Raw genomic sequence first — 230,686 nt, 5'->3', positions numbered from 1 at the left:
TATGCTGAAGAATGAATCCAGTTTCTCAGCCAACTTCGCTCTGCCGCCATACAGATTTGCCAATCCTTGGCCATCCTGCGGAGCATGGAAAGCCATGTTCCACGCATTCGTTTCCGTGTAATCGTTGCCCCAATTTCTAGGATCGAAATTCGCCGTCGAGGATCTCCAAGCACCGCTAGCCGTTCTACCATTGAAAAATCCTAAATTAGGATTAAACATGTTGACATAATTTTGTGCCCGGTTGATGTAGTATTGCTGGTCATCTTTGTAATGAGCGTTATACGCATCGTTAGTATCATTTTTCTTAGAGAGCGCATCAGCAAGGTTGGCAATACCGAAATCATTGATATAGCCATCCACAGCCCATGCCAAGCCTTCACCTGTATCCGTATTTGTATAGCCGTCGAAAACGGAGGTCGCCATCCCTTTTCTGCCTACATTGGCATTTGGCGGAGTGACAGCAGCGTCTTTCAACGCGGATTGATAGAAGCTTTGAACATCGAAGTTCGCAACACCTTTCAAATAAGCATCCGCAAAAGCAACATTCGCGCTTGTTCCTACCATCAAGTTGGCGTAACCAGGAGAGGACCATCTGGAAATCCAACCGCCATCCCGATAGTGCTGAACGAAGCCATCAATAAACTCGCCAGCCTTAGACGGCGTTAACAAGGAATAAGCCGGCCATGCCGTACGGTACGTATCCCAGAAACCGTTGTTAACATAAATTTTGCCGTCATTAATTTTGGCGCAGGATGTCGTTGCCGTACTTGTCGAACAGGACGTAATCGGCGTTTGATCCGCATGCTTGTAGACCGGCGCTTCATTCGTGCCCACATTCTCAAAAGCGGAGTTCGGATACAAGAATAAACGGTACATGTTGGAGTATAACGTAATCAGTTGATCTTCTGAGGCACCTTCAACCTGAATGATGCCCATTTGTTGATCCCACTGTGTTTGAGCTTTCTCTTTAATCGTTTCAAAAGTGTCCGCAGGGCTGATTTCCAACTCCAGGTTTTTCTTGGCCTGATCTAAACTGATCAAGGAAGTTGCGATCTTCATGGTGACCACTTTATTCGTCGTGGTGTCGAATTTGTAGTAGGCCTGCACATTGGTTCCACCGCCGCCACTGCCCGTCAACTTGCCGCTTGCAGTAACCGGCTTATCGAAGGTCGCATAGATGAAAATGCGCGTTGCGCCTGTGGAAAGGCCGCTTTTTTGATCGGAGTAACCTGAGATAGCATTGTTAGCTGCATCCAGCGTAATACCGCCACTATTGCTTTGGTTGTCAAAAAGCAGATTGGACGAATCGCCGGCAAATGTGAATCGGAACATCGCTGCATGATCGGTTGGCGTAAACTCCGTTTTGAGACCGTTTTCAAAGGTAACGCCATAATAATACGGTTTCGCGATTTCGTTCTCGTGCTTGAAAGGTAACTCCCTTGTCGTACGGCTAATATTTGGCGTTCCCACCGTATCGGAAGGCATCACATGGAAGGTTTGCCGATCCCCCATCCAAGGGCTTGGCTCATGGCTTAAAGCGAACGCTTGAATTGTTGGTAAGTTGTTCGCGTTATTGCTTTGATTGTAATAATAAGCCCAGTCGGAGCTTGCATTTGTTTTCGGAATCCAGAAGTTAAATCCGTGAGGAACAGCAACAGCTGGAATATTATTTCCTCTGGAGAAAGTCCCATTGGACTGCGTGCCTCTGAGAATGTTGGCATAATCGGAGAGCCGGCTGTAACTTACAGGCGCGGGGTTCCCCACAATTTTGATATCATCGATCGTGCCTTTGAATCCCGTACCGGTCTTCGCTGCTGGATTGTCGTAAGCAACCAGAATGCGTTTAATTGTTTTTCCGGCCGCAACAGCCCCGATGTTGGATTTTTTGAAGTTCCATTGATTGTTGTAAAGTGTTTTGGAGTTGCCTTGATCTTGAGGATTCAGTTTAACGCCGTGTTGATCGAGCGCACCAAGATTATGCAGATAAGTGCCGTCTGAGAATGCCAGATCTACCGCTGCGTAAGTGCTGGAGTAATCCATCTGTGCTTTATCCGTGAATTCAGGAGCAATATAATAGGAAAGTTCAGTATTTGGCGTCACGGCGATATCGGCATTATACACTTTGTTATAGGAATAAGCTCTGCCGTCAACCAGGTGAGTTCCGGAATAGGTAAACCCTTTCAAACCGGTCCACCCTGCATTTGATTTGGCATTATATAGACCCGATGGACCGTTCGAGACGTAAGACTTCATATCTGCTGGAGGAGGAGGAGGAAGAACAATGCCATTGGAAAGTTGGAACTCGGATAACTGAATGTAAGAATCTCCACTGTTTGCCGTAATGTTTAACCGATAGTAGAGATATGGTGTTTCATTCGCGAAGTCGTAGACTTTCGTTTGAAAACGTTCGCTAAAGGTCTGGTTGGTTCTCGTATCCAGCGTCGTCCAGGTGCTGCCGTCATTGGAGCCTTCAAACTGCCAATTTTTAGGGTCTCTTCCGGCTGAATCATTCGCAGAAGTCAAAGCATATCTCATGACTGCCGATGCTTCACTAAGCTTGAATCTTACCCAGCTAGTTGAGCTCGTATCCAGCCATTTCGAATTCGTGTTTGAATCGATCAGATTGACGGCTACTTCACCTGAAGATGTGTACTCTCCTCTTGCGGTTACTTCAACAACCTTATTCGTGATACTACCCGGAATGCCTGCAAACGGCGTATTGCCGTCGATCCCCGAAGTTAGGGCATTCCCGTCGATGTCTGACTCGACTTTATTTTCCCATGTCACTATCGGGTCACTTGCCTCGAATGACGAGTAGAAGTCAGCACCTTCTGCTGCTGCAGCGGATGCCCGCTGATTCGTAGGCAGATAAAATGATCCTGCCAGAAGTGTAAAGCTCGTTGCCATAGCCAGAAATTTCCTAGCTTTCCGGTTACCCATTCCAGAAAACCTCCCATTATTGTTTTCAACGCATCCTAAACTTGAAAATTCAAGCAGCCTCCTTTCGAAGCACACCTGTAAGCGCTTCCCCATACATATCTTACTGAAAGAGCCTGGCTTTAACTATGCGGTAAATCTATCTTTTCTTCCGATAAAATAATCACATTTGCATGCGATCATCATTCAGGAATACAAAAAGTGAGGTCGCTTACCGCCTATCCCCTCACTTTGTGCCTTTACCGATAAATCCATTTGGCTACCATCGCCAGATCGTCGATATCCACCTTGCCATTATGATTGAGATCAGCTCGTTCATACTTCGCCCAATCCTCATCGGCTGACGTACGTCCATAAGCCGCCGCAACCACAGCCAGGTCACCCACAGAAATTTTGTTATCACTATTTAGATCAACCAAAGTAATGCGAACGTTATGAGATACACCGTTAATGGTTGTTTCCACACCGTTCGTATCCGTTAGTACAATGTCTTGGATCGTCATTGTTGTTGTTACTGGCTGAGATATGGCTTTGGCCTTCCAGCGCAGCGCTAATAAATCAGCGACCTCTTGTCTTGGATATTCCCCTCCATGGAGCACGACATGTACTTGTCCGTTCGCTGCGGAATCAATGACGGCGGACATGTCTTCAGGGAGTGCTTCCACTCCGAGGAATTCCAAGTGCTCTGCCTCATAAGTCAGTGTGAAATCCTGAGCATAGATGCTCTCAGTTACACTTTTAAGTCCATAAGTAAGCGTAAATAGACCTTCGGAATAAACAGTTTCCTGACCGGTTAATTGAGCCGATGGTGGCTGATCTGCCTGTGTGGTGACAGTAACGCTTGGACCATTGGTGCTCCAAAGCCCGGAGGCGTTACCCGCTTCCACTTTAAAGGTATACGCCGTATTCGGCATCAATGACGTAATAGCATACTGATAGACATTACCCGTCACAGTGGCTAAAGCCTGCCCATCTTGGTAAACCTTATAGCCGGTTACACCCTCTGGATCGGTCGCACCGGACCATGATAAGGTCACGCCTGATCTCGATACGCCGGATACGTCAAGCCTCTTTGCCGCCGTCCATTCCGGTGGTTTTGGTACATCCGGCAAACCACTCATGATCGCTTTGGCTATGATCGCCAAATCCGCAATATCAATCCTGCCATCGGGATGGACATCCGCCTTCTCATGTTTGGCCCAATCGGAGTCAGCCGATGTTTTACCATAAGATGCTGCCGCAATCGCCAAATCCCCGATCGTGTATTTGTTGTCTCCGTTCAAGTCCCCAGGCAGCGAGTTATCTACAGAAAGTTGGACGGTATGAGTCGTGCCGCTTACGTTGGTTTCCACACCATCACCGTTTGAAACAACGAGATTGCTAATTGTTACATCGGATGAGGCAGAATGAGTAAGCTTCTTAGAGCTCCAGTGAAGCGTTAACAATTCGCTATCTTCGTGAATGGCATACTGTGCTCCATGGCTCACCGCAATGATTCGGACACGTCCGGGTGTGTCAGAAAGTCCGACAATCGAGAACTGATCCTTTAATTCCTTTACCGTGTCCGCACCGTTAAAATTCAACTGCTCAGCATCATAAGTGACTGTGAGATCCTGAGCGTAGACCGCTTGTGTTACCCCCTTCAATCCATAGGTCAAATCAAATGCTTCACCAACCAGCACCTTGTCCTGACCGGACAAGGTGGCATGGATGGTTTCCTCGGCTTTGGCAAGTGAGAGATCTGCAAACCAGTTCGCCGATAGAAGCATGAGAAGCGCATATACAAGGTATGTCCTATACCTATACCTTTTTCTTTTTCTCATCGTCTAATATCCTCTCTGGCTTTATGTAGGGACCAATGGCGGTCTGTCATTTCTTATAATCAAGCAAAGATAAAAGGAGTGTGACTGCCTCTGCCCTAGTTGCGTTGTCATTCGGCATGAACAGCTGATCTCCCTTGCCTTGAACCAGTCCCGCTTCTGCTGCAGCTGCTACGAAAGCGTACGCCCAGGCAGGAATTTGGTCTTTATCGGCAAAAGTCGATATTGGTTGCTCGGCTGTCTGGATACCCGATGCCCGCACAATCATCGTGGTGATTTCGGCTCGGGATATCATTTGAACTGGACGGAACGTGTTGTCTTCATACCCTGATACGATGCCGGCGTTTAGGGCTGACGCGATGCTTGATTTCGCCCATTCCGGTATCGTAAACTCGTCTGCAAAGACAAGCTGATCTTGGCCGTTCAACGGCAAATGAATGGCACGAGCTAACATAGTAGCAAACTCTGCACGTGTGATAAGTCCTTGCGGCCTAAAAGTGCCATCCTCATAACCGTTGACAAAGCCCAGTTTCGCCGCTCTTTCAATCGCCTCTTTCGCCCAGTGCCCTGTAATATCACGAAACATAGCTGCATTGTCGTTCGTAATATCCATTGCAATTTGCGTGTCTGCATTTTGTTTGCTAGAAACCATTTTGCTGGTGACCAGCTTCACGTCCGTAAGTTCTACCGCTGCTTGGCCTTTGCCAATCGGTTCAAAAGTAAGCGTGCATAAGGGAACCTTCCCGCTTTCCCCGGCCTTATTGCCAATTTTGGTACTCGCAAATTGAATCTGATTATCTTTCACGATAGCAGGAATGGAGAAGCCATCTATTGCGCTTTTCGCCCCCTTAAATCGTAATTGGTTGGGGTCATAAACAAAATTCACTTCATATGCGTAGACATCCTGAAGGTTATCCCCTGTCACTGTCACGTTAATTTCCTTGTCTTTCCCAACTTCAGGTTTATCGTTACTGATTGTTAGCGTGTAAGTGAAGGAGTCTGCAGCCCAAGTGGAGATTGGAACCAGCAGCATACACATCATGAGAGTCAGGTACATACCAAAAATTTTACGTTTCATGCAGATCGTTCCTTTCTGAGCGTCCTTTTAGCCTTTAATCGAACCTGCCAGGAGACCCCGAATAAAATACTTGCTCAAGAAAATATAAACGAGCAGCGTAGGTAAAGCAGCCAAAATCGCTCCGGCCATCTGTACGTTCCACTGTACGATTTGACTGCCTGACAGGTTTTGCAGAGCCACCATGATCGGTTGCTGCTTCTGGGTGGTCAGCGTAACGGCAAACAGAAACTCGTTCCATACACTCGTGAATTGCCAGATGCCTACTACAACAAAACCCGTTAATGAAAGTGGAATCATGATATACCGATAAATGCCGAAAAATCCGGTTCCGTCAATTTTGGCCGACTCCAACACTTCCGTTGGAATTCCTACGTAAAAGTTGCGAAACATTAAGGTACAAATGGGCAGACCATACACGACATGAACAAGAATCAATCCAGGGATTGAGTTGTAAAGCTTAATGGATTGCAGAAATTGAATTAAAGGGATGAGAATGCTTTGGTAGGGAATGAACATCCCGAATAACATCAGGGAGAACAAAAAATTCGACCCTCTGAACTTCCATTTGGATAAAATGTAGCCGTTTAAAGATCCTAGCAAGGAAGATAACAACGTAGCCGGAATGGCAAGCAAAAAGCTGTTCGTCAAATTGGGAATCAGCTTCTTAAACGCTTCTTGATAACCTTTCAAGTTAAAATACTGAGGCAGCGCCCACATTTTATCGAGTGTAATTTCGTTCAGTCCCTTGACGCTCGTGATGAGCATGACATACACCGGAACCAGATAAACAATCGCCAAAACGATTAGCGCCACATACAACAGCGTACGATTCACGCGCTCCAGCGACATATTATTCCTCTCCTTTGCGCAAGTTGGAAATTAAGTAAGGAATGATGAGCAATGAAACCAAGAGCAGCATAATCATCGCGATTCCTGCGCCTTGGGCATAGTGATTTCCGCGAAATGTCGTTTCAAACATGTACACGCCCGGCACATCCGTAACAAACATCGCACCAGGTCCTGTCATGGCATAAACCAAGTCAAAAATCTTTAGGGAGATATGCGCCAAAATAATGATCAAGCTCATCGTGATGGGCTTCAGCTGCGGTAAAATCACCTTTCGAAGCACCTGCCATTCCGTTGCGCCGTCCACACGTGCCGCTTCCCGGAGTTCTTCGGAAATGTTCCTTAATCCGGCCAAATACATCGCCATGGCGAATCCCGACATTTGCCAGATGGCCGCAATCGCAACGGCAATAATGGCGACTGGAAGGCCTGCATCAATCTGGCCTACTGGAATTTTGGGAATAATTTGCGTGCTTACAAACCAGCTGGGTACATTCGTAACCCCAAGCGACTTCAGCAATAAGTTAACACCAGTCGTTGGATTCAAAATCCATTGCCACACAACCCCGGTTACAACAAAAGAAAGCGCCATCGGAAATACGAATATGTTTCGAAAAAATGCTTCCCCCCGGATCTTCCGATCGACCATCACCGCCAGAAATAAGCCAACAAACATCCCGCCGGCGATGAATAAAGCCGTAAACACCACCGTATTTCTTAAATCCGCTTGAAACCGGAAATCATTAAATAAAAAAGCATAATTGCTGAATCCTGCGAAGGTCAGGTTTTTAACAAGTGTATTCCACTCTGATAGCGATACGTAGCCGGTCCAGGCTATAAAACCATACACGAATATGGCGATTGCCACTAAAGACGGCATCAGCATGGCGATAGGCACCAGCTTCTCCGACTTCCAACGAAAAGCGTTCATCGATTCACACTCCAGAAAAACAGGGCCAGATGCCTAAATCCAACATCTGGCCCTGACGATTTTTCAAACCTATTTCTTCATGCCATTGGCAGTTTGTGCTTGTTTAAGCGCTTTTGCCGCTTGCTCTACATCACCTTGCGTTACAAAGATATTAATCGCTTGGTTCGCTTGTGTCGTAAAGCCTTCAGGCGCTGCGGAGCCGTGCGCCATACTTGGCGTCAACTTGCTCTTTTTAAAATCTTCGATTGTCGTTTTGCCATAGATATCGTATTTGGAAACGTCCGCATCCACCCTTGCCGGAATGGACCCCTTCAACGGGTTAAACACGTCCTGACCTTCTACGGAGCCAAGAACCTTCAGGAACTCTTTAGCTGTCGCTTGGTCTTTGGAATCCTTCGGCAAAGCAAACGTATCCGTTACGACCATGAAGGTGCCGTCCGTATTCGGGGAAGCTACCCAACCAAAATCCTCATTTACTTTCAGTTTCAAATCCGTTGTGAAATATCCTTTTGCCCAATCTCCCATGTTGTTCATTGCAGCTTCACCTTTGGCCACCAGCTGGGCGGCATCCTGCCAGTTACGTGCAGCATGATCTTTATTTGTATAAGAAAGCATCTTTTTAAAAGTTTCGAGTGATTTTTTCACTTTTGCATCGTCGAACGGAATTTCACCGGTCCATAATTTTTTGTAATCGTCAGCGCCAAATTCTCCGAGCAAGATATTTTCGAACAACATGGTCGCTGTCCATGGTTCTTTATCACCCAGTGCCAAAGGTGTAATACCTTTCGCTTTCAATGCATCCGCTACCTTAACGAATTCATCGAAAGTCGTAGGCGCTTTCAAACCATTCTGGTCAAAAATTTTCTTATTATAGAAAATGACGTTCCCCCGGTGAATATTAACCGGTACCGAGTAGATATTGCCGTCCTTGCTAACCATTTCAATCAAGTCTTTCGGAAACTTATCCTTCCAACCTTCCTTGTCGTACAGGTCGTTCAATGGGCTGACTTTACCAGCTGCCACCCAGCCTGTATTCAGTTCTGCTCCTCCATGAACTTGAAAGGCTGAAGGCGGGTCTCCGCCTTGCATGCGGCTGGCGAGAACAGCTTTGGCATTGGTTCCGGCACCGCCGGCAACAGCCGCATTAATGACTTCAATGTCCGGATATTTATTTTTGAACAGTTTAATAAGTCCTTGAAGGCCTGCTTCTTCACCGGCACCCGTCCACCAGCTGAAGATTTCCACTTGTTTCTTGCCAGCAGCCGGAGCCAGCGTAGCTGGCGCTGCCGATGCGGCAGGTGTGTTTGCCGCCGCAGCCGGAGTTGGAGCCGGACTGTTCGTCGCCTCGTTGGTGGTGGTGCCGCATGCCGTAAGAAGCGAACCCGTTAATGTTACAGTCGAAAGAATCAAAGATAATTTACGTTTCACAGTACTTCCCCTTTCAGATCGCTTTTGTATGAAACCGCTTTACAAAATTATCTTACTCAATTGGGGAAATTCTTTTAATGAGGTAAATCTATCTTTTATTCCGTTATTTTGCACAAAACGCAATCCCTGTTAGTTACGCATGCTTTGACCTATAATCCCCGGGCGACATGCCCTTTTGCTTTTGAAACCATTCGCTGAAATAACGGGGATTGGGGTAACCGACAGACTCTCCAATCTGATAAATCTTCAGGTTGCTGCTGCCAAGAAGCTCACAGGCTTTTTCAATGCGCAGCATCGATAAATAATCGCTGAACGATTTGCCCGTTTCTTGGCGGAACAACCTGCTTAAATAGTTCGAGGTCACAAACAATTCGTCCGCAATCTGATTCAGATGCAGATCCTCTGTGAACCTGGCGCTCATCATTTGAAGCGCTTTCTTAATCAAGTAGGAGCTGGGCTCCTCAGCGACCTTCTGCTCCTGTTTATCAGGCGCTGCATCCTCGTTGGCGCACAGCATCTTTGCTTTCTGCAAAGCCACCTCGATCTCTTCCACATCCGAAGGTTTCAGCAGATAATCTACAGCTCCTAAGCGAAGCGCTTCTTGGGCATATTTAAAATCACCATACCCGCTCAGGAAAATCACCTTGGTGCTCGACAGCAAGCGACTTTCTTTTTCCATTTCGCGCAGTCTGGCAACTAATTCAAGCCCCGTCATATTGGGCATGCGAATATCCGACAGCAGAATGTCGACGGGATGCTCCTCCATATAGCGGATAGCTTCAAGCCCGTCTTGAAAGACTTGAACCAGTTCGATGCCGAGCACTTCCCAATTGATATGTTCGCTTAAGCCTTCCCGAATCCAGGTTTCGTCATCAATAATGACGGCACGGCAACCGGTCGTCGTAGTCATCGAGTCATCCTCCGTCCTATTTCAAATTTCCGCTCATTTTCATTGAGAGCTGGCGTAATTCATTCGCTGCATCTTTAAAAGATATTTCCGGCTTCGCAAAAGATGTAATGATTTTGGCCAATGCCCTTTCTTCAATTTCCACCATCGCCGGGTAATAACTAATTGAAGGTTCAATTTTGGCCATATCCATACTTTTCAAAATTAAGGCAAAATCCGGTCTCGTCTCTTCAAAAGACGGGTCACCTAGAATGGAGCGTCTTGCCGGTATCCCCCCCTGCTGCGCATAAATCATTCCACCGCGTTTCCCGGTTGCATATTCAAGAAATTTCCAGGCGTCCACAGCGTTTCTGGAACTTGCATTAATGGCAAGCGTCCAACCATGCTGAAAAGGGACACGTTTAATATGGCCAAATTGATCTTTGGTGCCTGGAATTAGCGCGATTTTGATAGCATCTTTATTGGGGTCGCTGTTTTGCTTGATCATTGGATACGCTGAATTCCAGTATGGTGCGGCCATAGCGATCTCGCCTGCGATTAAAGCATCACGGGTTCTGGTGAAATCCCAGCTTAACAAATCCTGCGGGACCACTTTCTCCTGAACCAGTTTCTCCAAATATTTGCCGGCATGAACCGATTCCTCCCGATCCAGCAAGACGTTCCCGTCTTCCTCATTCAGCACGTCGCCTCCATACGACCACAACAGGGATGCGAAGATCTTGGATCTTTCTTCCGGCACAACAGCGGGCATGGCAAGCCCCCATCTCGTAGGTGAAGTGGCGTTTTTACTTCTGGTATACGTTTGGGCTAACTCGAATAATTCGTCCCAGGTTTCCGGTGGATGAGGAATTAAGTCGCTTCGATAATACAAAAAATGCGTGCTAATATCTGTAGGCAATGCATAAGTCGTATCTTGATATTTGTAAGTGGCCAAAAAATCACTCACATCAAACGACTGGATATCCGTCAAATTTTTATCATTCATAAACGAATCTAACGGGAGAATGGCATGAACAGCCGCAAATTGCGCGATGGATGTATTCGGAATCGAGACAATATCGAACGACTCTGTTCCAGCCAGCAGCTGCGTGCCGACAGAAGTGAAATAGACATCTCTTCCCAATTCAATATACTCCACCTGGATCCCCGTATCCGCTTCAAACGTCTGGGAGATTTGACGCATCGCCGTCGATTCCGTACCGGTACGAATCAACACTTTTATCTTTTTGGGGCTCGCTAAGGCTTTAGGAGAATCCACGGTCACCCGATCCAATAAGAGCAAGCTGCTTAATGCCCAGACGAGAAGCAAAACGAACGAAACCAACATCAATCGATTGAAATGCAGCATTTTCAAATGTTATGCCCCCTCTTGATCCTCTTGCAACGCAGCCAATCGATAAGGGATTGTAACCGTTACCAACGCGCCTTGATCTTCACCTGCCGCTACCTCAATGCCATACTCTGTCCCGAAGGCCGTCTGAATTCTCTGCTGCACATTTCTCAGTCCAACATGGTTGTTTGAATTTGCATTTTGCAGCAAAAGACGGACATGTTCCAGATCAACCTGCCTCCCCGTATTCGAAATGACGATCAGCACGTTATCTTCGCTTCGAAACGCTTTGATCATCACTTTTCCGCCATCCTGACTCTTGGATATCCCATGTTCTAAAGCGTTTTCAATTAACGGCTGCAAAATAAGCGGCATCACATTGACATAAGCAACTTCGGGTTCCAGCTCAATTTCATAGTACAGCTTGTCTCTATATCGGAAGGATTGAATTTGCAAATAGTTCTCCACATGCTCGAGTTCTTTCCCCAGTGTTGTCCATTCCTGACCGGCATTAAGGGTGAACCGAAAGAACCTCCCCAAAGCCGTTACCAGCTTGCTGATGGATTCCGCTTTATGTTTCTTGGCCATCCAATAAATCATATCCAGCGTATTATATAAAAAATGAGGATGGATCTGCATTTGCAGCGCTTGAAGAAGCGCCTCGCGTTTTTCCTTCTGCTGCTTTTCATTTTCATGAATCAGCCTTTGAATGCGGTCCATCAACCGATTAAAGCTGAATTGCAAGATGCTGATCTCTTGAATAGCGCCTTGCGTATCCCGTACATGAAGATTATCTTTCGCCGCAAATGCCATTAACCTGGCAAGATTAATAACTGGCTTCGAAATAGCCGTAGCCAAAAGAAACGAGACAATTACCGCGACAAGCGCACCAATGGCCGACATCATTAACAAATACCGCAATATTTTTTGATTGGGGCCGATTAATTCATTGATGGGGACGACCGCCGTCATCTTCCATCCGCTAATTTGGGAGGTATCGAAGGCGAGCAGCCATTTGCCATCAACAATCTGCAGCCCTTGGCCTTGAGAAGGCAAATCTTGTATGGCTTGGCTTATTTTATTATTTTGAGACAGCTGAGGGTCCTGCTGATAGATCACATCGCCGGAAGCATCCGTGACTAACAGCGAACCCGTTGAACCAATTTGAACGTTCCTCAAATGCTCGCTTATAAAACGATCGTTAAATTGCACAAATAAATAACCCCTAAGCTTAGCCGTGTTACTGTCAATGAGACGTCGAGCAGCCGTAACGGATGCGCGAACCGGTGTTTCGAAACCGTCTTTTAGACGGTAAATCGACCTTTTATCGCTGAACCAGTTCATCTTTAAGGGCTGCCGCTCGATCTGATCCATAACAAACTGAATATTAACGCGATCAACTTGCTCATACGTGTAAAATAAATTTTCTGTCGAAAGAACCTCATGTCCGGCCGTTATAAAATAGATAGCACGAATATGTTCAAGCCTGCCACGAAACAGGTTGGAATAAACCATATTTTTAAATTTCTGATTGGCTTCGAACAGTGGATAGGAGGAGTCTAAGGGGCCGTTTAAAAAATCAAGCGACTGTTCATACAACAAAGTCCAAGTGAGCCGATCAATCTCGGAAAGATTGGCATCCAAAGCACGCTGCGTTTGTCCAACGGTCTGCAGCAGATATTGACTAACCTGCTTTTGAAACAATTCATTTTCCTTTTTATAGGTAATATACGTGATAACGACTAGTGGAAGAATCATGAGCAGTAGAAAAACGGACAGCAAGATCGTGCGAATAGAGATTAGTTTGCTGACATTATTGAAAGCGCTCACCCTTTCCACCGATTAAATACACGAATAATCTATCACGTTCCATTTGAAATGTTTGTCGAAATAAGTGAAAGTTCACATAAAAAATAATAAATTGTTGCAAAAAAAAGAGAGGATGCCTCGGAAGTACCATCTCAACATGATTGTTTATGAAGTTTCACTTATTTTTTCGAAACAGGAATCCAGATTTCACTTCGAAAGTTAGGGGATGTTACCTCTTTGCTTTCATTCCATAAGATCTCAGGACCATCCACTTGTTCATAACTCGACGATGGAAACCACTCGGCATAGATGCGGCCCCATACTTGTTGCAGCGTTTCCGGGAAAGGACCCACAGCCTCAAATACGGCCCATGAGGAGGCGGGAACTTCAAGTGCAGTCAGATGATCCGGGCACTCTTTCGTGGTAGCCGCTCCTATATAATGATCGAGCTCCCCTTCCTCTTCCATCCTTCCTTCTGAAAAGTTGGCTGACCCGCTAATGAGCCCGCTTGGCGTCACATTCGAAAGCGATTTAAGCTCTTGAATGAGCTCTGCGTTTAAGCTTCCCCACATCGCGGCGATCTCTGGATTTACTCCCTCAAAAATAATGGGTACCCTTTTCTTGAGTCCCACGATACGGAATGCTTCTTTCTCCTCAATTCGGTAGTTCATGACATCTCCTCCTTTGATGGTGAGCTGGAAGGTCAGTCTTGGGTAAGCTTTTAACGTTTGTCCCGTCTCCCTTGCCTCTGTCGGCGTTATCCCATGCATGGTTTGAAAAGCTCTGGTGAAAGAATCCGGCGAATTATAGCCGTATTTGACCGCCAAATCAATAATCTTGATTGCGCTATGGTTCAGCTCAAATGCAGCAAGCGTAAGCCTTCTGCGACGGATATATTCCGACAGAGAGACTCCGGCCAGGAACGAAAACATTCTTTTAAAATGAAACTCCGAACACATCGCTAATCTGGCTGCTTCTTTGAAATCAATCTCTTCCGTCAAATTTTGTTCGATATAAGCTAAAGCCCCATTCATGTTTTCAAGCATCTTCAAGCTCACCTCCCTCGCTTATCTATACATTAGCAATTATACAAAGACAGCATCCGACTTTTCGTGCACAATCTTGCAGGGTTGCACGCAAACGGCTGATAAAAGTCGCTCCAAACCTTCGTTCGCTTTGGTTTCCTGCTGTCCTCGAACGTCCTTCCGAAAATTGCTTAGCTCATCATCTTCGCTACGCGCAAACAGCAACGATCATCGCATCTCCTTGCAGACCTACATGGTCAATAACCGGTATTCCTCTTCAACGAAATACAGCATGCTTCTTGTTTCATGAATGGCAAGATCAAGGATGCGGTGCAGCGGCAGTTTTTCCGATTACCTGGACCACTTCTTGTCCGTGTATTTCCAGACCTTGGCCGACCTTTCCTCTGTCGTTCCATTGAGCCAATCCTAAAGAACAAGCCCGATTCTATCTTGATGTTCCAGATAAGTCAATACAGTTGACCCTTGGCCATTTTACAAGTCGACAACTTCTAAGAGATGTGCCGCCGCGAGCAGCCCGGCAAGTCGGCGGCAAAGCCGAGCCGAGGCTATGACTCGGCTGTGGAGAACTACAGGGCACTATTTCTGCGAAATAGGCCCTTTTTGCGCCGAAGGGGAACTGGGGGACCTTATTTCGATGGATCGGGCGGATACTCCGCCAAATTCTTAGAAATAAAGCCCTGGAGTTCCCCAAGAGCTCTACAACAGCCCTGAGGGTACAAATAGCACCCTCAGGGTCCTCTATTCGCCGCCGCACACAGCCCGGCGAGTCGGCGGCAAGACCTGGCAAACCAAAAAACCTGATCTGCAAACAGATCAGGTTCATCACTTCCAGCATCGTTACTCTCAAGCGCCCTCAAGTCTCTTTTCGTTCAAATGACTCGCCAACTGACTCGTCCGCCGTTTATTCAGCGGGTATAAGAACATAATGATCAGAAAAATGACCAGATAGACGATGCCGGGGACTAACGTGGCTAACGTATATATGCCATCTAACGCTTCTTTGGTCTGAACGGATCGAGCCGCATCATAGCCAACTGAACCGATAGCCACGCCGCCGATCCCGCCTGCAAGCGCTTGCCCGACCTTGCGGGCAAAGGAATACACGGAATACACCGTACCGTCCTCCCGCACGCCGGTCACATACTCCTGATAGTCAATAACATCGGTGACAAAAGCCCATACGACTAGGTTGAAAAACGCAAAGCCGAACATGCCAACAGCGGAAATAAGGACGAATTGCCAAGCTGTCAAATGCGGCAGAAAATAGAGCGTAAGGTAGACAACGGAGGAAAGCAGCATACCTGCTGCGGCTATTTCCTTTTTGCCAAACTTCTGTACCAATGATTTCACGAAAGGAATCGCGATAAATACTGCAGCTGTCTGAATTAATCCAGCCATACTCAACATCGAAGCGCTTCCAAAATAATTTTTAAACAAATACACATTCACTGCACCAACCAGCATCGAAAGCATCATAAACGTGAGCGATGCGATCAAAATAGAGATCAGCGGTCTATTTTTTAACATACCTTTTAAAGTTGTACCTAGATGGACCTTATTCTTCTGCGTTTCCGGTATTGTAATCCGTTCCGTTGATAGTTTGTAACAAGCCATGTAGCAGGCAATCGACAAAATGCCAAAAATAATTGCGGCCAGCATGAACCTATTGGAATCTGCTTTATTGTTAACAAACAGGATCAACGGCCCGATCACATTGATAATTAGGCTCGCGAGCATAGCCCCCATCGTTCTGAATGTCGATAATGTCGTGCGCTCCACCGAATCGCTTGTAATCAAAGACGCCATGGACCCATATGGAATATTAACCGTGCTGTACAGCGTTCCCCAAATCAGATAAGTGACAAAGGCATAGGCCATGTAGAACCCGTCGGACATCCCCGGGATTTTCACGAACATCAGAATACCGGATATGACGAGCGGAAAAGACATTCGGAAGATCCAAGGCCGAAATTTGCCTTGAACCCCCGCTTTTCTCGTGTCGATGAAACGCCTCCACACGACATCTGCAACAGCATCCCAAAGTCTAGCAATGACAAAGACAAGGCCGATCGTCGCCGCATGAATTTTGAAAATATCCGTATAGTAAACCATCAGGAACGAGCTCACGAGGATAAAAAAGAAATCATTCCCGAAGTCGCCGAACAAGTACCCCAGCTTATCTCGCATCCCAAATGGACGGCTTGCTTTGATATTAACCGTTGTTTCAGACACATTGTGAATAACCAAATTACTCATCGTATCCCCCCGCTGCATGTGTAACTCAGATCACATCCTTTTTCTAAGGTTTCTTATACCCGAAGTCAGGAATAGCCAGCCATCTTTTGCGCAGCTCATGTGCCGCATATTTCGGCTTCCGGTCCCGTGTGAAGATGCCCTTTTTGTTTCCTTGAACCCGAATAACGCCTTGGGATGTGTTAAAATCGGCAAAATTCCAAACCTGCTCGCCAACAAAGGTGCTGAATTCATCAAATACTTCGTGATTGGCTCTCAGGTACTCAACCTGGAACTCTTCAGTAAACATCACTGGGTCTACATCATGCAAGCCGGCAATCGTGTCCGCCCCATACTCGGTCATGATGATTGGTTTGCCCGGACAGCGTTTGCCCCAGCCATCCAGTTCCTCGCGCAGCTTGATCTTGGCTGCTTCCATATCGCCGCTTTGCACGTACCAGCCGTAATATCTATTCAGCGCAAGCACATCAACAAGCTCCGCTACTTTGCACGTTTCAGGCGTTGACATCAGGTGGGTGACAATGGTCACAGGTCTTTTTTGCGGATCAAGTTCCTTGGCAAGCTCGACAAGCGGCTTGAAGTAAGCATCCGCTCCTTCTTCTTCTGAAGCCGGCTCGTTGGCAATAGACCATATCACGACACAAGCGTGATTTTTGTCACGCGCAATGAGTTCCCGAATGACATCCTGATGATGCTCTTGCGTTCGAAGCTCCTCCCAAGTTTTCCGCTTCACCCCACCTCCGAACATCGCCATGAAATTCAAGTGCAGCCCGACGGCAGGCGTCTCGTCAATGACAACAAGACCTTCAAGATCGGCCAGCCTCATTAACTCCTCTGAATAAGGATAGTGAGCTGTACGGAACGAGTTGGCACCGATCCATTTCATCAAGCGGAAATCGAGAACATTCGCCGCTTCGTTAAATCCTCTTCCATGAATCGCCGAATCCTCATGTTTCCCGAACCCTTTAAAATAAAAAGGTTTATCATTAATCAGGAATTTCCCGTCTTTAACTTCAACGGTTCGTACACCAAATGGCTGTTCGTAAGCGTCTACAAGCTGTCCATTATCGCTAATCTCAACTTTCAGCGTATACAAATAAGCTTTCAAAGGTTCCCACAGCTTCACCTCTTCGATCTCGATCAACCCCTGAAGTCCGCTGTTTTCTCCCACGACAAGGCCCGACTGATCAACAACCGTTGCCTTGACTTGTCCTTTTCCCGCTATCTCGACCTCATACTGAACAAGCCCTTTTTGCTGGTTAAAGTTGGTTAAAATAGTCACATCTTTCACATACACGTGTGGTGTCGTATAAATTTTCACCGGTCGATGGATGCCGGCATAATTGAAAAAGTCAAAATTCGGGCTGTTTTTAGCAACAAGGCCACGACCAGGAACTTCCTGCTCACTGTAGATTCCTACCGGCAGCGTTGTCTCATCCACGATATTGTTCACGGCAACCGTCAACCGATTATGGCCTGTAGTTAAAAAGGAATTAATTTCCGCTTCGAACGGTGTAAATCCCCCCTTATGCTCCATAACCGCTTCCCCATTCACATAAACGACGGCGCGATGAGTAGCCGAACCAAATCGCAAGACAATACGCTCCGACATTAGCAAATTTAAAACCGTGAAATCCCGCTCATACCAGACCCAGCCAACGTGGTTTCGAATATCCGCGGTAACGCCTACATCGTTGAAGGACGACGGCACTGACATCGGGATGGTCTCAGTAAGCGCTGAAGCGAACCATTTCTCTTGAAAGCCCTTTCCAAAATCCAACTTAAAATTCCAAATCCCGCTAAGATCTATGATTCCCCGTGACTCTGATACGATTGGATATAACATAACACCCGCTCCTTTTTATTCTCATTTGCAAACTCAACAATTAAGATTATACTAAGTTAACCGACATCCTAAGTAGGACGTAAAATGCATTTAAGGGATTATTTTAACATTTTGATTTGGAAAATGGAGATTTTTATGAGCGAGCAGCAGCTTCATCTCTCAACAATCAGCACGACATTGTTTCACTTAACGGACATCAACACCATCGTCTTGACCAGCAGCGGAACTGTTTTGTTAAATCATGAGCATGATAATATCCCTGAATTTCTAAACAGCTGGCAGAAGGAAGATATCGCGTTCCTTGCCGCGGAAGCTCAAATCTCTCCTGACCAATGCTGCAAATACACGAATATATGGGGATTTACATACTTGGCCAAAGCTTTTCGATTACAAGAGGAACGCACTAAAATCATAGTCACAGGGCCTTTCTTACTGCAGGTTCCAGACGCCAATAACCTGTACACGAAGTTCAAATTGGATCAAGGAAAGAGAATTGAATTAGAAGGATTTTACCGTGGAATGAAATTAATCAGCGCCGCGAGGGTCCATAGCATGGCCAATGTGTTCGAGCAAATCGAAGGCATTTCGCAAACGGATATTCGGGAGTTGGAACTCCAAACGGAGCCTGTCCGGTCACCCCGTCAAAGCAAAATCGAACTTATGCTGCAGCAGCGCGATGAGGCCTTTATCGACCTGATTGAATTGCGTTATCAAATTGAGCAGGAAATGATGCAAGCCGTCCAGCATGGGGATCATGAAACTTTGCAGAAAGTGCGCTCCAAAATGAAAAACCTGTATGACTTCTCCGAAAGGTTTCCAAACCAACCCGTAAGAGCTTTAAGAAATGCGCTTATTATTTTAAATACTTTGCTACGTATCGCTGCCAAAAATGCCAATGTTCAGCCCTTTTTCCTGCATCAAATTTCAGAGAAATTTGCAAAGCAAATCGAAAGAACTGAAACTATTGATTATCTGCATAAATTAATGACGCTCATGTTCGACGAATATTGCCGACTCGTGCGCCAGCATGCTGTAAAGGGCTATTCCCCTCTCGTTCAAAAGGTCGTTCAATTTATTTCCTTGCATTATAATAAGCCATTAAGCTTAGATGAGCTTTCACAGGAGTGCCACGCACATCCCGCCCATATTTCAAGACAATTCAAGAAAGAAACAGGAATGACCTTGACCGACTTCCAGCAGAATCAGCGGATTGAAGAAGCAAAACCGTTACTGCGAAATGGCGATCTAGCGATCAAATGGATTGCCGAATCCATTGGTTTCGATGATGCCGGCTACTTCACACGTATCTTCAAGAAAATCGTGGGCATGACGCCAACGCAATTTCAAAAGAGCTAAATGAAGCGTCCTTCGTCTGCTTTAGATTGGAATATGGACAAGTTAAATGATACAATATGGGAATAATATGAAAAAAAACAAATCTGAGGAGTGACACAAATGGCATTAGATTTCTACTTGAATTTTAATGGAAATTGTCGTGAAGCGGTGGAGTATTATGCAGAAGTATTCGGCGTTGAACAACCGAAAATCATGACCTTTGGCGATACGCCGTCAGACCCGGCTTACCCGCTCCCGGAAGAGGCGAAATCCATGGTTATGCACGCCAGACTGACGATTAGCGGCAGCACGGTGATGTTCTCCGATGTCTTTCCGGGTATGCCTTTTGTAGCTGGAAATAATATTTCCTTATCCATGGTCAGCAAGGATATCGAAGAAATCAAATCCGCTTTCCATAAGCTGAAAGAAGGCGGCAAAGTAGGCATGGAACTCCAGGAAACTTTCTGGAGCAAATGCTACGGTAGCTTGGAAGACAAGTTCGGCATCCAATGGCAGTTTAACTACGATAACGGCGAAGTCGTCTACTAATTTCACGGATGAACAAAAAAACACGTCCTCTCTTTCCAGGGAGAAGGCGTGTTTTTTTATAGAATGGGAGAGATCAGCTTCGAGATGGACTCCAGGAATCGTATGCGAAGAGAGCGCTTCTCATATTCCTCCAATGTTAGTTCCATACAGCCTTCCATGTCCTTCCAAAATGTGGCTTCCAGCTTTTTTGCAGTTTCCTCGTGATACATCAGCGCATTCGTCTCAAAATTAAGCCGCAGACTTCGAATATCAAAGTTAGCCGTCCCAACCGATGCCATTTTCCCATCGATAATGATCGTCTTTGCGTGCAAAAACCCATAATCGTAGAGGTAACATTTCACGCCGGCGCGAAGCAGTTCCCCCACATAATAAAGGGACGCCCAGTGCACAAACAAGTGATCCGCTTTCTCCGGAATCATGATACGAACGTCAATGCCGGACAAGGCTGCTATGCGCAGTGCATTCAGCATGCTCTCTTCTGGGATAAAATACGGCGTCTGCAGCAGGATCCGTTTTTTGGCCATGTGAATCATTTTGAGGAATGTGTACACAAAATGAGGCCATTCTTCGTTGGGTCCACTCGCCACGATCTGTATCGGTACCTGCTGCGAAGTGCCTCCTTCTTCACGTTCTGGAAAATAACACTGATTCACTTCGACTGCTGTCGAAGAAGCTAAATTCCAGTCCAAGATGAAACGGGACTGAAGTGCTCGAACCACACTTCCGGTTAAACGGAGATGTGTATCCCGCCAAAATCCGAAACGAGGATTCATGCCGAGATATTCATTCCCCACATTGAACCCTCCCATATAGCCAATTTTGCCATCAATAATGACTAACTTCCGGTGATTGCGATAGTTCACTCGATAGTTCAAATAAGGGATTCGCGAAGGGAAAAAAGCTGCTTTCTGCCCGCCTGCTTTCAGAAAATCACGAAAGAAAGAATCTTTTAACGAACGTGAACCAATATCATCATACAAAAATCGAACGATGACCCCCTGCTCCGCCTTTTTCGTTAACGCTTGAATAATCCGTTTCCCCAGCGCATCATTTTTTACGATGTAATACTGCATATGAATATGCGATTTAGCGGCTTCAATTTTCAACATCAAATCACTGAATTTGCTTATCCCATCCGTGAAAATATCGACGCTGTTATCCTGAGTTAGAAATGCGTCATTCGAGGACACGTTCAAATAAATCAAATCACGGTATTCGCTGACCATCGGATTCAGATAGGTCATCGTCCCGTTCATCAGCTGCTCCCGCTGTTCAGAAATGACCGTTTGCATTCTTTCCTGCATGCGCTGATTCCATTTGTACAGCTTTCTGCGGCTTAAATTTTGCCCTAACATCACATAGAGCAGAAAACCGAGAATCGGAATAAATAGCAGCACCATTAACCATGACCAAGTAGCCGCCACGTTCCGGCGTTCCAAGAATACGACCGTAAGAGCAAGTAAAATATTAACAATAAAAAGTACAGTAAGTGCGTGCGATATCCAATCCATGTTGCCACTCCTAACCGTTGTTGTCAGTGGATCAGGAATATTATACCTTATTTTCGGCAATTTCGAAAAAAAACTCGTATTCTGGCTTCAGAACACGAGGCTGATCTTGTATTAGGCTATTTTTTTGATTAGGCATAGCTTACGTAAATAGTAAACGCCACCTACTTTAATAACATCATCCGAATATGCTTCTATGAGTGTTCCAGAGTCTTCTAATTCACCGTCAAACCACACCTCAACAGGTGTTTGAAATAGCATGCAAAGATACATATCCGCATCGGTTAAACAATCTGTCGTCCTGCTCATCTGAACAACTGCCTCCCTCACCATTTTTCACCTGACAACATACATATCGTCATTTGTAAATGATAAATGAAGAGGAAGTAGGTAAAAAAGACTGGAAGCTATGAGCCTCCAGTCCTGCTTTTTCCCTTTATTTGACCATTTCCTTATAAAGCCCGATATACTGCTGCGCGGACTTCTTCCAGCTAAAGTCGCCTTTTTTCATGTTCATCTGAATTTTTAACCAGGCGTCTCGATCATTCTTGTAGAAAAAGACCGCACGACGGATCGTATGCAGCATATCGTGCGCATTGTAATCTCTAAAGGAGAAACCGGTTCCCTCGCCCGTAAACTCATTATATGGCAGAACCGTATCCTTCAGTCCACCGGTTTCACGAACGATCGGCACAGAACGATATCGGAGTGCGATCAGCTGACCAATCCCACATGGCTCAAATTGTGAGGGCATTAGGAATAAATCCGAAGCCGCATAGATTTGATGCGCCAATGCCTCGTCAAAGCAAATTTGGGCGGATACTTTGCCAGGATGCTTCAATGCCGCTTGCTTAAACATCTCCTCATAGTCGTATTCGCCTGTCCCTAGCACAACGAGCTGGATGTCTAGCGACAAAATTTCTGGAAGGACATGCTGAATAAGATCTAGCCCTTTTTGCTGCACCAAACGCGTTACGAGGGCAATCATCGGGACATCTTCTCTCACTTCCAATCCTAGCCGCTCCTGGAGTGCTGTCTTGTTCAACTGCTTTTTAGGCAGTGAATCCCGGTATGTAGACACCAGATGCGGATCATTCATGGGATCAAATACTTCATAATCAATCCCATTCACGATTCCTGTCAGCTGATCCCTGCGGTGGCGCAGCAGGCTATCCAAATGTTCGCCAAAGTACGGAGTTTGAATCTCTTCGGCATAGGTCTGGCTCACCGTTGTAATACGGTCCGCATACAGAAGCCCTCCTTTTAGGAAGCTCGCACCACCATGCAGTTCAAGCGCTGTTCCGGTAAAATGATCGTCGGATAAGCCAAACAGCTCCTTAAACAACGCTTGGCTAAACACACCTTGATATTTCAAGTTATGAACGGTCGTTAACGTTTTAATCTCGCTATAGAATGGCAGATGTTGATAATGAGCCTTCAACAGCACGGGAATCATGCTGGCTTGCCAATCGTGACAGTGAATAACATCCGGCTGAAAGTCCAGCAGCGGCAGCGTTTCGATAACGCCTTTGCAGAAGAAAGCAAAACGTTCTGCCTCATCGCCATAACCATAAACGCCGGAGCGATTGAAATAAAATTCATTGTCCACGAAATAAAAAGTAACCCCATCCTGCTGGAGAACTTGAATGCCGATATATTGCTTTCTCCAACCGACATAGATATCATGCGTCACAGAAGTAGTCATTGCTTCCCGGTACTTGGCAGGAATCCCGCCATATTTAGGCAAGATAACCCGTACATCCAGCCCTTGCTGGATAAGTTCTTTCGGCAATGAACCGATCACATCGGCAAGACCTCCCGTTTTAATAAAAGGAACTGCCTCTGAAGCTGCAAAGAGTACTTTCATCTTTCCACTCCTCCTGATAGTCGAAAAGCCGCCTATGGGAAGGCAGGCTTTTCGGATTATATCTAGTTATGCGCTTAAGAACGATACCGATTAGATCACTTTCGTTTTTGCCGCGATGAATGGCGCTTTGTTATCGCCTGTCAGGACGCGGCCACGGGAGATGAAGACGTCCTTATCGAGAATCGCATTCTCAATAATCACATTTTCCTCGATTTCGCAGTTTTGGAGGATAATACTGTTTTTCACGTAAGCTCCCTTACGGATTTTCACTCCGCGGAACAAGATGCTGTTTTCTACCTTACCCTCAATGGTGCAGCCGTTTGCGATCAACGCGTTTTTGGCTGCGGCCGATTCCAGGTATTTCGCCGGCGGTTCATCCTTGACCTTTGTATAGATCAGGTTCTTCTGGAAGAACAATTCTCTCCAGATCACTGGATTTAATAGCTGCATGCTGTGCTTGTAGTAACCTTGAATCGAATTCACGATGCCTACATGCCCTTCAAATTTATAGCCATACACACTAAGCTTATCAATATTTTTCATGATACCGTCGCGAACCAGGTGATCATACCCTTGAGCCAGGCAGGATTCTACCATGTCCAGCAGCAGCGCTTTGCTCATAACATACATTTCCATGGATATGTTATTAGTCCGCAGTCTGCCCGTATGATCCTCCATAAGCGTTACTTGTCCATTATCTTTGACGGCCAAGCGGCGGAATTTCCCTTGAATATCCTCATCCGTTTGCTTATAAATGACAGTAATGTCCGCTTGCGTATCCTCGTGATGGCGGATAACATCGCGCAAATCAAGATTGCACACCATATGGCTGCGGGAAATAATAACCAGCTCTTCTTTACCACGATAGAAATAATCCCGATGGCTGTAGAATTGGTATAGGTCCCCACGTGAAATGCCCGTCGGCTCGTCCAAGACGGATGGAAGAACGAACAGTCCGCCGCGCTTTCTGTCCAAATCCCACTCTTTCCCAGACCCCAGGTGATCCATCAAGGAACGGTACTTGTGCTGTGTGAATACAGCCACATTATCAATGCCAGAATTCACCATGTTCGACAATGTAAAATCAATTAACCGATAACGTCCGCCGAATGGTACCGATGCAGGGCAGCGGAAATACGTCAGTTCTTCCAAATCGTCCGGTTCATTCACTAAATTAATGACACCCATTACATGTTTCATCTGAGATCATCCCTTCTGTTTGGCAGTCGCTAATACTCGTTCATTGCCGCCTATGAGTGTAATTTCACCGTGACCGTCTACAACAGCGCCATCTTCCACGATTGTGTTTTCACCAATAATCGCTTTGTTAATCGTTACATTATTACCGATTTTTGCATTCGGCATAATAACAGAGTCTTTAATTTGGCTGCCTTCCCCCACTTGTACACCAAAGAACAAGACAGAATGATCGACATCTCCGAAAATCGCACAACCCTCATTCACGAGTGAACGCTTAATATTCGCCGTAGGCGCCACATATTGAGCCGGTTGGTATGGATTTTGGGAGTATACACGCCAATCTTTATCATTCAGATTCAGCTCGTTATTATCATCGAGCAAATCCATATTTGCTTCCCATAAGCTATCAATGGTACCGACGTCTTTCCAGTATCCCTCGAACGGATAGGCATACATTCTTGCTTCATTTCGGAGCATCATCGGGATAATATCTTTCCCGAAATCCTTACTGGAATCCGGATTCTCTTCATCAGCAATCAAATACGATTTCAGAACGCTCCAGTTAAAAATATAAATACCCATGGAAGCCAAGTTGCTGTTCGCTTCTTTTGGTTTTTCGGCAAATTCAGTTATTTCCTGATTCTCATTTACGCTCATAATTCCGAAACGGCTGGTTTCTTCCCATTTCACTTCGATAACGGCGATACTTGCATCAGCTTTCTTCTCTTTGTGGTAGGAAAGCATCTTATCGTAATCCATTTTGTAAATGTGATCACCCGAGATGATCAAGACATACTCCGGATCATACTGCTCAATAAATCCAATGTTGCGGTAGATGGCATTGGCTGTACCTTTATACCAGTCTCCGCCTTTTTGTTCCATGAACGGAGGCAACACAGTCACACCGCCATTTTTGCGATCCAAATCCCACGAACTTCCGATTCCAATATACGTGTTGAGCACAAGTGGCTGATATTGCGTCAAGACACCAACGGTATCTATGCCTGAATTCGTGCAATTGCTAAGGGTGAAATCAATGATACGGTACTTCCCGCCAAAATGAACAGCAGGTTTGGCCAAATTATTCGTTAGTACGCCTAGTCTTCGTCCTTCTCCACCAGCGAGGAGCATGGCAACACATTCTTTACTGCGCATCTCTGATTTCCCCCTTCAACTTCGTTTTCTCTAGTTGGAATTCTTTTACACATTTTATATAAACAGCCGCAAGCGGCGGAATACACAGAGACAAGCTATAAGGCAGTTCGTGATATTTTCTTTTTTCACTTGTGATCGGCAGCTTGTTCCCTTGGCCGGAACCTCCGAACTCTGGAGCATCGCTGTTGAAAACAACCTCGTACATGCCATTGCGCGGAACGCCGATTCGATAATCGGGATGTACCACCGGTGTGAAATTACAGATGAGAATCAGATCATCCTCAGCCTTGTTTCCTTTGCGCATGAAAGTGACGACACTTTGGCTTTCATCATGCGGATTAATCCATTTGAAGCCGTCCGGACTATGATCCTTTTGCCATAAAGCCGGCTGGTCCAAATAAAATTGATTGAGCGCCTTCACGTAAACGTGCATTTGCTCGTGCTTCTCATAACCGTCCAGCAGGAACCAATCCACTTCCTCCTGGTCCTTCCATTCGTCGAATTGACCGAATTCGCTGCCCATGAACAGCAGCTTTTTGCCAGGATGACCTGACATATATCCATATAAAACGCGCAGATTGGCAAATTTCTGCCAATAATCGCCTGGCATCTTATGCAGGAGTGAACGTTTCCCATGAACAACCTCATCGTGAGAAAAAGGCAAGACATAATTTTCACTAAAGGCGTACATGAAGGAGAACGTGATTAATTTATGGTGATATTTGCGGTGAACGGGATCCAGCTTCATATAACGCAGCATATCGTTCATCCAGCCCATGTTCCATTTATAGTTAAATCCAAGCCCGCCATCATGCACAGGTGCTGTCACCAACGGCCAATCCGTAGAATCCTCGGCCATCATAAGCGCATCCGGATAATAAGAGAACACCACTTGATTCAATTTTCGCAAGAATGCGACAGCTTCGGGATTATCATCCCCGCCCCATTGATTCTTGAGGGGCTTCTCATTCCATCTGCCGAAATTCAAGTGCAGCATGGAAGCTACAGCATCAACCCGGATACCATCGATATGGTACATATCCATCCAGAAAATTGCGTTTGAAATGAGAAAGCTTTGCACTTCCGGCCTGCCAAAATCAAATGTAAGTGTCCCCCATTCCAACTTCTCGGCTTTGCGAGGGTCTTGGTATTCATAAAGCGGCTTTCCGTCAAACTGCCTTAAGCCATGAGCATCCTTGCAGAAATGCCCAGGAACCCAGTCCATAATGACACCAATCCCTTTTTGATGACAACGATCGACGAAATGCATGAACTCTTTCGGTGAACCATGTCTGCTCGTAACAGAGAAATAACCTGTCGCCTGATAGCCCCATGAACGGTCAAACGGATGCTCGGCAAGCGGCATGACTTCAATATGTGTATAACCCATCTCTACGGCATAATCGACTAACTCATCCGCAAGCTGGTCATAGGTATATAATTCTTCGCTATGTCTGTCTTTTTTGCGCCACGTACCTAGGTGCACTTCATAAATCGACAAAGGCTTATTATAGGCGGGAGCCAACTTCTTCTGCTCTAACCAAGCCTCATCCTGCCATTCGTAACCTTCCAGATCGACAACACGAGAGGCTGTGCCTGGACGCACTTCCGAATAAAAGGCGTATGGGTCAGCTTTCAACAAAGTTTGACCTGTCTCGCTTAGGATTTCGTACTTGTAATGATCACCTTCACTAGCTTCAGGAACAAAAAGCATCCAAACACCGAGTGTACTGAACTTCTCCATACGGTGTTTACCCGATTGCCACTGGTTGAAATCGCCTAATATGTTGACTTGTTTGGCATTAGGCGCCCATACAGCGAAACGAACTCCCTCATAACCTTTCCTTTTGCTAACATGCGCCCCTAGGATGCGATAGCTGTGATACAGGGATCCTTCATGAAGTAGAAACAAATCTTCTGAGCTGGGTGTACCAACGTTTGCCCCCATGTTATCCCTCCCATAATCGACCTTTTTCTTCAAAATATGGATGTAATAATTAATCACATACAGTACAAATACAACAAGCAGGTGGAGAATTCCTTCAATCCCTCATATTAAAAAAAGGAAAAACCTTTATTCTGGGTGAATTACTAAAGTGACAGTCATTTGAAAGGTGGAAACCAGATTATGAAAGACAAGGTGAAAGGACTTATCGTAGGTTTAACGATCGGTTCGTTAATTAGCGGTACAGCTGCTTTTGCGGCTAGCAGTCAAATTGAAGTGGCGTTCCGCAGCATCAAATATATGTTTGATGGTGTCGAAAAAGTGCCTGCAGATGGAAAAGGTTTTGTTTACGAAGGTTCTACTTACGTCCCTCTTCGCTTCGTGAGTGAAGCTCTAGGAAAAAAAGTCGAATGGGATGAAGCCAATGAAACCATTTGGATCGGAATCAACCCGAATAAAATCGTTGCTACCTATCAAGGCGGTACGGTGACAAGAGGTGAGTTCGATACTTTCTTTGCGATGCAGGGCATTTTCAATAATGGCCATGCAGCTTCAAAAGATAACCCTGAGTATCAAAAAAGCGTTTTGAACCAATTAATTCAATATAGAATTCTGTACGGTAAATCTTCGGAGGCTGATCAAAAAGCGGCGAAAGATACAGCGTCTGCACAAATGGCAACTTGGAAATCCCAAAATGGCGAAGCCAAGTTTCTGGAAGAATTGAAGAACTTCAAAGTTACTGAAACGGAGCTTCAATATTACCTCGTCGGACGATTAACAGCAGAAAATTATATCAAGTCCAGCGTTACTGATGCACAAGTTAAAGCCAAATATGACGACAACCTCAAACAAGATAAAGATTTTTACGCGATTGCTTCCGTCCGCCATATTTTGATTGGTTTAACAAATGCGGACAAGAGTGTGACCCGTACGAAAGAAGAAGCGCTTAAGCTTGCTAAGGATGTCGAGCAAAAACTTAAGAATGGTGAAGACTTCGCGAAGCTGGCTAAAGAACTCACAGACGATCCTGGCTCCAAAGAAACCGGCGGTCTTTATGAAGATGCCGAAGTTAGCGGTTGGGTACCTGAATTCAAGAAAGCTGCGATTGAGCAACCTGTCGGCGTTGTTGGCGACCCCGTTGAAACACAATTTGGTTACCATGTGATCAAAGTCGAATCCAGATCCGTGAAATCTTTCGATTCCGTCAAGGATTCAATAAGACAATCACTGGAGCAAGCTCACTACCAACAATTTGTAGAAAAAGAATTGCCCGGTTTGATTGAAAAGATCGATTTAAGTGAATAAATGGTGTACAATGAATGTTTGTTAAAGTATACAAGTTGAAGGATGGAATGCAACATGTTTTATGCAAAAGACTGGGTAGATTATGAACTTCTCGACACCGGCGGCGGCGAAAAGCTGGAACGCTGGGGTACGATCGTATTGAGAAGACCTGACCCGCAAATCATTTGGCCTTTGGAAAAAGAAACACCCGCATGGCGTCAAGCCGATGCTCATTATCACCGCAGCTCCAGCGGCGGCGGACAATGGCAGCAGCATGCTGAACTGCCGGAACGCTGGACCATTACCTACGACCAGAAGCTGAGCTTTTATATTAAACCAACCAGCTTCAAGCACACGGGCCTCTTCCCTGAGCAAGCCGTCAACTGGAAATGGATGATTGATAAAATCCAAAACGCCGGAAGACCGATCAAGGTATTGAACCTATTCGCTTATACAGGTGGAGCTTCTCTGGCCTGCGCTTATGCAGGAGCAGAAGTTTGCCACGTTGATGCCTCCAAAGGTGTTGTACAATGGGCGAAGGAGAACCTGCATCTCAGCGGCATGGGCAGCCGTCCTGTACGTTTCATTACGGATGACGTATTCAAATTCGTGCAAAGAGAACAGCGCCGCGGCAGCAAATATGATGCGATCATCATGGATCCTCCCTCTTACGGGCGTGGACCTAATGGCGAGACTTGGAAACTGGAAGATGACCTCTTCCCTTTCATTCAAACCTGCCAGACGATCTTGACCGACAATCCTTTGTTCCTGTTAATTAACTCTTATACAACAGGTATTTCGGCTACGGTCCTGCAAAACATCTTAACGATGGCGATGAAAAGCAAGCATGGCGGTACGATCTCAAGTGGAGAAATCGGCTTGCCGATCACGCACTCCGGCTTAATGCTCCCTTGCGGTATTCTGGGACGCTGGGAGTCCTAATATGACTGGAACTAAAGATGTTTCGGGAGCATCGCAAATTCCGATCCTTTTCGAAGACAACCACATTCTCGTGGTAGAGAAGCCCGTGAACATGCCAACACAAGAGGACGACTCGCGTGATCCTGATCTGCTGAACGTCCTGAAGGCGGATATCAAGCATCGGCACAACAAGCCCGGCAATGTCTACCTCGGGCTTGTCCACCGGCTTGACAGGCCTGTAGGCGGCGTGATGGTCTTCGCCAAAACGTCAAAGGCCGCGTCACGGCTGTCGGACGCGGTAAGAACTAGGCATCTCGACAAAACGTATGTCGCTATTGTGCATGGCAAACCGCCACAGCCGACGGCAACGCTGCGTCACTGGCTCTGGAAGGACACGCGGACGAATACCGTCAGCGTTGTCAAACCAGGCCAGCACGATGCCAAGGAGGCTGTGCTGGATTATAAGCTGCTCGGCAGCCAAGACAGTCTCAGCTTGATTCAGATCAAGCTGCATACCGGGCGGCCGCATCAAATCCGGGTGCAGATGGCCGCCATCGGCTGCACGCTGTACGGCGACCAGCGCTACGGCAGCGCGGTCAACAAGCCCGGCCAGCAGCTAGCGCTCTGGGCGACGGCTCTGTCCTTTGAGCATCCAACTCTCAAAGAAACGATGCGCTTTCGGTCGCTGCCGCCTGTGCAGCGGCCATGGAGTGAATTTACAATCCCAGAATTGTAAATTCAACCCGAACCGGAGTGTCGCTACTGCAACTAATTAGCGACTTTCCCCAACAAATAAATAAGCAGTTTCTGATTATGGGCGGAAACGCGGCTCAGGTAAGTGTCCAGCAGTTGTTCACGGACTAACGTACCTCGCTCGCATTCCGCTTTTCCTTTGTCTGTTACGTGCACCCACACGATACGGCGGTCTTTCTCATCGCGCACCCGTACGATTAATTCACTTTTCTCCATACGATCTAATAGCGTTGTAACCGCTGCAGGTGTTGTAGATAGATATTCGATTAGATCTGAAGGCTTCATACGCTCGTTCGTCATAAGCAATTCTAATACGTTAAGCTGCCCTTCTGTAATCGTAGGCGCTAATCCTACTTCCATCTGGCTCTTCAATTCCTTAGACAATTTCAGCCACAGCTTTCCAAACTCATCGGAATACAACCTCACATCAACTCGCTTCCAACATCTACTATAACGCAAGTATAGCACGCATTTTCACTGGTTAAAAGGTTAATGCCGTTAATACTTTCCTACAAAAGCTGCACATTTCCGGTACATGCTGTGGCATGTTGTCGAGCCATCCACAACTTTGTCCGAACTTGAAGAATGTCTCGACTTCTTTTTAACATTCCGCCCACTTCTAACATATACTGTGAAGCAGTCAGATTTGCAGATTATGCTAAGGAGTGGTTCAACGTGGACGATTGGAAAATGGAGCTTGGCAAAAAGGCACTAGAGGCCGGCATGCTGAAAGACCCACAGTGGCTGGATCGATTAGACGAACCGATGCCCCTGTGGGTCTTATTAGAGTTAGCTTTTATGCTGATGGAGAAGCTGGATCCGCCTACGGTCAGTTATGACTGAGGGAAACGCAGGACATCTATAATGGATTCTGTTTTGGTAACAGGGATAAGCTGCTTGCCTTGCGCTTTACGATCTTCCAGTGGCGCTGTCTCCGTCGAGAAGCGAAGTTTCTCTCCATTACTCATCACAGCTGTAATCTGATAATCCATTTTCACAATGAATGTTCGGATTAAACCTGTTCCATTCGGTCTCACACGCTTGCCTTCTTTAAATTCAAAGGTGAGAATTCCTTTTCCTCCACGCCCTTGAATCGGATAATCTACGACAAGGGACCGTTTGGCATACCCGAGGTCTGAGATAACGAGCACTTCCCCCTCATCCCCATAAATCCACTCAGCTGAGACGACATCATCGTCATCTTTGAGCTGGATGCCGCGCACACCAGCGGCTGCACGGCCCATCGGGTTTACTTCTTCCTCGCGGAAGCGGATGCTCATGCCCAGTTTCGTGACAAGCAGGATTTCCTTCGTGTTATCGCTGAGATGCACATGAAGTACTTCATCTTGCTCAGCCAGCTTACAAGCGACAAGTCCATTGGAGCGATTCGTCATGTACTCTTTGAGCTCCGTACGCTTCACTTGGCCCTTGCGAGTGACGAACACAAGCGATTTCGTTGGATCTTCAAAGCCTTTGACCGGAATCACATTAACGATACGGTCTTCTTTGGCGATTGGAATGACATTGACGATGGCGGTACCATTTTCTTTCCATTTGTACTCTGGCACTTGATGGACGGGCAATAAGTAGTATTGGCCTTTTTTCGTGAAGATCAGCAAGCTCTCAATCGTATTCACGTCTAGCAAGAAGCGCAAGTAGTCGCCTTCCTTGAGACCTGTATTTTCCAGTTCACCGCCGGATCGTGTAAACGAAAGCTTGCTAGTGCGTTTCAAGTAGCCTTCGTTAGAAAGCGTGACGAATACGTCTTCCGGATTGACGAGCACTTCCAGATTAACTTTCAGCTCCTCAACCTCGCCCTGAATCGCTGAACGGCGCTCAATGCCGTATTTCTTCCGGATTTCGCCCATTTCATCTTTAATGACACCTAAGAGCTTTTTCAAGCTGCCCAAAATGCCACGTAAATAAGCAATTGTTTTTTCAACATCTTTCAACTCTTTTTCAAGAGTTGTAATTTCTAAATTCGTTAACCGGTATAATTGCAAGACGAGAATGGCGTCCGCTTGACGCTCGGAAAAGCCGAATTTCTCCATCAGATTGTTTTGAGCATCCTGCCGATTTTTGGACGCTTTGATCGTTGCGATCACTTCGTCCAATATGTTAAGCGCTTTGACTAGCCCTTCCAGCACGTGAGCGCGGTCTTCCGCTTTCTCAAGCTCATATTGCGAACGGAACGTGACAACTTCCTTTTGATGCTCAATGTAAGCTTCCAGAATTTCGCGAATGCCCAATTGGCGCGGCGCTTTATTAACAATCGCCACCATATTGAAATTGTACGTGACTTGCAAGTCCGTCTTCTTCAGCAAATAAGCTAAAATCCCTTGCGCATCCGCATCCTTTTTCAGTTCAATGACGATTCGTAATCCGTTACGTCCGCTTTCGTCCCGAACCTCCGCGATACCCTCGACTTTCTTCTCAAGACGGATGTTTTCCATTGCCGTTACAAGGCGCGCTTTCACGACTTGATACGGAATTTCCGTGATCACAATTTGTTGTCTTCCGCCGCGCATATCTTCGATCGCTGTTTTGGACCTTATGTAGATACGGCCTTTGCCAGTGCGATAAGCTTCACGAATCCCCTCTTCACCCATAATGATCCCGGAGGTAGGGAAGTCAGGACCTTTAACGATGGTCATTAACTCTTCAACTGTCATCTCAGGCTTATCGATCATCGCTGTACAAGCATCAATAATTTCACGCAAGTTATGCGGCGGAATTTCAGTCGCAAAACCTGCCGAAATGCCGCTTACGCCGTTCACAAGCAGATTCGGATAACGCGCTGGGAGCACAACTGGCTCCTTCGTGGAGTTATCAAAATTATCTTTGAACATGACGGTACGTTTCTCAATATCACGAAGCAGTTCCATCGCAATTTCTGAGAGCCTTGCTTCTGTGTACCGCATCGCTGCCGGCGGATCATCATCCAGTGATCCCCAGTTTCCATGGCCATCTACAAGTGTATGACCCATCTTCCAAGGCTGTGCCATACGAACCATACCATCGTAAATAGAGGCATCTCCATGGGGATGATAGTTCCCCATCACATCGCCGACCGTTTTTGCGGACTTGCGATATGGTTTATCAGGGGTATTCCCTGAGTCGTACATCGCATACAATACGCGTCGTTGTACAGGCTTTAAGCCGTCCCTGACATCCGGGATCGCGCGATCCTGGATAATGTATTTGGAATAACGCCCGAATCGATCGCCAACGATCTCTTCCAGATAGGCCGGTAAAAATTCTTCTAAAATACCCAACTTTCAGTCACCACTCTTTTTGGTCTACTCTACATATTCGGTAAAATCGACGTTCTCGATAATCCAGCGTTTACGCGGATCCACTTTATCGCCCATTAAGGTTGTTACTCGGCGCTCCGCTTTCGCAGCGTCTTCAATCTGAACCTGCAGCAGTTGCCGACTCTCCGGATTCATGGTTGTTTCCCATAACTGCTCCGGATTCATCTCGCCAAGTCCTTTGTACCGCTGTAACTCGGTATTCTTGCCAAGCTCTTTCACAACTTGCTGCAATTGGTCATCGGTCCATGCATATTTATAGCCGCCATTTTTGCCTTTTCTCGTTACTTTGTAAAGCGGCGGCTGCGCAATGTACACCTTGCCTGCATCAATCATAGGCTTCATGTAGCGATAGAAGAACGTCAGAAGCAGCACTTGAATATGTGCGCCGTCAGTATCCGCATCCGTCATAATAATAATTTTACCGTAGTTCATTTCTTCAACTTCGAACTCAGAGCCGACTCCTGCTCCGATTGCCGCAATGATCGCTTTATACTCGTCGTTTTTCATAATATCGAGAAGCTTTGCCTTTTCAGGGTTCATTGGCTTCCCTTTTAGCGGCAAAATCGCTTGATGCTTGGAGTCGCGTCCTTGTTTCGCGGAACCTCCCGCAGAATCTCCCTCAACGACGAACAATTCATTGCGCTGCAAATCCTTGGATTGCGCAGGGGTTAGCTTGCCGCCAAGGTTAGAGCTCTCGCTTTTCCCTTTTTTCCCGCTGCGAATTTCTTCTCTAGCTTTACGAGCTGCTTCACGGGCTTTAGAAGCTTGAACAGCCTTCTTCAGCATCATCTGCGCGATTTGCGGATTTTCTTCCAGGAACACCGTCATCTTGTCCGAAACAACCGCATCCACCGCACTTCTTGCAATAGCGCTTCCAAGCTGATCCTTGGTTTGACCGACGAATTCGACATCGCCCATCTTAATATTGATTACGACCATCATACCTTCTCTTAGGTCGGTACCGTCAAGGTTTTTCTCTTTCTCTTTGAGAATGCCCGCTTTACGTGCATATTCATTCATGACCCTTGTATAAGCCGTTTTAAAACCCGTTTCATGCGTACCGCCGCCGCGGGTCGGGATTGCGTTCACGAATGAGGCGATTGTTTCTGTGTAGCCATCATTGTACTGAAGAGCCACTTCCACTTCAATTTCGTCCTTCTCAGAGGCAAAATGAATAACGGGATGAAGCACCGTCTTCTCTTCATTCAAGAATTCAACAAATTGGCTGGCGCCGCCTTCATACTGGAATGAATCCTGTTTATCCGTGCGCTCATCTTTTAAATTAACCTGTAACCCCGAATTCAAGAAGGCAATCTCTTGCAACCGCTCGGATAAGGTGTCGTAGGAAATGGTGGTGCCGCCTTGGAATACGCGTTTGTCCGGCTTGAACGTAACTTTAGTCCCTGTCCGGTTCGTATTGCCTATAACTTCAAGCTTCGTAACCTGTTCACCCACATGCTCAATACCAGCATCATCGACCCAGTATTCAAAGCGCATTTTGTGCACTTTGCCTTCGCGATAAATTTCAACTTCCAGCCACTCTGAGAGAGCATTCGTAACCGAAGCACCAACGCCATGCAGACCTCCGGATTTCTTGTATCCAGCACCTCCGAACTTGCCTCCGGCATGAAGAATCGTAAACACGACCTGCGGCGTAGGAACTCCTGTCTTATGCATACCTGTCGGAATCCCCCGACCGTTATCCTGCACCGTGATGGACTGATCTTTATGTATGGTCACACTGATTTTGGAGCAGTATTTGGCAAGATGTTCATCTACCGCATTATCGACAATTTCCCAAATCAAATGGTGCAAACCGGAAGAACTCGTGCTGCCGATATACATCCCTGGTCGTTTACGAACAGCAACAAGCCCTTCCAGTACTTGAATATCATCGACATCGTAATCCGATGTTGGGGCTTTTCCATTAGCAAATTCTAGTTGCTCAGTCATTGAAGCCCTCCTTTTTCTAATATAGGGTTCTTTGATAGGAGTTTCGCGACTCCAAATATCTTGTTAATTCAATATATCCTTGCGGGAGAAAACAGTAAAGGAAACAATCAGCGAAATCGCGGCCCATACACTTAATACACTTAGCGAGAAGGCCAAATCCATACCTTTTATCGGCGGCAGACCTCCTGTAAGATATTTGGTTAAGTCCAAGTTGACCATAAACAAATACTTAGCTGTTTCCCAAGATGACACCATGTTCGAAAGAATCGTCCCCGAAATTAAGACTGCGAGCATGACCCCCATACCGGCAGCTGTTGATCGAATGAGAACAGAGATCATTAACGACATCAGTGCGACGACTAATGCCGAAAACCAAACTAATCCAAACTCCATCAAGAGGAAGAACCACTGATCAACCGCTCTTACCAGACTGAAGTCTACATCCGTGCCACTGATCTGAATGCCTGTAAAAATGGGCATCGTCCATCCGTTATAGCCGAAAACAAGGCCGGAAATCAAGTAACACAGCACACCGGTCGAAAGAACCGTAAGCGAAGTAAAGAAAATAACAGTAATTAATTTGCTCAATAGGATTTTCCATCGCCGGACCGGTCTTGTCAACAATAATTTAATAGTCCCCGTAGAATGCTCGGATGATACGATATCTGCCGAAATGACCATGATGATCAGCGGAATGAATAAAGAGACAGCATTTTTGACAAATTCACGCGTGAAAGTAACGGCATTCGGCGAGCTCGGATCGACATCTTGTTCCAGATAATAATTAGCAATTTGTATCTGCACTTTAAGCTGCTGCTTCCATTCGTCTGGCGTACGTGCAGAGGTTAAACGCTTCTCCCAATCAATAATTTTCTGGCGCTGATCCGCCTTCCAGTCTGTCGTACCAAATTGCTTTTGTGTATTTTGAGCCACTCTCATTTGTGCATAAGTAAACATAGGAATAAGGGCAAGCAGGATCAGGATGATCAAATAAAATCGTTTTTTCTTGATCATTTTGATACATTCATTTTTGACGAGTTCATACAGAATACGCATTTCTTTCACCGTCCCCTATTGTATGGTTTCACCCTCGGTTAGGCTCAAGAACAAATCTTCCAGCGTTGGGTTCTTGATTTCTACAGCGTAGAGGCTAATTCCTGCTTCCATCAATTGCCTACTTATTTGCGGGACATGCTCTTTATCCATCTGGGTAACAATTTGTCTCACAGAATCATGTGTATGCATGGGATCATCTTGCCCAATTTCCTCAATCGCGTTCACAAGTGGAGACGCATCGAGAAGCCCCTCAGCCTTATCGGCCGGAGACACGGACCAAACCACTTTGCCGCCTTGCGCAATCAACTCATTTACCGCTCCTACTTGAATGACTTGGCCATGGCTAATAATCGCTACACGGTCACACATTTGCTGAATCTCGCTCAATAGATGGCTGGAAACAAACAAGCTCAATCCATCAGCCGCCAAACGCTGAATAAATTCCCTCATTTCCTTGATTCCTTGCGGATCAAGTCCATTGGTAGGCTCGTCCAAAATTAACAAGCTCGGCCGCCCAAGAAGCGCTTGCGCGATACCAAGCCGCTGCCTCATGCCGAGGGAATAGGTACGAACTTTATCATGAATTCGCCCATCCATCGAAACAATTTCGACAACCTCATGGATTCTCTGCTCGTCAACATCCGGCAGCATTCTTGCGAAATGCTCGAGATTTTCCCAGCCCGTTAAGTACGAATACAACTCCGGATTCTCTACAATGCAGCCAACATGACGCATGGCTTGATTGTGCTCCTTGCGGACGTCAAATCCACAAATGTGAATCGTCCCTTCCGTTGGCCGAATTAGATCAACAAGCATTCGAATGGTTGTTGTTTTACCGGATCCGTTAGGCCCTAAAAAACCGAAAATTTCACCGGCATAGACATCAAAGGAAATCCCCTTGATAATCTCTTTATTTTTAATTTGTTTTCTCAAATTTTTCACGGATAATACGGTATCAGGAACGATTACTGCTTCTGTCACTTTGCCTGCCCCCCATTACTTCAGAATTTGTAAAATTCGATCTGCAATTCGCTCATATCCATCCGCATTAGGATGAAAATGATCAGCCGAAGACAAATATTTAATCAAATTTTGTTTAAACAAATCATAAGTCGGGACAATTACCATTTGTGGATAACGATTGATCATTTCGAAAACGCCATTATTCCAGCGCTGCACAATAAGTGAACCTTCCTGTTTCGGATCCATATCTAAAAATGGATGATATAAGCCTACGTACATCACGGTTGCCTTCGGGTTGGCCTTATTAATCGCTTCGAGAATTTTCTGCACTTTATCGAGCGCCGGAGCCACACGACTTACCGCTGCCTCAGGGTTAAACTCTGTCTGATTATCCCCTTGAAAAAGTCCGTCTCCACCTGCAAAAATATCATTTCCGCCGATAGTAAGCAAGATAATATCTGCCTGCGCAAGCGCATCCTGTGTCTTCTTTAGCGCCAGATCAGCCAGCAGCTGGTCGCTCTTATAGCCTGGAATTGCTAAATTATTAAGCACAAATACCGGTTTGCCCGTTTCCTTCTCCAGCTTTTCACGGAAGCGGCCCACATAACCTTTACCTGTATTGTCACCCGTTCCTGCCGTTAATGAATCGCCGAGCGCTACAATTTGCAGCTTTGCTTTGCTTTCAATCATCGATTCCTTCTTCGGAGCCTCTGTCGCTAATTGAAGCGATCCGGAAGCCTTCGGAAACCATATCTGATTCGCCGCGTAAGCAAATCCTACAGCGAAAACAATCGTCGTAATAGATGCGGTTAAGCCAATTGTTCCCCATATGAAGCGAGATGATCTCAAAAATGTCCCCTCCTGCGAATAAATGGCATAATTCATACTAAGAGTATAGCTTCTAGAATAAATTTGCAAACGCTGCAAAAAGGCAGTGCCAAAAAAACGATCATATGTTCGTTTGGATAGTATAACATATTTAGCCAGAAATCAAACAGTCTCAATTATTTTTTGGTTTGTGTAATTGATTGATATCCTCGAAATTGAGGACACCAGTTCCGCTATGATTTGGCTTAGCGGAATGTTCCGCTAGTCTTTGTGTGTTTAGTGAGGTGGAGGGTTGCGAATTAGTGAGTACATCGGTTGGATCGTGGAAGGTAGGTAAAGTAGCTTGATTTTCTTGGGCTTTTTTTATGAAAGAGTCTCTGCACAGGTTAGAGGGGATTAGTGACTGTTAGAATCACAAAATGTGCTGGTATTGCGGAATAGCGACATTTGGATGCGTTACAGCAGCAGATGTATGGCGTGGGATGAAGATAATTGAAGGTATCGTGGTGCTGCTTCGATTACAGTTTCAACTGTTGGTAGTGTTGCGATATTACTGAAGGTGGTGCAACTTATGGTGATGCTTCTGATATGATGGTAGGTGTGCGGTGTTCTACTGTTGTTGCTACTGTTGGTGGGTGTGTTGTGTTACTGAGGGTAGTGTTACTATTGTGGGAGTCGTGATTTTCAGCTTACAGGTGGCACAGTTCAACTTGTTACGTTTACAATATTCTAACGGACTCAGTCGCCACTATTGGTTACTTTTGGAGCTAATTTTGAATTTAACGGACACAGGTGACCTTAATCGTCTTGAAACTAGCTGAAACCACTGTAAAGCCGATAAATAACAGCTCCTCGGTCCGTTAGATTCTCAAAAATGGTTAATTTGGCCGAATAGCGACATGTGGGTCCGTTAGCAGGAGAAATAGCGTGCTAATAGGTTTCAGTAGGAAAACTTTGCATACACCTCCCCCCACTTTTAGCAAAAAAATAAACCTAGCGGCATGAACTACACCGCCAGGTTTATGACTAAACAGCATCCTGCAAAAACTTATACTGCGCTTGAATCAAACCGTAATAAATCTTCTGCTCCTTCATCAATTCATCATGATTGCCGATTTCCATCATGCGGCCATGATCCAGCACGACGATTTTATCCGCGTTGCGAATCGTAGAAAGCCTATGCGCCACGATGAAGGAAGTCCGCCCGGCAAGAAGCGTTTTGAGGGCTTCTTGAATTTTCAGCTCCGTATCCGTATCGATACTTGCCGTCGCTTCGTCCAGAATGAGCACTCGTGGATTCGCAAGCAGTGCCCTCGCAAAGGAAATCAACTGACGTTGCCCCATCGATAACACATTTCCGCGTTCCTGTACCTCCGTGTCATAGCCATTCGGCAAGCCGACGATAAAGTCATGCGCATGAACGGCTTTAGCAGCCTGTTCAATCTCTTCATTCGTTGCATCCAACCGACCAAAACGGATGTTATCTCGAATCGTGCCCGAGAAAATAAACGTATCCTGCAGCACGACGCCAATTTGGGAACGCACGCTTTGAATCGTAACATCGCGAATGTTAGTGCCGTCAATCAGAATACGTCCTTCTGTAGGATCATAGAATCGACAAAGCAGATTCATAATGGTACTTTTACCTGATCCCGTGTGCCCAACTAACGCAATAGATTGCCCTGCATGCACCTCCAGATTAAAACCTTTTAATGCCGGACGACCAGCCTCGTACTCGAATACGAGATTTTCAAATTTCACATTACCTTTGATGTTAGGCAGGTCTTTCGCGTCTTCAAGCTCAGCGACAGAAGGCTTTTCGTCGATAAATTCGAAGATCCGCTCAGCAGAAGCCATTGCAATTAGCAGTTGCGAATACATTTGACCCAGGCGCGTAATCGGCTCCCAGAAATAACCTATGTAAGTAGCGAAAGCAACCAATAAACCGACTGAGATTTCCTCCGTTTGGATCAAATAAGCACCCATCCAGAAGAGAATGCAGTATCCGATTGCTCCTGTTATCTCGATGAGAGGACCGAACGTCTGATTGAGCATCGAAGCGCGATTCCAGGATAGACGGTTAACCATGTTCATTTTAGTGAAAAACTGAATATTTTCTTTTTCCTGCGAATAAGCTTGGGTGACCCGTATCCCTTGAATACACTCATTCAAATGGGCATTCAGCCGCGATTGTTTCATCGTTACATCTTGCCAGGCATGGCGAATTTTCTTGCGCAGCTTGGTAGAAATCAAGAACATGATAGGAACCGTTACAATAATGGCAGCCCCTAATTTAAAATTAAAAGTCAACAAAATAATAATGATCCCAACAAGCTGCACGACGTCAATCAACAGGTTAACGACCCCGTTTGTAAACAAATCTTGCAGTGAGTTTACATAATTCGTTACACGAACAAGGACAGATCCTGCTGGTCGTGTATCGAAGAATCGGAACGACAGCTTTTGAATGTGGCTGAACAAATCGTGCCGCAAATCGTAAATGACGCGTTGTCCAATCATATTCGTGTACTTAATTCGGAACGTATTTGCCAGCCATTGGATGATATATACGCCAAGCATGACACCGACGATGATTAGCAGCAGGTTCGTATTTTTAGGTACAATAGCATTATCAATCGCTTCTCTAATCAGTAGCGGTACTGTCAATTTGGTGATAGCTCCAACTAACATCATAATAATGATAATCGGGAGCATTTGTTTCTTATAGGGCTTCATATAACTAAATAAACGTTTCAATTGACCCCAATCGAAGGGCTTATCAATCAACTCATCATCCTGGTAAACAAATCGTTGCCCGACTTGAGAATCTTCGTTCTTGGCAGCCGCCTCGGCTTGATTTGATTTCGTACTCAATGTGCTAACCTTCTTTCTTGCAAAGAGGAATGGTTTCGCGTTGTCGCATCTAATTCACTATCTTTGGCTGCAGCAACTTGATCATCTTCAGTCGCTTGCTTAGGTTGATCCGCGTATTGAATATCGTAAGTTTGACGATAGAGGCCTTCCTGCTGCAGAAGCTCGTGATGTTTGCCTCTTTGAACGATTCGTCCTTTATCCAAGACGATAATTTCATCAGCATGCTTCAAGGAAGAAATCCGATGCGCAATAATAAATGTCGTTCTTCCCTTCATGACTTCACTAAAGCCTGCTTGGATCTCGTGTTCTGTTTCCATATCAACAGCGCTCGTTGCATCATCAAGCACCAGGATTTTGGGATCTTTGATCAGTGCTCGAGCAATGGCAATACGCTGCTTTTGACCGCCTGATAAGCCTAATCCGCGCTCGCCGACAACAGTATCATAACCTTCCGGCAGCTCAGAAATGAATTCATGTGCTTTAGCCAATTTCGCTGCTCGAATAATTTCATCCATCGTAACATCTTTGCGACCATAAGCGATATTGTTAAGAATAGTGGAAGAGAATAAGAACGTTTCTTGGAAAACGGTTGCAATCTGGCTGCGATAGCTTTCAATCTCAAGCGAACGAACGTCTTTGCCATCGAGCATTACTCGGCCGTCTTTCACATTGTACGCTCTCATTAGCAGAGAGATCACCGTCGTTTTACCTGAACCTGTGCTGCCTAGAAGCCCAATAACTGAGCCTGCTGGAGCATCCAAATTGAAGTCGTATAAAGCTGGCTGCTTCTCTGGATAAGCAAATGTCACATTGTCGAAACGCACATGACCTTTCACTTGGCTGCTTGTTACAACCGCTGCATCCGCTTGATCTTTCACGTGTAAATATTGATGCAAAATATCGAGAATTTTCTCGCCAGAAGCTTTCGTATTCGTGAAGTTGTTGATATGGAAACCAAGTCCCCACATCGGTCCGATGATGTACCAGATTAAGCTGAAGCAAGCAACCAGCTCACCTAGGGAAATCGTATCCTGGATGACCATGTAACCTCCAACGCCAAGCAGCATAACGACGCTCAGATTCGCCAGAATTTCCATGATCGGAAAGTATTTCGCCCAAATCCCGGAACTTTCAATATTCATCGCCTTGTAGTCCTCATTACGGGCTGAAAACTTAGTCACCTCATGAGCTTCACGCGCGAACGATTTGACGGTCCGAACCCCTGTGATGTTCTCTTGTACCGCGGTTGTCATCGAACTAAGCGATTGGCGTACCATCCGGAATGCGGGATGAATTTTGCCTTCAAAACGAATGGCCGTAAACGCCAGAAATGGCATCGAAATCATGGTCAGTAAAGCTAACTTCCAATTGATGGAGAACATCATGCTCATACCGAAAATCAACATTAGTAGAACGTTTAATAGTTGAGCAAAACCAAATCCGATGAATTGCCGAATTGCTTCCAAATCAGCCGTCAATCTGGACATTAAGTCCCCTGTTCTTGCTTGATCGTAGTACTGAAAGGATAAATACTGCAGCTTGTTATAAAGCGCATTCCGCAAATGATACGCAACCCGGTTGCCCAATCGGCCCCCTAGCAAGCCATGCAGGAATTGAAACATCCCTTTCATAGAAACGACAATCACAACAATAATTGCTAATTTTGGAACGAGTTCAAATTGCTTTTTTGCGATCACGTTATCGATGAGATACCGGAGTAAATTCGGATAAACGAGACCTAATGCAGTTGCTAGGGCTAAACATAGAATGGCTCCAAAAAACAGTTTTTTCTCTGGCCAAAAATAGGGCTTCAGTTGCCTGAATACATCCACTTTGGTGACCCCTCCTCAAGAAGGTGAATTTGGAAAAGCTAGGTAAGCGTTTTAATACTTAATGAATCTTAACACCATCCCTATATGCGGGCAATCAGAAGAATGCGTGATATATTCGCTTAAAAGCCCATAACTTCACAAAAACGTGCAGGAATCCACCCTATTCTTTAAAATCATCCCAATAACCATCAATGTAAGCCTTTACATAGCGGTACGTGAAAAAGGGCTGATCACGTTCAATTGAACATGACCAACCCTATTGTTTAAATGTTAAACAAACGACTTTAATTGATGCTGTTTGGATATTAGTTCGTTCAAATCAATCTTCATTTCAAGGGCATCGCGCATCCCTTCGGCATGCTCATTCAGCTGCCCAAGCAGCTGATTTTTCTGTTTCAGCAACCAGTTTTCGAGCTGATTGGCATATGCCTCTTCAAGCTCTGCAGTTTGAAGCTCAACAAACTGAGCGACCGGAGCCGTCATCCGATTTTCCAAATCTGCTCGCAGCTTGCTTTTGCCATCCCCTTCAAAAAATTGCTTCGGGTTCTTGAAATGACTTTGCAACAATTTAAGTGAGATCTCGGGCGCTTCCATTTTGGAGCTGATTTCAGGCGTAACAAATGTGTTGGATTCGTATGAACCGCTCTCGAAGCCATCCATAACTTGGCGAAGCTGCTCTTCCCAACGTTTAACACGATTTCCGGATATCAGATTCATTCGATTCTCAACCCGCAGCGTCGTTGCAAGTACTTCTTGCGAAAGATCATAACCGATCATGCGCAACAGCTCACCCCAGGCCGACTGGAGCGCCTGCTTCGGATCTCTGGCTTCCTCACGGAACGTGGAAGGATTAAAGGCGTAATTGTACAATTCACCAAACCGGTACATCGTACGCTGCTTCACATAATACAGAAGCTCCTGAATCTCTTTCTTCAATTCTTTGAGTTCCGCTTCGAAAAGCGTACGCTCAAGCAGCTCAGCACACTCCCGCTCAGACTGCTCCAGCTTCCTAAGCTGCTGCTTCCGTTGTTCTTCCCCTGTTTGCGCACTCTCGAGCCATTGCTGCATTGTGGCAATCGCGCGGTGCAGCTCCAGATTCGCTGAGTGTATCGCAACATCGCTCAGTTCATTAAAGGTAAACTGCACAAACTCGCCTTCAAACGGACGGATGCCCGACTGCGCGACAAGCGCTTCGTTGCCGGTAATTTTCCCTTCTGCCGCTAAATAACTGGATATCGGATAAATCCGCGGATTGCGGATACCGTGCTGCAGAAGATTTGTTTCCACATGGGTCATTACCCCCTGCAATTCTTCCGGGCTTGCTGCAAGATCGGCGGCATTCACGATGAAGAACATTTTATCCATTTCAAAGCTGTCTTTGACACGTCCAAGCTGTAAAAGGAACTCGCGGTCCGCCTGCGAGAACGCGTGATTATAATAAGTCACGAAAAGAATGGCATCGGCATTTTTAATATAATTAAAAGCAACGCCGGTATGGCGAGCATTAATGGAATCTGCACCAGGTGTATCAACGAAAATAATGCCTTGTTCCGTCAAGGGATTCGAATAATATAATTCTATAAATTCAACAAAACAAGACTTTGACTCGTCGGCGACGTAGCTTGGAAACTCCTCTTTGGTGATTTTCAGTTCCGTGCCCAAATGATTCTGCGCCAGCTGCCAGCCTTTCTCGACGGCTTTAAGGAAGGAATAATGCGGTTTTCCTTTGGCGGTTACGTCAGCTGGGGAAAGAGCGCCTATACGTTTCAATGAGGACGCCATATCGCTCGCTTGCACGCCTAAAATTTCAAGTGAATATAGGACGTCCTGAAGAATCGCGTCCGCTTTCTTCATCTTCACCTTGGCCGTACCATGCGGCCAGCCCTCTTGCGGCGGCATGATCTTATTAATGGCCGCCGTCGTTGGGTTCGGCGAGACCGGCAGCACTCTTTCACCAATCAAAGCATTGGCGAAAGACGACTTGCCGGCGCTGAATGCGCCGAACAACGCAATCGTGAACGTCCGCTGACGCAGACGTTCCGATTTCTCGCGCATGGCACGCGCGATCGACCGCATCGACGGCAGTCCGTCGATGATGTCCGAAGCCGCCAGCAAGTCGGCGGCTTTGCGCTCCATGCGCCGACCGTGTTCACCTGAGGTGAACGCGGTCGGCGCGGATGCCGCTGCCTCCACAGGGGCAGCGGCTGAAGGTCCTGCGGCCGCCGATGCTGTCGCAGCGGCCTGCAGGATCTTATCCATGGAGGTGACATGCAGCCCCCCGCTCAGCGGGGCGGCTGCTTGCTCCTCCATGGGCGTGTACTGCTGCGCGTCCGGCAGCGCCGGCGCAGCTGGCCTTGCCCAGCTCGCCATGCGCAGCAGCTGGGCCGTTGCGGCCGCCTCGGCTTCCTCGAGGCGGCGCAGTTCGCGGGCAGCGCCGAGGCGGCTGCCCAGCGCTTCCAGCTCGGCCGCAAGCGCAGCGGCGGCCACAGCACCGTGCTCGCGAACCGCAGCCGCGATCAGGTCGATCACCGCAAACGACTGTTTGCGGTACTGCTGTTTAATATCCGACGCAACTTGCTTCATGAAGTTGAGCGTGTATTCGCCGCCGAATGTGGCGCCAGCATTCACTTGCGCTGCAAGCCACTCTGGCGTGACTTCCACGCGCAAAGCCTCAATCTGAGCCAAGAGACCCGCGTCATGCTGCCCTTGATTTTGCGCAGCTTTCTTCAAAGCGTCCCGCAGATGCCAATCCAGCTGTGCTTCCACCTGCTCCGATAAATCCGCTTGAAACGCGTTGAGCCGTTTCTCCGTTTCCAGAGCCGTCTGTGCAGCTCTGGAGAAGAACCCTACCTTGAACCCGGGCTTGCGGCTCTCTAAATACGCATGAGCCTGATCGCGGGTCAAGGCCGGTGTAATGTTGGCATTTTCAATGATTGTGCCAACTTCCTTACGCAGCTGTGCCGTCAATGCTTCCGGCAGTCCTTTCAAGACCGTCAGCTCCTGCTGCTTGGCAGTCGCCAGCGCCTCGACCTCCTGCACATCACCTTCCAGGCTGATTTGCTCCATAAGCTCAGCCTTCTGCGGCTCATGCTGCTCAGCCAGCCATTTGCCATGTTCGTCGGCAAGATAGCGTGCAGAGGCGTCAATGCTGAAGCTGCGCAGCTCGTCGCCACGCTCAATCAAGCGGCTTAATAACCATTGCAGCTTCCCATACTCATTATGAGGATGGTTCGGCTCTTTCATGGTAACAAAGAGTAGATCATCCGGCACGATACCCCAATTCAAAAAGGCTTGTTTCGTCCCCTCTTGATACTGCGAAAATGGCAGTTCCCATTCTTTGTGCTTATCGATCATATTGACAATGAGATAGAGCGGTTTGCCCCACTCCTTCATTTTCTTCGTAAACGCAAGATTCACTTCGGATTGTACATGATTGTAATCCATCACATAAAACACGACATCCGCCAAGTGCAGCGCAGACTCCGTAGATTTATGGTGGGCATCGTCCGTCGAATCAATCCCTGGCGTGTCTAACAGCGCTGTATGTTCACCCAGAAAAGCAATGGGATAAGATATTTCTACTGTTTCAATATCTGTACCATTCACACAATAAGCTTCAAGCTCATCGAGCGGAATCGTATTCGTCTTCCCTTGGAGGCTTCCATGTCGATGTGTAACATGAGCGCCAGGTGCCCCATTGCGGATACTCACGATATTAGCACTCGTTGGTATCGGGGAGGACGGCAGCAGCGGATGCCCGCATAACTGGTTAATTAAGGTTGATTTCCCCGCTGAAAAATGGCCGCAGAAAGCGATGTTCATTCTGCCTGAATCAATCTTCGCCAGCAGTTGCCCCAGCTTGCCAGCATTATCCAGATCTCCTGTTGTTTGCAGACTTACCTGCATCTTCTTGATTGCATCCGGCATGACCGAGATGTTTGTATCGATTGCTTGCGTCATTCGTCCGTTCCGCTCCTTATTTACCGGTCTTCTATCCAATCTTATATCTATGAGGATACAGAAAAAAATCTCCCAGAGGGAGATTTAATTTTTTAGGACATAACCACTTTTTCTTTTTCAGGCAAGAAAATTTCAAAAACATCGCGATGCTGCAAAATCGTAATATCCGATTCTTTAACTTTCATCACAACAACCTCAGTTTTTGTTTTCATCTTGTCTATGTAATTCTGAGGAACTTCACCTGATTCACTGACTGTAATGCCTTCAATGACTTTTTCCTCATTATCGGCTAATGGAGTATTAATCACTTGTTCGAAAATATCAGAGAATTGTTCAAAGCTATTGGTATATACGGCGATGCATTTCATTTAAATCCCATCCTTTGTCTGCATATCATTTGTTTGTAATAGTTTTCCTAGTTGAGCTTGGTTTCATACGTTTCTTACCCTCGCGACAGTTATCCAAGAGAGGACATACCTCGCATTTCGGGTTCTGCGCTTTACAATGATAACGGCCAAAAAAGATCAGGCGATGATGGGTTTGTGTCCACTCTTCTCGTGGAACCTTCTTCATCAGCTTCTTTTCTACCTCAAGCACCGAATCATCGATGCCCGCCAATCCCAGTCGCTTGGATACGCGCTCTACGTGAGTGTCAACGGCAATGGCAGGTACTCCAAAAGCATTGGAGACAACGACGTTTGCCGTCTTTCGGCCTACACCAGGCAGCTCGACTAAGTGTTCGTGCTTCTCTGGGATCTCACCATCAAACTTGTCCAGTAATAACCGGCACAGTTTTTGAATATTGCTCGCTTTATTTCGAAATAATCCAATCCGTCTGATGTCTTGCTCCAGTTCCTCCAATGAAACGGCCAAGTAATCTTCGGGGCGCTTATATTTCTGAAATAAATCCAATGTCACCTTATTTACGGTTTCATCAGTGCATTGCGCGGATAGCAAAACAGCAATCGTTAATTCAAAAGGATTACTGTGACGCAGCTCGCAATGTGCATCCGGAAATAGTTCACCAATCGTATCCAAAATATGCCTTACTAACTTCTGCGTCATGTCTTTGCTTCCTTAGGGTCGTAATATTCTTCAGTTTAGCGAATTGTGACGTTAGAATCAATGCTTGTGAGCGTCAAAATGCGAACATTTTCTAAAAAATTGCCATATTTATTTTAAAAATCATAAAAAAACCGCCTGCAGCAGGAGACTAGCTCCTACAATACAGACGGATGTGACGATTATTTTGTTCAATTCTTACTTCTCAATCTCAACAATTTTATTATCCAGCACATAGATCGTGATAATATCACCGGATACGAATGAAGATGGACCCACTATGTCTGTTCCTTTATGATAATAAGCTCTTGGGTAAAGGCTGTAAGAAGTCTTATCTCCAGCAGATGTTGATTTCAAATACATCTGATTAACAACTGAGCTGTAGTTATCAACTTCTCGTTTTGCAGTAGCAGCCACTTGAATGATGAGCTTATCGCTTGCATCTTTCATGACTTGAACACGATCGCCCACTTTAATGGAAGCGAAATTATAATCCGATCCGCCGTTCAGCTTCACTCCGAAATTGGTACCTGCATTGATGACTTGGCTTTTCCCGGTAAAGTCTTGAACCGTCAACGAGGAGCTTGCCGCATTCACAGCTGTTACTTTGCCGATTACAGGAGTTGAAATCTCAGCTCTGACAACTTTTGAACCATTGAATGAAAGCTTCACATAATCATCTAATACAAAGTCATTGATCGAACCTGTGCTTTGATCCGGTTTCACAATCGGTACACCGTCGAGCGAGATGACATACTGCGAATTCGATTCATCCGACACGGTAATTTGCTTGGAATTTACATTTGTAATCACCGTTTTGTACATAGCTGTTTTACTGGTTGTAATTTTAGTCACGATACTTTGGTCGAAGCTAATTTGTAGGGAGATTGTGTCTCCTACTTTTAGATCCGAAAGCGTACTATTTGGCTTATTCGCCAGTTCAACAACAGGTGCATACTGCAGCTTAAATGACAAGCTTTGACCGCTGTCTGTTTTTAGCGTAATATCATTCGTTTGCAGGTTTAATTGCGTGATTTGTCCGTTTAGCTGTGTAGACATCTGAACTTGTGTAACCTTTTTCTGTGCAACCAGCAAATCTACATATTTTCCTACTGTAAATGTACCGCTAAAGTTAGATAAAGGAAGCTTCATACCTGCATATGAAATCGACACGCTATCCGTCAAAATATACGCATGCGGCTCACCTTTGTTATCGATAACCGAAAGTAGCTTCAAATTTTGATCATAGCCAACTATTTTAGCAAAATATAAATTTTCAATAGAGCGATTTGCGACTGTAATCAACGTTACTTTATTATTGAGAACTTCCAGCTTCAACTGATCGCCAGCAGCAAGATCGTAAATACTTGCGTTCGTTAATCCATTGATCACGACTTTCACATTCTCAGACAATTCATACGCATCAACAGGTTTACCCGTCGTTTTATTAATCAATAAAGTCGATTTATCTTCAGAAAACTCCTTAAAAGTCCCCTCAATACTTACACCGACATCCGCTTGCTTTTTAACAGAAATTTTCACTACTTCACTGTTCTTAATCGTATATTCGACGACATCGCCAATGTGCAGAGAATTCAGATCCGCCAAGCTGTTATCCGTAGAAGTAATAATTAAAGCAGAAGAGAAACTGTATGATTCAGGTTGACCTGACTCCGTATCCAGCAGCGTAATTTGTGCCGCGTCCTTGTTCAGGTTTTGGATCGCCCCATTTGCCGTTTTGTTAACTGGCACTTGTTTGACGATGATAGACGTGTATTTGTCCGTGTTGACAATTTTGCTTTTGCGCAATTGAATGGTACTGCCGGTTACAATGTCCCCAAGACTGAGTCCGCGACCTTCCGTATCCGTTACGGCCACATCCGACGCCAAATCATAGCTTTCAAAATCATCCAATGTAGCTTTCATCGTGCTCATGTTTAATTTGAGCAATTTGCCCTCTTTGATGTCCATCTGCAATTCGTCTTTAATGATTTCAACATAGTAAGCAACGCCGTTTACTTCAACGATTGAAACTTCATAAGTTTCTTGAAGTTCTTTCGGGTCAATTGCCGTATCGTTTTTGTTTCCGTAGAAAACAGTGTTTGGTGAGATCTTATATGTACTTGTATTGCCCTCTTTGTCCATTAGACCAATTGTGCCGCTTGTGAGGGTGGTCAAATATCCTTTTTTCGCATGCGCAGGCAAAGATGTCAATTCTTTCTGCGAGCGGCTTAAGAAGGCAGCCATCTGAGCGCGGGTTACTGCGCCTTTCGGCTGGAAGGTCCCGTCTTCAAAACCATCAACAACTTTCAACGCAACCGCAGCATTTACATATCCAAGTGATGTAGCGCTGATGGAGCTGTTATCGTTAAATGTCGTTTGCGTTTCGGATAAGCTTTGGGCGAAAGCGCCTTTGCCGATCGCACGAATAACGATTTCTGCTACCCATTCTCTTGTTGCCTTACGTTGTCCCCAATTTTCTTTGGACTTATCGCTCGAGCTTCGCTCTTTCTCTTCTTCGTTCGTAATTAAACCTTTTTGAAGCGCGACAGCTACATAGTTCCTCGCATAACTATCAACAAGCATAAAATCAGGGAATACAGTTGTAGATGTCATGTTATTGACTTCATCCTGCAACCCCATCATGCGGACTGCCATAATCAGTACGTCCTGTTGGGAAACCGAGTTTTCAGCGCGGTAGGCACCATCTTCATAACCTTCGATGATTCCTTCGAGAGCCAATTTCGAAATATGGCGAATTCCCCAATAATCAGATTTTACATCCGGGAACGAAAGTTTCACGCTATTTTTGGACGTTCCACTCGTGGAGTCAGCGGCAAGAACCGGTGTTCCAGCTAAACTTGTTACAATTAATGAACTTAAGATTGCGCTTGCCAACTTCTTATTTCTCATCTCTAAATTAACTCCTCTGCTCTTCCATTTAATTAGGTCGTTTGATTGGGTAGGGAAGCTCCAGATGCCCCATTAAGCTGTCTACTTGTTTGCCATCCTTCAGGACGTATAAAGCTTTCACTTCCGGAAATTGAAAAACCGTTTTCTTCAGGGCTTGCAAAAACATTTCTTCCCCAGGGGCGCCCAATTGCGTTTTGGGACCAAACGTGAGGTCCACTTTCAATTCCCCTTTGGTTTTATCAAAGGCTGAACTTGTAAACTTTAAGTCGTCAAATAAAGGAATGGCTTTAGGATCATCGCTCTTCTTAAGTGCGTTCAAGGCTGCGCCATACACATCTGCATCCTTTTTGTAAGTGATCGTAACTTCTTTCTCTATAAGCTTCATTTCATCTTGATCGCTATAGTAAGCCTTGATCTTTTTGTGGAGCTCAGGTTCCGGTGTCGGAGTCGCCGCAACTGTTGGCGCAGGACTTTGAACCGTTGACGTTGAGATTGGGTTTGTTGATGTCTGCGGTGCAGAACCGCTAACCAACTGATTTTTTTGACCGCAGGCAGTTATAGACAATGTAATGGCACTCACAAGAAGTGCCCCTTGAATAAAGCGTCTTGTTTGGGTCATTTCACACACTCCTTCGCGTTTTGCATAGCAAAACTAGCATCGTAGCCTAAAATTAGAGTTTTTACCTCCTATTTGAGGTTCAAGTATTCTTTGATAGCAGCAACGAGAGCAGAGGCTAATTTGTCTTGGAACGCATCCTTGTACATCGCACTTTCATCGTTCTTATTAGACAAATACCCCACTTCCAGCAGAACAGCCGGCATGGTCGTTTTCGTGATGACTCTAAAATCAGCTTCGCGTACTTTGCGATCAGGAAACCCTGTTGCCGGAATCGCATATTTGTGAATGACATTCGCAAAAGCTGCGCTTTCCGGTCGGTTGTAATACGTTTCTGTACCGGATACCGTAGCCTTGGCACTGTTACCGTGAATAGATAAGAAAAGGTCCGACTGAATGTTATTGGCAAAGGATACCCGGTCATCCAGCGGTATGAACGTATCGTCAGAACGAGTCATCAAAACATTAAGACGCTTGTCCTGAAGGAGAAGCTGCTCTACTTTCTTCGCCATAGACAGTGTAAAATCCTTCTCATGTCTGCCAGTTATGGATAATGCGCCAGGATCATTGTCGCCGTGCCCCGCATCAATTACGACAGTTAACTGATGTTCGGCAATTGTCGCTTTCCACTGATTAGGCAGTTTGGTAGGCTGAACCTTATAATCAGCAGTACTTTTCAAATCCAGAATGACTCTTACTGTAGCCGGATTATCGTTAAAATTGGAAAAACGAACTTTCTCGACCAGCGGATGCTTCGAACTCAGCTCTCCCGCATTTTTGACCAGCAGTTTCTTGAGAGGCTCATCTAACACTGTGTTAGGGAAATCCAATACAATCCGATTGGGATTGGCTAATTTCATGGATGTCGGTACAAGCGTGCCGTCTTTGGCCGTTACCGTTAGCTCCTTATCGGTCAACACGATAGATTGCACCAGATGGACATTCGGATCCGGTATGTTGGACCCAGTGCCAGTGCCAGTGCCAGTACCACTCCCAGTCTCTGTACCGTCTCCTGGTTTGACTGGATTTGTTGGTGTTGTTGGATTGGTAGGTGTTGTTGGCGGCGGCGTTGTTGGCGTGTTGCCATCTACGACATCAACCGGACCTGTTACTGGCTTGGAATCGCTATCGTCTTTTTTGAACATATGTACGGAAGAAGTGGATGCGTCCCATGTAAATTCAATACCCATTTGCTGTCCAATGAAACGGAGCGGCAGCATCGTATTGCCTTTATCAATGATCGGAGCAACCTCCATGACTTCCTTTTTGCCTTTAATCAGCGCTGTTTTGCTGTTGATCGTCAATTGAATGTTCACATCGTCTTTGACGATGGTTACTTTGCTCGTGGCTTCATCCCAAGTTACCTTCGCGCCAATTTCTTCAACAATAATGCGCACGGGTACAATTGTATTTCCACTAACAATGCGAGGTTGAACTTCACTCGAAACCAATCTTTTCTCATTCATAAAAAGCTTAATCGCATTAGACGCTTCCGCCCCCAATGCCGTAGTAGGCAGCAGCATCACAGAAATCAGCAACATGAAACAAAATGCAGGAATTTTCATCATTCACCTCTATATATTGTCGGAATTATAGTCGTAATCACAAAAATGAGAACTCTGTCTCTCAAAACCTAGCAGCAATTGTCCTTTATCTCAAATTAGTCACTTAGCCCGACAGCAAAACCCCCGTCCGTTCGACAATCTAGTAATCTATTAGACGTATCAAACTACCAAAAGTTGCATAAAAAATAAACAAAAAAAAGACACATCCCATGGGGTCCCCATAGAGATGCGTCTTCGACCCGAACTTATTTATAAGCCAAACGCTTTGCGTGAGCTTGCTCGTAAGCCGTAATTTTGTCTTCATGCTGGAGTGTTAAACCGATATCGTCCAAACCTTGCAGCAAAAACTGACGACGGTGCTCGTCGATGTTAAAGCTAATTTCCAGTCCATAATCGTCTGTAAGCTTGTTGTTCTCCAGATCAACATTTAGCTTGTAACCTTCATGCTGTGCTGTGCGGTTAAACAAATCATCCACTTGTTCTTCCGAAAGTTTAATTGGCAAAATGCTGTTTTTGAAGCAGTTGTTATAGAAAATATCCGCATAAGAAGGTGCAATGATGACGCGGAAGCCAAAATCTTGAATCGCCCATGGCGCGTGCTCACGGGAAGATCCGCAGCCGAAGTTCGCTCTGGAGAGCAAAACGGAAGCGCCCTGATAGCGATCCTGATTCAGAGGAAAGCTCTCGATCACGTTACCCGCTTCATCCCATCTCCATTCGAAGAACAGGAATTGGCCGAAGCCGGAACGCTCAATTCTTTTAAGAAATTGCTTAGGAATAATTGCATCTGTATCTACATTGACACGATCCACAGGACCGACGAGGCCTGTATGTTGTTTGAAAGCTTCCATGTTTTCATTCTCCTTAATCAGCCAAAATTAAGCTTGTTGGTATTCTTTAATTTCCCAATCACGAACATCATAGAAATGACCTTTGATCGCTGCAGCAACAGCCATCGCTGGGGACACGAGATGCGTACGTCCACCGCGGCCTTGACGGCCTTCGAAGTTACGGTTGGAAGTCGATGCACAACGTTGGCCAGGTTGCAGAACGTCCGGGTTCATCGCCAAGCACATACTGCAGCCAGCGTCACGCCATTCGAAGCCCGCAGCTGTAAAAATTTTGTCCAAGCCTTCTTTTTCAGCTTGAATTTTGACGCGGCCGGATCCTGGAACCACGATAGCCGTCACGCTAGGATCAACAGAGTATCCTTGAGCGATTTTTGCAGCTGCGCGAAGATCTTCAATACGTCCGTTCGTACAGGAACCGATGAAAACATAGTCGACTTTCAGATCTGTCATTGGTGTACCTGGTGTTAAATCCATATATTCAAGCGCTTTTTCAGCTGCTTTACGTTCATTTTCGGTTTCAAAACTTTGTGGATCCGGAACAAGTGCTGTTACGCTTGTACCCATGCCCGGGCTAGTTCCCCAAGTTACTTGCGGAATCAAGGAATCAGCGTCAAACTCAACGACCCAGTCATACGTCGCGCCTTCGTCCGTTACATACTTGGACCATTCCCCAACAGCTGCATCGAAATCAGCGCCTTGAGGCACGTACTCACGACCACGCAGGTAGTTGAAAGTCGTTTCGTCTGGAGCAATCAATCCTGCTCTAGCTCCGCCTTCGATGGACATGTTACATACCGTCATACGCTCTTCCATGGAAAGACCGCGAATGGCTTCGCCTGTATACTCGATAACGTAACCAGTAGCAAAATCCGTGCCGTATTTCGCAATAACGCCAAGGATTAAGTCCTTCGCTGTTACGCCTGGTTTCAAGCTTCCCGTAATGCGAACTTCAAGTGTTTTGGCTTTGGATTGCTGCAGCGTTTGCGTAGCAAGAACGTGCTCAACTTCACTTGTACCAATACCGAATGCAAGCGCTCCGAAAGCACCGTGTGTCGATGTGTGGCTATCGCCGCAAACGATCGTTTTACCTGGGTGCGTTAGACCAAGCTCAGGTCCCATAACGTGCACGACACCTTGATCGATACTGTCAAGATCGAATAGTGTAACGCCGAAGTCACGGCAGTTTTGTGAAAGTGTGTCAATTTGTTGCTTGGAAATAGGATCTGTAATATTGTAACGATCTTTCGTTGGAACGTTATGATCCATCGTTGCGAAAGTCAGATCAGGTCTGCGTACTTTACGGCCTGACATGCGAAGCCCTTCGAATGCTTGCGGCGATGTTACTTCATGGACCAGCTGCAAGTCGATATAAATTACGCTAGGTTTGCCTTCTTCCTGGTTAATTACGTGATTATCCCAGATTTTTTCGAACATCGTCTTTTTACTCATACCCAGTCACCTCTTGTCATTATCCGCTCAATTTGTTAATGTCTTACCCTCATAACGTAGTTTAGCACGATTACTATCATTGCTCCAAGATATAATAACTATAAGCTTGATAGATTAATCCTATAATTTAATAAAATATTGACATAATTAGTGATAATGATTATCATTCTCTCAGTGGGATTGAAACACCCATCATTTTTATCCATTTATAGATACATATTATAGGAGGGTTTATTTGTGCTTAAAATTGTAAAACCATTAACGGTTACTGCTTCACTGGTCATGCTTTTCCTTACTGCTGCTTGCGGTAATGCGGCTAATACCACCAGTTCAACAGCTTCGCCAGCTGCGTCTGCTGCCGCTACGGCTGCTGCTGACACTGTCAAAACCATCACACATGATCTAGGGACGACCGAAATTAAAGGTACTCCTAAACGGATCGTCACTTTAGAGTGGACCTATGCGGAAGACTTGCTCGCCGTTGGTATTCAACCAGTAGGGTCTGCTGATAAAAAAGGTTATGCAAATTGGGTAAACGTAACACCTGCTTTGGATGCTTCTGTCGTTGATGTAGGAACCCGTCAAGAACCTAACCTGGAAACTATTACAGGTCTCAAGCCTGATCTCATTATTACCAGCACACTGCGTTCAAGCAAAAACTATGAGGCACTCAAAAAAATCGCACCTACTATCGTTTTTAACTCCTACCCTGCTGAAGGAAAAGGCGATCAATATGCGGAGATGGAAAACACCTTCAAAACGATTGCTGATGTTGTTGGTAAAAAAGCGGAAGGCGACAAAGTGCTTGCCGACCTTCAAAAAGCATACGCAGATACGAAAGATAAACTTGCCGCTGCTAAAAAAGATGGCGCTGAAGTCGCACTTACACAAGCTTTCAGCAATCAAAACAATGCAGATCTTCGCATGTTCCTGGACAACTCCATGGCTGTACAAGTTCTTCAGCGCATCGGATTGAAAAACGTATTTAAAGCTACTAAATTTGAAATGTACGGCTACTCGACCGCTTCCGTGGAAGCACTGCCAGCTGTGCAAAATGCCAACTTTATTTACATCGTGCAAGACAACGACAATGTGTTTGAGAAGCAACTCAAAGATAATGCCGTTTGGAAAGGTCTTTCCTTTGTAAAAGAGAACAAAACCTACAAGCTGCCTGGCAACACTTGGCCGTTCGGCGGTCCATTGTCCGCAAAACTATTTGCCGAGTTGACAGCTAACGCGTTAACCAAATGAGCCAGATTAAGTTAAAAACAGACCTTTTTATAAATCGGCAAACGACATGGAAAGCCTTTTTCGTTTTTGGAGGAGGCCTTCTGGCTCTGCTTCTTGTTCTGTTCCTGAACATCACGCAGGGAGAAGCCAACCTTACTGTTCATACCATCGTGAACGCATTGCTGCATCCGCAAGATACCCCCGACCATCATATGGTTCGGGGGCTTCGCTTGCCGCGGGCGGTCATCGGCCTCCTGGCCGGAGCTTCGCTTGCGGTTGCAGGAGCGCTGCTCCAAACCGTTACCCGCAATCCATTGGCATCCGCTTCAACACTAGGCTTGAATGCAGGTTCTTATTTTATCATCGTGCTTGCAGCCGTTTACTTTCCTGGCTTAAAGTCGGATCATTCACTGCTTTTGGCACTCATTGGCGCATGCGGCGCAGCCGTCATGGCTTACTTCATGTCAGGGGGTCGCAAAAGTACTCCACTGCGCATGGCTTTGGCAGGTATGATCGTTTCCCTCGTATTGTCTGCCTTTACAAGCGGTCTGCAAATTATGTATGAGAATGAGACCAACGGTCTGTTTATGTGGGGCTCAGGCGCATTAGGGCAAAATGATTGGCTTGGAGTACGCTACGCACTTCCTTGGATATTGATCGGGCTGGTTGCTGCCCTTTTGTTCAGTCAGAAGCTGGATATGCTGGAGCTGAATGAGGAAACGGCTGTTTCACTAGGTGAGAATGTCAATTTAATTCGTTTCATGGCGCTTGCTGCTGCCATTTTACTGGCCGGAGTGACGGTAAGTGTCGTAGGTCCGATTGGCTTTGTCGGGCTCATCGCCCCACATTTGATCCGATTGATTGGCCTCAGACGTCATAGGTTTTTGATCCCGGGCAGCGCATTATGGGGAGCGGTTGTGCTGATTTCGGCGGATACGATTGCGAAAATGTTTCGCAGCACGCTTGGCGAACTGCCTGCCGGCTCCGTCACCGCCGTTCTTGGAGCTCCCTGGCTCATTTGGCTTGCTGTTCGCGGTTCCAAGATGCAAGCTTCGTCGGATAGCGGATCCTCGATGGGCGTCGGCTTCATCGGCAGCAAAATTCCGTATCCCTTGCTAATTTTGCTGGCATCCGCCTCTCTGCTTGCGCTTATTCTGACCGGATTATCCGCTGGCGCTTTAAAAATTCCTTTTGCAGATGTCCTTGCCGTTCTATCCGGCGGCGGACCCGAGATGTCGAGCAACGTCATCTTTAACTTACGTTTGCCTCGCGTGCTCGTAGCCGCACTTGCCGGAGCCTCGCTAGCGATTGCAGGCTCCATGATGCAAGGCGCCGTTCGCAATCCGCTTGCCGACCCTTCCGTTGTCGGTGTAACGACAGGTGCTGGCATGGGAGCACTTCTTGTCCTCACCATCTGGCCAACGGCTTCGGGCATGTGGGTACCGATCGGCGCGATGGCCGGCGCTCTCCTCTCGGCCGGCAGTGTGTATGTGCTGGCATGGAAAAAAGGGCTGAATCCCGTCGTATTAATTCTTGTCGGGATTGCGATATCTGCGCTTGGATCAGCTGTCATCCAGTTCCTGATCATTAAATCCAAACTCGGCGCTGCTCCAGCTCTAACTTGGTTAGCTGGGAGCACATATGCCAGAGGTTGGCTGGAATTCTGGCAATTGAGCGTGGCCATGATTATCCTCTTGCCCATCGCTTGGCTGCTTGGCCGTCGTGTGGATTTACTTGCTTTTGGAGATCTTGTCTCGCTTGGTTTAGGCCTTAAGCTGCAGAAAACCCGCCTGATTACGGCAAGCATCGGAGTTATAATAGCGGCGATCGCAGTAGCTTGCGTTGGCACCATATCTTTCATCGGGCTGCTCGCTCCTCATGCCGTTCGGATTTTCATGGGCCAGCGTCACCAGAAATCGGTTGTCCTATCCGCTTTGATTGGCGCCATTTTGCTAGTCATTGCGGATATTATCGGGAAAGTGATCGCCATTCCCAAAGAAATCCCTTCCGGCATCGTTGTTGCTGTCATTGGCGCACCGTATTTACTGTTCCTGATGTACCGGAGTACCGTGAAGAGGTAACATAGCGAGGTATGAAGAGACTGTCCGCAAGTAGATTTATTCTGCTTGTGTGACAGTCTCTTTTTATTTATGGATTATGCTAAAATACGATCATGAGCTATGATAAATAAACATGTTTAACCTCATCATTTATTTTAGGAGTTGTAAAATCATTGGAACTACGCCAACTACAATATGCCATTCAGATTGCCATTGAACGAAACTTCTCGCGAGCCGCAGAAAAACTTCATATCGCCCAGCCCTCACTCAGTCAGCAATTGTCCAAGCTAGAGAAAGAGATTGGCGTTCTTCTGTTCCAACGCAGTACAAACTCCGTTGAACTTACGCATGCCGGCTCTTTATTCGTCGAGAAATCACAAAAAATTCTTGATATGGTGGAGCAGCTCAAAAAAGAAATGGAAGACATTTCACAGATGAAAAAAGGGCGCCTCGTCGTCGGCAGTATGCCTATCACGGGATCGACAATCCTTCCTTTTGTAGTCCCTGCTTTCCAAACCGCTTATCCCGATATTGAAATTTCACTCGTTGAAGAAACTTCAGCGAACCTGGAGACATTGACCATGAACGGGCAAACTGATATTTCTCTCCTGTCCTTGCCGCTGAGGGAAGAATCGCTTATATATGAAACGCTGCTGGAAGAAGAAATTGTCCTTGCCGTGCCCCCGCGCCATCCGTTAACGCAGGCCCAGGAACCGATCAGTATCTCGCAGTTGGAAAAAGAAGCCTTCATCGCCTTAAAAAAAGGCCAAGGTTTTCGAAAGCTTACGCTTGATCTCTGCCAAAATGCCGGGATTGTCCCTAATATCGTGTTCGAATCCAGCAACATGGAAACAGTCCAATCGCTTGTGGCAGCCGGAATGGGCATCGCATTCGTGCCCTATTTGATCTCAAAACGCAGCTTCAGCGAGTTGTCTCCCGTTCACCTTACCTTGGAAGGCCGACCGACCCGAACACTTGTCATCGCTTACCGCAAGGGCAGATACCTCTCCAAAGCAGCCGAAGCTTTCGTCAGCACGATGAAAGAGGTTATGCGAACAATTGGATAGCTTTACACGTACAGGAGGAAACGTACTGTCATGAACAAAACACAGCGTTTGATCCAGCTTATGATGGTCGTTAATGAACGCATGGCGTTCACGACCAAAGAGCTCGCCCAGGAATTCGGCGTCTCGGAACGCACCATGCATCGCGATTTACAGGAGCTAAGCGAGCTCGGAATGCCGCTCTATACGGAGTTCGGCCCGCATGGCGGCTATCGCTTGCTGAAAAAGCGGATGCTCCCTCCTATTTTGTTCACGGAACAAGAGGCGGTCGCGATGTTCTTCGCCTTTCAGTCGCTCCAGTATTATGGAGCGCTGCCTTTTGCTGCAGAATCGACGTCAGCGCTAGGCAAGTTTTATCACTATCTTCCGACGGATACGAAGAAGCGAATTGATGCACTCAAGAATCGTGTGTCATTTTGGACACCTACCCGCACACAAAGTTCTCCTTACTTGGAGCAGCTTCTGGAGGCTTCGATCGATGGTCTCCCCCTTCACATCACCTACGCTTCCAAAGATGGTGCAACGGAACGTACCATACAGCCCATCGGCATTTACGCATCGAATGGTTATTGGTATTTTCCATCTTATTGTTTTCAAAAAGATCGCATCCTGCTATTTCGCACAGATCGCTTGCAAAGCTTGGCACCTGCCGAGCCAGATCACCCTAGCAAAAACCTTATGAACTACACCATTCTTGATTGGTTATCAGGTGGAGTAAGCCAGAATATGGATTCGTCCGAACACATGAGACTTCGCGTCAAACTTACACCTGCCGGTGTCCGAGCATACGAGCGGAGCAATGGCAGCAATGAAGATGTCACGATTCATGCCGACGGAAGCGGAGAATTAGTTTGTGAGATGCACCGGAGTAATCTGCTCTATTTCTCAAAATATTTCCTGAGCATGGGCGCAGATGCCGTCGTTGAAGAACCACCCGAAATGGTGCAATGGATTCGCGAACAACTTCAGCGTATGCTTCACGCATACAGCACCATGGAAGATTCACAAACATGAACATTTTTGCGCCTTTTCAATCCATGACAAGAATTGTCATCGTATAGAGTTAAACTATAAGTGCAAAGTAACTTGGTGAATGACTAATGGAGGTATAAAAGGATGACGAAAAGTAAACAGCTTCAAGGTCAGGTAGCACTTGTGACAGGGTCTAGTCGGGGTGCCGGCCGTGGAATTGCCTTAGTGCTTGGTGAAGCAGGTGCCACCGTTTATGTGACTGGCCGCAGTACAAGGGCACAATCCTCTCAGACAGATCTTACAGGTACGATCGAGGATACAGCGGATGAAGTGACTGCACGTGGCGGCGTAGGAATTGCGGTTCGATGTGATCATACGATTGAAGCCGATGTTCAAAAGCTGTACGAGCAAATCAAACAGGAGCAAGGCACACTTGATCTTGTAGTTAATAACGCATGGGGCGGTTACGAGGACATTGAAAAAGATGATTTTTTAGCGCCTTTCTGGAAGCAGCCTTTGAGACGTTGGGACAGCATGTTTGATGCCGGTTTACGGGCACAAATGGTGTCCAGCCGGTATGCCATGTCCACCTTCTTCCTTGAGCAGAAGCGCGGCTTAATTATTAACACGGGGGTCTACTCCGACATCGGAGGCGATTACCCGGTGAATGTATTTTATGACACAGTGAAACGTGCAGTTGTAAATATGACCCGTGCTATGTCTCTAAATCTCAAAGCAAACCAGTTGGACGTAACCGCATTGGCATTAGCTCCCGGTTGGATGCGAACAGAAGCTGTGTATAAACATTATGGCCTCGAAACTGGCGATCCCGACTTCATGCGAATTGAAGAGTTACACCCGACGGAATCCGTTGAATATATTGGGCGCGCCGTTGTGGCGTTGGCCTCCGATCCGCAGGTTCACCTTAAGGCAGGACTGCTTCACGAGGTTGGTTCCCTAGCTGCCGAATATGGTTTTACGGATATCGATGGTAGACGAATGCCGCCGTTTCGCGTCTAATTCTTTTGTTATTTCATGACCTATTTCTTTTTAAAATTATGCCAATTCCCCTAACCCTTCCTCCTCCTAAAGCATACAATATAATTAAATCTTATCGTTTCTCTAATTAATTTTGATAAAGAGATACCAAGTGCCCAGGAGGCGGAAACCATGATGTTAATAGAAGCAATTGAGCAGTCATTCTGTAAATTGCAAGAACCCTCATTAGAACAACTAAAATCTGCGCTTCAGTCCGTAAACAGCTTATTTCACGAGGTGCCTGATCATAAGACTGAACCCCTGAATCTAGCTTATGGCCGCAATGTCATTTATAGCAACAAAGAGCTTGAAGTCATTATCATTCACATTCCCGCCTCAGCTGCAACAGCCATTCATAATCACGGAGCTTCGATAGGAGCTGCCTGCTTGGTTCAAGGCCATATTGTCAATTCCAAATTCCATCTGGACACGGAAGGTTATCCGGTTGTTCATAGCGATGATTTGATTCGAACAGGCGACTATTTTACAGCTCCGAAGGATCAAATCCATCAGCTTAGCAATCCGTTCCATGAGCCCGCCGTATCCATTCATGTCTATAGTCCACCGCTTACTGACGTTCATCGTTATTTGCCATACAGTGAAGTTCTCGATTACGTCATTTAAATAAAGGAAGTACAGGGTACTGTTCTGCATAAAAGTTATAATTCTTGCGTGAAGAGGAACTACAGGGCCTTATTTCGCCCCGACCGCCTAAATATCCACCATATCCATCAAAATAAGGGACCGTAGTTCCCCTCCTACCGTTCAAAGAGCTATTTTGAGCAAAATAGCACCCTGTAGTTCCCCCTGGCACACTAAAAGCGAACTCACAGCAGAAAAAATAGGCTGACCACAAGGTTTATCTACCTTAATGGCCAGCCTTTTTATATTAAAACTGTAGGGAATTCTCGATGAATGCTTTTAACTCTGCAATTGGCATCCGCGTTTGTTCCATCGTGTCACGATCACGTACTGTTACTTGACCATCTGTCTCGGACTCGAAATCGTACGTGATACAGAACGGCGTACCGATTTCATCGTGACGGCGATATCTTTTACCGATTGATCCCGTATCATCATAGTCAACCATGAAATGTTTCGCCAGATCAGCAAAAACAGCTTGTGCGCCATCATTCAACTTCTTGGAAAGCGGGAAAATAGCCGCCTTGATTGGTGCAAGCGCAGGGTGGAAGTGAAGAACTGTACGGCTGTCGTCACCTTCCAGCTTTTGCTCTTCGAACGCGTCAATCAACAGCGCCAACGTTACACGGTCCGCGCCAAGGGACGGCTCGATGCAATAAGGAACATAACGCTCATTCGTTTCTTGATCGATATAGTTGAAATCTTCACCGGAATGCTCCATGTGCTGTTTCAAATCAAAATCCGTCCGATCCGCAATCCCCCAAAGCTCGCCCCAACCAAACGGGAATTTGTACTCAATATCTGTCGTAGCGTTGCTGTAATGGGACAACTCATCTTCATTGTGGTCACGCAGGCGAAGGTTTTCACCTTTCGCGCCCAATGACAGCAGCCAGTTGTGGCAGAAGCTTCTCCAGTACTCGAACCACTTCATATCCTCGCCCGGTTTGCAGAAGAACTCAAGCTCCATTTGTTCAAATTCACGTGTACGGAACGTAAAGTTACCCGGCGTGATCTCATTACGGAAGCTTTTACCGATTTGACCGATACCGAATGGCAGCTTTTTACGCATCGTACGTTGTACATTTTTAAAGTTAACAAAAATACCTTGAGCTGTTTCAGGACGCAGATAAACAACGTTGGAGCTTGCTTCTGTTACGCCTTGGAACGTTTTGAACATCAGATTGAACTGGCGGATATCCGTGAAATCTTTGCTGCCGCAATCCGGACAAACGATGTTATGCTCGACAATCAGCTTCATCATATCATCGAACGTCATACCGTCTACGACGATTTCGATGTTTTTTTCAGCTAATTTGTTCTCAATCAGCTTATCCGCACGGTGGCGCGCTTTACAGTTTTTGCAATCAATCATCGGATCGTTGAAGTTTCCTACGTGACCGGAAGCTACCCAAGCCTGTGGATTCATCAGAATGGCAGCGTCAAGACCTACATTGTAAGGGGATTCCTGAACGAATTTTTTCCACCAAGCGCGTTTGATATTATTTTTCAACTCAACACCTAACGGACCGTAATCCCATGTGTTGGCCAAACCGCCATAAATTTCAGAACCCGGGAATACAAAACCTCTGTGCTTTGCTAATGCGACAACTTGATCCATGGTAACACTCATTGTTCATTCGCTCCTTCAATTTATCATAATGGGGCCGAGAGCCCTAAGACGTCCGTTTGGATATGAGCACGCAAAAAAAGCTCCACATCCAAAGGCATCAAATCATGCCTAGGGACGAGAGCCTTACGCACCCGCGGTTCCACCCTAGTTGATACACCTGTAAAAGCCTGTATCCCCTTTATCGTATCGGCTCCGGATAGCCTTTTCCTTGAGCTCCTGTCTGGGCTCTCACCGTCCCCAGCTCGCTGAACAAGAAGTTGTTCAAGTACTATTCATCCTTCACTGCCGCAATTGATCATTCAATTGGCTTTAGTTTACAGAAAAACCGACAAAAAATCAAATGCTTACCGCCTAATTCAAAAAAATTAATATAAATGTGGACGGCGGTCCTCGAAGACCGGAATTTTAGCCCTTACACGCACTACTTCCTCCAGATCAATCGTTGCATGTAAAATCGCTTCGCTCTCGTCGCCTTCCACAAGCACTTCGCCCCAAGGGTCAATAACCATGGAGTGTCCGAAGAAGCTCGTTGTACCGCTCGTTCCGACACGATTGCAAGAAACGACGTACATTTGATTCTCAATCGCTCTAGCCATGAGCAGCGTGCGCCAGTGATGCAATCGCGGATGAGGCCACTCGGCAGGAACGAATAAAATTCTAGCGCCATCCAGCGCTAATTTGCGTGCCAGCTCCGGGAATCGGATATCGTAGCAAATCATGGCGCCAGCCCGTACGCCTTCAAGCTCAAATCGGCCTAGCTGGTCGCCGCTGTGCAGAAATTTCTCTTCGTCCATCAAGCGGAACAAATGAATTTTGGAATACTCCGCAATTTCCGCCCCTTCGCGATCAAACGCATAAATCGTGTTCAGCACACGCTCTTCTTTTTTATCGGCAATCGAACCGCCAATAATATTCACATGGTTCGCTTTGGCAAAATTGCTCAATAGCGCTTTTGTCCGCTCCCCGTTCACATCAGCAAGCTGCTGAATCTCCGTTAAGGCATAGCCGGTGTTCCACATCTCAGGAAAAACGATGACATCCGGTTTCGGATCGTTTTGCACAGCCTCTTGGAGCAGCATCTCCAATCGGGCAAAGTTCCTATCTGGTTCACCGATCGTGATATCCATTTGAATGAGTGCCAAATGAAGCTGTTTGGATTCTGACATACTGTAAATACTCCTTCCAGTGGGCGAAAATAGCCATTTCTGTTCTCCATCATAATCGAAAATCGCTTTGAACCCAAGTGCTGGCTTAAGACGGCCGGAAAGCTTTCGATTGACCTCTTGCTATGCTAAGCGTTTTCCAGCCTTGTTGGCTGGCCAAGTGTTTGCTCAAGAAAACAATTTGTCCCACATGATAACCATAATGAGAAACCTGGCGCTGAATGGCTTGAATGACCGTATGCTCTTGTCCGCGAATGCGAATGATGCGCAAAACATCCTCAGATGTTAGGGAATGCAGGGCATCAAATAGCACTTTCCATCCTTCCTCCCACAAAGAAAGAAGCTCCTCCCGCGAGTAACGGCTGCTTTCGAATTCCATGTCGCGCTCCCGCGTCTCCTTCTCCCCATCCGATGTTAGAAAATCGACCCAACGGGATAACATATTCCCATGCATGTGTTTGATCAACACTTCCAAAGAGTTCGACTCTTCATCCAAGGTTTGATAAAAATGCTCATCCGCCGCCTGCGCAAATGCTTGATCCGCCAGTTTTTTCATACTCTCAAAAGCACGAATCGACTCCTGCAAAAAAACTTGAGCAACTTGTGATTGGTCTGACATGCCTCTCATCACCTTTCCACAGCTTTTGAATTAACTGTATGATAAGACTAGTCTATTGTAAAATCGATTTTTTTCATCACTATGAAAAATAGACTAATCATGTTACATTTAGGTTATTAATTAAAATCCCGACCTCCGGAGTGTGAATTAAAACCGTGACTACGCTATCTACACAAACAAGTGCTTTCCCCATACAGCCAGCTGAACGTATGAAAGGTTTGCCTACCCAATTTTTCGCTACGCTCGTAGGCAAAGCGAATGAACAAATTGCATTAGGGCATGATGTGATCAATCTGGGACAAGGCAACCCGGATCGCCCAACGCCGCCTCATATCGTAGCTTCGATGCAGGAAGCAGCCGCTAATCCTTTGTATCATAAATATCCGCCTTTCAGCGGTTTTCCGTTTCTGAAACAAGCGATTGCACAACGTTATAAAGAAGATCATCAGGTTGATCTGGATCCGGATACGGAGGTCGCCATTCTTTTTGGTGGCAAAACAGGACTCATCGAGATCGCTCAGTGTTTATTGAACCCTGGCGATGTTTGCCTTGTGCCCGACCCGGGTTATCCCGATTATTGGTCAGGTGTCGCATTAGCCGGAGCGGAGATGGCATTCATGCCTTTGCGAGAAGAAAATAACTTTCTTCCGGATTACTCGGCATTGAAGCAATCCGATCTGGACCGCGCGAAACTCATGTTTATCAACTATCCGAACAATCCGACTGGCGCTACAGCACCCGCTTCCTTCTATGAAGAAACGGTCCAATTCGCGCAGAAGAGCGGCGTGGTCGTAGCCAGTGATTTTGCTTACGGCGCTATTGGATTTGACGGCGAGAAACCAATCAGCTTCTTACAGACGCCTGGCGCCAAAGAAGTTGGCATCGAGTTTTATACACTTTCCAAAACGTATAACATGGCAGGCTGGCGCGTAGGTTTTGCGCTGGGTAACAAGGAAGTCATCCGCCTCATCAACTTAATGCAGGATCATTACTATTGCTCCTTGTTCGGCGGCATTCAAGCCGCTGCGGCAACGGCCCTCACTGCTTCCCAAGATTGCGTCAGCGAGCTTCGGGATGTCTATGAAAGCCGCCGTAATGCTTTGTACACCGCTCTAGCGAACATTGGCTGGAATGCCCGTCCTTCCCAAGGCTCCTTCTTCTCTTGGCTGCCGGTGCCGAAGGGACACACGTCGCAAAGCCTTGCTGATCTGCTTCTTCAGGAGGCAAAAGTGGTCGTCGCACCAGGCATTGGCTTTGGTACACATGGTGAGGGTTATGTACGTCTGGGTCTCTTATCTTCGGAAGAAAGATTAGCAGAAGCTGTACAGCGCATTGGAAAGCTGAACCTGTTCGGCTAGTAAAACTAGTGGCATCTGCTTCTTTACAAACACTTGTACCCCGTGCTATTCTATATAGAACCAAAAAAGGAAGTCTTCCAAAACTTCTATATCGCAATGTTATGATGGGAATAGTAGGAACGAACAGCACGTAAACAGAGAGTAAGCTCCACCGACTGAGAGAGCTTGCCGTGAACCGATTCCGAACCCGCCCCTGAACCGTCAACGATGAGTTGAACAGTCCCCTGCTGTTATCCAGGGAATCCAGAGTTGGGTGCAGCCTTTTTGGCGTGCGCCAATCTAAGGTGGTACCGCGGAAGCTACAGACTTTCGTCCTTATGTTATGAGGACGGGAGTCTTTTTTTATATCCATTATTTACATATTGTTCAAACAAAGGATGGGATCGTAATGACACAGCGCATCGTCGTGAAAATCGGCAGTTCTTCTTTAACTTCAGATACGGGTGGTTTAAATCCCGATAAAATCCGGTTTTTCGCATCGGAACTTGCGCAATTACAGAAGGACGGTAACCAAGTCCTGCTCGTGACATCCGGCGCAGTAGCCGCAGGTTTCACCTCCCTTGGGTACCGCACGCGTCCCAAGGTGCTGCACGAGAAGCAAGCTGCCGCTGCCGTGGGGCAAGCGCTGCTCATGCAGGCGTACCATGAAGCCTTTGCGTCCCACGGTATTAGCGTGGCGCAAATTTTGCTGACCCGGTACGACTTCTCCAACCGCAAGCGCGTCCAGAACGCGTTGATGACGATCGACGAGCTGCTGCAGCGCGATGTCGTCCCGATTATCAACGAGAATGACACTGTCTCGGTGGATGAGCTTAAGTTCGGCGACAACGATACCTTGTCAGCCTTGGTGGGCAATTTGGTGAAGGCCAGCAAATTGATCATCATTACAGATATGGACGGTCTGTACACGGACGATCCCCGCAAGAACGCGAACGCTCAGCGTATCGATCGCGTAGCCGCCATCAGCGACGAGCTGTTCAGCTTCGCTGGAGGTTCAGGGAGCGCGGTCGGCACCGGCGGCATGCGCTCGAAGGTCGAAGCCGCCCGCATCGCGATGCGCGGGGGCGTGCCGGTCTTTATCGGGCGCGTGCTGGAGCCCGGCGATCTGCCCATTGCCGTCGGCGGCAGCGGCAAAGGCACGTACTTCGACACGGCGCTGAACAATCTGCCGGTGAAGAAACAATGGGTCGGCTTCCACTCGCTGCCCCAAGGCCAAATCCTCGTCGATCCTGGCGCGAGATCGGCCCTGATGAGCGGCGGCAAAAGCTTGCTCCCCGCCGGAATCATTGGAGCTACCGGGGACTTCCACCCCGGCGACGTGGTCGAAGTGCTCAGCAACGAAGGTTCGCTGCTCGGACGCGGTGTTGTCAACTACGCTGCTTGGCAAATACAAGCAGCAGCAGGATTATCAACCGAAGAAGTCCAGAAGCGCGTCGAAGTGGCAAGAATTGAAGTCATTCACCGAGATGAATGGGTTCCGCTTGCTTAAATTGACTAATGAAAGTGAGGCACACCAACCATGAGACAACAACGCTTGCTGATCCCAACTTTACGAGATGTCCCGGGTGATGCCGAAGTCGCTAGCCACAAGCTGATGCTGCGTGCGGGACTGATCCGCCAGTTATCCAGCGGTATTTACACCTATCTGCCATTGGGGCTTAAAGCCCTTCAACATATCCAAACCATCGTTCGGGAAGAGATGGACGCCGCCGGTGCGCAAGAGATGCTCATGCCAGCGCTTCATCCCTCCGAATTATGGAAAGCTTCCGGCCGTTGGGACGTTTATGGGCCCGAATTAATGCGTCTGGAAGACCGGCATGGGCGTGAGTTTGCTCTAGGAGCAACCCATGAAGAAGTGATTACAACGATTGTTAAGGATGAAATTCAGTCCTATAAAAAACTTCCTGTCACGCTTTATCAAATCCAAACGAAGTACCGTGATGAACGAAGACCTAGATTCGGCCTGCTGCGCGGACGTGAGTTCCTTATGAAGGACGCCTATTCCTTCGATCGTTCGCAGAGCGGTCTCGATGAGAGTTATGAGAGCATGTACAAGGCTTATCATCGGATTTTCACGCGTTGCGGGTTAAATTTCCGGGCGGTTGAAGCGGATTCCGGGGCGATTGGCGGTACGGATACCCATGAGTTCATGGCGCTAGCGGACATTGGGGAAGATACCATCGTTCATTGTCCTTCCTGTCAGTATGCAGCCAATTTGGAGAAAGCGGTTGGTCAATTGCCGGCTTTTACTGATACAGCGAGCAAGCGATCAGACCTGCCTAACGAACCCCAAAAAGTGCACACGCCACAGGTAACCAGCATTAAACAACTTAGCGAGTTCCTTCAAGTTTCGCCAAAGCAAATCATTAAATCCATCGCAATTGAAGCGAATGGCGAACCGGTGATTGTCCTTCTTCGCGGTGATTGTGAAGTCAATGAAATTAAGTTGAAAAATGCCTTGAACGGTACAGAATTCACGATGTTATCCGAAGCCGGCATCCAACAAATAGGTTCCAAAGCTGGATTCATCGGACCTATTGGACTTCAGAACGCTAAAATTATCGCAGATTCCTCTGTAATCGGCATGCAGGACGCTGTCATCGGTGCCAACGAAGCTGATTATCACCTCACGCATGTCCAGGTTGAGCGGGATCTTGCCGGCCTGGCCTATTATGATTTGCGAAATGTTACAGAAGGCGAGCACTGTCTAACTTGCGGACATGAACTCTCTTTTGCCAAAGGCATTGAGGTCGGTCATGTTTTCAAACTGGGAACCAAATACAGCCGTTCGCTAGGCGCATCGTTCAGCGACGAGAATGGCGCTTCCGAGCCCATCATTATGGGCTGCTACGGAATTGGCGTTTCCCGTGTGCTGGCCGCCATTATCGAACAAAATCATGATGAACGAGGCATCATTTGGCCGGCGTCTGTTGCTCCCTTCGCTGTTCATCTCCTCACCGTTCATGTGCAGGACGAAATTCAGATGAAGTTATCCACAGAGATTTATAAATCATTAACCGATGCCGGCTATTCCGTCCTCTGGGATGATCGTGAAGATCGTCCTGGCGTGAAATTCAACGATGCCGACCTGATTGGCTTCCCGCTTCGAATTACGGTAGGCAAGAAAGCTGCCGAACATATCGTGGAATGTAAAGAACGCCGCAGCGGAGATCAGTATGAACTTACGGCTGAACAAATCATTGCGCATTGCCAAACTTTTTTCCAAACAGGAGGTCGATCTTCCCATGAGTGAAGTCGTTCAAAAGTCCAAATTAGCGAAACAAGCAGCCCAAACAATGGGTAATCTCACAACGGAACAGAAAAACGCAGCGTTGCTGCTTATGGCAGATGCCCTTGTTACTGAGCAACAAGCTATTATTGAAGCAAATGCCAAGGATTTGGAGCGCGGCAAGCAGCTTGGCACCAGCGCTTCCCTGCTTGACCGTCTTGCTCTTAACGAGTCCCGGATTGCCGCCATCGCTGAAGGATTGCGTCAAATCGCTGAACTACCCGATCCAATCGGGGATACGCTTGAAGATTTTGACCGTCCGAATGGTCTTCGCATTCGCAAAATTCGTGTTCCGCTTGGCGTGATCGGCATCATCTATGAAGCTAGACCCAATGTTACCGTGGATGCCGCAGGATTGTGCCTCAAAACAGGCAACGCCGTTGTGCTGCGTGGCGGCTCTTCCGCTCTATTTTCCAATGAGAAAATCGTCGAGGTTCTGCATGGCGCGCTAAACCGGTCCGCTATCCCGGCTGACGCCCTTCAATTGATCTTAAGTGCGGATCGCAGTTCTGTAGATGAAATGCTGAAACTGAACGGCCTTATTGACGTTCTCATCCCAAGAGGCGGACACTCACTTATTCAAAATGTTGTCAATAACGCCTCCGTCCCTGTCATTGAAACAGGAGCAGGTGTATGTCATACTTTTATAGACGAAAGCGCACAGCTTGAAATGGCTATCTCTATTGGGCTTAACGCCAAAGCTCAACGTCCTTCCGTTTGCAATTCGATGGAAACTCTGCTCGTACATGAAGCTGTGGCAGCCAAACATTTGAACGCCATTGCGGAAGCTTTCACAGGCGCCAATGTCGAGCTTAGAGGAGACGATCGTGCCAGAGACTTGGTCTCTAGCATGCAGACAGCAGCGTCGGCAGATTGGGGAACGGAATATGGAGATTACATTCTTAATGTCAAAGTAGTCAAAGATCTGGATGAAGCGCTTGACCACATTCGCCAATTCGGCACGATGCATTCCGAGTGTATTGTGACGGAAGATGCCGCCAATGCGGAGAGATTCCTGCAGGAAGTCGATGCGGCAGCGGTTTACCACAATGCCTCGACGCGTTTCACAGATGGCTTTGAATTCGGATTCGGTGCGGAAATCGGCATTTCGACTCAAAAACTGCACGCTCGCGGACCGATGGGTCTGCCAGCCTTAACTTCAACCAAATACCGTATTTACGGAAACGGTCAAATACGTCAATAGTTCATACAATTTGAGGAGGAATGTACGATGTCCACAACTTTATCCCAAGCCAAAATTGCTTTTGTCGGTGCAGGCTCCATGTCGGAAGCCATTATCCGAGGTCTGATTCAAACCAAAGTAGCCAATCCACAGCATATTTATGTGATGAACCGTTCTGATCAAGACCGATTAGCCTTTCTTCGCTCTGAGTATGGCCTGCAAGCTACTTCCGATCCTGCTACCAAAGAAGCTTACCTGCGCCAAGCAGATGTCGTCGTACTTTGTATGAAACCCAAAGATGTTGTGACCGCATTTGAGGATCTGAAGCCGCTTTTGAATGAAAATCAGCTGCTCGTATCCGTCATCGCCGGCCTATCCATCGCCAAAATGGAAGTTTTGCTGGAATCGAAAATGCCGATTACTCGCACAATGCCGAACACTTCCTCAACGATTGGATTGGGCGCTACAGGGATGAGCTTCTCCGCAAACGTGAATGATACATTCAAGCAGCTCGCAACCCAAATGTTCGAAGCGGTGGGCATAGTATCCATTGTTGAAGAAGAAAAGCTGGAAATTCTTACAGGCGTATCCGGCAGCGGCCCTGCCTACGTCTACTATTTCATGGAAGCCATGATCAAAGCCGGCATCGAAGGCGGTCTAACCGAAGAAGATTCCCGCCAGTTAACACTGCAAACCGTGCTTGGCGCCGCTCATATGGTCCAGCATACCCAGGAAGATCCAGCTGAGCTTCGCCGTAAGGTGACATCACCAAATGGTGCTACGCAGGCTTCCATCGAAGCATTGGATCATTACCAATTTACGGAAGCTATTACCAAGGCCGTATTCCGCTCGGCTGAACGGGCCAAAGAAATGGGCGAGCAAATCGCAGCCCCAAGCCCAGTGAGCAAAACGTCCTGAATGAACAAGGTTTTATTCTAGCAAAGCAGGTGAACATTTACGATGAGTGCATATTGTTTAGCCACATATCGGAGTTTCGAAGAGAAAGCCGATTTTCATAAAAAAGCAACGGGCATCGCGGTCGGCCTGACCGTCGGCTCATGGACGGAACTGCCTGAGGCTCAGAAGGCACAAATGGAAAAACATTTGGGCAAAGTGATTGCCGTAGAGGTTCACGAGCCCGCTCCTGGAGAGTCTATCAGTGCGCGCTATGCGGACATTACGATCGCTTATCCTGACGTCAATTTCAGCCGCGATATCCCTGCGCTGTTAGTCACCGTTTTCGGCAAACTATCCATGGACGGCAAAATTAAACTGATTGACTTGAAATTCTCCACTGACTTCCTTGCCGGCTTCGCTGGACCGAAGTTCGGGATGCAAGGCGTGCGCGACCTTCTAGGCGTTCATGACCGTCCGCTGCTGATGAGCATCTTTAAATCCGTTGTCGGCTATGAGCTGCCGGCTCTGCGCGAACAATTTTATTTGCAAGCGGCAGGCGGCGTGGATTTAATCAAAGACGATGAGATTTTATTTGAAAATCCGTTGACTCCGCTGGAGAAGCGGATTGAGATTTGTATGGAGGCAGCAGCCCAAGCTTCCAAAGAAACCGGCCAGAAGCTGCTGTACGCCGTGAATTTGACCGGCCCTACTTCGAAACTGGCCGCGCAAGCCAAGAAAGCGATCCGGGCAGGAGCTAACGCCCTTTTATTCAATGTATTAGCCTACGGCTTCGACGTTCTGCATGAGCTAAGCGCCGACCCGGAGATTACGATTCCGATTATGGCACATCCGGCCATGGCCGGTGCAACGTATCCTTCGCCGCACTACGGAATCTCCCCTTCTGTGCTGCTTGGTAAATTGATGCGTCTTGCAGGAGCAGATCTGGTGTTGTTCCCTTCTCCCTACGGTTCTGTGGTTATGCCGAGAGAAGAAAACCTGGCCATTAAACAAGTCCTGTTAACAAATGATCTACATACCGATTACAGCTACAACGCTCCGGCAGACGCTCATTTGAAACTGGCTGCTTCGTTCCCTGTACCATCTGCGGGCATACACCCTGGCTTGGTCCCTCTCATACTGAGAGACTTCGGTCACGACGTGATTGTAAATGCAGGCGGGGGCATTCATGGCCATCCGCTTGGTACAATCGCCGGAGGGCGAGCATTCCGCCAAGCTATAGACGCAACACTGCAAGGGATACACCTTCGCGATTACGCCCAAACACATCCAGAATTATTATCAGCTATTGACACTTGGGGGATAAGAGAATGAGTAAGGAACGCATCATTTTTTGCGATTTTGACGGAACCATTACCGTAAATGATAACATTGTGGCGATTATGAAACATTTTAACCCGCCGGGTTGGGACGCGATTGTAGAACGCATTTTGAATAAAAGTACGTCCATTCGCCAAGGCGTCGGCGACATGTTCGCCCTGCTGCCCACTTCACGCAAAGATGAAATTGTTGAGTATGCCATCAGCAATGCAGTCATTCGGGACGGCTTCAAGGAATTCGTCGACTATTGCAAAGAGCAAAATATCAAGCTATTAATTACAAGCGGAGGCATCGATTTCTTTATTTACCCGCTGCTGAAGCCTTTTCCGATTCCACATGAGAACATTTATTGCAATGCCTCCTCCTTCGAGGGCAGCGTCATTGAAATCTTGTGGCCTAATAAATGTGATGAGCATTGTCAAACGGATTGTGGCATGTGCAAAACAAGTATCATTCGTTCCTATGATGCCAATCGGTATGAACGAATCATCATCGGAGATAGCGTGACCGATTTCGAAGGAGCTAAGCTGGTCGATACGATTTTTGCACGCTCCCATCTTATCGATATGTGTGAGAAGCTGGGATACGCTTATTACCCATTCGATAACTTCTTCGATATTATGAAGCAATTGGAGGCTGAACCTGTAGCATGAGTATTTTACTGGAAGAGAAACAACGCGCATTCGCTGAACTGCGCGAGATTAAAGCCAATTTAGCTGCAAGAGGCTGGTTTCCGGCGACAAGCGGCAATTTATCCGTTCGTGTAGGCGGCTTCGAGCCAGAACAATTCACTTTCGCCATTACGTCAAGCGGCAAAGATAAATCCGTGCAGACGCCGGAAGATTTCCTCCTTGTTAATGAAAAAGGTGTCGCTACGGAAGCAACAAGCCTCAAGCCTTCGGCTGAAACGCTGATCCATAGCGAGATTTATCGCTTAACAGGCGCTGGCGCTATTTTTCATGTGCATACTATTTTCAACAACTTGGTATCAGAGCTTTATTGGGAGCGTAAAAGCATTCCTGTCGACGGCGTTGAGCTGATCAAAGCCTTTAATATTTGGGATGAAGAAGCTCAAATTGAGATTCCAATTTTACCGAACTATGCAGAAATTCCACGTATTGCAGCGCTTGTTGAAGATGCCATCGTTCCACGGATCCCTGGAATCGTCCTGCGCAAGCACGGGATTTATGCATGGGGTGCGAATGCGTTCGAAGCCAAACGTCACTTGGAAGCATTTGAATTCCTGTTTGAGTACGTATATCGCTCTCATCTGCTGAATAAATAATTGGCTGATCTGAAGTAAAACCAAAGAGGCTGTCTCCAAGGTCCGAAATGACCCAAGAGACAGCCTCTTCTATTATCTTGATTGCCTGAAACGTTGTGAATATTCCTTTGCTTGATCCACGGTGCCCACTCGATTGCGGCTCCATTCCAGCAGAATGCGGTCAATATATCGGAAATGGACCTTGCCGGCAAAAACAGCTTCCTTCAATGCCGTCATAATGAGCTCTTCCTTATATTGATCTTTGTCTAACCATCCGCTGATCGTTTCCAGCTCCATCGGTGTTAATGGACGTGCAAATTCTTTTTCGAACGTGGTGAAAATATTTCTGGCTCCCTCATCGGTCGGCAATGGCGCGCGCACAGCCGATAGTTTAGCCAGTTCTTGCTCAGCTACCTGTTTGGCTAACTTTCGGTAAAGCGGAGTCAGATTGTATCTCTCACTCCGAATCCCCGTCGATACTTCCATGTCTTCATCAATAGTAATGAATTGCTCATGAATCAACTTCTGCAAGCTGGCAATGACCAGATCTGGAGAAGCCGACATGCGGGATTGAATCTCATCCGGGGTTGGAAAATCGTACTTTTCTTTATCCAAAAAGGAAATGAGATGGATTAGCGTCATGACCTCGATTTCGCTTAACTGGAGGGCACGATAGTTCTTCAGCAGAAGAAGCGGTACCGCGACGCTGCCCTCCTGGAAGCTGGCCAATAGGACGGCCTCGATCTGCTGCTGTGTATGGAACGATTTACTCATCCGGTCTCCTTTCTACCTTTGGTTGATAACGGATTACGGATATAGACGGTATAACAAACGTGGGAATGGAATCGTTTCGCGAACGTGATCCAAACCGCAAATCCAAGCAACGGTACGTTCAAGACCCAGGCCGAAACCGGAATGCGGCACAGTTCCGTATTTCCGCAGGTCGAGATACCATTGGTAGGCTTCTTTCGGCAAATCATGCTCTTGGAAGCGTTGTTCCATCAATTCCGGATCATCAATCCGCTGGCTGCCTCCGATAATTTCTCCATACCCTTCAGGAGCAATCATATCCGCACATAACACGACTTCCGGACGGCTAGGATCTGGTTTCATGTAGAAAGCTTTAATTTCCGTTGGCCAATGTGTAATGAACACGGGTGTTTCATACTCTGCAGCAATAGCTGTCTCATGCGGCGCTCCGAAATCTTCGCCCCACTCGAATTCATGGCCATTCTTTTGCAGGAATTCAACGGCTTGATCGTACGTAATACGCGGGAAGGAGCCTTTGATTTTCTCCAATTTGGACGTGTCGCGCTCTAAGGTTTCCAGCTCTTGCGCACAATTTTTGAGCACCGTTTGTACAATATGAGATACGAATTGCTCTTGGACTTCAAGATTTTCAGCATGGTCTACGAAGGCCATCTCCGGCTCGATCATCCAGAACTCAATCAGATGTCTTCTTGTTTTAGATTTTTCAGCACGGAATGTTGGGCCGAATGAATACACGCGACCAAGCGCCATCGCAGCCGCTTCCATATACAGCTGTCCGCTTTGCGTCAGGAAGGCATCTTCATCAAAGTATTTGGTGTGGAACAAATTTGTCGTTCCTTCACACGAGGATGGCGTCAGAATCGGCGGATCTACCAGATGGAAGCCGCGATCATTAAAAAATTGCTGAACGGCTTGAATAATCTGCGCGCGAATAACGAGAACCGCACGTTGGCGCGGGCTACGAATCCACAGATGGCGGTTATCCATCAAGAAATCGACGCCATGCTCCTTCGGTGTGATCGGATATTCTTCCGTTACCTGAATGATCTCTACGCCAGTAACATCAAGCTCAAAGCCGCCTTTGCTGCGCGTATCCTCTTTCACTTTGCCTGTTATGTACAGCGAGCTTTCTTGTGTCAGCTTGGACGCCGCTTCCCATACGTCTTCTCCGACTTCACTTTTCACTACAACACCCTGTATATATCCTGAACCGTCTCTAAGTTGTAAAAATTGAATTTTACCGCTAGACCGTTTCTTGTTTAGCCAACAGCCAATTGTAACTGACTCGCCGACATGATGTTTTACTTCACCAATCGTACATTTCATACTGATTCAGTACCTCCTTGAGTTTTCGTGCAAACCTACTCTTGCCGGGTTGCCCCTGTCGCTAATTTCGGCGCTTTTCTATTGTACACTATTTCAAGCAAAGATTCAGTGTGTCGTTGATTGAACCAAATGATAGGTGTCTCTGGCGATAACCCATTCTTCATTCGTTGGTATGACCAGCACTTGGACTTTGGCATTTACCGTTGAAATACGACGTTCCAGCCCTCTTCCTGTGCGGTTAGCGGCATCATCGAATTCCACGCCGAGATAAGTCAGATGCTCGCAAACCCGTTTGCGTAGCACTTCCGAATTTTCGCCGACACCTGCTGTAAATACAATGGCATCCACACCATTCATGGCCGCGGCGTAAGCACCTATATACTTGCGCAAGCGATACTCGTACATGTCAAAAGCCAGCTTGGCGTTTTTGTCTCCAGCTTCCATCGATTCCGTGATCTCCCGCATATCGCTGGATAACCCTGAGATCGCCTGGAGTCCGCTGTGCTTGTTCAGCATGGATGAGATCTCGCCCAGCGTCAGATCCTCCTTGCCCATCGCATAGGGCACGATGGCAGGATCCAGATCGCCGCTGCGCGTGCCCATCATCAATCCTTCGAGCGGGGTCATTCCCATGCTCGTATCCACGGATTTGCCGCCCTCTATGGCGGCGCAGGAAGCTCCGTTACCGATGTGACAGGTAATGAGCTTCAACTGCTCCAGCGGGCGGCCAAGAAAGGCTGCGGCGCGTTCGCTGACGTAGTTGTGCGAAGTGCCGTGAAACCCGTAGCGGCGCACTTTGTGCTTGCGGTACAGAGCCATCGGTACCGGGTACAGGTAGGCCTGCGCCGGCATGGTCTGATGGAAGGCCGTGTCGAATACGACAGCCTGAGGAACATCCGGCATGTTCGCCTCTACGGCGGATATGCCGAGCATATGCGCCGGATTGTGCAGCGGCGCCAAATCAAAGAGCCGCTTGATCTCCTGCTTCACCTCGTGGTCCACGAGGACGGAGCTCTTGAAGCTTTCACCGCCGTGAACGACGCGGTGGCCGACGGCGTGAATCTCTGCGGTTGACGCGATTACGCCGTGCTCAGGATGAACGAGCAGCGCAAGCACCTTGCGGATCGCAGTGGTATGCTCCAAAATTTCACTGACCTCATGAACTTCGGGTTTGTCCTTCGGTTCATGCAGCAGGATGGCGGTTTCCATCCCAATCCGCTCCACGCGGCCTTTGGCCAGCACCGTATCATCTTCCATATGAAATAGCTGGTATTTGAGCGAAGAGCTGCCTGCATTAATAACAAGAATATTCATAGCCTGTCACCATCCTTGTCATAAAGGAAAAATCCTTCTCCCGTTTTGACGCCTAAATGGCCGGCACGAACCATTTTCTTGAGTAGAAACGATGGCCGATATTTGATGTCCCCATAATCGCGGAACATCCCTTCAAGCGCATCATGCACGGCATCCAAGCCGAATCGATCGCACATTTCTAGTGGCCCGTATTTGAAATCATATCCAATCCGCATCGCGGTATCGATATCTTCCGCGGTTGCTACGCCTTCAGATAGTGTATGCAACGCCTCATTGATGAGCGTGCAGATCAATCTCGACGTAATAAAGCCCGGTGATTCATTGACTTTAATGCCTTTTTTATGAATGAACTCATCAACAAATTTTCTCGTTTGTTCAAAGATTTCGTCGGAGGTTTTCATCGCCCGGATGATCTCGACGAGATTGACTTTCGCCACCGGATGCAAGAAATGCAGGCCAATAACCCTCTGTGGATGGGTTGTGATGGCAGCAATTTCGGTTACGCTGAGTGTGGATGTATTCGTTGCTAAAATAATAGAAGAATCGCAGATTTGATTCAATTGGAAGAAAACATGCTTCTTGGCATTCAAGTCCTCTGTAATTGTTTCTATGACCATGTCGCACGCGGCCATGTCCTGCAGGGAATCCGCTTTCTTTATTTTCGCTAAAATGAGCTTCTTCTCCGCTTCCGTCAAAGCCCAGCGTTCGATTTGTTTATCTAAACTAACCTGGATTTGCTCGAGCGCGCGATCCAGCTTCTCTACTGTTTTCTCAACAAGCAATACTTCCAGGCCGCTGGCTGCAAGCATTTCAGAAATGCCTTGCCCCATTGTGCCACCGCCGACTACACCTATCGTTTTAAACACCATGCCAGATTTCTCCTTCTTTACTGCTCATTCTTATCATTCACAACTGCAGGGCAATACAACCTAAGGAACCCACTCATATCATACAATTTTTACTTCCAGATTTCATTATCCGTCACAAAAACTTGCGGAACCTTTACGACCTTTGACACAATTCCCCATAGAAAAAAGGCTGCCCCGCTAGCAGCTTATTTCTCGCTACTTTTGGTGACAACCTCAAATCTTGTACGCTATGCACTTTGTATAACTGAAGCATCAAATAACTTACGGAACGTATCGCCTGAGATGACTTCTTCCCCCATTAGTATAGCGAAGGAATGATCAAATACATTTCTCTGCTGCTCCAGCAGCGACTTGGTACGTATCATTAACGCATCAAGAATGGCTGTGTTCTCTTTCATCAGTTGATCTTTGGTGACCATTTCACGGTCTATGATACCTAGCGACGTCAGGCCGGAATCCATCATATTGCGCACCATAGAAAGTGCTTGCTCAAAGTCATTCCGCGACCCTGTGCTGCGTCCGCCATAGAAAATTTCTTCCGCCGCGGCCCCGCCTAAGGCGATCATGATTTGCTGCTCGATATAATCCTTCGTGTATAAATAATGATCCTTCGGAGGATTATGACGCACATAACCGAGTGCTTTCCCGCGCGGACTGACGGTTACTTGCGAAACCGAGCCAGGACGCACGAGCTCAGCGATAATAGCGTGGCCCAGCTCATGGTACGCAACGCGTTCTTTTTCATCCTGCGCGGTTTCCTTGTCGGTCCGCTCACCCATCATGACTTTATCAATCGCAGATGCCAAATGGTGCTGCTCAATTTCCTTTTTATCCTCACGCATCGCATAAATGGCCCCTTCGTTCAGAACGCCTTCCAGCTGAGCACCCGAGAACCCAAACGTTTGTTCGGCAACTGTATCTAAAGAAACGCCAACAGCTAACGGCTTATTTTTCACATGAATATTCAAAATAGAAAGACGGCCTTTTTTATCCGGTAAATCAACCTCAATATGACGGTCAAAACGCCCTGGACGAAGCAGCGCACTATCGAGCATTTCTTTACGGTTCGTTGCCGCCATAATCAAAATACGTGGAGCGTCATTCGTATGGATACCGTCCATTTCGGTTAACAGTTGGTTCAGCGTTTGGTCGTACTCGCGCTGTTGCCCCCCGTCACGTTTACCGCCGATAACATCAATCTCATCGATAAAAATAATCGCGTTATCCTTGCCTTCCTTCACGGCGCGGCTTCTTGCTTCCTTAAACAAATCACGAACACGGCTTGCACCCACACCAACGTACATCTCCACAAACTCACTGCCTGAAGCTGCTAAATAAACGGAATTCGTATAATGAGCTGCTGCTTTTGCCATCAGTGTTTTACCTGTCCCTGGAGGACCTGTCAGCAGAATCCCTTTGAGGGGGCGAATGCCCAACTGCTTAATTTCTTCGTGTTTAATCAAAAAATCAAGAGCCTCTGTTAATTCTTTCTTCGCCCGATCTTGTCCGCCAATCTCGTCAAAGGTGAGAAACGCCGGTGTCCGCGTTTTGCTTTTACGATCGCCGCCACCGCCACCGGAAATACCGATGCCGCCGCGGCCTCTGATCATATAAAACAATGAAACACCTAATACGCCGACAAATAAAATAGGGATAATGTTAACCCCTAAGAAAATTAAGAAAACTAGCAATACCGGAATAGCGCCTATGCCAATCTCTTTATAAATTTTACTCATTCGGCCACACTCCCATCTGCGTGGATCTAGGAAGCATAATGAATTTTGTGGCATCGCCATCTGTCAGACGAATATAAACATAAGTTTGATCCATTTCACTTTCAACTTTCATGTTAGGTATGTCAGACGCATACTTTTGAAGGGTCGTCGGAATATCTGCATAATGCTTGGTTTCCATGGCTTGAGCGACTTCAAATAAAGCTTTGGACCACCATTCATTAAGCTTTTCGGACGGATTATCTTTAATTTGAATATTTACTGTACGTTTGCCAATAATCGATGCGCCATCTTTGTTAATCCGCTCAACAACCGTTCTTAAATTCGCATCCGCTTGTAAACTAACTTCTATATCAACACGATCTTTGTCCAATTTCATCGTTGAACTTGTCACACCGGGAACTTTACTGATGATATCTGATAATGGGTTTTCCATAGCGAAACTTGTATACGCGAACCAGCCTCCGAATAATACGCCGGCAGAAATAATTACACTCAGTACAACAGGTAAGAGACGTAGCTTCATCAGTCAACGTCCCCCTTTCTCGATATATTAGGTTGCGTTCAATTCCATACGAGTAGTATATCATGCGATATATACTGTGACCTTATGAAATGAGTGGAAACAAAAAAACTCAGCCTATTGCAGGCTGAGTCTGTACGTATCTAAATAAAGTCCATCTTTGAATTTATAATAATCATAATAATATCTTGTACCGCTATCGTCTGTCTTTTTATAAAAAACTTCCCAAACGTACTCCTGGCCAAGCATCCCCGGCATGATACGCTCAATCTCCACACCCGGATTTTTCTTCATAACCGTATCTCGAATTTGGGCTTCCGTGAAGCCTTCAGAAGCCATCTCTGTATGAACGTCCTTATCAGAGACCCATACAATGACACCTTGGCCGAGCTTATCTTCGCCATAAACGATCCGAAAAGGCTCATCTCCATAAAAGAAATCCACTTTGGCCGCTTTCGTCATGATGCTTTTCTCAAAAGCAGTCTCTACCGCCATGCGTTTGTTATCCCAATGATCCTTCTGCACATTTAAGTAGAAGCGGCTGAGTACGACGCCAAGCGTCAATACAATAAACACGCCAAAAGTAATAATTCTCGTTCGCTTTGCACCCATCAGCGCCGCTCACCTCCCCAACCAAATTGCCGGCACCTTTTTAACCAATTAATCGGTCAAAACACAATTCAAATTCTCGCTTGATTTTTTCTTCATCCATCGTTAAACATTCCCCTTTGCGGACAAGCCAATTGCCGTCCACACAGACATCGACGACATCTTTGGCACAAGCGGAATAGACAACATGAGAAACAAAATCTGTTTTTGGCAGGAAATGAGGCTGATCGATGTCCAGCGCGATAAAGTCCGCTTTCATGCCTGGCTGCAGTAGTCCTACGTTATCCAACCAAATGGATTCGGCCCCCATCTTCGTACCTAGCATCAATGCTTCAGCAGCGGGGACAGCCAACGGGTCACCAGAAACGCCTTTGTGAATCAGCGCGGCGAGTCTCATTTCTTCAAACATATCCAAATTGTTATTTGAAGCTGCGCCGTCCGTACCAAGTGAAACCTTCACCCCGGCACGAAGCAATTCAGGCACGCGTGCTACGCCGGAAGCAAGCTTCAGATTGCTTCCCGGATTATGAGAAACACGGACATCATATTGTTTGAGAACATTGATTTCTTCATCCGTTAAATGGACGCCATGGGCTACAAGCGTTGGTCGGCTGAATACGCCGATCTTCTCCAGATGGGCAACAGGACGCAGTCCGTATTGATCTACATTTCCTTGCACTTCACGGCTTGTTTCCGACATATGAGTATGGATCGGCAAATTCAAATCGTGAGCAGCCTGAACGATTCGTTCAATATAATCCGGAGGACATGTGTAAGGCGCATGAGGAGACATCATCGTCGTGATACGTCCATTTGCAGCACCATGCCATGTTTTTGCAAACTCAGTGGCTTCTTGCAGCTTAGCCGTCTGTACATCAACCGGGCACAGTCCGATCACACCGCGAGCAAGAACGCCGCGCATGCCTGATGTCTCGACAGCCTTCGCCACTTCATTCATATGGTCGTACATATCGACAAAAGTCGTAGTCCCGCCCTTCATCATTTCCAAAATGGACAGACTCGTCCCCCATTTCACATCTTGGGCGGTAAATTTCGCTTCCATCGGCCACATTTTCTCTTCCAGCCAAATTTGCAGGGCTAGATCGTCACCGTAACCTCTCAGCAATGACATCGCGGCATGACCATGCGTATTGACTAAGCCGGGCATGTACAATTTATTCGTACCGTCGATGATTTCGTCGTAGTTTTCCTTGGGTTCAGGAATTTGTTCACCGATATATGTAATCAGATCGCCTTCTATGACCATGCAGCCTTTGATTGATGATTTTCCTTCAATCGTAGAAATAAAATGACCGTTCATAATTAATGTTTTTTTCATACTAAAAAACCCTCTCTATGCTCATTCTAAGTTAAACACCGCTTTATAAACTTTACATCTTAAGGCTTGTAAAATCAAGGAAGTGTACAATGTTAAGAAATTGTAAAATGTCACGGAATTTTCGTTGCTTTAGGTCCAATTGTTATGATATTTTTAATTTTGTGAGTTTTTTCAACAAGTTGGTCTGTTTATCTTATAAATTCGATCAAAATCTTGTACATATAGTAAATACTAGGAGGCATTTATGACCACGTTATTCACAAAAAAGAACGAAGTCGATTTCTTGCAATTGCTCATCCGCGCTGCAGAAAACGCACTGCAAACTGCACAGCTGTTCCGCACAGCCATGATGGGTGACAAATCCCCTATAGACTACGTTCAGTCCATTCACGATCTTGAACATGCTGGAGACTCCATCACTCACGAAATTTTCAAAGGACTCAATAAAGTGTTCATTACACCGATCGATCGTGAGGACATCATGGTTCTTGCCTCCAAAGTGGATGATGTCACGGATGGTATTGAAGCTACAATCGCTCGTTTCGACTATTTGAACGTCTCGCATACGGATACATATATGAAAGACTTCTCGGCTGTCATCGTGGATTCCTGCCAACATATGCTTGATGCATTCAAATTGCTTGCGAAGAAAAAATATATGCAAATTCCTGAACATACAGTTGCCATTAACTCGCTTGAGAATGACGGCGATCGCTTGATGCGTGAAGGAATCCGTCAAATTTTCATCACGCGCAAAGATGTATACGAAGACTTTAAGCTAAAAGAGATCTATGAGCGCTTGGAAGAAACAACGGACGCTTGTGAAGACGTAGCCAATATCCTAGATAGCGTAGTACTTCGTTATTCATAAGACTCAACCGGTCTATGTGTACGAAGATAGTTTTCCGAATGGAAAGCTCTTAGGAGGAAATCATGTTAACTTATTTGATCGTAATTGTTGTACTAGCCTTACTTTTTGATTTCATCAATGGATTTCACGATACAGCCAATGCGATTGCCACATCCATTTCTACGCGCGCCCTCAGTCCGCGGGTAGCTATCGCCATGGCAGCGACGTTAAACTTTGTTGGTGCGATGGTATCCTCCAAAGTTGCCAAAACGGTAGGAGGCAGCATCGCAAACCCTGCCCAAATTGCCAATGGCGTTGAAATCGTAATCGCAGCCCTGCTCGCGGCGATTATATGGAACCTACTGACATGGTATCTTGCGATTCCCTCCTCTTCTTCCCACACCCTGCTCGGAGCCCTTGCCGGTGCAGTGATCGCCGGTGCCGGTGTGAACGCGGTTAATTGGAGCGGTTTTACGCAAATCATTATCATATTGATTCTTTCGCCGATCATTGCCTTTGCCCTTGGTTACCTCATTATGCTTTTAATCAAGTACATCGTCATTTGGTCCGGCAATACGTCCAGATCCAAGCTTAATCGCGTTTTCAGGACTTTGCAGATTATTTCTGCCGGGTTGCTCTCCTACTCGCATGGCGGTAACGACGCACAGAAAGCGATGGGCATTATCGTATTCGGTCTGGTCGCAGCCGATGTTCAAACGACGCTGGACGTTCCGCTTTGGGTTAAAATTTCAGCGGCACTAGCAATGGGTCTGGGAACTTCGATCGGTGGCTGGAAAATCATCAAGACCGTATCCGGGAAAATTGTCAAAATCGAGCCGATTAACGGATTCGCATCCGATCTCACATCGTCACTTGTCATTCAATTCTCCACCCATATCGGAAAACCATTATCCACAACACATGTTATTTCCTCCGCGATTATTGGGACAGGCAGTGTCATGCGTTTCCATGAAGTTCAATGGGGAACCGTCAGCCGCATGTTGATTACTTGGGTCATTACCATACCGATCAGCATTGCGCTCGCATACTCCATATACTTCCTTATTTTCAGATTGATCTTCTAAATACAGAAAAACCGTCAGGGAATACTGACGGTTTTTTTTATTTCTTAGTCTAAATAGTACGCCAAACTTTGCAGCTCCGTTGTAAAATCCGCATAATGCACGCGAACTTCCGGAGGAACCTTAATAATGACCGGCGCAAAGTTCAGAATAGCTTCAATGCCGCAAGCAACAAATTGATTGGCCACATTTTGAGCTTCGCTCGCAGGTACCGTTATAATCCCGATACGTACGCCTAACTCCGATAGAACAGCCTTCATTTCCCCCATCGGTTGAACCGTCAAATTATTAATCGTCTCTCCGGCTTTGGAGGGCATCGCATCAAAAACAGCGACAATTTTCATATCGTTTCGCAGATAAGTATTATAATTGCATAATGCGCGGCCAAGATTCCCCGCTCCGACAAGAGCCACCTGGATATGGCGGTCCAGCTTGAGGATCTGTCTTATTTTTTCGATCAAATAAGCAATATCGTATCCGATGCCTTTTTTACCGAACTCGCCGAAATAGGCCAAATCTTTACGAATCTGGGCCGGATTCAGATCAAGTTTTTGACCCAAATCCTGCGAAGATACCGTTGCGACATTTTTCATGGCAAGCTCGTTCAGGAACCGTAGATAGATGGGCAGCCTGCGAACAACTGCTTCCGATATTTTTTGTGATTTCATTTCTACGCCTCCCCCATCCACTGCTCAATCCTTGGTAACATTTGTTCCGTTGTCATATGCTCGATTTTGGGTCCTGGCAGGGAGTAGAGGAAGTGCTTGCCATAGAAGGTTTCGATGACACGCGTATCGTAGATGATCACAATCCCTTTGTCAGATGCACGTCTAACTAACCGGCCGAAGCCTTGTTTAAATCGAATGACCGCCTGCGGCACAGAAAATTTCATAAACGGGTTCTCGTTCCGTTTCTTAATATTTTCGCATTTGGCCTCAACGAGCGGATGATTCGGAGGTTGGAACGGCAGCCGGATAATGGCCAAGCAGCTTAGCGCATCTCCAGGAATGTCTACACCTTCCCAAAATGAACTCGTGCCAAGCAGCACGCACATCTTGTTATCCTGGAACATTCGGGTTAATTTACTGCGATTGCCGCTGTCTACCCCTTGGCCAAGCACAGTAATCCCATAAGCTTTCAAGTAGTCTTTCATCCCGGCATAAATTTGTTTGAGCATCCGATTGGATGTGAACAAGATCAGCATTCGACCTTTGGTCACGATAGCGACTTCACTTAAGGATTCAATGAGGGATGCAATGAAAACGGGATCCCCAGCTCCCTTAATCGTAGGAAAATCTCTTGGAATAACAACCAAAGCTTGCTCACGATAGTTAAAAGGAGAAGGCAATTGAACCGTTTTGAGCTTACCGCTCTCTTCATCCTGCGGAATCACTAGGCCCAATTGATCAGCGGAGTATTGAAAGGATTTATTCACGGACAATGTTGCCGAGGTCATGATGATGCTTTCTTTTGTCTCAAAGAAATGCTGCTGAAGCAAGCCGCTGACGTCCGTCGGTACTGAGATCAGCTGAAGCGACTTCGCCCTGGCGTACGTCCCTGCTTCCATCCAGTAGACATAACCTTCATCCGCCATTTTCATAAAGAAATGCAGGGCATCTCGATGCTCATAGAGCTCTTTCACGGTGCCGTTAAGATCCGTCACTAAGCCTTGAACCCCGAACACGTCCTGATGCTCCTTCACATCGCTTAACAATTTATCAAGCGTGCGAAGCAAATCATTCGCGTTCAGATAAATGTTGTCCTCCATTGTCAGCAGCTCGTGCCAATTAGCAGGCAATGTCTCCGGCTTCATGCGCAGGACATACGAGGAATTCTCCGTTTGCGACGGATCGCTTTTGGACGACAGCAGCTCATAAAGCGATTCGCTCAGCCGGTCCCAATCCTCTTTGATTTGCACGATTTTTGGGAAAAGGCCGTCAATCGTATGACTCCATCCCGCTGCGCGTTCTTGCTGCTCATCCGATTTCCGCAGTCGGAACCGCAGCATCGGCAGCTGCCCGCTCCGATTATCTTTGTAAAGCCAGGTCAAGGAATGATACATCGCTGAGGAATGCAGCTCGATTCCAAGATGTTTACTCGCCACTTCTTCGAAATGATGTGCCTCATCAATCACAAGGTGCTTGTAAGCCGGCAGGAGGCGGTTCTCCGCCTTCATATCGGTAAATAGAAGGGAATGATTCGTGATGATCACATCAGCCGTATTGGCGTCATTACGCGCGCGATGATAGAAGCACTTTTTGTACCATGGGCACATCCGGTTTAGACACGAGTCTGTATCGCTGGCTACCGAATACCAGAATTGAGCGCCTTTATTCCCAAAATGGATTTCCTCTTCATCCCCATGTTCCGTTTCGCTCAGCCAAACGACCATTTGTGCCGCTGTGATCGGGTCCTCTTTGCCATTCTCGTAATCCCGCGTTGTCAATTTCGTCTCAAATTTGCGCAAGCACAAATAGTGACTTCTTCCTTTGAGCACTGCCGCCTTAAAAGGAACTGGAAATATCTCTTTCAGCAGCGGAATATCCCGCTCTCTGAGCTGCTCTTGCAGGTTAATCGTGTGCGTGGAGACAACTACTTTCTTCTCATATTTGATGCCATAATAAAGAGCTGGTATCAAATACCCAAGCGATTTCCCTGTGCCCGTTCCGGCCTCAATCATCAAGTGTTGATCGTTCTCCAGCGATTTCTCCACTTCGTAGATCATCTGCTCTTGCGATTCCCGCTCTTCGAAAATCTCAAACTTCTGCTGAAGCGCCAGCTTCAAGCCTTGATGAAATTGTTGGAAAGAGGCGCCTAATCCATCTTCATCCGAAGGTCCGCGGATGTCATCCTCTTCGCCCCAATCGGTGACATTCAGCGTAAATTGGCGGAAATAACGATTCGTATCCGTATCAATGCTCGTAATCGATTCTTTATATAAACATATTTCGTCCAAAAACCAACCCAAATCGCTGGAGCTATTCTCAAAAATATGCTGCAACCGCTGGACCGTAAGGAGAGGCAGTCCAATCAGCCTTTCCAGACATCTGATCCAGATTTCAGCAGTAACCTCTGCGTCGCTGTCAGCCTGATGAGGCCGTTCATGGTCAATGCCAAACAAACCGGCTACCATGCTCAATTGAAGACTGGAAATCGATGGGAATAATATGCGGAGCATATCCATCGTATCCAGTACTCGGCCTGAGAATGGCGGGTACCCGGTTTTGGTCAGTCCCCTTTGCAAAAAAGAAACGTCAAATGCCGCATGGTGCGCCACAAGCACGCAATCAAACAAGAGTGGGAACATATCCGACATCACTTGATCAAGCGTGGGAGCATCTGCAACCATCTCATCCGTAATGCCAGTAAGTGTCGTAATGGAAGAAGGTATACCCATCCCTGGATGAACCAGAGAAGTATACCTGTCGATAATTTGAAATTGATCTATAATGACCAGTCCAACTTGGATGATCTCATCCGTAGGCTGACTTCCTGTCGTTTCAAAATCCAAAACTGCAAATTTCATGACGTGTATCTTCAATCCCTTCGTCCTGCACTTCTCCTAGCATACCAAATCTTATTAGGAAAAGGGAATACCTGATCGCCATATTGGTTTCAGGACTCGTCCAGATTGATGAGAGGCTCCATACATGAGGGGTCGGTATGGTACGCTTTTTGAAAATACTCGAAAGCTTTTTCTATATTCTGATTCTGCACCTGTATGACTCCCATGGCGTTGTAGGAAATAGCTTTCATCTTGGAATTATCCGTTAGAGGCAGGAGGAATTTGAAGTGCCTGTACGCCTCTCCAAACTCCCCTTTACGCAGATGCCCCATCGCCAAATAGACCCTCGCCAACAAAAAATCAGGCTGCCTGCGAATCAAGACCTCAAACTCTTTGATCGCTTGATCATACATATAAAGCTTGTAGTACCCTTGCCCCCGGACAAATTCATCCGTTTGTTTCCCGGACAGATCAAGATCCATCAGTTCTTTATGAAGGGTTTGGGTACTGATCGGCACGGCCCCATAGAACTTTCCCAGTTTCTCCTCAAAAAGCAGCCACGCCTCAATGAACTCATCACTCATTGTTTTCAACACTTGCAACTGTTCGTCAAGCTCCGCTCTTTTCTCCACATCACTATTCGGATATTCTTTTTGGATTTCTTCCAAAACCTCGTTCATTGTGGAAAATAAATGCTTAAACATTTGGCATCCCACCTTTGCTTCGAAAGCTTACCCTCATTCTTTGTAAACAGAGCCGATTTCATGCATGGAAAGGACCATCTTAAAGGATGGTGGAATGCTCCTCTTCTTTTAACAATTGGGCAACTTTATTATTTGCTCCCATGATTGCAACCGTTGGTTGATGCTTCTTGGCTTCTTCGTCCGTCATCATGGCATACGTCATAATAATGACCGTATCTCCTTCTTGCACTAAACGTGCCGCGGCACCGTTCAAACAGACGACTCCTGTCCCGCGTGGGCCTGCAATGATATACGTTTCAAGGCGTGCCCCGTTATTGTTATTCACGATTTGCACTTTCTCATTGGGCAGCATGTCAACAAGATCAAGCAAATCCTCATCAATCGTGATGCTTCCAATATAGTTCAAATTCGCTTCTGTTACGGTAGCGCGGTGGATCTTAGCTTTCATCATTGTGCGAAACATAAACTTCACTTCCTCAATTGTATAATGACATTATCGATTAGACGTGTTTTGCCGAATTTAACGGCAAGGGCAAGAATGATTGAATGGGTATGAGTGCTGTTCTCAAAAGGTTCCAACGTCGGAAATGCAAGTACTTCCGCATAATCAATTACGGCCAACGGCGCTGTCGCGATATGCTTCCTAACCAGGCTTTCAAGCTCGGCGGTATTGAAGTTAGGGCGAGACAGTACGAATTCCTTTGCTTTATCCAAAGCTTGCGACAAGACTAACGCTTGCTTCCGTTCTTCGTCTGAAAGGTACACATTGCGTGAACTCATGGCGAGACCATCTTGTTCGCGCAGGGTTGGGCAAGGGACGATTTCGACCGGCAAATTCAGATCCTGCACCATCTGCTGAATGACGGCAACTTGCTGGGCATCCTTCAGCCCAAAAAAGGCTTGATCCGGCTGTACGATATGAAAGAGCTTGCTAACCACAGTCGCAACGCCGTCGAAGTGCCCCGGCCTCGAAGCCCCGCAGAGCCTCGAGGTAAGCCCTGACACGGCAACCGTCGTCCGTGTCGGGGTCGGATACATTTCACTCACAGAGGGCATAAAAACAAGATCAGCGCCGGCTGCCTCCGCCACCTCGAGGTCCCGCTCCGTATTGCGCGGATATCGCTCAAAATCCTCCCCAGGTCCAAATTGCAGCGGATTGACGAAAATGCTTAGAACAACAAGCCCGCTCTGTGACCGCGCTTTGCGCAGCAAGCTGGCGTGGCCCTCGTGTAAATACCCCATCGTAGGCACAAAACCTACAGATCCATCATTCTTACGTCGGTATTCCCGAATACGGGAACGCAAATCGGCAATCGAATGAATCACTTCCATCGTCTGGATCGCTTTCATGGCCGCTCACTACTCCTTATCGCCGTACAAATATTGAACTACATCATTATCCATGTGGAACGTATTTTCCTGTGAGGGGAACGTCCGCTCTTTCACTTCTTTTACATACTCACGAATGCCCTCACGGATAGTTTCCCCGATATTCGCATAAGCTTTTACAAACTTTCTGGGCGCACTGTCAGAACCATACTGCAAAAGATCATGGTAGACCAGAACTTGCCCATCGCAGTGAACCCCTGACCCAATGCCTATTGTCGGGATCGACAACTGTTTGGAAATCCATTCGGCCAGCTCATCGGTAACCAGTTCCAGCACAATCGCGAAAGCTCCCGCTTCCTCGATGGCTTTCGCATCGCTAAGCAGCTTCTCTGCTTGCTCGGAGCTGCGGCCTTGTACGCGGAAACCGCCGAGTTGATGAACCGACTGCGGGGTTAAGCCAAGATGGCCGACAACAGGCACCCCAGCCTCTGTGATCGCTTTGACCGTTGCCGCGATCTCAGCTCCGCCTTCCAGCTTCACCGCTTTCGCGCCACCTTCTTGCATTAGGCGGGCGACACCTTTGAGGGTAGTATCCAAGCTTCCGTGGTACGTAAAGAATGGCATATCCGCTACGATAAACGTGTTCGAAGCCCCGCGTACGGCAGCACGTGTATGATATACCATGTCATCGAGCGTCACAGGCAGTGTCGAATCATACCCCAACACAACATTTCCCAGTGAATCTCCAACGAGGATCACGTCAACGCCGGCTTCTTCCGACAAGCGAGCTGACGGGTAATCATAAGCGGTTACCATCGTAATCGGTATACCGTCTTGCTTCATTTTTCTCATTCTGGCTGTTGTTAGCGGCTTTCGCTTTTCCATTTGTATCCCAGCTTCCTCATATAAAATAAAAAAACCTTTTAGCTAAGAGCTAAAAGGATCGCATGCAGAAAGAATCCAATGATTCTTCTGTCTCGGTCCCGTAGGCTCAGAGCAGAATCCAACCTCTTGTTTACTCATTATTTGGCTGAGTTGAACATGTTACTACGCTTGAATAGCAGCAAGTGCAGTTCCTTTAAGGATACCGCCTCGTTACTCAATTATACCAAATATAGCTTCCAATTGATACCTTAACTTTTCTAACGCAGTTCAATATCGCCGGAATAAACTTTGATTCTTTCTCCGTCCCCTTTAATCACCGTTAACGCGCCAGTGTCATCCAAAGAGTCTGCAATACCCTCAATTACACCCATAGGTGTGTGCGTGCGGATAGGACGCTTGAGCGTGACACTCAAAGCTTCCCAAAGCAATCGGATCGGGGAGAAACCTTCTTGCAAATACAAAGCATACAGATCTTCGAATTCTAGAAGAAAGGCTTGCACCAACGTTTCTCTTTTGATTTCCGTTCCAGATTCTATCGCCAAGGAAGTTGCAATTGAACGCAATTCCTCCGGATAGTCTTCGACTTTCAAATTCACGGAGATCCCAATCCCGGCAATGACATATTTCAGCCGCTCATCCTCGCCGCTGCTTTCCAGCAAAATACCGCTGACTTTCTTCCCCTTGATCAGCAAATCATTCGGCCATTTGATCCCAATGTCCACGCGGCATACTTTCTGAATCGCCCGACAGAGGGCGACCGCGCTCAGCAAGGTTAGCTGCGGCATGAAATAAACTGGCACCTTTGGCGTCAGCACCAGACTCATCCAGATCCCTTTGCCTGCCGGAGAATGCCACGCACGCCCCATTCGGCCGCGCCCGGCTGTTTGTGCCTCGGCAAGCACAAGCGTGCCTTCAGAAGCTCCTGAAGCTACCAGGGCGTGCGCAATTGTCTGAGTGGAGTCTACTTCTCCGTACACATGCACTTTTTGCCCGAGCACTTTCGTCTTCAATCCTTGCAGCAGCTCGGTTATCTGCCATTTATCCGGTTTGCTCACCAACCGATATCCTTTGCGAGGTGCTGCCTCAAATTCATAACCGGCAGCCCGCAGCTCTTCGATATGCTTCCAAATCGCCGTACGGCTCACATTTAATCTTCGGCTGATCTCCTCTCCAGACACATAAGCTTCCGGAGTCTCTTGAAACAGTTCTAAAATCCGCTCATTCATCTTTTTCACTCCATTTAAAGACTAGTTGGAAAAACAAAAGTAAAAAACCACGCGCACTGCTACTTTGCAGCACGCGCGGCTTGTAAAAGCATTTCTCGCTCGTTCGGCAATTCCCCGAGCGCGGTTCGTTCCAGCAGGTCCTGCAGCAGCTTGCCCATCCAAGGGCCCGGCTGCATGCCCAGCTCCGACGCCAAATCCTTGCCGGATATGGCGAGTTCCTTCAGGCTGAAGCAAGGTACCTCGCTCAGCCACTCCTCCCCGCGGCTTACCAGCTCCGGCGCGGTGGTTTCAAGAAACAGCGCGAGCTCGCCGCGCTGATCGGCTATGGGCTGCAGCGCACGCAGCAGCCGCAGCAGCGCGCGGGCGGCGGCTACGCCGCGGCGCACCGCGCCAAGCTTCCAGACCCGCTCCAGCGGAGCAGGGTCTGCAGGTGAGACGGCCACTGCTTCGCGCAGGGCCAGCACAGCCTCTACCGCGTCGCCGTCGGCGCGGGAGAAGGTCAGCTCCTGGAGGGCCGTGCGGACTACGTCCGCCGGCACCTCCAAGAGCATCAGCAGCATGGACCAGCGGTCATGCTGCTCTTCCAGCGCGCTGACCGCGTCCAGCGCGTCATCCCAGGCGAGCCAGCGCTCAAAAGGCAGCGGAAGCTGCTTTTTGAGATGCGCCGTCAGGCGGCTCGCCAGGAGCAGCCGGACCGCCCGCGCAGGGGCTGGGCCGTCAATCATGCGCTGGAGCTCGCTGCGCACGCGCTCCATGGCGATGTGGCGCAGCAGCGGAGCTTGCGCAAGCAGCGCCTGCCACGTGCTCTCCTCGACCCGCAGGTCATAGGTCGAGGCAAAACGAATGCAGCGAAGCATGCGCAGCGCATCTTCGCCGAAACGTTCCTCCGCTTTGCCTACGCAGCGGAGCACGCCTAAAGCGAGATCTTTTTGCCCTGCAAACGGATCGATCACTAGGCCCCCGCGGTCCATCGCCATCGCGTTCATGGTGAAATCGCGCCGCTTCAGATCCTCCGTCAAGTCGGAGATATAGGCGACGGAAGCCGGGCGGCGAAAGCCCTCATACTCCGCCTCCTGGCGGAACGTCGTCACTTCATACGTCCCCTGCTGCAGGATGACAGTGACCGTTCCGTGCTGAAGCCCTGTCGGCGCCGTCCGCGGGAAGCAGGCAATCACCTGCTCCGGCAAGGCTGACGTTGCGATATCAATATCTTTAATCGGTCGATCAAGCACGGCATCCCGTACGCAGCCGCCTACGAGGTAAGCTTCATAACCTGCCTCCGTAAGCTTAGCCAGCACATAGGACGCACCACGATCTTCCTCCAAAATTTTTCCAGCATCCAACATGTTACTCCTAACCAGCTTGCATCCTCTTATTGACAGGACGAGGCTGTAATCCGGTGAGATTCCGGAAGTTCTCTTCCCAATACGCGATAATAAATTTCTTCATACTGCTGTGTGGTGATATCATTACAAAACGTGTATCTGGCACGGTCCAAACAATTTTGCACTACTTGCTCATACAGTACTTGGTTGCTAAGCAGGTTCACGACATGATCCGCCATCGCATTCGTATCGCCGACCTCGGCTAGATAACCGGTTTCCCCATGAGTAATCAGCTCTGGAATACCTCCTGCATTCGAACCTATGGTTGGTACACCGCAAGCCATAGCTTCCAGGGCGACCAATCCGAAGCTTTCTTTCTCGGAAGGCAGGAGCATGACATCAGCCAAAGAAATGACCTGTGATACGTCATCCTGCTTGCCACAGAACGTGACCTTATCGCTAAGACCCATTTCCTTCACCTTGGCAATCATTTTAGACAAATCAGGACCTTCTCCGACAAACAGAAGCCTTGAAGGAATTCTCTTGCTTACATTCGCAAAGATATCCACGACATCCTGAACGCGTTTGACCGGTCTGAAATTGGAAATATGAATGAGGATCTTCTCTTCCGGTCTGGCAAACTCACCACGAAGTTTCGTAACGTCTCTTGGGTAATACACCCTTTTATCAACAAAGTTATAGGTCAAATCGATATCACGTTCAATATCCAGTAATTCCCTAGTTTCCTTAATTAAATCCTTCGATACTGCCGTAACCGCATCGCTCTCATTAATCGCATATTGAATTAAATCTGAAATGGATTGATCTTGGCCAAGCACAGTGATATCCGTTCCGTGAAGGGTAGTGACGACCTTCAGCTTGCTGCCAACCATTTGTTTGGCAAGCAGTGCACATACCGCATGAGGAATGGCGTAGTGAACATGAAGCAGGTCAAGCTCTTCCATCTTGGCCACTTGGGCAAGTTTGCTTGCAAGGGAAAGATCATAAGGCGGGTAGCGGAATACATAATACTGACTGACTTCCACTTCATGATAAAATATATTTTTATGGAATTTACCCAGGCGAAACGGCATGCTGTGCGTAATAAAATGAACCTCATGCCCTTTTTCGGCAAGCAGCTTGCCGAGTTCTGTTGCTACAACGCCTGAACCGCCTAACGTCGGATAACACGTAATTCCAATTTTAAGTTTATCGCTTTTAAGTTTATCGCTCATTTTGCACCTCTTTTCCAGATCAATCGAATCGATCTACCACCATAGGCAGTTTAGAAACAAAACCCTCTGCATACTGCAGCATCCGTTTTTGTCCCAATAAATGGTCACGGGCCACGACACGTTCTACATAACCTTGATTCAGCGGTGTCGCTACGGTACCTTGCCCCGTTGTAAACTGCGAACGATAAGCGCTCAGCGCAGCTTTTTTGGTCTCATAATAGTCGGTTACATTGACAATAAAATCAGCTTCATACACATCATTTATAAAATAAAAATACATGTTCTCCACATGGACTGGATCAGACTCCGGCAAATATTTGCGCAGTTTGGCATTAAAGACAGCTTCTTGAACAAGCGCCGAGCAAGCAATATGATCGGGATGGCGATCCTGCCAATAAGGAGCGAAGACGATTCTAGGTTTGTATTTTCGAATTTCCGCCGTAATACGTTCGATATGATCGGGAGTCACGAACAAGCCACGATCCGGTAATCCCAGATTCGTTCGCACGGTCAATCCTAGCTGTTGTGCCGCTTGCTCCGCTTCTTCTTTCCTCGTCTCGACCGTCCCATTGGAGGACATCTCTGCGTAGGTTAGATCACAAATACCCACCCGGTAGCCGAGTGAGGTATGCTTCGCAATCGTCCCGGCCATTCCAATCTCGGCATCGTCTGCATGTGCGCCAAAAATAAGAATATCTAATTGTTCACTCATCTTATTCAAGACCCGGTTTATATTTATGTACGAGTTCTCTCCAGGCAAAATCCCCGCGATCCAGCGCTTTAACGAGAATTTCCGCCGTGGCAATATTGGTGGCGCATGGGATTCCTTGAACATCGCATAAACGCAATAAAGCAATGATATCCGGCTCATGCGGCTGCGCCATTAACGGATCACGTAAAAAGATGATTAAATCCATTTCATTTTGAGCAACCAAAGCACCGATTTGTTGGTCACCGCCAAGTGGACCCGACATAAAGCGATGGACATTGAGTTTAGTATTATCCATGATTCTCTGTCCTGTCGTGCCTGTTCCATATAAGTTATGACCTACAAAGACATGTTCATACGCCGTAACGAAATTGACCATCTCATCTTTTTTACGGTCGTGAGCGATTAGCGCGATATTTAACATTCTGACTTCCACTCCCCTAGGTCTTTCTTAATCTATAAAATGTTCGAATCCATAAATCATACCGCTATATGTCATTACTTTGCGAACAGCAATCGCTACTCCCGGCATGTAGGCAGCACGGTCATAAGAGTCATGTCTAATCTTAAGTGCCTGCCCTTGTTCAGCCATAATGACTTCCTGTTGAGCAAAAATACCCGGCAGACGTACGCTATGTATTCTAAACCCATTGTAATACCCGCCGCGCGAACCTTCAATCGTTTCTTCTTCTTTCGGATTCCCCTGTCGGATCTCTTCTCTTACTTCAGAGATCAGTTCAGCGGTTTTCACGGAAGTTCCTGAAGGCGCGTCCAGCTTCTGGTCACCGTGATACTCGATAATTTCCAAGTGAGGAAAGTATTTCGACGCTTGCGCAGCAAATTTCATCATCAGAATCGCTCCAATGGAAAAGTTAGGAGCAATAATTCCACCGATTCCTTTATCCTGACACTGCTTGTCCAACTCAGCAATATCCTGCGGAGTAAAACCGGTAGTCCCCATTACGGGACGAATCCCCAACTGAATCGCTAAACTGGTATGCGAAAAGGCCGTGTGCGGACCCGTAAAATCAACTAATACATCCGGTTTGGATTCGGTTAGCGCAAGCTCCAAATCGTTGCTCATTTTGACGCCGCATTCTTCAAATCCTACCATTCTTCCAAGATCAATTGGGCCTGAGGAGCGGTCTACCCCCGCCACTAATTCCATATCGGACTCCGTGAGCACGGTCTTAACGACCTCTCTCCCCATTCTTCCACTTGCCCCAATGACAGCTACTCGAATTTTACGATCCATGACGATGTTTCTCCTTTGTGTATGTTTCAGACTCTATTTTTCATCTTTTGCTGGTAGCGAGCAGCCTGCTGCTTAGCTAGTTCGTGATTCGGCTCCAGTCGAACGGCTTCCATGACCGTTTGATAAGCTCTCCCGTAATCATTTCGGAAAGCGAAGGCTTCCCCAAGTATTAGATAAGCTTCAATCGTCAAGGGATCGAGCACAATCGCTTCCTTCAGCAAGAAAATCGCTCGTTCCGCATGTTCAGATTCTGTGCTTAACTGCCTGCGAGCTTTATCGACTAATTCTCTGGCATGCAGCACTTGCAAATGATAACGGTACACTTGATTATCTTGTTCCAACTGAGTAGCTATTGACGCGTGTTCAATGGCATTGCTCAGCTTATTGCTTCTTCCATAAGTTATCGATAGTTTGTAGTGATAGGCAGCATTGTCGGGTTCTGCGATTATCGCTTTTTCAAACCATTCGATGGCTTTTTCGAAGTCTTGTGAAAGTATAGATTCGTACGCTTTCTGTATTTGATCTTCTCCATTCATCTGCCCATCCTCCTTATCGAAAGAGAGTCTCCCTTCAGAGGGGATGGTATAGTTTATGAAGCTTATGTAATTTCGGTGTTAATTTTAGTCCATCTACCCGCATCTCTCGTATTGAACTTATGCATGATTTTATCATGCGCTTCCGTCAAATCAATCCCCAGTGAGTTCGCGAAACAGATCGTAATAAACATAATATCGCCGAGTTCCAACTCAATGGAGTTGTCCGCTTCCGTGCTTTTTTTCGGTTTCTCACCGTAAGTATGGTTCACTTCGCGGGCTAACTCTCCCACTTCTTCGGACATTCTTGCGAGCATAGCTAGAGGACTGAAATATCCTTCCTTGAACTGGGAAATATAAGTATCGACTTCTTTCTGTATATCTTTCAGCGTGCGTTCCGACATGTTCACCCTTCTTTCCTTCTTCTTCACCAAGATATCATTACTATGTTAAACTAAACAAGAAAAGTTGACAAATTTTTTTGACAGAACCGAAGTATGAGGTTTGGAGGAAACGAAATGATTTTCAAGGAAAGATTATCCGATCAGTTTACAAATGTACTTGCCATTACGATTGGCACCGCAATTTATGCATTTGGTTTACATTACTTTGTTATTTCAAATGAGCTCATGGAAGGCGGCGTTACGGGTGTAGCTCTGCTGCTGAAATATGTGTTTAACGTTCCTCCATCCATATCAACCTTATTATGTAATATCCCCTTATTTTATCTCGGGTGGCGTGTTTTCGGAAAAGGCCCGATGCTGTACACGATTTATGGCGTAGTATCCTTATCGTTTTTCCTCTGGGTGATGGAACAGCTCATACATAACAATTGGATAATCCCATTTCATACCACCCAGGATTACTTTCTGGCTACATTATATGCCGGGCTTACACTAGGCACCGGACTTGGCTTAGTCTTCCGGTTCGGCGGCACGACAGGCGGCTCAGACATCCTGGCACGTATCGGAAATAAGAAGAGGGGTTGGAGCGTCGGGCAAGTCATTTTAATTATTGACGTTATCGTCATTGGATCTTCCTTTCTCTATTTGCCGAAGGAAAAAGTCCTCTACTCACTCGTAGCCGTCTTTGTTACATCTCGCCTCATTGATTACATTTCCGAAGGCGCTCATGCTGCCAAGGCTTTTACGATCATAAGCGATCAAGCCGTGCCGTTATCTGAAGCAATTACGAAGGAATTAGACAGAGGCGTAACTTTGTTCCCTGCCAGGGGCGCATATTCGGGTAACAACAAAGAAGTATTGTATTGCGTCGTATATCGCCATGAAACAAGACGTCTTCGCGAGCTCATCCAATCCATCGATGCTCGCGCTTTTATCATCATTGGGGAAGTCCATGACGTAATAGGCGAGGGCTTTAAAGCACAATAAAAAGGTTGAGCAGATTTGGCTATCTGCTCAACCTTTTATGTTAATCGCCAAATTCCTGTTCCCGCTCTCTCGAATGTTTGATTGGAACGATGTGCCGACCGGATTGGTACATTCGCCACCCCACGAAAGATAAAACGCTGATGATGATCAGTCCAATCCCAGCAGACCAGATGATCGGATGTTTAGGATCCGTGATAGGGACAAAAGCTATGGCATCTTTGTTTTTCAAAAATAATTCGTCCAGCACTTGGCCCAAATGGTCCAGTCCTGTTTCCACTTGACGGCCAATCATCGGTTGGCTGTTAATGTTTTTCCTTAAAAACACAATGACAGAGTCAAGCTTCTCGACAGAGGAAGCATCTCTGCTAATCAGTAATGATGGATGAATAATGGCAATATGCTGAGAAAGCTTACCGAAATCCGCAATGCTCTCTTGCTGTTTGCCAGCTTTGACAGCTTGTGTTAATGCAGCCGTGTCATTTTGCAGTACTTTATAATATTGCAGCCACATAGGCTGATTTTTATGGGTTAGGGCATCCGTTGCAAGCCGAATTTTGGCTACAGCCATTTGAGCTTCTTCCGGTGAGTAACTCGCGGCGCTATAGACTCTCTTGGCCTGTGTAATTGTTTCGGTAAGCGCATTAAGCCCTTCTACGGAGGTTATTCCTTCAAATTGTATCTTTGGAATTTGATCTGACATTTGCATCAGCTTATTCCGGGCCTCAAGCACTTGGCCGTCCATCGTTTGCTTGTACATTTCATCAGCAATTTGATTCAAGAACTCAACCCGCTTCAATTGTTCCGGATCTACGGGTTTAGCAGCTTGTCCTATCGTGCTGGTGCTGGCTGCGCATGCAGAGCTTATACTTACGACTGCTGCCATCAAAAGCGTGGCCGTCAGCCGTTTAATTCCCCCGGTAAACATAAACATGGGACATCCCCTCCTTCACCATCATCATATGGAGGTTCGTCCCAATTTAGACCATCGGTTATGTAATTATCGTTGTTTCTTCTGACGTAAACCCAAACAGATGAATGCTATCGAAATACCTATAATACTTAAGGAGATTGTAAATCCTTCTATCGTTCTATAGTAGTTGTTTACAAGCACTTCAGGCAATCTGGGGAATACCCCTCGTTCATAATCCATGAAGTCGTTCCACAGTGTCCAGCAGGCAACAAGCAGGATAGCCGGTATTCGGTAAGTATACCATCGAACAAACAATAACGCTTCCACTGCCATTGCCAAATGCGAACACGTAAGCATCCAGCCATCCCAGCCAACAGGAACATCCAGCCAAGCGCCTGCCCAAATCATGGTAACGGCCCATACGCCATATTTAAATGAAGTAATAAGAGCAAAGGCTTCCACAAAGCCTCTAATGGCTTTATACACTTTCCCCGCCTGGCTGCCCCGTGAGCGGTCTATTAGTAAGTAGCCAACCGACAAAGTAAAGAATAAACTGGCCGTTGGGCTATCTGGTACAAAATAGACGTACCAGAGCGGTTTTTCGGCTATGGTGTCCACCATTTGAAGCCAATACCACTCATAACCATACACAGTTCCAAGCAGATTAGTAATGAAAAACAGCCACAGCATCGTTTTGCTTAACAAAAAATCCTTACTCCAAAAATATGAAATGGACATGCCTTGATGCAAGTAAGCTCCTCCTCCGGTGATTTAAAAAAACCTGACCGCTTTCGCGATCAGGTTTCCCTATTTTATTGGGCTTTTTGTTTGGATAACCACTCAGCAAGTTTCGTGATATCGGCATCTGTTAAACCTTTATCAATGTTCGCTTGGTATTGTTTACCCATGTTACCCTTACCGTTTTTGATAATGTTCAAAATCTCATCTTGCGGATGTTTGTCACCTACGCCAAGGAGCGCAGGTACGCCAGAAGCCGGCATCCCTTTAAGTCCAGCACCATGACAGGACAAGCAAGTTGCTTTTTTGTAGATTTCAGCACCCGGATCATCTGCTGCTACGATAGCAGGAGCTTTCTTCGTATCCTTCGCCGCGCCGCCGCCAGCAGCTGCGCCTTTGTTAGCGTGCAATTCTTCTTCACGCTTGATGTGCTCAGGAATGATGTTTTTCTCTTTCAACTCAAATTGGTAGTGATCCCAAGATGTGTACGTCAGGTATGTACAAGCGATTAGAGATAAAATCATCAAGCTTGAAGCAATTGGTCTTCTGTAGAAGCGACGCTCTTTGCCTGTATCCAAGAAAGGAGCCAGCATCAAGCCACCGAACAGCAAACCAGGAACAACAACCGCTCCAAGTACTACGTAATCCCCGGATGTATACGGGTATTTCAACAATTGATACATGAACAAGAAGTACCAGTCAGGCATCGGAATAAACGCTGTATTCTTAGGATCCGCAGGATAACCTAGCGGAGCCGGATCGGACATGACTAACACTAGCATACCGACTAGTACAACGACCCCTACCATCCACTCTTTTAACAAGAAGTTTGGAATGAAGGCTTCCGATTTTCCCGGATACGCAGAGTAATCGCGAGGGATTAATCTTTGTTCTTGTGTTTTCTTAATTACGCGGGAATCCCCAACGTAAACGATTTTCTCGTCTGACTTATGACCATGCGCCACGCTATTCGCCCCTCCCTAATTTATAGCGGTCCGGAAATACCTTGTTTGCGAATCATGAAGAAGTGTCCAGCAAGCAAAGCGAGCAGAACGCCAGGCAGGAAGAACACGTGAATGGCAAAGAAACGAGTTAGTGTTTGCGCACCAACGATGCTTCCGCCTTGCAGCAACGTTTCAATGTACGGACCCGCTAAAGGTACGGACGCTGCAATTTTCATACCTACTTGTGTAGCAAAGTATGCTTTGTTATCCCATGGAAGCAGGTATCCCGTAAAACCTAGACCTAACATAACGAAGAAAATGAGCATGCCTACTACCCAGTTCATTTCACGTGGTGCTTTGTAAGAACCTGTGAAGAACACGCGCAGGGTATGTAAGAACATCATTACGATAACTAAACTAGCTCCCCAGTGGTGCATACCTCTGACGATAACACCGAAAGCTACTTTATGTTGTAAGTAGTCAACGCTTGCATAAGCATTGATGATATCAGGTGTGTAATACATCGTTAAGAACATACCTGATAAGATTTGAATGACTGTAATGAAAAACGTCAATCCGCCGAAGCAATACACGAAAGCGGAAAAATGATGAGCAGGGTTTACGTGTTCTGGAACCTCATGATCTGCTACATCCCTCCACATAGGCGTAATATCAAGACGTTCGTCAATCCAGTTGTATACGTTTTTAAACATCTGATTGTGACGCCTCCTTATACTCTTGTGTTAGCATGCAGTTGTCCCACATAAACGAACCCGTTCTCAACTTTGGTTGTGTATTCATCCAATGGTTTAGGTGCGACAGCAAGGTTTTTACCATCTTGCGTGTAGTGAGCACCATGACAAGGACAGAAATACTGATCTTTGTAAGCCGGGTTATCATTCCAGTTGACCGTACATCCAAGGTGCTTACAAGTAGGATTCAATGCAAAGAGCTTGCCGCTGCTGTCTTTGGAAATCCACGCAACCAATTCAGCGTCACTTTCGTACCAGCCATCCACTTGATGAACTTGGAACGTAAACGATTGTGGAACATTTGTAATTTTACTTTCTTCGACAACTTTAACCCAATCTGATTCTGACTTCTTCTGAAGCACAGGATCTACCGCAAACCGAATCATCGGAATAATGATGCCGGCCCCCATGAATCCTCCAGCGCCACCCAGGGTGTAGGATAGAAATTGTCGACGAGACATTTCGCGTTTAGTCCCGGGTTTCTTCCCATGCTGTTCTTCATTGTGATTGTTATGATCACTCATTCTCAGGTCTACCCTCCTACATTGGCCGATGTCCAACCCTCTCGGACGTCAGTTACCTCTATCACGTGTCGTTCGACATTACACTACATAACTAGGACATTACTAATAATATCCTACGACTACTAGGTCGTCAAGAATCCAGAACTCCTTTTGAGCCATTGAAAACTTGGCGTTTGGACAAATTTTAACGAAATTGTCACAACTTTTTGGCAGCCAATGTACGCCATTACTTCCCTTATCCTGTGCATTTTTTTTTCCAATAATACACTTACCAGCTAAAGTTAATCACTATGCTGCCATAAGTGCTGAACTTGCTTAGAAATACTTGCTTTGATCTGTTCGGCTTTGCTCTCCCACTGCTCCATGTCGACAGCGATCAACAAATCGGTTTGATCTGCCTTCCAGCTTGCAGCTTCCGTATGTATGGTCAGTACGATGACGTAGCGGAATCCCATCCTTTTTAAATGAAGAGAAAGGGCTTCTAGCTGGTCCCTCATGCTCACCGCCGTCATATAATGAAGCGCCGGGTACGTTACTACCCTACCTTTGTATGGAATTTCGATGGTTTCCAGTGCATCTCGGAGCTGTTCCAACGCCAAAGTTACTTGTGCGGGGTCTTCGAATCCGGTCAACCCCGTTACTGGCAGCAAACATGTGTCCAAGTATGGTTTTAAATCGTACCATTCTTGCGCAGAAATCTCATTAAACTTCAACCGTGCTTCCCCCTCTATCTTTTACCAAAAATGCGTTTGCTATGTAGCAATAGCCATCGCTTCTTGTACACTTTAATCTGTCTGCAAATGGCTGTCAATTGAACTGTCGATCGAGCTGTCGAATGAACTATTATTTAAACTGTCCGTTTGTCCGCGCAACGCTTCCAGCGCTTCCTCCAAATCCTGCTGTTTCACGACCAAGTAAGGACTCTCCCATGTCCCGTCCAGGTGAATGTACTGGACATTAGCCGGCTTATACTCACGGTACGATTTGGTTAATGTGCGAAGTTCGTCCGCCGGGATGTCTGTTTTAATGGAACTTCCCATAATATCAAGCACTTTCCCCCACGCGGTTACTCCATTAATTGAAGTTAATTTATCAAGTAATTCATTAAGCACAAATTGCTCTCTCTGGTTTCGCTCCAAATCCGACGATTCCGCTGTACCCATATTCGATTTGCGGTAGCGAATATAATCAAGCACTTGTTTGCCATTTAAGCGCTGCGTGCCTTTTTTCAAGTTAATATTTGTTCCGTCACTCTCATCTTGGTATTTCATATCCATATCGACATCAACCGTCATACCGCCTAACTGATCGATAAGCTTGCGAAACCCATCAAAATTAATAACAGCCATGTGATCGATCGGAACTTGATAAATCTTGCTGAACAACTGCTTTGTCTCATCAAGAGCTGTTTCTTTGTTTTTATTATAGTTATAAGCATAGAAATAATTAGCTTTATGCGAGGTTTCTAAACCGGACTTTTCTGCTGATACCTCAAGGTCTCTAGGAATCGATACTACTGTACCTTGATGCGTTACCGGATCTATACGAAAAAGCATCATGACATCCGTATTTAACGATCCTTCGCTACCTGACCGCTCGTCAACTGCCGTTAATAGCAGAGTAAGCGATTTCTCTTCCTTCTCTGTCGCACCGGATGTTTGGGACGTCTGCGATGCAGGATAACCGCTTGTGTCGATTTCATTTGAAGCAGGCGCGATAGGAGCGGCTATTTGATCCAAGGCATGGTTCCATTTATTCATCAGAAAAGCGGCGTAGCCGGATGCTGCCCCGACAACGAGTAAAGTAAATAGAAGAAACGATGATAAAACTTTCCGTTTCCGCATGGTTTTCAAGAGCTTTCTCATTTGTATTCTCCTTTTGCGTCGCAATATAGTCTAACTAATCGACGTATGGAGTAACAAAATAGTTCTTTTTTATCACCTTTCCTGCAAAAAAAGACATGTGAAAAGGTTTCACATGTCTTTTGTCCCTATTGTGGCTGGCCACCACGATCATTATCCTGAAGATTGCAGCATTTTAAGCTCAGATGTAAGAGCAAGGAATGTCGGTTGATCCCCTTTTGCTAATGCAAGATCAATCTCTTTGTAGAGATTTTGTTCTTTATATTTGCGAATGGCGTCATCCCAAACCATTTCCGCGAAAAGTGCCAGCAGCGCGTTGTTAGATACATTCATTTTTCCCATGAGACCTACCTCCAAATGTGTACGCGGTTTGTCAGGAGCTTCTTTTTCGCAAAAACATGAAAATCCGTTCCTAGGTGTCTGCCAACCCCTGTGTGCTCCTACTTTTATCATATTCAGTCCATACATTCGCGCTTCGTTCAAAAGCCCGATTGATTAGGAATGTGTCTTTACCTACTACTTAATATCCCCTTTGAACCTTGCGCTCTCTTGGTCCAGAAAAAGGACAACCTTGTCTTCTTCCGCAACAAAAGTACCTTGAATCACTTTCGAGCCCATCTTCGTCGCTTGCACGACTATGCCGTTCTCCAGATCTTCTCCTATACGTATAAGCCCAAGATGCATCATCATTTGTAAAATACGCTGTTCTACGATGGATTCCGAACTGTCATAATAAAAGGGCTTGACCAATTTACATAACACTTCGCTTAAAGAGGCTAAAGTGACCCACTGGCCGCTTAGGCGGTCAACCCATCCCGCGAGACTTTGTACATTGGGAATAGGGTTCTTATAGAGCCTGAGCCAGAACTTATACACATCCGCCAGATTCTCTTTTTTCCCTTCCAGCAAACGTGATTTTCCTTCCTCCGTCAAACTGAGCACTTGGCCTTGCTCATTGATTAGCTGCCGATAATAGCAGTAATCATAGATGAATGAGAATCGGTTCGGATAGTCTTTAAACATGCGTCCGTATCCGAAGCGCCAAGCTCCTTTGGACACCATTTCCTCCTGTACAGACATGCGATCCAATATTTGCTGAAGCTGCCTCTTGTACATGGATCCTTCAACTGTCAAAGGCAATTCCTGCACCTGAGAAAGGAACGTCAAAAAATGAAAGATATCCTCAATAATGAGTAACTGCTCGTCTCGATAAACATTAGGCTCAGGAGTTTGTTTCAAGCTCTGTTTGAACTGTCCCGTAAGCACATCGCTAAATTTCCGTTTCAAATCATTTGGCACATGAAACAAAAATTTGGTTTGTTGGGAATACCCATTAAACAACCAGCCGAGTTTCTTAAATTTAATGACCATGTCGCGGGGATTCCATTCAACGGATTCATCTTTCTGAAACCGTGACTGTTGAACTCTAGCGATCAGTTCTTCAATACTGAATGCGTTGCGAGGATCGAAAAGGAGAGAATTCAAAAATCGGATGTCCTCCAAATTCAAGCTTTGAATATGCTTCTCGAAAATCTCTCTGCGCAGGGCTGTACTCAAAATCGACTGAATCAACTCGTTTTTTGAATGGCCATTGCACTCGCACTCATAGGTGTTAGCGATTCGGCCTAGCTCGTGGATATCGGCGTAGCTGAGCATGTCCGCTAGGTTCATTTCCATCTACATCCCCCATTTGGCGAAGCTTTCAGCTCCGTGGTTTCTAGTAACCATTATGGGGATTTTTCCCGAAAATATTCCAAGCCACACAAAAAAAAGCATGACTCTATAGCAGAGTCATGCTTCTTATCTCCTAATTATTCGTGTACGATTTCGAGATGAGATAAACAATTGTACAGTTGTAACTCCCATCCTTTTTCCTGGCGCAGCAGGATGGTTAGAGACGTATTTTGCAAGAATTGCTCGCTATCCATGCGTAATACTCTGAGCACCTGCACAATGAATCCGCCGTGAGAAACCAATAATATCTTCTGCTTCGGATAGGCTGCAAGCAGTTCGTTTTCGAGTTCGGACCAACGTTTCCAGAGGTCATCATCCGACTCCTGCCCTAAGTCCTGCAGCTTCCATTCTGGCCCCCAACGTTCTTCTCTTTCCGCTGCAGTAGTTCCTTCGACCTGACCATATCTCCGCTCCCGGAGCCGGCTATCCGTTCCGATAATCGGAATTCCCGATAGCTGAGACACGATTTGGGCCGTTTCCTTAGCTCGTTTTAGATCACTGGAGATGATCCCGTCCCAAGATTCGCTGGCTAATCGGATTCCAAGCAGCCTGGCCTGCTCTCTTCCTTCATCGGTTAAATCCGTGTCCAGTTGCCCTTGCAGCTTTCCTAAGCGATTCCATTCTGTACTTCCGTGCCGGATAAATCCAATCGTTGTCATTACCAATTCCTCCATCAGTCAATAAAATGAAAAATGCCCCTTCCGGAGCACTAGGCTTTTGTTCGCGATAACCAGTTCATGATGATGATTGTTGCAATTAGACCCAAAATGGATACAACAAGCAAATAATGCGGATATGAATGAATCGGCCCTACATGGAATCGCAACGGCTCCATAAAGCTAGGGTTAAGGCTTGCTACGGCATCTACCATCTTATGGCCATTCATCGTCTCTGAGCCCGTCGACTTCATAGCTTGCGGCGCTTGCAAATCAAATAGCGTATTGTCGGCCGCAGCTATCGACGACTTGGGCGTACCGTCATAGACAACAGCGAATAAAAAGCTGAAAACGAATAACGCTAAACAAAAAGCAATGACAGCCGTAAGGTTGCGGCGAAGCTTGTAAGAGATCGTATACATGCGCTCGGAAACCGGAATACGCCATGATTCATCCTCATAAATTCGACTCATGACCTTGCCTGAGACCATCGGTTCATAATCAGGAAGCTCGCTCTCGATTGCAGCAGTACGTATGAGGATCGTGCTTTCTTCCCAAATCTGAAATTCTTCCGCACATTCGGCGCATGTTGCAATATGCTCATCCACCGCGGTACGTCGCAGGTCATCATTCGGCAAGTCCCAATAAACCCCAAATAATTCCTGGATCTCACTACACTTCATCGCTGTTTCATCCCTTCGATTCTTCGAATATCGGTTCACTGAAGTAAGGGTCCAACTGTAGCTTGACGGATGCTCTGGCCCTGAATAAAAGAGACTTCACCGAGCTTACGGTTTGACCTAAAATGTTGGCGATCTCCTGATAATCCATCTGATCATACTCTCTTAAGATCAAAGCAGATCGTTGTTTCTCTGGCAAACTGTTAATCGCATCTCGAACCATCGATACTTTCTCGTTTCGCAGCATGGCTTGCTCCGGCATGGCATCAAACGATGCATGGGGCGTCAACCCGCTTTGCTCTAACGAGACTTGCACACTTTTATTTTTGCGCAGCTCACTCAATACTGTATTCCGGGCAATTGTATACAACCAGGTAGAAAAGGAGGCTTCAACTTCTCGAAAAGAGTGCAAACTGCGGTACGCTTTATAAAACGTTTCATTACACAAATCTTCAGCAATAGCTTCCATTTGTGTACTTTTGAGCATATGAAAGATGAATGCAAGGATTTTACGCTCGTAACGACGCATAAGCTCGTTATAAAGCTGAACATTTCCATCCTTGATTTCTCTGATCAACTGGGAATCGGTCATTACGTGGCGACCCTCCTAACGGTTCCCGGGTACCACTCCAACTGCTCATACATGTTGTACTGCAATTAGAGTGAAAAGTTGCGTTCATTTGTAAAATAAATGTGAAAGGATCAATATGTAAATTATGACCTATTAAATTCTTCTCGATGAATTGCGAAATTCCTGCTTCATTCGACAATTTGTTGAAAAAATTTCACATTCTAAGCTTGTCTGTTGAAAGCAACAACCCACCCTATCCATTATATATGAATATCAGAAAAATATGGTATTTATGAACAAAAAAAAACCGCCAAATTGGCGGCTGCACTTATGGTGCGATTATCGGATAGGAGTGGAGAGAAACCATACTGTACTTTTATTATATGTATACGGTTTCATTCTGTCAATACTTTTTTGAAAACGTTTACCTAGCCTTTTTTGCATAAAGAAATGCTCTATTTCAGTTGATGCCTTATGGATTGATTAATTAAATTATTAATGGAATGAGGCCGAATATATGGGCTGCCTGCATTAATTCGCGGGATCTGCATCGGATCCGTTTGTTTGGAAGTTAATCCTGCTTTGGTCGTGAACGCATATTTGACTCCGACTTCGTTCAGATAGGAAATGGTGAAATCATCATAGCTGCCAAATGGGTAAGCATAGGAATCGATAGATTTAGCGGCATCCAACTCCCGAAGCTTTGCCATACATGTTGTCGTATCCGAAATAACCCTTTGTTTAAGATCTTCCTGGGTTTCGGTTATGCCATTCGTTGTCATTCTGTTATTCAGCATCGGCTTGCCATCTTTCATAGCGTGTAATTGATCCGAATGAAGCTGAAAATCAATACTCGAGAATTCCTTTCTCATTTTCCGAATTTGATCCCTGGACAAGGATGGCAGCAACGTCGCTGTCGGGTTATCCAAATCTTTGGTAATCACAAAATTCACGGCTGGTATACGCATTTTTTTGAGAATCGGATACGCATTCGTATAAAAACTTTCATACCCGTCATCAAAAGTGATTAAAACTGCATTATCTGGTATTTTCGCCCCATCTTTCATAAAGCTCTTAAACTGATCCATCGTGATAAAATTGTACCCTTGACGCTGTAATGCACCTAGCTGCCGCTCAAACAATTTGGTTGAAATGGTCACAGAGCCCTCAACCTGATCATCGATGTGATGATACACAAGAACAGCAACTTCCTTCGAGTAGATGACATTGTTCGCACTTACAAATGAGGGGAAAAAATTAACAAAAATAACAATAACAATTAACGTGCTTTTTACCATCATCCACAGCTTCATCTCGTTCGCCCCACACTTAGAAGTTTGTAATATTAATATGAACGATGTCATTATAGCACGAAGTTTTTTATTTGAGAATCGGTTTCAATATAATAAAAAATAAGCTGACTTCTTCTCTTTTGGGACGTTCTTCAAGAGGAGAAATCAGCTTATTTGTGTGTACAATTTCAGTTATACATGAACCGCATATGGCCCGCTCAGCAGCTCTGAGGCGCGATCTGCATCTTCCTGATTGCGGAAGGACAAACGCAAAATACCAGGCACATCTTCGCGACTCTCAATAATTTGGATATTGCTCAAATTGATTCTAGCATTACCTAATAATGTTGTAATTTGACCAATAATGCCGGGGTGATCCGGAATATCGACATAAATATCAAACAATGAAGTGATCATGCCTTTTCTGCGCTCCGGCAGTTGGCTTCTGAATTCACCGGCAATGCGGAATTGTTCAACAATTCCCTCGCCATCACTATTCTCAATGAGCTCAATGAACCGAGAAATCTCAAGATTCCAATCCGCAAGCAGTTTGAGCAGCACCTGCCGATTGTTCACTAAAATATCCCGCCAGATCATCGGCTCGCTTGAGGCAATGCGCGTGATGTCTCTGAAGCCCCCCGCAGCCAGATTCTGATATAACGGATTGGTTTCGTTATATCCTCTGACTTGGTTAACCAGCGCAACCGCAATAATGTGCGGCAGGTGGCTGATCGCACCAACGATATCGTCATGTTCCCGTGCTCCGACCTGCACGATTTGTGCTTTCGTCGTCTTGAGCAGCTCGGTTAAGCGGTCAACCTCTGCCTGCGGTGTCCCCTCTGCCGGGGTCAACACATAAAAGGCATTTTCAAAAAGATGCGAAGACGCTGCCTCAACGCCGTGACGTTCGGAGCCTGCCATCGGATGACCGCCGATAAAGAAAACGCCATCTTTTACCATAGTTTCTGCGCTTTCCGTAATGGTTGCTTTCGTGCTCCCCACATCCGTGATAATACAGCCTTTCTTGAGCGGAAGTTTCATCAACTGCTGAACATACTCTTCTAACATCCCAACCGGCACGCATAGAAAAATGTAGTCAGCCCCGTCTACAGCCTCAGCCATATTCGTTGTTGCAGCATCAACCACGTTTCGTTTGAGCAGTTTCTCAACGGATTTCGGATTCGGAGAATGGCCGACAACGGTAAAACCCAGTTTTCCTTTGTAACATAAGGCCAGTGAACCGCCGATAAGCCCTACACCAAATATCGCAATTTTCGTCATTAGAGATCAACCTTTAATTTGTATTAGGCTTGAACAGCAACCTCAGCCAGCACTTGCTGCAAAGCTGCAATGAATTTCTCATTTTGTTCACGTGAGCCGATGGTAACGCGGATGGATGTCGGGAAGCCAAGCATATGTCCGCCACGGACAATAATGCCTCTACGCAGCAAACCATTAAATACTTCTGCCGCTGGGCGTCCGACATTAACCATAACGAAGTTACCGTGTGCAGGGAAAGCCTTTAACCCCATTTCGTTAAACTGCTCCGTTAAATAATTCAAACCTGCTGTATTCGCTTCGCGGCAGCTTGCGATGAAGTCTTGATCTTTAATCGCAGCTAAAGCAGCAGCTTGGGCAAATCTGGTCGTGTTGAAAGGCTCACGAACTTGATTAATGGATCGGATCACATCGGGGTGCCCAATGCCATAACCGATACGTAAGGAAGCTAAACCGTATATTTTCGAAAAAGTACGCAGTGCGATGACATTGCGGTATTGACCAATCAGCTCAATGCTATCCGGGAATTCTCCCGTCGTATTGTACTCACAGTAAGCTTCATCCAGAACGACCAATACATGCTCAGGAACTTTGGCTAAAAAGGCTTTAATTTCCGCATCGGTATTCATCGTGCCTGTCGGATTGTTCGGATTACAGATCCAGACGATTTTCGTACGTTCTGTAATTGCAGCCATCATGCCGTCCAGGTCATGAGTGCCGTCTTTCAATGGGATCTCGATGGATACAGCTCCCTCAATCTCACAATTGTGCTTATATTGCGGGAAGGTATGAGAAGCCATCACCGTTTCATCGCCTTGTACGAGGAAAGCGCGTGCCAGCATGAGGATAACCTCATCAGAACCTGCACCGAAAATGAGTTGATTCGTCGCAACGCCAAGATACTCAGCCACTGCTTCTGTCAGCTGTACAGCCCCACCGTCAGGGTACAAGCTGATGTTAGCGATTTCCGCTTCAATCGCCACTTTTGCTTTAGGCGACGAGCCAAATGGATTTTCGTTGGATGCGAGTTTAATCACTTCCGTTAATCCCAGCTCTCTTTTTACTTCTTCAATAGGTTTACCCGGTTGATAGACCGGCAAATGTACAATCGTTTGTTTCGGTTTCATTGGTAGCCACCTCATCAATTAGTTGTCCGAATTTTGTAATTGTCCCACAAAACTAGTACTGTTGTAAAATGTGGTTCCTTTTTATGTAGAAGGAATATTGCTTTAGCCACTCATTGCAGACAAAAGTCTCAATGATCAACACATAATAGTGTACTGCTTTAACGCTTAACAGTAAATAGGTAATTTTAGAAAATCCCTCTAGACCAGTGTCTAGAGGGATTTTATTATCTGCCTTTTAGCTGGCCTACAAAGCCGCCAATTTGCTGCAACCCTTCAGGATGAGCAGCATCTTGTTGGAAATGGTGCAGCGCGCTTTCAATCGTGCGTACAATCGCACTCCCCACCACAACACCGTCGCAAAGCTTCTCGAACCGCTCAACCTGCTCGCGGTTGGAAATACCGAATCCGACAACAATCGGCACGTTCGCCGCTTCTCGCACCGTAGATAGGAAATCTTCAATCCCGCCGAAAAATTCAGCCCGTTCACCGGTTACACCAAGGGAAGAAACACAATAAACGAATCCACGTGCTCCAGCTGCAATACGTTTCACACGTTCATTCGAAGTCGGCGCAACCAATGGAATCAAATGGACACCATAAGATTCTGCAATCGCTCTTGTCTCGCTATCTTCTTCCAACGGTAGATCTGGAATAATAATGCCACTGATTTCATTTTCCTGCATCGTTTTGAAAATGCGTTCCAGCCCGATTTGCAGAACAGGGTTGTAATAAGTGAATAAAATGAATGGCAGCTTGGAACCTCTGCTCCGCGCCTGGCGAGCAACATCTATAACGTCAAATATCGTGATCTTACGAAGCAGCGCACGTTCAGAGGAACGTTGGATGACAGGGCCATCGGCTAATGGATCCGAATATGGAACACCCAGCTCAATTAAATCAGCACCAGCCCGCTCCATTTCTAGAATAAGCTCTAATGAAGCTTCAATCGTGGGATCACCAATGGTCAGGAAAGGGATCATAGCGGTTTCCCCACGCTCTTTAAGCTCAGCAAAACGCTTATCAATTAGGTTCATGGCTTATTCCTCCCCTGTGCCAAGATAGCTCATAATGGATTCCACATCTTTATCGCCACGGCCAGACAGGCTTACGACAATAATTTGATCCTTGGACATTGTTGGAGCTAGTTTTACCGTATGTGCAATCGCATGAGCGCTCTCTAAAGCTGGGATAATACCTTCCGTACGGCTTAGCAATTGAAGAGCATCGAGCGCTTCCTGGTCAGTAATTGGATAGTATGTGGCGCGCTCAATATCTTTCAGGTAAGAATGCTCCGGTCCAATACCAGGGTAGTCCAACCCCGCCGAGATGGAATGAGCCGGCAGCACTTGCCCGTATTCATCCTGCAGCAGGTAGCTCAACGAGCCCTGAAATACGCCAGGTGAGCCTTTGGTCATCGTCGCGGCGTGCTCTTCCGTATGGATACCGCGTCCAGCAGCTTCAACGCCGATTAGTTTAACCGTTTCATCCTGAACGAACGGATAAAAAATCCCCATGGCGTTACTGCCGCCGCCTACGCAAGCAACAACGGCATCCGGTAACCTGCCTTCGGTTTCCAGAATTTGTTCACGCGATTCGTCACCGATAATGCGCTGAAAATCACGGACCATCATCGGGTAAGGATGAGGACCTGTAACGGAACCCAGGATATAGTAAGTATCCTGTACATTGCTGACCCAATAACGCAGCGTTTCGTTGCACGCATCTTTCAGTGTACGAGTGCCTGAAGTAACGGGAATGACTTCAGAGCCGAGCAATTTCATCCGAAAAACGTTCAATTGCTGTCTTTTCGTATCTTCTTCGCCCATGAAGACTTTGCATTCAAAGCCCATCAATGCGGCGACCGTTGCCGATGCAACACCGTGCTGACCTGCACCCGTTTCAGCGATGATTTTCTTTTTCCCCATCTTTTTCGCGAGTACAGCTTGTCCGATGGTGTTATTAATTTTATGAGCGCCCGTATGATTCAGGTCTTCTCGTTTTAAGTAAATTTTGGCTCCGCCCAGCTGCTCAGAGAGTCTCTCTGCGTAATAAAGGGGAGTTGGTCTGCCGGAATATTGCTTTTGCAAATAGCGAACTTCTGCAATAAATTCAGGGTCGTCTTTATATTGGTTATATGCCTCTTCCAGCTCCGTCAATGCATTCATCAATGTTTCTGGTACGTAACGGCCGCCGAATTTGCCGAATCTGCCGTGTTTATCAGGTACTTGCGTCACTTTCCGGTCACCCTTTCCACAAATGCGGTAATTTTCGCAATATCTTTCACACCATCTGTCTCTACACCGCTGGACACGTCCACACCGTCAGGACGATAGGCTTCCACTAGTTGATCCACATTGTCAGGCTGCAATCCGCCTGCTACTAGCAATTTGACACCAGCTGTACGAGCCCACTCCTGATAAACAGGAATACAGTCCCAGGCAAAAGTTTTCCCGGATCCTCCGCCATATACGGGGTCAAAAGTATCAAGCAACACGGCATCAACCGATCCGATGTACGGATTCAACTGAGCAGCTACCTCTGCGCTGGATGGAATTTTATTCTCTGATTTGGAAATGGACACGGACTTGAACACCTGGACATCGAACTGTTCACGTACCCATTTACAGAACTCAGGAGTTTCCTGACTATGCAATTGAACGACATCAAGCGGAGCAACCGCCATGATTTCCGTAAGCTGCTCTTGACTCGGATTCACGAATACACCTACGGTTAGCGGAACGGAAACACCTTGATCCGCTTCACTTCTCAAGTAGGAAATAAGCTCTGCAGCCTTGTCTGGCTTGACTTGACGTTTGCTTGGAGCAAAAACCAATCCGATATGATCAATTGGCAAATGTATGACTGATTTTAACACTTCAACGCTTTGAAGTCCACAGATTTTAACCGTTGGCATCGTGTCTGTTGGCATCCTATTCGCCTCTTTCTAAACCGTCTGATTCGTTGTTCTGACAATTGGCCCCATCAGATCGTGAACCGCTTGCTCAACAACAGGCTGGCGCATGAAATGTTCGCCGATCAACACGGCTTGCGAGCCGACTTGCTGCAGATAAGCCATGTCTTGGACGGACGAGATTCCACTCTCACTGACGATGGTTTTGCCGGCCGGAATGTATTGAATCAATTCTTCCGTTGTTTTCAAATCGGTAACGAACGTCTTCAAATTCCGGTTATTGATCCCAATTAATTGGGTATCCAGTTCGAGCGCGCGCTCCAATTCTTCACGGTCATGCACTTCAACCAAGGCATCCAAACCAAGATCGCTTGCGAGCTTCAAATATTGCTTCATCTGGTCAGTCGTCAAGATGGCCGCAATCAGCAAGATTGCATCTGCCCCAATCAGGCGCGCTTCATAGATTTGTTTCGGATCGATCGTGAAATCTTTCCGCAGCAAAGGCACATTCACCGCTTGGCGTACAGCCTTCAAGTAGGCATTGCTTCCTTGGAAGTAATCCACATCCGTAAGCACTGAGATGCAGTCAGCGCCCGCACGTTGATAGGAGCTGGCCAGCAATACCGGATCAAAATCCTCACGGATCAAACCCTTGGACGGAGACGCCTTTTTAACTTCGGCGATCAAACCCATCGCCCGATTTTTACGTGTCGTCAAAGCTTTTTCAAAACCTAAGCAAGACGGCATATCCGAAATGGTTTTCTCCGCTTGCGTAATGGAAAAGCTGCTCATGGCTTCAACTTCAGCTCGTTTGGTGGCAACAATTTTATCAAGAAACATGGCATAGTTCTCCTGTGAAATGGATTAAGTCGTTCAACTTTTGTTCCGCACGGCCCGAATCGATGACATCAGCTGCAAATTTAACACCTTGCTGAAGGCTGCCAACATGACCTGTCACGTAGAAGCATGCGGCTGCATTCGCAAGCACGATATCGCGGTGAGGACCGCGCTCGCCGGCAAAAATATGACGGATGATCTCCGCATTCAGAATCGCATCTCCACCGCCTACATCTTTAATACTGTGAGCTCGTAAGCCAAGATCATCCGGGGTAATAGTGTATGTGCTAATCCGATCTGCTTTCAGCTCCGTAACTTTAGTCGGCGCCGAAATGCTGAATTCATCCAAACCGTCTTCGCTCGCTACAACCAAAGCCCGTTTCAGCCCTAAAGCTTGCAGCGCTTGTGCGACTAATTCCGTTTTCGTACGATCGAACACGCCTAGCACTTGACGATCCGCTCCCGCAGGATTCGTAAGCGGGCCCAGCAAGTTGAATACTGTACGGAAACCCAGCTCACGGCGCGGTGCCGCGACATGCTTCATGGATTGATGATACGCTTGCGCGAACATGAAACAAATGCCCGTTTTATCCAAGCATTTCGCCGCCTGCTCGCTGCTTAGCGTAATCTTCACGCCAAGAGCTTCCAGCACATCCGCGCTGCCGCTTTTGGACGACATCGCTCGATTGCCATGTTTGGCTACACGAATGCCCCCCGCTGCAGCAACAATCGCCGCTGTCGTTGAAATGTTGAACGTCTCTGCTCCGTCGCCGCCTGTGCCGCATGTATCCAACAGATCATGCTGCCGCACATTCACCTGGATCGCTTTGTTCCGCATTGTTTCAGCAAAACCTGTAATCTCTTCCAGCGTTTCGCCTTTAATGCGAAGAGCAGTCAGCAGACTGCCGATTTGAGCCGGTGACGCCGCGCCTTCCATAATTTCCGACATGACGCCGCGCGCTTCCTCCCTGGAAAGATGGCTGCCGCTAATTACTTTACCAAGCGCTTGCTGTATCTGAATAAGTTCACTCATGACGTTATTCCTCCTCTACTTCTTCCCTTAAGAGTTAACAAAGTAATCTTTGTTAATATCGCTTACAGGCCTAGGCTCTGGACTAAACATGGCTTCTGCCATTCGAATCGATTTGAGCAAAGCTGTTGCTTTATTCACCGTTTCCTGGTATTCGCTTTCCGGTACGGAGTCCCAAACGATCCCTGCGCCTGCTTGCACATACGCTTTGCCGTGTTTGAAAACAATCGTACGAATCGTGATGCATGTGTCCAGGTTTCCTGAGAATCCTAGATAGCCAATAGCCCCAGCATAAGTGCCTCGTGCCTCTGGCTCCAGCTCAGCAATAATCTCCATAGCTCGCAGTTTCGGCGCTCCAGACACCGTCCCTGCTGGCATGCAGGAAAGAAAAGCATCGAAGAAATCTTTATCTTTCGCAATTTTTCCAGATACGTTGGAAACGATATGCATGACATGTGAGTAGCGCTCGATATCCATGAACGTATCGCACTTTACCGTGCCAAATTCCGAAACACGGCCAATGTCATTGCGGCCCAAGTCCACTAACATCAAATGCTCGGCACGTTCTTTCTCATCCGCTAACAGCTCTTTTTCCAGAGCTAAATCTTGTTCCGGCGTCTTACCACGCGGCCTTGTTCCGGCAATCGGGCGTGTTTCCACTTTTTCCTCTTCAACCCTTACAAGCAGCTCCGGTGATGTGCCAACGACGACTTCATCATCCATTTTGAGCACATACATATAGGGGGATGGATTCATCGTACGCAGGACGCGGTACACCTGCAGCGGTGAGACCGTAGTTTCCATCTCAAAACGCTGTGACAGCACAACCTGAAAAATATCACCGGCACGAATATATTCCTTCGCTTTATTCACGTTGGCAATGTACTTTTCCTTCGTGATATTCGAACGAATGTCGCCAAGATCCGGCTCTGATACAATCGGATTGTGCGTCATCGTTTCCGTGCCAAGCGGCCTTTTAATCTTCTCGATCGTCGCATCGATTTTCTCACAAGTCGCATGATAAGCTTGAGCGATCTCTGCATCCGTTGCAAAAGGCTTCACGTGCACGTTAGCAATCACTTTGATTTGCTGTTTAAAATGATCGAAAACGATAACTTGATCACAGAACATGAATTGAATGTCGTTCATTTGCAAATCATCAATTTGATGAGCCGGCAGCTTCTCATAGTATTGCAGAAGATCGTATCCAAAGAATCCGACAGCGCCGCCCGTGAACCTCGGCAGATCCGCAAGCTGAGGACTGGAGTAGGATCTTAGGTACGCCTTCAACACATCGATGGGTTTCTCATCCATCACCTTGTTCTCGGTTTGTGTCTCAACGACCGTTTTCCCATGTTTCGCCTTAATCATCAGGAAAGGATCGCTTCCAATGAAGGAATATCGAGCCCATTTCACGCCGCCCTCTACGCTTTCTAACAGGAACGCACGCTTCTCTTGATATAAGTGTTGAAAAACACGAATCGGGGTTTCTGTATCGGCTAATAGATGGCGTACCACAGGAATGAGGTTATAGTCTTTGGATAATCGAATCACTTCTTGAATTTCAGGTGTATACATGGTTACATCCCCTCTCAGCTTGTGAGCCTTCCGTCGTTCTCCGAGGTGCTCCAAACTCTAATTGAATAACAAAAAAGCCTCTACCGAAGTAGAGGCTGGCTTTTAGTTTTATGTAGAAGATTAAGAAGAATATGAAAATAAACGTTAAATGTATGACGAAACAAACGTCTCCGAATGAGTCGTGTTCATCTTCATACAGTTCTCTGCTATCATTCTCATCTCAACTGGGCTCTGCTCTACTCAACTAAACTTGCTCTGCTCTACTTACCTAATCTCATCTAACTACACTATACTACCGTGCAGCTTCATTTGTCAATTTAACAATATCAGGGCGAAGTGCTTTGGCTTCTTTTAAATAAATATGGTTGATTTCCGATTGGCTCTTCGTTGTGTTCACTTGAACCATGAGACGAATACATTTTGGCAATGAATTTTCAACCGGAACTTCCAATGAACACATTAACGGCACGAGTTCCCAGCCAACCATCGTACGAATGGCCCGCGCAGGGAATGTTGCTGTAATGTCTTCCGTCACTGTAATAAAAACCGAACAAATATCCTCTGGGCGAAAATCATTCGCCTCTACAATGGCATGAAGCAGCTCTCCAGTAGCGGTCAAAATTTCTTCCGCTTCATTGTGTTCAACTGTCGTTGCGCCACGAATTCCCCTACAAAACATCGGCTACACTCTCCCCTTTCAGAAGCTCGACAATTTGTCTGACTTGCTCTACTGTAACATCCTTACGGATTTCAACTTTACCAATTTCCATAGGAATAATGTAGACCATTGTGCCTTCTTTGAATTTCTTATCGTGCATCATCGCGCTCATAATGCTATCCGTGTCCAAATGCGGCGGAATGCTGACAGGCAGTCCGTATTTCAGGAACAAGCCTTTGGTTACTTCATGGATTTCTTCTGAGTACCCAAATTCCTGGGCCAGCTTGGCAGCCCCAACCATACCGATTGAGATCGCTTCCCCATGCAGCAGCTCGCCATAACCAGCCACTGCTTCCAAAGCATGGCCAATCGTATGTCCTAAATTTAAGATGGCGCGCAAATCGTTCTCCCGTTCATCTTGCGAGACGACGATCGCCTTCACTTTGCAGCCTATATACAGCGCATAACTAAGCGCTTCTGGATCAAGTGATAACAACCGCTCTGCATTGTCGTCACACCACTGCGTGAACGCAGCATCCCAGATCAAGCCATGCTTGATCACCTCGGAGAGGCCCGCCTTCACTTGGCGCGGCGGCAAAGTCAGAAGCAAGTCGATGTCGAAAAGAACGAGCTCGGGCTGGTGGAACGCCCCGATGATGTTCTTCGCCATCGGATGGTTTACGGCTACCTTGCCGCCGACAGAGCTGTCGTGGGCAAGGATCGTCGTCGGGATCTGCACGAAGCGGATCCCGCGCATGAAACTCGCCGCCGCGAAGCCGGCGAGATCGCCGACCACGCCTCCTCCAAGGGCGACGATCGCAGAACTGCGATCAAGGCCCGCCTGGAGGGCGGTGGTGACAATTCCCTCGAGCTGCGCGAGGGATTTGGATGTTTCGCCTGCGGGAACGACGCAGAACGTTGCGGCGAAGCCGCCTTCGCGGAGCAGCGCCATGACGCGCTCCAGGTGCAGCGGAGCCACCTCGCTGTCGGTGACGACGAGCAGCGGTGACTTGCGGCTGAGCTTCGCGCGGTCGAACAAAGCCGTGATATCGTTCAGGACGCCTTGACCAATGTAGATCGGATAAGAACGTTCGCCAAGCTCTACCGTAAGCTCTCTCATATTAGTAATTCTCCACTTGTTTCAAGAAGTTGTTGAGATTCGCACGAATTTCCTCAATGGAGTCCCCGCCGAATTTATCCAAGAAGGCATTCGCCACTTCCCAGGCAATAACATTCTCCATAATGACGCCCGCAGCCGGGACTGCGCAAGTATCGGAGCGCTCAACCTGCGCTGTGAATACTTCTTTCGTATCGATATCAACGCTTTGCAGCGGTTTGTAGAGTGTCGAGATCGGCTTCATCACACCGCGAACGATAATTTGCTCGCCAGTCGTCATCCCGCCTTCGAATCCGCCTGCACGATTCGTTCTGCGTCTAAAGCCACTTTCTTCTGTATATAAAATTTCATCATGTACATTCGATCCTCTGCGCTCCGCAGCTTCAAACCCAATACCGAATTCCACGCCTTTGAATGCTTGAATAGATAGAACCGCTTGCGCAATTTTCCCATCCAGTTTGCGATCCCATTGTACGTGGCTGCCCAATCCTACCGGCACGCCTTCAATGATAACTTCAACGATACCGCCAAGTGTGTCGCCATCTTCTTTGGCAGCGTCGATCGCCGCGATCATTTTGGCTTCCGCTTCTTTGTCAACCACACGCACCGGTGATTCCTCGGTAATGGCAATCAGTTCGTCGATCGGAAGCTCTTGACGCTGTGCTTCTACATCCCCGATGCGGATGACTTGTCCAGCTACCTTGATTCCGAACTCTGCCAGCAATTGGCGTGCTACAGCCCCAGTCGCTACGCGCATGGTCGTTTCGCGGGCACTTGAGCGCTCCAAAATGTTGCGCAGATCTTTTTGATTATATTTCAAACCGCCGTTCAAATCGGCATGCCCAGGGCGAGGACGGTTCACGCGGCGTTTGCCTTCGTTATCCTCTTCGACCGGCTCAATGCCCATAACGGTTGTCCAATGCTTCCAGTCATTGTTAACAACAACTAACGCTATTGGAGCACCTGTTGTTTTGCCATGGCGAACACCGCCGGCAATCGTAGCCGTATCTTTCTCGATTTGCATCCGGCGACCGCGGCCATACCCTTTCTGACGTCTATGTAATTGAAAATTCAAATCCTCAAAGTTAAGGGTTACATTACTTGGAAACCCTTCAATAATCGCAGTGAGCTGCGGTCCATGTGTTTCTCCAGCCGTTAAATATCTCACAATCCGTTACCCCCTATAATTTGGTGAAGCATTTGCTTATAAGTGCTGCCAAGATGAAGTTATTACAAATTCAACTTGAAATTGTTTCCAAACGCTTTAGCGCTTTGACGCGCGATTATCTTTTAGTCATTATAGTATAGGTACTCTGGTTTGGCAACAGCACAAACGCAAAAACACGCTTTGCATATAAGGGGTATTCCCTTAGGCGCAAGCGTGTTAACATCTGCTCAGGAGCAATGGTTACCCGTGCATGGGCTGCTTTTGGACAACTCTTGGAAGTTCTGACATTTGTGGGTCATTCATCAAACCCATGATTTGCGACGAATCTACTCCCAAAATTTGTGCACATTCCTGAATGGAGATCATTCCCCTGCGATAAGCGGTTATCACTTTGCGTTTGTCCATAAGAGCCCCCTAAGAGTTGCATCATTTTTATGTATTGTACTCATTAACGTTCATTGAGCTTTGCTACATCTTAGTATTGGAAGATATGGAAGATCTTATACACCCTTTTTCCTATAAAAGAAAGTATCCGCCGGTTCTAAGTCATATTGCCCTGGTGAAAAGATTTGCTCCGTCGACCCAACGAATAGTAACCCTCCTGGCTTTAATGCTTTTGCAAATTTCTGATATAACACATGCTTCGCTTCTTCAGTAAAGTAAATGATCACATTTCGGCATACAATTAAATCGAACCCGGTATCAAACGTATCGACAAGCAGATTCTGCTTTTGAAATTTAACCGTTTTTTTCAATTCATCTGAAACGTAATACATCAGCTGATCCTGCCAAAAATATTTCTTCACATATTTCTCGGGAACATCTCGCAAGGAGCGATCGAGGTAGGCCGCTTTGCGTGCCTTATCCAGGGCGCCCTCATCGATATCCGTCGCAAGCAAATGGACATCGTTCAAGGCCCCTTGCTCCGCCAAAATCATGGCTAATGTATAAGGCTCCTCTCCTGTAGAACAAGCAGCGCTCCAAACCTTCAGCCGCCGATTCTTTTTGAGCATTTCGGGAATGAATCTTGATTCCACCAGCTCCCAGCGATTCGGGTTCCGCCAAAACTCGGAAACGTTGATTGTCATCCGATCCAGAAATTCATAAAAAAGTTCTTTATTTTTCATCATGGCATCAAAAAAGGAAACAAACGTTTGATAACCACGTTTCATTCGAAGTGTTGTCAGACGTCTTTTCATTTGTGCCTCTTTATAAAGAGCAAGATCTATGGACGTATGTTCTTTTACTTTTTTTATAAATAACAAAAAATCCTGATCTTCTTCCATGTTGTCCACCTACCTTGGTCTTTGTCTAAATAACTTACATTCTTTCATTCGTTGCCAAATTCCTTCAAAGCACGACAAAAAAAAGAACCTGCATCTGGAAAGATGTCAGGTTCTTCAGGTTTTGAATTGCTAAATCCACTGTTGAATGACTTTCGTATAGTCGTGGAGCTCGTCCGCTTTAAAGAAATTGCCGATCTCGCGTTCGGCGCTTTCCGGTGAATCCGAGCCATGAATGAGATTGAAGTTCGTATGTACCGCATAATCGCCACGAATCGTACCAGGTGCCGCTTCCAATGAATTCGTTTTGCCGATTAATGTGCGGGATAAAGGAATAACTTGATCTCCCTGCCACACCATTGCGAAGACAGGACCGGAGGTAATGAAATTAACGAGTCTTTCGTAGAAATCTTTGCCTTCATGTTCAGCATAATGAAATGCGGCTTGTTCTCTCGAGACCATCGTCAATTTGCTGCCAATTAGTTGAAAGCCTTTCTGTTCAAAGCGCTTTACAATTTCACCGATCAGGCCGCGCTGTACGCCATCCGGTTTCACCATCAAGAATGTTTTTTCCATATAACGATATCCTCCTTAGCGTTTTCTTTAGAAAACTTGCTTCATAAGCAACTACTGAGTTTTCGTTAGAAAACTGACTTCCATCGTAGGCCTGTACGCCCAAAAGGGTTAAATCCTATGTATTCCCTCTTAGTTTACACTTTTTGGCAGCTTTTCTCAAATCACTTTAGTACGAGCGATTGCCGATGAAATGTGCAACTTCGATTAAATCTCTTTTGGCTTGCCCGTTCGGCAGCTTATCCAAAGAAGCAATTGCCTTATCAATGTATTTCTGCGACAGCGTATCTGCCATAGCAATACCTTCACTGTGACGGATGATATCCAAAAAAGTGCTAACATCTGTTTGTCCATCCAATTTATGTATACGGTCTAACTCAGCCAAAATAAGCGGTTTAAGGGCCGGGTCCTGCATAGCAAACAAGACAGGAATCGTAATGTTGCCTTGCTTCACATCGGAACCTGGCGGTTTCCCGATCTGCTTCTCGGTCCCGATAAGATCCAGAATATCGTCTCTGATTTGGAAAGCCATCCCCACGTTGTAGCCAAAACCATAAAGTTTATTGCTAATCCAATCCGGTGCGTCCGCAGCCATTGCACCCAATTGACAGGAAATAGCGATAAGCAGCGCTGTTTTGCGCCTGATTCTCAATAAGTAATCACGAATTGTTTGCTCGGAGTGAAAAAAGAAGCGAATTTGTTCCATCTCACCAATGGACATCTCTACAATCGCTTTAGACATGATCTGATGTACCGCAGGCTTGTGAATTTGAGTGATGACGCCTAGTGCCTTTGCGAAGATGTAATCACCTGTATACATCGCAATCCGGTTATCCCATTTGGATCGGACTGTTAATTGCCCGCGTCTTGTATTCGCATCATCAATAACATCATCGTGAACAAGCGATGCCATATGAATGAGCTCCAACGGCACGGCCACGCGCTTCATCGTTTCCAACTGATAATTGCCGAACTCACCTGAAAGCAGTACAAAAACAGGACGAATTCGTTTGCCGCCAGCTTTCAATAGATGATTTGACGTTTCTCTCAACATGGCATGATCGGAGTATACGCTTTCCTCAAGCGTTTTTTCAATAGCCGCTATATCTTTTTTCTTTCTTGAATAAATATCGATTAAATTTTTCATTCTGTCACCCGTGCCACTTTATTCTCTGACCATAAAGCGATGTTTACCGGCTTCGGCAGGAACCCAAGCTCATAACAATACTTGTAATAGGAGGCAAGCCCTTCCCATTGTTCCGGACCAAAATCATAACATAACGTATGAAAGTAATGATGCCAATAGGAAGCCGTACCGCCAACGGAAGCTTGCGCCTCCTCAATCATTTCTTCCGGACTACGATGTGCTTTCGCTTTACTTGCCATGAATGCATTAAACACATTAGCCACAAGCTCCGGATACAGGTCTGCCGTCTCCCTGCGTATCGCCCATACGGCAAACGAAATCCACTGTCCTGTCCATTTCGCCCATTCTTGCCCAAGATCCGTAATCATATACGTTTTATTGCGCCAACTCTCTTTAATTGCATCATCTCCGATGAGCAGTGCACCGTCCCCAAGCGCCATCATCTGCTCGACATCGGGAGTTGCATATTCATAGGTGGGTTTCCCCTCGTAAAACTTCTCAAGGATGATCTTGAGCAAATTTACCGATGTAGCTGAGGTTGTGGGCAGCAAAATATGTCCGTTCGCAATCTCGCGGAGCGGCTTCTCATGAAACAGCAGGATGGAATTGACTTCTCCATATGCACTTACGGAAAGATCCGGATATAACAAATAATTCTCAAAGGACTCTCCATAAGCAAAAGAGGAGATTGGCCCCATGTCAATGTCTCCGGCAGCCATCGCTTTATTCAACGAAGTCGGAACCTGCTCAATAATATCGACCTCCGACGTGTTCATCAGTTCAGGAAAATAATAATAGATCGGCCAGACGTTGGTATAATTGATACGGCCAATACGAATTTTCGGGTCAGAGCTACTCATCGTTATCACCCCATCTTCGGTACAAGGAATGCTCAATGTCCATACTGTCCAGCACCTTGCCTACCAAGAAATCGACCATTTCCTCAATAGAGCTAGGACGATGATAAAAGGCTGGCATAGCCGGAATCATACGTACGCCCATTCTAGACAAGGTCAGCATGTTTTCCAAATGTATGGCATGCAATGGCGTTTCCCTTGGAACCAGAATTAATTTTCTTCCTTCTTTCAGCATCACATCGGCTGTCCGTTCCAGCAAATTATCGGACGAGCCGTGCGCGATGCCAGATAACGTGCCCATCGAGCAAGGGATGACAACCATCCCCTTTGTCCGAAAGGATCCACTGGCAACAGTTGCTCCAATATCAGCAATCGGATGGTGCTCGAATGAGCCTGCACGGCCGCCAAAATGCTCTTGCAGCATTTCTTTGCGTTTGCTTGCCTGCCAGCCCATCTCATCATGCAGCACTCGCCAACCGGCCTCTGTGACAATCAAATGCACATCCAAGCCTTGATCCAGCATGACCTGACACAACCGAACGCCATAAACAGCTCCGCTTGCCCCAGTAATCCCTACCACCCAATTGCCGCCGCTCATAAGTACTCTCTCACAAGCACATCAAGCAGTGTAAAAGCAAACATCACAAGACTAAGTACACCGTTCATTGTAAAAAAGGCTGTATTCAATTTAGATAAATCCTGTGGCGAAACAAGTCTGTGTTCTTTGTACAAAATAAAATAAGCAATAACGAGTCCTACTAGATAAAACCAGCTCAAATGTGTAATGAAGAATAAGGTAACCAGACCAACCGCTGTCAGTACGTGAAGGACACGAGCTGTGTTCAATGCTGCCTTGATGCCAAAGCGGCTAGGCAAGGAATGAAGACCTTCATTGCGGTCAAATTCGGCATCCTGACACGCATAGATGAGATCAAATCCAGCGCTCCAGCAAACGACCGTTAAATAAAATATGATGGACGCCCATGTGAATTCACCCGTTACGGCAATCCAGCCGCCAAGCGGTGCCAAGCCTAAAGTCAAACCGAGCACAAAGTGGCAGGTCCAAGTAAACCTTTTGGTATAAGAGTAAAAGACAAGAAAAAACACTGCGATAGGCAGCAGTTTCATGGATAAGGAGCTTAGATTGGAAGTTGCCCAGAAAAGCAAAGCAAAAGAAATAATAATATAAATAATAACTTGCGGAATGGAGATTAACCCGGCGGGTATTGCGCGATTCTCGGTGCGCGGATTTTTCTTATCAATCGCTTTATCAATAACACGATTTAAGGCCATCGCAGCGGTTCTAGCTCCCACCATCGCTAGTGTGATCCAGCCAATTTGAGCCCAGCTCGGCAAATGTCCCTTTAATACTACGGAGCCCAGAATCGCTCCCATGAATGCAAAAGGCAGTGCAAAGACACTGTGTTCGAATTTAATCATTTCCAGAAAGATTTTTAGTTTAGTAAACATATGCGCATTACTCTCCTGATTTCGTATTCCCCTTGGTGCCAATATGCAAGGCCGCAACTCCGCCGGTTAACGGGTAAGCCTGTACATTCTTTAATCCTAGGTTTGTAAATATAGCCGCTAATTGTTTGTGGTCGGGAAAATGAATTAATGATTCCGGCAGCCATTTGTACTGCTCGTATTTCTGGGCAATCATCTTACCTAAAAAAGGCAGGACGCGTTGGAAATAAAAATAATAGATGGACTTAAACGGCTGCCATGTCGGTTTGGACAATTCCAGAGACACAACTAGTCCTCCTGGCTTAACGACACGCTGCATTTCACGAATGACTTGCTCCAAATCAGGTACATTCCGGAGGGCAAATCCGATCGTTGCATAGTCAAACGTGTTATCGTCAAAGGGAAGACTCATCGCATTGCCTTGAATTAATTTAATCTGCTTGTCCAAGTGAAGCTGCTTAATTTTCTCTGCACCATAATCCAGCATGTTTTGGCTGAAATCAAGCCCCACCATCTTGCCGGTGCCGCTTGCTTTGGCTAGAGAGATGGTCCAATCACAAGTGCCGCAGCATAAATCAATCGCTGTCTCGCCAGGCTGAACATTCATCTTCTTCATCGTAAATTTACGCCATGCTTTGTGCCTGTTGAAACTTAAAATATTGTTCATTAAATCATACTTTGGCGCAATGCTCTCGAAGACCGAGTGGACGAACTCTTCTTTGGTTTTTGAGTTTTTAACGGGTGTTTTTGATTTTGTCATATTCATCTGTCAGTTCACCTCAAATTTCTTCCAGCACTTTGGGCTGCTTGGCTAAAAAACGCAGGAACGGCTCGCCTATGTGAAACAGTTCACTTATTAGTTTGTCCGATTCAAGCTGCTTCACTTTAGCTTGCAGCAGCTTCGTCTGAGAATCCAGCATTTGATACAGTTGCGAAGGGATATGATATTTGTGCACCAGTGTACGGACTTTCGCTTGATCCGACTCCTCGGTTTGGAGCTGCTTCCGCTCATCCTTAGTACCATGCTGCAAAATGTGCCAGAATCCCCAGCTGCCTTTGAAATCCGAAGCAGACTCCAATCGGAATATTTCTTCGAAGAGCACTTCACATTTCGTATAACTTCTCAAAATCTCCGGCCAAGCTTGGTCATACACCTCAGACATGAACTCCGAGAATGACAAAAAAAGCTGAGATTTAATCTCCACCGTTTGGTGAATGTAATCTTCTGCCGATAATTTCAGTTGCTTCATTTTCATGTACGTATTCATCTTTAACCTGTTGACATCACAAATGGCATTCGACAATTGCTTAATCATGTCAATTTGGCCGGCACCGGCAAGGAGATGATAGAAGCGAGAACTGAAATAATCTCCAGCAAGAACTTTAAGCTGTCTGGATCTTGCCGCTTTTTTCTCTTTAATGTCATTTGAAGCCGTAACCAATTCATGGGTGTCGAGTGCAAGCTGCACAAGCGATGTCGCTAATGTGTACAACTCACTGGAGGTGCTCAATTTACTATTTCCGTTCAAGAATGCAAACAACAGACGGGTGCGCAGCTCCGGGAAATCGGGCAAGTCTGTGTGAATTTGGATCATATCATACTCCGTATACTGCTTAGCGATCTCTGGGATCCGATAAGAATTCATGCAAAAGCCTCCGTAACCGTGTGCCAAATCTCATTAAGGTTGGTCAAGTTTCAATTCAAATCATTATATCATAACACGTAAAGAGACGCACAATTAATTATAAAGGATATCTTTGCTGCCATTTCGAGGTATACGTAATCCGAAACCGATTCTGCAGCTCCTGTTCAAGTTGAATAAGGCTGAGCTCATTTGCGCCCTTCTCCATATCCTTCCCAGATTCACGCTCGGCAACCATGGCAAGAACAAGCTGTGTTGAGGCGTTATCCGTGGCATTGGAATAATCGATTACCCGCACCCAGACTTGGTTCACATTTTTTGTTTTCATCAGCATAGTCTGAGCGATTGTGTATAAATCCCGGTAGACGGCTGCCGAGTCCGCATTTTTAGGCAAACTCAAATCAAGCGACATGCGGGCGTTGGTCAACTCGACTTTGCGGATCCGCATTTGCAGAGGCACTTGAACGAGTAGATCCGGTAAATTATTATCCGTTACTTGCCCTATTCGGTTGCTTGGCCAGTGGTATGGTGAGCTTAATCCCATTGAGCTATCCATTTTGGGCAGTAAAGATAAACAAACGACTATGACAATAGATACCGCTAGCGTCATTACGATGCGCATCGACCATCTCATATCATATTGCACCTCCTGGCTATTCAGCAAGAGCAAATCGGACTATAAACATTGCTTCTGTTACAAGCTCTATACACCATTGTACAAAGAAAAAAAGCAGGCTATGCCTGCTTTATCAATAATAAATTATTCTTCGGTATCTACTGTGCCGTATTTCGTAATGATAAGCGCTTTACCTCTGACCTTAACTGCGGAGGTGTGCTCTGTAAACTGGGCAATCATAACCTCGCCCTTGTCCAATTTCTCCGTATGATGAAAGCGTGTGTCCTGACCGCGTGTTAGTCCAATAACATGAACGCCATTATCTTTGGCTTTGATAACGAAATATTCATTGCCGTTCGTATTCGATTGGTTCATTTTGTTCGAATCGTCCATTCTCATCCTCCGTTCTTGCCTTCACTTCATATACCCTTACCTAATGATGCCAAAAAAAGCATCCCGAAGTCAACTAGCCCCTAAATTGAAACTTCATTCGAAGTTGTTTGCAGGCCGTTGCCGTAATATTTCTTGAATCTGGCTGGCAGCACGCGCGTAGAACCCAATCGAATAAGGAAATCCGATAGCTTGACCGTCCCATAAGCGAATAGCATCCCGGCAAATACATCAATTAACCAATGGATCTGCAGATACAGTGTTGAGAAGATGATCGCAGCACAGTAAGTCACCATCATCGTTTTGAAAATACGATCTTTCTCTCGTAAGGCCAGAAGAAGCATAGCAAAGGAAATCGAAGTGTGCATACTCGGAAAACAGTTCATCACGGCTACAAGCAATGAGTTCTGATCCGCAAATACACGATTTAATAAATCCGGCTGTTTATTCACATACCACACTTCATGCAGCAAAATAAGGTTGTAGAATGGTAAAATTAACGGAAACTGCAGCATGTGACCGGATAATGCGTACGATAGCATTTTCTTGATACTGCGTGTCCAAAAGCTTCTCACAATGCAGATCCATAGGGATAAAACAAAGCCATAATTATAAATCCAAACCATGGCTTTATCCAGGGAAGGAGTAGCAATCCATCTCGCCCATCCGCCCGTATTCAGAGGAATCGCATTCATATATTCATCCCAGTGCCAGGGATGGCGGTTATTTTCAAACATCCAGTTGGCGATTTTCCACCAAAATCCGTTGCCGGACCCGTAGAAATAATAAAACACGCCGAGCAGCGGTATACCGAAAAGAAAAAACCGCTTCCAATCCACATCAACTTGATCTTTGCGAACACCTAGCAAGCAGATCAACAACAAGATCCAACATTCTTTACTCCAGTTGCCGACCACGCCAATTCGCCAAACCAAGTAAATCGATGCAATAATACCGAACATTGTCCAATCTTGGGACTTTACTAGCTCGTTCAGTTTCACCTTATTCAAGACTGTTCCCCCTAAATCATCTAAGAAGTGCTTATCAATCGGAACAAGCCTCTGCAAGAGAAAAAGACATCATACTTTCGATGTCTTTTTCATAATCGGAGTAACACGATTCGAACGTGCGACCTCACCCACCCCAAGGGTGCGCGCTACCAGGCTGCGCCATACCCCGTCTGTATCCCCAAGCTACTTATTCACTTTGTAATTATAGTAGGAGATTTTCGAATTGTAAAGGCATTTTCTGCCTGTAAATGAATAAAACCGTGACAGCAAAATGCGGCCACGGCTTTGTTGTTATATAACGTTCAATAGTATGTAAAACGCAATTATTGAATGCCATCTTTAAGTGCTTTACCAGGAAATCACCTATAACTCAATTAAATTGGATTTTTCATTGATATTACTAGACTGATAGGGATACTATTACAGTAAACAAAAAATGCATTACTGTAATAATAATTTTAATTCTCTGGTGGGGGCAGCCCCCCGCTATTTGACTTATTTATCAAGACTGTATTGATATAGAAACGGATCTAAAATCCCTTTATAATAGAAGAGGAAAATTCAATGAACAAAGATGGTGCTATTAATTGGGATATAATGAATTATTAAAAATAATGAATAGGTTAGACCCTTTGGACAGACTGCTTGCCTTTTCAAGGTATTACAGTTCGTTAAAAATAAATGGTCTACATTATGTTTATTTTGATGCTAAAGAAAATACCTTGGCTATCTGTAATAATAATCATACTACCCATCACTTAGGGACTGCCTTTCTTATCAAGAATAAGTTTGAAGGGCTTGAGACTAACACGGTAAGATCTTATGCCCAAGATGTAAAAAAGTTTCTAGATTATTTGTCATTTTGGGAACTTGATCTTAGAGACGCAGAGAACTTAAGAATTGTAATAGTTGGATTTATTGATTACTTGAGACTTATCCCTATAAAGGAGAAAGTGGTATCGTCAGTGCTTGAGTGGACTCTTTTGAAAGAGGTGCCCCTTAATGAAGAAGGCAGAACATATGGTAAGGTTATTCAAACTTCAATTAATAAGTTTGGATCGCTAGAGAAGGCTAAATTCATGGAAACAAGCATCTCATATTTAAGTAAGACTGTTGATACGATACTTCATTTTATAGAGTTCCTTCAAAAAAGAAGCGAAAGTCACGTTAAACTCAATATTAATGTTTTTCCCAAGAAAAGAAAAAAAGTCAAGTCAATTTTAGCCGGTACGCTTGGTGAGGGGAGCCAGTCCGTTTATAATGTTGCATCTATAATCAAAGAAGCTGGCTTAGAATCAAAAAGCAGCGGTGAAAAGATTGCCCCACTTATAGAAGAAGTGTTTACAATAGATGAAGCAAATCAATTTTTATCTGTAATTGATAGAAAACATCGTCAAACAAGATTCCTTTTTTATCTATTAAAACATTTTGGATTGAGAGTGTCTGAGGCAGCCAACCTACAAATCGATGTAGATACTTTACCTAAAAATTTGTTAACAATGGAGTACTTTAGTGCACTTGAACATTTAAAAGAGCATTTGCGAGGAGATATTGAATTTTCAAATCGATTGAATAAATGGGTATGTTATGTGAAGGAAAGAGACAACCAAAGATACGATTCCCAACACAAGAGCGGTGATCGGGAGATTCCGCTTATATTTTCGTCATCAGAGTTTTTGGACATGTTGCTTGATGCTCTGAAAGAAAGATATTTGCTTGCCAGAAATGTACAGACTGATGAGGGCTTCTTATTTTTGTCAAACTGTAATCGAACTAAAGGAAAGCCAATTACAGGAAGCAGCGTTGGACAAAAGTTTAGCTACATTGTTGCAAAGAAACAAAACGAACTAAAGTCTGATTTTACTCCCTTCAGTCCTCATACATTTAGGCACTTTTATGCTACTTACTTACTAAAGGTTTTAAGAATTGATATTAGTGATGTTAGCCGATGGTTGGGCCATTCTAGCGTTGAAGTGACCAGAACCATATATTCACATTATCTAGCTACAGAAGAGGATAATGACTATGGTACGGTCTCAAACATGCACCAGACACTGGGGAACACTATAGGCAGAAAGGAATAGGAATGAGCTCCTTGGATTGGATAACTTGGGAAGAGTTTCGTGGTTCTATGCTAAATTTGCATAATACAACAAATACAACTAGATCAATTTCTAGGTTTGTTGAGAAAGAAAAAATCTTTATGAATCTATACGAGTGGTTCATGGATACATATCCTTCTTACTTAGATTGGCTGAAAACTCCTGTCAGTGTAAGGAAGAAATACGTTAACGAATCTATTCCTTGTGCTGAACTATATTTCATATTAACGTGGGCCATCAAAAAAGAAATTTTCAATTCGGTGTATAAAGAACATGTCTTAGAGTATCTAATGACCGATCAACATAAGAGCATGAAAAATTGGATAAGAATTGCACAAGTTTTTGGATATTGTAACGAGATCGAATTTGAATATATAAATCAAACAGGTCTTGGATTGATATCTAGGTTAAAAAAGTACTTATCCATCCATTGTATGGTTTTGAATAAACCTTTCAAATCGTTTACAGATAACGACGTTGAAGCGGTACCCCGTTTATTCGTTGGGACAAAGTACACGGCAAAAGCAATCCAGGATTTAAGGATTAAACTCGGTTACACCAATAAAACCATGAAAGTAAATCAAATTAAAAGGAGAAATTGGACTACTTTATTTAATGAAAAGCAATGGGGTCCTATGTTTGATCTCTTTCAGCAATATCTCATTTCAAGTGATGCGAAACCAAAGTACATTGCCATGATGGGTGTCGTTATAACAAAGCTTCTTTGTTATTTAGAACAACATGGATTATCTCAATGTTCCGATTTCAAGTATGAAGATTTCGTTCGATTCACAGACTGGCTTTTGAAAGAAATGAGCCCGGCCTCCGCCATGCTTTATATTTCAAAAATCAAGGTGTTTTTTCAATGGGGTGTCAATGAATCATCCTTCTTTCCAAATAAAATTGATTTTCCAGATGATTATTGGAGTCGCCTCTACAAGATCGTAAAAGATGACCGCATCAAAAGCGACGGGCTGGCTTTTAAAGAGGAAGGTATAGCTGATCAAATCGTTAAAGCACTCACAAATTATAATCCCCAGAATGAACACGAGGAACTTTGCCGTTGGTTTTGGCTGATCATTGCAAGTTGTCCGGCCAGGTTTTCTTTTATATTAAATTTAGAATCCCAATACGCCATTCAACCGCTACCCAACGAACCATCTGCCTATGGAGTGTATTCCCAAGATGCCGATAAGGCAGGAAATAAATATGGTCAATTCCCTATTCTAGACCAGATCGGCATTCAAGCTTTGTATGCTCTTCAAAACAGGATCAAACGGAAGAATTTTAAAGCTATTTATAACGAATCGAATAAACGGACCTATATTCATTTATTTCAGCTTGACAAAGCCCCTTGGCTTCTCTCTGAAGAGACAGTCAGAAGTTTTTTTAACGAGATTATAAAACCACAGCTAGCCAATCTTGAATTGGAATTTAAAAATCTTAGTGGAGCAGCCCATAGCTTTAGACATCACTTGCTTACACAAATTGCTTTAATTTCAGGAGATGTCGAGGTTGTCATGACTGCTGCCGGTCATCAAGATGAGAAGATGACCCGCGAATATTTGAAGAGTAAGGTTTCCCGTACAGCCCTCCTTTTCAAAGTAATGAATAAATATGAGAGCGGCGAAATTACAGGCAAGTTCTATTTCAGATTATTAGAACTGCTTACAAGCGAAGAATCTCCGGTAGACGCCATGTTAAGAGCATTAACAACGGAAATGAATCTGGAGCAGTTTTTGGGCACTTATGGTAAGAAAATGGATATGGGGTACTGTTTGGGGCCAAGTAGTTGTAATAATTGGTTAAAATGCTGGGGTTGCCATCATTTTTTGATGACTAGAGAAGAAATTGTATCAGCCATCAAGACTTTAGCACATCAAATCATCAACATGAGAGAAATGATCAAGAACAGCCGTGATTTCACTTATAATAATTCGATTGCCGCAGGTCAAATGAAAGGAATCACTCTTATTGTAAAAAGGCTGGGTGATCTTAAAATTTCTCAAGATCAAATTACTTCTATGGTGAATCAGTATTTATCAGGACAAGATATTAAGGTGGTGGCAAATTGATTGGTCTGGAGGCTAAAAAAAGTCCCTCGTCTACACCTTCATTTATTAAGGTAGATAACCTCTATATCCAGTTGTATGCTGAGAAACATATAACAGCCAACGAACTCTTCTTATTTAGGGGAAAAATAACGCAATCCGTTCTTGACACTCCTTTTAAATACTACTCTAATCAGTTTTCAGATTATCAAGATTCAAAAGTAGACAAAGCTTACGCATATATTCTTGGCTTCCTTCAGAGAATAACAATCCCCCTAGAATGGCTTTTGCAGTCGTCTGTAAATCCATCTTCTTATCCAATTGAAGCAGTGGAAAACTTTCAAGTTTTTGAACAATTATATGATAAATATTATCCTAATTATTACAAACTTGATGTTAAAGACAAAACTCTAAAACAAAAAAGAAAAAAGAAGGTGCTTCTGTATATATTCAAGCTTTGGCTCGCTGGCTATGCCCTCTTTCCCAGGCTTGGACGAAAAGCAATTAATCATGAAGTTCTAAAACAAATTACAGAACGGGATGCTTCGACGCAAGTAATTGATACTATTCGATTTCTTTCATTTATTCTATACCACGAAGCTCACTCATTAGTTAAAGAAATTCTTCAAGTTAAGAATAACACCCCCTTATTTAAAAGGGAATTTAACAAATGGAATAACATCATGAATAGTTATCCCTCCGAGCTCACAAGGTCTATCCATGAATATAACTTCAACATATCGTATTTACGTGTCAACAATGTTGGAATTACGTCAAAACCACAAGAAGATTCTATAACCCTTTCATCTTGGGTCACTTATTCGGCATCCTTAATAAACTTTGCTGAAGAGTTAGGCATCAATCAGGTAAATACAATTCAAGAAGCTTTATCACATGGAATCCGACATTTTCTTAGCAGGAATAGAATGATGAATTACTCAGATGACTTTGCTAAGAATACCCGAATTGCCATTCGAAAGTGGTTGGAATGGTTGTCCGAGGCTCAACAATTAAACCTAAATATTCTCAAGATTGTCCCTTTCAAATTGAGCAGACGAACCAAGACCTTCGGGAAGTTAATCGATGTTGCTTCCGCGCATCTTCTGATAGAAACTCTACTTGACGATCATTCAAGTTACTTTGATGAGAATAAAATTTTTGACTTTCGACTTCGCCGAGCATGTTTAATCCAGGTCGCTACAGGTGCTCGAGGTAGTGAAGTAGGACTACTACTTAAAGATTGTTTACGAAATGATCATTTAGGAACGGTATGGCTCCATTTTCACAAAACCAAAAATGGTAACCCCCATGATGTTGTTGCCCGTTCCGATGTTCAAAAATGGGTGGCTGAACTTCAAACGATGTCTCCAAGTCACAAGATTGCTGCTCCAAAAGCATTATATCCTGCTGGCGATGATTTAAACGAATTCCGACTTTTTGCAAATTTCTTTGAAGATGGCCCTTTAACTTACGATGGTATTAACTCGTTCCTTGAAAAAATTCAACATAAGATTTGGGGAAAGCAACACCCTAATGGACGAGCTTATACATCACACGATTTAAGAAGAATTCATACGCTTTATATGAGGATAAAGGGAAAAACAAAACACGAAATTCAAGACCAACTTGGTCAAACGAATGTTGACTCTCAATTACCCTATCTCGCAACTAAACCCCTAGCCCATCAACAATGGTTTAAAGAAATTGCGCAGAAAGGTATCTACAAAAACGTGTCAAATTTAGAGAATGATCATGAAGGCGTTACCGTACCACTTGATACGGTCCTTGAACAAACCGCCAAATTTGAAGTGTCTGCCCATGATATTTCTGATGTGGTCAAAAAGATGATTGAAGAACAGGTTACGACTGACATATCACCATCATTCTCAACACCATCTGGAACATTGGCCATAAATCAGGTTTCAGCTGGATTCCCGCGTAGAACCCATAATTGCAGGGCTCACGAACTATTGAACTGTGGACACACAGAATTGCACTGTTTTAGTTGTAAAAAATATATGCCAGATTCTGATATGTTGAATGAGCATAAAGCAGAAGTGCTGCGCTACATGATATTAACCAAACACAATGAATATCAAGCTAAGAAAAACAAGGACGCTTTGGAAAAGGAAACCATTCTTATTCGAGCAAATGACATTCGCTTGCTTATAAAGGAAACCTTTCATGAACTTTTTAAAAAGTTCGATCTTACTGAAGATTCGGCAGGTAAGATCGAGATAGAATTACAAAAAAAAGCTGAGATCTACTGGCGTAAAAATGGAAAAACGAAACCTTCCCTTACCTTTCATGAAGCTTTTCAATTAATAACAATGGAGAAAACAAATGCCTAGGAAATATAATCGTTCCGATCTTACGCGTGAAGCCGCTCAAGTAAAAAGACATGTAATCAATGAATTCCGACGAGGGAGAAAGACGAAACTTGTAAAGAATGAAGTTTTCGAACTCGTTGCCTCAAAGTTAGGCTTGAAAAGCAACCGAATGCTTTGGCAGGGTGAAGCTTTTGATTATTTAAACGATTGGTTTTCTAAGTTAGAGAATAGTATCTCCGAATTAAATCAAGTCCCCCATGTCGATAGCGATGTGGACGAGAATACTAGTACTGATGAAATGAAAAATATTAAAAACCTGCTTAAATCCAAGAATATACTTATTCAAGAATACCAAAATGCTCTACGTGAAGTCAGGAGAGAAAATGAGGATTTGCGCAAAAAATTAATCGAGAAATATGGAAATGTTGATTATTAGCTGCATGCTTAACTAGAAATATGTAAGTTATTCTAAAAGTTCGAGACTTTCTAGCGCCGAGGGACTGTGAAATAATATAGCACCTAACTATCAAAGTATAGTGAATTTTGATTAACACCCTAGTAGTATCAATGCAATACGGGTGTTTACTTCCTCACTTTCTGTCCCTGTAACTATTCTGCTGTAAACCTCATGTTTCTCGAATGCGAAAAGCTGAATAACAGTTTATAACCTGCGCCGGGATGATGGAATAAGGCGATAACACTGCCAAAAATGCATTGGCTTCGAACATTTTGTTGAAATATTTGAGTAATGTGGAGCAAATTGATCCAATTGATCTAGCTTTCAGGTGAGTGAGAGCCATCACTCCGGCATTTTTGAGCCACCCTTCCGGTGACGAGAGCCGTCGTGGTTTATACAAAGCGTTTTGTACCCTACCAGGTCATAAAGAAGCAGGTATCGTTCTTACTATCAACGAAATACGAAATACCATGAAAGACAGCCCGCAAGTCGTCCAAAAGAACGAAAGACGGGCTGCCTATTACTTTTATTTTGACTAGCCTTTCCCTAAGATTTATACTCGCTTTAAATCGAATCAAGTGCCTGGCTATACAAATCTATATCCATTGCAGGAACGGTCCCTAAGTTCTGCAGTTGAGTAAAAAGCTTGATAAAGAAGAAAATTAGCGTCTCTTCAGTCGAACTGATATCAAATGTCCCATCCGCCTTTAAGAGGAACGAACCACTGTCCAAGGCACAACCGATATCGAGACGCTGCCACGGCTTCAATGTTCCCATTATCTCTTGAAAGGGCTTTCCGAATGGCGGATTCCAGTCGGAAGAGGTGGTAATAAGGCCAGCTACGATATCAAAAACAGGTCTTGGCGGGTACGTCCCGCCGGCATGAACGATAGGAACGGATGTACGCTTAAGTGCACGGACCGATTCAGCCTTCTCGGCTGCGTATTCGATGTGCTGCTTGTTAAGCGCCTGCTTTACTTCAAAAATCGCGTACACACTCTCCGCAGAAATGTATTTTACACCAGAATGACAGAAGACAAAGGGCGAGTATTGTTGGTCATAAATAACGAGATCAATTTGTTCGCTACGCGTGCCAGTATGGTCCACAATGAAAGCCGTATCCACACAATATCTATTTGGCAAATAAGTACCAAGAAACTCGATCCAACTTATTTCAACTGCATCACCTTTGGTAGGTGCATGTGTAACGTGCCTACGAATCAAATTTAGTTTCGTAAGCATTTCCTGTTGCATTTCGAGGAACAGTTCCTTCATGTTTACTTTGTTCGTCATAACGCACCTCCCTACCAAATGATGTCTTCCCAGTATTTTTGAGAACGGCTTTCCCTTGCTTTTTTCTGAATCGCTTCCTTCTCGTACTTATATAAGTCATCGGAGATGACATTACTTGTATTGGCAGGGTCAACAACTTTTTTGTCTACAAACTCATTCTGCAAATAATCCAATAGAATTAAAAAGTTATTGGCAGGGGCGCTTTTGCTTTTTCCCTTTAACGCCTCTATAACGGTTAATTCCAGATAGATTGATGGATAGTCCAACTTGTGCAGTTTACGCCAAATCTTTAACAATACGATTTCCGTTATCCGGTCGGAATTCTTTACCGTATTAATATGCTCGATTACATTTGTTTGCGTCCATGTATCACGCTTACTTATGTACAGGCTATGGTAGTTTGTGTTTCCAGGTCTCTTCTTCGCTGGAACCAAATCAACTTGCTTACCAGCAACGTTCACACCAATTGAGACATTTTGTTTTCGGGGTTTATATCCAGCACGGTCAATATAACCATAAAGCGACTCATAAATTTCCTTGAGGGTATTATCTGTTGTTGATTTAAGCGAGATAAACAAGTCAAGGTCCGAAGAAAGGTTAATCGCAGTCCCTTTTGCCCTGGAACCTGACAGATAAATATCGTTAAGGCATTCCCCTGCCCATTTAGAAATGAGTTGCTCTAAAGGATTGATCACGTATTTCTGGGTTGTGGCATCAATTTCAGACCGAATATGATATTTGTTTGCAATCTTAATCACGTATTCGTCGGACATACTTACCTCCGCTGAGAGACTTTGACTTTATTTGACTTTAATAAAAGTGTCCCATATCTAGTCAATTAAGTCAACTGATCCCGCATTCAACTTGCAATAGCTGCCGCGCCCACCAGCACTCTCATTAGGAATTTGAGCAAAATTGATGTAAGATCGAGAACTATTTGCTTTTGACTCGATATGCATTATAGACCAATATTAGAAATTCCGAATATGGTGCGATCGTAATAACAGCGTTAGTCGTGTTCGCAAATAATTGATCGCCCACCAAAGCGAACGTCATCATTATAGGGATTTTGCCAAAACTCTCGCAAGGGTGAAAGTAATATATTGGATTCAATTAATTGTTGAATAAATATTTACAACCTGTGCCGGAATAATGGGGATGAGACGAGCGAATAACAATGCCAAAAATGCGTTGGCTTCGAATATTTTTTGAAATGTTCAACTCTTTGATATCGCGCAATAATTCTTCTTGCAAGTCCGTAAAATGTGTAGTGGAAAATTAAGAACATGATAATTTCGGCACTAGTTGATGCCAAGATAATAGGGATATCTTTCCATTTATTTTTCCAGAAGTTTATTTGGCTATGCCTTATGACCCTTGACCAGACCTCGCCTTTCCTAACCTGTGTTTTATTTGCTGGAAAATAGGTAATGATGGGGAAAGAACATTTGTAGGGGGAGTTTTGAATGGAATACATGATCCTATGGTTTTTCTTTGTGGTGTCACTAATTTCCATATTTTTTTGGATTCGAAAACAACCCATTAAAGACTGGATTATTGTGTTTTTTCTAAAAGCATTTTTGTCAGGTTTCGTTGATTCATTTATTGTGGCATACAAATTATTAGAATACCCCATTCGCCCGTTTCCTGAAGTGTTCCAAATTGAAATTTTATTCGACTTGATGGTCTTTCCCATTCTCTGTGTATTTTATAATCAAACCTCATACAACTCGGGCTTTAAGGGAATCTTGTTACAAGCAATTCTATACAGTCTGCCGATGAGTGCGATTGAATATTGGGGTGTAAAGAATACAAGGCTCATCGTGTATCATCATTGGAATATAGGAATGACCTCCTTGTTCCTCGTTATAACCTTTTTAATGGTTCGAGGGATCATTGCACTCATTCGAAAATATTCTAAGCCGTAATGGACCTCGCCATTACGGCTGTATCGTAAGCGTCTAACAAGAAGGTGTATTCCAACGCAGTCTAGATTTTGAGACAATTCCGTTAGAGTAGTCGTTGGAGTTTTTCGACTCTACTCGAAAAACTCTAATGGGAGGATGTCCAAATGCAAACTTTAGAGATTAGGAATCGCTATCGACTCCAGCAGTGGACGGAGATCATTCGTGATTGCCGTTCCAGTGGTCAGACCGTGGTTCGTTGGTGTGCCGATCACGAAGTCAGCGTGAAAAGCTATTACTACTGGCTTCGGAAAATCCGTGAAGCTGCGTGTGAATCTCTTTCCGTCTTCTCATCCCCGAATGAACCCACTCTCGTACCGGTCCCCTCATCTTTGCGGACGAACACCCCTCCTTCCGAAGCGAGTCATGAACAAGCGGCGATTATCCTTCGTACGGATGCCGTTACGATCGAAATTCATCCGCATGCGTCTACCGTACTTCTCGAACAAACGCTTCGCATCCTGCAGTATGTTCGGTGACATCTCGAAGGCCGATCATCTGTATATCGCCTGTGGATATACGGATATGCGAAAATCCATTGACGGCCTGATTCACTTGGTGCAGCATCAGCTACAATTGAACCCGTTTCAGAATCATTTGTTTCTGTTTTGCGGTCGCAAGCGTGATCGTATGAAAGCCTTGTACTGGGAAGGCGATGGATTCGTCCTATTGTACAAACGACTGGAATCCGGTCAATACCAGTGGCCCATGGATGCCGAGGCCGTACGCTCGATCACGCCACAGGAGTTTCGGTGGTTGCTGGAAGGAATGTCGCTCCATCAGCCGAAAGCGGTCAAAAAGCTTGCTTTTACCCCTTCTATGTAAGCCGAAAAAGGTGTCGAAAACCCTTGTAAACGCCGGGTTAATGTCTGCTTTTATGGTATATTAATAGGTATAGAAGACAGTGAAGGAACGGTATCTCATGAGCCCTTTGGAACAGCTGCAAAAGATGGAACACCGCATCGGCGACTTGGAAAAAGAGAATAAACGGCTGCAGGAAACCGTATAATTTCTAACGCAGAAGCTGTACGGCAAAAGCTCCGAGAAAACAGCTTCCCTCCCAGTAGGGGTGGGGTGGAGCAACTGTCTTTATTTGATGAAGCAGAGATAGCAGCTTTACGCAATGCGCTTGAGCCAACGATCGAGCAGATCCAAAGCTACCAGCGGAAAAAGCAGGTAGGTGAACGAGCGGAGCTGCTTCAGAGTCTGCCGCATGAAAAACAGCCATTTCAGGTTCAGGATCGTTGTTGCGACGTATGCCATAGTGAGCTTGTCTTGGTAGGCGAAGAGTTTGTTCGTACGGAAGTGGAGTTTATCCCTGCCCGCGTTCAAGCCATTGATATATACAGAGAAACCTTTGAGTGCCGGACCTGTCGGAAAGCGGACAAGCCTCAGATGAAAAAGGCGACCACTCCAGCACCGGTCATCCAGCATTCGTTAGCCTCCGCTTCCTCCGTGGCTTGGGTGATGTACCAGAAGTTTGTGAACAGCATGCCGCTGTACCGTCAGGAGAAGGAATGGAAGAGCATCGGTCTGGATCTGAGTCAGGCCACGATGGCCAACTGGATCTGAGTCAGGCCACGATGGCCAACTGGATGATCGCGACTACGAGAGACTGGCTGAAGCCACTGGTGAATCGACTGCATGAGCTGCTTGTACAAGAGCGATATCTGCATGCCGATGAGACACCCTTGCAGGTCGGTCATGAATGAGAAGGGTCGGAAGAACACGACCTCCTCCTACATGTGGATCTACAGCAGCGGTCAGCATAGTACGCATCCCATAAGGATCTTTGAATACCAGCCAGGACGAGGGGCGAGGTACCCGCAAGCGTTCCTGAAAGGGCTCAAGGGATATTTACATAGCAATGCCTACTCCGGATATGCGAATCTAGCAGGAACGATCTCTTGTCTATGCTGGGCACATCTTCGGCGTAAGTTTGTTGAGGCATTGCCACCGGAGTCGAAGAATCCGGAAGGGACCCTTGCCACGGAAGGGGTAGCTTATTGCAACAAGTTATTTGAGCTAGAGGCACAGCTTGCCTCACATCCTCCTGAAGAGCGAAAGGAACAACGTCTGGTGCAGGAAAAGCCTGTACTCGATGCTTTTTGGACGTTGGTAGAAACGGCCAAAGGTAAAGTTCTTCCTAAATCCAAGCTAGGCGAAGCGCTGAAGTATGCGCGTAACCATAAACAAGAGTTGATGAATTATTTACAAGATGGGAACTGTGTGATCTCGAACAATCTAGCTGAGAACAGCATTCGCCCCTTTACGGTCGGTCGGAAAAATTGGTTGTTTAGCGGGAGTCCACGGGGTGCAGCCGCAAGTGCAGCGATCTACAGCATTGTAGAGACAGCAAAGGCAAATGGATTGAGCCCATACAAATATCTAGTCTATCTGTTGCAACAGTTACCGGCGGTTGCATTTCGTCAGCGGCCAGAGTTACTTGATGATTACCTTCCATGGAGTCCGGCAGTTAGGCAACATTGTACATAACGCAGAGCCTATGGATTCTCATGAACCATGGGCTTTTCTTTTTCAATACACCTGGCTATTGAATATTTCGGTCTCAAAGAGCCAACATTCCGGTACGTAGTGAGCCACTTCTCCGATGGTGCGAGCCACCATGTACGAGCTGAAAAGACAGGAAGACTACTCTTATTGGCTTCTTGGAGCCCAGAGCATTATTGACACTCCTACAATGCAAATCGCGGCTCCTAACCAGTCGTACAAATCAGGTGCCTTCTTATCGATTAGCCATCCCCACAGCACCGCGAGAATTACAAACACGCCGCCATACGCGGCATAAACCCGCCCAAACGATGGGAAGCTTTGCAGTGTTGGAATGATGCCGTACAAAATAAGGATGATGCTGCCGGCAACCCCGTACCAAAGGGGCTTTGATTCCCGCAGCCAAAGCCAAACCAAATACCCCCCGCCTATCTCGGCAAGACCGGCAAGCACAAAAATAAATATTGCCGTCAACATAAAATCCCCCTTAACACGAACCATTGGTTTCTATTTTTTCTTTACATTCTGACCAAGTAAGGCATTTGCAGCTTAAACTGCTGTCTAGAATCTGGATCATCGAATTTAGCTGTCTCTTTCGCTCTTCAAGTTCAATGCGTTTTTGCCTTGCCATCTGCTCCCAACGCTCCGAAAGCGAATCGCCGGGTTCAAAGCCTTCTAATAAAACACCGATTTCCTGGATGCTAAAGCCGGTTTGCTGCGCGATTTTTATAAAATTAATACGGTCAAGCAGTTGTTCGTCATACCTGCGCTGTCCGTTTTGGCGTTCCGGTGCAGGAAGTAAACCAACCGATTCGTAATAACGCAGCGTCGATGCGTTTATTTCTGCCTTTGCCGCTAGCTGACCAATGCTAATCAAATTCATCAAAAACACCCCTTGACTTAAAGTGTGCTTTAAGTTCTATACTTCGATTATATCTTGAATTGAAAGGTGATGTAAATGAAAAAAGGGGATTGGCTAGCCGGTCTTGGGCTATTAGGGGCATGTGCTTTATGCTGCGCCTTGCCGTTGTTAGGTGGTGTGGCAATTCTAGGTGTATCCTCTTTCTTTTTGAATCCGCTCATTTTGGCGGGCATGGCTCTTATGTTTGTCATTATCGGAATCGTTATCTATCAGCAGCGTAAGGCAAATGGATCAGCTTGCACGAATCAAGGATGCGGCTGCAAATCCTGCGTTACAAAGTGAATGGAGGTATGAAACATGAGTAAAGAAATACCGGTCGCATGCTGCCACAGCGTGTTTACGAAAGAACAGCGGGTGGAGTACAAAAGCATTTGGGGAGAACTCCAAACAAGAAGGCTCGGCATTACGGAGCTTGAAAACGGGTACCAATATGGGTTTCCAGGAGATGCGGAAACGCTTCGGCTCATCAATGAATGGGTAAGCATGGAGCGAAAATGCTGTCCGTTCATTACGTTTTCGGTCATCGCAAGTAACACAGATGAACCGATTTTGCTGCAGCTGACAGGAAACGAGGAAGCAAAAGCATTCTTGCGAACGGACATTCAAGCCAATATCGACATCATAACGAAACAAGCATTGGAGAAACAATGAAAACGACATACTGGATTAGCACCATATTAGCTGCAGGGCTTTTATTTCTTGGCGGCATCCTTTTCATCACCCACGGAGAGCACCAAATAGAGGAAATGAAGCATCTTGGTTATCCGGTCTACATTTTAACGTTTCTCGGGATTGGAAGAATCCTCGGCGCAATCGCAATCGTCGTACCGCGCTTCCCGCGTCTAAAAGAATGGGCATACGCAGGTTTTGTAATCGACCTCCTTGCCGCGTCGGCATCCCATGCCTACGCAGGAGATAGCTTCGCTCCAATTACTACACCGTTAGTCTTTCTTGTACTGTCTTTAGTATCTTGGGCAACACGCCCACCGAGTCGGAAACTCGTGGCTCACATTAAATCACTCTAACGGGTATCGATAGTTCAAAAAATGACAGGAGAGCCACTCAGAAACGGGTGGCTCTCTTTTACCGGAGCGCTGGCTCTAAAATGACGGAGACGTGGCTCTAACTCACCGGAACAATGGCTCAATATTCTCTGGAGTATTCAGGTTATAAGACGCTTACGCTGTATCAGTTAAACAGGATATTTGGTCAAGGTCAACTCGATCTCGGCGACCCCAAAATGAGACAAGGTCTTACTCAAAGCCAGTCTCATTTTTTCTTTATCGATTCCTTGTTCATCTTCGTTTTTCATGTTAATGACGATATCTCCTGCACTCCCCTTAAATTGTACTAACTCAAGTGAAGCCGAACGCGGAAAAGGATTTTGATATCCCGCCTCCTGTGCTTGAAGCTGTACCTTAATGGCCGTGATGCGAGGCGCGCGAACTGAAGTCTTATTCTCATACGGTATTTCTACCGCTACCAGAGAGTCATTTTGATACAGATACACCGTATACTGTTCGAGGGTCGCCTGGTTTTCCTCATACTGCTCTGCTGAATCCATGTCCTGCCGTTCTAGTCGTTCGATAAGATCAATGACCTGCTCTGTTTCCTGAAATCCCTCGATGCGATAAAGCTCTTTCCCCTCTTGATCCAGAAACATTGTGGTCGGGTTGGCTTTCACACGATATTGATTGGTAAGTTCAGTCTGTACATCTACAAAAATTGTCTCCAATTCGATTTTATCAAAAATTCGTTCTACTTCCCTAAGCACACTTCCCATCGATCTTCCCATGGGGCAAGCGCTTAATGTAAAAAGGAGAATTTTATTTACAGCTCGTTCCATTTCTTAACACCTCATTAGTTAAGTTTCGAAAAAGATTTTCTCATAATCTCATAATTAATCGCACCTTGAAATTTGTCACGAATGATTCCTTGGGAATCGATGATATAAGAGGTCGGATAAGCCATCACCTCATAATTGCCGCTCACTTCACCCTTTTCATCCTTGACAACAGGAAAGGTGAGTCCAAAAGCATCTACGAATTTGGGCACGTCGTCCGCCGATTTCTCTGTCATCGTCAGATTGACGGCCAGCACCACCGTATCCGCATTTTGAAATTCCTTATAAAACTTCTCCATATGCGGCATTTCCGTGCGGCATGGAGGACACCAGGTTGCCCAGAAATTCAGCAGAACCTTCTTGCCTTTGAAATCAGACAGCTTGACCGGCTTGCCTTCTAATGATTGTAATTCAAAATCAGGGGCTCGATTTCCGACAGCAATCCCTTCTTGTATACCCGCAGCTTGCTGGGCGGAAGCGGCTCCTTCGGTATGACGTTTTTTGGCTTGATAATCGTATCCCCCCCAAGCAATAAGTGCTAATAATGCAACGATAGCAATGATGTTTCTGTTCCTCATCTTTGTTCCACCTGCCTTAATAGGTAAATTGCGTTAACCAAGCACTAAGCTTTTGAAGCTGACCTGTAAATAAAAGCAGCCCCATACCAACCATGATCCATCCATTCACTAGAGAAAGTGTCGGGAGCCAGCGATTTATGTTTTTGACTATGCTTAAAGAGTAAGTAATGAGCAAGGAAATAACGAGAAACGGAATCCCCATACCTAAAGAGTAAACTGATAACATCGACATGCCGGTAAATAGGGTTTCCGATGAACCCGCAAGCAGAAGAATCGATGATAATGCGAGTCCGACACAGGGGGTCCAGCCCGTCCCGAAGGCAAGCCCCAATAAGAAGGAGCTGAGCCCTCCTTTTTGCTTGATCTTCGTCCCATCCCAGCTTTTTTCAAACATCAGAAACCGAAAATTCAATACCCTCGCCATCTGTAATCCGAAAATAATGATAAATAACCCGCTTAGCTTTTCAACGAGATCCCGGTAACCCGCCACCCACTGGCCGATGAAGCTTGCTGATGCCCCCATGAGCACAAACACTACACTGAACCCAATAACGAACCAAGTCGACCGCAGAAGAAGTACCCCTTTACCAACTTGTACTTTATTGTGCTGCACAGCGGATCCCGTCAAATGTGAAACGTAAGCCGGAATGAGCGGAAATACACAAGGAGAAAAAAATGAAAGGATCCCGGCAGTAAAGGCTACGATCAGAGTTACATTTTCCATGACTTCACCCCGCTTTCCGCTTATGTTCCGTCTTGTGCGCAAGCGCCAGAAGCATGCAAGAGAACACCAAATATAAGAGTTGGCTCATGGAAAAGCCCATGATCAAGATCGTACGACCTTCATTCAGAAAAAGGCTAAGTATCTGGCCTATGCAGAACCACAGTAAAATCTGAAGAAGATAAGGAAGCTCCCCTCTCTTCTGCCGCTTAAAGAGCATTCCCGCTAACAATATGGTGATGAACGAGGATGCCAAGTGATATATCCCTTCATGAAACCCGTTCAGCAGCATAAGCAGATGATAAGCGGCGGAACCGCAGAACCAGGAAATGCTTACGTAATCAACCCACGCGGCTACGGATATCCGACTTTTCATGATGCTATACCCTACATAAAGCCCGCTTGCGATTCCTCCAAGCCAAAGTCCTTTCTCCCCGCCATCGAAATACAATAAGGCCTGGGGAGACATAGTGACGGATACCGGATCAAAAAGAACGAGGCTTAGCTTCCAAATGATGAGCCACATCAAAAAGCCGTTAACCAATTTGTCCTTTACCTTGGCTTGATCTGAATGATCTGTATCTGAACGATTTAATCGAAGTCTCAAGCCAATATATCCTGCTAATACGGATAAGCCGAATGTAAGAACTTCTGTTTTCAACATAAATGGACCTAATTGTAATGGATTCATCCTTCACCTCCGCATGAATCATCTTATCTTTTGAATGTTAAGAAACGTTAAAGACAGTAGCACTATTCCCAAGCCATCGCGAATACCATATTTCATACTTTGAGAAGGGAATGAGTCAACCACATGTATTACGCTGGATTTATGTATCCTCAATATGCTCAAGTATCCATGTATCCATATCCAAGACAGCCTGCATACTGGACGTACCCGCAGCAAATTGACTATTCAAGCCGCTATCCTTACCGGCAATCATCAAACATAAGTGAAAGTATAGAGCTAAAAGATTACGGAAAAACACCGTTTGTTGTGAATATTAAAGAGGCTTCAAAACACAACAACACCTTTCGTACGGCCCTATGGACTGGGAACCACTTACAAGTGACTGTGATGAGTATCAATGTCGGAGAAGATATTGGTTCAGAAGTCCACCCCACAGTTGACCAATTCTTGCGTATTGAACAGGGGCAGGGCATGGTTCGTATGGGTGATAAGAAGGATAACCTATATATTGAAAAAATGGTTTCCGATGATGATGCCATCATGGTACCTGCCGGTACTTGGCATAATTTAATCAACACCGGCCAAATCCCGCTTAAGCTTTATACGATCTATGCACCACCTCAGCATCTCTTCGGTACGGTTCATCGGACAAAAGCTGACGCAATGGCTGCTGAATAGAACATGCAGCAAAGGCAGGTTGCTCTAAGCAGCCTGCCTTCATCGTTATTTTTGAGCAATCATGATATAATGTGACTCCGTTGGAAAACTCAAGCTTGTAACTGTAAAGCCAATATCTTCAAACGCCTTTTTCATTTCATCCGAATGAATCCTATGATTCAGCGGCGGACCTTGCTCCATCGCTTTCTTTTCCCACTCGAGGCAAAGGCAGCGTCCACCGGATTGTAAAACACGCCGGATCTCTTGAAGTCCTTTGGATAGAGGTTCAACCTCATGCAGTACGAATGAAGCAATAACCTGATTTACCACCTCGTTATCCATCGGTATATCTTCGATTGCCCCTTTCACCAAATCAACATTATCCGATTGTTGTTCACTTACGCGCTCTCTTAGAACCTCTAGCATCTGGGGTTCAACATCCAGCGCGTAGACCTTGCCGGCCGTCATCTTTGCGGCAGGTAGTGTAAAGTATCCTGTCCCAGCCCCTAAGTCCAGAACCGCATCATTAGCTTGAATACCTAGCTGCGATAGGATTTTTTCCGGAGGAAGTGCTTTTCTACGCTCCGGGTTGTCTAGTTTCGCCATTTTGCTCGGATCAAATCTTCTATCAGTCATTTTGCTCTCCCCTTTACCATTATCCTCCTATAATCTGCGCTTGCAGCCTTCATTCCATCCGTAAATGATTAGAATTCTCCAACCCCAATGGCAGTGTAAACCAAAAAGAATGATCATTTCCATCCGTAGTCAGCCCAGCTTTGCCTCCCTGCTGGACCACTATTTCTTTAACAATCGCCAAGCCTAGGCCAGAGCCGCCCGTTTCCCGGTTTCTTGAAGGCTCCTGTCTGTAGAAGCGCTCAAATACTTGCTCCGCCTGCTCAGGGGAAATACGCTGTCCTTTATTGCGCACAGTCACCTGATAGGCTTCATCTTTCACTTCCCCCACAATCTGAATGAATCCCCCTTCATCATATTGAATGGCGTTCTTCATCAGGTTGTTGATAATTTGCTTCAGTCCAACTGGATCAGCCATCACCGTTCCCTGCTGTAATACGATTCGTCTTTGGATCTGTTTGTCCTTTAGCTGCATATCAAATGCTCCGATGCTGCTTTGGATAAACTCGGAAATTTCGACAGGCTGCAATTCTCCCTTGCTCAATACCTTGGTCTCCCACACCGAAAGCTGATGTACTTGCTCAACCAGTTCGGCCAAATGAAGCGATTCATCATAAAGTGATCGGTACACGTCCCGATTCCCAGTTATAACCCCTTCGCTTAGTGCCTCAAGATAGCCTTTAATCGTACTTAGAGGCGTTCGCAATTCATGAGAAATATCGGTAATCATTTTCTTCCGGCCTGCCTCAGCCTGCTTCAAAGCCGAAACCAATTGATTAAAGTCATGCGTCAGCATCCCGATTTCATCCAAGGAAGGATCCTGTATCGTTTCCGGGTACTCCCCTTTGGTTAACCGTCTGGCGTACACCGTCAATTCCCGCAGGCGCGATACGATGCGTTTTATAAAAATATAGTGAGTTACTGCTGCTACCGCGATCGCCACGAGGCTGGCGCGAATTAAATAATCCCGCATCGTATCATTAAATAATCCTTTGTTAACCATACCGGAATTCCGGTATTGATCCACTAAATAGCAGGCAAACTCTTTAACGGAAAAACCGGTCAGCCAGATCATAATTCCCATGACGAGGACATTCAGCAGGATCAGCTTCCATGCGATGCTACTGCGCAGATAGTCTAACCAATTCTTGCTAAACCGCCACAAATCGATACCCCATTCCTCGTATGGTCTCAATGAAATCAGACGTTTCATCGATCTCCTTCATCTTTTCCCGAAGCTTGCTGACATGTACGTCAATGGTTCTTTCCACAACGATTTTTTCATCGTTCGGATACAGCTCCTGCAAGATTTGATCCCTGGTTAAGATTTGATTCGGGTTTCTCATAAAAAAATATAAAAGCTTATACTCATGATGCGTCAGCGGCAGGACATGCCCGTTAAATTTCACCTCACCTTTTAACGGCTTGATCGTCAATCCTTTATAACTGATCTTGCTGCATCTTTGTGCCGTTCTCTTCAGCACCGTTTCAACGCGAACCACCAGTTCCTGGGGACTAAACGGCTTCGTGACATAGTCGTCAGCCCCCATCTGCAGACCTTTAATTCGGTCTTCCTCGGAGACCTTGGCCGTCAGCATGATGATCGGAACGTCGCTTTTCAGCTCCTCACGAATCCATCCGCACAGCTCTTCACCAGACATATGCGGCATCATAAGGTCCATGACGACAAAGCAAGGATCGTAGGTTTCGAACATTTCCTTCGCCACTAGTCCATCTTCCGCTTCCCATACTTCAAATCCGGCATTTTCTAAATAAATTTTAATCAGATTTCTTATTTTGGGATCATCTTCAGCAATTAGTATCGATTTTCCTTGTAAGTTCACTTCCATCATCGCTCCTTAATTGAAGCTTAACAAAGAAATATTAAGATTCGTTAAAGTGATATTTTGCACAGCCCTTTCACTCCTTATATCGTAACATTGGGATATAGCGATATGAAAGAAAGAGGGTGCGGCAACAAGTGGATAACCAATACAAGAAGTTCCAGAAGCAAGCCGAGCTGCTCAAGGTACTCAGTCATCCCGTTCGGTTATGCATCGTCAAAGGGTTACTTGAAAAAGAACGATGTAATGTTTCTTATATGCAGCATTGTTTGGAACTTCCCCAATCATCCATTTCATCGCACCTTCAAAAGCTCCGTTCCGCAGACATTGTTGCATGTGAGCGAAAGGGTCTTGAAGTCACGTATTGGATAGCGGATGAAAGAGTAAAAAGCATGTTGGACATTTTGTTTCCACACGAGGAGGAGTAATCATGGGTAAAAAGGTTGTCATCGTAGGCGGAGTTGCAGGAGGAGCCTCTGCTGCTGCAAGATTGAGAAGACTTGATGAGGAAGCACAAATTATTTTATTTGAACGCGGCGAGTATATTTCCTTCGCTAACTGCGGCCTGCCTTATTATATAGGAGAAAGCATTCAGGATCGTTCCAAGCTCATAGTGCAAACGCCTGAAATGATGCACAAGCGCTTCAACATTGATGTAAGGATTCAAAGCGAAGTTACTCAAATTGATGCTGCTAACAAAAAGGTTACGATCCATAATAGAGACAAAGGAATGTATGAGGAGTCATTTGATGCTCTGATCCTATCGCCAGGGGCCAAGCCGGTAAAGCCCCCTATTCCGGGCATCAAAAGCAGCCGAATTTTCACGCTGCGGAATATTCCGGATACGGACCGTATAAAAGGCTTTGTCGATCAGCAGACCACCCAAAGCGCTGTCATCATCGGCGGTGGATTTATCGGGATCGAAATGGCAGAGAATCTTGTTGAAAGAGGCCTTGAGGTGACCGTTGTTGAAGCCGCGCCGTACGTACTCGCCCCTTTTGACACCGATATGGTCGCTTTCACTGAAAAGGAATTGTATGAGCATGGAGTAAAGCTGGCTTTAGGCAGCGGCGTTCAATCGTTCCATGAGGATGATAAGGGAATTGTTGTTTCCTTGCAAAATGGTGAGCAGTTACAGGCAGATATCACCATACTTGCGATTGGGGTACAGCCCGATACGGCATTCCTTCGTGATTCGGGCATAGCGTTAAACCCCAAGGGCCATATTCTCGTCGACGACCAAATGAGGACGAATCTCGACTATGTGTATGCAGTGGGCGACGCGGTGGAAGTCACTCACTACGTGCATGGACAAAAAACGGCAATCCCGCTGGCTGGACCTGCTAACAAACAAGGAAGAATCGCAGCCGACCACATCTGCGGACTGCCCTCGATATACAAAGGATCCCAAGGCACGTCAATTCTGAAACTTTTTGAAATGACGTGTGCGAGTACAGGCTTGAATGAACGTACTTTGAAGGGAATGCAAATCCCCTATCATGTTATCCATGTACATCCAGCATCTCATGCCACCTATTATCCGGGCTCCTCACCTATCTCCCTTAAGCTTATTTTCGGAACGAAAGGAGAAATTTTAGGTGCACAAGCCTTTGGACAAGACGGTGTCGACAAACGAATCGATGTAATTGCCACCGCCATGCGCTTGAAGGGCACTGTATCCGATCTAGCAGAGCTGGAGCTCTGTTACGCCCCTCCGTTTTCTTCCGCCAAAGACCCGGTGAATATGGCCGGATTCGCAGCAGAAAATGTTCTTTTTGGGAAAACAGCTGTCTGGCTAGCGGATGATATCAAGCAATTTGATCGTGAAAAAACCATGTTAGTTGACGTTAGAACCCCTGCTGAATATGAAAAAGGATCGATTGACAGAGCGATTAATATTCCAGTTGACGAACTGCGTGATAGATTGCATGAGCTAGATCGAAATAAAGAGATCTGGGTATTCTGCCAAGTTGGACTTCGTGGATATACCGCTTCGCGGATTCTTGCGCAAAAAGGATTTAAAGTGAAGAACTTATCGGGCGGTTACAAGACCTACTCTGTGCAATATTAGGATTTGAAAGAGATCGACATTCTGTTGCCGATCTCTTTTCTTTATGACAATACAGTTTTATCTACACATGAAACCAGTCGCTTCTCGACATCCTCCGCTATGCCTTGAAGGGCACCACTATCGACCATGCCAATTAAAGCCGTTGGCTTAGGGAGTCCGATTTTCGTTGTTCCCTGATCCTCGTAAACAGTGATTTTACAAGGCAGGAAATATCCTACGATTGCGTTCTCGCTTAGCACCCGCTTCGCTTCAACTGGATTACATACCTCAAGAATGTGGTATTTTTGGTCAAAATCAATCCCCTTCTCTTTGAGCTTCTCTTGCATATTTAAATGCCAGAGCACGCCAAATTTTTCTTCCTTCAAGTTATTTTCTAGAGATGCAATAGCTTCCTCTATCGACTGGTTGGTTTCCACAGTGTAATGAAACAAAATGATCAAACACCCCTTCTCATTTTTTATATTTACAATACAACTTCATCTATATTATAATACCAAGTATACTAATCGGATTTAGGAGGTATCGGTTATGAGACTCATAAGCACACTGACTCAAGAGAAATGCCCCATTTGCAAAGAACCATTGACTACCAATAAATCAAAGGCTATATTTTCACATATCATCAAATCGTGCCCGAAGGATCATTATGAAAAAGAATTTATTCCATCCTTAGAGGGTTATGTTGAGCATTATCAAATGACCATAAAGTAAGTTTTCGCATTCAAGCAAAACTTATGTAAAACACAAAAAAATCATTAGCAGCTACTGTGCTAATGATTTTTTTACATTTATTTGGCTATCTTCCCTTTCCAGGACATGATCCCTCCCTGCAGGTGAGCAAGCTCCCGAAAGCCCTTTTTTTGAAGAATACGTGCCGCTTGCTTGCTTCTCATCCCGCTTCGACAATACAGATAAACCGTCTTATCCGCTGGTATTTCGCTTACTCGTTGTTTAAGTTGAGATAACGGAATGTTCTTCGCACCCGCAATATATCCATGCTTCACTTCACCCGGCTCACGGACATCAATCAATATTTTATTCGAATTTCCCTTCAACTCATCTTGAAATTGAGCTGACGTTAACTGCTTAAGTCCCTTTACTCCTGCGAATCGAGAGTACACGAACCAAACAACAAAGATAACTGCTGCAATATTAATGAGGAGATTATAATCCATATGGTATACCTCTTTTCTTATTTTATCGGCTTTTAACCAAAAGCTCTATCGCCTGTTCCACTATCTTGCTTGTTTCTCTGCCTGCTTCTTTTTCCTCAAGAATGCACTGTTCCAAGTTCACTGCAACAATGTAAGCTATGGCCTTGTCCGTTGCGCTTCTGACAGCGGACAATTGGCTAACAACGTCCTTGCAAGACTCCCCTTCTTCCATCATCTTTAAAATTCCTCGTATTTGACCCTCTACACGTTTTAATCTTCTTTTTACATTATCATCGTATTGCATCTAATTACCTCCAGTTCATACGGGTATAGGTATATTATTACTCTTCAGCCTCCTATAATCAACGTAGGTGAGGTATTAAATAAACAAATTCACTTTAGCGTCTGCAGCATCACCTAAATATGCCGCGACACCGGCGTAATCAATACCATCGAGCAATTCTTCCTGTTGCAATCCAAGCAAATCCATGGTCATCGTGCAGGCTACTAATTTAATACCCTGTTCTTGCGCCAGTTCAATTAATTGAGGCAAACTCATAGCATTATGCTTCTTCATGACATGCTTGATCATTTTCGGTCCCATTCCGCCAAAATTCATCTTGGAAAGTCCAAGCTTATCAGCGCCGCGCGGCATCATTTTGGCAAACATGCTTTCAAGCCATCCCTTTTTGACTGGAATATGCTCCTCTTTCCGCAGTGCATTCAGCCCCCAGAATGTGAAGAATATGGTTACCTCATGATCATAAGCAGCTGCTCCGTTTGCGATAATGAATGCTGCGATGGCTTTATCTAATTCACCGCTAAAAAGTACGATCGTTGTTTTTTCTTTGTTTTCCATAATAATTTCTCATCCTTTCCTTTTTACATATACATGTATGGGTATATTGAATTTGTAAAAAAAATTAACACCATTTTTCCCTACGTACCTGCAGCCTTTTAGATTGACCTTGGCCATTCATAAAGCGAGTATAACCTGCCATACCACCATTTACATGAGTCAAATTCTCAAAACCACTTCGTTTCAGGATCCTTGCAGCCTTTTTACTTTGATATTTCGAGTCTGATATAAGGAAAATTTCATCTTCTTTATTGAATTCAGCTTTTTTAACGTAAGGCAATCGGCCTAAGGAAATGTTTATTGCTCTCTCAATATGAAATGCATGATAATCAACCTGGTCCCTTATATCGAGTATCTTGGAGTTTACAGGCTTATCCTTTAAGAGCATCGAAAATGAATCCATACTTATATATTTCAAATCTTTTACTGGTTTCATTAGATGAATGAAATAAAGAACAAATAATATCATAAAAATATAGCTAATCAAGAAAATGACCTCCTTGCTTCAGGTTCTTATAAACCAAGTATATACCTGGTGGGGTATGCAAGCAATAATAGATCATTGGTAATTTTGTAAAGCATTTAAAAGTGAACAAATAAATCAGCAGCTGCAGCTTCGTTTAACAGCCACTTTAAAGGTACTTTTTCAAACGGCAATTCAGATACAATCTTATTCTCCGGCACATCAATATCAGGTACAACAAAACGGACACCTAAGTTAACTGCTACAGATAAAAGGTCACCGATTGATGTTGCCTTAAAATCGTTTAAAGCATTAGCTAAGTATTCTTTCCCCTTCGAGGGTATCGGGATATAATGATCATCCAGAATATTGATGCCGTTTCTTGAGAAAGCCAACACAACATCTGCGCCTGTTGACGCGGCACCAATGGATATATTTAAAGGTGGGTATGCCGACTCTAGCTCATCATTCAGCGCCATGACGATTACTTTTTTGGAATCCATTTCATTTCCCCTCCTCTTAATAACTCAAAACAGCGTCTGCGTCATAGGCAAGATCAAGAAATGCAGCAACTCCTGCAAGTTCAACACCGTCGATGCATTCCAGTCCATTTTTAAACATGACATTCATCTGGCAACCATAAAGCTTAACTCCCTGATCAACAGCGGTTTGAAGTAATACTTTAAAATTTGTTGCTTCTTTTTCTTCGAGCTCCTTCAAATACCTTCTATCCAATACTCGGGAACCATCGAGATCAAAAAAAATGAAAACCTCATGTTCTTTTGATCGATCTATCGCTTCTCTCAACACAATTGAAGCGTTTGTACTTAAAGTAACGAAGTAAATGATCCGTTTTCGTTTCATAGACGAACCCCCTTACGGCTGTCATTTAAAAAAAGCTGCCACCGATGATTTAAGTGGCAGCTTTTCCGTTTCCTCTTTAGCCCTTTTTCACAACAAAGGTGAATACACCATTGTCTTCCTTGGATTCAATCAATTCGTGATTAGTCTGATTCACCCATGCTTGAAAGTCCTTCATCGAGCCTTTATCCGTCGTTTGCAGCTCCATAATTTCACCGGTCTGCAAGGAATCTATTCCTTTTTTCGCTTTTACAATCGGCATTGGACAAGCAAGTCCTTTTGCATCTACAACCAAGTTTGCCATGTTGATTTCTCTCCTTTTATATTAATGATGATGAACCGCACAGCGGTTCGGACCAATTTCCAACTCAACAGCACGTTCAGGTTCTACATGCAATTCTCCACGGTTAATAGCAATAATCTCCTCAAAGTTCGGCGGTTTCTCCGTAGAGACAGCCCCTGCAACTTGCTGGGTGAAGGCTTCTCGGTCTTCGTTGCGCATGATGTCATTGCTTTTGCGTATTTCACCTAGGGTAGCCCCAACAATTCCGTTATCGTTAATTTCCTTAATATCCGCATAGTGTGCCGGAAGAACCAAAACATCATCGGACAGCTGGCTTACTTTATGAAAGACGGTATCATACAAATCTTGCGCCCACTCTTTGGCTTTCCCGCCAAGATCCGGTCGTCCTAACCCACCAACAAAAATAGTGTCACCTGACATTAGAAATTGATTATTTAATAAGAACGATGTCGAACCAGGGGTATGCCCAGGAGTCGGAACAGCTAGCACTTCAACTTCAACCTCACCGAAACGGATCGATTGGTACTGCTCGAGCGGTTCATATTTGAGATCGGTTCCTTTGACTTCACCTGAGGAAATATAATAGGTTGCCCCCGTTTGCTCTGCAAGAGCAGGTCCTCCGGAAATATGGTCGGCGTGCAGATGGGAATCCACAATATGTTCAATTTTGAAATTGTATTGCTTGGCAAAATCCAAGTAATATTCAACTTTTTGATTCGCGTCGATAATCATGCCCTTGCCTTCGGAAATAATCGCATAGGATAAACATCCTTTAGAAAAACGGTTGATTTGAATTAATTTCATTTTTTCATCAAATGCCACTACAGTCGGATGATAAAATTGACTCCACGCAAGCATTCCGCCATCAAGTACTGAAGTTTTATACCCTTTTTCCGCCAGTGTCTCTGCTACGAATTGGGCAGACCCCCCTTTCGCGCAAACAACGACCATTTCTTCATCTTTCGGCAATTCTTTAAAGTTGCTTTCATCTTCCTCCAAAAAGTTGAAGTAAGGAACATTTATCGATTTGACCTTTTTCCCTTCGATCTTCCAATTATTGAATTCATCCATATTCCGAACATCCAGAATCAATACATCTTTTCCGGAATTCATTTTTTCATGCAATTGCCCCGCAGAAATCAATACAGCATTTGACATGATTCATAGCCCTCCTATTTCTTATTTTAGAAATTCAAGCTCACCTGAGCATCAAAAGCAAAGTCAAGGAATGTCGCGGCTCCTCCGAGCTCAATGCCGTCGATAAAATGTTCTTTTTCAAGACCCATGACATCAATCGTCATTTGACAGCCAATTAAGCGAACGTCTGACTCTTTCGCAATTTCAATTAACTCTTTGACAGACGGAACGTTCGCTTTTTTAAATCCTTCTGCCAATCCTTCATTACCAGGCTTAAGCTGCAGCATTTGCTCAGACTCTTTGTGAATGATGGAAAGTCCTTCGAAAGTAAAGAAGATGGCTACTTCGGCATCAAGTGCAGCCGCCGCTGTTGCAATATTAAGAACCTTATAAGCTGTCTCCAAACCGCCTGTCGATGCAATAAGAGCTACTTTTTTGTTAGTCATTGTTCTTCGTCTCCTTTTATTTTTCTTAGTCTTGTTCTACATCATGTGTCCATTCAGACATGCCTGGAACTACATTTTTCAAATTGTTAAATCCTCTTTCAGAGAGAATCTGGCAGGCCATATCGCTACGGTTGCCGGTACGACATACTACGTAATATTCCTTGCTCGGATCAAGATTCGCTATTTTCTCCTCCAGTTCACCAAGGGGAATAGAAACTGCTCCCGGAATGCGTCCAAAAGCATATTCAGCCGGTTCCCGAACATCAATTACATGCAGGTTCTCTCCTGATGTTAATTTTGTCTTCACCTCATCATTTGAAGCAGTGTGCGGATATTTTTGTTCCGCTTTGGTTTCGGACGACTCAGCTTTCCGAATGTAATGGCGATAAACCCCGTTTTCTTCTTTTAACCCGACATATTGATGTCCCGTCCTGCTTGCCCAGCCTTTCAGATCTGCAACCGAGCCTTTGTCCGTTGCGCGTACCTCTAATACCTCACCCGGGTTCATTTCATCCACTGCCTTCTTTGTACGAACCACCGGCATCGGGCAGGCAAGTCCCTCACATTCTAATGTACGATCCACTTGTAAAGTTGCCATGATTTCATGACCTCCATCTGTTTTTAATATGCTTATTTCCCGTATTCCATATCTCCAGGCCATTCCAACATGCCCCCTGGCATATTCACAACGTTATAGCCCAGGGAAGACAAAAACTCGCATGCCCTGCCGCTTCGATTTCCGCTGCGGCATACAATAATGGTCTCTTGCTTTGAATCAAGCTCATTCAGCGCTCTGTTAATTTCGCCTAATGGAATGTGCTTGGCACCTGGAATATGTCCAGATTCCCATTCATCAGGCTCACGAACATCGAGAATAATCACTTGATCCTTTCTCTTCATACGGTCTAGCACTTCATGCGGAAGCTGTTCCTTGTAAGTACTCATCTAATATTCCCCCTAGAATAAAATCGAGATCCAAATCTTGATGACAGTAGCCGTGATCAACCCGGCTAAAATCCATTGAAGGATCTTGGTGTTCACTTTCTTACTTATTTTGGCTCCGATCGGTGAAGCAATTGTGCTCGCAACCACAAGAACAATGGAAGGAATTAATAACATATGCCCTCCCATAAACTTGCCTGTCGTGGAACCGATGGATGATATAAAAGTAATCGCAAGCGAAGATGCAATGGCGACTCTCGTAGGTATTTTAAGTACGACAAGCATGACCGGTACAATTATAAACGCCCCCGCCGCACCTACAATCCCAGAAACAGTACCAATGATTAAGGCTAATATGACAGCTAACGGTTTATGAAACGTAATTTGGCTTACATCTTGTGTGTCACTTCCCTTTTTAGGGAGAAACATCATTACGGCAGCAATCAGAGCTAGAACGGCATATACAAGGTTAATAACCGAGCTGGGTAAAGTGTTTGAGATGAAGCTGCCCAAAAAACTGCCAATGATAATGGAAACACCCATGTAAAGAACCAAAGACTTATTCAGAAGTCCTCCTTTACGGAAGACGAGCATTCCCATCAAACTAGCAAAGAACACTTGAATCGCACTGATGGCCGATACTTCCTGGGCCGTAAAAGCGGCAAATCCTAATGCCGGCGGAATAAAAAGCAGCATCGGGTAGTTAATGATGGAACCGCCAATACCAACCATTCCGGAAATGAATGAGCCCAGGAATCCAATTGCGAAAATGGTAATAATCCATGTCCAATCCATAGCACTCCTGCCTTTCTACAATCAATCAAAAGTAGTGTACTCAAAACCAATCTATCCAGATACCCCATAGGGTATTATTTTAGACAAAAAAATATTTCCAGATTAAAAGTGCTTTCTTACCATGTTTATTAAATAGGATTTAGACTGTAGTCCTGAAATTGTTTCCACGATTTTCCCATTCTTAAATAATATAAGAGTGGGAATACTCATAATGCCATATTTTGAAGAAACCATTGGGTTGTGATCTACATTGACTTTTGCAATGATCACGTTACTTCCAAGCTCTTTTCCAATTTCTTCGAGTACAGGAGCAAGCGCCTTACAGGGCCCACACCAGTTGGCAAAAAAATCAACGAGAACAAGTTTATCAGTATTTATCACTCGTTGATCAAATGTTTTATCTGTTACATGAACTACAGACATTAATGAAACCTCCTTTTCGTCATATACCCATACCCGATGGGGTATGTTGTTACTATATTAAATTTTTCTCGTTTCGTCAACCCCCTTTGAATCACTTAAAATCTACAAAACAAAGGAGTCAAAACAAATGAACTTAATTGAGGTATTTAAATCGGCTTTTGAGCCGTTTTTAGATGGAGATAAACCACCTCTTCATATAGGAGAAGCTTATCACTTGTGGTATTACAAGATAGGTATAGAAAACACCTTAAAAAATGCACAAATCGGGCTCAATGTATGCCAGGACCCGGAACTGAAAGAGAAAATTAATGATCTTATTGAAAATGTCCTTAAACCAATTAAAACTGAGTTAGAAGATTTTTTGAAAAATGAAGGAGTACCATTACCAAACATTAGCCCAGAGAAACCGTTAATAATGGATGTCTCTAATCTTTCTGAGGGAATAAAGCTAACCGATGAGGAAACAGCTAATCAATTATCTTGGGCCGTTCTTATGGGGATTCAAATTGCTACAAGGGGATTAACAGAATCGGTCAGAGCGGATGTGGGGGCTCATTTTGGGAAGTATCAAATGTTATTAATGATATGGGGGTTAACAATGAAACAGTTATTAACCAAAAAAGGTTGGCTTCATACCCCTCCCTCTTTTAAGGGATAATCGAATTTGAATACAGAATAAATTTTTATCCAATTTTTAGGTAAACTTAATGATATTCTTAGTAAGGAAAAGCATACATGGTGGATAATGGCCAATGACGGTGATCAACGTCTTTGCCCACATTCAAGTTGCCCCTACATGCGCTTGACTTGGCTTTTCCACCCACCTGTATATTTAGTTCCAATGAAGCGATTTGAAGTAACAACTACTGTTTGCCTAAGGCCCGATATGTAACGTAAACCAATAAAAGAAATCCTGAATATAGCACGATCGTAATAACGACATTAGTCGTGTTCTCAAATAATTGATCGCCCAGCAAAGCGAACGTCATCATTAGAGGGATTTTGCCCAAAACTGTCGCTAGGGTGAAAGTAATAAATTTGATTCGACTAATTGCTGAATAAATATTTACAACCTGCGCTGGAATAATGGGGATGAGGCGAGCGAATAACACTGCCAAAAATGCGTTGGCTTCGAACATTTTTGTAAAATGTTCGACTCTTTGATATCGAGCAATCATTCTTCTTGCAGGTCCGGAAAATGAATAGCGGAAAATTAAAAACATGATAAGTGCGGCACAAGTTGATGCTAAAATATTAATAATGCCACCTGTAAAAAAACCAAATTTCGCCCCAAGAGCCCCAGCAAATAACCCGTAAGGAACAACTGGGAACAAAGCAAATAACGTTGCTATTATCATTATCGCCATAATGTTAGTTGAATCTCTGCGTTGAATCCAGATTATAAGTTGTTCTTTATTCAGAAATATAAGCATAATGACTATCACGTAAATGATGACTGGCAACCACTTTTTCACGTCTGCCTCCTTGGAATTTCCATTATGCCCAAAAAGCAGCCCCAAGAAAATGGGCTGCTCATTTCATCTGTTTTTGAACAGCAATATTCAGAACAACTGGGCAAATTTATCTTAATGAGCCTCAGCAATTGTTATGACTTTGACATTTTGTCGAACTGACCCCAAATGTATGACGTCACATTTTTACTTAGCAGAAAGTTCGCTCTCTGTCACCCATTTATGGTTTTTAACCGGAGCTTCGCCAGTTGTCGGCGTATAATCCACCACATAAACGGTTGTTTGCTCAGCAGAATCAATCGTTGCCTTGGCTCCATTCATGCCCTTCATATGGTCAGCCATTAGCGTTACTTCTGCACCTTTAGCAAATGGTTTATCACCTGCATCTTTAATTTCCTCTTGAACAACCCACTTATGCTTTGTAACCTTTTCCCCGCCTGTTGTCGGAACGTACGAGACGGTATAAACCGTAGTATCATATGCTCCAACAATCGTTGCAGTCGCACCTTTCATACCCGGCATATGGTCGTCAAGTATGACCGCTTGGCTTCCAACCTTAAACTTTGGATTTTTGGCTTCTTTAAGACCTGCAGGAAGCTTATCCGAAGAGGAATGTTCCATATCCATGCCAGAGTGGTTCATATTCATTCCTTGTTGACTATTGTTTGCAGCCTGACCTTGATCCGAACTTTTACCACAAGCACTTAAAGCAACAGCCAGGATCACAGTAGCACCGAGTAAGGCTATCTTCTTTTTCATTACATTAACCCCTTCCACAGGTGATGATTTAATCTAAATTCATTGTAATAAACAGTTGTGTAGATTTTGTGAGAAAGATCACTTTGATTTAGGCAGACAAAATTCAACCGTTGTTCCTTTGCCCATTTGGCTTCGGATTTCGATTGTACCCCCATGTGCCTCAACTAACTTTTTTACAATCGTTAGCCCAATCCCACTCCCCCCGGATTTTCGGTCTCGGGACTTATCGGCACGATAAAATCTTTCAAAGACAAACGAGAGTTCCTTTTCATCAATACCGATTCCGGTATCCGATACCGAAATACAAACCTTTTGGGCCTGCTCCGTTACCGCAACATTAACCTTTCCACCCTCCGGTGTAAATTTCAAGGCATTACTAAGTAAATTGACCATGATTTGGCCAAAGCGCAACTTATCTAAAGACGCTTGAATATTGACACCATCATGGAAGAGGAGCCGAACTCCCTTTTTCTCATAAGCAGCTTGGCTGGCTTCAATATGATGGTGAACGATGGAGTTTACGTTCTCCTCCTTAATATTCAGCCTAAAATTTGGAGATTCTACTTCAGTTAATTGTTCCAAATCCCCAACTAAGAATCGAAGTCGTTCAATCTCTTCAAAACAAGACTCCAACCGCTTGGCCGTTGGGTCCCAAACACCTTCAATCATTGCTTCCATATGGCTTTTAAGCGTTGCAAGCGGTGTTCTTAATTCATGGGCTACATCGGCTGTCATTGTTTTGCGCAGCTGCTCCTGGAGCAACAACTGCTCGGCTAAATAGTTAAGTGAATGGCCAAGGTCAGCCAATTCATCTTTACCGTTTACTTTCGTCCGGGAAGTAAGCTCACCTTTGGCCATCCGTTCAGCGACACTTCTCATTTGAATAAGCGGTGCCGTTATGCGCTTTGCCACAAATAAGCTAATCACGATCGCAAGAACAATACCGAGTATCGCTGTCCACAGAACCGATTGAACAAGAGCTTGCTCAAAATGCGTATCAAATGTTGGCGATGAAGTCATATTCATATCTTGAGACTGATACAATTTTAGATGGTAATGGGTTTCAAGGATAAACGTAATCGTCGAAATGAGCAGAACCCCAGAAGCGATGCCAATGCATGCGATAGCGATTCGAGCGTACAGCCCTTTCATGCGGATTCTCCTCCGGCAAACCGATAGCCGACAGCAAAAACGGTAATCACATACTGAGGGCTTTTGGGGTCGGACTCAATCTTTTGCCTGAGATTTTTGACATGTTGATCGATTGCACGCACATCACCTTCGAAATCGAATCCAAGCACTTTTTCAACAAGTTCTTCTCGCGTAAAAGTTCTGCCTGGATGTCGGGCAAAAGTTTGCAACAGCTTATATTCGTTTGGTGTAAGAGCTACGGGATTACCATTTTTAAAAACTTCATGTTTTAAAGGATGGAGAGTTAGGTCCCCACCCTTAAACGATATCGTTTCAGCGAGCAAAGTATCGTCGTGTGCGCGACGTAAGTTCGCCTTCACTCTGGCAATCAACTCCCGCGTGCTAAAGGGTTTTAATACGTAATCATCCGCACCAAGGGATAGTCCTTGTACACGATCGTCCTCCGTTACCTTGGCTGTTAACATGATAATCGGTATCGTAGAAAACTGTCGAATCGATTTGCAAACTTCTTCTCCCGACAGATCAGGAAGCATGAGATCCAAAATAACAAGATCTATATTTCCGCCGCGCACTAAATCGAGAGCTTTTTTTCCTGTATCCGCCTCTAAGCTGTGAAATCCATCCTTTTGCAAATAAGACACAACGACCTCACGAATCTTCTCTTCATCGTCTACCATCAATATTGTTTTCATAAAAACCCCCGGTTAATCTTAACTGGCAACTGTATTGCGTAATTTCTCAATTGAAATTCGCCCAATAAATTTGGAGAACTTCTCCTTATTCTTCCCATTGTTTTGGAAATACGTAATGAGCCTTTGAACAATATCCATCATTTGTTCCGCATCTACCCCAGTTACGAATAATTCCGCAAAGGCAGGCTTTAATGATTTGGGTTCCCCACCGATATACATATCGAATTTATCTCTCATTTTCACGACACCGATATCTTTCAGCAGCGGTTCACTCGTACCGAGGGCACAACCAGCGTAACCGATTTTTAGCGGTGACGGCGTTGATATTCCAGCGATCATGCGGTTTAATTTTTGTGCAATCTCAAGCCCGGCGTCTTCAGCACCGCGGCAAAAGTTACAGGGTATAAGGCTTTTTGTTACAAATCCTACTGGATAAATTTCCAACCCTGTCTCAGACAGTTTCCTCTTTACTTCTTCTAAGCGTTCCACTTCCATTTCCACATACAGTTGCTTGAAATTCGTCAGTTCAATTTTAGCATTTTCCCCAATAATCGATCCAAGTAGTGCAAGTTGCTCAGGTTTAAATATGGTCCCTCCGACTTCGAAGCCTGGTGTGACCGCAAATTTCATCATCCCCATATGATCCTCTCCCAAAAAGAAATTTACAGTTTAACTCGCTGCAGGCGCAGTGCATTCAACACTACAGATACCGAGCTAAGTGCCATCGCGGCTCCGGCAACCCACGGCGCGAGAAGTCCAACAGCTGCGATTGGTATGCCAAGCGTATTGTAACCAAGCGCCCAGAACAGGTTTTGTTTGATATTAGTCATCGTCTTGCGGCTCATATAAATGGCATCAGCGATACTGGTAAGTTCGCCGCGCATAAGCGTCACATCTGCAGCTTCCATGGCAATATCAGTACCGGTACCGATGGCGATGCCTACGTCTGCAGTTGCTAGAGCCGGTGCATCGTTAATGCCGTCGCCCACCATTGCGACTTTTTTACCTTGTGCTTGCAGTTTTTTGACTTCCTCCGCCTTACCTTCTGGCAGCACCTCGGCAAGAACGTGTTCAATTCCTACCTCGTTTGCGATTGCTTGAGCGGTCCGGTTGTTGTCCCCCGTAATCATAATTACTTCAATGCCAATCTGTTTCAGCTTGGCAATCGCTTCTTTCGACGTTTCCTTGATCGTATCGGCAACGGCAACCATACCGGCATATTGTTTATCAATTGCGATCAACATCGCCGTTTTGCCCTCGGACTCCAGCCGCTCCATCGCCTCCACCGCTTCTCCGAATGGAATATTTTCACGTTGCAGCAGCTTTCGCGTGCCTACCAGCACTTCCTTACCTTCTACCATTGCCTGGATGCCGTATCCGGGAATCGCTTCGAACTGCTCCACAGCAGTCAGTGTAATGCCTTTGGCGATAATGCCTGCAGCGATCGCCTCCGCAAGCGGGTGCTCGGATTGCTTTTCGGCAGAGCCAACCAGACGAAGCGCTTCAGTTTCGTCATGACCATCAATAATAACATCCGTCAGCTCCGGCTTTCCTTTTGTCACCGTACCCGTTTTATCCAGTACAATTGTCTTTACTTTTTGCATTGATTCCAGGTGCTCACCGCCTTTGAACAGAATGCCGAATTCTGCCGCGCGGCCAGATCCGGCCATAATCGACGTCGGAGTCGCAAGCCCTAATGCACATGGGCAAGCGATGACGAGAACGGCAATAGCCTTTTCCAGGGCTGTTGCGAACTCGCCGGGAGTTACCCAGATAAACCAGATCAGAAACGTTACAACCGCTATACCTACTACAATTGGCACAAAAATCCCGGAGATTACGTCAGCGATACGTTGAATCGGCGCTTTCGAGCCTTGTGCTTCTTCCACGACTTTAATGATTTGCGCAAGTGCCGTTTCTTTACCAACGCGGGTAGCTTTGATTTTCAACCTGCCATTTTTGTTCACCGTAGCTCCGATAACAGCATCGCCGGCCTTTTTTTCAACTGGGATACTTTCTCCGGTCAGCATGGATTCGTCGACAGCGGAAGTTCCTTCGACCACTTCACCGTCCACTGGGATTTTGTCGCCGGGTCTTACGAGAACGATGTCTCCGATGATTAGTTCTTCTACTGGCATAGTCATCTCTTGTCCGTCACGAACAACGAGCGCCGTTTTCGCTTGCAACCCCATCAGTTTCTTGATGGCTTCCGATGTGCGTCCCTTTGCAAGAACTTCGAACAATTTGCCTAAAATAATGAGCGTAATCAAGATTGCACTGGTTTCGTAATACATATCCGGCGCATGGCGGTGAGCACCTGCTGCTGTCGCCCACTGAATTGTCAAATACAAGCTATAGAAATACGCGGCGGATGTCCCAAGCGAAACGAGTACGTCCATGTTGGCACTTTTGTTTCGGAGTGCCTTGTATGCTCCAACGTAAAACTGACGGCCGATGATAAATTGAACCGGCGTTGACAGAGCAAACTGTACCCAAGGGTTCATCAAAAATTCGGGCAAATAAATCCACGACGTAAATGAAAAATGACTGACCATTGCCCAAAGAAGCGGAAATGAAAATAAAGCAGAAACGAGCAGTTGGATTTTCTTGTGGCGAATTTCTTTTTGCTTATAGTCCCCGTCAGTTGTAGCTGCTTCTTCTTTGCGAATGGCTTGATAACCGAGCTGCTCTACTTTGTTGATCATGTCTGTTACGGACACTTCTGCAGCGCTGTACTCTACATGTGCCGTCTCCAAAGCAAAATTCACCGTCGCCTTGCTTACACCAGGCATCTTGCTTAAGCCTTTTTCAATTCGATTTGCGCATGCCGCACAAGTCATGCCTACAAGTTTAAAATCAACCTCATCTTTAACAGTGCTGTATCCGAGATCAGTAATCTTTTGCTCCATTGCCGAAACGTTTACTTTTGATGGGTTATATGTAACTGAAGCTTTTTCAAGCGCAAAATTGACATTAGCCTCGTCTACCCCTTCAAGTTTTTTGAGTCCTTTCTCAATTCGATTGGCGCAAGCTGCACATGTCATACCGGCAATTTGTAAAGTTGTTTGTTGCTGTTCTAATTGTTTTTCCACTGGTCATCACCCTTTAATCATTATACCCCTATGGGGTATATTTTAGTCAAAAAAAATATTTGTTAAGAGAGGAGCTGCCACGCAGCCCCTGTTATTTCACGACATCATAACCTTGCTCTTCAATCGCTTCTTTAATGGCATCCAAAGTTAATTTGGATTCGTCGTATTCCACCGTAACCGAGCCGGCATTTAAATCAACTTTTCCAGTTGCGCCAAGCTTTTTTACCGCACCTTCAACCGAATTCACGCAGTGACCGCAGGACATGCCTTCAACTTTGAGTGTAATGGATTGCATGGTTCACCTCTCCCTTATTTGATTAATTTATTCATAGTTATCATGAGCTCTTTAATGACCTCTCGGTCACCCTCTTGAATGCGTCCGATCACACAGCTATTCATGTGATGTTCCAGCAGAAGTTTACCGACGCTGTTTAATGCTGACTGAACTGCTGCAATCTGATTGAGGACATCATCACAATAAGTATCCTTCTCTATCATGCCCTTCAATCCTCGAATCTGACCTTCTATACGGTTCAGACGCGAAGTTAAATTGTTCTTTACTTTATCCGAGTGATGGCTCTTACGTTCACCGCTATCGGTATGGCAGCATTCAACCTGTTCGTGTTCATGTTGCTCCATGGAATCGCCTCCCTTGAAACCAATAATACCATACCCCCCGATGGTATTCAAGTGTAATTAATGCCTATTTTTCTCAATCCTATATATAAGGAAGCAACAACTAGGAATACTGAGGGTTTCTAAGTAAAATCGATTCAATTTTTCCCTTAATTGTTCTGAAATATGCCGAGATTTTTTATATCAAGTTGAACCACTGATCGTTGTCAAATTTTTAAAATTGTCTACCCTTTATTTCCAAATAATAATGATGTATAATACATTTGTTGTATAATACACATATTGGAGTGAGGTAATTGACTGAAGATGCCCTTTTAGAATTTAGATCAGACGTGCAAAAATTCATTCGATTGTTTGGTATGTTGGAACAATCCGTTACTCCTTGTGGTTTTCCCCTATCGGTCTCCCAGGCATATGCCCTTCAAGAGCTTGAAAACACCACGTTATCTGTTTCTGAGTTGGCCCAGAGATTAAATCTTGAAAGAAGCTCTGTAAGTAGGCTTGTTGATGGCTTAGTTAAAGAAAACTTGGTTAGCCGGGATATTAACGAAGCCAATCGCCGGGAAATGTTACTCGCTTTAACGGAAAAGGGATCACGGATAATTGGGCAGGTGCGAAATCAATCCTTGAGTTTCTATCAGACTGTTTTAGAAAATGTTCCTGATGGCGATCAAGCAATAATCATGGAGGGGTTTAAAAAATTTAATCACGCCTTATTTCAGTATAGGGGGAAAACACGATGATTAACAAAAAAAGCCAAGCCGCCACGAGTGTAGCTTCATTTATCCTTTCTTTTCTAGCTTCCTCCCACCATTGGCTTCACATGGGGTTATTGCTCTTGCTTGGAGGCTCCACAAGCATGATGAGTACTATGTCAGCTGTAGTTTGGATTAGACGCTTTATGATAATAGCCACTTTGGTTACAGTCTTGCTTTCCTTTTACCGTTTATATAAGCATCGCTGTAAAGTTCCCTGGGTTATTTCAATAACGACCCTATCCACTTTATTATCTTTTGGTTTTATTTTCTATACAATTCGCAATTTTGGCTGGTAAGGAGGGATTTCAATTGGAATTTCATAAAGATCTTTCAGTTATGGGATGGGAAAAAGTGAGGGAACGGCAGGTGCAACGGCTTCCATTAGTCAATGAATGGGTTTCTATTGTAAACCTAAAAAAAGGAGCATCTCTTCTTGATATTGGCCCAGGTCCCGGAGTCTTTTTGAATGAATATGCTTCCATTGTTGGAGAGGAAGGTCAAATTACGGCCCTTGAAAAGGATCAGGAAGCAATCAATTATGCGTTAAGGAAATACAAGCACTCAAATGTCAACATCATATGCTGGGATGCTGAAAAATCACTCAATGATAAATTGGGATACTTTCATGCTATTACACTCACTGATGTTCTACATCATTCGGATTCACCAGCACATATTTTAAGAAATATCTTTAAACAAGCTTCTGAAGAAACTGTAATATTAATTGCAGAATTCGATCCTGAAGCAGAAGGTTTAATTGGTCCTCCACTAAAAAACAGACTTGCAATGAACGACCTTAAATTAACGCTTCAATCTGTGGGATATGAAATTGTAAAAGAAGGGAAGCAAGCGTTTGAACATTACTATCTGCTTATAAAAATAAAAGCTCCGGTCTAAAAGAGCTTTTGTTTGGTTTGTTGTTTGTTGTTTGTTGGAACAATCCGTTACTCCTTGTGGTTTTCCCTTATCGATTTCCCAGGCGTATTCTTATGAGCCCTATTGGTTTATTTTTTCGAAAAAGAGTCAATTCTTATTAGGAAACAAACCAATTGATCAGAAAGAATGGGGAGGTTTTTATGGGCGGTCGCGAATCAATCATATCAATGGACAATATTACGTTAATCCTTACCGCGATGATTATGGGGACTTTAGCGCGGATTTTGGTGCTGAAAGAAGACTATAGGCAGTACCCATCGTATCCGAATGGTTATATGATTCACATATTGATCGGATTCATTGCCGCAACGCTTGGTGCGGTATTTGTGCCTGCGCTAATGACAAGTAACTGGACAGCAGTTACCTTCTTGTCACTAGCGATTCAACAGTTTCGAGACGTGCGGAAAACGGAAAAGGAAAGCCTAAAAGAGTTGGAAAATACCGAATTTACTCCTAGAGGTGACGCTTATATAGACGGTATTGCCAAAACATTTGAATCTCGAAATTACTTTGCTCTAGTCGTTTCCATATGCACGGCAGCCTCCATGCAGATATACAAACCACAAATGCGAATTTTGGATATCGCACTCGGTGTGATCGTTGGTTTTGTTGTTTTAATGGTATTAAAGCGATTTTCAAAAGGCAAACAGGTTGGGGATATTGCCATTGTCCAGGAAGGAAAAATCGAAGTAAAAGATTCCGAGCTTTTTGTTGACGGGATATTTGTCAGCAATTTGGTGGGAACGGATAACGCTCAAAAAATGCTGACAAAAGAAGGACTTGCCGTAACCATTTTACCAAAAGAAGATCATTTTCGAATAACTTTGGACAATTTTGGACAGAGAAAAGCCATATTGTTCGAGGCTACACGTACGGTTGGAGTAAAACGGTATCATTACACGCGAAAAGATTTTGAAAGCGGCAAAACAATTATTGTGATTGTACCGCTTGTCCGAGACATGAAGAAACTGATCTACTCCATTAAGAATACCCCGTTACTGGAATCTGTAAAAAAAAGTCATGCGCTGATGGATACAGGTGTAGGGTCAAAGGAGTGATATTATGAGTAGAGATAGCGCCCAGAAAGAAATAAGCCCTATTCTTGCGGCTGTGACATTGCCTCATCATAAAGTTTCCGGTGGTAATTCATTTGTTGTTGAGGCAAACGACGAAGAAGAGCAAAAACAAATCATGCTTGATATTGCAAAAGCTATCAAAGGCGATGTAACCAAGACAAGTAACGGGATCTATTTAATCCTTAAAGGCTGACTGAAGAACGAAACCCGTGATTCTTAGAAATTCACGGGTTTCCATTCTTTTTAGGCAGACATCTTTCGGCACTCTTCAGCACATTCGCGGCAGAATTCAGCGCATTGCTTGCAGTGCGTATCCTGGAATTTTTCACAGTCTGCTGCGCATGATTCACAAATTGTCGCACACAACTGGCAGAGCTGTTTTGCATACTGGCTTCCGCGAGACATCATTTGCGCGGACAAGGCGCAAAGCTGTGCACAGTCACGAAGCATGCTAATGCACATGGTACGGGCTTGAACATCTGGTTCTTTGAGGCAGGAAGATAGGCACTCTTCGCATGCTTGCATGCATTTAAGACATGCGTCGATGCATGCTTGCCACTGTTGGACCGTAGAATCAACCATTGTTGGCATGGGAAAACCTCCTTTATTCAGGTCAATCATGCTTAGGTTGATTCAAATAAGCCTATTTTATGCCTTGTACGTAATCTTATGGCGATTTAGGTGTGTAGTTCTCATAAATAAGCCTGCTAATCATTCCTCCAGGTGCAATACCGTTATTGGACTGGTGGAACGTTTTTGTCCCGTTCACGACCCATATCCCAGGGTTATTTGAGAGCAGCTCAACGTCAAAGCGTCGCCCGGATGCAACATCTATTGTGTCATCCATCCAATCGTTGCGAGGAAATCCATCAACCGCAACCACCTTAAAATCATGACCGTGTGTATGCATCGAATGTGACGTATTGGACTTATTAATGAACCGTATTCGAATCTTTTGTCCGTATGAGGTATAAATAGGAGCAGTATTGGGGAACGATTTTCCATTGAAAGTAAAAAAGTTAGGATCCGTATCGAATTTATTAATTTGAAAGGTTCCCAATTCAACTTTGCCAAGCTCAGGCTGCGGGATCTCCCATTGCTGTAAAACCATGACGTAATCATAATAAGGAATATACCACTCAGGTATTTGCTCCTGTTTTGGGATAACGATAAATGGACCCATTAATCCTCTGGTAATTTGAAATATTTCCGATGAATGATAGAAAAACGAGCCAACCTGCCATGCTTGGAATCGATACGTATAGGATTGTCCCGGTTGAATAGTTGGAGTGGGTTCAACAGCTGGCATCCCGTCTTGAAAATTCGGTTTGGCAAGACCATGTATATGAAGAGCATTAGGTTTATCTGTTCGATTTTCAACCTCTAATATCACCCAATCGCCCTGTTCAACAATGATTAGTGGACCCGGTGTTACACCATTATACCCGAGGGCTTCAATGGTAAGTCCTTCTATAATCTCTCTCTTAATTGGCTCGGCAATAAGCTTAAAATGCCTCCAATTGGGTCCTTGTTGATATGGCGCGATTTGTCCATCAGGATATCTAATTCTACTTTCCCATAGATTCATACTTACACCTCCGAATTCATCGACATATTTAATACTTATGTAACATGAGGTTGTCCGATAATAAGTAAAACTTCTTGCCTACACCTAATCAGGGCTGCATATCCTTCAGCTATGCTTTAAACCTAAAGAGGCGAAAACAATGAGAAATATAATGGTTTCAGGAATACCGTGCTTGAGGATGCCCTTCTTTAAGCAGTCCTCCAGCCGCCTACCCGTTCTTCCAAATAAAAATGTCCGTAAGCCACATAGCGCAAGTAATCGTCAATGAAGATGCGAGGTAAGCAAGCGCCTTTTTACCGGGTTTATCGGGAAGGTTAGATGGAGAGTATGATCACCTTGCCAAAGGGCTTTACGAAGTGGGCTCAAAACGGTGGAATTCATTCTAACTGCTGTTTAGAAAGGCCTTGCGCGTCATGCTGTAGCTGCTTGCTGAACGTGCTCTTCTTGATCGTCCCGGTTCGACGTATCGAGCCAATTCAAGATGGCATTGAATTCGTCGATGCTTATTAAGGCTGTATCCGCACGTTTCGCAACAGAGTTTGCCTTTAGGTGCTTTCTCCCTATACAAGCGTAAATAGTCTTTGTATGAACAGCCAAAGTGGTGTATTTTAGACATATTGTCAGATAGAATGCTCCTGATGCTCCTATCCCAAAGGTTCGGGGGCGTTTTCCTTTTTTATAACAAAATAGCCTAATCATCCGTCATTGTACATTAGGAATTTGGCTATTGGCGGTGAAATGAAGAGACGGCAGACGCCATCCCGAAAGGCGAATTCCTGCGCTTTCGCCGACAAACAATCCAGTGGCGACATGCCCCCACTTAAATGAAGTTCATCTTTCGATGTTGATCCATTTTAATTGCATTATCAAGGTCGTAAAGATCTCGTATAAAAATGAACAGAGAGTGAATAAAAAAGAGCCCAATTTGTGAATTGGACTCATAATACGACCTATTTATTGCAGGATTTAAACCGCCTTGCAGATTTTCTTAAGAACAGTGACGTCATGGCCAAACTTGCACATTGCTTCGCAGTCGCACCGTAGGTCCTTAAATAAAATATAAGCAATCGATAACGATTCCAGCGTTCGGAACGATGGACGAAGCAATTGAGCCTGAATCTCCTTTTCCCTTCCTTCTGGGGCAACCAAATAAAAATGGCCCTTTGTGCCATCAATTGATAATGACAGGTCATTTAAACGTAAAATCCCAGAATATATGGACGTGCTTTTCTCTACTTCAAAGCCACTGACAATCTTATTGGATTGATCCAGCCAAAGCACATTAATAAGGGAAACCGTTTCAAATACGGCTGGCGAAAGTGTAGGAAGTGAGAGTTCCTTAATCGAGAACTCCCCAAGCTTTTCTCCATTCCACACACGCTTATGATCATTCCGTGCAATCCAAACCTTATATCCTAGTGACTGCCCCAGTTTCGCCAAATAATACTGCATTTCCGTATGAGCGTTTTCCTCCTGCTGATCTGCCGCAACTTCCTTATGACGCTTCGCATTAGCCTTAATCTGCTTTTCCTGCTCGTTTGAGATTACTTTAACCGCGTTCTCTTCAATAACTTGCCGATTGCTGCCAATTTCGAACAATAAGCCTGCTACTGCCCCTAAATCTTTTGAAAGTATGCTTCGATGAAGGTTATTTTCCTGAAGTATAACTTCACGCATCTCAAGATAGGCTTCCCATGACCCTAGTTTTTTCTTTTGATTAAATAAAGCATTAAATCCATTTACAATGGCGGTGTTAAACGGAGGGAAGAGCGTAGGGTGCAAAAAATAAAGAATATTTGCAACTGCAGGTCCCAAGCCCTTAATTTTCAAACCATTTAATTTGTGAATTTCAGCCATGATTTGATCTTCATTTGTTGCTTCAAGACATGCTTTTAAAAACCGCCCAAATGCTTTCTTATTCGGTTCATTTTCATATATATCGGGTATCCGCAGTTTTGGTTTCCAGAAAAACGCATGGGCTGCTCCTTCAAAAATCTGTTTTTGCTCAGAGATTGCTGTAATAACCGTCTCCAGACTAGAGCCCTTAAAATCGTTGCCAAACATCCCGTTTTCAATTTCAGCTATTACTTTTTGGAGACTCTTTCGAATTGATAGGAATGCTTTAAGTCTCTCGTCGTTATTTAAAAACCATGTATGATAAACGGATTCCGAGTCAGCTTTATAGTTATTTATGATCGCATCCATAGTTCCCAAGTATGCCTCCACGTGAATTTTATTATGTTATACTTCTTCGCAAAAAGAAAAATCCCTCTACGAGGAGGGATCTAACAGTTAATTAATCATTTGAAATCTGTTAAAGCTTGTTGTTGATTTTGGTACAGAAATCCATTGACTCCGTACCTAAGTAAAGGGTGAATAATAGCTAGTGAGGAGGAAAAATAATGAATGGCTTAACGGTAGGCCAAATAGCTAAAGAAGCAGGCGTTAATATCGAAACAATACGATATTACGAAAGGAGAGGGCTTCTACCCGAACCGCCAAGAACCAACTCAGGATACAGAATGTTTTCATTAGAAACCGTTCACGACGTTCGGTTTATTAAACGAGCGCAGGAATTAGGATTTACCCTCGAAGAAATCAAAAGACTTTTATCTATTTACAGGAAAGATGATTACTTTCCAATCGAGGAAATGCGCCAATTCGCAACGGAGAAAATCGGCAAAATTGAAGAGAAAATCGATCAACTGAACAATTTTAAGTCTATTTTAGAAGCGGTAACGAAAAGATCTAATTCAGATACTACTCTGTCAAAAAAGAGTTGCCTCATTATGCAAACTTTATCAAATGGAGGAATTCACGATGGCAAAAGTTGAAGTTTTTATAGCAGGAACTTATTTATGTGATGCGATGGTCAAACAGGTTAAGGAGTTAGCTTGTTCTAAATGTGATGTTGTTATCTATGGCTTAGATCAGTGCAGCACTACTGCCGAAAATGAAAGTATAGCGAAATCATACGGCATTCATTCCATTCCTTCTGTTGTGATTAATGGAGAAGTGATTGATGTTGAAAAGATGAAGATTGCTAGATTGAACGGATTATCGAAAATTGTTCGACATGACTAAGCGAGCATCTTTTAAACGCACTAGGAAGATAAGAGACATTCGAAAAGAATTAATCGCTCATAACAGGGCGATTAATTCTTTTGAACACAACTTAACAGCTCTGTTAACTAAGCCAATTACTTTGTTATCGTAGTTCCCACTTTTACAATTTGAGTCCAAGTTACTCCCGTATCATTACTCATAAAAACGTTTTTTTTGTAAGTAACAACTACGATTTCATTAACGTTTGTCGGGCTCTGAGCGAGGTATTGCACCGCATCGTCTTGATCTAGCTTGGGCATTGATGCGTTTGCATTTTTAATAATCATTCCTTTTTGCCCACCGATCATTAATTCTCCAGCCATATCAAACGAGAGTCCTGTTACTTGAAAAGCCACTGAAGCTTTATCAAAATGATTTCCGCTATCTTTTGATAAGTAGAGCCCTGCCTTGGTAACAAGCGCAACTGTTGCCGGGTCGGTAGGGTGAGCCGCGACTGCCATGACCTCTCCGCTGACCCCTCCCATATTGCTTTTTGTCCAAGATTTTGCATCATCTAAAGAATAATACAGACCAGCTGTGCTCATTTTGGAGTTGGGACTATGGTTAAACACATAAATAGCGTGAGTCTTATATCCAACAGCCATACCATGAAAATCTTCTACTCCATATAGATCAAGCATTTCAATCGTTTTACCGCCATCAGTGCTTTTCACAATACCTAATGGGTTTTTCTCGCTTGACCCTTCTGCAGGGTGTCCACTGCTATAAAAACCCGTGTCAACCGCGTTAAACCCCATATAATCACGTTTTTCCCCTCCACCATGAATCCATTTACCATTCTCATAGCTCATCAATCCATCGTGGGCCGGAATTAATACCTGTTTTCCATCGCTGGAATATCCAAGGCCATGGATGTGCATAAGGGTCATCGACTTTCCTGAAGAACAACCTGCAACTAAAAGAAGAGTAACTGCAAACATACATAAAATAAACGACTTTTTCATTAGCGCTCCTTAAAGCTCATAAATTTGTATACGGCAAATAATATCATAGTATTAAGTTGTGATGATCTTATGAAGATGCGTATTTAATCAGCAATAATTCGAATCATGACTAACAAATAGCTTATATAGGTAACGTATTTGGGGTTTTCTTTGCGTAAAGGTAATTCCACAAGAGTAGCACAAGAGAAATGAGGATCACGCTTGTGCTCGTCCATTGCGCGGCTGTGAAGTTAAATAAATACCTTGGTGTATCCCCCTAAGCATTTCCAATAGAAAGCGTCCCAATGAGTACAGAATATTATACGACAGAAATATAAAACCACGGGGCCAGGATCGATTTTTAAAAATAAGAAGGATTCCAAATACAACAAAGTCCCATTGGCCTTCCCATACTTCCGCAGGCCATAATGCTTGTGAACCATAGGTTTCATATGCAACTGTTCCTGGCGGATAGATAAGTCCAAAATTTGAACCTGTTGGTGAGCCAAAAGCGTCCCCATTTAATAAACAAGCGATTCTGCCCACCCCCTGTCCAAAAATTATGGCGGGTGCTAGGATGTCTGCAAATTCCCAGAAATTAATTTTCTTACGCCAGCAGTAAATTAGACTGGCTGTAAACCCCCCTATCAGCCCTCCTTGGATTGATAAACCGCCTTTCCAAATGGCAAATGACTCAAGAAGATTTTGTGAATAATACGCCCCCTCGAAAAAAACGACTTCCCATAAACGTGCTCCGATTATAGCGCCTATGATCACATAAAAAACGATATCCCAAAGATGCTTGCGGTATTCTGTTCCCTTAGCCAGGAATAATGCAACCCCAAGTGAGAGAAGGATAGCGATTGCTATAATGGTGCCGTACGCCCTTAGTGGATAATCCCCTATTGTAAATAAGATGACTCTCATTGCAATATGCCTCCCTTCATTCTTCATCATTTCATTATAGCGTTTACTTTTGAAGAACCTATGTAGACGAATTCAAAATTCTTATTTATAAGAGCTGCCGCGGCATTCCAGATAATCGAAAGGTCTTAGCCATTGTATTTTATTGCCCATTTAATAAAAATAACCGGTCCTTTTCACAAAGGATTCCGGTTTTCGATTTGCGTTTGCGTACTATTTCAGTACCTTGAAGGCTTCCGCAACTTTTCTCGCAAATGATAAGGGTTCCTCAACGGAAGCGTAGTGAGCATAGACAAGATGAGGATTATCCATCAACCAGTGGTTATGCAGGGCAGTCAACATGATTCCATGTCTTTCTAAATGCCAGATAAAAGGATTAGCTTCATCTTGTAGGAGGGCAGTTTCCCCTAGATTTAGTGTTCTGCCTAGAGAGTCCATAGATTCGAATGACCACATGGAATGGAGAGCAAGCCCGGAATGACTTGGTCTCCCCAATATGCTTATTTTAATGTGGGGACGATCTCTCTCCACCATACATACGCCATGTTTTACGTTCGGCTCTCCACCCAAAATATGAGCGAATTCTTGACAAAGTGCCCCAATATCCTGCATCTTGACTTCTTCCCCTCGTCTATTTTTCATTTCAGCTTATGCCTACTTAACTGAGATATGTGTACGTAACAGTTTCTTTTCCTCCTCAAAAGTTCTACATAAGTATCAGTTATGATTTGATCATCCTGTTCTGATGAATATAGAAATCGAAAGGAAGGGTTAAATAATGAGGATTGACTGGAAGCTTAAAAGCACAATTATAATCGGCGCTTTATCTGTCGTCTTAGCTGGAAGTACCGGTTCAATAAGTGGAATTGAACATTCGAAAATGAATATGGGGGGAACAAACGAATCCTCAGAAACGACGAATGCTCATACAGAAAAGACAGCTGTCTTAACAGGTAAAGAATTTAATTTGGTCGCTACCCAAAGCAATCAAGAAATTGCTCCTGGCAAATCCTTGCCCGTTTGGACATTTAACAACTCAGTTCCCGGGCCACAAATTCGGGTTAAACAAGGAGATGCAGTAAAAATCAATTTGAAGAACGAGTTACCAGAGCCTGTTACAATTCATTGGCATGGTGTTCCTGTGCCAAACAGTGAGGATGGTATTCCGGGAGTAACGCAGAACGCTGTTCAGCCTGGTCAGTCGTATACGTATGAATTTAAAACTGATGTCCCAGGCACCTATTGGTACCACTCTCACCAAGATAGCGTCAATCAGTTGGATCGTGGATTGTATGGGTCATTCATTGTTGAAGGGAACAATGAGGAGAAGGTAGATCGTGACTATACCCTTATGCTTGATGAGTGGGTAAGCTCAGGCAAGGGAATGTCGGAGATGAATATGCCTGGAATGGATCATAGCGGAATGAAAATGAATAGCGATAGTTCTTCAACTATGGACAATAAGATGAGTTCCATGTCCATGGGGGACGATATGAGCATGTACGATTTGTTTAGCATTAATGGTAAGTCAGGCTCGATTGTGGACCAACTCCCTGTTAAGCAAGGAGAAAAGGTACGAATCCGATTGATAAATGCAGGCTACTTATCTCATCAAATTCATTTACACGGACATGAATTCAAGAGCATTGCAACAGATGGGCAACCTATAAGCAACCCAGGTGTTTTGAAAGACAATATAATAAATATCGCTCCGGGTGAACGTTACGATATTGAATTTACAGCTAATAACCCCGGCCAATGGCTAATCGAAGATCATAGCGATAACAAAGCTGCGTCGGGAATGAGAGCAATCATCGCTTACGAAGGTGCTCCAGCTAATTCGGATAAATCCAACGCTTCTGAGAAACTCCCTGCTATAGATTTAACTAATTACGGGCAGTCTGGTAAAAAAACATTCACGTTAGATCAAAAGTATTCGTTGGAATATACGATGAACTTGAACACAGAAATGAAAAATGGGAATATGGTCTATACGATCAACAACAAGACTTTTCCAGATACAGATGTCCTGATCGTAAAAAAAGGAGATACGGTTAAAGTGCGCATTGTGAATAATTCCAAAATGGAAGATCATCCAATGCATTTGCATGGACATTTCTTTCAGGTGCTAAGTAAAAATGGAGAGCCGGTTCAAGGCTCCCCTATCTTCAAAGACACTTTAAACTTAAAGCCAGGTGAGGAATATGTGGTAGCCTTCGAAGCAGACAATCCTGGCAACTGGATGTTCCATTGTCATGATCTGCATCATGCTTCTGCCGGTATGGTAACAGAACTGAAATATACAGACTTCAAGTCCGACTTTGTTGCAGATCCGACCGTGGGAAATAAACCTGAATAATGAAAAAGCTACATTAACAATTAATCTAACCGGCAGGCAGTCGCTTCGGGTTCTCCCCCGTGCGGCTGCTTGTTACATGCATGCGGGATTATCTTATTTCTCGTGATGATGTTTTCTAATATAATTTGCGATTTTAGACATGATTCATCTTAGTCGTGCGCTAGTTTTACCTGGGTCATATTTACGCTTCACCACATGTTCGAACTCATTGACCCTCTGCTCTAATCCAAACTAGCAAATCATATCCCTATAATAGCGAAAGAAAACATCCTTTGCTTGTTCAAAATAGCCTAATTGTTGGTGGCTCAAAAATAACACCTTGGGCATACTTGAATGAGCCACAACAAGTTCACTTCTACCTCTAAATAGGCCTGGGCTTAATGATCCCTACTTTCCATACTTACTGAAGTATACTCGTCATTTTCAAAAATGAGGGCATTGAGACATTTGCCAAGCTTAATACCCCCATCAATCCCAATTATTTGTTGTCCAAACCAAGGTCTACAGTTCGCTTCATCTTTATGCAAGCGCATACAGGATACGTGGCCGAATACTATCCGTTTCCCAACTGGAAGTGTCCCGTCATGCTTATAGAAGCGACCACGAATCCAACGATAATCTTTATATGATGTAAATTTCCAATTTTTTTGCTTTGGATCTATGCCTGCATGAACAAAGATATGATGATCATCTTCATAGTAACTTGGCATGCTACGCAAAAAATTGATTTCATTTGCGTATTGACTTTTGATGTATTGTCGTGCCTCTTCATTGTTCTTATCAGACTGGTACCATGAACAAAATGATCGAATAGTTTGTAATCCGCCTACCCGAGGGCTCGTGTACTTTAATAATGGGTATTCCTCTTCATCAAGCCATCTCAGGAGCAATTCATCATGATTGCCACTTAATGCGTGAACATTTGGATATTCTAATAAACTTTGAACCAATCTTATAACCTCTAAAGAAGCTGGGCCTCCGTCTACATAATCACCTAATAATACAAGTTGATCAATAACTGGATCAAAAGAAACATGATTAAGAAGAGCTTTAAAGGTTTGATGGTACCCATGAATATCAGAAATTATAATTGATCTCACTATGCCGCCCTTCCTTTGTCGAAACCGACAATTCCCAGCAAGTTATAATATCAGTCTACCCGGTTTACCCGAAAAACCAAGTTTACCGAGTAGATTTCATTTTTAACAGGTTTACTTTGGTTTAATTCCTCGCTTACGTTTACACTAAGAATCAATAATTTTAAAAATCATTACTATTTGTAAACACGTAAAAATAAATAACCGAACTTATCGCGTTATATGGTAGACATTTTAAGACATTCGGTTGCAGCTGGCCAAATAGGGGACAAAGACTCTTATGGCAATTACGAATTTAGAGATCGAGTTTTAAGGTATGCCATATCTTCCAAACTTGCTTTGGGCGGCATCAATTTTATAATGTGATTCCAATATATCTTCTATATCGCAATATAACGGATTGTCCCAAGTACCGACCAATGAAATACAAATTTGAGGCTCCCAACACATTGGCTGCAACCAAAATAGCAGCAAAGGAACGTGAAAACGGGCTAAACCCTCCCTGCCTGCCCTAAGACAGGACAAACAACTGCTTGGCATCACGAATACATAATATCATATGTTAACTCACAAGGAATATGGTTCTACTTATTGGGAAGCTTCTTGTCCATACTCTCTAAAACATCTCTTGCAATCCGATGAATCATCTGGACATCTTCAACATCCCTTGTTTTCAAAAAATCATAATGCGTCTGAAGTGCAGAAAGAAGCGCGGTATCAGTCCCTCTTTCAACGTTGACTAATCTAAAGTCAAACAGGTCGCTTGGTTCGATTTCCAAAGCTTCCATTATTTTCTCAAGCGACTCTAAAGAAATATTTCTAGTCCCTCTTTCTACATCACCTAAGTAGGTTTGCTTCATGTTGGCTAGATTCCCTAATTCAGTTTGAGTCAGGCCTTTAGTTTTCCGATAATCCCTTATCTTTTCACCAATTACAACCCTCAAATTTGGAATGTTTGACATTTTGACCACCCAATTTGTATATTAATTATCATTATCACTTATTAGTTATATTATGAAATTGTTTTTAAAACTTTTTAGTGTTATATTGAATGTATAACTTTTTTAAGCGAGGTGACTATTTTTGCAAATATGTAATAACATCCAGAGCTTAGTACTTCTTAATATTGACAATGAACAATTTATCTACAAATTTTATAAACTGCTGTTAAATGATTCCGATCAATTCATTTTGATTTCTAGGAATGAGTCATTGTTTTGTTTCAGAGTCCATTGCTTCGAAGATAAAATGTCCCTGCAATCTATATCAAGCGAAGAAAGCTCTAGAATTGAGGAATTATTAGCAAATATTCAAGAAATAACATTTGAATCAGGCCCTCCAAAAACTTATAGGGTAGTGGGATTTAGTTACAATCATTTTGAATCCAGTCTTTCGTCACAAACCAAATTTAAGATAAGCAATAATAATCAGCCAATTAACATTTTGCCCTACATCATGCAGACTGGGGCTGACAATATCATATTTGTGTAGTGGGGAGGTAATTAATTTTGGTATGAACCTTGGAAAAATTACTGTCAGGCTTCTTTCCATGCTTAACTTAATACCTGAAGGACAATATATTTTACCAAAAAACTTTTATGAGTACGGTTGGGCTGGTTGGCTTCCTCTTGTAAATCTTACTTCATTGCCTAAAATCAGTTATTGTGTTGCATCAGACTTCACAAAACAACAAACTATCGAATACTTAATTCATCAGAAAGTAAATCACACTTTATGGGATTTTGATCTAATTAGGAATGACTTTGCAACAAAAAAAGAGGAAGGACAGTACCAATTATTTTACGCAAGAGAGCTTAACATTAGAAACCGCTTAGAAAAAAATGGGTTAAGCTATCCCAGTACAATGTCCGAGGCTATCCAGCTGTTTATTGATTTGGGACTCGTGACCGAATTTGAAGATATGGATCAAATCATCAAACTTGATTTAATAATTCGCCCATTCCCACAAGCTTCATCCGTACTTAAAAATCTATAAATAACACTTAGTCCAGGAGCGATAACTACTCCATGAGTAACATACTTCCAAGCCAAATCGTGATTGAAAACGTAGTTCAATGTAAAATGCGCGGCAAGGTAGCATATCAGAGCCATGTTCCCGCTGCTATTGCTTTAAATTTAACTTATGTAAAGCCATTCGACGATCCCTCCGGAAAAGGATACCAAAGACCTGTAGATCAGAAACGCTGCAACGACTTCGCTATTTATTTATCCAAAGGTGAGGATGCTCTATTTACACCAATTCTTCTTAACGCAGCATCCAAATGGGAATTTTCATGTTACGATAAACTTCGACCTGCTTTTGGACGATTAATCTGCAAAGGTAAGGCTTCATTGATGGATGGTCAGCATCGTTTAGGGGGCATCAAACGATATATTCAAGAAACCAATTCAGATATCAATGTTCCCTTCTTAGCATTTCATTGCCTAGATGAAGATGAAGAAATTCACTTATTTGACACCATTAACACTAAAGCTAAAGGAATCGGTACTTCATTGAGTAAGTTTTTACGTCGTGATTCAGATGATTTATGTTGGATGGCTACAGAGCTGTTAGTGCGTCCCGAAAGCCCGTTTTATCATATTGGAAGTATTATCGGAAAAAGGAGCAAAGAAAGACATATAACACTTCAGAATTTATACCGTATGCTGCATCTTCTTATTCGCGATTCTAAAATTGAAATATTCTCAAAAGAAGAAAAGTTGTTAATGGCTCTAACTTTTTACAACTCACTCAAAGAAACCTTCACTCATGAATGGTTAGACTACAGCAACTACCGTCTAACACATATTGTTTGTCTGGATGCCTTATCTATTGCCGGTTCAGAACTTCTGGCAAGCTGCACCAATGATATAAAACGACAATTCGATTATAATCGCATACACAAATCTGTTAAAAAGCTATCTCAAATGGATTGGTCCTCAGAAGGACCATTAAAATATCTCAAGGGAATGAACGGTTCTAAAACACTTTCTGTTGAACTTCAAGAACAATTGCTTGGAAAATAAAAGTCTGGTATTGCCCTCACAACCACAACAAAGGTGTGTGAGGGCTCTTTTTATAACCCTAGATATTAATCCATCGACCTTAATTACTCTTCAAACATGTATTTTACATTATGTATGAGTCTCACCTAAGTCCTACGCCCTTCGCTTCAATCCAGCATCACGATTAGAGCTCGCAGGAGCCGTTCTGCGGCTTTCATGGAAAATAGCCGAGGAAATGGACGTTTGCTTGTATTAACAGCTTAAAAACGGTCACAGACGATATAAAAAACGATAAATATTTTTTATTGAATAAAACAAAAAGAGTAACTACGGCCTTTAAAAAACCCGTCACTCTTTTATGCATTGAAGTCCCACTGTAATAAAGAACGATTAAATGTATCTACAAACCCTTGAAAATACTGATTTTTTTATTGATTCGTGCATAGGTCTCTCAACGATTTGCCCGGTTTGAAAGCTGGAATTTTGCTTGCTGGGATTTCGATTTCATCACCAGTCTGTGGATTACGTCCTTTACGAGCGGAACGTTCACGAACTTCAAAGTTACCAAACCCAACCAATTGTACTTTATCCCCGCCTTGCAGCGCTTCGGAAATTGCTTCAAAAACAGCATCAACTGCTTTCGTTGCATCTTTCTTGGAAAGCTCAGAGGTTTCAGCAACCTTGTTAATCAATTCAGATTTATTCATGCCATTCACCTCCCCCCAAGATTTCTTACTTCCGTTACTTCCTGTTTTCACCGTTTCGTCAGAAAATATACATGAATCCGTGAAAAACCGTTGATTTTCTTAGTAAAAATGAACATCGAAAGCAGACGAATAAATTCATAGTAATATACTACGACATCAATTTCAAGTATCGTTTTCCATTTTATGTGGGTATTTTTGCTATAAAACGACAAAAAACACTCTCACGAGTGTTTTTTTGTCTACTTTCTTACAAAATTATGGCAATTAAACCGCCAGATCCCTCGTTGATAATACGGCCAAGTGTTTCTTGCAGTTTGTAACGCGCATTGTCCGGCATTTGCGCAAGTTTCCCTTGAATGCCTTCACGCACAATGGAATGCAAGGATCTTCCGAAAATATCGGATTCCCAAATTTTGAGCGGATTATCTTCAAAATCCTGCATCAAATAGCGAACTAGCTCTTCACTTTGCTTCTCGGTTCCAATAATCGGAGAGAATTCAGACTCGACATCCACCCGAATCATATGAATCGACGGAGCGGTTGCCCGTAAACGGACACCGAATCTAGAGCCTTGACGGATCAATTCCGGCTCATCCAGCGCCATCTCTGCGAGCGTTGGAGGCGCAATGCCGTAACCGGTTGTTTTGACCATTTCCAGCGCCTCTGCGAATTGATCATACTCTCGTTTGGCGTGCGTGAAGTCCTGCATCAACTGCAGAAGGTGATCTTTGCCGCGAATTTCAACACCGACCACTTCCACCAGGATGCGATCATAGAGTTCATCCGGCGCAAAGAGATCAATCTCGGCCACACCCTGACCCATATTAAGCCCAGCGAGTGCCGCTTTGTCGATAAACTCGTATTCAGCAAACTGGCTGACGACACGATCCACGTCGCGCAAGCGTCTAATATCTTGAACCGTATCACGTACGGAGTTTTCGAATTGAGTACGCAGCCAATGATTCTCGTCTAGAACCATGACCCAGCTTGGCAAATTCACATTCACTTCATGAACAGGGAACTCATAGAGCACTTCACGCAGGACAGAAACCATCTCTTCTTCTCCTGCACTTGCCACGCTCATTGTCACTACTGGCACATCATAGCGGCTTTGCAGCTCGCTGCGCAGCTCAAGCGCCGGTTCGCTGTTTGGCTTCTGAGAGTTGATAATGACGATGAAAGGTTTGCCCACTTCCTTCAGTTCATTAATCACTCTTTCTTCCGCCAGCACATAGGATGACCGTGGGATATCCGAGATCGTGCCATCGGTTGTCACCACAACGCCTAGTGTTGAATGCTCCTGAATCACTTTGCGAGTTCCGATTTCAGCCGCTTCCTGGAATGGAATCGGTTCATCGAACCATGGCGTATTAATCATGCGCGGACCGTTTTCGTCTTCATAGCCTTTGGCGCCATCAACCGCATAACCCACACAATCAACAAGGCGCACATTCACATTCAGCCCTTCGGCCACAGAAATTTGGACCGCCGTATTCGGCACGAACTTTGGCTCCGTTGTCATAATCGTGCGGCCAGCAGCGCTCTGCGGGAGTTCATCGGTAGCCCGGATCCTATCCGCTTCGCTTTGAATGTTCGGAAGCACTACAGATTCCACAAAACGCTTAATAAAGGTTGATTTGCCTGTACGGACTGCTCCAACAACCCCCAGGTAAATGTCCCCTCCCGTTCGTTCTGCAATGTCCTTAAAGATATCCACTTTCTCCAAGAGAATCCCTCCTACAGTTTGGTCGTCAACTGACTTTGAGACGTTAACAATTGACTACTCGTACATTCATTTGGACTAGTAAGAAATATATGTACTTTCGATAGAAATATGATAGATGTTGCATATCTTTTTTTACCGCTCATATTTTATGAAGCACATATAGGGCTTTCCTCACCACATTGAAAAAATATATGATTGCATCGACGGCGATATTCTGAAAAATGAAAAAAACCTCCTACAGAATACTGTAAGAGGAGTTGATATTTATGGCGCCACTTGGGGAAGTGGCTGATTATTCTGCCAATGATAGGGAAAACTGCGAATCGGCACAAAGTAAGATTTGTTCACGAGAATTTCTCGTAAATCCTGATCCGATTTTAGGGAACTGGCTAACCCCTGATCTTGAATGAACTTCATCATATCCATTGCATAATCGATAGCAACCTCGCCCGTTTGCTTATTCACCAAATAGGTTACGAGGTTCTGACGGTTGTAAACCGACTTGATTTCAGGTGCTTTCATCCCCAGATTATTGAAATCCACGTACTCGAACGCTTCATTGATAGCAATTCCAGCAGGCAATTTTCCATCATGGCTTGCTTTATAGTCATTGATTTTCTTTTGGACATCTTCCACGCTTTGATATGCCGATAAATCCATCAGCTTCACCGTCGGTTTCGTTTCGGCATCAACGAGCACGTAAATGAAAATACCACCGCTTTCAAAAGCGTTCGCCGGTACGGTGCTTAAATAGTTTGACTTTTTCAACTTTGCAAAATCAATGACATATTTCTCATAGAGAGGGGTTGTCATATCACTATTTTTTATGGGCAGAACACCGGTTTTCTCATGGAAAAGATCAACGGCTTGCTGAACAACGGTAATAAACTCCGCAGGGTTAATCTGATTCTCCTTACGCAGTTCTTTCGGATAAGCGCAACCGCTTAACAGCAGAACCATACTAAGAATAATGCCTATCCATCTGCCATATCCAAGGCCTCGAGCTATTTTCACGCATCCATCATCCTATCCTTGTTCTCTAAAATAAATCATCATCTTCGGCTTGTCTGGCAAGCTGAGCACGTATAGCCGCCTTCAGAGGGTCTTCCGGGATCGTCACCTGCACAGGGCCAACCACACGAGCTTGGCAGGCGAGGCGGTAGCCTTCCTCCGCTTGTGAGCCAAGCTTCAGCCGTTCATTCACATTCATGGGGGCAAGCCCCTTGCTGCTGGCGTCATTCACCTTCACTTTGCACATCAGACAGGCGGCTTTGGCTCCGCATCGTGTGCGTATATGAACCTTGGCCTTACGTCCGGCATCCAGTAAAGTCGTGCCTGCCCGAACACTTATTTTCTTGTCGTCCGGCCAGAAATGCACTTCAAATCCACTCATCAGGTCCACCTACTTATCTGTCAACTTCCTAATCTCAGTGCGAATCTAGTAATTCCTCAAGCTTGTGCTCAAACGCTAGTCCCCAACTATTTCTTTGCAATAACGCATGTAATGCCGGCATATGCAGCTCTGGAGCATCCCTCATCGTTTTAAGGATCGCTTCGTACCGATCAGGCCGCTTTCTCAATAAATTAAAGAGAAGTTCATGAGCTAACGGCATAACCTTCACTTCCAGGCTGCCGATTATAGCTGTACGGCTATGGTCCTCCCATAGGTACGCAGCCTCCACTTGATAGGAGGAATCCAGTGCTTGAACCTTGAAATCCCCTACTACTTCAACCGCATCTCCATGAATATGATAATGGCTGAGGATCGAAGCATATATGTTTGTTTGACTATACACAGGTGTATCAACGGAATAATCCTGGAGAGAAGCATGAATGGCGGATACATCGTTCTTATCCACATAAATATCCAGATCTCTCGGACTTCTTCCAATATCTACGTTTTGCATAAGCAGTCCGCAGCTGCCACCGATGAGCCATCGTACGCTAGGTGCTTGCAATAATTGTGTATGAATGGTCGTAATCGTTGGTACTAACGGTTCCAGCAGGACCAAGATGCCCACACCTTTCAGGCAGAGATTTTAAAAATAGGGCTTATGTGCAACGGAAATGACGCCTGTTTGCTTAATTATGCATTGGCAGGCAAGTCGATAGCCCTGCTCGATTTCTTCTGGCTCCAGGCGATTTTCTTCCGCATCGGAAGGTAGCGAAAGCAGTTCACGTCCAGCAGCTACGTAACAGCGGCATCTGGCACATGTGCCTCGTGTACATGAGAACCCCCATTCCACGTCGTTTTTGAGCGCATGATCCAAGATACTTAGCCCAATTTCCGGCTCCATCGTTTTTTGCGTTTTGCGGGTTTTCAATTCCAGCATGTATGTATCGCCTCCAAATTAGAACAATGATAGCAGCATATAGAGTAAAATCGGAATGAATAAAATAAAGGCAACAGTCGATAGAACGACACGAACCCATCCTTGGGTACGCGTTCTTGCATACGAAATCAATAATGATGCGACAACCATGAGTCCAATGGCGACAAAAGACGCCCACATTTTGTCCAAACTTGACATATTTTTAACCCCTTATGTATAATCTTTCAAATTATCAACAGTAAGTATAGCATAGGATGAGAAAAAAAGCATAAAGGGCAGCAAGCTCCCCTTCATGCTTTTTATTTTTTGCCCATCATCATATTCATAAGCTGCTGCATGTTGTTGCTGTCGAGCTTAGAGCTTTTCACTGCCTGAATGATATCATTGATCGTCTCTTCGGATACTTTAACATTTACAAGGCCAGAGACTTGCTTGATCAGCTGACGCAGCTGAGTCTCACTTTGAAGTGTTGAAGGTTTCACACCGCTAGCAATTCTCTCGATATCTTTAGGTGAAACGGATTTCCCTGTTTTCTTCTTCACCACGTTCAATACGTCTTTAGACATATCTTTATTTGCCAAATGTGCCGCCTCCCTATACCTGATAAGTACTAAATACTTATACGGTATAGTATGAGTGCAGGAAGAATGTGGTGTAGGCTACTTCAACACATTTGTGATGCCGTCTGCAGCCACCTCTTCGATCTCATGCGTTCTGACACGGCCCATAAGGTCCTGCGCGGCTAACTGCGGGGACTTTCCATCGAAAAGCACCTTGTACAGCTCATCTGTAATCGGCATTGTCACATCGTATCTGCGAGACAATTCATAAGCAGCTTTCGTTGTCTTCACGCCTTCCACGACCATGCCCATCTCTTGCAGGACCGCATCTAAAAGCATGCCTTTAGCTAATTTATTTCCAGCACGCCAATTCCGGCTGTGTTGACTCGTACAAGTCACAATCAAATCGCCGATTCCAGCTAATCCGGCAAACGTCAAAGGGTTAGCCCCCATCGTTGTACCTAAGCGAGCGATCTCGGCCAGTCCTCTGGTCATCAGCGCAGCTTTGGCATTATCACCGAAGCCCAAGCCATCTGTCAGCCCTGCACCCAGGGCGATGATATTTTTGAGCGCTCCGCCGACTTCAACGCCTGCAACATCAGGATTCGTATAGACGCGGAAATACGAGTTAATCAATAAATCCTGCGCGGCTTCAGCCGCTTCCAGATCTTGCGCCGCGACAACGACGGTGGTCGGGCATTTCCGTATGACTTCTTCTGCGTGACTGGGGCCGGAAAGCACCACAAGCCGATTCGAATTGATGTCAGGCAGTTCATCTGCCAATACCTCGGTCATCCGCTTGAGGGATCCCGTTTCAAATCCTTTGGTGGCATGAATCAGCAAAGCATCCTTTTTCAAAAAGGGACGCACGTTGGATGCAACTTCACGCATTCCGGACGAAGGAACGACCATAATGATCGCATCTGCTCCCTCAACCGCTTCCTGCAGCGAATTCGTCGCTACGATGAGCGGTGATAACTCCACATCTTGGAGAAAACGGCTATTCCGGTGTTTCTCGTTGATTTCCCACACCTGCTCCTCATTGCGAGACCATAACAGCACCTGATGCCCATTATCCGCCAGTACCGTGGCAAGAGCCGTTCCCCAGCTGCCTGCTACTAGAACCGATACTTTGTTTGACATGGTTACCCCTCCTAAACGTTATGCACTGGAATTACCAGGTGATGTAAGATCAGACTATGCTCTTTTTTGGCCCAGTTTATTCTCTTTGCCCTGAACGAGCTTCACAATGTTGGTACGATGGCGCATAAAGGCAAACGCGCATAGCAGTATACTAATCCACAAAACCGGTAGCGGTCGATCCATTCCCCAAATAAGAAAAGGTAAGAGTGCAGTTAGAATCAAGGAACCTAACGAGACGAAACGGGTTATAGCAATAATGACGATAGCCGTTAAACCTGCAATTAACGTAGGAATGAAGCAAAGCGTGGCCATTACGCCGATTGTCGTGGCAATCCCTTTGCCGCCGCGGAACCCGTAGTACACCGGCCAGTTATGCCCAATGATGGCAGCAAGTCCACACAATACGCGAACCCACATATCGTCCGGTCCGGGAGCTGCCCAAATGCCAAGGCAAACGGCAGCAACCCCCTTCAAACCGTCCAAGAGCAATACCATAATCGCCGGACCCTTGCCCAATACGCGAAGTGTGTTGGTTGCGCCTGCATTGCCGCTTCCATGCTTGCGGATATCGATGCCTTTAAACCATTTTCCAAATAAATAACTAAAGCTGATAGCCCCTAATAAATAACCTGCTACAATTGTTATTATGGAAATTAAAAGCAAGCTGCAACATCTCCTTATTCTTTGTCCGAAGTCTTTCTACGGCTTAGGATACGAATCGGCGTTCCCTCAAAACCAAAGGCTGCACGAATTTTGTTATCCAAATACCGTTCATATGAAAAGTGCATGAGCTCAGGCTCATTCACGAATAGCACAAAGACAGGAGGCTTAACGGCAACTTGAGTAACATAGTTAATCCGCAGGCGTTTGCCTTTATCCGTTGGAGGTGGATTATAGGCTACGGCATCGGAGACGACATCATTCAATAAATGCGTTTGAACACGCAGGGCATGATTTTCCGCTACTTGAACAACAACAGGCAACAGCTTATGCAAGCGTTGTGTTGTTTTGGCTGATACAAAGACAATCGGAGCATAACTCAAGAACAAGAAATGATCGCGAATGGTTTGTGTAAAATGCTGCATGGTTTTATCGTCTTTCTCAACGATATCCCATTTATTTACGACGATGACAATCGCTTTTCCTGCTTCATGCGCATAGCCGGCGATGTGCTTGTCCTGATCAATGATGCCTTCTTGGCCATCAATAACAACGAGCACAACATCTGCGCGTTCGATTGCTTTCATGGCGCGCATCACGCTATATTTCTCCGTGTTTTCATAAACCTTGCCTCTTTTGCGCATACCAGCGGTATCGATGATAACAAATTTCTGGTCATCACGCTCAAATGGCGTATCAATGGCATCGCGTGTCGTGCCGGCAACATCACTGACAATAACACGTTCTTCGCCAAGAATGGCATTCGTCATGGACGACTTGCCGACGTTCGGACGACCGATCAGCGCAAATTTAATAACTTCGTCCCCATATTCGTCATCCTTTTTGTCAGGGAAAAGCCCACAGACAACTTCGAGCAGGTCGCCGATCCCAATCCCGTGCGAGCCCGAGATCCCAACTGGATCGCCGAATCCCAGAGAGTAGAATTCATAGATATCATCTTGGCGCGCCAGGTTATCCACTTTGTTCACGGCAAGGACAACCGGTTTCTTGGAACGGAACAGCAGCTGAGCTACTTCTTCATCCGATGGGGTTACACCCGCTTTAGCATCTACCATAAACACAATAACATCCGCTTCTTCAATCGCAAGCTCAGCCTGCACGCGAACAGATTTGAGGATCGCATCCTCGCCATCAATTTCAATACCGCCTGTATCAATCACGCTGAATGACGTATTCAGCCATTCGCCCACACCATAAAGTCGATCACGTGTTACACCCGGTTTATCTTCTACAATCGCAAGGCGATCGCCTACGATCCGATTGAAAATGGTGGATTTTCCGACATTCGGTCGGCCGACAATTGCAAGTACTGGTCTAGCCAATTCTCATTCACTCCTCCTGATTCCATGATCAGCCATGGAAAAATACGCAACTTACATCATAACAAAAAAGACACGGATTGGCTAATCTCTTTTGAGACTTATCGCCAAATTGATCATAACAAACCAACCTTTCAGGTATGTTTGACCAAAATCATCGTGCCATTTTTCAAATCATGCGCGTTCGCATCCAATATTTTTTCCAGCGAGAAAGAAACTTTCTGCAGGTCATCCTCCTGCTCTACCACAAAGATTGGCGCACCTCCGCCAACCCGATCCTTCGTTAATGTCACAACAGCTAGAATTTGCGACATGGCGAGTCACGCCCCCTTATTTTTGTTTACACCAGCCTCAGACGGCATACGTACGGCGCTCTCCAGCACGGGAACCCGATGCAAAGCAACAAATGTTTTGTTAACATCCTGCTCTTGCGGCAGCAGCAGTACTCCGAGAATTCCTGTATTCATATCCAGCTTGGCCATAGGACGCAAAGAAGGTTCCCCCTCATCTCGGTAAACGCCAAATAACGTGGAAATATCATGCAGGATTGCCTGTCTCTGCCCTAGATTGGCCAGGGTTACGCGAGAATTACGATTTTTGGGTTTGATCAGAAAACCTACTCCATGCTCTTGAATCTTACTTCGGCTATCCTGCAGCCCAACATTCATCATATACACGGAACCGACAAACAAATCAGGTCCATCCATCCGAATCGGAACGGCTTCAATATCCGCAATATCCCCCAGCTTTTTACCCGATTTAAAAAAGTGCGCAATCCAGATTGATAAAATACCGGCAAGAACTCCCCAGTACCAGGCAAACAAAATGCTGAAGAGGGACGCCAGAAATGCCGAGAAAATGACCAGATAATTTCTTCCCTCGAAAACCATGGCAATGCCTTCGATATAAGCAGCGCCTCTGGGAACTAACTCCAGTTCATCAACTTTCGTTAAGCTTTGTCTCTCCATATTACGCACATCACGAAACTGCTGCGCAGCTAAGGAAAGAAACGTAACCGCTGTATAGTTTTTGTCGAGTAAAGCAGGCACTGCGACAGCACCTAGACCTGCCGCGATGACGCCAAGGGAAATATGTATGATTTTTCCATGCGGATATGTCGGGTATTGTCTGTAATCTGTTCGAAGCATATTGAGTCTGGCTAAAATCCCGAAGATAACACCTACCACAATGCCTATCGTATACCGGTGTGAATAAAACCAGTCCATTACTTTCTCCAGCCTCCTCTTCGCTCTATCCAGCTTCTTATCATACTTCGACAGCCCGAGTAGGCCGCTTGCAGAATAATCGTCATTGTTCGCGCAGCAAAGACAGATAGCCACCATTGGTCTTGAAATGTCGAATGTCCGACATGATGGTAGCCCTCTACGGGATGAATACTCGCCTGATACATATCACCAAGCAAATAGCCCATCGAGAGAGCGGCAATTTGCTCCAGAGGATTGCGTTGTAAAACAACCGCTATGAAAGCGAGCAATAAGGCAATGTCCCAATTTGAATTGCGCACAATGAGGATGGGATCCATCTCCAGCAGCTGTTGCAGCAAGAAATGAAGCGAACCCAGCAGAAGCCCGATAGACAGCAAATGAAGCTTATGTATGAAGCCTTCAATCACGAAAAGAATAGCTATGCTAATGGCAAAAACCAAGATATAGACGAGTTGGATATGCAGCTGCTTAATCGTCACGGATAGGCACGAACTTGCAATCCACAGGGCAAAAAAAAGAAGCATGCCCTTATGCGATATACTTCTGACGTACAGCTCCTTCCATCCGCTGGCAAACAAAATCAACGTGATGCAAAGGAGAATGAGAGACAAATAACCGGAGTTCATAATCTGACCACCCTACAAGGCATTGGCGAACCGATGATAGCTATCACCGCTTGCCTGCGGATCTACGGCTTCCACTCTTCTTAGTAGAGGGAAGCACATCTTGATCCTTAGTATGGCAATCTTTCGATTATTTACTCCGATTGGTTTTATCTGCGTATGAAGTTAAATCAATTCCACGGGTGCGGCACCATTCCGCCGTTTCTCCCATAATGACGACGGGGCACTGCCCCAAATCCTTAATTGTAGGGGCGCCTAGCGCCGTCATAATTAAGATAAGTCCTTGGTGAAGCTCGTCTGCAAAACGATGAAGACTGTGGGTGCCTTGCTCGCGCAGCACCTTCAGAAATACGCCCGCCATGCCGACAGCTGAGGCGCCAAGTGCAAGCGCTTTGGCCGCTTCCAAAGCGTTCGTAATGCCCCCTGAGGCGATGACTGCGCCTCTTGGGTAAACCGACAGCGCCTCCAAAAGCGAGATGCTCGTCGGAGTCCCCCAGTCGTTCAGCCATTCTATCGCTGCTGGACGTCTGGCATTCTCGATGGCGGCGAAATTCGTGCCGCCGGAACCGCCAACATCCAAGACGCGGACACCGATGTCTTGTAATTGCTTGGCGTTATCCTTCAATATGCCGAAGCCGACTTCCTTGACAATAACCGGCACCTGAACGTGCCGGACAATGGCCTCAATCCGCTTCAGCATGCCTACGAAGCTGCGATCTCCTTCAGGCATGATCAACTCTTGCATGACGTTCAAATGAATTTGCAGCGCATTGGCTTCAATCATGTCAATGGCTCTAACAGCTTGGTCAACAGTAGCTTCGCTGCCCAAATTCGCAAACACGACACCCTTCGGGTTTTCGCGCCGTACGACTTGGTAGCTGGACGCTACCTCGCTGTTTTTTAGCGCTGACATTTGGGAGCCGACGGCCATCGCCATGCCTTTCTCCCTTGCCATAATCGCTAGCTCGCGGTTGATGCTCTCTGTCTCATGAGCTCCTCCGGTCATCGCATTAATTAAAATCGGCGAACTCATAATGAGATCGCCGATTTCAGTCGTTAGTGCAATGTGATCCGTTGAAGTCTCAGGTAAACAGTTATGCACAAGCTTGATATCCGACAGCCCTTGCTGTCTGGATTGACCAAGCTCCAGCGCGTAATGGACATGCTCCATTTTGCGTGAGATGCGCATTCCTTTGGTCCCCCTAAAATCCAAGTATCACTTATTTTTTAAATTTAGCCAATTTGTCGCCGAAACGCTCGCCAAGTGTCATGGACAAACCTTGGTTGCTAAGAGAAACGTTCTCGTTGCCAGCGATTTCTTTCTGATGGCTAGCGCTGTTTCCGCGGTCACGGTCGCCTCTTGGCTGTCTTTCTCTTTCCGGTTTCGCAGCGGACGGAGCAGCTGCGCCAGCAGGAGCTTCAGGTGCTTCTTCTGTTTCTTTGATGCTTAGGCTAACGCGTTTCTCGGAAGCATTGATTTCCAAGATTTTCACTTGAACTTCTTGGCCTTCTTTCAATACTTCATGTGGTGTTCCAATGTGACGGTGTGCGATTTGAGAAATATGCACAAGACCCTCAACACCAGGAGCCACTTCAACGAATGCGCCAAATGCAGCAAGACGTTTCACTGTACCTGTTACGATATCGCCAGCTTTGAAATCATTCTCCACATTGGACCAAGGGCCAGCTTGTGTAGCTTTGATGCTTAGGCTGATTTTGTCGTTGGACGGGTCAAGTTTAAGGATTTGCACTTTAACTTTGTCGCCTTCTTTTACAACGTCAGAAGCTTGATCTACATGGTGCCAAGCAAGCTCGGAAATGTGTACCAAACCGTCGATGCCACCGATATCGATAAATGCACCGAATTGTGTCAAGCGTTGAACCGTTCCATCCAGAACTTGTCCAACTTGCAAACCTTCGATGATTTTCTTTTTGTTTGCTTCGAATTCTTCATCCAATACATCTTTTTGGGAAAGGATGACTTTGTTTTTCTCGCGATCGATTTCTTTCACACGAAGACGCAATGTGCGGCCTTTGTAGGAGGAGAAATCTTCAACGAATTGACGCTCAACCATGGAAGCAGGTACGAAACCGCGCACGCCGATATCCACAACCAAACCGCCTTTTACCACTTCAGCTACGGAAGCTTCGATAATTTCTTTGCTTTCCAGTTGGCCTTGTAGCGTTTCCCAAGCTTTTTCGCTGTCTACAACACGTTTGGAAAGAACCAATGTTTCTTTCGCATCGTTGATGGAAACAACTTTCAACTCAACTTCTTGTCCAAGCTGCACCGCTTGACCAGCATCTTCCAAGCTTACGGAAGACAGTTCGCGAACCGGAATAACACCATCGTATTTGTAACCGATATCCACGAAGGCTTGATCTGCGTCTACCTTAACGATTTTGCCTTTCACGGTAGCGCCTTTCTTCAGCACAGCAACATTGTTCATGGCATGCTCCGCTTCTGCTTGCGATACGGCTGTTTCTTGAGCTTCTTGCGTTTGATCTTGAACTTTTACTTCATCTGACATGAGATTAGCCTCCTCTAATTACAACCAACAAAAATAATTTATAAGTCACAAAGCAGTATGTAAGCTTCTACTCTGTTTCAAACAAAACAATCATCATTCGCTTTTGAAGATAGTATAATTCCAAGCTTTCATTTCCATACATGTGGCCTATGCCTTGCTATATGTACTGTGTAAGCGGCGAATTTCTTTCATAATGGCTTCCGTCGCGAGCTCCAAATCTTCTGAGCTGGCTCCCGCGTAAGCACTCAAATCAAGCGGTTTGCCGTACACAATGGTCATGCGGCGGAATAAAGAATAAGTACCAACAATTGCCACAGGAACGACAGCAGCTCCGGATTTCAATGCAAGAGAAGCAGCGCCCTTCTTGCCCATTCCCCCAGCGTTATTACGCGAGCCTTCCGGGAAAACGCCTAACATATTGCCATCACGGAGCAATTGCACCGCGAGGCGGATCGAATCTCTGCTTACGCCACCGCGTTTAACTGGAAAAGCGCCTACTTTTGAAATAACCGCGCCCAGAACAGGAATGTCGAAGAGTTCGGCTTTCGCCATAAAATGTACCATACGTTTGAGCGGTGTTCCTAATAATGGAGGATCCAATAAACTTGTATGATTGCCGCAAAGCACTACTGCACCATGTTTAGGGACATTTTCCATACCGATGGCACGCAACCGGAAAAACAAGGTAAAAAAGCAGCGAAACAAGGCCCTGCCGATGCGATATAGCATCTTATTTGCCACCTCCGACTTTGTCTTTACAAAGCCCAAGTATCTCGTCCACAACTTCTTCGATTGTCATTGAGGTACTGTCCATCAACACAGCGTCATGAGCACGTCTGAGCGGAGAAATCTCTCGATCTTGGTCCAATTGGTCCCTACGAGCGATGTCCTGTTCAAGCTCGGAGAGCGTCAGTGTACAAGTACCGCTGCTTTGCATCTCTTTGAAGCGTCGCTCTGCGCGTTCCTTCACGCTGGCTGTCAGAAACACCTTGATTTCTGCATCCGGCATCACATGAGTACCGATATCCCGGCCATCCATAACAACGCCTTTAGAAATCGTCATTTGTTTCTGCAAATTGACCAGCAGCTCGCGTATCGCGCCATAACTGGCAATTTGGGAAACATGATCTGTAATGGCAGTCGTACGGATTGCTTTCGTCACATCGACGCCATCGACAAAAACTTGTTGACCCTCTTCTCCAGGAATGAGCTCAATCTTCATACGATTGGCCAAAGCAGCCACTTCTGCCTCTTGATCAGGTAGCAGCCCTTCTTGCTGTACTTTCCATGTTACTGCCCGATACATGGCCCCTGTATCCACGTAAACGAATCCAAGTGCTCTGGCAACAAGCCGAGCAATGGTACTTTTACCGGCACCAGCAGGTCCATCAATGGCAATATTGAACTTATCCAAGCTGCTGTTCCTCCCAACGATACTCCACAATACCTTACGAACAAAAAAGCAGGCACTGCCTGCTAATCGATTAAAATTATATCACACTACCTAGGTATATGCAAAACTTGGACGCATAATAGATTGCAACCCAGCCTGCTTAAGAGCGCTCTCCCTTAGCATTTTGAGGCAGCATATAAGGCTTGCCTTCCAGGGGTTCAACCCGCGTAAAATGCTTGCGTACATAAGGGATTTGGAGCAATAACTGCACACAAATAAGCACGATAAAACATACGAGAGTTGTTCGAATAATGACCTTTTCTACTTTCGCAGAAAAGAGGATAAACAGCTGCTCATAGGACTTCGCTTCCCGATCGTTGGACAAGAGCTTCTCACCTGCTCGAATAGGCATATTGTCTGGTAGTATACCCATACGAGCCTACTCTCATGCCTGCAAGTTGAGAGAGTTTTGACTTCATCAAAGGATCCCACTACTATCTTTTGCGGAAATCCATCTGGCGCTCAAAACAAAAACGAATCAGTTTCTGGCGCTCCCTGTCCAAAATTTCAACAAATCGGACCATGGCAAGCTGCTTGCCGGTTTCCAATTGCTTGACGCGCACAACTTCGCCGTTAAATGGAATATGCTCAATATTGCCGTTCTTGTAAGGAACGAGCAGCCAGCAAGAAATAACCGTGTTGATGCCAAGCGGAATTTGGCCGTCATATTCCATCGAGATGCCGCCACCTCCAACATCGTCCGTCACGCCGATAAATTGAATCTGGTCAGACACTTTGACCGCAATTTCCAGTTCGGCCGGCACCCTTAGAAAACTTCGGCGTTGGACTTGCGTAATAGCTTCCGGTTCGGGCTTATGAAGTTCGACCAACCGTAACACGTCTTCCCGAAACCCGGTAACCGATGTTGTGAAGTAATGTTTCACACCGCCTTGTGCAATATAGAAGGTGTTCAACTCATCGCCATAATACAGCTTCTTGAGACGGCCCGTCTGCTCATTCATAGGAATTTCTATCAGGATTGAGCTGTCCGTTACATCGGCGATTCTGGCTTTGTATTCAATCCTGGATTCTTCATCATCAATACTGTTGACTTGTATATGTAAAATTTGGTTAACCTTGGGCAGCAATCCCTGCACCTCCGAAACATATGATGACACAATTATAACCACGCCGCTCTTATTTGAATAGCAAAAAAAAGAAGATGGGCTCGAATCTGCTCGAACCCCCTTCTCTTTTTCGACTTTATGTTGTTTTATTTGCCGCAGCTTGTGCTTGATCCGGGCGAATCGTCTCGATTTTTTCTTCCATTCCCAAATCAGCATTGATAAAAACACGATATAGATTATTGTTCATTTTCCCGATAAATTCATGGCAGAGAACCTCTTCATCCAGATCATTTTTGATGATAGCGAGAGATTCCCCCGTCACTTTCATATTCGGACTAAGTTGTTTCCGAGCTTCAGCCGCTGTAATTTTGGGTTGCCCAATATTCCGCTGGACTTGGCCATAAATATAATCCGTCGCTTGAAGTCCGATCACTTCGAGCGTGTCCAGCGCAACTTTTACGCTGATTTGCTGCGGATAAATGGTAACATCTTTCTCACGTTTAGCGAAAATAATATTCGCGATGTTTTGATATTGATCATAGCTAACTGCACTCATATCTTTGTATTCATGCTGATCCAAGAACTCATTCGCGATATCGCGGGCTTGTCTAAGATCAAACTTCGACTCTTTGACATCACGAGGCTTCATGAAATAAATCAAATGGCCTCCTTTTTTCGTATAATCCATTTGCGCACTGTCGGCGCCTTTCGTTCCGCTCGGAACCACCACGCTAAAGCTCTTATTCTCAGGCGTATTCCCGCCGTTTTCTACGACTTGCATATTGGCCGTGTCGGCTTGCCCCAGGAATTGAGCTGCCTTTTGCTTAATTTGATCTGCTGTCATCTCATTGCCGGACAGCATGCTTATTTTTTTCTGGGAAAGCATGCCCATACTGCCTGGGCCCCAATTCAACTCCTCGTAGGCGCCAACTTTTTTATCAACGATGGAAAAGCCGTCAATGATGGCATTATCATGCACTTCATTTTCGGAAGCCAAGGCCATTTCCACGTCCATCCAACGCAAATTGTTCGTCATTACTTTATCCTGAACCCCACGTATTTCCTTCGTAATCTCAGCGGAATGATCGTAAAGCGAACTTAGCGTTTTTATTTCCGTTTCCGTTAAAGGCTGCTTGGTCATGTCGCGAACGGACATCCGGTAGGAATAATTCGCCATATTCGCTAAGAAGTCCTCGGTCTTGTTGAAAGGCAGCAGTGTTAACGGAAGCTGTGTAATGTCACTTTGAGCCTGGCTGGTCAACCGCCATACATTTACAAGACCTTTGCGGTATGATGGCTCCGCCGTCGAATTAACAGCAAGTGTGTTTCCAAGCTCCGTATGCAGCTTATCCATATGGAAGGAGAGATCATGGAACGCACGCTGATATTGGTTCTCTGCTTTAATCAAAATCGTATTTTTCTCCTGATGCTCCAAGTAGCCCCAAACCGATGCACCGATTAAGGCAACTAATAAAAATGGAAACATGACAATGCTCAATCTTTTATACACGTGAATACCCCTTTCATCCCCTAAACTTGCGCTTAGTTTTTGCGCGGATAGACAGGTTTATACAAGATTGACAACAAAAAGAGGCCTATTCGTAAAGAATGGCCTCTCGTTATTCATCCGTCTCTATTTCAAAGTCATGCTCATTGCTGCAAATACATTGCCTGAATCCCGTTTCGATTTTACCTTTTTCTCTTTTACCTTTCAGCACGAACTTTTCCCCGCATTGTCTACAGCGGATCTTTACTTTCACTCGTGTTATGGACATGTACACCCTCCCGGTACTTCCGAGCCTATGAGCCAGGAATCACGTTCTATACAGTCCATTATTGCCCAAATTAACTCATTTTAATCTTCTCATCTGCTGATGCGACGCGTAATGGCGAATGCGCATTCGCCCGGTCAACCCGCCAAATCGTCCGAATCCATAGAAATGTCATAACCGGAATCATGACCCAGATCCAGTTGGATTTAAAAAAGAGCAAAATGTAATCAAACAATCCATGCCAGAAGATGGGCAGCAGAAGCGAGAACCACAGGTACTTTTGGGCTTTGTTAGGAACGAATTTGGCTTTCCCCAAGTAATACCCCATCATAACCCCGAACAGCGCATGCGCCGAAACCGGCAGCAAAGCGCGAATCATTAGCGCAGAGAAGGATGCTGCATTTAAAAATGCGTAAATGATATTTTCTAATGTCGCGTAACCCAAGCTTACCGCAACCGCGTATACGATACCGTCATAGGGTTCATCAAATGCTTCATGTCTGAAGATCAGATGATACAGAACGAACCATTTCATGAACTCTTCAATGCCCCCGGAAAGGAGAAACGATGAAATAAAAGTTCCCTCGCCAAATTCTTGAACCAAAGCATTTTGAAGCACCATAGTCGGATATACAAGCAGCACACCAAATAAGAACATGCGGATAACCAAATGGATGGGTTCCGTTTCGTATTTATCTTTTAGATAAAAATAGGCAAGCAGTGAGAGGCCTGGGGCTACGGCTGCAAGAACAATCGGTAGTATTTGCAAATGCGGCTTCCCCCTTATGCTAGAAGTTATGAAGTACCCTCAGTACAGTCATTTTACATTCCATTATAGTCATTTTGAATTGACTTTTCTATGATTTATTCCGTAAAGAGCGCGCAATCATTATGGAAAACAAGAGGGATATTCCCTATTGTGCCATTTCGGTTTTTCGTTAATGCAAGCGATATCGCCTGTTGGCCTTCCACATCCGATGCTACAGGCTGCATGATCATCACGACATCCGCGGAAGCTTGCACCCGGTCTGGAACGTTATCTTGACCTAACTCCAGTGCGGTAGCTGCGATAATCGGGCAATCCCATTCGCGGGACCATTGCTTAAGCGTAAACGCGATAGCCGCTTGCTGCTGCTGCCAAGTTAAGGCCGCCGCGGCTTCGCCCATCGGAATTCGTTGCAAATGATCAATGAAAATGACGGGCTCCTTGCCCACAATGACGGCGATACGCTCAATATTAGCAGCTACTTGATCCAGCGTTGTACTCATCGTACACTCAAGCATCCATAGCATTTTACTAATCTTACCGTACTGCTTATTCGCCTCAGCTACTTGTTCGGGATCTATTTTTCCTCCTAGCACTTTCTGCGGCGCTACACCGATAATCCGCGCAATGCTGCGGGACCACAATTCGAAATTCGTCATGTCCCAGGAAACAAAGATGACCGGTGTTTCTTCAAGTGCGATATGATCAGCCATTTGTTTCAGCAGCATGCTTTTGCCAATGGATCCTGACCCTGCAAGAAGGTACAGTCCATTGCCAAAACCGCCGAATAGGAGCGTGTCCAGCTTATCAAAGCCCGTTCGGATCGAGGCTACTTGCCCGCGGAATCTCTTCATATATTCTTCCAAATAAACCGTGCTATTCTTGATATCCGGCGCTACGGGAGCCAACATAGACTCTTCAACAGATTGATTCACGAGCCCCAGGAGAGCCTCAACCGGGTTCTGAGCTCTGACGAACAGGTCATTGATGTCGCGAATAGTCTCAGGTAAAGAGATAATGTAGGTTTCGTTCCCCTGCTCTCTCAGAACAGATTCAATCCTTGTAGACTCTCTCCGTCCATACTCATCGTTCCCCATACAAATATAGACGCGTTTTCCCGTAAAAAGGGAGAGATGATGTTCTTTAAATATCCCATAATCCGGCACACAAACAGCCGGGACTTTGGCCTGCGCAAGAGAAAGCACATCGAAAATGCCGCTGCACAAAATAACTTCATCGGAATCTTCCAAGGCGGAGTAATTAAAAAGGTATTGATCAACCCCGTACAAAGCCTTGTATTTCGGCTCCTTATTGTCAATTGAGCGTCCGATTAAGTCGACAATCTCACCGTCGTAATTACGGATTGGCAGGATCACGCGATGCTCAAAATAATCGCCTAACTGATTCTGATCGACGTAGAACCCAATTTTTCCGATTTCAAAACCGATCCGGAATAATTGAGCGGTCTCCTCGGTGATGCCCCTTTTTTGCAAGTACAAATACGCTTCTTCTCTCATCTGTTTCTGGTAATAACTAAGTAAACTGTCCAAATCAACCACTGCCAATGTTGGCGCCAGGCGTTTATGCTCTAAGTTCGTCATGATTTTCTCCCCCATCGTCTCTTCACAAGGATGCAAAACCACTTTCTATCCAATTAAAAAAAGCATCAACAAAAACGGTTGTTTTTGAAGATGCTTGTTTCATTCAACAACAAAAGAAAAAGAGGAAGGCCTTTTATTTAAAGTGCTGACAGAGCACCTTCACGGCGTCATCGGCAATAATCGTCTTCCCATACTCTTCAAGCACCGCTTGTGTGACGGAAGCAGCTTCCCCGAATTCGGACAGGACCGCGATTAACGCTTGGTACTTCGTATCTTCAAGGTCAACAGGTTCTAGTTGTAAAATATATTTCCCTTTGTAGGAATAAAGGGTACCGCCTTCAATAAGAAGCGGATTGATTACTTTGGAGACACGCAGCAGATCTTCAAAATCACGGAACGCATAGGAGACTAAATCGCTTTGTTCAAGCGTTACTTCCATCTCATACACTTCTTCAGCTTCATGATCATCATACGAATCTGAATTCGCATACAAATCAAGCTTGCCTCTTGTTACAATGACAACCATTCCCTGGGCTGGCAGTGCAAACACCTCAACAGCTAGAGGTCCGGACGGGTCAAATCCGAGCTCTGAATAGGCTTGATCCATCATTTCACTGAATAGTTCGTGTACTTTGGGGATTTCTCTCCACATGTCGTCCTTTTGAATTCCGCGTTCAGTTAAGTCATCGAATGTTAGGAAAATCCGTATCTTATCCTGACTTAAGCGTTCTATTTTCATGATAGGATCCTCCTTTGAGCCTTCCGATTGGAAAGCTTGCATCGAAAGCATGGTCATCTTATTAAAACAGAATATGATAAAAAAATAAAAATGTGAACCTTGAAGTAAGATTTGGACAAGTATTCTTTTATCGTTTTCACCTACCATGTTAACACTATTTGATTCCAATTGCACGCGCAAGTTATGTATAAATGAAAAAGCACAGCCGGCCCCGTGGGTTTGCCTGACTGTGCCTGCTGCGAGAATTTATTGAATTGTCGACGTATTTTCTTTGTTGGCTTGCAAAATTTCGTTAACCGTCACACTCAAATGCGGATCTTCTTTCACGATTTTTTCCACCTGGCTGAGCCCTCCGCTTGAGTTTGCGCTTGAGTTAGCACTCGAATTGGTGCTTGTACTTGAGAAATTCCGGACCGGTGAATCGCCAAATGATTTGCTCGCAAAGGTATCTTTCGCCTTATCCACTACCTTCCCCATCGATTCACTGGATGAGCTGAACGCGGAGAACAACATGGATTTACTTTTGCGATTCAGGTATACGACCGCTGCTGCTCCGGCAATGCCACCTAACAAGAAAGTACCTATTTTCATTGGGTCTCCCTCCATGTTAATTTAGTATGAATCCTTCATAGGTTGCGCGAGTTGAAGAAAGGGCATACGCTCAAACAAGAGGAAAACAAAGGAGATATGTTCTGGAAGAAATGTGGTACTATAAGGAGAGACATAAGAAGTTAATTTGCCTGAGGAGAACGAGAAATGACTAACAAAGCCAGTGTCCTGTTGATCAGCATGATGATATTCCTAACGGCCTGCAGTGAAAGCCAACCGGCCAAGAGCCCAGTTTCCACAGCCAGTGCGACACCAACAACGGCAGCTACGACAGCTGCTAGCCCTACTCCGACGGCGGCACCTACCCAAACACCGGCTCCCACACCTACGCCGGAGCCAACGAAAGCAGTCCCGCAAGAAGTGAAGAAGGACTATCATATGAACAAAAATTATGATATCGTCCCCAATGACCCTAACGGAAACAAGAAAATTATTCTCCTGACATTTGATGATGGACCCAAAGAGAAAGAAATGAATCAATCGTTAATCGACATCCTCAAAAAACATAACGCGAAGGCGATTTTCTTTTTCAACGGCTACCGGATTAAGCAAAAACCCGAACTCGTTAAGCTCGTCCATGAAAGCGGCAATGTCATCGGCAACCATGCCTGGGATCATGACAATATGAAAGACATGCCCAATGCCAAAATTGATCAGCAAGTGGACGATGTTCAAAAAGCGATAACAGACTTGACGGGGCAAGCTCCGCAATTTTTCCGCCCGCCATTCGGTTCGGGCAATGACTATTTGAAAGCCAAAATCAAAGCTAATCATATGCTCTATATGACTTGGTCAAACGGTTCATTGGATTGGGAAATGACCAATCAAAAAAATGATCCGAACAAGGTTATTGAGAATGTCATGAAGCAGCTGCATGGCGGCAGCAATATTCTGATGCATGAATTACCTTGGACGGTCAAAGCCTTGGACACTCTCCTGACGCAGTTAGAGGAAAAAGGGTATTCGTTCGTCGATCCCAATGCCATTGAGCTCGAAATGCGATAAAAAAAGAAGCTTTGCAGCCCTCTTTCTTAACACAAAGGGCATGCAAAGCTTTTTCTATTAATAGCTGATATTGACCGTTTTCGAGCTTTCCACATAGGTGACTTTCGCTCCAAGCGCTTCCGACAATAACCGAACCGGGATCATCGTTGTTTCATTTACCAACTTGGCCGCGGCCCCTGTTTGATGCTCCACCCCATTCAAGCTATAAGCATCGCGGTTTGTATAGAACATGATCGTTTTGTCTTTTTTCTTATAAACCGCAGCCTTGACCTTATCATCCCACTCCACCGTAGCACCAAGAGCCGCAGCAAGATCTCGAATATATAGAAACGAGGTACCCTCTTGAATATATGGCTTCTGTTTCATCGTATACGGAATGAGGTCAAGAACATATTTATCGCCGGACAAGGCGAAGGAAACGGTATGATTTCGATTAAGTCCGAAATTGCCCATTTGCAGGACATAAGAAGCCGGATCATTATGCAGTTTTAGCACACCTAATCCTTCGCGCGGTTCTGTGCGGAATGTCCATTCCTTGGCGTAAGACTTGGTGCTGCCATCCTTCATCGTTGCTGTCAGTTTAACCTTCGCTTCATAGGTCGTATCCAGTGCTAACGGCTTCGAAGGCATCAGGATAACTTCTGTACTCAAATGATCGTCTGTGCCAGGTTCATTTTTCAGCAGGCTGACCGGTTGGCCGTTTTCATCCTTTAATTCTGCTTCGTCCAAACTCACTTTCTTCACGTCCGGCCCATTGATTGAAGCCATGATTGGATAGCCGACCGGATAGGCCTCTTCAGCATGAAGACGAATCGGATCTGGCGTTTCATGTCCATCAAAGACGGTTGGCACATAAATGTCGTTGCTTCCTGGCGAAACAACAAGCTCAGGTGCTGCGCCATCTGAGAATCCAAATTCAATCACATGATACGCTCCTACTCGGTAAACACCTATCTCAACAAGACCAGGAACCATGAATGGCGTTCGATGATAAGGCGCATCAAACAAACTATCAATGGCTTCAACGAGCGAAACCTGATTGTAAGCAACATCCTCGCTGCTCGCATGAGCGTATCCGATAAATTGCGAGCGTTCTCTTAATGACTTTCCGATATAGCCTGGCAGGGCCGGATCCTCATCATGCAGGGAAACTGCCGTTTTGATCGGATCGATTTTGTTTTGCGACAAATATTGCGCATGCTTCTGAGCCGCCAGATTCAGGGCATCACTGAATTTTACTTGGGGCAAGCCCATTTTAAGCCGATAATCATTAATCGCCTGCAAACCTGCTTGCTGCTCCTGGCTTGTCTCCGAAGATAGCTTGGCAGCACCTTGTACCACGGTAAAACTCCAATTCATTTGAACAGGATCATAACCGTCAAATTTAAAAGACAAACGGGCTGAATACGTGCCAGGTGCTAAATCTTCCTTTGGTTGATATACATATTTAACAGAAACAGGATCGTAAGTAGCTTGCACTTCCTGATCATTGAGATAAAAATGATAGCTGTCTGGCGTTTTCCCTTCACTTAACTCTAAATCCACCCCGATATCCGGTCTCAATAAGCCTACATTTCCTTGCGGATAAGCCAAATACCCATAAGAAAACGCGTAAGACGGCTTTGACGGCCAAATGAAACTGGATAATAAAACAAAAAGCGCAGCTATTATTTTTACCGAAGTAGTCCATTTTCTTCTTGCTTGAATTGCATTCATTGCAGCTAAATCCTCCTATGACAAAATGAGCCCATAAAAAAGAAGCTATGAATCTATCATAGCTTCTCTATTTGCTTAACACAAACTTAACTAAATTAGCAGATTTTACGAATAGTTCCTAATCCCCCAAATCGTTAAACTAATGACAAGAATTACAAATAACCACAGCAATGTAACATAAAAAATTCGGGTCCATTTTCCCCGTTCAGAGGGATGCACCGCTTTCCGCGGCGGTAAGTAGGTGTCATCTTCCTCCATTTCAATCGTCCTTCGTTGAGAACGAGAAGGCATTTTTCCCTCTGCATTCATGTGCTCTGTTCTTCCTCCTCCTTACCAAAACGAAGTATGCATCCCATGACAAAGTCAATGATGAAATGGGCAATAATAGGCGTCCAGAGGCTCCCGGTATGTAAATAGATCCAGCCGAGGCCGTAGCTTATACTAAACACCATCCCTGTCATGAGCCAATGCTGCAAATAGCGGATATGAATCGCCGCGAACAATATGCTGGTCCAATAAGGTCCCCAGGCATGCTGAATGGCTCCGCGAAAAAGCACTTCTTCGCAAATGGCAACAATAAATGAAATGAGCGCGATATGCCAGATCGGACGCCGTCCGAAAATCATCTCATTGATTCCGCCGTCATCAGACACTTCTTTGGGCACCCACCTTGAGATTAACATATCAATCCCAAGAACGGCTATTGCAAATAAAGTCCCCCAAATCGGGATTTTCCAACCGCCCTGAATCGTGAACATGGAAATAAAGTTATGATTGCTCTGAAAAAAAAGGATAATAATTCCGATAATAAGCGTAAGCACTTGGGTTATGTACAGATTGAGCAGTAAAGTTCGGTCATTGAGATCATTCACATCGACTTTTCCGAAGCGGATATTCTTAAAATCGAATTTTTTCATAGATGCAGCCTCTTTCCTCACATATTCCCTTTTATACCTATTTCACCTATACTAAGTTAAAAGAAAAAGAGAGAATAAGGAGCTTGATTATGGATAAGCGTCTTACCCGCACTGATTATTTATTTGCCCTCATGTTTATCTTTATGCTTGTTTGTATCCTTGGCGCCTTCTTCTACGGATTGAAAATCGGGCAGGAAAAATCGGATCAGAAATACGAGAAAATATTGCACGCTGACAAAGCGGTTGCTCAGGAATATGGGGCCTACGACCAGCAAGTTCTCGTTTCTTATTACCATACCATCTTTTTGCCCTTTAGGGAATTTCAGAATAAATGGTTTGAATTAATGAGTCAAATCGAAGCCGGCAATTCAACCGTCGATGCCTCGGCCGTTCTCAAAGAATTGAGCAAGCTGGCTGACGAGAAATATGCCGCCCTCCAGAGCAAAAATATGCCGGCGACCTCGCCGCTTCTCGTCCAATCGCATCAAGGATATCTCAAAAGCTTGAAGCTCTTTGCGGATACGTTGAAAGGATATCAGAGCAAAGCCAATGGGCTAAGCGGACCACAGCTGCTTGATGCTATTCAAAAAGATGCTTATTTCGGAGAAGCCAAAACACAAGCGCTAACGGCTCAGAAAAATTACTTTGATTCTATTGTTGCTTGGAATGGCACAATCGATCCTGATATTGAAAACTTCGACCCTAACAATAATGCGAACTTAGATCAATGGCGTGCAATGAACTTAAATGTCAAAAATCTGTACATCACAGCAAAATTGTTGAAAAACAAATCGTTTGCTCCTTTTTACCCACAGGATTTGACGATTCGTATAGATGAATTTATCGCCTCCGGAGAAGCCAAGAAACTGAATGTGAATGATGTCAATCAAACGATGGACCTTCTGCTTAGTACGAATGCCGTTCGCTCCGGCGATTTTGTGAAAGGCAAAGCCAAATGGTATGCGAACGAACCGCTGCCACAGCTCCCTTTCTTCTCGGATGTCACATAAACGCATACATAACATGAGCAAAAAGGAGTTAAGCGGCCTCAAGGTGCTTAACTCCTTTTTGGTGCCAATAATGAGGATCAGTCGTATTGAAATCCTCGAAGCATCCCAACTGCTGCCATTCCACCGTCAACATTAATAACGCGCTCTATGCCGTTCTCTTGCAAATACTCAGCAACCCGATAGCTGCGCACGCCATGTGCACATACGAGATAAATGTCCTGATCTTCCGGGAGTTCTCCTAAACGATGGGGGATTTGTCCCATTGGGATCAGCTTGGCTTCATCCAGATGATAATAATCCCATTCATGCGGTTCCCTCACATCGATAATGATGCTATCCTTCAATGTCTGTTGATCCAACGCTTCAACAAACTTCTGTGGGTGAATACTGGCAATTTCCACTAGAGCACTTCCTTTCTTACCTGCTGCAATGCAATACCTATTTATCCAGTACAATAGCGAAAATCGTAGTAAAATTCAAGCAAAAATACCATTGCTTTCTGAGGATCCTTGCTTTAAAATAAACAAAAATGCTTTCGCATCGTTGTCAAATATGGCTTTCATGTGAATTTGATGAAAATGATTCGACATGTATTGACACGATTTCAACAGCATGGTAATCTAATGAAAATTCTATCACAGTAAAGCGTTGACGGAGCCAAGCAAGTAAAGTAGTTTTCAGAGAGCCGATGGTTGGTGCGAATCGGTAGCGAACATTTTGCGGAGCACTCCAGAGTTATTGCATTGAACGAAAGTAGATGCAATCGGAACAGGAACACGTTACAGTTCCAGGTCGCAAGACCGATTGAGGCTTCTCATGCGAATGGGCAGCGAACTAGGGTGGTACCACGAAAGCAATCTCTCGTCCCTTTGGATATAGACATCCGTGTCTGTTCCGGAGGGTTGGGAGTTTTTTTTATGTTCATATTCTAAGGAGGTTCGAATGATGTACAAAGTTCTAGTATCCGATCCAATTAGTGACATGGGAATTCAAATGCTTTATGATGCAGCTGACGTTGAAGTGGTAAAACAAACGGGTCTATCCGAAGATGAGCTCGTTGCCATCATTGGCGAATATGATGCTCTCCTGGTTCGCAGCCAAACGAAAGTAACAGAGAAAATTATGAGTGCGGGGTCAAAATTAAAAGTAATCGGCCGCGCTGGTGTAGGCGTCGACAACATTGATCTCGAAGCTGCAACAAAACGCGGTATTATTGTTATCAATGCACCAGACGGCAATACAATTGCAACTTGCGAGCTTACTTTTGCCATGATGATGTCTACAGCTCGTATGATTCCGCAAGCCTATAAGAAAACAGTCGGCGGCGAATGGGACCGCAAATTTATCGGTGTTGAGCTTCGCAACAAAACACTCGGTATCCTCGGAATGGGACGTATCGGAAGCGAAGTGGCAAAACGCGCGAAAGTATTCGGCATGGAAGTTATCGGGTATGACCCGTTCTTGACGGAAGAGCGCGCTGAGAAACTGGGCGTTAAGCTTGGGACTGTTAATGAAATCGTAGCGAAAGCTGACTTCATCACGGTTCATACACCACTTACGCCAGAAACACGCCACTTAATTTCCAAGCCTCAATTCGAGATCATGAAACCAGGCATGCGCCTGATCAACTGTGCTCGCGGCGGAATTATTGACGAGATGGCGATGGTTGAAGCTATCGATCAAGGGATCGTAGCTGGTGCTGCTTTTGACGTATTCGAAGTAGAACCTCCGCAAAAGGATCACCCGTTCTTGAACAATCCAAAAGTAATCGTAACTCCTCACCTTGGAGCTTCTACGATTGAAGCACAAGAAAACGTGGCAATCGACGTTTCTGAAGAAGTTCTTCATATCCTGCGCAATGAACCGTTCAAAAATGCGGTTAACTTGCCGCCAGTACCGGCAAATGTTTTGAACAAACTTCAACCTTACTTCGGACTTGGCGAAAAGATCGGTTCCATTCTGGGTCAAATCGCACAAGGCGCTGTATACGAAATTGTCGTCAATTATGCAGGCGATCTCATTGATGTAGATACAAGCCAATTAACTCGTTACATTGTTAAAGGTGTTTTCGAGAACCAATTGGAAGGCATCAACATCGTCAACGCGATGCACTTGGCTAAATCACGTGATGTGAACATCGTTGTTCAAACTTCAAATACATCCAGCTCTTTCACAAACCTTGTAACAGTTACCGTAAAAACGAAACAAGAAGAAAAAACGCTTGCTGGAACTTTGCTTTCCGGTTACGGCGAACGTATCGTGCGTATCGATCAATATCCGGTTGACTTCTCTGCTGAAGGTAACCTGCTGCTTATTTCCCACAATGATAAACCAGGGATCATCGGTCGCGTAGGAACACTGCTTGGAAGCAACAACGTGAACATTGCAACGATGCAAGTAGGTCGTAAAGTGATCGGCGGTTCCGCGATCATGGTTCTGACAATCGACAAATCGGCTCCTGCTGAAGTGTTGGCCGAACTGTCGACCCAAGCCGAAATCGTGAATGTTCGTGCTCTTAAAGTATAAACTACTCGATTAAAGGTACAAAGTGTTTCACGAACAACAAGATTTTGTCTGAATATTCTACAAAATGAAAGGCGTTTGCTGTGAGTTTTCACAGCAAACGCCTTTTTGTGTCGAATTTGTGACACTAATTGGGTTCACAAGGTAGTAAAATCGTGAATGTTGTTCCTTGCCCCAGCACACTTTGGGCTGTAACGATTCCGAAATGGGATTCTATAATATTTCTAACGATGGCAAGACCCAAGCCTGTTCCTCCCGATGAACCGCGCGTGCGGGCTTTATCGGCTTTGTAAAACCGTTCGAAGATGAACGGCAGGTCATTGGCAGGTATCCCTTGCCCCTGGTCGGAGACCTCAATGCGAATTGCGGGCTTATTCTTATACTTAGCCCGCTCCGCTTTCACGGCAATACTGGCCCCTGAGGCCGTATGCCGGAAAGCATTATCGAGCAGGTTCGTCAGCACCTGCTCAAGCCTGTCCTCATCCCCTCGTTCGAGGATGAGGGGCTCGTCCGGCAGCGCCATGCTTAGCGCGATGCCGCGCTCTTTGGCCAGCACCGAAAATTTGCGGTGCATGCGCCGGATCAGGGAGTCGACTTCGACCTCCCTGAATACCAGCTCGAGATGGCCGGCTTCCATCCGCGCCAGATCGAGCAGGTCACGGACGAGGCGTCCCATGCGGAGCGACTCGTCGTGGATGACCTGCACAAGCTCCATGCGCTCTTCCGGCGTGGTGGGGATGTCATCCAGCAGGGCTTCGCTGTAGCCCTGCAGCATTGAGATCGGCGTACGCAGCTCATGCGAGACGTTCGCCACAAAATCTTTGCGCAGCTTGTCGAGGAGTTCTTCCTCCGTCACATTACGGAGAACCGCTACCGCGCCGCGCACCTCTTCGCTTTGCTCGCTCATGTATAAGGGCGTCATGGCAACAGACCATACGCCGTTCTGGACATGCAGCTTGGTTGCGGCTTCTGATGATTCGTCCACAACCGCCTCAAACAGCGGGATCAGCGGGACGGGAATCGGAACCAGGAACGGATTGCTGTAGCTGGTTAATCCCCAATCACCAAGCGCTGTATCCGGCTTACGGTAGCGTGTGGTCTCCTCATCATCCTCCGACCACTCGATGGTGCTCCACTCCTGCACGATTTTCTCCCCTTGCGGATTCGTCAGCATAACAGAACCATTCGCATCCAAAGTGATGACCGCATCGGTCATACTGTGCAAGATGCTGGATAAGTGCTCTTTCTCTTGGGAAAGCTCACGGATGCTTTCCTGCATTTTCTCACCCATATGGTTAAACGTCTTTGCCAATTCACCGATTTCATCCTTGGAAATAATAGGTACTCTGGTCCCGTATTCTCCTCTGGTGATGAAATCGGCCGCTTTTTTCAACTGCTGAAGCGGCCTTGTAATTTTGGCGAACAGGAAGAACGCAAAAAAGGTTGTCATCAGAAAACCAACAATGGACACGTAAATAAACAATCTGAGCATGTAAGACTGTGTCGCTTCAAGAGATTGCAAGGATTGATAAATAATCGTCGCTCCGGCGATGCTGCCCTGCAAATTTTTCAGAGGAACAGCTACAACCAGATACTCTTCACCGGCTTTTAAACGGCCAATTTTGGACTTGTTAATTGATTTGTCAATGGTTTCACCGGCAAATACACGTTGTAGTTCAGCATCCGTATACAGATCCTTGGCGTGGAAACCACCTAACGTATTTCCCAGGGTGGATGGCAAAGTCATTTCCTTCATATCCTTGGAAATCACCAGCATTTTCGCATCCTGAAAACCTAGTAGTTCATTGCTCAATTGATAAAACTGTTCATTATACATATGATGAGAGGCTTCTTCTGAGAAATTCCGAGCAAGCTTCTCAATGTTGGCGGTTTGATCCTTGGCTTGGGAGAAATAATTTTCCATATAATTGACAAGAAAAAGACCTAGTATGAGCAGTACTACCCCAACTAGGCCAATGATGGTCAACCAAAGCTTACCTACGACAGTTCTGAATATAAACACGTTATTTAGGCACCTCTAGCTTATAGCCTACTCCCCACACGGTGGTAATCATTGCAGCAGCATCCGGGGAAACTTTGTTTAATTTTTCGCGGAGTCTTTTCACATGGGTATCGACCGTCCGCAAATCTCCAAAAAATTCATAGTTCCAAACATCCTTCAAAAGCTCCTCACGCGAGAACACTTTATCCGGTGACACAGCCAAATAATGCAGCAGTTCGTATTCTTTTGGCGTCAACGCCACTTCCTGGCCACCTGCCGTTACACGATGGGCATCATGTTCAATGATCAGGTTTGGAAACACGATATTGTTGCTTGAGCTTGCATCCTTAGACAGATAGGCCGTCGCTGAGGAACGACGCAAAATGGCTTTAACCCGGTAAATCACTTCGCGTGGAGAGAACGGCTTCACGACATAGTCGTCCGCACCCACTTCAAATCCGCTGACACGGTTCGTTTCCTCCCCTTTGGCGGTCAGCATGATGACTGGCGTAGATTTCACCTGGCGAAGCCGCGCACACACTTCAATTCCATCTATTCCAGGGAGCATGACATCAAGAAGCACCAGGTCATAGTCCGTTTCTGTCGCCATCCGCAGAGCGTTCTCTCCATCCTCTGCTTCTTCAATGATGTAGCCCTCTTTTTCTAAATACATGCGGAGCAGTCTCCGAATTCGTTCTTCATCATCAACAACGAGTATGCTAGCTTTCATTTCCATGGAGCTTCACATCCTTATCTAAATTAAGTTCGATTTGATTTATACACCTGCATAGGAGTGCAGCCCAGCGATAACAAGGTTTACCCCAACTAACGTAAACATAACCACGATAAAGCCGATAACAGTTAACCAAGCTGATTTCTTGCCTTGCCAGCCTTTGGACAACCGAAGATGTAAAAATACGGCGTAAAATAACCAAGTAATCAGCGCCCATACTTCTTTGGGATCCCAGCCCCAGAATCGTCCCCACGCTTCCTGGGCCCAAATCATCGCAAAAATCAATGCGCCCAATGTGAAAATCGGGTAGCCGATGGCAATCGCGCGATAACTGATTTCATCGAGATCCTCTGGATCCATCCCTTTCACGATAGGGCCAATAGCAGCCCCTAACGGTTTGCGGGCTATCAGTCGGGCCAGCCAGTAAAGGACAAGACCTACAAGAACGGACCAAATCACTGTGTTCAACTTACGCCCCGCGCTTGCGCCTTCCATCCAGGACGGTGCAGTAAACAGCGGTTCCGTCATGCCCAGGAACGGCTTCATTTCAACAACTTTCGTATCATAAGGTTTCACAATTGGCGGCAGTACGAAAGTCTCTTCTTGAATGCTCGTTTGCTGCTGTCCTTGCGCATCCATAACCGTCACTTCTTTGGAGAATACAGCTTTATAGCCCGAACCGTTAAATGTAAAAATAGAAGCAATAAAAGCGATTAGCATTAGGATAAAAAAGAGTGTTAGCTCTACGCCTCTTTGTTCACGCTTATCTGTTTGGGTCGTGCCTTTAAAGTCTACAGAACGCAGGAGATACATAAGTCCGCCAGCAAAACCGACGCCGAAGAAGGCTTCACCGGTTGCCGCTGTCGTTACATGGATCTTCAGCCAGTAACTTTGCAGTGCCGGAATCAGAGGCTGAACCTCGCTTGGGAAGACAGAGGCATACGCAATGATAATAAAACCGATCGGCAATGCGAAAACACCAAGTACAGGCGTTCGATAAATGAGATAGACGATCAAGAAAGCGAACATGATCATCATCCCGAGGAAGGTCATGAATTCGTACATATTTGAAGTCGGAATGTGATTCCCTTCCGCCCATCTTGTAAAGAAGAATGTCACTTGGCAAGCAAATCCGACAACAGAAGTAAGGAAGGCTACGAAGCCCCACTGTTTCTGATGCTGTTCTGGATCACGATTACTCCACTTTTTCCCGGTAATCGAGAGGACGAAAAGCAAAAATGCTGCCAGGTAAACGAAAAATGCGATAAGTAAAAAGGTGCTGCTGACTGAATTGACATTCACCCCTGGTTCCCTCCATTGTCTAATGATTTCGGCAGTATGTCCAAATTATTTTTCTTTAAGGCTGCTGCAACCTCATTGCGTAAGCCGAACCAGTTTTTGTTCGTATGTCCGCCGAGGGTAAGTTTACCTTGGTCGATGCGAATCCAGATACGGCGATGCTGCCAGTAGAAGCCCATAATGACCCCAATCATAAAGATCGCAGATCCTACCCAGATATAAGGCATTGCTTTGTCAACTCGAATGTTAAGATAAGTCGTATAGTTGGCAAACTGGACGCCTTCCATAGTCCCAACGGCAATCTTTAGCTTCTGGCTGATCGCACCGTTAATCGTATCTTGGGAGAACGCTTCTTTGTCAATTTGTCTTGGGAAATACAAATACGGTTCACCATTGGCCGCCAATCCCGGACCTGTGATGCTAAAAATAAATGCCGGGGCTTTCGGCTCATTCGACTTGGAGATAGGTTGTCCTTTCTCTAAGCCAAATTCAGGGAAGAACCCTTTTAAAGTCAGCTTATAAGGGCCAACTTGATAAACATCCTTCGGATTATTCATCGGCAGATCGAAACTTCCATACGTTTCACCTGTTGCAGGATTGCTAAGTGTTGGTTTGACTGAAATCAGGAGCGGTGTGGCTTTGTAGTCAAATTGATACGCTTGCAAGCCTTTATAATCCAGAGGATGATTCACCAGAATATTGGCTTTATGCACTTCTTCTAAAACCGGCTCTTTCGTTGAATCATCACAATTAGCCGAGCAGTGATACAAGACAGCCTGTGTTTCATACGTTTTGGGAACGATTTGCCCCTTGGACTTTATGCTTTCTGGCAAGTCTTTTTCGTCATAAAGCTCTAACGTAAATTTTTCATTTTTTATAAAATAAGAAGTATGGGGGATGGCTTTAGTTTCACCTTCCAAAATACCCATATACTCATCCATATGCCAGCCCGGGATGCTTCTCATCAAGACACCGATCAGAAAAATAATAAGACCAATGTGATTAATATATGGGCCCCAGCGGCTGAAACGGTATTTCTCGGCAAGCAGTGCCGTCCCATCTTTATGTATGCGGTAATTTTTTTTGCGTAAAATCACGCCGAGCTTATCGGTCCACGCTTCCTCATCTGTACCAGAGGGCAAATCGGTCACAAGGGTCACCTTTTGCCGGGTCAAGAAATTGAGATGCTTGCGGATTTGCTGCTTGGATAGTGCGCGGTAAAGCGGCAAAACGCGATCCAAACTGCAGATGACAAGCGACGTTCCGATCATAAATAGCAAGGTGATGAACCACCATGAGCTGAAAGTGTGCGAGAGCCCAAGAAAGTGATAAATCGTTCCCAGTTTCCCGTACGTTTCCGAATAATATTGCGCAGGATCCATATCCAAAAATGTGTTTTCCTGCGGATATATCGTGCCAACGGCAGAAGCCAGCAAGGTAATGAAAATAATCCATACCGCTATTTTAACCGAGGAGAAGAAATTCCAGACTTTATCTAAAATTGAGGGGTTTGATTTCTGCGAGCGGCGGGCCATACCGTCATAGCGCATTTCAAGTATATCTCTGCCATCCGTATCGATCAGCGGATTTCCGCAGGATTCACAGAGCGTAGTTCCTGTGGGGTTCTGATGCCCACAATCGCATTTGGTGTTGTAGAACATGATGACCTCCTGAAAACTTCAAGCATTCACTTCTATTAAGACTTAACGGCAAGCTTCGAAAGCGTTTCATCGACAAAAGCTTCGGTCATTTGCCCAATTTTTTTGACGGCTACTTTGCCGTCTGCGCCGATAAAGAAGGTCGTCGGATAGTCCATTACGCCATATTGCTTGCGCACAACTTCTTTCGCATCCAACAGTACAGGCATGTTCAAGTTATACTGATCCATGAAGCCTTGAACAGTCACTTTGTTTTTGTCGACATTTACTTCCAGGAAAATAACGCCTTCTTTGCTCCATTTGTCGTACTGCTTTTGCAGCGCAGGCATTTCTTCCTTACACGGCGGACAAAAAGTGCCCCAGAAATTAATTAAAACCGGCTTTCCCTTGTATTCCGATAACTCATGTGTCTTGCCATCTAAGCCGACTAATGAGAAGTTCGTCGCTTTGTCGCCAACTTGAGGGTATTTTTTACTGTCAGAAGCCGACAAATTCGTAATAATGGTAAACACACCAATAATAAGCACGATCGCAAAGATCCCGATCTGTACCCATTTCTTTCTTGCACCCACGATTAATCACCTTCACTTTTTCTTTAGCTATGTTAGATTTTTCACATAGGGTAATACCTTTATTATAACGAAAAGAAGGCCAATTCTTATTGGCCTTTTTGAACGTTATGTGTCTTGAGAGCCTCGTTCCTAAGCTCTTCAACCTCTTTGGGCGTCAAGTGGCGAAACTTCGCTCTTGGCAGGCCTGTAAGAAAGATTGGACCGAATTTAATCCGTTTCAATCGAATCACCGGGAAGGAAATCGCCTCGAACATCCGTCTGACTTGCCGATTCCTGCCTTCGTAGATCGTGATCTGAATCACGGACTCATTCTTCTCTAAATTCACATCCGCATACTCAACTTCAGCCGGTGCTGTCATCCCGTCTTCTAACTGTATGCCCGTTTTTAGCTTATCTAATAACGTCCCGTGCGGCACTCCTTTGACAGTAGCTTGATACGTCTTCGGCACATGATGCTTGGGATGTGTGAGCAGATGAGCAAATTCCCCGTCATTGGTTAAAATGAGCAAGCCTTCCGTATCATAATCCAATCGTCCGACCGGATATACGCGTTCTTTAATTCCTGGCAAGAAGTCTGTAACTACTTTACGTCCCTCAGGGTCTGTCGCGCTTGTAATGACACCCTTCGGTTTATGTAAAATCACATAAATCTTCTTTTGTTGGCCGATAGCTCGTCCATCGACTCTGATTTCATCCTCAGCCGGGTTCACCTTCACGCCAAGCGTCGTGACAACTTCACCGTTCACTTGCACGCGCCCCGCAGTGATGATTTCTTCACATTTCCGGCGGGATGCGACCCCCGCTTCGGCTAACACCTTTTGCAGTCTTTCCATTATCCGCTTTCACCTCAAGCTAATGATAACGGAGTTGACTGCAAATCACAAGAGCGCCAGCTCAGCTAAACACTAAATAACAGATGACAATCGATGCAACGAAGCCGACAATATCTGAAATGAGCCCTACCTTCAAGGCATACCCTGCCTTACGAATGCCAATCGCTCCAAAATACACCGTAATTACATATAAAGTTGTATCCGTGCTGCCTTGAACGGTAGAAGCGATTCGGCCAATCATCGAGTCCGGACCAAATTGTTCAATCAAATCGGTCGTAAAAGCGAGCGAACCCGCTCCGGTGATCGGCCGTAAAATCGCCAGCGGCAGCACTTCGGTAGGAACACCGATGCTTTCAAAGAAAGGCCGCATCCAGCCGATTAACAAATCCATCGCCCCCGAAGCGCGGAAGACGGAAATGGCGACCATCATGCCGACCAGATGCGGAATGATTTTGATCGCCGTATCAAACCCCTCTTTGGCGCCATCAACGAACGATTCATAGACAGGCACCTTGCGATAAGCCGCATACAACGGGATGAACACGATCATGATGGGAATAGCCCATGCAGAGATGAGCGAAACGAAGGCATACATGCGGAATCATCCTTTCAGCGGAGGGATGGGAGAGCGAGACCTTCGGTACCATCGGTCCACAAAAATAGCAACAGCCGTCGAGATGATCGTAGCAATCAGCGTCGTACCCACGATTTCCGCAGGATTGACGGAATTGTAATTCATGCGTATGGCAATTAACGTTGTAGGAATTAACGTGATGCTTGACGTATTCAACGCAAGCAGCGTGCACATCGCTGTACTTGCCGTGTCTTTATCGGCATTCAATTTTTGCAGCTCTTGCATGGCCTTAATGCCCATCGGCGTTGCCGCATTGCCCAGACCAAGAATGTTGGCGCTCATGTTCGACATGATATAACCGATAGCCGGATGGTTTTTGGGGACACTTGGGAACAAAAATCGCACCGCAGGCTGCAGCAATCTGGCAAGCTTGCTCAGCAGGCCGGCATCTTCGGCAATTCGCATCATCCCCATCCAAAAAACGAGCACGCTAATGAGTCCGAAGCAGACCGTCACGCCGCTTTTTGCGCCATCGAAAGCAGCTTGCGTCACAGCTTCAACATTTCCATTCAAAGCAGCAACAACGAAGCCGATGACGATAAAAAACAACCAAATCCAATTCACCATATCGATGGCCTCCTTGTGAGCCCTCTAGTCCGCCCACTCTGATCTAGAGATTGAAAACAACTCCTGAATTAACATCCGGCAAATTAAACTATAATGGGTGAGCAGCGTTTCTTGATAAGGTTTGCTTTCTTGGAAAGAGAACGTGGACTGGCTCTGCGCTTGTAATAACGGACTCGCTTTATCGTATAACGGCACCGATTGAATCAGTTGCTGCTGCAATGAAAACTGTATGCTCCCCCGCTCAGCCAACCGGTATGCGGTGGAAGAAGGATCAACCAGTTTCACTTGATGCGTCAACTGAGCCGCTTCGCCTTCCGCCAGCGGATAAGAGAACGTTCTACCCGCTACCCATGGCGTTCCCTCGACGGCATCGCCTTTGTTGACGATCGTCTGCAGCGGATAATAGGTAAAACCGTATTGCAGCAGCCTTGCATGATCAGCCCAATCATCGCCATCATTCAGCGTGACGACGGCGAGCTGTTGGCCGTTCCTGGTCGCTGAAGAAACAAGGCAGCGCTTCGCTAGCTTTGTATACCCCGTTTTCACACCGTCCGCTCCTTCAAAAAGAGAGAGCATCTTGTTTTTGTTCAACCACGAATAATCCCAAGCTTCATTCGGGTTCGGCACTTTTTTCAGCTTCGTCGAGACAATTTCCTTGAACACCGGATTCTTGAGCGCATAAGCCGTAAGCTTGGCCATATCGTTAGGACTGGAACGGTGGCCTTCGCCTTCATCGAGCCCGGATGGATTCGTAAAATGCGAATGATCCATGCCAAGCGAACGCGCTTTCTCGTTCATCAGATAGACAAAGCCTTCCACGCTCCCGCCCACATTTTCGGCAATGGCCGTAGCTGCGTCATTCCCCGAGCGCAGCATCAAGCCATACAGCATATCATGCAGTCTCATCTCTTCGCCAAGCTTCAGGTAGATGGATGAGCCCTCTTTGCCGAAGGCCGTTTTGCTAACCTTCACTTTATCGTTCAACTTCCCTTGTTCAATCGCGATAATGGCGGTCATGATTTTGGTCAAGGAGGCAATCCGCATAGGCGTGTCCCCTTTTTCACTATAAAGGATGCGTCCAGACTCCACGTCAATGAGCGAGGCACCAACCGCATTGGTACGAATGCCTGGCGGCGCTGCTTCCACTTGCGCCCAAGGTGCGAGCAATAGACTGATCAATGCGCTGCACAAGATGATGAACCCGACTCTTTTCTTCATCGTTATCCCCCTACCTACCAAATAGACAAGACAAAAACTTTGTACAAGTATATGCTTTGGAAATGGGGATATGTCCAAGTCCTGTTATTTACAAAAGGAGAAACCATCGGTATAATGAGTTGGAATTGAATAACGAGATCACCGGAGGAGCCTGTCATTGCAGGCTCCTTTTTGCCATTTTTCGGATATTGCCGGGAAAAAGGTTTAGTATCTGCGTGCTTGTGTCATAACTAAAATGGAAGAAGATGGAGGTTTATTATGCTTACTTGGATAGCTCTTATTATTTTTTTAGTCACTTATGCGCTCATTATTTCGGAAAAAGTCAACCGTGCCGCGATCGCCTTATTGGGTGCTGTGATCATGGTTTTCGCGGGTATTCTGGATGTTCATAAAATTTTCATACAATATATGGAATGGGAAACCATCACGCTCTTAATCGGGATGATGATCCTCGTGGGTATCACGAACCAGACAGGCGTCTTTCAGTTTGTTGCCATTCGCGCGGCCAAAGCCGTCAAAGGCGATCCAATGAAGATCTTGCTTGTTCTGTCCACGCTAACCGCGATCGGTTCCGCCCTTTTGGACAATGTAACGACGGTTCTGCTTGTTGTCCCTGTTACCATCGCGATTACGCGCATATTGGAAATAAATCCTGTCCCCTTTCTGATGGCTGAAATCATTGCTTCCAATATCGGTGGAACAGCTACACTAATAGGCGATCCGCCTAATATTATGATTGGGTCCGCGAATCCCCATTTAACGTTTAATGCTTTTCTTATTCATCTAGGCCCTATCGCACTCATTATTATGATTGTATCGCTTGTCATGCTTTACCTCATGTTCCGAAAACAGATGCATCCCAATCCCGTATTGCAAGCCAAACTGATGGAAATGAATGAACGGGAGACCATCCAAGATCAGCGGCTCATGGTCAAATCCTTGATTGTTTTAGCGTTAACCCTCATCGGTTTTATGCTTCATGCGGTCATTCATGTCGACGCGGCCGTCGTTGCGATTACAGGTGCGATTTTACTAATGCTTTTCGGATTAAAAGAACACGATATCGAGAAAGCTTTCGCTTCGATCGAGTGGGTGACGATTTTCTTCTTCGCGGGATTATTTAGCTTGGTAGGGGGGTTGCAAGAGGTTGGACTGATTAAAAAACTGGCCATGTTTGCACTGGATGTAACAGAAGGCAACATTCAAAGCGCCTCCTTGCTCATCCTTTGGGGTTCTGGATTGGCTTCGGCAACCATTGACAACATTCCATTTGTCGCAACCATGATTCCTCTCATCAAAGATATGGCGGATGGGCTTGGCCTTGCCGTAGATTCAGCGCCAATCAATACACTTTGGTGGTCGCTTGCCTTAGGCGCATGTTTAGGAGGAAACGGCACCATCATCGGTGCGTCGGCGAATGTCATCGTGGCTGGCCTCGCGGCCAAAGAGGGGAAAGGTTTTAGTTATTTGGAGTTTTTAAAAGTAGGCGTTCCCATTACGCTGGTTTCGTTGCTGCTTGCGCATGTCTACATCTATCTTCGTTATTTGCTGTGATCACGCACAAAAAAAAGCTGTCACAGAGGACAGCCCAGACGATAACCGATTCTTATACGATGAAATTTTGATTCTCGATATTCGTTACGTTGTTGGCGCCGTTTGTTCCGACTGTGCCCGATTTTGTGTTAAAGCCTTTGACCATGCTTTGAATGCGGTCTACAACCTGCGGAGCAGAATCGATGAGGCGTTCCAGGATATGCGTTTGGTTGTCGAGAGGAACAACTTTAACGCCATTTTTGCCAACAACGAGGAAGGCAATCGGTGTAATGGAGACCCCTCCGCCGCTGCCTCCTCCGAAAGGAAGAGCAACCTTGGCGTTCAGCGCATCGTTTTTGCCCATCGTACCGCCTTCAATCTCAATTTCGGAATCGGTCACGAACTCGCTGCCGCCCGCTGCAAATCCGAAACCGACTTTGGATATTGGCATAATGACACTGCCATCCGGAGTTTCAACAGGGTCTCCGACAATCGTGTTAACGTCGACCATTTCCTTGATATTTTCCATGGCGACTTTCATGAGTCCTTGAATCGGGTGTTCTGACATGATAATATTCCTCCTTAGCGTTTTTCGCCATTAAAAACTGGCATCGGAAGCTTAAGTGTCTAAGACCAATATTGGTTCTTTTTTAGAGTACCCTTAGAGGAATATCGTTATGTACATCACGAAGCTGTTTTAAATCTTGACCTTGCTTTCAGAGCCATTTGAATCCAGGTGCGTAAGCCTCCCTTTACTCTCGCCGCCCTGACCATCAGCCTGATGCCTGCAAAAACCATATGCCACACTCGAATTCTGGCGGCAACCCGCACTTCCGTTGAGAAGTGTTTCTCATTGAATTGCGGAACCACGTCTACTCGCGGCGTTGCTCTCACCTGAATATAGCGCATTGTAAAGCCTAAGAGCGACGATTTAATCCCCCAGATGGCTCCCGTCGTAATAGCCGTTTCCGGAGCATCTCCCACACCGACGCGCGTTACCCATTTTAACTCCGTACATTCCACTTTAGCTAAAGTCTGCTTCGTCCAATCGTACAAATTAAGCGTATGAACAAGTATGTCTTTGGCTTCTTTATAAAATTGAATCACTTTGTCCTTCGTAATGTGATCCTTGCTCTCGTCTTTCAACTTTGCATATGTTTTATTCACAATTTCCGATTTGATCAGGATCCCTTTCGTGAATCCCTTGAACTGTATGATGGGGATGACATAGCGATAACGGATTAATCCAAATAAAGCACGCATCTCCACAGTAAGTGTGTCATTATCTTTCACTCTGGAGAAATAAAACTCTCCCCGAATGAAACTGAGCAGCACAATGATAATGGCAAGGATGACGATTAGAAGCACGAATCCTACCCACAACAACCCCATTCTCCCCCTTAACAAAAAAACTCCACAACCAGAAGAGATCTTCTGGCAAGTAGAGTTAGTATGAGCTAATTTAGGAAATGAAATGCATTTAACGTTACTCGGTTTCCTCCGAAACATCCTCGAGCGTAATCTGTTTCTGATCCCCGCCCATCCGATCAAACAACATGCGAGTTTCTTCCTCCAGATCAAATTCCCCCTGAAAGCTGCCTGAATCCGGCAGTTCCTGAATGGAGCTGAGCCCGAAGTACTCAAGAAATTGTTTGGATGTGCCGTATAAGATCGGTTTTCCAACCGCATCTGCGCGTCCGACTTCCAAAATGAGATCTTTACCCACAAGAGTAGCCAAAGCGCGATCACATTTCACGCCGCGTATTTCTTCGATTTCTACTCTGGTAATGGGTTGTTTATAAGCAACAATGGATAAGGTCTCGAGTGCTGCTTGCGATAAGGAGGAACGCGATGGTGTATAAGCCAGACGCTCAAAATAGGGCGCATGCTCAGCCAACGTCGTTAACTGGTAAGCCCCGGCTACCTCAACGATTTGGATTCCTCTTCCCTTGCGTTTAAATTCCGTTCGCATATCCTTAAGCAAGTCACGAACGATGTACAAATCGAGCTCCATGACCTCAGCTATTTGTTTGGCATCCAATCCCTCGTCACCCGAGGCAAAGAGGAGTCCCTCAATAATCGATTTCATCTGTGGAAAACTGAGTGTCAATGTCTGTACCCTCCTCTTTGGCTTGAATTACGATATCTTCAAATAATTGATATTGATAACATACGACTTTTTTCATTTTCATCAATTCCAGAATGGCCAAAAATGTGACAACGATCTCTTCCCGAGTCATTTCATAATCGAACAATTTCGAGAAAAGCAGCTTGCCGCCTTTCACTTTTAGCAAATCTATAACCTCTCTAATCCGTTCTTTGACGGAAATCTCGTCTCTTCGAATTCTAGTAACAATATTGCGATTCACAAGCTTGCGAAGCGTCCGCTGAAAAGCGAATAGCAAATCAGCAACGTCCAGCCCTTCAACAGGGTTCTCCTGCACATGCGGCAGGAATGGCGTCAAGTCTTCAGGCTCACGCGTATACACCAGGCTTCGCTCTACTTCTTTATCTCTAAGCATATCAGCAATAGACTTGTACTTTCTGTACTCAATAAGTTTAGCGACCAACTCTGCGCGAGGATCAAGCTCGTCTTCCATATCATCAAAATATTCGTCAAATTCAATAACAGGCGGCTTAGGCAGCAGCATTTTGCTTTTGATAGAGAGAAGTGTAGCGGCCATGACTAGAAACTCACTTGTAATCTCCAACTCCAGCTCTTGCATAGCTTGTACATAAGCCAAGTACTGATCTGTAATTTCTTTGACAGGAATATTATAAATGTCGAGTTCATTTTTATCGATAAGATGAAGCAAAAGATCAAGGGGGCCTTCAAAAGCTTCTAACTTATAGGTAACTTTCATGTAATCTCCCCCTTGTCATAGTGAAAATATATTCATAACAAACTGCGCGGCAAACGGATAAATACGTTCCAAGGCCCATTGGCCGGTAGGTGTAATCATCAAAATGATGACAACAAAAAGTGCATATCGCTGATTGCGATCCATCCATCTTTGATTTTTCGGAGGAATAAAGCCTTTAAGGATATACCAACCATCTAGCGGATAAAGCGGTAACATATGTATAAGGCAAATCATGAGATTGACAATGACGCCGTACTGCAAATAGACTCGCCATTGTTCCACGGTGATCGACTCGGATGCTCCTCCGAAAAAATCAGGAAGAAAGAAATAGAGCCACCAGAAAAACAAAGCGAGCAGCAAATTGGTAAAAGGACCTGCTGCATACACAATTGTATGATAAAGTTTTGGCTTTTTAAACTGCATAGCCTCTACCGGCATTTTCTTCGACCAGCCGTATGGACCAAAAACAATCATCGCCAACCCCAAGGCATCCAAGTGTACCAAGGGGTTAAGCGATAAACGTTTGCTGTCCCGGGCTGTCCGGTCTCCGAGCAGCCAAGCAACTCCTGCATGCGCAGCATCATGGAGCGTCATCGCAATCAGGAAGGCGAGCAGCCTGGGAAGCAGTGATTCCAAATGATAATAAGAAAGCATTAGGAAGTAAATTGTTTCGTCAAGTTCGCCATCTCAATTGCCGTTACTGCCGCTTCCCAACCTTTGTTGCCGGCTTTCGTTCCCGCGCGTTCAACCGCTTGCTCGATGGAATCCGTCGTTAAAACACCAAAGATTGTTGGAACGCCTGTTTTCAGGTTAATGGCGGATACACCTTTTGCAACTTCACTGCACACATAATCAAAGTGAGGCGTTGAACCACGAATGACGGCGCCAAGGGTAATCACCGCATCATATTTCCCGCTTTCCGCCATTTTTTGAGCAATAAGCGGAAGTTCGAACGCGCCCGGTACCCAAGCAATATCGACTTCACTATCCTGTACGCCATGGCGTTTCAAAGCATCCTGCGCGCCGCCAAGCAATTTGGAAGTAATAAATTCATTGAAACGACCTACGACGATACCATATTTCAAATTCTGCGATACTAAATGTCCTTCATAAATTGTAGCCATGATTAAATTCTCCTTTTCTATATAAAAACCGTTATTTGAAGTGTAAAGATCAGATCCCGCTGCCGGAATCATGGAAGCTCAGCATGTGGCCAAGCTTTTGTTTTTTGGTCCGCAAATAATTGACGTTGTCCTCTTTGCTTGCCATTTGAATCGGAACGCGTTCAACAACTTCGAGACCGTAGCCTTCTAACCCTTTAATTTTGCGAGGATTGTTCGTCAACAAACGGAGCTGCGTAATGCCAAGATCTTTCAGAATTTGCGCACCAATGCCATAATCACGAAGATCTGGAGCAAATCCAAGCTTAATATTCGCTTCTACAGTATCTAATCCCTGCTCTTGCAAAGCATAAGCTTTTAATTTGTTGATCAGACCGATACCGCGACCTTCCTGTCGCATATATAATAATACACCATTGCCCTCTTCATCAATCTGTTTTAATGCAGCATCCAGTTGAGGACCGCAATCGCAGCGGTGTGAATGGAAAACATCACCAGTTAAACACTCGGAATGCACACGAACCAGCGTTGGTTTGGAAGGGTCAATTGTTCCTTTGACAAGGGCGACATGCTCTTTGCTATCCAGTTGATTCGTATAGGCGATTGCTTTAAAAGTGCCGAAATCCGTAGGCAGCTTAATTTCAACTTCACGCTCAACCAATTTCTCCTGTTGATTGCGATAGTGAATTAAATCTTGAATCGTAATGATGCACAATTCATGTTTCTTGGCGATTTCCATAAGATCCGGAACCCGTGCCATCGTTCCGTCTTCCTTGATGACTTCACAAATGACCGCGGCAGGATAGGACCCGCATAAAACAGCCAAATCAACCGCTGCTTCCGTATGTCCAGCTCTGCGGAGTACGCCGCCTTTTTTGGCGATTAGCGGGAAGATATGACCCGGTCTGCGGAAATCCTGCGGTTTCGTATCCGGATCGATCAAGCCCATAACCGTTCTTGAACGCTCATGTGCGGAAATCCCCGTACTCGTCTCAACATGGTCTACAGATACGGTAAAGGCAGTGCCATGATAATCGGTATTTCTAGCGACCATCGGCGGCAAGTCAAGCTCTTTCGCCCGTTCTTCCGTAATCGGCGTGCACACCAGCCCGCGCCCTTCTTTGATCATGAAATTAATCACTTCCGGGGTCGTTTTATCCGCCAGTGCGATAAAATCCCCTTCATTTTCGCGATCTTCGTCATCCACAGCGATAATGACTTTCCCTAAACTGAGATCTTTCAGTGCTTCTTCGATCGTGCTGAATTTTATTTCTGTCATCTTCACCTCTCCTAACCGAACTATCTTTGTAAGCTAATTACCCTTACATAAAGCCATGATCCGCCAGAAAGCTTGCAGATAACGTGCTTTGCTTTTTACTGTTACCCGCTGAGGCATCAGCAGGACCGAACTTTAGCAGTCGTTCCATATATTTGCCCAGAACATCGCATTCCATGTTAATAGTATCTCCTGCTTTTTTATCATGCAGAACGGTTTGAGCCAGTGTATGCGGAATAATCGAAACCGCCAGATCGCGTTCTGTGACATCGACAACCGTAAGGGAGATCCCGTCAATGGTGATCGAGCCGCCAGCTATAATATATCGGAAAATGTGTTTATCCTCCGGTTCGAACCGATAAACAACCGCATTTTCTTCTGGAATCCGCGAAATAATCGTTGCTGTTGAATCTACATGTCCTTGCACAATGTGTCCGCCGAAGCGGCCGTTTGCCGCCATCGCCCGCTCCAAATTCACGCGTGTACCGGCTTGCAGCTTGCGCAAATTCGTCTTGCGGTAAGTTTCCGGCATCACGTCGACGGAGAAAGATTCGTTGTCAAACGAAATGACTGTCAGACAAACCCCATTCACCGAAATACTGTCTCCCAGATGAACATCCTCAAGGATCTTTTTTGCGCCAATCGTTAATACCATAGCTTGACCTACGCTATGAATGCGGCGCATGTGGCCGATTTCTTCAATAATGCCGGTAAACATGACAGCCCTCCATTCGTTAGCTCTTAAAAACCGGATACCCGGTTAGGCATACATCCGGTCCGAACTGCTCGACCTTTAACCGGTCGAGCGTAATTGCCTCATCCATCTTCGCGAAGCCTTCGAAGGTGATGTTCATAGGTGCTGCCTGCCCGCCGCCGATAATTTTCGGCGCAAACATCAGCACCAGCTTATCCAGCAGGCGCCGCTCCAGCATGGCGCCGCTCAGCTTGCCTCCACCCTCGAGGAGGATGGAGCCGATCTCTCGCTCGCCGAGCTGCCGCATGGCGAGCGTCAGATCCACCTGCGGGCCGTCGCCGCAGGTGAGGACCGTGATGCCGCGCGCTTCCAGCGCGGCACGCCGCTCTGCGGGCGCCTGTGCGGTGGCG

The 230,686-nt window shown here is 45.3% G+C and carries 235 protein-coding genes, 1 tRNA gene, 2 pseudogenes and 1 other annotated feature (1 of these 239 cut by a window edge); of the genes and pseudogenes, 52 read left to right on the top strand and 186 right to left on the bottom strand.

The features are described from left to right. The 14 genes and pseudogenes from PCH02S_RS07460 to uidA all read right to left on the bottom strand — a co-directional run. Positions 1 to 2,940 carry the start of a GH92 family glycosyl hydrolase gene (locus PCH02S_RS07460; protein ID WP_127451570.1) on the bottom strand. Its footprint begins 2,967 nt before the window's first position, so only the first 2,940 of its 5,907 coding nucleotides appear in the window; it begins with the start codon at positions 2,938 to 2,940; the stop codon falls past the left edge of the window. Between the two features lie 236 nt (positions 2,941 to 3,176). After that, complete coding sequence (locus PCH02S_RS07455) at positions 3,177 to 4,760, bottom strand: cohesin domain-containing protein (RefSeq protein ID WP_127451568.1); 1,584 nt, start codon at positions 4,758 to 4,760, stop codon at positions 3,177 to 3,179. Between the two features lie 46 nt (positions 4,761 to 4,806). Then, positions 4,807 to 5,835, bottom strand: coding sequence for an S-layer homology domain-containing protein (locus PCH02S_RS07450; RefSeq protein ID WP_127451566.1), 1,029 nt, complete (start codon positions 5,833 to 5,835; stop codon positions 4,807 to 4,809). A 27-nt stretch (positions 5,836 to 5,862) separates the two neighbouring features. Then, a complete protein-coding gene (locus PCH02S_RS07445; protein ID WP_127451564.1) occupies positions 5,863 to 6,684 on the bottom strand; it encodes a carbohydrate ABC transporter permease in 822 nt (273 codons plus the stop codon). Position 6,685: 1 nt separating this feature from the next. Beyond that, positions 6,686 to 7,612, bottom strand: coding sequence for a carbohydrate ABC transporter permease (locus tag PCH02S_RS07440; protein ID WP_127451562.1), 927 nt, complete (start codon positions 7,610 to 7,612; stop codon positions 6,686 to 6,688). A gap of 69 nt (positions 7,613 to 7,681) precedes the next feature. After that, on the bottom strand, positions 7,682 to 9,040 hold the full coding sequence (locus PCH02S_RS07435) for an ABC transporter substrate-binding protein (protein ID WP_127451560.1): 1,359 nt from the start codon (positions 9,038 to 9,040) through the stop codon (positions 7,682 to 7,684). A gap of 133 nt (positions 9,041 to 9,173) precedes the next feature. Next, a complete protein-coding gene (locus PCH02S_RS07430; RefSeq protein WP_127451558.1) occupies positions 9,174 to 9,950 on the bottom strand; it encodes a response regulator transcription factor in 777 nt (258 codons plus the stop codon). 16 nt (positions 9,951 to 9,966) lie between these two features. Next, positions 9,967 to 11,295 carry an ABC transporter substrate-binding protein gene (locus PCH02S_RS07425; protein ID WP_246068992.1) on the bottom strand — a complete coding sequence of 443 codons (1,329 nt, stop codon included), beginning with the start codon at positions 11,293 to 11,295 and terminating at the stop codon, positions 9,967 to 9,969. Positions 11,296 to 11,304: 9 nt separating this feature from the next. After that, complete coding sequence (locus tag PCH02S_RS07420) at positions 11,305 to 13,107, bottom strand: sensor histidine kinase (RefSeq protein WP_127451554.1); 1,803 nt, start codon at positions 13,105 to 13,107, stop codon at positions 11,305 to 11,307. Between the two features lie 158 nt (positions 13,108 to 13,265). After that, positions 13,266 to 14,132, bottom strand: a complete 867-nt coding sequence (locus PCH02S_RS07415; protein ID WP_407670036.1) for an AraC family transcriptional regulator — start codon at positions 14,130 to 14,132, stop codon at positions 13,266 to 13,268. Between the two features lie 39 nt (positions 14,133 to 14,171). Then, complete coding sequence (locus PCH02S_RS35615; RefSeq protein WP_164819467.1) at positions 14,172 to 14,336, bottom strand: hypothetical protein; 165 nt, start codon at positions 14,334 to 14,336, stop codon at positions 14,172 to 14,174. Beyond that, positions 14,326 to 14,553: pseudogene (locus PCH02S_RS36825) on the bottom strand (DUF6530 family protein); the annotation flags it as partial. The gene PCH02S_RS35615 and the pseudogene PCH02S_RS36825, both read right to left, overlap by 11 nt. A 422-nt stretch (positions 14,554 to 14,975) precedes the next feature. Then, positions 14,976 to 16,388, bottom strand: coding sequence for an MFS transporter (locus PCH02S_RS07405; protein ID WP_127451550.1), 1,413 nt, complete (start codon positions 16,386 to 16,388; stop codon positions 14,976 to 14,978). 43 nt (positions 16,389 to 16,431) lie between these two features. After that, the gene (gene uidA, locus PCH02S_RS07400) at positions 16,432 to 18,231 is read right to left on the bottom strand and encodes a beta-glucuronidase (protein ID WP_127451548.1); all 1,800 of its coding nucleotides are present in this window, start codon (positions 18,229 to 18,231) and stop codon (positions 16,432 to 16,434) included. A gap of 135 nt (positions 18,232 to 18,366) precedes the next feature. Here uidA and PCH02S_RS07395 point away from each other — a divergent pair, with 135 nt between their 5' ends. Next, complete coding sequence (locus PCH02S_RS07395; RefSeq protein WP_164819466.1) at positions 18,367 to 19,587, top strand: AraC family transcriptional regulator; 1,221 nt, start codon at positions 18,367 to 18,369, stop codon at positions 19,585 to 19,587. 99 nt (positions 19,588 to 19,686) lie between these two features. Beyond that, a complete protein-coding gene (locus tag PCH02S_RS07390) occupies positions 19,687 to 20,115 on the top strand; it encodes a VOC family protein (RefSeq protein WP_127451545.1) in 429 nt (142 codons plus the stop codon). Positions 20,116 to 20,171: 56 nt separating this feature from the next. Here PCH02S_RS07390 and cls read toward each other — a convergent pair whose 3' ends face one another. The 6 genes from cls to glgB form a co-directional block, all read right to left on the bottom strand. Continuing rightward, the gene (gene cls / locus PCH02S_RS07385) at positions 20,172 to 21,626 is read right to left on the bottom strand and encodes a cardiolipin synthase (protein ID WP_127451543.1); all 1,455 of its coding nucleotides are present in this window, start codon (positions 21,624 to 21,626) and stop codon (positions 20,172 to 20,174) included. 111 nt (positions 21,627 to 21,737) lie between these two features. Beyond that, a complete protein-coding gene (locus PCH02S_RS07380; RefSeq protein WP_127451541.1) occupies positions 21,738 to 21,932 on the bottom strand; it encodes a hypothetical protein in 195 nt (64 codons plus the stop codon). A gap of 127 nt (positions 21,933 to 22,059) precedes the next feature. After that, positions 22,060 to 23,490 carry a glycogen synthase GlgA gene (gene glgA, locus PCH02S_RS07375; RefSeq protein ID WP_127451539.1) on the bottom strand — a complete coding sequence of 477 codons (1,431 nt, stop codon included), beginning with the start codon at positions 23,488 to 23,490 and terminating at the stop codon, positions 22,060 to 22,062. Between the two features lie 90 nt (positions 23,491 to 23,580). Next, positions 23,581 to 24,690 carry a glucose-1-phosphate adenylyltransferase subunit GlgD gene (gene glgD / locus PCH02S_RS07370; protein ID WP_127451537.1) on the bottom strand — a complete coding sequence of 370 codons (1,110 nt, stop codon included), beginning with the start codon at positions 24,688 to 24,690 and terminating at the stop codon, positions 23,581 to 23,583. Positions 24,691 to 24,696: 6 nt separating this feature from the next. Continuing rightward, a complete protein-coding gene (locus PCH02S_RS07365) occupies positions 24,697 to 25,845 on the bottom strand; it encodes a glucose-1-phosphate adenylyltransferase (RefSeq protein ID WP_127451535.1) in 1,149 nt (382 codons plus the stop codon). Then, positions 25,835 to 27,793 (bottom strand): 1,4-alpha-glucan branching protein GlgB, encoded by a 1,959-nt coding sequence (glgB, locus tag PCH02S_RS07360; RefSeq protein WP_127451533.1) that lies wholly within the window; start codon positions 27,791 to 27,793, stop codon positions 25,835 to 25,837. The genes PCH02S_RS07365 and glgB overlap by 11 nt, the downstream gene beginning before the upstream one ends. A 180-nt stretch (positions 27,794 to 27,973) precedes the next feature. Between glgB and PCH02S_RS07355 the strand changes: the two genes are divergently transcribed. From PCH02S_RS07355 to PCH02S_RS07345, 3 genes are read left to right on the top strand one after another with little or no spacing between them, the layout of a single operon-like run. Continuing rightward, positions 27,974 to 29,095, top strand: coding sequence for a peptidylprolyl isomerase (locus PCH02S_RS07355; protein WP_127451531.1), 1,122 nt, complete (start codon positions 27,974 to 27,976; stop codon positions 29,093 to 29,095). A gap of 54 nt (positions 29,096 to 29,149) precedes the next feature. Next, positions 29,150 to 30,016 (top strand): class I SAM-dependent methyltransferase, encoded by an 867-nt coding sequence (locus PCH02S_RS07350; protein WP_127451529.1) that lies wholly within the window; start codon positions 29,150 to 29,152, stop codon positions 30,014 to 30,016. A 1-nt stretch (position 30,017) separates the two neighbouring features. Continuing rightward, complete coding sequence (locus PCH02S_RS07345) at positions 30,018 to 30,731, top strand: RluA family pseudouridine synthase (RefSeq protein ID WP_127451527.1); 714 nt, start codon at positions 30,018 to 30,020, stop codon at positions 30,729 to 30,731. Positions 30,732 to 30,763: 32 nt separating this feature from the next. Here PCH02S_RS07345 and PCH02S_RS07340 read toward each other — a convergent pair whose 3' ends face one another. Then, on the bottom strand, positions 30,764 to 31,168 hold the full coding sequence (locus PCH02S_RS07340) for a MarR family winged helix-turn-helix transcriptional regulator (protein WP_127451825.1): 405 nt from the start codon (positions 31,166 to 31,168) through the stop codon (positions 30,764 to 30,766). Positions 31,169 to 31,423: 255 nt separating this feature from the next. Between PCH02S_RS07340 and PCH02S_RS35610 the strand changes: the two genes are divergently transcribed. Continuing rightward, complete coding sequence (locus PCH02S_RS35610; protein WP_157324573.1) at positions 31,424 to 31,591, top strand: hypothetical protein; 168 nt, start codon at positions 31,424 to 31,426, stop codon at positions 31,589 to 31,591. Here the strand turns inward: PCH02S_RS35610 and gyrA are convergent. The 15 genes from gyrA to leuC all read right to left on the bottom strand — a co-directional run bounded on the left by gyrA (position 31,582) and on the right by leuC (position 55,984). Further along, the gene (gene gyrA / locus PCH02S_RS07335; protein WP_127451526.1) at positions 31,582 to 34,023 is read right to left on the bottom strand and encodes a DNA gyrase subunit A; all 2,442 of its coding nucleotides are present in this window, start codon (positions 34,021 to 34,023) and stop codon (positions 31,582 to 31,584) included. The genes PCH02S_RS35610 and gyrA overlap by 10 nt on opposite strands. Positions 34,024 to 34,047: 24 nt before the next feature. Further along, the gene (gene parE, locus PCH02S_RS07330; RefSeq protein ID WP_127451524.1) at positions 34,048 to 36,015 is read right to left on the bottom strand and encodes a DNA topoisomerase IV subunit B; all 1,968 of its coding nucleotides are present in this window, start codon (positions 36,013 to 36,015) and stop codon (positions 34,048 to 34,050) included. 63 nt (positions 36,016 to 36,078) lie between these two features. Beyond that, a complete protein-coding gene (locus PCH02S_RS07325; RefSeq protein ID WP_127451522.1) occupies positions 36,079 to 37,071 on the bottom strand; it encodes an ABC transporter permease in 993 nt (330 codons plus the stop codon). A 15-nt stretch (positions 37,072 to 37,086) separates the two neighbouring features. Continuing rightward, positions 37,087 to 38,052: an ABC transporter ATP-binding protein gene (locus PCH02S_RS07320; protein ID WP_174806741.1), complete on the bottom strand. Its 966-nt coding sequence runs from the start codon at positions 38,050 to 38,052 to the stop codon at positions 37,087 to 37,089. Positions 38,053 to 38,067: 15 nt separating this feature from the next. Continuing rightward, entirely contained in the window at positions 38,068 to 38,883 is an 816-nt protein-coding gene (locus PCH02S_RS07315) for a GDSL-type esterase/lipase family protein (RefSeq protein WP_246068980.1), read from the bottom strand. Positions 38,884 to 39,888: 1,005 nt separating this feature from the next. After that, the gene (locus tag PCH02S_RS07310) at positions 39,889 to 41,736 is read right to left on the bottom strand and encodes an ABC transporter ATP-binding protein (protein ID WP_246068979.1); all 1,848 of its coding nucleotides are present in this window, start codon (positions 41,734 to 41,736) and stop codon (positions 39,889 to 39,891) included. After that, positions 41,733 to 43,568, bottom strand: coding sequence for an ABC transporter ATP-binding protein (locus PCH02S_RS07305; RefSeq protein WP_127451518.1), 1,836 nt, complete (start codon positions 43,566 to 43,568; stop codon positions 41,733 to 41,735). The genes PCH02S_RS07310 and PCH02S_RS07305 overlap by 4 nt, the downstream gene beginning before the upstream one ends. Positions 43,569 to 43,838: 270 nt before the next feature. Further along, entirely contained in the window at positions 43,839 to 47,528 is a 3,690-nt protein-coding gene (locus PCH02S_RS07300) for a dynamin family protein (RefSeq protein WP_127451516.1), read from the bottom strand. A gap of 92 nt (positions 47,529 to 47,620) precedes the next feature. Further along, a complete protein-coding gene (locus PCH02S_RS07295) occupies positions 47,621 to 47,896 on the bottom strand; it encodes an NAD/NADP transhydrogenase alpha subunit (protein ID WP_127451514.1) in 276 nt (91 codons plus the stop codon). A 25-nt stretch (positions 47,897 to 47,921) separates the two neighbouring features. Then, positions 47,922 to 48,593 carry an endonuclease III gene (nth, locus tag PCH02S_RS07290; RefSeq protein ID WP_127451512.1) on the bottom strand — a complete coding sequence of 224 codons (672 nt, stop codon included), beginning with the start codon at positions 48,591 to 48,593 and terminating at the stop codon, positions 47,922 to 47,924. Positions 48,594 to 48,788: 195 nt separating this feature from the next. Further along, complete coding sequence (locus PCH02S_RS07285) at positions 48,789 to 51,503, bottom strand: S-layer homology domain-containing protein (protein ID WP_127451510.1); 2,715 nt, start codon at positions 51,501 to 51,503, stop codon at positions 48,789 to 48,791. 28 nt (positions 51,504 to 51,531) lie between these two features. Beyond that, positions 51,532 to 52,122, bottom strand: coding sequence for a GerMN domain-containing protein (locus tag PCH02S_RS07280; RefSeq protein ID WP_127451508.1), 591 nt, complete (start codon positions 52,120 to 52,122; stop codon positions 51,532 to 51,534). A gap of 68 nt (positions 52,123 to 52,190) precedes the next feature. Beyond that, positions 52,191 to 53,687 (bottom strand): N-acetylmuramoyl-L-alanine amidase family protein, encoded by a 1,497-nt coding sequence (locus PCH02S_RS07275; RefSeq protein ID WP_127451506.1) that lies wholly within the window; start codon positions 53,685 to 53,687, stop codon positions 52,191 to 52,193. A 242-nt stretch (positions 53,688 to 53,929) separates the two neighbouring features. Beyond that, positions 53,930 to 54,535, bottom strand: coding sequence for a 3-isopropylmalate dehydratase small subunit (gene leuD / locus PCH02S_RS07270; protein WP_127451503.1), 606 nt, complete (start codon positions 54,533 to 54,535; stop codon positions 53,930 to 53,932). 27 nt (positions 54,536 to 54,562) lie between these two features. Continuing rightward, a complete protein-coding gene (leuC, locus tag PCH02S_RS07265; protein WP_127451501.1) occupies positions 54,563 to 55,984 on the bottom strand; it encodes a 3-isopropylmalate dehydratase large subunit in 1,422 nt (473 codons plus the stop codon). 237 nt (positions 55,985 to 56,221) lie between these two features. Here leuC and PCH02S_RS07260 point away from each other — a divergent pair, with 237 nt between their 5' ends. The 6 genes from PCH02S_RS07260 (at position 56,222) to PCH02S_RS07235 (ending at position 62,972) form a co-directional block, all read left to right on the top strand. Further along, positions 56,222 to 57,235 (top strand): ABC transporter substrate-binding protein, encoded by a 1,014-nt coding sequence (locus PCH02S_RS07260; protein ID WP_307719926.1) that lies wholly within the window; start codon positions 56,222 to 56,224, stop codon positions 57,233 to 57,235. Beyond that, positions 57,232 to 59,295 (top strand): Fe(3+)-hydroxamate ABC transporter permease FhuB, encoded by a 2,064-nt coding sequence (gene fhuB, locus PCH02S_RS07255; protein ID WP_127451499.1) that lies wholly within the window; start codon positions 57,232 to 57,234, stop codon positions 59,293 to 59,295. Before PCH02S_RS07260 ends, fhuB begins: the two co-directional genes overlap by 4 nt. A gap of 152 nt (positions 59,296 to 59,447) precedes the next feature. Then, on the top strand, positions 59,448 to 60,341 hold the full coding sequence (locus tag PCH02S_RS07250; RefSeq protein WP_127451497.1) for a LysR family transcriptional regulator: 894 nt from the start codon (positions 59,448 to 59,450) through the stop codon (positions 60,339 to 60,341). Positions 60,342 to 60,371: 30 nt separating this feature from the next. Beyond that, complete coding sequence (locus PCH02S_RS07245) at positions 60,372 to 61,352, top strand: helix-turn-helix transcriptional regulator (protein ID WP_127451495.1); 981 nt, start codon at positions 60,372 to 60,374, stop codon at positions 61,350 to 61,352. 102 nt (positions 61,353 to 61,454) lie between these two features. After that, positions 61,455 to 62,330 (top strand): SDR family NAD(P)-dependent oxidoreductase, encoded by an 876-nt coding sequence (locus PCH02S_RS07240; RefSeq protein WP_127451493.1) that lies wholly within the window; start codon positions 61,455 to 61,457, stop codon positions 62,328 to 62,330. A gap of 150 nt (positions 62,331 to 62,480) precedes the next feature. Further along, a complete protein-coding gene (locus PCH02S_RS07235) occupies positions 62,481 to 62,972 on the top strand; it encodes a cysteine dioxygenase (protein WP_127451491.1) in 492 nt (163 codons plus the stop codon). A gap of 265 nt (positions 62,973 to 63,237) precedes the next feature. Here PCH02S_RS07235 and PCH02S_RS07230 read toward each other — a convergent pair whose 3' ends face one another. From PCH02S_RS07230 to PCH02S_RS07220, 3 genes are all read right to left on the bottom strand, one after another. After that, complete coding sequence (locus PCH02S_RS07230; protein ID WP_127451489.1) at positions 63,238 to 64,620, bottom strand: glycine--tRNA ligase; 1,383 nt, start codon at positions 64,618 to 64,620, stop codon at positions 63,238 to 63,240. Positions 64,621 to 64,985: 365 nt separating this feature from the next. Beyond that, complete coding sequence (locus PCH02S_RS07225) at positions 64,986 to 65,786, bottom strand: carbon-nitrogen family hydrolase (RefSeq protein WP_246068978.1); 801 nt, start codon at positions 65,784 to 65,786, stop codon at positions 64,986 to 64,988. Between the two features lie 85 nt (positions 65,787 to 65,871). Next, positions 65,872 to 66,402, bottom strand: coding sequence for a DUF1572 family protein (locus PCH02S_RS07220; protein ID WP_127451487.1), 531 nt, complete (start codon positions 66,400 to 66,402; stop codon positions 65,872 to 65,874). Between the two features lie 155 nt (positions 66,403 to 66,557). Between PCH02S_RS07220 and PCH02S_RS07215 the strand changes: the two genes are divergently transcribed. The 8 genes from PCH02S_RS07215 to mtnB all read left to right on the top strand — a co-directional run bounded on the left by PCH02S_RS07215 (position 66,558) and on the right by mtnB (position 75,752). Then, on the top strand, positions 66,558 to 67,760 hold the full coding sequence (locus PCH02S_RS07215) for an aminotransferase class I/II-fold pyridoxal phosphate-dependent enzyme (RefSeq protein ID WP_127451484.1): 1,203 nt from the start codon (positions 66,558 to 66,560) through the stop codon (positions 67,758 to 67,760). A gap of 388 nt (positions 67,761 to 68,148) precedes the next feature. Further along, positions 68,149 to 69,249, top strand: coding sequence for a glutamate 5-kinase (gene proB / locus PCH02S_RS07210; protein ID WP_218033147.1), 1,101 nt, complete (start codon positions 68,149 to 68,151; stop codon positions 69,247 to 69,249). Positions 69,250 to 69,279: 30 nt separating this feature from the next. After that, the gene (locus PCH02S_RS07205; RefSeq protein WP_127451480.1) at positions 69,280 to 71,013 is read left to right on the top strand and encodes a proline--tRNA ligase; all 1,734 of its coding nucleotides are present in this window, start codon (positions 69,280 to 69,282) and stop codon (positions 71,011 to 71,013) included. Further along, the gene (locus PCH02S_RS07200) at positions 71,006 to 72,253 is read left to right on the top strand and encodes a glutamate-5-semialdehyde dehydrogenase (protein WP_127451478.1); all 1,248 of its coding nucleotides are present in this window, start codon (positions 71,006 to 71,008) and stop codon (positions 72,251 to 72,253) included. Before PCH02S_RS07205 ends, PCH02S_RS07200 begins: the two co-directional genes overlap by 8 nt. Positions 72,254 to 72,280: 27 nt before the next feature. Next, a complete protein-coding gene (proC, locus tag PCH02S_RS07195; protein ID WP_127451476.1) occupies positions 72,281 to 73,150 on the top strand; it encodes a pyrroline-5-carboxylate reductase in 870 nt (289 codons plus the stop codon). Between the two features lie 42 nt (positions 73,151 to 73,192). Continuing rightward, positions 73,193 to 74,461 carry a 2,3-diketo-5-methylthiopentyl-1-phosphate enolase gene (locus tag PCH02S_RS07190; protein WP_127451474.1) on the top strand — a complete coding sequence of 423 codons (1,269 nt, stop codon included), beginning with the start codon at positions 73,193 to 73,195 and terminating at the stop codon, positions 74,459 to 74,461. Then, positions 74,458 to 75,120 (top strand): 2-hydroxy-3-keto-5-methylthiopentenyl-1-phosphate phosphatase, encoded by a 663-nt coding sequence (locus PCH02S_RS07185; protein WP_127451472.1) that lies wholly within the window; start codon positions 74,458 to 74,460, stop codon positions 75,118 to 75,120. Before PCH02S_RS07190 ends, PCH02S_RS07185 begins: the two co-directional genes overlap by 4 nt. Beyond that, positions 75,117 to 75,752, top strand: coding sequence for a methylthioribulose 1-phosphate dehydratase (mtnB, locus tag PCH02S_RS07180; protein WP_127451470.1), 636 nt, complete (start codon positions 75,117 to 75,119; stop codon positions 75,750 to 75,752). The genes PCH02S_RS07185 and mtnB overlap by 4 nt, the downstream gene beginning before the upstream one ends. A 72-nt stretch (positions 75,753 to 75,824) precedes the next feature. Here mtnB and PCH02S_RS07175 read toward each other — a convergent pair whose 3' ends face one another. The 8 genes from PCH02S_RS07175 to PCH02S_RS07140 all read right to left on the bottom strand — a co-directional run bounded on the left by PCH02S_RS07175 (position 75,825) and on the right by PCH02S_RS07140 (position 84,215). Next, a complete protein-coding gene (locus PCH02S_RS07175; protein WP_127451468.1) occupies positions 75,825 to 76,505 on the bottom strand; it encodes a DnaD domain-containing protein in 681 nt (226 codons plus the stop codon). 33 nt (positions 76,506 to 76,538) lie between these two features. Beyond that, the gene (asnS, locus tag PCH02S_RS07170) at positions 76,539 to 77,834 is read right to left on the bottom strand and encodes an asparagine--tRNA ligase (RefSeq protein ID WP_127451466.1); all 1,296 of its coding nucleotides are present in this window, start codon (positions 77,832 to 77,834) and stop codon (positions 76,539 to 76,541) included. 99 nt (positions 77,835 to 77,933) lie between these two features. After that, a complete protein-coding gene (locus PCH02S_RS07165; protein ID WP_127451464.1) occupies positions 77,934 to 79,142 on the bottom strand; it encodes an acetate kinase in 1,209 nt (402 codons plus the stop codon). Continuing rightward, positions 79,139 to 80,011, bottom strand: coding sequence for a 3-hydroxyacyl-CoA dehydrogenase family protein (locus tag PCH02S_RS07160; protein WP_127451462.1), 873 nt, complete (start codon positions 80,009 to 80,011; stop codon positions 79,139 to 79,141). Before PCH02S_RS07160 ends, PCH02S_RS07165 begins: the two co-directional genes overlap by 4 nt. Positions 80,012 to 80,238: 227 nt before the next feature. Then, on the bottom strand, positions 80,239 to 81,747 hold the full coding sequence (locus tag PCH02S_RS07155) for an AAA family ATPase (protein ID WP_127451460.1): 1,509 nt from the start codon (positions 81,745 to 81,747) through the stop codon (positions 80,239 to 80,241). Further along, complete coding sequence (locus PCH02S_RS07150) at positions 81,740 to 82,270, bottom strand: hypothetical protein (RefSeq protein ID WP_127451458.1); 531 nt, start codon at positions 82,268 to 82,270, stop codon at positions 81,740 to 81,742. The genes PCH02S_RS07155 and PCH02S_RS07150 overlap by 8 nt, the downstream gene beginning before the upstream one ends. A 114-nt stretch (positions 82,271 to 82,384) precedes the next feature. Further along, positions 82,385 to 82,879 carry a cell wall elongation regulator TseB-like domain-containing protein gene (locus PCH02S_RS07145; protein ID WP_127451456.1) on the bottom strand — a complete coding sequence of 165 codons (495 nt, stop codon included), beginning with the start codon at positions 82,877 to 82,879 and terminating at the stop codon, positions 82,385 to 82,387. 40 nt (positions 82,880 to 82,919) lie between these two features. Continuing rightward, on the bottom strand, positions 82,920 to 84,215 hold the full coding sequence (locus PCH02S_RS07140) for an amidohydrolase (protein WP_127451454.1): 1,296 nt from the start codon (positions 84,213 to 84,215) through the stop codon (positions 82,920 to 82,922). Positions 84,216 to 84,459: 244 nt separating this feature from the next. On the opposite strand from PCH02S_RS07140, the gene PCH02S_RS07135 reads away from it, so the two are divergent. Both PCH02S_RS07135 and PCH02S_RS07130 read left to right on the top strand, forming a co-directional pair. Continuing rightward, entirely contained in the window at positions 84,460 to 85,086 is a 627-nt protein-coding gene (locus PCH02S_RS07135) for a DUF47 domain-containing protein (protein WP_127451452.1), read from the top strand. A 62-nt stretch (positions 85,087 to 85,148) separates the two neighbouring features. Beyond that, on the top strand, positions 85,149 to 86,150 hold the full coding sequence (locus PCH02S_RS07130) for an inorganic phosphate transporter (protein WP_127451450.1): 1,002 nt from the start codon (positions 85,149 to 85,151) through the stop codon (positions 86,148 to 86,150). 44 nt (positions 86,151 to 86,194) lie between these two features. On the opposite strand, the gene PCH02S_RS07125 is transcribed toward PCH02S_RS07130, so the two are convergent. The 14 genes from PCH02S_RS07125 to PCH02S_RS07060 form a co-directional block, all read right to left on the bottom strand. Continuing rightward, positions 86,195 to 86,815 (bottom strand): redox-sensing transcriptional repressor Rex, encoded by a 621-nt coding sequence (locus PCH02S_RS07125; RefSeq protein ID WP_127451448.1) that lies wholly within the window; start codon positions 86,813 to 86,815, stop codon positions 86,195 to 86,197. Positions 86,816 to 86,817: 2 nt separating this feature from the next. Continuing rightward, positions 86,818 to 89,673: an ATP-dependent DNA helicase DinG gene (gene dinG / locus PCH02S_RS07120; RefSeq protein ID WP_127451446.1), complete on the bottom strand. Its 2,856-nt coding sequence runs from the start codon at positions 89,671 to 89,673 to the stop codon at positions 86,818 to 86,820. A gap of 89 nt (positions 89,674 to 89,762) precedes the next feature. Next, on the bottom strand, positions 89,763 to 90,356 hold the full coding sequence (locus PCH02S_RS07115; RefSeq protein WP_127451445.1) for a tetratricopeptide repeat protein: 594 nt from the start codon (positions 90,354 to 90,356) through the stop codon (positions 89,763 to 89,765). Positions 90,357 to 90,435: 79 nt separating this feature from the next. After that, positions 90,436 to 90,819, bottom strand: coding sequence for an aspartate 1-decarboxylase (gene panD / locus PCH02S_RS07110; RefSeq protein WP_127451443.1), 384 nt, complete (start codon positions 90,817 to 90,819; stop codon positions 90,436 to 90,438). A gap of 5 nt (positions 90,820 to 90,824) precedes the next feature. Further along, positions 90,825 to 91,688: a pantoate--beta-alanine ligase gene (gene panC, locus PCH02S_RS07105; RefSeq protein ID WP_127451815.1), complete on the bottom strand. Its 864-nt coding sequence runs from the start codon at positions 91,686 to 91,688 to the stop codon at positions 90,825 to 90,827. 27 nt (positions 91,689 to 91,715) lie between these two features. Beyond that, a complete protein-coding gene (gene panB, locus PCH02S_RS07100; protein ID WP_127451441.1) occupies positions 91,716 to 92,570 on the bottom strand; it encodes a 3-methyl-2-oxobutanoate hydroxymethyltransferase in 855 nt (284 codons plus the stop codon). Between the two features lie 257 nt (positions 92,571 to 92,827). Then, entirely contained in the window at positions 92,828 to 93,796 is a 969-nt protein-coding gene (locus tag PCH02S_RS07095; protein WP_127451439.1) for a biotin--[acetyl-CoA-carboxylase] ligase, read from the bottom strand. A gap of 59 nt (positions 93,797 to 93,855) precedes the next feature. Beyond that, complete coding sequence (locus PCH02S_RS07090; RefSeq protein ID WP_127451437.1) at positions 93,856 to 95,142, bottom strand: CCA tRNA nucleotidyltransferase; 1,287 nt, start codon at positions 95,140 to 95,142, stop codon at positions 93,856 to 93,858. 26 nt (positions 95,143 to 95,168) lie between these two features. After that, positions 95,169 to 96,356 carry an N-acetyl-alpha-D-glucosaminyl L-malate synthase BshA gene (gene bshA / locus PCH02S_RS07085; protein WP_127451435.1) on the bottom strand — a complete coding sequence of 396 codons (1,188 nt, stop codon included), beginning with the start codon at positions 96,354 to 96,356 and terminating at the stop codon, positions 95,169 to 95,171. 19 nt (positions 96,357 to 96,375) lie between these two features. Then, complete coding sequence (bshB1, locus tag PCH02S_RS07080) at positions 96,376 to 97,068, bottom strand: bacillithiol biosynthesis deacetylase BshB1 (protein WP_127451433.1); 693 nt, start codon at positions 97,066 to 97,068, stop codon at positions 96,376 to 96,378. Position 97,069: 1 nt separating this feature from the next. Then, positions 97,070 to 97,489: a methylglyoxal synthase gene (locus tag PCH02S_RS07075; protein WP_127451431.1), complete on the bottom strand. Its 420-nt coding sequence runs from the start codon at positions 97,487 to 97,489 to the stop codon at positions 97,070 to 97,072. A 27-nt stretch (positions 97,490 to 97,516) separates the two neighbouring features. Beyond that, a complete protein-coding gene (gene dapB / locus PCH02S_RS07070) occupies positions 97,517 to 98,320 on the bottom strand; it encodes a 4-hydroxy-tetrahydrodipicolinate reductase (protein ID WP_127451429.1) in 804 nt (267 codons plus the stop codon). Between the two features lie 26 nt (positions 98,321 to 98,346). Beyond that, positions 98,347 to 98,856, bottom strand: coding sequence for a tetratricopeptide repeat protein (locus tag PCH02S_RS07065; RefSeq protein WP_127451813.1), 510 nt, complete (start codon positions 98,854 to 98,856; stop codon positions 98,347 to 98,349). A gap of 62 nt (positions 98,857 to 98,918) precedes the next feature. Beyond that, the gene (locus PCH02S_RS07060; protein WP_127451427.1) at positions 98,919 to 99,257 is read right to left on the bottom strand and encodes a nucleotide pyrophosphohydrolase; all 339 of its coding nucleotides are present in this window, start codon (positions 99,255 to 99,257) and stop codon (positions 98,919 to 98,921) included. 114 nt (positions 99,258 to 99,371) lie between these two features. Here PCH02S_RS07060 and PCH02S_RS07055 point away from each other — a divergent pair, with 114 nt between their 5' ends. Further along, positions 99,372 to 100,244 (top strand): YitT family protein, encoded by an 873-nt coding sequence (locus PCH02S_RS07055; protein ID WP_127451425.1) that lies wholly within the window; start codon positions 99,372 to 99,374, stop codon positions 100,242 to 100,244. A gap of 40 nt (positions 100,245 to 100,284) precedes the next feature. Here PCH02S_RS07055 and PCH02S_RS07050 read toward each other — a convergent pair whose 3' ends face one another. From PCH02S_RS07050 to PCH02S_RS06875, 37 genes are all read right to left on the bottom strand, one after another. Continuing rightward, positions 100,285 to 101,175, bottom strand: coding sequence for a sporulation protein YpjB (locus PCH02S_RS07050; protein WP_127451423.1), 891 nt, complete (start codon positions 101,173 to 101,175; stop codon positions 100,285 to 100,287). 66 nt (positions 101,176 to 101,241) lie between these two features. Then, positions 101,242 to 101,904: a DUF1405 domain-containing protein gene (locus tag PCH02S_RS07045; RefSeq protein WP_307719925.1), complete on the bottom strand. Its 663-nt coding sequence runs from the start codon at positions 101,902 to 101,904 to the stop codon at positions 101,242 to 101,244. A 62-nt stretch (positions 101,905 to 101,966) separates the two neighbouring features. Beyond that, entirely contained in the window at positions 101,967 to 102,857 is an 891-nt protein-coding gene (locus tag PCH02S_RS07040) for a menaquinol-cytochrome c reductase cytochrome b/c subunit (RefSeq protein ID WP_127451421.1), read from the bottom strand. Positions 102,858 to 102,877: 20 nt separating this feature from the next. Continuing rightward, a complete protein-coding gene (gene qcrB, locus PCH02S_RS07035; RefSeq protein WP_127451419.1) occupies positions 102,878 to 103,549 on the bottom strand; it encodes a menaquinol-cytochrome c reductase cytochrome b subunit in 672 nt (223 codons plus the stop codon). A gap of 17 nt (positions 103,550 to 103,566) precedes the next feature. Then, positions 103,567 to 104,112, bottom strand: a complete 546-nt coding sequence (locus tag PCH02S_RS07030; RefSeq protein WP_127451417.1) for a QcrA and Rieske domain-containing protein — start codon at positions 104,110 to 104,112, stop codon at positions 103,567 to 103,569. A gap of 281 nt (positions 104,113 to 104,393) precedes the next feature. Further along, complete coding sequence (locus PCH02S_RS07025) at positions 104,394 to 104,825, bottom strand: DUF2487 family protein (RefSeq protein WP_127451415.1); 432 nt, start codon at positions 104,823 to 104,825, stop codon at positions 104,394 to 104,396. Between the two features lie 72 nt (positions 104,826 to 104,897). Continuing rightward, positions 104,898 to 105,977 (bottom strand): LCP family protein, encoded by a 1,080-nt coding sequence (locus PCH02S_RS07020; RefSeq protein ID WP_127451413.1) that lies wholly within the window; start codon positions 105,975 to 105,977, stop codon positions 104,898 to 104,900. Between the two features lie 150 nt (positions 105,978 to 106,127). Then, positions 106,128 to 106,316: an IDEAL domain-containing protein gene (locus tag PCH02S_RS07015; RefSeq protein ID WP_127451411.1), complete on the bottom strand. Its 189-nt coding sequence runs from the start codon at positions 106,314 to 106,316 to the stop codon at positions 106,128 to 106,130. Between the two features lie 174 nt (positions 106,317 to 106,490). Beyond that, the gene (locus tag PCH02S_RS07010; protein ID WP_127451810.1) at positions 106,491 to 107,645 is read right to left on the bottom strand and encodes a hypothetical protein; all 1,155 of its coding nucleotides are present in this window, start codon (positions 107,643 to 107,645) and stop codon (positions 106,491 to 106,493) included. Between the two features lie 140 nt (positions 107,646 to 107,785). Continuing rightward, complete coding sequence (locus PCH02S_RS07005; RefSeq protein ID WP_127451409.1) at positions 107,786 to 108,367, bottom strand: histidine phosphatase family protein; 582 nt, start codon at positions 108,365 to 108,367, stop codon at positions 107,786 to 107,788. Between the two features lie 50 nt (positions 108,368 to 108,417). After that, positions 108,418 to 109,047, bottom strand: coding sequence for an anti-sigma factor family protein (locus tag PCH02S_RS07000; protein ID WP_127451407.1), 630 nt, complete (start codon positions 109,045 to 109,047; stop codon positions 108,418 to 108,420). A 7-nt stretch (positions 109,048 to 109,054) separates the two neighbouring features. Then, complete coding sequence (locus PCH02S_RS06995; RefSeq protein WP_127451405.1) at positions 109,055 to 109,636, bottom strand: RNA polymerase sigma factor; 582 nt, start codon at positions 109,634 to 109,636, stop codon at positions 109,055 to 109,057. 434 nt (positions 109,637 to 110,070) lie between these two features. After that, on the bottom strand, positions 110,071 to 110,928 hold the full coding sequence (locus PCH02S_RS06990) for a polysaccharide deacetylase family protein (RefSeq protein ID WP_164819465.1): 858 nt from the start codon (positions 110,926 to 110,928) through the stop codon (positions 110,071 to 110,073). Between the two features lie 171 nt (positions 110,929 to 111,099). After that, entirely contained in the window at positions 111,100 to 112,188 is a 1,089-nt protein-coding gene (locus PCH02S_RS06985) for a prephenate dehydrogenase (protein ID WP_127451401.1), read from the bottom strand. 23 nt (positions 112,189 to 112,211) lie between these two features. Next, entirely contained in the window at positions 112,212 to 113,312 is a 1,101-nt protein-coding gene (gene hisC, locus PCH02S_RS06980) for a histidinol-phosphate transaminase (RefSeq protein ID WP_127451399.1), read from the bottom strand. 224 nt (positions 113,313 to 113,536) lie between these two features. Beyond that, entirely contained in the window at positions 113,537 to 114,346 is an 810-nt protein-coding gene (gene trpA / locus PCH02S_RS06975; protein WP_127451397.1) for a tryptophan synthase subunit alpha, read from the bottom strand. Positions 114,347 to 114,349: 3 nt separating this feature from the next. Continuing rightward, positions 114,350 to 115,546, bottom strand: a complete 1,197-nt coding sequence (trpB, locus tag PCH02S_RS06970; protein WP_127451395.1) for a tryptophan synthase subunit beta — start codon at positions 115,544 to 115,546, stop codon at positions 114,350 to 114,352. Further along, positions 115,543 to 116,241, bottom strand: a complete 699-nt coding sequence (locus PCH02S_RS06965; RefSeq protein ID WP_246068977.1) for a phosphoribosylanthranilate isomerase — start codon at positions 116,239 to 116,241, stop codon at positions 115,543 to 115,545. Before PCH02S_RS06965 ends, trpB begins: the two co-directional genes overlap by 4 nt. A gap of 15 nt (positions 116,242 to 116,256) precedes the next feature. Next, positions 116,257 to 117,063 carry an indole-3-glycerol phosphate synthase TrpC gene (trpC, locus tag PCH02S_RS06960; protein WP_127451393.1) on the bottom strand — a complete coding sequence of 269 codons (807 nt, stop codon included), beginning with the start codon at positions 117,061 to 117,063 and terminating at the stop codon, positions 116,257 to 116,259. Further along, entirely contained in the window at positions 117,053 to 118,093 is a 1,041-nt protein-coding gene (gene trpD, locus PCH02S_RS06955) for an anthranilate phosphoribosyltransferase (protein WP_127451392.1), read from the bottom strand. Before trpD ends, trpC begins: the two co-directional genes overlap by 11 nt. 27 nt (positions 118,094 to 118,120) lie before the next feature. Then, complete coding sequence (gene trpE, locus PCH02S_RS06950) at positions 118,121 to 119,668, bottom strand: anthranilate synthase component I (RefSeq protein ID WP_127451390.1); 1,548 nt, start codon at positions 119,666 to 119,668, stop codon at positions 118,121 to 118,123. A 292-nt stretch (positions 119,669 to 119,960) separates the two neighbouring features. Next, on the bottom strand, positions 119,961 to 120,347 hold the full coding sequence (gene aroH, locus PCH02S_RS06945) for a chorismate mutase (protein WP_127451388.1): 387 nt from the start codon (positions 120,345 to 120,347) through the stop codon (positions 119,961 to 119,963). After that, the gene (aroB, locus tag PCH02S_RS06940; protein WP_127451386.1) at positions 120,337 to 121,446 is read right to left on the bottom strand and encodes a 3-dehydroquinate synthase; all 1,110 of its coding nucleotides are present in this window, start codon (positions 121,444 to 121,446) and stop codon (positions 120,337 to 120,339) included. Before aroB ends, aroH begins: the two co-directional genes overlap by 11 nt. 1 nt (position 121,447) lies before the next feature. After that, positions 121,448 to 122,611 carry a chorismate synthase gene (aroC, locus tag PCH02S_RS06935; protein WP_127451384.1) on the bottom strand — a complete coding sequence of 388 codons (1,164 nt, stop codon included), beginning with the start codon at positions 122,609 to 122,611 and terminating at the stop codon, positions 121,448 to 121,450. 240 nt (positions 122,612 to 122,851) lie between these two features. Then, the gene (locus PCH02S_RS35605; protein ID WP_164819464.1) at positions 122,852 to 123,016 is read right to left on the bottom strand and encodes a hypothetical protein; all 165 of its coding nucleotides are present in this window, start codon (positions 123,014 to 123,016) and stop codon (positions 122,852 to 122,854) included. A 95-nt stretch (positions 123,017 to 123,111) separates the two neighbouring features. Continuing rightward, complete coding sequence (locus PCH02S_RS06930; RefSeq protein WP_127451382.1) at positions 123,112 to 123,897, bottom strand: CheR family methyltransferase; 786 nt, start codon at positions 123,895 to 123,897, stop codon at positions 123,112 to 123,114. Between the two features lie 129 nt (positions 123,898 to 124,026). Further along, the gene (gene ndk / locus PCH02S_RS06925; RefSeq protein ID WP_127451380.1) at positions 124,027 to 124,470 is read right to left on the bottom strand and encodes a nucleoside-diphosphate kinase; all 444 of its coding nucleotides are present in this window, start codon (positions 124,468 to 124,470) and stop codon (positions 124,027 to 124,029) included. Between the two features lie 166 nt (positions 124,471 to 124,636). Beyond that, entirely contained in the window at positions 124,637 to 125,614 is a 978-nt protein-coding gene (locus PCH02S_RS06920) for a polyprenyl synthetase family protein (RefSeq protein ID WP_127451378.1), read from the bottom strand. Next, on the bottom strand, positions 125,611 to 126,474 hold the full coding sequence (locus tag PCH02S_RS06915) for a menaquinone biosynthesis protein (RefSeq protein ID WP_127451376.1): 864 nt from the start codon (positions 126,472 to 126,474) through the stop codon (positions 125,611 to 125,613). Before PCH02S_RS06915 ends, PCH02S_RS06920 begins: the two co-directional genes overlap by 4 nt. Next, the gene (locus PCH02S_RS06910; protein ID WP_127451375.1) at positions 126,467 to 127,069 is read right to left on the bottom strand and encodes a UbiX family flavin prenyltransferase; all 603 of its coding nucleotides are present in this window, start codon (positions 127,067 to 127,069) and stop codon (positions 126,467 to 126,469) included. Before PCH02S_RS06910 ends, PCH02S_RS06915 begins: the two co-directional genes overlap by 8 nt. Continuing rightward, entirely contained in the window at positions 127,066 to 127,941 is an 876-nt protein-coding gene (locus PCH02S_RS06905; protein WP_127451373.1) for a UbiA-like polyprenyltransferase, read from the bottom strand. The genes PCH02S_RS06910 and PCH02S_RS06905 overlap by 4 nt, the downstream gene beginning before the upstream one ends. Before the next feature lie 7 nt (positions 127,942 to 127,948). Then, positions 127,949 to 128,698, bottom strand: a complete 750-nt coding sequence (locus PCH02S_RS06900) for a demethylmenaquinone methyltransferase (RefSeq protein ID WP_127451806.1) — start codon at positions 128,696 to 128,698, stop codon at positions 127,949 to 127,951. A gap of 19 nt (positions 128,699 to 128,717) precedes the next feature. Further along, the gene (locus tag PCH02S_RS06895; protein ID WP_127451372.1) at positions 128,718 to 129,584 is read right to left on the bottom strand and encodes a heptaprenyl diphosphate synthase component 1; all 867 of its coding nucleotides are present in this window, start codon (positions 129,582 to 129,584) and stop codon (positions 128,718 to 128,720) included. Between the two features lie 97 nt (positions 129,585 to 129,681). Further along, positions 129,682 to 130,215, bottom strand: a complete 534-nt coding sequence (locus PCH02S_RS06890; protein WP_127451370.1) for a hypothetical protein — start codon at positions 130,213 to 130,215, stop codon at positions 129,682 to 129,684. A 126-nt stretch (positions 130,216 to 130,341) separates the two neighbouring features. Then, on the bottom strand, positions 130,342 to 130,590 hold the full coding sequence (gene mtrB / locus PCH02S_RS06885) for a trp RNA-binding attenuation protein MtrB (RefSeq protein ID WP_246068976.1): 249 nt from the start codon (positions 130,588 to 130,590) through the stop codon (positions 130,342 to 130,344). An 80-nt stretch (positions 130,591 to 130,670) separates the two neighbouring features. After that, positions 130,671 to 131,588: a phosphatase PAP2 family protein gene (locus PCH02S_RS06880; RefSeq protein ID WP_246068989.1), complete on the bottom strand. Its 918-nt coding sequence runs from the start codon at positions 131,586 to 131,588 to the stop codon at positions 130,671 to 130,673. 104 nt (positions 131,589 to 131,692) lie between these two features. After that, positions 131,693 to 131,766: transfer RNA gene (locus PCH02S_RS06875), tRNA-Pro, on the bottom strand. 418 nt (positions 131,767 to 132,184) lie between these two features. Between PCH02S_RS06875 and PCH02S_RS06870 the strand changes: the two genes are divergently transcribed. Genes PCH02S_RS06870 through PCH02S_RS06855 form a run of 4 tightly spaced genes read left to right on the top strand, consistent with a single transcriptional unit; the run spans position 132,185 to position 138,516 of the window. Continuing rightward, positions 132,185 to 133,681, top strand: a complete 1,497-nt coding sequence (locus tag PCH02S_RS06870; RefSeq protein ID WP_127451368.1) for a tyrosine-type recombinase/integrase — start codon at positions 132,185 to 132,187, stop codon at positions 133,679 to 133,681. Between the two features lie 11 nt (positions 133,682 to 133,692). Next, entirely contained in the window at positions 133,693 to 135,774 is a 2,082-nt protein-coding gene (locus tag PCH02S_RS06865) for a site-specific integrase (RefSeq protein WP_164819463.1), read from the top strand. Further along, on the top strand, positions 135,771 to 138,101 hold the full coding sequence (locus PCH02S_RS06860; RefSeq protein ID WP_127451365.1) for a site-specific integrase: 2,331 nt from the start codon (positions 135,771 to 135,773) through the stop codon (positions 138,099 to 138,101). Before PCH02S_RS06865 ends, PCH02S_RS06860 begins: the two co-directional genes overlap by 4 nt. Continuing rightward, the gene (locus PCH02S_RS06855; RefSeq protein ID WP_127451363.1) at positions 138,094 to 138,516 is read left to right on the top strand and encodes a hypothetical protein; all 423 of its coding nucleotides are present in this window, start codon (positions 138,094 to 138,096) and stop codon (positions 138,514 to 138,516) included. Before PCH02S_RS06860 ends, PCH02S_RS06855 begins: the two co-directional genes overlap by 8 nt. A gap of 585 nt (positions 138,517 to 139,101) precedes the next feature. Here PCH02S_RS06855 and PCH02S_RS06850 read toward each other — a convergent pair. Both PCH02S_RS06850 and PCH02S_RS06845 read right to left on the bottom strand, forming a co-directional pair. Then, the gene (locus tag PCH02S_RS06850) at positions 139,102 to 139,830 is read right to left on the bottom strand and encodes a DUF6602 domain-containing protein (protein WP_127451361.1); all 729 of its coding nucleotides are present in this window, start codon (positions 139,828 to 139,830) and stop codon (positions 139,102 to 139,104) included. Positions 139,831 to 139,841: 11 nt separating this feature from the next. Beyond that, positions 139,842 to 140,603 (bottom strand): SMODS domain-containing nucleotidyltransferase, encoded by a 762-nt coding sequence (locus PCH02S_RS06845; RefSeq protein ID WP_127451360.1) that lies wholly within the window; start codon positions 140,601 to 140,603, stop codon positions 139,842 to 139,844. A 693-nt stretch (positions 140,604 to 141,296) separates the two neighbouring features. Between PCH02S_RS06845 and PCH02S_RS06840 the strand changes: the two genes are divergently transcribed. The 4 genes and pseudogenes from PCH02S_RS06840 (at position 141,297) to tnpC (ending at position 144,290) form a co-directional block, all read left to right on the top strand. Further along, on the top strand, positions 141,297 to 141,758 hold the full coding sequence (locus PCH02S_RS06840; RefSeq protein WP_127451358.1) for a CBO0543 family protein: 462 nt from the start codon (positions 141,297 to 141,299) through the stop codon (positions 141,756 to 141,758). 143 nt (positions 141,759 to 141,901) lie between these two features. After that, entirely contained in the window at positions 141,902 to 142,273 is a 372-nt protein-coding gene (gene tnpA, locus PCH02S_RS06835; RefSeq protein ID WP_127451356.1) for an IS66 family insertion sequence element accessory protein TnpA, read from the top strand. After that, positions 142,161 to 142,619, top strand: coding sequence for an IS66 family insertion sequence element accessory protein TnpB (gene tnpB / locus PCH02S_RS06830; protein WP_307719924.1), 459 nt, complete (start codon positions 142,161 to 142,163; stop codon positions 142,617 to 142,619). Before tnpA ends, tnpB begins: the two co-directional genes overlap by 113 nt. 97 nt (positions 142,620 to 142,716) lie before the next feature. Continuing rightward, positions 142,717 to 144,290 (top strand): annotated as a pseudogene (gene tnpC / locus PCH02S_RS06825) (IS66 family transposase). Between the two features lie 162 nt (positions 144,291 to 144,452). Here tnpC and PCH02S_RS06820 read toward each other — a convergent pair. Then, a complete protein-coding gene (locus PCH02S_RS06820) occupies positions 144,453 to 144,782 on the bottom strand; it encodes a YnfA family protein (protein ID WP_127451352.1) in 330 nt (109 codons plus the stop codon). 10 nt (positions 144,783 to 144,792) lie between these two features. Then, on the bottom strand, positions 144,793 to 145,188 hold the full coding sequence (locus PCH02S_RS06815) for a MerR family transcriptional regulator (protein WP_127451350.1): 396 nt from the start codon (positions 145,186 to 145,188) through the stop codon (positions 144,793 to 144,795). A gap of 75 nt (positions 145,189 to 145,263) precedes the next feature. On the opposite strand from PCH02S_RS06815, the gene PCH02S_RS06810 reads away from it, so the two are divergent. The 3 genes from PCH02S_RS06810 to PCH02S_RS06800 are packed head-to-tail and all read left to right on the top strand — an operon-like array spanning position 145,264 to position 146,252. Next, positions 145,264 to 145,509, top strand: coding sequence for a hypothetical protein (locus PCH02S_RS06810; RefSeq protein WP_127451343.1), 246 nt, complete (start codon positions 145,264 to 145,266; stop codon positions 145,507 to 145,509). 15 nt (positions 145,510 to 145,524) lie between these two features. Further along, complete coding sequence (locus tag PCH02S_RS06805; protein WP_246068975.1) at positions 145,525 to 145,878, top strand: hypothetical protein; 354 nt, start codon at positions 145,525 to 145,527, stop codon at positions 145,876 to 145,878. After that, entirely contained in the window at positions 145,875 to 146,252 is a 378-nt protein-coding gene (locus PCH02S_RS06800) for a DoxX family protein (RefSeq protein WP_127451341.1), read from the top strand. Before PCH02S_RS06805 ends, PCH02S_RS06800 begins: the two co-directional genes overlap by 4 nt. A gap of 167 nt (positions 146,253 to 146,419) precedes the next feature. Here PCH02S_RS06800 and PCH02S_RS06795 read toward each other — a convergent pair whose 3' ends face one another. Genes PCH02S_RS06795 through PCH02S_RS06780 form a run of 4 tightly spaced genes read right to left on the bottom strand, consistent with a single transcriptional unit; the run spans position 146,420 to position 149,060 of the window. After that, positions 146,420 to 147,073, bottom strand: coding sequence for a TlpA family protein disulfide reductase (locus PCH02S_RS06795; protein ID WP_127451339.1), 654 nt, complete (start codon positions 147,071 to 147,073; stop codon positions 146,420 to 146,422). Positions 147,074 to 147,087: 14 nt separating this feature from the next. Next, positions 147,088 to 147,648, bottom strand: a complete 561-nt coding sequence (locus PCH02S_RS06790; RefSeq protein WP_127451337.1) for a TlpA disulfide reductase family protein — start codon at positions 147,646 to 147,648, stop codon at positions 147,088 to 147,090. 16 nt (positions 147,649 to 147,664) lie between these two features. Further along, positions 147,665 to 148,372: a cytochrome c biogenesis CcdA family protein gene (locus tag PCH02S_RS06785; protein WP_127451335.1), complete on the bottom strand. Its 708-nt coding sequence runs from the start codon at positions 148,370 to 148,372 to the stop codon at positions 147,665 to 147,667. 4 nt (positions 148,373 to 148,376) lie between these two features. Beyond that, positions 148,377 to 149,060 carry a hypothetical protein gene (locus PCH02S_RS06780; RefSeq protein WP_127451333.1) on the bottom strand — a complete coding sequence of 228 codons (684 nt, stop codon included), beginning with the start codon at positions 149,058 to 149,060 and terminating at the stop codon, positions 148,377 to 148,379. Positions 149,061 to 149,183: 123 nt separating this feature from the next. Here PCH02S_RS06780 and PCH02S_RS06775 point away from each other — a divergent pair, with 123 nt between their 5' ends. Next, positions 149,184 to 149,738, top strand: coding sequence for a cupin domain-containing protein (locus PCH02S_RS06775; RefSeq protein ID WP_127451331.1), 555 nt, complete (start codon positions 149,184 to 149,186; stop codon positions 149,736 to 149,738). A 45-nt stretch (positions 149,739 to 149,783) separates the two neighbouring features. Here PCH02S_RS06775 and PCH02S_RS06770 read toward each other — a convergent pair whose 3' ends face one another. From PCH02S_RS06770 to PCH02S_RS06760, 3 genes are read right to left on the bottom strand one after another with little or no spacing between them, the layout of a single operon-like run. Further along, complete coding sequence (locus PCH02S_RS06770) at positions 149,784 to 150,353, bottom strand: class I SAM-dependent methyltransferase (RefSeq protein WP_127451329.1); 570 nt, start codon at positions 150,351 to 150,353, stop codon at positions 149,784 to 149,786. A 49-nt stretch (positions 150,354 to 150,402) separates the two neighbouring features. After that, positions 150,403 to 151,563, bottom strand: a complete 1,161-nt coding sequence (locus PCH02S_RS06765) for a sensor histidine kinase (protein WP_127451327.1) — start codon at positions 151,561 to 151,563, stop codon at positions 150,403 to 150,405. Next, on the bottom strand, positions 151,502 to 152,203 hold the full coding sequence (locus tag PCH02S_RS06760; protein ID WP_127451325.1) for a response regulator transcription factor: 702 nt from the start codon (positions 152,201 to 152,203) through the stop codon (positions 151,502 to 151,504). Before PCH02S_RS06760 ends, PCH02S_RS06765 begins: the two co-directional genes overlap by 62 nt. 128 nt (positions 152,204 to 152,331) lie before the next feature. Here PCH02S_RS06760 and PCH02S_RS06755 point away from each other — a divergent pair, with 128 nt between their 5' ends. Both PCH02S_RS06755 and PCH02S_RS06750 read left to right on the top strand, forming a co-directional pair. After that, positions 152,332 to 152,622, top strand: coding sequence for an ArsR/SmtB family transcription factor (locus tag PCH02S_RS06755; protein ID WP_127451323.1), 291 nt, complete (start codon positions 152,332 to 152,334; stop codon positions 152,620 to 152,622). A 2-nt stretch (positions 152,623 to 152,624) separates the two neighbouring features. Further along, complete coding sequence (locus PCH02S_RS06750) at positions 152,625 to 154,265, top strand: FAD-dependent oxidoreductase (RefSeq protein ID WP_127451321.1); 1,641 nt, start codon at positions 152,625 to 152,627, stop codon at positions 154,263 to 154,265. Positions 154,266 to 154,306: 41 nt separating this feature from the next. On the opposite strand, the gene PCH02S_RS06745 is transcribed toward PCH02S_RS06750, so the two are convergent. The 14 genes from PCH02S_RS06745 to trxA all read right to left on the bottom strand — a co-directional run bounded on the left by PCH02S_RS06745 (position 154,307) and on the right by trxA (position 161,649). Next, positions 154,307 to 154,696 (bottom strand): DUF302 domain-containing protein, encoded by a 390-nt coding sequence (locus PCH02S_RS06745; protein WP_127451319.1) that lies wholly within the window; start codon positions 154,694 to 154,696, stop codon positions 154,307 to 154,309. 357 nt (positions 154,697 to 155,053) lie between these two features. Then, entirely contained in the window at positions 155,054 to 155,440 is a 387-nt protein-coding gene (locus PCH02S_RS06735) for a rhodanese-like domain-containing protein (RefSeq protein WP_127451315.1), read from the bottom strand. A gap of 22 nt (positions 155,441 to 155,462) precedes the next feature. After that, positions 155,463 to 155,723, bottom strand: a complete 261-nt coding sequence (locus PCH02S_RS06730; RefSeq protein WP_127451313.1) for a metal-sensitive transcriptional regulator — start codon at positions 155,721 to 155,723, stop codon at positions 155,463 to 155,465. A 75-nt stretch (positions 155,724 to 155,798) separates the two neighbouring features. Next, positions 155,799 to 156,278, bottom strand: a complete 480-nt coding sequence (locus PCH02S_RS06725; protein WP_276562749.1) for a DsrE/DsrF/DrsH-like family protein — start codon at positions 156,276 to 156,278, stop codon at positions 155,799 to 155,801. 64 nt (positions 156,279 to 156,342) lie between these two features. Next, positions 156,343 to 156,765, bottom strand: coding sequence for a rhodanese-like domain-containing protein (locus PCH02S_RS06720; RefSeq protein ID WP_127451309.1), 423 nt, complete (start codon positions 156,763 to 156,765; stop codon positions 156,343 to 156,345). A gap of 95 nt (positions 156,766 to 156,860) precedes the next feature. Then, positions 156,861 to 157,244 (bottom strand): peroxiredoxin family protein, encoded by a 384-nt coding sequence (locus PCH02S_RS06715; RefSeq protein WP_127451307.1) that lies wholly within the window; start codon positions 157,242 to 157,244, stop codon positions 156,861 to 156,863. A gap of 16 nt (positions 157,245 to 157,260) precedes the next feature. Next, positions 157,261 to 157,605 (bottom strand): DsrE/DsrF/DrsH-like family protein, encoded by a 345-nt coding sequence (locus PCH02S_RS06710; protein ID WP_127451305.1) that lies wholly within the window; start codon positions 157,603 to 157,605, stop codon positions 157,261 to 157,263. A 76-nt stretch (positions 157,606 to 157,681) separates the two neighbouring features. Then, a complete protein-coding gene (locus PCH02S_RS06705; protein ID WP_127451303.1) occupies positions 157,682 to 157,906 on the bottom strand; it encodes a sulfurtransferase TusA family protein in 225 nt (74 codons plus the stop codon). A 21-nt stretch (positions 157,907 to 157,927) separates the two neighbouring features. Further along, positions 157,928 to 159,064 carry an MBL fold metallo-hydrolase gene (locus PCH02S_RS06700; RefSeq protein WP_127451301.1) on the bottom strand — a complete coding sequence of 379 codons (1,137 nt, stop codon included), beginning with the start codon at positions 159,062 to 159,064 and terminating at the stop codon, positions 157,928 to 157,930. A gap of 26 nt (positions 159,065 to 159,090) precedes the next feature. Then, positions 159,091 to 159,489, bottom strand: coding sequence for a DsrE/DsrF/DrsH-like family protein (locus PCH02S_RS06695; protein ID WP_127451299.1), 399 nt, complete (start codon positions 159,487 to 159,489; stop codon positions 159,091 to 159,093). 25 nt (positions 159,490 to 159,514) lie between these two features. Further along, complete coding sequence (locus tag PCH02S_RS06690; protein WP_127451297.1) at positions 159,515 to 160,087, bottom strand: sulfurtransferase TusA family protein; 573 nt, start codon at positions 160,085 to 160,087, stop codon at positions 159,515 to 159,517. Between the two features lie 32 nt (positions 160,088 to 160,119). Next, the gene (locus PCH02S_RS06685; RefSeq protein WP_127451295.1) at positions 160,120 to 160,434 is read right to left on the bottom strand and encodes a rhodanese-like domain-containing protein; all 315 of its coding nucleotides are present in this window, start codon (positions 160,432 to 160,434) and stop codon (positions 160,120 to 160,122) included. 12 nt (positions 160,435 to 160,446) lie between these two features. Then, positions 160,447 to 161,226 (bottom strand): sulfite exporter TauE/SafE family protein, encoded by a 780-nt coding sequence (locus PCH02S_RS06680; protein WP_127451293.1) that lies wholly within the window; start codon positions 161,224 to 161,226, stop codon positions 160,447 to 160,449. Positions 161,227 to 161,328: 102 nt separating this feature from the next. Beyond that, positions 161,329 to 161,649 (bottom strand): thioredoxin, encoded by a 321-nt coding sequence (gene trxA, locus PCH02S_RS06675; protein ID WP_127451291.1) that lies wholly within the window; start codon positions 161,647 to 161,649, stop codon positions 161,329 to 161,331. A gap of 127 nt (positions 161,650 to 161,776) precedes the next feature. Here trxA and PCH02S_RS06670 point away from each other — a divergent pair, with 127 nt between their 5' ends. Beyond that, the gene (locus PCH02S_RS06670; protein ID WP_127451289.1) at positions 161,777 to 162,307 is read left to right on the top strand and encodes a DUF3231 family protein; all 531 of its coding nucleotides are present in this window, start codon (positions 161,777 to 161,779) and stop codon (positions 162,305 to 162,307) included. A gap of 205 nt (positions 162,308 to 162,512) precedes the next feature. Here PCH02S_RS06670 and PCH02S_RS06665 read toward each other — a convergent pair whose 3' ends face one another. From PCH02S_RS06665 to PCH02S_RS06630, 8 genes are all read right to left on the bottom strand, one after another. Beyond that, positions 162,513 to 163,124, bottom strand: a complete 612-nt coding sequence (locus tag PCH02S_RS06665; RefSeq protein WP_127451287.1) for a TVP38/TMEM64 family protein — start codon at positions 163,122 to 163,124, stop codon at positions 162,513 to 162,515. Positions 163,125 to 163,307: 183 nt separating this feature from the next. After that, entirely contained in the window at positions 163,308 to 163,880 is a 573-nt protein-coding gene (locus PCH02S_RS06660; RefSeq protein WP_127451285.1) for a YdhK family protein, read from the bottom strand. 78 nt (positions 163,881 to 163,958) lie between these two features. Next, a complete protein-coding gene (locus tag PCH02S_RS06655; RefSeq protein WP_127451283.1) occupies positions 163,959 to 165,032 on the bottom strand; it encodes a sensor histidine kinase in 1,074 nt (357 codons plus the stop codon). Then, positions 165,029 to 165,724, bottom strand: coding sequence for a response regulator transcription factor (locus PCH02S_RS06650; RefSeq protein WP_127451281.1), 696 nt, complete (start codon positions 165,722 to 165,724; stop codon positions 165,029 to 165,031). The genes PCH02S_RS06655 and PCH02S_RS06650 overlap by 4 nt, the downstream gene beginning before the upstream one ends. A gap of 18 nt (positions 165,725 to 165,742) precedes the next feature. Further along, entirely contained in the window at positions 165,743 to 166,363 is a 621-nt protein-coding gene (locus PCH02S_RS06645) for a nitrite/sulfite reductase domain-containing protein (RefSeq protein WP_127451279.1), read from the bottom strand. 23 nt (positions 166,364 to 166,386) lie between these two features. Beyond that, complete coding sequence (locus tag PCH02S_RS06640) at positions 166,387 to 168,768, bottom strand: heavy metal translocating P-type ATPase (RefSeq protein WP_127451798.1); 2,382 nt, start codon at positions 168,766 to 168,768, stop codon at positions 166,387 to 166,389. A gap of 139 nt (positions 168,769 to 168,907) precedes the next feature. Further along, positions 168,908 to 169,111 (bottom strand): copper chaperone CopZ, encoded by a 204-nt coding sequence (gene copZ, locus PCH02S_RS06635; protein ID WP_127451277.1) that lies wholly within the window; start codon positions 169,109 to 169,111, stop codon positions 168,908 to 168,910. 14 nt (positions 169,112 to 169,125) lie between these two features. Continuing rightward, on the bottom strand, positions 169,126 to 169,455 hold the full coding sequence (locus tag PCH02S_RS06630; RefSeq protein ID WP_127451275.1) for a metal-sensitive transcriptional regulator: 330 nt from the start codon (positions 169,453 to 169,455) through the stop codon (positions 169,126 to 169,128). Positions 169,456 to 169,748: 293 nt separating this feature from the next. Here PCH02S_RS06630 and PCH02S_RS06625 point away from each other — a divergent pair, with 293 nt between their 5' ends. From PCH02S_RS06625 to PCH02S_RS06605, 5 genes are all read left to right on the top strand, one after another. Further along, positions 169,749 to 170,195, top strand: a complete 447-nt coding sequence (locus PCH02S_RS06625) for a MarR family winged helix-turn-helix transcriptional regulator (protein ID WP_127451273.1) — start codon at positions 169,749 to 169,751, stop codon at positions 170,193 to 170,195. After that, positions 170,192 to 170,506, top strand: a complete 315-nt coding sequence (locus PCH02S_RS06620; RefSeq protein ID WP_127451271.1) for a hypothetical protein — start codon at positions 170,192 to 170,194, stop codon at positions 170,504 to 170,506. Before PCH02S_RS06625 ends, PCH02S_RS06620 begins: the two co-directional genes overlap by 4 nt. 13 nt (positions 170,507 to 170,519) lie before the next feature. Next, the gene (locus PCH02S_RS06615; protein ID WP_127451269.1) at positions 170,520 to 171,107 is read left to right on the top strand and encodes a class I SAM-dependent methyltransferase; all 588 of its coding nucleotides are present in this window, start codon (positions 170,520 to 170,522) and stop codon (positions 171,105 to 171,107) included. Between the two features lie 179 nt (positions 171,108 to 171,286). After that, positions 171,287 to 172,204, top strand: a complete 918-nt coding sequence (locus PCH02S_RS06610) for a YIEGIA domain-containing protein (protein WP_127451267.1) — start codon at positions 171,287 to 171,289, stop codon at positions 172,202 to 172,204. A gap of 4 nt (positions 172,205 to 172,208) precedes the next feature. Continuing rightward, on the top strand, positions 172,209 to 172,415 hold the full coding sequence (locus PCH02S_RS06605) for a capping complex subunit for YIEGIA (RefSeq protein ID WP_127451265.1): 207 nt from the start codon (positions 172,209 to 172,211) through the stop codon (positions 172,413 to 172,415). Positions 172,416 to 172,465: 50 nt separating this feature from the next. On the opposite strand, the gene PCH02S_RS06600 is transcribed toward PCH02S_RS06605, so the two are convergent. From PCH02S_RS06600 to PCH02S_RS06590, 3 genes are all read right to left on the bottom strand, one after another. Next, on the bottom strand, positions 172,466 to 172,804 hold the full coding sequence (locus PCH02S_RS06600) for a four-helix bundle copper-binding protein (RefSeq protein WP_307719928.1): 339 nt from the start codon (positions 172,802 to 172,804) through the stop codon (positions 172,466 to 172,468). Between the two features lie 85 nt (positions 172,805 to 172,889). Then, positions 172,890 to 173,810 (bottom strand): multicopper oxidase domain-containing protein, encoded by a 921-nt coding sequence (locus PCH02S_RS06595; RefSeq protein ID WP_127451261.1) that lies wholly within the window; start codon positions 173,808 to 173,810, stop codon positions 172,890 to 172,892. A gap of 966 nt (positions 173,811 to 174,776) precedes the next feature. Next, positions 174,777 to 176,015, bottom strand: coding sequence for a hypothetical protein (locus PCH02S_RS06590; RefSeq protein WP_127451796.1), 1,239 nt, complete (start codon positions 176,013 to 176,015; stop codon positions 174,777 to 174,779). Between the two features lie 197 nt (positions 176,016 to 176,212). Between PCH02S_RS06590 and PCH02S_RS06585 the strand changes: the two genes are divergently transcribed. After that, entirely contained in the window at positions 176,213 to 176,644 is a 432-nt protein-coding gene (locus tag PCH02S_RS06585) for a MerR family transcriptional regulator (RefSeq protein ID WP_127451259.1), read from the top strand. Further along, entirely contained in the window at positions 176,631 to 176,894 is a 264-nt protein-coding gene (locus PCH02S_RS06580) for a thioredoxin domain-containing protein (protein ID WP_127451257.1), read from the top strand. Before PCH02S_RS06585 ends, PCH02S_RS06580 begins: the two co-directional genes overlap by 14 nt. Positions 176,895 to 177,010: 116 nt before the next feature. On the opposite strand, the gene PCH02S_RS06575 is transcribed toward PCH02S_RS06580, so the two are convergent. The 3 genes from PCH02S_RS06575 to PCH02S_RS06565 all read right to left on the bottom strand — a co-directional run bounded on the left by PCH02S_RS06575 (position 177,011) and on the right by PCH02S_RS06565 (position 179,425). Next, entirely contained in the window at positions 177,011 to 177,880 is an 870-nt protein-coding gene (locus tag PCH02S_RS06575; protein WP_127451254.1) for a F510_1955 family glycosylhydrolase, read from the bottom strand. A gap of 195 nt (positions 177,881 to 178,075) precedes the next feature. Beyond that, positions 178,076 to 178,786, bottom strand: a complete 711-nt coding sequence (lgt, locus tag PCH02S_RS06570; RefSeq protein WP_246068974.1) for a prolipoprotein diacylglyceryl transferase — start codon at positions 178,784 to 178,786, stop codon at positions 178,076 to 178,078. Positions 178,787 to 178,996: 210 nt separating this feature from the next. Then, a complete protein-coding gene (locus PCH02S_RS06565) occupies positions 178,997 to 179,425 on the bottom strand; it encodes a DUF1259 domain-containing protein (RefSeq protein WP_218033145.1) in 429 nt (142 codons plus the stop codon). 136 nt (positions 179,426 to 179,561) lie between these two features. Between PCH02S_RS06565 and PCH02S_RS06560 the strand changes: the two genes are divergently transcribed. After that, complete coding sequence (locus tag PCH02S_RS06560; RefSeq protein ID WP_127451252.1) at positions 179,562 to 181,142, top strand: multicopper oxidase family protein; 1,581 nt, start codon at positions 179,562 to 179,564, stop codon at positions 181,140 to 181,142. Between the two features lie 377 nt (positions 181,143 to 181,519). Here the strand turns inward: PCH02S_RS06560 and PCH02S_RS06555 are convergent, their stop codons facing one another. Continuing rightward, a complete protein-coding gene (locus PCH02S_RS06555; RefSeq protein ID WP_164819462.1) occupies positions 181,520 to 182,242 on the bottom strand; it encodes a metallophosphoesterase in 723 nt (240 codons plus the stop codon). A 581-nt stretch (positions 182,243 to 182,823) separates the two neighbouring features. Then, positions 182,824 to 183,201 carry a helix-turn-helix domain-containing protein gene (locus PCH02S_RS06550; RefSeq protein WP_127451248.1) on the bottom strand — a complete coding sequence of 126 codons (378 nt, stop codon included), beginning with the start codon at positions 183,199 to 183,201 and terminating at the stop codon, positions 182,824 to 182,826. Between the two features lie 551 nt (positions 183,202 to 183,752). Here PCH02S_RS06550 and PCH02S_RS06545 point away from each other — a divergent pair. Continuing rightward, positions 183,753 to 184,235, top strand: coding sequence for a DUF6042 family protein (locus tag PCH02S_RS06545; protein ID WP_127451246.1), 483 nt, complete (start codon positions 183,753 to 183,755; stop codon positions 184,233 to 184,235). Positions 184,236 to 184,267: 32 nt separating this feature from the next. Continuing rightward, positions 184,268 to 185,266: a DGQHR domain-containing protein gene (locus PCH02S_RS06540; protein WP_127451244.1), complete on the top strand. Its 999-nt coding sequence runs from the start codon at positions 184,268 to 184,270 to the stop codon at positions 185,264 to 185,266. A gap of 407 nt (positions 185,267 to 185,673) precedes the next feature. On the opposite strand, the gene PCH02S_RS06535 is transcribed toward PCH02S_RS06540, so the two are convergent. From PCH02S_RS06535 to PCH02S_RS06415, 26 genes are all read right to left on the bottom strand, one after another. Next, entirely contained in the window at positions 185,674 to 185,952 is a 279-nt protein-coding gene (locus PCH02S_RS06535; protein WP_127451242.1) for an HU family DNA-binding protein, read from the bottom strand. A gap of 247 nt (positions 185,953 to 186,199) precedes the next feature. Next, positions 186,200 to 187,678, bottom strand: coding sequence for a stage IV sporulation protein A (spoIVA, locus tag PCH02S_RS06530; RefSeq protein ID WP_090821662.1), 1,479 nt, complete (start codon positions 187,676 to 187,678; stop codon positions 186,200 to 186,202). A 264-nt stretch (positions 187,679 to 187,942) separates the two neighbouring features. Then, positions 187,943 to 188,692 (bottom strand): DUF3939 domain-containing protein, encoded by a 750-nt coding sequence (locus PCH02S_RS06525; RefSeq protein WP_246068973.1) that lies wholly within the window; start codon positions 188,690 to 188,692, stop codon positions 187,943 to 187,945. A 25-nt stretch (positions 188,693 to 188,717) separates the two neighbouring features. Further along, positions 188,718 to 189,071, bottom strand: a complete 354-nt coding sequence (locus tag PCH02S_RS06520) for a 2Fe-2S iron-sulfur cluster-binding protein (RefSeq protein WP_127451240.1) — start codon at positions 189,069 to 189,071, stop codon at positions 188,718 to 188,720. 34 nt (positions 189,072 to 189,105) lie between these two features. Then, complete coding sequence (locus PCH02S_RS06515) at positions 189,106 to 189,690, bottom strand: nucleotidyltransferase domain-containing protein (protein WP_127451238.1); 585 nt, start codon at positions 189,688 to 189,690, stop codon at positions 189,106 to 189,108. Positions 189,691 to 189,717: 27 nt separating this feature from the next. After that, positions 189,718 to 190,011, bottom strand: coding sequence for a 2Fe-2S iron-sulfur cluster-binding protein (locus tag PCH02S_RS06510; RefSeq protein WP_127451236.1), 294 nt, complete (start codon positions 190,009 to 190,011; stop codon positions 189,718 to 189,720). 18 nt (positions 190,012 to 190,029) lie between these two features. After that, entirely contained in the window at positions 190,030 to 190,209 is a 180-nt protein-coding gene (locus PCH02S_RS06505; RefSeq protein WP_127451234.1) for a DUF2768 family protein, read from the bottom strand. 101 nt (positions 190,210 to 190,310) lie between these two features. Further along, a complete protein-coding gene (locus PCH02S_RS06500) occupies positions 190,311 to 190,577 on the bottom strand; it encodes a stage VI sporulation protein F (protein ID WP_127451790.1) in 267 nt (88 codons plus the stop codon). Between the two features lie 93 nt (positions 190,578 to 190,670). Then, positions 190,671 to 191,714, bottom strand: coding sequence for an NAD(P)H-dependent glycerol-3-phosphate dehydrogenase (locus PCH02S_RS06495; protein WP_127451232.1), 1,044 nt, complete (start codon positions 191,712 to 191,714; stop codon positions 190,671 to 190,673). Positions 191,715 to 191,768: 54 nt separating this feature from the next. After that, positions 191,769 to 192,377 (bottom strand): glycerol-3-phosphate 1-O-acyltransferase PlsY, encoded by a 609-nt coding sequence (gene plsY, locus PCH02S_RS06490; RefSeq protein WP_157319986.1) that lies wholly within the window; start codon positions 192,375 to 192,377, stop codon positions 191,769 to 191,771. A 14-nt stretch (positions 192,378 to 192,391) separates the two neighbouring features. After that, entirely contained in the window at positions 192,392 to 193,717 is a 1,326-nt protein-coding gene (gene der / locus PCH02S_RS06485; protein ID WP_127451230.1) for a ribosome biogenesis GTPase Der, read from the bottom strand. A gap of 131 nt (positions 193,718 to 193,848) precedes the next feature. Next, positions 193,849 to 194,028, bottom strand: coding sequence for a capping complex subunit for YIEGIA (locus PCH02S_RS06480; RefSeq protein WP_127451228.1), 180 nt, complete (start codon positions 194,026 to 194,028; stop codon positions 193,849 to 193,851). Between the two features lie 6 nt (positions 194,029 to 194,034). Further along, the gene (locus PCH02S_RS06475) at positions 194,035 to 194,940 is read right to left on the bottom strand and encodes a YIEGIA family protein (protein ID WP_127451226.1); all 906 of its coding nucleotides are present in this window, start codon (positions 194,938 to 194,940) and stop codon (positions 194,035 to 194,037) included. Then, positions 194,940 to 195,566 (bottom strand): YphA family membrane protein, encoded by a 627-nt coding sequence (locus PCH02S_RS06470; RefSeq protein ID WP_127451224.1) that lies wholly within the window; start codon positions 195,564 to 195,566, stop codon positions 194,940 to 194,942. Before PCH02S_RS06470 ends, PCH02S_RS06475 begins: the two co-directional genes overlap by 1 nt. Before the next feature lie 127 nt (positions 195,567 to 195,693). Beyond that, positions 195,694 to 196,752, bottom strand: coding sequence for a type 2 isopentenyl-diphosphate Delta-isomerase (gene fni, locus PCH02S_RS06465; RefSeq protein WP_127451222.1), 1,059 nt, complete (start codon positions 196,750 to 196,752; stop codon positions 195,694 to 195,696). A 31-nt stretch (positions 196,753 to 196,783) separates the two neighbouring features. Further along, entirely contained in the window at positions 196,784 to 198,094 is a 1,311-nt protein-coding gene (rpsA, locus tag PCH02S_RS06460) for a 30S ribosomal protein S1 (protein WP_127451220.1), read from the bottom strand. A gap of 147 nt (positions 198,095 to 198,241) precedes the next feature. Further along, the gene (locus tag PCH02S_RS06455; protein WP_127451218.1) at positions 198,242 to 198,823 is read right to left on the bottom strand and encodes a lysophospholipid acyltransferase family protein; all 582 of its coding nucleotides are present in this window, start codon (positions 198,821 to 198,823) and stop codon (positions 198,242 to 198,244) included. A gap of 1 nt (position 198,824) precedes the next feature. After that, entirely contained in the window at positions 198,825 to 199,508 is a 684-nt protein-coding gene (gene cmk / locus PCH02S_RS06450; protein ID WP_127451216.1) for a (d)CMP kinase, read from the bottom strand. Positions 199,509 to 199,647: 139 nt separating this feature from the next. Next, a complete protein-coding gene (locus tag PCH02S_RS06445) occupies positions 199,648 to 199,920 on the bottom strand; it encodes a hypothetical protein (RefSeq protein ID WP_246068972.1) in 273 nt (90 codons plus the stop codon). A 61-nt stretch (positions 199,921 to 199,981) separates the two neighbouring features. Next, on the bottom strand, positions 199,982 to 200,635 hold the full coding sequence (locus PCH02S_RS06440; protein ID WP_174806740.1) for a flagellar brake protein: 654 nt from the start codon (positions 200,633 to 200,635) through the stop codon (positions 199,982 to 199,984). 115 nt (positions 200,636 to 200,750) lie between these two features. After that, complete coding sequence (gene ypeB, locus PCH02S_RS06435) at positions 200,751 to 202,124, bottom strand: germination protein YpeB (RefSeq protein ID WP_127451212.1); 1,374 nt, start codon at positions 202,122 to 202,124, stop codon at positions 200,751 to 200,753. Between the two features lie 109 nt (positions 202,125 to 202,233). After that, the gene (locus PCH02S_RS35600) at positions 202,234 to 202,389 is read right to left on the bottom strand and encodes a hypothetical protein (protein ID WP_164819461.1); all 156 of its coding nucleotides are present in this window, start codon (positions 202,387 to 202,389) and stop codon (positions 202,234 to 202,236) included. A 70-nt stretch (positions 202,390 to 202,459) separates the two neighbouring features. Beyond that, entirely contained in the window at positions 202,460 to 203,155 is a 696-nt protein-coding gene (gene prsW, locus PCH02S_RS06430) for a glutamic-type intramembrane protease PrsW (protein WP_127451210.1), read from the bottom strand. A gap of 95 nt (positions 203,156 to 203,250) precedes the next feature. Further along, entirely contained in the window at positions 203,251 to 204,753 is a 1,503-nt protein-coding gene (locus PCH02S_RS06425; RefSeq protein ID WP_127451209.1) for a DnaB-like helicase C-terminal domain-containing protein, read from the bottom strand. Positions 204,754 to 204,886: 133 nt separating this feature from the next. Continuing rightward, entirely contained in the window at positions 204,887 to 205,492 is a 606-nt protein-coding gene (locus PCH02S_RS06420) for a genetic competence negative regulator (protein ID WP_127451207.1), read from the bottom strand. A gap of 246 nt (positions 205,493 to 205,738) precedes the next feature. Next, a complete protein-coding gene (locus PCH02S_RS06415; RefSeq protein ID WP_127451205.1) occupies positions 205,739 to 206,083 on the bottom strand; it encodes a hypothetical protein in 345 nt (114 codons plus the stop codon). Positions 206,084 to 206,248: 165 nt separating this feature from the next. Here PCH02S_RS06415 and PCH02S_RS06410 point away from each other — a divergent pair, with 165 nt between their 5' ends. Continuing rightward, entirely contained in the window at positions 206,249 to 207,106 is an 858-nt protein-coding gene (locus tag PCH02S_RS06410) for a polysaccharide deacetylase family protein (protein WP_127451203.1), read from the top strand. A 57-nt stretch (positions 207,107 to 207,163) separates the two neighbouring features. Here PCH02S_RS06410 and PCH02S_RS06405 read toward each other — a convergent pair whose 3' ends face one another. After that, positions 207,164 to 208,822, bottom strand: coding sequence for a stalk domain-containing protein (locus tag PCH02S_RS06405; protein ID WP_127451201.1), 1,659 nt, complete (start codon positions 208,820 to 208,822; stop codon positions 207,164 to 207,166). A 305-nt stretch (positions 208,823 to 209,127) separates the two neighbouring features. After that, a complete protein-coding gene (locus tag PCH02S_RS06395) occupies positions 209,128 to 209,739 on the bottom strand; it encodes a CPBP family intramembrane glutamic endopeptidase (protein ID WP_127451197.1) in 612 nt (203 codons plus the stop codon). 89 nt (positions 209,740 to 209,828) lie between these two features. On the opposite strand from PCH02S_RS06395, the gene PCH02S_RS06390 reads away from it, so the two are divergent. Further along, entirely contained in the window at positions 209,829 to 210,749 is a 921-nt protein-coding gene (locus PCH02S_RS06390; protein ID WP_127451195.1) for a hypothetical protein, read from the top strand. A 77-nt stretch (positions 210,750 to 210,826) separates the two neighbouring features. On the opposite strand, the gene PCH02S_RS06385 is transcribed toward PCH02S_RS06390, so the two are convergent. After that, entirely contained in the window at positions 210,827 to 211,150 is a 324-nt protein-coding gene (locus tag PCH02S_RS06385) for a rhodanese-like domain-containing protein (RefSeq protein ID WP_246068971.1), read from the bottom strand. 238 nt (positions 211,151 to 211,388) lie between these two features. After that, positions 211,389 to 211,621, top strand: a binding site (T-box leader). Between the two features lie 73 nt (positions 211,622 to 211,694). Between PCH02S_RS06385 and serA the strand changes: the two genes are divergently transcribed. Then, a complete protein-coding gene (serA, locus tag PCH02S_RS06380) occupies positions 211,695 to 213,275 on the top strand; it encodes a phosphoglycerate dehydrogenase (protein ID WP_127451782.1) in 1,581 nt (526 codons plus the stop codon). Positions 213,276 to 213,399: 124 nt separating this feature from the next. Here the strand turns inward: serA and PCH02S_RS06375 are convergent, their stop codons facing one another. The 9 genes from PCH02S_RS06375 to PCH02S_RS06335 form a co-directional block, all read right to left on the bottom strand. Beyond that, positions 213,400 to 215,295: a HAMP domain-containing sensor histidine kinase gene (locus PCH02S_RS06375; RefSeq protein WP_127451193.1), complete on the bottom strand. Its 1,896-nt coding sequence runs from the start codon at positions 215,293 to 215,295 to the stop codon at positions 213,400 to 213,402. Between the two features lies 1 nt (position 215,296). Then, positions 215,297 to 216,010, bottom strand: coding sequence for a response regulator transcription factor (locus tag PCH02S_RS06370; protein WP_127451191.1), 714 nt, complete (start codon positions 216,008 to 216,010; stop codon positions 215,297 to 215,299). A gap of 39 nt (positions 216,011 to 216,049) precedes the next feature. Beyond that, positions 216,050 to 217,309 (bottom strand): cytochrome c biogenesis protein CcsA, encoded by a 1,260-nt coding sequence (gene ccsA, locus PCH02S_RS06365; RefSeq protein WP_127451190.1) that lies wholly within the window; start codon positions 217,307 to 217,309, stop codon positions 216,050 to 216,052. Next, positions 217,306 to 218,967: a cytochrome c biogenesis protein ResB gene (gene resB / locus PCH02S_RS06360; RefSeq protein WP_127451189.1), complete on the bottom strand. Its 1,662-nt coding sequence runs from the start codon at positions 218,965 to 218,967 to the stop codon at positions 217,306 to 217,308. Before resB ends, ccsA begins: the two co-directional genes overlap by 4 nt. A gap of 35 nt (positions 218,968 to 219,002) precedes the next feature. Continuing rightward, positions 219,003 to 219,536, bottom strand: a complete 534-nt coding sequence (gene resA / locus PCH02S_RS06355) for a thiol-disulfide oxidoreductase ResA (protein WP_127451188.1) — start codon at positions 219,534 to 219,536, stop codon at positions 219,003 to 219,005. Positions 219,537 to 219,622: 86 nt separating this feature from the next. Next, complete coding sequence (locus tag PCH02S_RS06350) at positions 219,623 to 220,369, bottom strand: pseudouridine synthase (RefSeq protein ID WP_127451187.1); 747 nt, start codon at positions 220,367 to 220,369, stop codon at positions 219,623 to 219,625. Positions 220,370 to 220,430: 61 nt separating this feature from the next. Continuing rightward, entirely contained in the window at positions 220,431 to 220,964 is a 534-nt protein-coding gene (locus PCH02S_RS06345) for a spore maturation protein (protein ID WP_127451186.1), read from the bottom strand. Between the two features lie 6 nt (positions 220,965 to 220,970). Next, on the bottom strand, positions 220,971 to 221,570 hold the full coding sequence (locus PCH02S_RS06340; RefSeq protein WP_127451185.1) for a nucleoside recognition domain-containing protein: 600 nt from the start codon (positions 221,568 to 221,570) through the stop codon (positions 220,971 to 220,973). 24 nt (positions 221,571 to 221,594) lie between these two features. After that, positions 221,595 to 222,788 (bottom strand): D-alanyl-D-alanine carboxypeptidase family protein, encoded by a 1,194-nt coding sequence (locus tag PCH02S_RS06335; protein WP_127451184.1) that lies wholly within the window; start codon positions 222,786 to 222,788, stop codon positions 221,595 to 221,597. A gap of 258 nt (positions 222,789 to 223,046) precedes the next feature. Here PCH02S_RS06335 and PCH02S_RS06330 point away from each other — a divergent pair, with 258 nt between their 5' ends. After that, the gene (locus PCH02S_RS06330) at positions 223,047 to 224,342 is read left to right on the top strand and encodes an ArsB/NhaD family transporter (protein ID WP_127451183.1); all 1,296 of its coding nucleotides are present in this window, start codon (positions 223,047 to 223,049) and stop codon (positions 224,340 to 224,342) included. Between the two features lie 52 nt (positions 224,343 to 224,394). Here PCH02S_RS06330 and ytfJ read toward each other — a convergent pair whose 3' ends face one another. From ytfJ to PCH02S_RS06285, 9 genes are all read right to left on the bottom strand, one after another. Beyond that, positions 224,395 to 224,889 (bottom strand): GerW family sporulation protein, encoded by a 495-nt coding sequence (gene ytfJ, locus PCH02S_RS06325; RefSeq protein WP_127451181.1) that lies wholly within the window; start codon positions 224,887 to 224,889, stop codon positions 224,395 to 224,397. 116 nt (positions 224,890 to 225,005) lie between these two features. After that, positions 225,006 to 225,707, bottom strand: coding sequence for a DUF2953 domain-containing protein (locus tag PCH02S_RS06320; RefSeq protein ID WP_164819460.1), 702 nt, complete (start codon positions 225,705 to 225,707; stop codon positions 225,006 to 225,008). 100 nt (positions 225,708 to 225,807) lie between these two features. Next, positions 225,808 to 226,410 carry an SMC-Scp complex subunit ScpB gene (gene scpB, locus PCH02S_RS06315; RefSeq protein ID WP_127451780.1) on the bottom strand — a complete coding sequence of 201 codons (603 nt, stop codon included), beginning with the start codon at positions 226,408 to 226,410 and terminating at the stop codon, positions 225,808 to 225,810. Beyond that, positions 226,394 to 227,185: a segregation and condensation protein A gene (locus tag PCH02S_RS06310; protein ID WP_127451178.1), complete on the bottom strand. Its 792-nt coding sequence runs from the start codon at positions 227,183 to 227,185 to the stop codon at positions 226,394 to 226,396. Before PCH02S_RS06310 ends, scpB begins: the two co-directional genes overlap by 17 nt. 15 nt (positions 227,186 to 227,200) lie before the next feature. Then, complete coding sequence (locus tag PCH02S_RS06305) at positions 227,201 to 227,839, bottom strand: site-2 protease family protein (protein WP_127451176.1); 639 nt, start codon at positions 227,837 to 227,839, stop codon at positions 227,201 to 227,203. Beyond that, entirely contained in the window at positions 227,839 to 228,309 is a 471-nt protein-coding gene (gene ribH, locus PCH02S_RS06300; protein ID WP_127451174.1) for a 6,7-dimethyl-8-ribityllumazine synthase, read from the bottom strand. Before ribH ends, PCH02S_RS06305 begins: the two co-directional genes overlap by 1 nt. A gap of 49 nt (positions 228,310 to 228,358) precedes the next feature. Beyond that, complete coding sequence (locus PCH02S_RS06295) at positions 228,359 to 229,585, bottom strand: bifunctional 3,4-dihydroxy-2-butanone-4-phosphate synthase/GTP cyclohydrolase II (protein ID WP_127451173.1); 1,227 nt, start codon at positions 229,583 to 229,585, stop codon at positions 228,359 to 228,361. Between the two features lie 43 nt (positions 229,586 to 229,628). Further along, a complete protein-coding gene (ribE, locus tag PCH02S_RS06290) occupies positions 229,629 to 230,300 on the bottom strand; it encodes a riboflavin synthase (RefSeq protein WP_127451171.1) in 672 nt (223 codons plus the stop codon). A gap of 16 nt (positions 230,301 to 230,316) precedes the next feature. Next, positions 230,317 to 230,686 (bottom strand): RibD family protein (locus tag PCH02S_RS06285; RefSeq protein WP_174806739.1); only part of this gene is annotated, 370 nt, incomplete at its 5' end.

The organism is Paenibacillus chondroitinus NBRC 15376, assembly GCF_004000765.1.
Classification (GTDB): Bacteria; Bacillota; Bacilli; order Paenibacillales; family NBRC-103111; genus Paenibacillus_E; species Paenibacillus_E chondroitinus.
This window is presented reverse-complemented; position numbering and strand designations above follow the sequence as displayed.

Excerpts from the sequence above, each read along its gene's own strand:
- PCH02S_RS06405 (WP_127451201.1), bottom strand. The coding sequence starts at position 208,822 with ATGAATGCAATTCAAGCAAGAAGAAAATGGACTACTTCGGTAAAAATA.
- serA (WP_127451782.1), top strand. The coding sequence starts at position 211,695 with ATGTACAAAGTTCTAGTATCCGATCCAATTAGTGACATGGGAATTCAA.
- PCH02S_RS06370 (WP_127451191.1), bottom strand. The coding sequence starts at position 216,010 with ATGGAAATGAAAGCTAGCATACTCGTTGTTGATGATGAAGAACGAATT.
- PCH02S_RS06815 (WP_127451350.1), bottom strand. The coding sequence starts at position 145,188 with ATGAATTTGATTAGCATTGGTCAGCTAGCGGCAAAGGCAGAAATAAAC.
- PCH02S_RS07095 (WP_127451439.1), bottom strand. The coding sequence starts at position 93,796 with ATGAATGAGCGGATTTTAGAACTGTTTCAAGAGACTCCGGAAGCTTAT.
- PCH02S_RS06545 (WP_127451246.1), top strand. The coding sequence starts at position 183,753 with ATGAACCTTGGAAAAATTACTGTCAGGCTTCTTTCCATGCTTAACTTA.
- mtrB (WP_246068976.1), bottom strand. The coding sequence starts at position 130,590 with ATGGACGATTCGAACAAAATGAACCAATCGAATACGAACGGCAATGAA.
- PCH02S_RS07145 (WP_127451456.1), bottom strand. The coding sequence starts at position 82,879 with ATGGGTGCAAAGCGAACGAGAATTATTACTTTTGGCGTGTTTATTGTA.
- PCH02S_RS07090 (WP_127451437.1), bottom strand. The coding sequence starts at position 95,142 with ATGTTGGATGCTGGAAAAATTTTGGAGGAAGATCGTGGTGCGTCCTAT.
- leuD (WP_127451503.1), bottom strand. The coding sequence starts at position 54,535 with ATGGAAGCTTTCAAACAACATACAGGCCTCGTCGGTCCTGTGGATCGT.
- PCH02S_RS06540 (WP_127451244.1), top strand. The coding sequence starts at position 184,268 with ATGAGTAACATACTTCCAAGCCAAATCGTGATTGAAAACGTAGTTCAA.
- PCH02S_RS07350 (WP_127451529.1), top strand. The coding sequence starts at position 29,150 with ATGTTTTATGCAAAAGACTGGGTAGATTATGAACTTCTCGACACCGGC.
- PCH02S_RS06605 (WP_127451265.1), top strand. The coding sequence starts at position 172,209 with ATGAGTAGAGATAGCGCCCAGAAAGAAATAAGCCCTATTCTTGCGGCT.
- PCH02S_RS06420 (WP_127451207.1), bottom strand. The coding sequence starts at position 205,492 with ATGAAAATAGAACGCTTAAGTCAGGATAAGATACGGATTTTCCTAACA.
- mtnB (WP_127451470.1), top strand. The coding sequence starts at position 75,117 with ATGAGTATTTTACTGGAAGAGAAACAACGCGCATTCGCTGAACTGCGC.
- PCH02S_RS06345 (WP_127451186.1), bottom strand. The coding sequence starts at position 220,964 with ATGTATGCCTTCGTTTCGCTCATCTCTGCATGGGCTATTCCCATCATG.
- PCH02S_RS06810 (WP_127451343.1), top strand. The coding sequence starts at position 145,264 with ATGAAAAAAGGGGATTGGCTAGCCGGTCTTGGGCTATTAGGGGCATGT.
- PCH02S_RS07295 (WP_127451514.1), bottom strand. The coding sequence starts at position 47,896 with ATGAAATGCATCGCCGTATATACCAATAGCTTTGAACAATTCTCTGAT.
- PCH02S_RS07115 (WP_127451445.1), bottom strand. The coding sequence starts at position 90,356 with ATGTTTAAGCATTTATTTTCCACAATGAACGAGGTTTTGGAAGAAATC.
- PCH02S_RS07405 (WP_127451550.1), bottom strand. The coding sequence starts at position 16,388 with ATGAGTAATTTGGTTATTCACAATGTGTCTGAAACAACGGTTAATATC.
- PCH02S_RS06965 (WP_246068977.1), bottom strand. The coding sequence starts at position 116,241 with ATGCCAACAGACACGATGCCAACGGTTAAAATCTGTGGACTTCAAAGC.
- PCH02S_RS06930 (WP_127451382.1), bottom strand. The coding sequence starts at position 123,897 with ATGGAAGAAGATCAGGATTTTTTGTTATTTATAAAAAAAGTAAAAGAA.
- resB (WP_127451189.1), bottom strand. The coding sequence starts at position 218,967 with ATGTTCTACAACACCAAATGCGATTGTGGGCATCAGAACCCCACAGGA.
- PCH02S_RS06305 (WP_127451176.1), bottom strand. The coding sequence starts at position 227,839 with ATGCTTTCTTATTATCATTTGGAATCACTGCTTCCCAGGCTGCTCGCC.
- PCH02S_RS06595 (WP_127451261.1), bottom strand. The coding sequence starts at position 173,810 with ATGAATCTATGGGAAAGTAGAATTAGATATCCTGATGGACAAATCGCG.
- trpE (WP_127451390.1), bottom strand. The coding sequence starts at position 119,668 with ATGTATACACCTGAAATTCAAGAAGTGATTCGATTATCCAAAGACTAT.
- PCH02S_RS06920 (WP_127451378.1), bottom strand. The coding sequence starts at position 125,614 with ATGAAAAATTTAATCGATATTTATTCAAGAAAGAAAAAAGATATAGCG.
- PCH02S_RS07160 (WP_127451462.1), bottom strand. The coding sequence starts at position 80,011 with ATGGTGTTTAAAACGATAGGTGTAGTCGGCGGTGGCACAATGGGGCAA.
- PCH02S_RS06780 (WP_127451333.1), bottom strand. The coding sequence starts at position 149,060 with ATGAATCCATTACAATTAGGTCCATTTATGTTGAAAACAGAAGTTCTT.
- PCH02S_RS06705 (WP_127451303.1), bottom strand. The coding sequence starts at position 157,906 with ATGGCAAACTTGGTTGTAGATGCAAAAGGACTTGCTTGTCCAATGCCG.
- bshA (WP_127451435.1), bottom strand. The coding sequence starts at position 96,356 with ATGAGCGATAAACTTAAAAGCGATAAACTTAAAATTGGAATTACGTGT.
- PCH02S_RS07005 (WP_127451409.1), bottom strand. The coding sequence starts at position 108,367 with ATGACAACGATTGGATTTATCCGGCACGGAAGTACAGAATGGAATCGC.
- PCH02S_RS06790 (WP_127451337.1), bottom strand. The coding sequence starts at position 147,648 with ATGAGGAACAGAAACATCATTGCTATCGTTGCATTATTAGCACTTATT.
- PCH02S_RS07030 (WP_127451417.1), bottom strand. The coding sequence starts at position 104,112 with ATGAGTGATCATAACAATCACAATGAAGAACAGCATGGGAAGAAACCC.
- bshB1 (WP_127451433.1), bottom strand. The coding sequence starts at position 97,068 with ATGAGTGAACAATTAGATATTCTTATTTTTGGCGCACATGCAGACGAT.
- ndk (WP_127451380.1), bottom strand. The coding sequence starts at position 124,470 with ATGGAAAAAACATTCTTGATGGTGAAACCGGATGGCGTACAGCGCGGC.
- PCH02S_RS07390 (WP_127451545.1), top strand. The coding sequence starts at position 19,687 with ATGGCATTAGATTTCTACTTGAATTTTAATGGAAATTGTCGTGAAGCG.
- PCH02S_RS06775 (WP_127451331.1), top strand. The coding sequence starts at position 149,184 with ATGTATTACGCTGGATTTATGTATCCTCAATATGCTCAAGTATCCATG.
- PCH02S_RS35605 (WP_164819464.1), bottom strand. The coding sequence starts at position 123,016 with ATGGACAAACGCAAAGTGATAACCGCTTATCGCAGGGGAATGATCTCC.
- PCH02S_RS07130 (WP_127451450.1), top strand. The coding sequence starts at position 85,149 with ATGTTAACTTATTTGATCGTAATTGTTGTACTAGCCTTACTTTTTGAT.
- PCH02S_RS07395 (WP_164819466.1), top strand. The coding sequence starts at position 18,367 with ATGAGCGAGCAGCAGCTTCATCTCTCAACAATCAGCACGACATTGTTT.
- PCH02S_RS06470 (WP_127451224.1), bottom strand. The coding sequence starts at position 195,566 with ATGAACTCCGGTTATTTGTCTCTCATTCTCCTTTGCATCACGTTGATT.
- PCH02S_RS07175 (WP_127451468.1), bottom strand. The coding sequence starts at position 76,505 with ATGAGTAAATCGTTCCATACACAGCAGCAGATCGAGGCCGTCCTATTG.
- PCH02S_RS06520 (WP_127451240.1), bottom strand. The coding sequence starts at position 189,071 with ATGAGTGGATTTGAAGTGCATTTCTGGCCGGACGACAAGAAAATAAGT.
- leuC (WP_127451501.1), bottom strand. The coding sequence starts at position 55,984 with ATGAGTAAAAAGACGATGTTCGAAAAAATCTGGGATAATCACGTAATT.
- panB (WP_127451441.1), bottom strand. The coding sequence starts at position 92,570 with ATGGAAAAGCGAAAGCCGCTAACAACAGCCAGAATGAGAAAAATGAAG.
- PCH02S_RS07075 (WP_127451431.1), bottom strand. The coding sequence starts at position 97,489 with ATGTTAAATATCGCGCTAATCGCTCACGACCGTAAAAAAGATGAGATG.
- PCH02S_RS07050 (WP_127451423.1), bottom strand. The coding sequence starts at position 101,175 with ATGTTTATGTTTACCGGGGGAATTAAACGGCTGACGGCCACGCTTTTG.
- PCH02S_RS06580 (WP_127451257.1), top strand. The coding sequence starts at position 176,631 with ATGGCAAAAGTTGAAGTTTTTATAGCAGGAACTTATTTATGTGATGCG.
- ribH (WP_127451174.1), bottom strand. The coding sequence starts at position 228,309 with ATGGCTACAATTTATGAAGGACATTTAGTATCGCAGAATTTGAAATAT.
- PCH02S_RS06695 (WP_127451299.1), bottom strand. The coding sequence starts at position 159,489 with ATGACTAACAAAAAAGTAGCTCTTATTGCATCGACAGGCGGTTTGGAG.
- hisC (WP_127451399.1), bottom strand. The coding sequence starts at position 113,312 with ATGAAACCGAAACAAACGATTGTACATTTGCCGGTCTATCAACCGGGT.
- PCH02S_RS06900 (WP_127451806.1), bottom strand. The coding sequence starts at position 128,698 with ATGACAAAATCAAAAACACCCGTTAAAAACTCAAAAACCAAAGAAGAG.
- PCH02S_RS07140 (WP_127451454.1), bottom strand. The coding sequence starts at position 84,215 with ATGAAAAAAACATTAATTATGAACGGTCATTTTATTTCTACGATTGAA.
- PCH02S_RS06805 (WP_246068975.1), top strand. The coding sequence starts at position 145,525 with ATGAGTAAAGAAATACCGGTCGCATGCTGCCACAGCGTGTTTACGAAA.
- glgA (WP_127451539.1), bottom strand. The coding sequence starts at position 23,490 with ATGAAAGTACTCTTTGCAGCTTCAGAGGCAGTTCCTTTTATTAAAACG.
- PCH02S_RS06645 (WP_127451279.1), bottom strand. The coding sequence starts at position 166,363 with ATGGGGATGATGAAATTTGCGGTCACACCAGGCTTCGAAGTCGGAGGG.
- ytfJ (WP_127451181.1), bottom strand. The coding sequence starts at position 224,889 with ATGTCAGAACACCCGATTCAAGGACTCATGAAAGTCGCCATGGAAAAT.
- PCH02S_RS06855 (WP_127451363.1), top strand. The coding sequence starts at position 138,094 with ATGCCTAGGAAATATAATCGTTCCGATCTTACGCGTGAAGCCGCTCAA.
- copZ (WP_127451277.1), bottom strand. The coding sequence starts at position 169,111 with ATGCAATCCATTACACTCAAAGTTGAAGGCATGTCCTGCGGTCACTGC.
- PCH02S_RS06330 (WP_127451183.1), top strand. The coding sequence starts at position 223,047 with ATGCTTACTTGGATAGCTCTTATTATTTTTTTAGTCACTTATGCGCTC.
- PCH02S_RS07280 (WP_127451508.1), bottom strand. The coding sequence starts at position 52,122 with ATGACCCAAACAAGACGCTTTATTCAAGGGGCACTTCTTGTGAGTGCC.
- proC (WP_127451476.1), top strand. The coding sequence starts at position 72,281 with ATGTCCACAACTTTATCCCAAGCCAAAATTGCTTTTGTCGGTGCAGGC.
- PCH02S_RS07425 (WP_246068992.1), bottom strand. The coding sequence starts at position 11,295 with ATGCTGCATTTCAATCGATTGATGTTGGTTTCGTTCGTTTTGCTTCTC.
- PCH02S_RS07000 (WP_127451407.1), bottom strand. The coding sequence starts at position 109,047 with ATGAAGTGTAGTGAGATCCAGGAATTATTTGGGGTTTATTGGGACTTG.
- parE (WP_127451524.1), bottom strand. The coding sequence starts at position 36,015 with ATGACTGAGCAACTAGAATTTGCTAATGGAAAAGCCCCAACATCGGAT.
- PCH02S_RS06770 (WP_127451329.1), bottom strand. The coding sequence starts at position 150,353 with ATGACTGATAGAAGATTTGATCCGAGCAAAATGGCGAAACTAGACAAC.
- PCH02S_RS06905 (WP_127451373.1), bottom strand. The coding sequence starts at position 127,941 with ATGTTTACTAAACTAAAAATCTTTCTGGAAATGATTAAATTCGAACAC.
- PCH02S_RS07185 (WP_127451472.1), top strand. The coding sequence starts at position 74,458 with ATGAGTAAGGAACGCATCATTTTTTGCGATTTTGACGGAACCATTACC.
- PCH02S_RS06715 (WP_127451307.1), bottom strand. The coding sequence starts at position 157,244 with ATGGATTCCAAAAAAGTAATCGTCATGGCGCTGAATGATGAGCTAGAG.
- PCH02S_RS06335 (WP_127451184.1), bottom strand. The coding sequence starts at position 222,788 with ATGAAGAAAAGAGTCGGGTTCATCATCTTGTGCAGCGCATTGATCAGT.
- PCH02S_RS06890 (WP_127451370.1), bottom strand. The coding sequence starts at position 130,215 with ATGAGATGGTCGATGCGCATCGTAATGACGCTAGCGGTATCTATTGTC.
- trpC (WP_127451393.1), bottom strand. The coding sequence starts at position 117,063 with ATGTTTCTTGATAAAATTGTTGCCACCAAACGAGCTGAAGTTGAAGCC.
- PCH02S_RS07230 (WP_127451489.1), bottom strand. The coding sequence starts at position 64,620 with ATGAGTGTTACCATGGATCAAGTTGTCGCATTAGCAAAGCACAGAGGT.
- PCH02S_RS06800 (WP_127451341.1), top strand. The coding sequence starts at position 145,875 with ATGAAAACGACATACTGGATTAGCACCATATTAGCTGCAGGGCTTTTA.
- PCH02S_RS06510 (WP_127451236.1), bottom strand. The coding sequence starts at position 190,011 with ATGCTGGAATTGAAAACCCGCAAAACGCAAAAAACGATGGAGCCGGAA.
- PCH02S_RS07300 (WP_127451516.1), bottom strand. The coding sequence starts at position 47,528 with ATGACGCAAGCAATCGATACAAACATCTCGGTCATGCCGGATGCAATC.
- rpsA (WP_127451220.1), bottom strand. The coding sequence starts at position 198,094 with ATGTCAGATGAAGTAAAAGTTCAAGATCAAACGCAAGAAGCTCAAGAA.
- PCH02S_RS06475 (WP_127451226.1), bottom strand. The coding sequence starts at position 194,940 with ATGGACTGGTTTTATTCACACCGGTATACGATAGGCATTGTGGTAGGT.
- PCH02S_RS07065 (WP_127451813.1), bottom strand. The coding sequence starts at position 98,856 with ATGAATGGAGAAGATCAAATACAGAAAGCGTACGAATCTATACTTTCA.
- panD (WP_127451443.1), bottom strand. The coding sequence starts at position 90,819 with ATGTTTCGCACAATGATGAAAGCTAAGATCCACCGCGCTACCGTAACA.
- PCH02S_RS06295 (WP_127451173.1), bottom strand. The coding sequence starts at position 229,585 with ATGACAGAAATAAAATTCAGCACGATCGAAGAAGCACTGAAAGATCTC.
- glgB (WP_127451533.1), bottom strand. The coding sequence starts at position 27,793 with ATGGGGGCAAACGTTGGTACACCCAGCTCAGAAGATTTGTTTCTACTT.
- PCH02S_RS07445 (WP_127451564.1), bottom strand. The coding sequence starts at position 6,684 with ATGTCGCTGGAGCGCGTGAATCGTACGCTGTTGTATGTGGCGCTAATC.
- PCH02S_RS07325 (WP_127451522.1), bottom strand. The coding sequence starts at position 37,071 with ATGCGTATTCTGTATGAACTCGTCAAAAATGAATGTATCAAAATGATC.
- PCH02S_RS07415 (WP_407670036.1), bottom strand. The coding sequence starts at position 14,132 with ATGCTTGAAAACATGAATGGGGCTTTAGCTTATATCGAACAAAATTTG.
- PCH02S_RS07225 (WP_246068978.1), bottom strand. The coding sequence starts at position 65,786 with ATGTCAGAATCCAAACAGCTTCATTTGGCACTCATTCAAATGGATATC.
- PCH02S_RS06710 (WP_127451305.1), bottom strand. The coding sequence starts at position 157,605 with ATGAAACGAAAACGGATCATTTACTTCGTTACTTTAAGTACAAACGCT.
- PCH02S_RS06750 (WP_127451321.1), top strand. The coding sequence starts at position 152,625 with ATGGGTAAAAAGGTTGTCATCGTAGGCGGAGTTGCAGGAGGAGCCTCT.
- fhuB (WP_127451499.1), top strand. The coding sequence starts at position 57,232 with ATGAGCCAGATTAAGTTAAAAACAGACCTTTTTATAAATCGGCAAACG.
- PCH02S_RS07205 (WP_127451480.1), top strand. The coding sequence starts at position 69,280 with ATGAGACAACAACGCTTGCTGATCCCAACTTTACGAGATGTCCCGGGT.
- PCH02S_RS06850 (WP_127451361.1), bottom strand. The coding sequence starts at position 139,830 with ATGACGAACAAAGTAAACATGAAGGAACTGTTCCTCGAAATGCAACAG.
- PCH02S_RS07125 (WP_127451448.1), bottom strand. The coding sequence starts at position 86,815 with ATGAAATCACAAAAAATATCGGAAGCAGTTGTTCGCAGGCTGCCCATC.
- PCH02S_RS07345 (WP_127451527.1), top strand. The coding sequence starts at position 30,018 with ATGACTGGAACTAAAGATGTTTCGGGAGCATCGCAAATTCCGATCCTT.
- PCH02S_RS06660 (WP_127451285.1), bottom strand. The coding sequence starts at position 163,880 with ATGAAAAAGAAGATAGCCTTACTCGGTGCTACTGTGATCCTGGCTGTT.
- lgt (WP_246068974.1), bottom strand. The coding sequence starts at position 178,786 with ATGAGAGTCATCTTATTTACAATAGGGGATTATCCACTAAGGGCGTAC.
- PCH02S_RS07450 (WP_127451566.1), bottom strand. The coding sequence starts at position 5,835 with ATGAAACGTAAAATTTTTGGTATGTACCTGACTCTCATGATGTGTATG.
- PCH02S_RS07165 (WP_127451464.1), bottom strand. The coding sequence starts at position 79,142 with ATGAATATTCTTGTTATTAATGCAGGCAGCTCTTCGCTCAAATACCAG.
- panC (WP_127451815.1), bottom strand. The coding sequence starts at position 91,688 with ATGGAAGTGATTCATTCGATTGCCGATTTGCGTTCCCGTATTCGGGAA.
- scpB (WP_127451780.1), bottom strand. The coding sequence starts at position 226,410 with ATGAAATCGATTATTGAGGGACTCCTCTTTGCCTCGGGTGACGAGGGA.
- aroB (WP_127451386.1), bottom strand. The coding sequence starts at position 121,446 with ATGAGAGAGCTTACGGTAGAGCTTGGCGAACGTTCTTATCCGATCTAC.
- PCH02S_RS06995 (WP_127451405.1), bottom strand. The coding sequence starts at position 109,636 with ATGACCGATTCCCAGTTGATCAGAGAAATCAAGGATGGAAATGTTCAG.
- PCH02S_RS35600 (WP_164819461.1), bottom strand. The coding sequence starts at position 202,389 with ATGTCCATAACACGAGTGAAAGTAAAGATCCGCTGTAGACAATGCGGG.
- PCH02S_RS06610 (WP_127451267.1), top strand. The coding sequence starts at position 171,287 with ATGGGCGGTCGCGAATCAATCATATCAATGGACAATATTACGTTAATC.
- PCH02S_RS07060 (WP_127451427.1), bottom strand. The coding sequence starts at position 99,257 with ATGTCGGAACGCACGCTGAAAGATATACAGAAAGAAGTCGATACTTAT.
- PCH02S_RS06415 (WP_127451205.1), bottom strand. The coding sequence starts at position 206,083 with ATGAAAATAGGTACTTTCTTGTTAGGTGGCATTGCCGGAGCAGCAGCG.
- trpD (WP_127451392.1), bottom strand. The coding sequence starts at position 118,093 with ATGAGTGAACTTATTCAGATACAGCAAGCGCTTGGTAAAGTAATTAGC.
- PCH02S_RS06640 (WP_127451798.1), bottom strand. The coding sequence starts at position 168,768 with ATGACATGTGCAGCTTGCGCCAATCGAATTGAGAAAGGACTCAAAAAA.
- PCH02S_RS06310 (WP_127451178.1), bottom strand. The coding sequence starts at position 227,185 with ATGAAAGTTACCTATAAGTTAGAAGCTTTTGAAGGCCCCCTTGATCTT.
- PCH02S_RS06680 (WP_127451293.1), bottom strand. The coding sequence starts at position 161,226 with ATGGATTGGACATGGATTATTACCATTTTCGCAATTGGATTCCTGGGC.
- PCH02S_RS06340 (WP_127451185.1), bottom strand. The coding sequence starts at position 221,570 with ATGGTGAATTGGATTTGGTTGTTTTTTATCGTCATCGGCTTCGTTGTT.
- PCH02S_RS06565 (WP_218033145.1), bottom strand. The coding sequence starts at position 179,425 with ATGAAAAATAGACGAGGGGAAGAAGTCAAGATGCAGGATATTGGGGCA.
- PCH02S_RS06590 (WP_127451796.1), bottom strand. The coding sequence starts at position 176,015 with ATGGATGCGATCATAAATAACTATAAAGCTGACTCGGAATCCGTTTAT.
- PCH02S_RS06820 (WP_127451352.1), bottom strand. The coding sequence starts at position 144,782 with ATGTTGACGGCAATATTTATTTTTGTGCTTGCCGGTCTTGCCGAGATA.
- PCH02S_RS06650 (WP_127451281.1), bottom strand. The coding sequence starts at position 165,724 with ATGAAAACAATATTGATGGTAGACGATGAAGAGAAGATTCGTGAGGTC.
- PCH02S_RS07135 (WP_127451452.1), top strand. The coding sequence starts at position 84,460 with ATGACCACGTTATTCACAAAAAAGAACGAAGTCGATTTCTTGCAATTG.
- PCH02S_RS07155 (WP_127451460.1), bottom strand. The coding sequence starts at position 81,747 with ATGAGTAAAATTTATAAAGAGATTGGCATAGGCGCTATTCCGGTATTG.
- qcrB (WP_127451419.1), bottom strand. The coding sequence starts at position 103,549 with ATGTTTAAAAACGTATACAACTGGATTGACGAACGTCTTGATATTACG.
- PCH02S_RS07150 (WP_127451458.1), bottom strand. The coding sequence starts at position 82,270 with ATGAAGCTACGTCTCTTACCTGTTGTACTGAGTGTAATTATTTCTGCC.
- PCH02S_RS06985 (WP_127451401.1), bottom strand. The coding sequence starts at position 112,188 with ATGACGAAAATTGCGATATTTGGTGTAGGGCTTATCGGCGGTTCACTG.
- PCH02S_RS06560 (WP_127451252.1), top strand. The coding sequence starts at position 179,562 with ATGAGGATTGACTGGAAGCTTAAAAGCACAATTATAATCGGCGCTTTA.
- PCH02S_RS06495 (WP_127451232.1), bottom strand. The coding sequence starts at position 191,714 with ATGTCAAACAAAGTATCGGTTCTAGTAGCAGGCAGCTGGGGAACGGCT.
- PCH02S_RS06735 (WP_127451315.1), bottom strand. The coding sequence starts at position 155,440 with ATGGATTATAATCTCCTCATTAATATTGCAGCAGTTATCTTTGTTGTT.
- PCH02S_RS07355 (WP_127451531.1), top strand. The coding sequence starts at position 27,974 with ATGAAAGACAAGGTGAAAGGACTTATCGTAGGTTTAACGATCGGTTCG.
- aroH (WP_127451388.1), bottom strand. The coding sequence starts at position 120,347 with ATGTTTTGTAGGGGAATTCGTGGCGCAACGACAGTTGAACACAATGAA.
- PCH02S_RS06455 (WP_127451218.1), bottom strand. The coding sequence starts at position 198,823 with ATGCTATATCGCATCGGCAGGGCCTTGTTTCGCTGCTTTTTTACCTTG.
- PCH02S_RS06895 (WP_127451372.1), bottom strand. The coding sequence starts at position 129,584 with ATGAATTCTTATCGGATCCCAGAGATCGCTAAGCAGTATACGGAGTAT.
- PCH02S_RS06350 (WP_127451187.1), bottom strand. The coding sequence starts at position 220,369 with ATGGAAAGACTGCAAAAGGTGTTAGCCGAAGCGGGGGTCGCATCCCGC.
- PCH02S_RS06655 (WP_127451283.1), bottom strand. The coding sequence starts at position 165,032 with ATGAAAGGGCTGTACGCTCGAATCGCTATCGCATGCATTGGCATCGCT.
- PCH02S_RS07275 (WP_127451506.1), bottom strand. The coding sequence starts at position 53,687 with ATGATGAAAATTCCTGCATTTTGTTTCATGTTGCTGATTTCTGTGATG.
- uidA (WP_127451548.1), bottom strand. The coding sequence starts at position 18,231 with ATGTTATATCCAATCGTATCAGAGTCACGGGGAATCATAGATCTTAGC.
- PCH02S_RS07010 (WP_127451810.1), bottom strand. The coding sequence starts at position 107,645 with ATGAACCTAGCGGACATGCTCAGCTACGCCGATATCCACGAGCTAGGC.
- PCH02S_RS06585 (WP_127451259.1), top strand. The coding sequence starts at position 176,213 with ATGAATGGCTTAACGGTAGGCCAAATAGCTAAAGAAGCAGGCGTTAAT.
- PCH02S_RS06505 (WP_127451234.1), bottom strand. The coding sequence starts at position 190,209 with ATGTCAAGTTTGGACAAAATGTGGGCGTCTTTTGTCGCCATTGGACTC.
- PCH02S_RS06480 (WP_127451228.1), bottom strand. The coding sequence starts at position 194,028 with ATGTCGCAAATTCTAGCTGTTGTGACATTAACGAAGGATCGGGTTGGC.
- PCH02S_RS07240 (WP_127451493.1), top strand. The coding sequence starts at position 61,455 with ATGACGAAAAGTAAACAGCTTCAAGGTCAGGTAGCACTTGTGACAGGG.
- PCH02S_RS06600 (WP_307719928.1), bottom strand. The coding sequence starts at position 172,804 with ATGGTTGATTCTACGGTCCAACAGTGGCAAGCATGCATCGACGCATGT.
- PCH02S_RS07365 (WP_127451535.1), bottom strand. The coding sequence starts at position 25,845 with ATGCGCAGTAAAGAATGTGTTGCCATGCTCCTCGCTGGTGGAGAAGGA.
- PCH02S_RS07245 (WP_127451495.1), top strand. The coding sequence starts at position 60,372 with ATGAACAAAACACAGCGTTTGATCCAGCTTATGATGGTCGTTAATGAA.
- PCH02S_RS06425 (WP_127451209.1), bottom strand. The coding sequence starts at position 204,753 with ATGACGAACTTAGAGCATAAACGCCTGGCGCCAACATTGGCAGTGGTT.
- trxA (WP_127451291.1), bottom strand. The coding sequence starts at position 161,649 with ATGTCTGTAGTTCATGTAACAGATAAAACATTTGATCAACGAGTGATA.
- PCH02S_RS06990 (WP_164819465.1), bottom strand. The coding sequence starts at position 110,928 with ATGAAGCTGTGGATGATGGTAAAAAGCACGTTAATTGTTATTGTTATT.
- cls (WP_127451543.1), bottom strand. The coding sequence starts at position 21,626 with ATGGATTGGATATCGCACGCACTTACTGTACTTTTTATTGTTAATATT.
- PCH02S_RS06685 (WP_127451295.1), bottom strand. The coding sequence starts at position 160,434 with ATGAGTACTTACAAGGAACAGCTTCCGCATGAAGTGCTAGACCGTATG.
- PCH02S_RS07200 (WP_127451478.1), top strand. The coding sequence starts at position 71,006 with ATGAGTGAAGTCGTTCAAAAGTCCAAATTAGCGAAACAAGCAGCCCAA.
- PCH02S_RS07015 (WP_127451411.1), bottom strand. The coding sequence starts at position 106,316 with ATGGGAAAAATGAATGTATCTAACAACGCGCTGCTGGCACTTTTCGCG.
- PCH02S_RS06840 (WP_127451358.1), top strand. The coding sequence starts at position 141,297 with ATGGAATACATGATCCTATGGTTTTTCTTTGTGGTGTCACTAATTTCC.
- fni (WP_127451222.1), bottom strand. The coding sequence starts at position 196,752 with ATGCGCATCTCACGCAAAATGGAGCATGTCCATTACGCGCTGGAGCTT.
- tnpA (WP_127451356.1), top strand. The coding sequence starts at position 141,902 with ATGCAAACTTTAGAGATTAGGAATCGCTATCGACTCCAGCAGTGGACG.
- trpA (WP_127451397.1), bottom strand. The coding sequence starts at position 114,346 with ATGAACCTAATTGATAAGCGTTTTGCTGAGCTTAAAGAGCGTGGGGAA.
- dapB (WP_127451429.1), bottom strand. The coding sequence starts at position 98,320 with ATGGATCGTAAAATTCGAGTAGCTGTCATTGGGGCAAGTGGAAGAATG.
- PCH02S_RS06910 (WP_127451375.1), bottom strand. The coding sequence starts at position 127,069 with ATGAGCGGCGGCAATTGGGTGGTAGGGATTACTGGGGCAAGCGGAGCT.
- PCH02S_RS06575 (WP_127451254.1), bottom strand. The coding sequence starts at position 177,880 with ATGAAAAAGTCGTTTATTTTATGTATGTTTGCAGTTACTCTTCTTTTA.
- PCH02S_RS07020 (WP_127451413.1), bottom strand. The coding sequence starts at position 105,977 with ATGAGAAAGCTCTTGAAAACCATGCGGAAACGGAAAGTTTTATCATCG.
- PCH02S_RS07190 (WP_127451474.1), top strand. The coding sequence starts at position 73,193 with ATGAGTGCATATTGTTTAGCCACATATCGGAGTTTCGAAGAGAAAGCC.
- PCH02S_RS06845 (WP_127451360.1), bottom strand. The coding sequence starts at position 140,603 with ATGTCCGACGAATACGTGATTAAGATTGCAAACAAATATCATATTCGG.
- PCH02S_RS06725 (WP_276562749.1), bottom strand. The coding sequence starts at position 156,278 with ATGGAAAACAAAGAAAAAACAACGATCGTACTTTTTAGCGGTGAATTA.
- PCH02S_RS06795 (WP_127451339.1), bottom strand. The coding sequence starts at position 147,073 with ATGGAACGAGCTGTAAATAAAATTCTCCTTTTTACATTAAGCGCTTGC.
- PCH02S_RS07285 (WP_127451510.1), bottom strand. The coding sequence starts at position 51,503 with ATGAGAAATAAGAAGTTGGCAAGCGCAATCTTAAGTTCATTAATTGTA.
- PCH02S_RS06550 (WP_127451248.1), bottom strand. The coding sequence starts at position 183,201 with ATGTCAAACATTCCAAATTTGAGGGTTGTAATTGGTGAAAAGATAAGG.
- PCH02S_RS06700 (WP_127451301.1), bottom strand. The coding sequence starts at position 159,064 with ATGTCAAATGCTGTATTGATTTCTGCGGGGCAATTGCATGAAAAAATG.
- tnpB (WP_307719924.1), top strand. The coding sequence starts at position 142,161 with ATGAACAAGCGGCGATTATCCTTCGTACGGATGCCGTTACGATCGAAA.
- glgD (WP_127451537.1), bottom strand. The coding sequence starts at position 24,690 with ATGAAACATGTAATGGGTGTCATTAATTTAGTGAATGAACCGGACGAT.
- PCH02S_RS06500 (WP_127451790.1), bottom strand. The coding sequence starts at position 190,577 with ATGTCTAAAGACGTATTGAACGTGGTGAAGAAGAAAACAGGGAAATCC.
- PCH02S_RS06760 (WP_127451325.1), bottom strand. The coding sequence starts at position 152,203 with ATGATGGAAGTGAACTTACAAGGAAAATCGATACTAATTGCTGAAGAT.
- PCH02S_RS06785 (WP_127451335.1), bottom strand. The coding sequence starts at position 148,372 with ATGGAAAATGTAACTCTGATCGTAGCCTTTACTGCCGGGATCCTTTCA.
- ribE (WP_127451171.1), bottom strand. The coding sequence starts at position 230,300 with ATGTTTACCGGCATTATTGAAGAAATCGGCCACATGCGCCGCATTCAT.
- PCH02S_RS06410 (WP_127451203.1), top strand. The coding sequence starts at position 206,249 with ATGACTAACAAAGCCAGTGTCCTGTTGATCAGCATGATGATATTCCTA.
- PCH02S_RS07440 (WP_127451562.1), bottom strand. The coding sequence starts at position 7,612 with ATGAACGCTTTTCGTTGGAAGTCGGAGAAGCTGGTGCCTATCGCCATG.
- PCH02S_RS07455 (WP_127451568.1), bottom strand. The coding sequence starts at position 4,760 with ATGAGAAAAAGAAAAAGGTATAGGTATAGGACATACCTTGTATATGCG.
- dinG (WP_127451446.1), bottom strand. The coding sequence starts at position 89,673 with ATGAAATTTGCAGTTTTGGATTTTGAAACGACAGGAAGTCAGCCTACG.
- PCH02S_RS06395 (WP_127451197.1), bottom strand. The coding sequence starts at position 209,739 with ATGAAAAAATTCGATTTTAAGAATATCCGCTTCGGAAAAGTCGATGTG.
- PCH02S_RS07235 (WP_127451491.1), top strand. The coding sequence starts at position 62,481 with ATGATGTTAATAGAAGCAATTGAGCAGTCATTCTGTAAATTGCAAGAA.
- PCH02S_RS06915 (WP_127451376.1), bottom strand. The coding sequence starts at position 126,474 with ATGAGTAGCTCTGACCCGAAAATTCGTATTGGCCGTATCAATTATACC.
- PCH02S_RS07380 (WP_127451541.1), bottom strand. The coding sequence starts at position 21,932 with ATGAGCAGGACGACAGATTGTTTAACCGATGCGGATATGTATCTTTGC.
- PCH02S_RS06390 (WP_127451195.1), top strand. The coding sequence starts at position 209,829 with ATGGATAAGCGTCTTACCCGCACTGATTATTTATTTGCCCTCATGTTT.
- nth (WP_127451512.1), bottom strand. The coding sequence starts at position 48,593 with ATGACGCAGAAGTTAGTAAGGCATATTTTGGATACGATTGGTGAACTA.
- PCH02S_RS06765 (WP_127451327.1), bottom strand. The coding sequence starts at position 151,563 with ATGAAACGTCTGATTTCATTGAGACCATACGAGGAATGGGGTATCGAT.
- PCH02S_RS06670 (WP_127451289.1), top strand. The coding sequence starts at position 161,777 with ATGAACTTAATTGAGGTATTTAAATCGGCTTTTGAGCCGTTTTTAGAT.
- PCH02S_RS07055 (WP_127451425.1), top strand. The coding sequence starts at position 99,372 with ATGATTTTCAAGGAAAGATTATCCGATCAGTTTACAAATGTACTTGCC.
- PCH02S_RS06630 (WP_127451275.1), bottom strand. The coding sequence starts at position 169,455 with ATGGAGCAACATGAACACGAACAGGTTGAATGCTGCCATACCGATAGC.
- PCH02S_RS07430 (WP_127451558.1), bottom strand. The coding sequence starts at position 9,950 with ATGACTACGACGACCGGTTGCCGTGCCGTCATTATTGATGACGAAACC.
- PCH02S_RS06620 (WP_127451271.1), top strand. The coding sequence starts at position 170,192 with ATGATTAACAAAAAAAGCCAAGCCGCCACGAGTGTAGCTTCATTTATC.
- PCH02S_RS07220 (WP_127451487.1), bottom strand. The coding sequence starts at position 66,402 with ATGTCAGACCAATCACAAGTTGCTCAAGTTTTTTTGCAGGAGTCGATT.
- PCH02S_RS06445 (WP_246068972.1), bottom strand. The coding sequence starts at position 199,920 with ATGGGTATACTACCAGACAATATGCCTATTCGAGCAGGTGAGAAGCTC.
- PCH02S_RS06535 (WP_127451242.1), bottom strand. The coding sequence starts at position 185,952 with ATGAATAAATCTGAATTGATTAACAAGGTTGCTGAAACCTCTGAGCTT.
- PCH02S_RS06690 (WP_127451297.1), bottom strand. The coding sequence starts at position 160,087 with ATGGCAACTTTACAAGTGGATCGTACATTAGAATGTGAGGGACTTGCC.
- proB (WP_218033147.1), top strand. The coding sequence starts at position 68,149 with ATGACACAGCGCATCGTCGTGAAAATCGGCAGTTCTTCTTTAACTTCA.
- PCH02S_RS06730 (WP_127451313.1), bottom strand. The coding sequence starts at position 155,723 with ATGCAATACGATGATAATGTAAAAAGAAGATTAAAACGTGTAGAGGGT.